The sequence below is a fragment of the Microbacterium sp. TNHR37B genome (assembly GCF_001620065.1).
GTDB lineage: Bacteria > Actinomycetota > Actinomycetes > Actinomycetales > Microbacteriaceae > Microbacterium.
Genome location: NZ_LQGV01000003.1, coordinates 517871 through 748556 on the forward strand (window position 1 = coordinate 517871; position 230686 = coordinate 748556).

The 230686-nt window shown below is 70.4% G+C and carries 176 protein-coding genes and 4 tRNA genes (2 of these 180 cut by a window edge); 71 read left to right on the forward strand and 109 right to left on the reverse strand.

Annotation, left to right across the window (positions count from 1 at the left end):
• Positions 1–620 carry the 3' portion of a DNA-formamidopyrimidine glycosylase family protein gene (locus tag AVP41_RS10655; protein WP_067164149.1) on the forward strand. It extends 154 nt beyond the left edge of the window, so only the last 620 of its 774 coding nucleotides appear in the window; its start codon lies beyond the left edge, outside the window; its stop codon occupies positions 618–620.
• Between the two features lie 9 nt (positions 621–629).
• On the opposite strand, the gene AVP41_RS10660 is transcribed toward AVP41_RS10655, so the two are convergent.
• On the reverse strand, positions 630–1238 hold the full coding sequence (locus AVP41_RS10660) for a YitT family protein (RefSeq protein WP_067164151.1): 609 nt from the start codon (positions 1236–1238) through the stop codon (positions 630–632).
• A gap of 200 nt (positions 1239–1438) precedes the next feature.
• On the opposite strand from AVP41_RS10660, the gene AVP41_RS10665 reads away from it, so the two are divergent.
• Together AVP41_RS10665 and AVP41_RS10670 are read left to right on the forward strand one after the other, a co-directional pair.
• Positions 1439–1846: a transferase gene (locus tag AVP41_RS10665; RefSeq protein ID WP_067164153.1), complete on the forward strand. Its 408-nt coding sequence runs from the start codon at positions 1439–1441 to the stop codon at positions 1844–1846.
• 67 nt (positions 1847–1913) lie between these two features.
• Positions 1914–2531 carry a thermonuclease family protein gene (locus AVP41_RS10670; RefSeq protein WP_067164155.1) on the forward strand — a complete coding sequence of 206 codons (618 nt, stop codon included), beginning with the start codon at positions 1914–1916 and terminating at the stop codon, positions 2529–2531.
• A 31-nt stretch (positions 2532–2562) separates the two neighbouring features.
• Here the strand turns inward: AVP41_RS10670 and AVP41_RS10675 are convergent, their stop codons facing one another.
• Positions 2563–2961 carry a DUF1304 domain-containing protein gene (locus AVP41_RS10675; RefSeq protein WP_197464314.1) on the reverse strand — a complete coding sequence of 133 codons (399 nt, stop codon included), beginning with the start codon at positions 2959–2961 and terminating at the stop codon, positions 2563–2565.
• A 31-nt stretch (positions 2962–2992) separates the two neighbouring features.
• On the opposite strand from AVP41_RS10675, the gene AVP41_RS10680 reads away from it, so the two are divergent.
• The gene (locus AVP41_RS10680; RefSeq protein ID WP_067164157.1) at positions 2993–3736 is read left to right on the forward strand and encodes a LysR family substrate-binding domain-containing protein; all 744 of its coding nucleotides are present in this window, start codon (positions 2993–2995) and stop codon (positions 3734–3736) included.
• Positions 3737–4066: 330 nt separating this feature from the next.
• Here the strand turns inward: AVP41_RS10680 and AVP41_RS10685 are convergent, their stop codons facing one another.
• The 4 genes from AVP41_RS10685 to AVP41_RS10700 all read right to left on the reverse strand — a co-directional run bounded on the left by AVP41_RS10685 (position 4067) and on the right by AVP41_RS10700 (position 9438).
• Complete coding sequence (locus AVP41_RS10685) at positions 4067–6544, reverse strand: CHAT domain-containing protein (RefSeq protein ID WP_067164159.1); 2478 nt, start codon at positions 6542–6544, stop codon at positions 4067–4069.
• Positions 6545–6593: 49 nt separating this feature from the next.
• A complete protein-coding gene (locus AVP41_RS10690) occupies positions 6594–8264 on the reverse strand; it encodes a S8/S53 family peptidase (protein WP_067164162.1) in 1671 nt (556 codons plus the stop codon).
• A gap of 78 nt (positions 8265–8342) precedes the next feature.
• The gene (locus tag AVP41_RS10695) at positions 8343–8807 is read right to left on the reverse strand and encodes a hypothetical protein (protein ID WP_067164165.1); all 465 of its coding nucleotides are present in this window, start codon (positions 8805–8807) and stop codon (positions 8343–8345) included.
• Positions 8797–9438, reverse strand: a complete 642-nt coding sequence (locus AVP41_RS10700; protein ID WP_157532453.1) for an RNA polymerase sigma factor — start codon at positions 9436–9438, stop codon at positions 8797–8799. Before AVP41_RS10700 ends, AVP41_RS10695 begins: the two co-directional genes overlap by 11 nt.
• 109 nt (positions 9439–9547) lie before the next feature.
• Here AVP41_RS10700 and AVP41_RS10705 point away from each other — a divergent pair, with 109 nt between their 5' ends.
• Positions 9548–10273: a glutamine amidotransferase-related protein gene (locus tag AVP41_RS10705; RefSeq protein WP_067164171.1), complete on the forward strand. Its 726-nt coding sequence runs from the start codon at positions 9548–9550 to the stop codon at positions 10271–10273.
• A 61-nt stretch (positions 10274–10334) separates the two neighbouring features.
• On the opposite strand, the gene xylB is transcribed toward AVP41_RS10705, so the two are convergent.
• Both xylB and xylA read right to left on the reverse strand, forming a co-directional pair.
• A complete protein-coding gene (gene xylB / locus AVP41_RS10710; RefSeq protein WP_067164174.1) occupies positions 10335–11633 on the reverse strand; it encodes a xylulokinase in 1299 nt (432 codons plus the stop codon).
• A 70-nt stretch (positions 11634–11703) separates the two neighbouring features.
• Complete coding sequence (xylA, locus tag AVP41_RS10715) at positions 11704–12891, reverse strand: xylose isomerase (RefSeq protein ID WP_067164176.1); 1188 nt, start codon at positions 12889–12891, stop codon at positions 11704–11706.
• Positions 12892–13002: 111 nt separating this feature from the next.
• On the opposite strand from xylA, the gene AVP41_RS10720 reads away from it, so the two are divergent.
• A complete protein-coding gene (locus AVP41_RS10720; RefSeq protein ID WP_067164178.1) occupies positions 13003–14178 on the forward strand; it encodes an ROK family protein in 1176 nt (391 codons plus the stop codon).
• Here AVP41_RS10720 and AVP41_RS10725 read toward each other — a convergent pair.
• Positions 14144–15142, reverse strand: coding sequence for a LacI family DNA-binding transcriptional regulator (locus AVP41_RS10725; RefSeq protein ID WP_067164180.1), 999 nt, complete (start codon positions 15140–15142; stop codon positions 14144–14146). The two genes, AVP41_RS10720 and AVP41_RS10725, sit on opposite strands and share 35 nt — an antisense overlap.
• Before the next feature lie 193 nt (positions 15143–15335).
• Here AVP41_RS10725 and AVP41_RS10730 point away from each other — a divergent pair, with 193 nt between their 5' ends.
• The 5 genes from AVP41_RS10730 to AVP41_RS10750 all read left to right on the forward strand — a co-directional run bounded on the left by AVP41_RS10730 (position 15336) and on the right by AVP41_RS10750 (position 21480).
• A complete protein-coding gene (locus tag AVP41_RS10730) occupies positions 15336–16628 on the forward strand; it encodes an ABC transporter substrate-binding protein (RefSeq protein WP_067164182.1) in 1293 nt (430 codons plus the stop codon).
• Between the two features lie 8 nt (positions 16629–16636).
• Positions 16637–17656 (forward strand): carbohydrate ABC transporter permease, encoded by a 1020-nt coding sequence (locus AVP41_RS10735; protein ID WP_067164184.1) that lies wholly within the window; start codon positions 16637–16639, stop codon positions 17654–17656.
• The gene (locus AVP41_RS10740) at positions 17653–18546 is read left to right on the forward strand and encodes a carbohydrate ABC transporter permease (protein ID WP_067164186.1); all 894 of its coding nucleotides are present in this window, start codon (positions 17653–17655) and stop codon (positions 18544–18546) included. The genes AVP41_RS10735 and AVP41_RS10740 overlap by 4 nt, the downstream gene beginning before the upstream one ends.
• A gap of 82 nt (positions 18547–18628) precedes the next feature.
• Entirely contained in the window at positions 18629–20854 is a 2226-nt protein-coding gene (locus AVP41_RS10745; protein WP_082829245.1) for a glycoside hydrolase family 3 N-terminal domain-containing protein, read from the forward strand.
• Positions 20851–21480: a sugar O-acetyltransferase gene (locus tag AVP41_RS10750; protein ID WP_067164190.1), complete on the forward strand. Its 630-nt coding sequence runs from the start codon at positions 20851–20853 to the stop codon at positions 21478–21480. Before AVP41_RS10745 ends, AVP41_RS10750 begins: the two co-directional genes overlap by 4 nt.
• On the opposite strand, the gene AVP41_RS10755 is transcribed toward AVP41_RS10750, so the two are convergent.
• From AVP41_RS10755 to AVP41_RS10820, 14 genes are all read right to left on the reverse strand, one after another.
• Entirely contained in the window at positions 21463–22281 is an 819-nt protein-coding gene (locus AVP41_RS10755; RefSeq protein WP_067164192.1) for a TspO/MBR family protein, read from the reverse strand. The two genes, AVP41_RS10750 and AVP41_RS10755, sit on opposite strands and share 18 nt — an antisense overlap.
• A gap of 10 nt (positions 22282–22291) precedes the next feature.
• Positions 22292–24061 (reverse strand): malto-oligosyltrehalose trehalohydrolase, encoded by a 1770-nt coding sequence (gene treZ / locus AVP41_RS10760; protein ID WP_067164195.1) that lies wholly within the window; start codon positions 24059–24061, stop codon positions 22292–22294.
• A 49-nt stretch (positions 24062–24110) separates the two neighbouring features.
• Complete coding sequence (locus tag AVP41_RS10765; RefSeq protein WP_067164197.1) at positions 24111–25325, reverse strand: amidohydrolase; 1215 nt, start codon at positions 25323–25325, stop codon at positions 24111–24113.
• Positions 25322–25969, reverse strand: coding sequence for a VOC family protein (locus tag AVP41_RS10770; protein WP_067164200.1), 648 nt, complete (start codon positions 25967–25969; stop codon positions 25322–25324). The genes AVP41_RS10765 and AVP41_RS10770 overlap by 4 nt, the downstream gene beginning before the upstream one ends.
• Positions 25966–26589 (reverse strand): alkylhydroperoxidase domain protein, encoded by a 624-nt coding sequence (locus AVP41_RS10775; protein WP_067164202.1) that lies wholly within the window; start codon positions 26587–26589, stop codon positions 25966–25968. The genes AVP41_RS10770 and AVP41_RS10775 overlap by 4 nt, the downstream gene beginning before the upstream one ends.
• On the reverse strand, positions 26586–27224 hold the full coding sequence (locus tag AVP41_RS10780; protein WP_067164204.1) for a CMD domain protein: 639 nt from the start codon (positions 27222–27224) through the stop codon (positions 26586–26588). The genes AVP41_RS10775 and AVP41_RS10780 overlap by 4 nt, the downstream gene beginning before the upstream one ends.
• On the reverse strand, positions 27221–28288 hold the full coding sequence (locus tag AVP41_RS10785; RefSeq protein WP_067164206.1) for a putative FMN-dependent luciferase-like monooxygenase: 1068 nt from the start codon (positions 28286–28288) through the stop codon (positions 27221–27223). Before AVP41_RS10785 ends, AVP41_RS10780 begins: the two co-directional genes overlap by 4 nt.
• Positions 28285–29958: a dipeptide ABC transporter ATP-binding protein gene (locus AVP41_RS10790; RefSeq protein ID WP_067164209.1), complete on the reverse strand. Its 1674-nt coding sequence runs from the start codon at positions 29956–29958 to the stop codon at positions 28285–28287. The genes AVP41_RS10785 and AVP41_RS10790 overlap by 4 nt, the downstream gene beginning before the upstream one ends.
• On the reverse strand, positions 29955–30815 hold the full coding sequence (locus AVP41_RS10795; RefSeq protein ID WP_067164211.1) for an ABC transporter permease: 861 nt from the start codon (positions 30813–30815) through the stop codon (positions 29955–29957). The genes AVP41_RS10790 and AVP41_RS10795 overlap by 4 nt, the downstream gene beginning before the upstream one ends.
• Positions 30812–31828, reverse strand: coding sequence for an ABC transporter permease (locus AVP41_RS10800; RefSeq protein WP_067164214.1), 1017 nt, complete (start codon positions 31826–31828; stop codon positions 30812–30814). Before AVP41_RS10800 ends, AVP41_RS10795 begins: the two co-directional genes overlap by 4 nt.
• 52 nt (positions 31829–31880) lie before the next feature.
• A complete protein-coding gene (locus AVP41_RS10805; protein ID WP_067164216.1) occupies positions 31881–33536 on the reverse strand; it encodes a TIGR04028 family ABC transporter substrate-binding protein in 1656 nt (551 codons plus the stop codon).
• A gap of 230 nt (positions 33537–33766) precedes the next feature.
• The gene (treY, locus tag AVP41_RS10810) at positions 33767–36196 is read right to left on the reverse strand and encodes a malto-oligosyltrehalose synthase (protein ID WP_067164218.1); all 2430 of its coding nucleotides are present in this window, start codon (positions 36194–36196) and stop codon (positions 33767–33769) included.
• A gap of 14 nt (positions 36197–36210) precedes the next feature.
• Positions 36211–38421 carry a glycogen debranching protein GlgX gene (gene glgX, locus AVP41_RS10815; protein ID WP_067164220.1) on the reverse strand — a complete coding sequence of 737 codons (2211 nt, stop codon included), beginning with the start codon at positions 38419–38421 and terminating at the stop codon, positions 36211–36213.
• Between the two features lie 220 nt (positions 38422–38641).
• Positions 38642–39130, reverse strand: a complete 489-nt coding sequence (locus AVP41_RS10820) for a glutaminase (RefSeq protein WP_082829246.1) — start codon at positions 39128–39130, stop codon at positions 38642–38644.
• A 495-nt stretch (positions 39131–39625) separates the two neighbouring features.
• Between AVP41_RS10820 and AVP41_RS10825 the strand changes: the two genes are divergently transcribed.
• A complete protein-coding gene (locus AVP41_RS10825) occupies positions 39626–40543 on the forward strand; it encodes a DUF998 domain-containing protein (RefSeq protein ID WP_067164225.1) in 918 nt (305 codons plus the stop codon).
• Positions 40544–40573: 30 nt separating this feature from the next.
• Here AVP41_RS10825 and AVP41_RS10830 read toward each other — a convergent pair whose 3' ends face one another.
• The 3 genes from AVP41_RS10830 to AVP41_RS10840 all read right to left on the reverse strand — a co-directional run bounded on the left by AVP41_RS10830 (position 40574) and on the right by AVP41_RS10840 (position 44195).
• Positions 40574–42124 (reverse strand): APC family permease, encoded by a 1551-nt coding sequence (locus AVP41_RS10830; RefSeq protein ID WP_067164228.1) that lies wholly within the window; start codon positions 42122–42124, stop codon positions 40574–40576.
• A gap of 487 nt (positions 42125–42611) precedes the next feature.
• Positions 42612–43496, reverse strand: coding sequence for a phosphotransferase family protein (locus AVP41_RS10835; protein WP_067164230.1), 885 nt, complete (start codon positions 43494–43496; stop codon positions 42612–42614).
• A gap of 3 nt (positions 43497–43499) precedes the next feature.
• Positions 43500–44195, reverse strand: a complete 696-nt coding sequence (locus AVP41_RS10840) for an SDR family oxidoreductase (protein ID WP_067164233.1) — start codon at positions 44193–44195, stop codon at positions 43500–43502.
• Between the two features lie 171 nt (positions 44196–44366).
• Here AVP41_RS10840 and AVP41_RS10845 point away from each other — a divergent pair, with 171 nt between their 5' ends.
• Positions 44367–45752 carry an aspartate aminotransferase family protein gene (locus tag AVP41_RS10845; RefSeq protein WP_067164236.1) on the forward strand — a complete coding sequence of 462 codons (1386 nt, stop codon included), beginning with the start codon at positions 44367–44369 and terminating at the stop codon, positions 45750–45752.
• Positions 45753–45800: 48 nt separating this feature from the next.
• On the opposite strand, the gene AVP41_RS10850 is transcribed toward AVP41_RS10845, so the two are convergent.
• From AVP41_RS10850 to AVP41_RS10875, 6 genes are all read right to left on the reverse strand, one after another.
• The gene (locus tag AVP41_RS10850; RefSeq protein WP_067164238.1) at positions 45801–46139 is read right to left on the reverse strand and encodes a hypothetical protein; all 339 of its coding nucleotides are present in this window, start codon (positions 46137–46139) and stop codon (positions 45801–45803) included.
• 16 nt (positions 46140–46155) lie between these two features.
• Entirely contained in the window at positions 46156–48453 is a 2298-nt protein-coding gene (locus AVP41_RS10855) for an alpha-L-rhamnosidase (RefSeq protein ID WP_067164241.1), read from the reverse strand.
• A 68-nt stretch (positions 48454–48521) separates the two neighbouring features.
• Entirely contained in the window at positions 48522–50579 is a 2058-nt protein-coding gene (locus AVP41_RS10860; RefSeq protein ID WP_067164243.1) for a right-handed parallel beta-helix repeat-containing protein, read from the reverse strand.
• Positions 50580–50631: 52 nt separating this feature from the next.
• Entirely contained in the window at positions 50632–51510 is an 879-nt protein-coding gene (locus AVP41_RS10865) for a carbohydrate ABC transporter permease (RefSeq protein ID WP_067164245.1), read from the reverse strand.
• On the reverse strand, positions 51507–52400 hold the full coding sequence (locus AVP41_RS10870; protein WP_067164247.1) for a carbohydrate ABC transporter permease: 894 nt from the start codon (positions 52398–52400) through the stop codon (positions 51507–51509). Before AVP41_RS10870 ends, AVP41_RS10865 begins: the two co-directional genes overlap by 4 nt.
• 68 nt (positions 52401–52468) lie before the next feature.
• Entirely contained in the window at positions 52469–53836 is a 1368-nt protein-coding gene (locus AVP41_RS10875) for an extracellular solute-binding protein (RefSeq protein ID WP_067164249.1), read from the reverse strand.
• Between the two features lie 152 nt (positions 53837–53988).
• Here AVP41_RS10875 and AVP41_RS10880 point away from each other — a divergent pair, with 152 nt between their 5' ends.
• Both AVP41_RS10880 and AVP41_RS10885 read left to right on the forward strand, forming a co-directional pair.
• Positions 53989–56511 (forward strand): glycoside hydrolase family 2 protein, encoded by a 2523-nt coding sequence (locus tag AVP41_RS10880; protein WP_197464315.1) that lies wholly within the window; start codon positions 53989–53991, stop codon positions 56509–56511.
• A 2-nt stretch (positions 56512–56513) separates the two neighbouring features.
• Positions 56514–59660, forward strand: coding sequence for a GH92 family glycosyl hydrolase (locus AVP41_RS10885; protein WP_067164253.1), 3147 nt, complete (start codon positions 56514–56516; stop codon positions 59658–59660).
• Between the two features lie 125 nt (positions 59661–59785).
• Here the strand turns inward: AVP41_RS10885 and AVP41_RS10890 are convergent, their stop codons facing one another.
• Positions 59786–60967 (reverse strand): serine hydrolase domain-containing protein, encoded by a 1182-nt coding sequence (locus tag AVP41_RS10890; protein ID WP_082829159.1) that lies wholly within the window; start codon positions 60965–60967, stop codon positions 59786–59788.
• Between the two features lie 103 nt (positions 60968–61070).
• On the opposite strand from AVP41_RS10890, the gene AVP41_RS10895 reads away from it, so the two are divergent.
• The 4 genes from AVP41_RS10895 (at position 61071) to AVP41_RS10910 (ending at position 64719) form a co-directional block, all read left to right on the forward strand.
• Positions 61071–62159, forward strand: coding sequence for a LacI family DNA-binding transcriptional regulator (locus AVP41_RS10895; protein WP_157532456.1), 1089 nt, complete (start codon positions 61071–61073; stop codon positions 62157–62159).
• 171 nt (positions 62160–62330) lie between these two features.
• A complete protein-coding gene (locus AVP41_RS10900; protein ID WP_197464316.1) occupies positions 62331–62966 on the forward strand; it encodes a TetR/AcrR family transcriptional regulator in 636 nt (211 codons plus the stop codon).
• Positions 62963–63883: an ABC transporter ATP-binding protein gene (locus AVP41_RS10905; protein ID WP_067164261.1), complete on the forward strand. Its 921-nt coding sequence runs from the start codon at positions 62963–62965 to the stop codon at positions 63881–63883. Before AVP41_RS10900 ends, AVP41_RS10905 begins: the two co-directional genes overlap by 4 nt.
• Positions 63880–64719: an ABC transporter permease subunit gene (locus AVP41_RS10910; RefSeq protein ID WP_067164263.1), complete on the forward strand. Its 840-nt coding sequence runs from the start codon at positions 63880–63882 to the stop codon at positions 64717–64719. The genes AVP41_RS10905 and AVP41_RS10910 overlap by 4 nt, the downstream gene beginning before the upstream one ends.
• 5 nt (positions 64720–64724) lie before the next feature.
• Here the strand turns inward: AVP41_RS10910 and nhaA are convergent, their stop codons facing one another.
• On the reverse strand, positions 64725–66050 hold the full coding sequence (nhaA, locus tag AVP41_RS10915; RefSeq protein ID WP_067164264.1) for a Na+/H+ antiporter NhaA: 1326 nt from the start codon (positions 66048–66050) through the stop codon (positions 64725–64727).
• A gap of 101 nt (positions 66051–66151) precedes the next feature.
• Positions 66152–66556: an NUDIX hydrolase gene (locus tag AVP41_RS10920; protein WP_082829160.1), complete on the reverse strand. Its 405-nt coding sequence runs from the start codon at positions 66554–66556 to the stop codon at positions 66152–66154.
• Positions 66557–66619: 63 nt separating this feature from the next.
• On the opposite strand from AVP41_RS10920, the gene AVP41_RS10925 reads away from it, so the two are divergent.
• The 3 genes from AVP41_RS10925 (at position 66620) to AVP41_RS10935 (ending at position 69559) form a co-directional block, all read left to right on the forward strand.
• Complete coding sequence (locus AVP41_RS10925) at positions 66620–68116, forward strand: SDR family NAD(P)-dependent oxidoreductase (RefSeq protein WP_442922788.1); 1497 nt, start codon at positions 66620–66622, stop codon at positions 68114–68116.
• Complete coding sequence (locus tag AVP41_RS10930; protein WP_231902732.1) at positions 68110–68358, forward strand: putative acetyltransferase; 249 nt, start codon at positions 68110–68112, stop codon at positions 68356–68358. Before AVP41_RS10925 ends, AVP41_RS10930 begins: the two co-directional genes overlap by 7 nt.
• Positions 68359–68554: 196 nt before the next feature.
• Positions 68555–69559 carry a serine hydrolase domain-containing protein gene (locus tag AVP41_RS10935; RefSeq protein ID WP_067164269.1) on the forward strand — a complete coding sequence of 335 codons (1005 nt, stop codon included), beginning with the start codon at positions 68555–68557 and terminating at the stop codon, positions 69557–69559.
• A gap of 70 nt (positions 69560–69629) precedes the next feature.
• On the opposite strand, the gene AVP41_RS10940 is transcribed toward AVP41_RS10935, so the two are convergent.
• From AVP41_RS10940 to AVP41_RS10980, 9 genes are all read right to left on the reverse strand, one after another.
• Complete coding sequence (locus AVP41_RS10940; RefSeq protein ID WP_067164272.1) at positions 69630–71042, reverse strand: heparan-alpha-glucosaminide N-acetyltransferase domain-containing protein; 1413 nt, start codon at positions 71040–71042, stop codon at positions 69630–69632.
• Positions 71043–71095: 53 nt separating this feature from the next.
• Positions 71096–72088 (reverse strand): hypothetical protein, encoded by a 993-nt coding sequence (locus AVP41_RS10945; protein WP_067164274.1) that lies wholly within the window; start codon positions 72086–72088, stop codon positions 71096–71098.
• Positions 72089–72220: 132 nt separating this feature from the next.
• Positions 72221–73054 carry a PhzF family phenazine biosynthesis protein gene (locus tag AVP41_RS10950; protein ID WP_067164275.1) on the reverse strand — a complete coding sequence of 278 codons (834 nt, stop codon included), beginning with the start codon at positions 73052–73054 and terminating at the stop codon, positions 72221–72223.
• A gap of 41 nt (positions 73055–73095) precedes the next feature.
• Positions 73096–75333: a glycoside hydrolase family 31 protein gene (locus AVP41_RS10955; RefSeq protein ID WP_067164277.1), complete on the reverse strand. Its 2238-nt coding sequence runs from the start codon at positions 75331–75333 to the stop codon at positions 73096–73098.
• The gene (locus AVP41_RS10960) at positions 75330–76454 is read right to left on the reverse strand and encodes a glycoside hydrolase family 15 protein (RefSeq protein WP_067164279.1); all 1125 of its coding nucleotides are present in this window, start codon (positions 76452–76454) and stop codon (positions 75330–75332) included. Before AVP41_RS10960 ends, AVP41_RS10955 begins: the two co-directional genes overlap by 4 nt.
• Positions 76455–76520: 66 nt before the next feature.
• Complete coding sequence (locus AVP41_RS10965; protein ID WP_067164281.1) at positions 76521–77771, reverse strand: ABC transporter substrate-binding protein; 1251 nt, start codon at positions 77769–77771, stop codon at positions 76521–76523.
• 47 nt (positions 77772–77818) lie between these two features.
• Positions 77819–78634, reverse strand: coding sequence for a carbohydrate ABC transporter permease (locus tag AVP41_RS10970; protein ID WP_067164284.1), 816 nt, complete (start codon positions 78632–78634; stop codon positions 77819–77821).
• Positions 78627–79574, reverse strand: coding sequence for a carbohydrate ABC transporter permease (locus tag AVP41_RS10975; RefSeq protein ID WP_082829162.1), 948 nt, complete (start codon positions 79572–79574; stop codon positions 78627–78629). The genes AVP41_RS10970 and AVP41_RS10975 overlap by 8 nt, the downstream gene beginning before the upstream one ends.
• Positions 79571–80800, reverse strand: coding sequence for an ROK family transcriptional regulator (locus AVP41_RS10980; protein ID WP_067164286.1), 1230 nt, complete (start codon positions 80798–80800; stop codon positions 79571–79573). The genes AVP41_RS10975 and AVP41_RS10980 overlap by 4 nt, the downstream gene beginning before the upstream one ends.
• A gap of 181 nt (positions 80801–80981) precedes the next feature.
• Here AVP41_RS10980 and AVP41_RS10985 point away from each other — a divergent pair, with 181 nt between their 5' ends.
• The 3 genes from AVP41_RS10985 to AVP41_RS10995 all read left to right on the forward strand — a co-directional run bounded on the left by AVP41_RS10985 (position 80982) and on the right by AVP41_RS10995 (position 88646).
• Positions 80982–84317, forward strand: a complete 3336-nt coding sequence (locus AVP41_RS10985) for a TIM-barrel domain-containing protein (protein ID WP_067164288.1) — start codon at positions 80982–80984, stop codon at positions 84315–84317.
• A 25-nt stretch (positions 84318–84342) separates the two neighbouring features.
• The gene (locus AVP41_RS10990; protein WP_067164290.1) at positions 84343–87243 is read left to right on the forward strand and encodes a TIM-barrel domain-containing protein; all 2901 of its coding nucleotides are present in this window, start codon (positions 84343–84345) and stop codon (positions 87241–87243) included.
• A 1001-nt stretch (positions 87244–88244) separates the two neighbouring features.
• Complete coding sequence (locus AVP41_RS10995; protein WP_231902733.1) at positions 88245–88646, forward strand: DUF4259 domain-containing protein; 402 nt, start codon at positions 88245–88247, stop codon at positions 88644–88646.
• A 7-nt stretch (positions 88647–88653) separates the two neighbouring features.
• Here the strand turns inward: AVP41_RS10995 and AVP41_RS11000 are convergent, their stop codons facing one another.
• The 3 genes from AVP41_RS11000 to AVP41_RS11010 form a co-directional block, all read right to left on the reverse strand.
• Positions 88654–89889 (reverse strand): hypothetical protein, encoded by a 1236-nt coding sequence (locus tag AVP41_RS11000; RefSeq protein WP_067164294.1) that lies wholly within the window; start codon positions 89887–89889, stop codon positions 88654–88656.
• A gap of 72 nt (positions 89890–89961) precedes the next feature.
• Positions 89962–91209, reverse strand: a complete 1248-nt coding sequence (locus AVP41_RS11005; RefSeq protein ID WP_157532458.1) for a hypothetical protein — start codon at positions 91207–91209, stop codon at positions 89962–89964.
• Between the two features lie 372 nt (positions 91210–91581).
• On the reverse strand, positions 91582–98196 hold the full coding sequence (locus tag AVP41_RS11010) for a DNRLRE domain-containing protein (RefSeq protein WP_067164298.1): 6615 nt from the start codon (positions 98194–98196) through the stop codon (positions 91582–91584).
• 179 nt (positions 98197–98375) lie between these two features.
• Between AVP41_RS11010 and AVP41_RS11015 the strand changes: the two genes are divergently transcribed.
• Positions 98376–98930, forward strand: a complete 555-nt coding sequence (locus AVP41_RS11015) for an RBBP9/YdeN family alpha/beta hydrolase (protein ID WP_197464317.1) — start codon at positions 98376–98378, stop codon at positions 98928–98930.
• A gap of 59 nt (positions 98931–98989) precedes the next feature.
• On the opposite strand, the gene AVP41_RS11020 is transcribed toward AVP41_RS11015, so the two are convergent.
• A complete protein-coding gene (locus tag AVP41_RS11020; protein ID WP_157532459.1) occupies positions 98990–104137 on the reverse strand; it encodes an isopeptide-forming domain-containing fimbrial protein in 5148 nt (1715 codons plus the stop codon).
• Positions 104138–104390: 253 nt separating this feature from the next.
• On the opposite strand from AVP41_RS11020, the gene AVP41_RS11025 reads away from it, so the two are divergent.
• The gene (locus AVP41_RS11025; protein ID WP_067164304.1) at positions 104391–105020 is read left to right on the forward strand and encodes a hypothetical protein; all 630 of its coding nucleotides are present in this window, start codon (positions 104391–104393) and stop codon (positions 105018–105020) included.
• Here the strand turns inward: AVP41_RS11025 and AVP41_RS11030 are convergent.
• Positions 104984–107632: a LuxR C-terminal-related transcriptional regulator gene (locus AVP41_RS11030; RefSeq protein ID WP_067164305.1), complete on the reverse strand. Its 2649-nt coding sequence runs from the start codon at positions 107630–107632 to the stop codon at positions 104984–104986. The two genes, AVP41_RS11025 and AVP41_RS11030, sit on opposite strands and share 37 nt — an antisense overlap.
• 518 nt (positions 107633–108150) lie before the next feature.
• On the opposite strand from AVP41_RS11030, the gene AVP41_RS11035 reads away from it, so the two are divergent.
• From AVP41_RS11035 to AVP41_RS11050, 4 genes are all read left to right on the forward strand, one after another.
• Positions 108151–108894 (forward strand): RNA polymerase sigma factor, encoded by a 744-nt coding sequence (locus AVP41_RS11035; protein WP_197464318.1) that lies wholly within the window; start codon positions 108151–108153, stop codon positions 108892–108894.
• Positions 108895–109001: 107 nt separating this feature from the next.
• Positions 109002–112865, forward strand: coding sequence for a DUF7507 domain-containing protein (locus tag AVP41_RS11040; RefSeq protein ID WP_157532460.1), 3864 nt, complete (start codon positions 109002–109004; stop codon positions 112863–112865).
• A 171-nt stretch (positions 112866–113036) separates the two neighbouring features.
• The gene (locus AVP41_RS11045) at positions 113037–113375 is read left to right on the forward strand and encodes a hypothetical protein (RefSeq protein WP_067164311.1); all 339 of its coding nucleotides are present in this window, start codon (positions 113037–113039) and stop codon (positions 113373–113375) included.
• Between the two features lie 173 nt (positions 113376–113548).
• Entirely contained in the window at positions 113549–113881 is a 333-nt protein-coding gene (locus AVP41_RS11050) for a DUF7882 family protein (RefSeq protein ID WP_067164313.1), read from the forward strand.
• Positions 113882–114151: 270 nt separating this feature from the next.
• Here AVP41_RS11050 and AVP41_RS11055 read toward each other — a convergent pair whose 3' ends face one another.
• From AVP41_RS11055 to AVP41_RS11060, 3 genes are all read right to left on the reverse strand, one after another.
• Positions 114152–114661 (reverse strand): Hsp20/alpha crystallin family protein, encoded by a 510-nt coding sequence (locus AVP41_RS11055; protein WP_067164315.1) that lies wholly within the window; start codon positions 114659–114661, stop codon positions 114152–114154.
• 197 nt (positions 114662–114858) lie between these two features.
• The gene (locus AVP41_RS16665) at positions 114859–115014 is read right to left on the reverse strand and encodes a hypothetical protein (protein ID WP_157532461.1); all 156 of its coding nucleotides are present in this window, start codon (positions 115012–115014) and stop codon (positions 114859–114861) included.
• Between the two features lie 220 nt (positions 115015–115234).
• Positions 115235–115325: transfer RNA gene (locus tag AVP41_RS11060), tRNA-Ser, on the reverse strand.
• A gap of 284 nt (positions 115326–115609) precedes the next feature.
• Between AVP41_RS11060 and AVP41_RS11065 the strand changes: the two genes are divergently transcribed.
• Genes AVP41_RS11065 through radA form a run of 3 tightly spaced genes read left to right on the forward strand, consistent with a single transcriptional unit; the run spans position 115610 to position 119355 of the window.
• Complete coding sequence (locus AVP41_RS11065) at positions 115610–116995, forward strand: MFS transporter (protein WP_067164318.1); 1386 nt, start codon at positions 115610–115612, stop codon at positions 116993–116995.
• Complete coding sequence (locus AVP41_RS11070; protein WP_067164320.1) at positions 116992–117945, forward strand: L-lactate dehydrogenase; 954 nt, start codon at positions 116992–116994, stop codon at positions 117943–117945. The genes AVP41_RS11065 and AVP41_RS11070 overlap by 4 nt, the downstream gene beginning before the upstream one ends.
• A 51-nt stretch (positions 117946–117996) precedes the next feature.
• Positions 117997–119355, forward strand: coding sequence for a DNA repair protein RadA (gene radA, locus AVP41_RS11075; RefSeq protein ID WP_067164322.1), 1359 nt, complete (start codon positions 117997–117999; stop codon positions 119353–119355).
• A gap of 18 nt (positions 119356–119373) precedes the next feature.
• Here the strand turns inward: radA and AVP41_RS11080 are convergent, their stop codons facing one another.
• From AVP41_RS11080 to AVP41_RS11090, 3 genes are all read right to left on the reverse strand, one after another.
• Entirely contained in the window at positions 119374–119781 is a 408-nt protein-coding gene (locus AVP41_RS11080) for a dehydrogenase (protein ID WP_067164323.1), read from the reverse strand.
• Between the two features lie 298 nt (positions 119782–120079).
• Positions 120080–120787, reverse strand: coding sequence for a hypothetical protein (locus AVP41_RS11085; protein WP_231902734.1), 708 nt, complete (start codon positions 120785–120787; stop codon positions 120080–120082).
• A gap of 71 nt (positions 120788–120858) precedes the next feature.
• The gene (locus AVP41_RS11090) at positions 120859–121371 is read right to left on the reverse strand and encodes an amino-acid N-acetyltransferase (protein ID WP_067164326.1); all 513 of its coding nucleotides are present in this window, start codon (positions 121369–121371) and stop codon (positions 120859–120861) included.
• Positions 121372–121549: 178 nt separating this feature from the next.
• Between AVP41_RS11090 and AVP41_RS11095 the strand changes: the two genes are divergently transcribed.
• The 3 genes from AVP41_RS11095 (at position 121550) to AVP41_RS16670 (ending at position 126096) form a co-directional block, all read left to right on the forward strand.
• Positions 121550–124072 (forward strand): circularly permuted type 2 ATP-grasp protein, encoded by a 2523-nt coding sequence (locus AVP41_RS11095; RefSeq protein WP_067164328.1) that lies wholly within the window; start codon positions 121550–121552, stop codon positions 124070–124072.
• Complete coding sequence (locus AVP41_RS11100; protein ID WP_067164330.1) at positions 124069–124947, forward strand: transglutaminase family protein; 879 nt, start codon at positions 124069–124071, stop codon at positions 124945–124947. Before AVP41_RS11095 ends, AVP41_RS11100 begins: the two co-directional genes overlap by 4 nt.
• A gap of 87 nt (positions 124948–125034) precedes the next feature.
• Positions 125035–126096 (forward strand): amidase domain-containing protein, encoded by a 1062-nt coding sequence (locus AVP41_RS16670; protein ID WP_157532462.1) that lies wholly within the window; start codon positions 125035–125037, stop codon positions 126094–126096.
• A gap of 67 nt (positions 126097–126163) precedes the next feature.
• Here the strand turns inward: AVP41_RS16670 and AVP41_RS11110 are convergent, their stop codons facing one another.
• Complete coding sequence (locus tag AVP41_RS11110; RefSeq protein ID WP_067164334.1) at positions 126164–128689, reverse strand: ATP-dependent Clp protease ATP-binding subunit; 2526 nt, start codon at positions 128687–128689, stop codon at positions 126164–126166.
• A gap of 216 nt (positions 128690–128905) precedes the next feature.
• On the opposite strand from AVP41_RS11110, the gene AVP41_RS11115 reads away from it, so the two are divergent.
• The 3 genes from AVP41_RS11115 to AVP41_RS11125 are packed head-to-tail and all read left to right on the forward strand — an operon-like array spanning position 128906 to position 130505.
• A complete protein-coding gene (locus tag AVP41_RS11115; RefSeq protein WP_157532463.1) occupies positions 128906–129514 on the forward strand; it encodes a hypothetical protein in 609 nt (202 codons plus the stop codon).
• A gap of 5 nt (positions 129515–129519) precedes the next feature.
• Entirely contained in the window at positions 129520–130278 is a 759-nt protein-coding gene (locus AVP41_RS11120) for a hypothetical protein (RefSeq protein WP_067165840.1), read from the forward strand.
• Entirely contained in the window at positions 130275–130505 is a 231-nt protein-coding gene (locus tag AVP41_RS11125) for a helix-turn-helix domain-containing protein (RefSeq protein WP_067164338.1), read from the forward strand. The genes AVP41_RS11120 and AVP41_RS11125 overlap by 4 nt, the downstream gene beginning before the upstream one ends.
• A gap of 48 nt (positions 130506–130553) precedes the next feature.
• Here the strand turns inward: AVP41_RS11125 and AVP41_RS11130 are convergent, their stop codons facing one another.
• The 3 genes from AVP41_RS11130 to AVP41_RS11140 form a co-directional block, all read right to left on the reverse strand.
• A complete protein-coding gene (locus tag AVP41_RS11130; protein WP_067164339.1) occupies positions 130554–131288 on the reverse strand; it encodes a hypothetical protein in 735 nt (244 codons plus the stop codon).
• Between the two features lie 66 nt (positions 131289–131354).
• On the reverse strand, positions 131355–132824 hold the full coding sequence (gene cls, locus AVP41_RS11135) for a cardiolipin synthase (RefSeq protein WP_197464319.1): 1470 nt from the start codon (positions 132822–132824) through the stop codon (positions 131355–131357).
• A 93-nt stretch (positions 132825–132917) separates the two neighbouring features.
• Positions 132918–133112 carry a hypothetical protein gene (locus tag AVP41_RS11140; protein ID WP_331709386.1) on the reverse strand — a complete coding sequence of 65 codons (195 nt, stop codon included), beginning with the start codon at positions 133110–133112 and terminating at the stop codon, positions 132918–132920.
• Between the two features lie 152 nt (positions 133113–133264).
• Here AVP41_RS11140 and AVP41_RS11145 point away from each other — a divergent pair, with 152 nt between their 5' ends.
• A complete protein-coding gene (locus AVP41_RS11145; protein WP_067164340.1) occupies positions 133265–134476 on the forward strand; it encodes a DUF4192 family protein in 1212 nt (403 codons plus the stop codon).
• A gap of 26 nt (positions 134477–134502) precedes the next feature.
• On the opposite strand, the gene lysS is transcribed toward AVP41_RS11145, so the two are convergent.
• The 13 genes from lysS to tilS all read right to left on the reverse strand — a co-directional run bounded on the left by lysS (position 134503) and on the right by tilS (position 147807).
• Complete coding sequence (lysS, locus tag AVP41_RS11150) at positions 134503–136062, reverse strand: lysine--tRNA ligase (RefSeq protein ID WP_067164342.1); 1560 nt, start codon at positions 136060–136062, stop codon at positions 134503–134505.
• Between the two features lie 84 nt (positions 136063–136146).
• Positions 136147–136830 (reverse strand): DUF2520 domain-containing protein, encoded by a 684-nt coding sequence (locus AVP41_RS11155; protein ID WP_067164343.1) that lies wholly within the window; start codon positions 136828–136830, stop codon positions 136147–136149.
• The gene (locus tag AVP41_RS11160) at positions 136830–138662 is read right to left on the reverse strand and encodes a PH domain-containing protein (RefSeq protein WP_331709387.1); all 1833 of its coding nucleotides are present in this window, start codon (positions 138660–138662) and stop codon (positions 136830–136832) included. The genes AVP41_RS11155 and AVP41_RS11160 overlap by 1 nt, the downstream gene beginning before the upstream one ends.
• Entirely contained in the window at positions 138659–139291 is a 633-nt protein-coding gene (locus AVP41_RS11165) for a PH domain-containing protein (RefSeq protein ID WP_082829166.1), read from the reverse strand. Before AVP41_RS11165 ends, AVP41_RS11160 begins: the two co-directional genes overlap by 4 nt.
• Positions 139227–139730, reverse strand: a complete 504-nt coding sequence (locus AVP41_RS11170; protein ID WP_067164345.1) for a DUF3180 family protein — start codon at positions 139728–139730, stop codon at positions 139227–139229. Before AVP41_RS11170 ends, AVP41_RS11165 begins: the two co-directional genes overlap by 65 nt.
• Positions 139727–140278 carry a 2-amino-4-hydroxy-6-hydroxymethyldihydropteridine diphosphokinase gene (folK, locus tag AVP41_RS11175; RefSeq protein WP_067164347.1) on the reverse strand — a complete coding sequence of 184 codons (552 nt, stop codon included), beginning with the start codon at positions 140276–140278 and terminating at the stop codon, positions 139727–139729. Before folK ends, AVP41_RS11170 begins: the two co-directional genes overlap by 4 nt.
• Positions 140275–140646 carry a dihydroneopterin aldolase gene (gene folB / locus AVP41_RS11180; protein ID WP_067164349.1) on the reverse strand — a complete coding sequence of 124 codons (372 nt, stop codon included), beginning with the start codon at positions 140644–140646 and terminating at the stop codon, positions 140275–140277. The genes folK and folB overlap by 4 nt, the downstream gene beginning before the upstream one ends.
• Complete coding sequence (gene folP, locus AVP41_RS11185; RefSeq protein WP_067164351.1) at positions 140643–141455, reverse strand: dihydropteroate synthase; 813 nt, start codon at positions 141453–141455, stop codon at positions 140643–140645. The genes folB and folP overlap by 4 nt, the downstream gene beginning before the upstream one ends.
• A gap of 13 nt (positions 141456–141468) precedes the next feature.
• Positions 141469–142065: a GTP cyclohydrolase I gene (gene folE / locus AVP41_RS11190; protein WP_067164353.1), complete on the reverse strand. Its 597-nt coding sequence runs from the start codon at positions 142063–142065 to the stop codon at positions 141469–141471.
• A gap of 9 nt (positions 142066–142074) precedes the next feature.
• A complete protein-coding gene (gene ftsH / locus AVP41_RS11195; RefSeq protein WP_067164355.1) occupies positions 142075–144084 on the reverse strand; it encodes an ATP-dependent zinc metalloprotease FtsH in 2010 nt (669 codons plus the stop codon).
• 95 nt (positions 144085–144179) lie between these two features.
• Positions 144180–144731, reverse strand: a complete 552-nt coding sequence (gene hpt / locus AVP41_RS11200; RefSeq protein WP_067165851.1) for a hypoxanthine phosphoribosyltransferase — start codon at positions 144729–144731, stop codon at positions 144180–144182.
• 127 nt (positions 144732–144858) lie between these two features.
• Complete coding sequence (locus tag AVP41_RS11205) at positions 144859–146712, reverse strand: DUF5979 domain-containing protein (protein WP_067164357.1); 1854 nt, start codon at positions 146710–146712, stop codon at positions 144859–144861.
• Positions 146713–146817: 105 nt separating this feature from the next.
• Complete coding sequence (gene tilS, locus AVP41_RS11210) at positions 146818–147807, reverse strand: tRNA lysidine(34) synthetase TilS (protein ID WP_067164359.1); 990 nt, start codon at positions 147805–147807, stop codon at positions 146818–146820.
• A gap of 192 nt (positions 147808–147999) precedes the next feature.
• Between tilS and AVP41_RS11215 the strand changes: the two genes are divergently transcribed.
• Positions 148000–148533 carry an inorganic diphosphatase gene (locus AVP41_RS11215; protein WP_067164361.1) on the forward strand — a complete coding sequence of 178 codons (534 nt, stop codon included), beginning with the start codon at positions 148000–148002 and terminating at the stop codon, positions 148531–148533.
• A 90-nt stretch (positions 148534–148623) separates the two neighbouring features.
• Here AVP41_RS11215 and AVP41_RS11220 read toward each other — a convergent pair whose 3' ends face one another.
• Positions 148624–150033 (reverse strand): M23 family metallopeptidase, encoded by a 1410-nt coding sequence (locus AVP41_RS11220; RefSeq protein ID WP_067164363.1) that lies wholly within the window; start codon positions 150031–150033, stop codon positions 148624–148626.
• A 225-nt stretch (positions 150034–150258) separates the two neighbouring features.
• Between AVP41_RS11220 and AVP41_RS11225 the strand changes: the two genes are divergently transcribed.
• From AVP41_RS11225 to AVP41_RS11235, 3 genes are all read left to right on the forward strand, one after another.
• A tRNA-Glu gene (locus AVP41_RS11225) sits at positions 150259–150331 on the forward strand.
• A 27-nt stretch (positions 150332–150358) separates the two neighbouring features.
• Positions 150359–150432: transfer RNA gene (locus AVP41_RS11230), tRNA-Asp, on the forward strand.
• A 67-nt stretch (positions 150433–150499) separates the two neighbouring features.
• Positions 150500–150572 (forward strand) — tRNA-Phe (locus AVP41_RS11235).
• A 127-nt stretch (positions 150573–150699) separates the two neighbouring features.
• Here the strand turns inward: AVP41_RS11235 and AVP41_RS11240 are convergent.
• Entirely contained in the window at positions 150700–151143 is a 444-nt protein-coding gene (locus tag AVP41_RS11240; RefSeq protein ID WP_067164364.1) for a VOC family protein, read from the reverse strand.
• A 301-nt stretch (positions 151144–151444) separates the two neighbouring features.
• Here AVP41_RS11240 and AVP41_RS11245 point away from each other — a divergent pair, with 301 nt between their 5' ends.
• Positions 151445–152221, forward strand: coding sequence for an IclR family transcriptional regulator (locus tag AVP41_RS11245; RefSeq protein WP_067164367.1), 777 nt, complete (start codon positions 151445–151447; stop codon positions 152219–152221).
• A 9-nt stretch (positions 152222–152230) separates the two neighbouring features.
• Here the strand turns inward: AVP41_RS11245 and AVP41_RS11250 are convergent, their stop codons facing one another.
• The 5 genes from AVP41_RS11250 to AVP41_RS11270 all read right to left on the reverse strand — a co-directional run bounded on the left by AVP41_RS11250 (position 152231) and on the right by AVP41_RS11270 (position 157781).
• A complete protein-coding gene (locus AVP41_RS11250; RefSeq protein WP_067164368.1) occupies positions 152231–152905 on the reverse strand; it encodes an SDR family NAD(P)-dependent oxidoreductase in 675 nt (224 codons plus the stop codon).
• 49 nt (positions 152906–152954) lie between these two features.
• Entirely contained in the window at positions 152955–153815 is an 861-nt protein-coding gene (locus tag AVP41_RS11255) for a fumarylacetoacetate hydrolase family protein (protein WP_067164370.1), read from the reverse strand.
• Positions 153816–154441: 626 nt separating this feature from the next.
• Positions 154442–155959 carry an arabinosylfuranosidase ArfA gene (arfA, locus tag AVP41_RS11260; protein ID WP_067164371.1) on the reverse strand — a complete coding sequence of 506 codons (1518 nt, stop codon included), beginning with the start codon at positions 155957–155959 and terminating at the stop codon, positions 154442–154444.
• A 29-nt stretch (positions 155960–155988) separates the two neighbouring features.
• Positions 155989–156837, reverse strand: a complete 849-nt coding sequence (locus tag AVP41_RS11265; RefSeq protein ID WP_067164373.1) for a carbohydrate ABC transporter permease — start codon at positions 156835–156837, stop codon at positions 155989–155991.
• A 2-nt stretch (positions 156838–156839) separates the two neighbouring features.
• Entirely contained in the window at positions 156840–157781 is a 942-nt protein-coding gene (locus tag AVP41_RS11270; RefSeq protein WP_067164375.1) for a carbohydrate ABC transporter permease, read from the reverse strand.
• Positions 157782–158047: 266 nt separating this feature from the next.
• Here AVP41_RS11270 and AVP41_RS11275 point away from each other — a divergent pair, with 266 nt between their 5' ends.
• From AVP41_RS11275 to AVP41_RS11285, 3 genes are all read left to right on the forward strand, one after another.
• Entirely contained in the window at positions 158048–159304 is a 1257-nt protein-coding gene (locus AVP41_RS11275; RefSeq protein ID WP_067164377.1) for an ABC transporter substrate-binding protein, read from the forward strand.
• Between the two features lie 122 nt (positions 159305–159426).
• A complete protein-coding gene (locus AVP41_RS11280; protein ID WP_067164380.1) occupies positions 159427–160665 on the forward strand; it encodes a family 1 glycosylhydrolase in 1239 nt (412 codons plus the stop codon).
• A 100-nt stretch (positions 160666–160765) separates the two neighbouring features.
• Entirely contained in the window at positions 160766–162967 is a 2202-nt protein-coding gene (locus AVP41_RS11285) for an RICIN domain-containing protein (RefSeq protein WP_067165854.1), read from the forward strand.
• A 103-nt stretch (positions 162968–163070) separates the two neighbouring features.
• Here the strand turns inward: AVP41_RS11285 and AVP41_RS11290 are convergent, their stop codons facing one another.
• From AVP41_RS11290 to AVP41_RS11310, 5 genes are all read right to left on the reverse strand, one after another.
• Entirely contained in the window at positions 163071–164084 is a 1014-nt protein-coding gene (locus AVP41_RS11290) for a LacI family DNA-binding transcriptional regulator (RefSeq protein ID WP_067164382.1), read from the reverse strand.
• A gap of 82 nt (positions 164085–164166) precedes the next feature.
• Positions 164167–164361 carry a helix-turn-helix transcriptional regulator gene (locus AVP41_RS11295; protein ID WP_067164384.1) on the reverse strand — a complete coding sequence of 65 codons (195 nt, stop codon included), beginning with the start codon at positions 164359–164361 and terminating at the stop codon, positions 164167–164169.
• A gap of 3 nt (positions 164362–164364) precedes the next feature.
• Positions 164365–164859: a hypothetical protein gene (locus AVP41_RS11300; protein WP_231902735.1), complete on the reverse strand. Its 495-nt coding sequence runs from the start codon at positions 164857–164859 to the stop codon at positions 164365–164367.
• A gap of 223 nt (positions 164860–165082) precedes the next feature.
• The gene (locus AVP41_RS11305; protein ID WP_067165861.1) at positions 165083–166552 is read right to left on the reverse strand and encodes a phytoene desaturase family protein; all 1470 of its coding nucleotides are present in this window, start codon (positions 166550–166552) and stop codon (positions 165083–165085) included.
• Positions 166553–166562: 10 nt separating this feature from the next.
• Complete coding sequence (locus tag AVP41_RS11310) at positions 166563–167135, reverse strand: SRPBCC family protein (protein ID WP_082829167.1); 573 nt, start codon at positions 167133–167135, stop codon at positions 166563–166565.
• Between the two features lie 192 nt (positions 167136–167327).
• Between AVP41_RS11310 and AVP41_RS11315 the strand changes: the two genes are divergently transcribed.
• Complete coding sequence (locus AVP41_RS11315) at positions 167328–167567, forward strand: hypothetical protein (protein ID WP_067164385.1); 240 nt, start codon at positions 167328–167330, stop codon at positions 167565–167567.
• 28 nt (positions 167568–167595) lie between these two features.
• Positions 167596–168084 carry a YciE/YciF ferroxidase family protein gene (locus AVP41_RS11320; protein ID WP_067164386.1) on the forward strand — a complete coding sequence of 163 codons (489 nt, stop codon included), beginning with the start codon at positions 167596–167598 and terminating at the stop codon, positions 168082–168084.
• 123 nt (positions 168085–168207) lie between these two features.
• Here AVP41_RS11320 and AVP41_RS11325 read toward each other — a convergent pair whose 3' ends face one another.
• From AVP41_RS11325 to AVP41_RS11335, 3 genes are all read right to left on the reverse strand, one after another.
• Positions 168208–169740 (reverse strand): FAD-dependent oxidoreductase, encoded by a 1533-nt coding sequence (locus AVP41_RS11325; protein WP_067164387.1) that lies wholly within the window; start codon positions 169738–169740, stop codon positions 168208–168210.
• Positions 169737–170042 carry a hypothetical protein gene (locus AVP41_RS11330; protein ID WP_067164388.1) on the reverse strand — a complete coding sequence of 102 codons (306 nt, stop codon included), beginning with the start codon at positions 170040–170042 and terminating at the stop codon, positions 169737–169739. The genes AVP41_RS11325 and AVP41_RS11330 overlap by 4 nt, the downstream gene beginning before the upstream one ends.
• A gap of 122 nt (positions 170043–170164) precedes the next feature.
• A complete protein-coding gene (locus AVP41_RS11335) occupies positions 170165–170461 on the reverse strand; it encodes a hypothetical protein (protein WP_067164390.1) in 297 nt (98 codons plus the stop codon).
• Positions 170462–170567: 106 nt separating this feature from the next.
• Here AVP41_RS11335 and rfbA point away from each other — a divergent pair, with 106 nt between their 5' ends.
• From rfbA to AVP41_RS11360, 5 genes are all read left to right on the forward strand, one after another.
• Complete coding sequence (gene rfbA, locus AVP41_RS11340) at positions 170568–171437, forward strand: glucose-1-phosphate thymidylyltransferase RfbA (protein ID WP_067164392.1); 870 nt, start codon at positions 170568–170570, stop codon at positions 171435–171437.
• Entirely contained in the window at positions 171437–172435 is a 999-nt protein-coding gene (gene rfbB, locus AVP41_RS11345) for a dTDP-glucose 4,6-dehydratase (RefSeq protein ID WP_067164395.1), read from the forward strand. The genes rfbA and rfbB overlap by 1 nt, the downstream gene beginning before the upstream one ends.
• A complete protein-coding gene (locus AVP41_RS11350) occupies positions 172436–173851 on the forward strand; it encodes a sugar nucleotide-binding protein (protein ID WP_067164397.1) in 1416 nt (471 codons plus the stop codon).
• A gap of 227 nt (positions 173852–174078) precedes the next feature.
• Entirely contained in the window at positions 174079–175611 is a 1533-nt protein-coding gene (locus AVP41_RS11355; protein WP_082829168.1) for a sugar transferase, read from the forward strand.
• A gap of 80 nt (positions 175612–175691) precedes the next feature.
• The gene (locus AVP41_RS11360) at positions 175692–176819 is read left to right on the forward strand and encodes a DUF1972 domain-containing protein (RefSeq protein ID WP_082829250.1); all 1128 of its coding nucleotides are present in this window, start codon (positions 175692–175694) and stop codon (positions 176817–176819) included.
• Between the two features lie 75 nt (positions 176820–176894).
• Here the strand turns inward: AVP41_RS11360 and AVP41_RS11365 are convergent, their stop codons facing one another.
• Positions 176895–177491, reverse strand: coding sequence for an arsenate reductase/protein-tyrosine-phosphatase family protein (locus tag AVP41_RS11365; protein WP_067164401.1), 597 nt, complete (start codon positions 177489–177491; stop codon positions 176895–176897).
• A gap of 107 nt (positions 177492–177598) precedes the next feature.
• Between AVP41_RS11365 and AVP41_RS11370 the strand changes: the two genes are divergently transcribed.
• A complete protein-coding gene (locus AVP41_RS11370; RefSeq protein ID WP_067164403.1) occupies positions 177599–178759 on the forward strand; it encodes a glycosyltransferase family 4 protein in 1161 nt (386 codons plus the stop codon).
• 97 nt (positions 178760–178856) lie between these two features.
• Here AVP41_RS11370 and AVP41_RS11375 read toward each other — a convergent pair whose 3' ends face one another.
• The 3 genes from AVP41_RS11375 to AVP41_RS11385 all read right to left on the reverse strand — a co-directional run bounded on the left by AVP41_RS11375 (position 178857) and on the right by AVP41_RS11385 (position 184252).
• On the reverse strand, positions 178857–181454 hold the full coding sequence (locus AVP41_RS11375; RefSeq protein ID WP_067164405.1) for a right-handed parallel beta-helix repeat-containing protein: 2598 nt from the start codon (positions 181452–181454) through the stop codon (positions 178857–178859).
• Between the two features lie 159 nt (positions 181455–181613).
• Positions 181614–182975 (reverse strand): polysaccharide biosynthesis tyrosine autokinase, encoded by a 1362-nt coding sequence (locus AVP41_RS11380; RefSeq protein ID WP_067164408.1) that lies wholly within the window; start codon positions 182973–182975, stop codon positions 181614–181616.
• Entirely contained in the window at positions 182972–184252 is a 1281-nt protein-coding gene (locus AVP41_RS11385; RefSeq protein ID WP_157532465.1) for a hypothetical protein, read from the reverse strand. The genes AVP41_RS11380 and AVP41_RS11385 overlap by 4 nt, the downstream gene beginning before the upstream one ends.
• An 87-nt stretch (positions 184253–184339) precedes the next feature.
• Between AVP41_RS11385 and AVP41_RS11390 the strand changes: the two genes are divergently transcribed.
• Genes AVP41_RS11390 through AVP41_RS11410 form a run of 5 tightly spaced genes read left to right on the forward strand, consistent with a single transcriptional unit; the run spans position 184340 to position 189625 of the window.
• A complete protein-coding gene (locus AVP41_RS11390; RefSeq protein WP_231902736.1) occupies positions 184340–185443 on the forward strand; it encodes a polysaccharide pyruvyl transferase family protein in 1104 nt (367 codons plus the stop codon).
• The gene (locus tag AVP41_RS11395; RefSeq protein WP_067164414.1) at positions 185440–186642 is read left to right on the forward strand and encodes a Coenzyme F420 hydrogenase/dehydrogenase, beta subunit C-terminal domain; all 1203 of its coding nucleotides are present in this window, start codon (positions 185440–185442) and stop codon (positions 186640–186642) included. Before AVP41_RS11390 ends, AVP41_RS11395 begins: the two co-directional genes overlap by 4 nt.
• Positions 186639–188099: a lipopolysaccharide biosynthesis protein gene (locus AVP41_RS11400; protein ID WP_067164415.1), complete on the forward strand. Its 1461-nt coding sequence runs from the start codon at positions 186639–186641 to the stop codon at positions 188097–188099. Before AVP41_RS11395 ends, AVP41_RS11400 begins: the two co-directional genes overlap by 4 nt.
• Positions 188100–188116: 17 nt before the next feature.
• On the forward strand, positions 188117–189145 hold the full coding sequence (locus AVP41_RS11405; protein ID WP_082829172.1) for an acyltransferase family protein: 1029 nt from the start codon (positions 188117–188119) through the stop codon (positions 189143–189145).
• Between the two features lie 30 nt (positions 189146–189175).
• Positions 189176–189625 (forward strand): DUF6389 family protein, encoded by a 450-nt coding sequence (locus tag AVP41_RS11410; RefSeq protein ID WP_082829173.1) that lies wholly within the window; start codon positions 189176–189178, stop codon positions 189623–189625.
• 94 nt (positions 189626–189719) lie between these two features.
• Here the strand turns inward: AVP41_RS11410 and AVP41_RS17010 are convergent, their stop codons facing one another.
• The 5 genes from AVP41_RS17010 to AVP41_RS11435 form a co-directional block, all read right to left on the reverse strand.
• The gene (locus AVP41_RS17010) at positions 189720–194639 is read right to left on the reverse strand and encodes a LamG domain-containing protein (protein ID WP_067164417.1); all 4920 of its coding nucleotides are present in this window, start codon (positions 194637–194639) and stop codon (positions 189720–189722) included.
• 17 nt (positions 194640–194656) lie between these two features.
• The gene (locus AVP41_RS11420) at positions 194657–195274 is read right to left on the reverse strand and encodes a hypothetical protein (protein WP_067164419.1); all 618 of its coding nucleotides are present in this window, start codon (positions 195272–195274) and stop codon (positions 194657–194659) included.
• A gap of 128 nt (positions 195275–195402) precedes the next feature.
• Positions 195403–196266, reverse strand: coding sequence for a hypothetical protein (locus AVP41_RS11425; protein WP_067164421.1), 864 nt, complete (start codon positions 196264–196266; stop codon positions 195403–195405).
• The gene (locus AVP41_RS16830) at positions 196263–197159 is read right to left on the reverse strand and encodes a glycosyltransferase family 2 protein (RefSeq protein WP_231902737.1); all 897 of its coding nucleotides are present in this window, start codon (positions 197157–197159) and stop codon (positions 196263–196265) included. The genes AVP41_RS11425 and AVP41_RS16830 overlap by 4 nt, the downstream gene beginning before the upstream one ends.
• Positions 197156–197920, reverse strand: a complete 765-nt coding sequence (locus AVP41_RS11435; protein WP_067164422.1) for a CDP-alcohol phosphatidyltransferase family protein — start codon at positions 197918–197920, stop codon at positions 197156–197158. The genes AVP41_RS16830 and AVP41_RS11435 overlap by 4 nt, the downstream gene beginning before the upstream one ends.
• Before the next feature lie 108 nt (positions 197921–198028).
• Here AVP41_RS11435 and AVP41_RS11440 point away from each other — a divergent pair, with 108 nt between their 5' ends.
• From AVP41_RS11440 to AVP41_RS11450, 3 genes are all read left to right on the forward strand, one after another.
• A complete protein-coding gene (locus AVP41_RS11440; protein WP_067164423.1) occupies positions 198029–199057 on the forward strand; it encodes a glycosyltransferase in 1029 nt (342 codons plus the stop codon).
• Complete coding sequence (locus AVP41_RS11445) at positions 199054–199968, forward strand: glycosyltransferase family 2 protein (RefSeq protein ID WP_067164424.1); 915 nt, start codon at positions 199054–199056, stop codon at positions 199966–199968. Before AVP41_RS11440 ends, AVP41_RS11445 begins: the two co-directional genes overlap by 4 nt.
• Before the next feature lie 202 nt (positions 199969–200170).
• Positions 200171–200629: an adenylyltransferase/cytidyltransferase family protein gene (locus AVP41_RS11450; protein ID WP_067164425.1), complete on the forward strand. Its 459-nt coding sequence runs from the start codon at positions 200171–200173 to the stop codon at positions 200627–200629.
• Positions 200630–200828: 199 nt separating this feature from the next.
• On the opposite strand, the gene AVP41_RS11455 is transcribed toward AVP41_RS11450, so the two are convergent.
• Positions 200829–201989, reverse strand: a complete 1161-nt coding sequence (locus AVP41_RS11455) for a glycosyltransferase (RefSeq protein ID WP_067164426.1) — start codon at positions 201987–201989, stop codon at positions 200829–200831.
• 140 nt (positions 201990–202129) lie between these two features.
• Here AVP41_RS11455 and AVP41_RS11460 point away from each other — a divergent pair, with 140 nt between their 5' ends.
• The 3 genes from AVP41_RS11460 (at position 202130) to AVP41_RS11470 (ending at position 205741) form a co-directional block, all read left to right on the forward strand.
• A complete protein-coding gene (locus AVP41_RS11460; protein WP_067164427.1) occupies positions 202130–202390 on the forward strand; it encodes a glutaredoxin family protein in 261 nt (86 codons plus the stop codon).
• Between the two features lie 128 nt (positions 202391–202518).
• Positions 202519–203994 carry an MFS transporter gene (locus AVP41_RS11465; protein WP_067164430.1) on the forward strand — a complete coding sequence of 492 codons (1476 nt, stop codon included), beginning with the start codon at positions 202519–202521 and terminating at the stop codon, positions 203992–203994.
• 64 nt (positions 203995–204058) lie between these two features.
• Positions 204059–205741 (forward strand): aldehyde dehydrogenase family protein, encoded by a 1683-nt coding sequence (locus AVP41_RS11470; RefSeq protein WP_067164433.1) that lies wholly within the window; start codon positions 204059–204061, stop codon positions 205739–205741.
• 1 nt (position 205742) lies between these two features.
• On the opposite strand, the gene AVP41_RS11475 is transcribed toward AVP41_RS11470, so the two are convergent.
• From AVP41_RS11475 to ypfJ, 3 genes are all read right to left on the reverse strand, one after another.
• On the reverse strand, positions 205743–207338 hold the full coding sequence (locus AVP41_RS11475; protein ID WP_067164435.1) for a DEAD/DEAH box helicase: 1596 nt from the start codon (positions 207336–207338) through the stop codon (positions 205743–205745).
• A 168-nt stretch (positions 207339–207506) separates the two neighbouring features.
• On the reverse strand, positions 207507–208511 hold the full coding sequence (pip, locus tag AVP41_RS11480) for a prolyl aminopeptidase (protein ID WP_231902738.1): 1005 nt from the start codon (positions 208509–208511) through the stop codon (positions 207507–207509).
• Complete coding sequence (gene ypfJ / locus AVP41_RS11485; RefSeq protein WP_067165876.1) at positions 208508–209389, reverse strand: KPN_02809 family neutral zinc metallopeptidase; 882 nt, start codon at positions 209387–209389, stop codon at positions 208508–208510. The genes pip and ypfJ overlap by 4 nt, the downstream gene beginning before the upstream one ends.
• 49 nt (positions 209390–209438) lie before the next feature.
• Between ypfJ and AVP41_RS11490 the strand changes: the two genes are divergently transcribed.
• From AVP41_RS11490 to AVP41_RS11500, 3 genes are all read left to right on the forward strand, one after another.
• Positions 209439–210458: a malate dehydrogenase gene (locus AVP41_RS11490; protein ID WP_067164437.1), complete on the forward strand. Its 1020-nt coding sequence runs from the start codon at positions 209439–209441 to the stop codon at positions 210456–210458.
• Between the two features lie 38 nt (positions 210459–210496).
• Positions 210497–212272: a cation:proton antiporter gene (locus tag AVP41_RS11495; protein WP_067164439.1), complete on the forward strand. Its 1776-nt coding sequence runs from the start codon at positions 210497–210499 to the stop codon at positions 212270–212272.
• 149 nt (positions 212273–212421) lie between these two features.
• Positions 212422–212844, forward strand: coding sequence for a recombinase family protein (locus tag AVP41_RS11500; protein ID WP_067164442.1), 423 nt, complete (start codon positions 212422–212424; stop codon positions 212842–212844).
• 465 nt (positions 212845–213309) lie between these two features.
• Here the strand turns inward: AVP41_RS11500 and AVP41_RS11505 are convergent, their stop codons facing one another.
• The 9 genes from AVP41_RS11505 to AVP41_RS11545 all read right to left on the reverse strand — a co-directional run.
• Positions 213310–214932 (reverse strand): serine/threonine-protein kinase, encoded by a 1623-nt coding sequence (locus AVP41_RS11505; RefSeq protein WP_067164444.1) that lies wholly within the window; start codon positions 214930–214932, stop codon positions 213310–213312.
• A complete protein-coding gene (locus tag AVP41_RS11510) occupies positions 214929–216281 on the reverse strand; it encodes an FHA domain-containing protein (RefSeq protein WP_067165879.1) in 1353 nt (450 codons plus the stop codon). Before AVP41_RS11510 ends, AVP41_RS11505 begins: the two co-directional genes overlap by 4 nt.
• Positions 216274–217149, reverse strand: coding sequence for a PP2C family protein-serine/threonine phosphatase (locus tag AVP41_RS11515; protein ID WP_067164446.1), 876 nt, complete (start codon positions 217147–217149; stop codon positions 216274–216276). The genes AVP41_RS11510 and AVP41_RS11515 overlap by 8 nt, the downstream gene beginning before the upstream one ends.
• On the reverse strand, positions 217149–217583 hold the full coding sequence (locus tag AVP41_RS11520) for an FHA domain-containing protein (protein WP_157532466.1): 435 nt from the start codon (positions 217581–217583) through the stop codon (positions 217149–217151). The genes AVP41_RS11515 and AVP41_RS11520 overlap by 1 nt, the downstream gene beginning before the upstream one ends.
• Positions 217580–219901 carry a transglutaminase-like domain-containing protein gene (locus tag AVP41_RS11525; protein ID WP_067164450.1) on the reverse strand — a complete coding sequence of 774 codons (2322 nt, stop codon included), beginning with the start codon at positions 219899–219901 and terminating at the stop codon, positions 217580–217582. Before AVP41_RS11525 ends, AVP41_RS11520 begins: the two co-directional genes overlap by 4 nt.
• Positions 219898–221253: a DUF58 domain-containing protein gene (locus AVP41_RS11530; protein WP_082829175.1), complete on the reverse strand. Its 1356-nt coding sequence runs from the start codon at positions 221251–221253 to the stop codon at positions 219898–219900. The genes AVP41_RS11525 and AVP41_RS11530 overlap by 4 nt, the downstream gene beginning before the upstream one ends.
• Complete coding sequence (locus AVP41_RS11535) at positions 221253–222224, reverse strand: AAA family ATPase (RefSeq protein ID WP_067164452.1); 972 nt, start codon at positions 222222–222224, stop codon at positions 221253–221255. The genes AVP41_RS11530 and AVP41_RS11535 overlap by 1 nt, the downstream gene beginning before the upstream one ends.
• 46 nt (positions 222225–222270) lie before the next feature.
• On the reverse strand, positions 222271–228363 hold the full coding sequence (locus AVP41_RS11540; RefSeq protein WP_067164454.1) for an Ig-like domain-containing protein: 6093 nt from the start codon (positions 228361–228363) through the stop codon (positions 222271–222273).
• 186 nt (positions 228364–228549) lie between these two features.
• Positions 228550–230686 carry the 3' portion of an ATP-binding cassette domain-containing protein gene (locus AVP41_RS11545; protein ID WP_067164457.1) on the reverse strand. 227 nt of this gene lie beyond the right edge of the window, so the window shows 2137 of its 2364 coding nt (coding positions 228–2364); the start codon falls outside the window, past its right edge; the stop codon is at positions 228550–228552.

Consider the following 230686-nt stretch of genomic DNA (forward strand, 5'->3'; position numbering starts at 1 on the left):
ACCTGCTCCTGCGGATCGGCGATGCCACCCTGCACTCGCACCTGAAGATGGAGGGGCATTGGGACCTCTATCGCGCGGGCGAGCGGTGGCGTGCCCCGGCTTTCCGGGCACGGGCGATCGTCGGGACCGACACCGTGGACGCCGTGGGCTTCGACCTCGCCATGGTGGAGGTACTCCCGACCGTCGACGAGGACCGCGTCGTCGGGCACCTCGGCCCCGATCCTCTCAGCCCTCAGTGGGATGCGGCGGAGGCCGCACGCAACCTCGCCTCCGATGACCGTCCCATCCACGTGGCCGTCCTCGATCAGCGCCACGTCGCGGGATTCGGCAACGAGTACGCGAACGAGCTGCTGTTCGTTCGCGGCGTTCTTCCGACCACCCCGGCATCGGAGGTGGACACGCTGGCCCTCATGGACACGGGTGCCCGCATGATCCGCGCCAACCGCGACCGGCTCGGCCGCACCTTCACGGGAGACTCTCGTCCCGGTCGCCAGACCTGGGTGTACCGGCGGGAGGGGAAGCCGTGCCGGCGCTGCGGCACGCTCATCCTGGGAACGGAACTGGGCGCCGATCCGACGGCGGAGCGCATCGTCTTCTGGTGCCCGCGCTGTCAGACCTGAGGCCCAGACTCAGCGCCCGAGGTAGCGTCCCGGGCGGTGGTTCAGGGCGAGCACCAGGTTCAGCACCACCGCTCCCGCCGCGCTCAGCACGACGCTCTGCCACGACACCACGAGGAGGGCCGCGAGGATCACGACGACGTCGAAGGCCATGAGGGTCCACCCCGCCCGGATGCCGGTGCGGTCTTGCAGGAGGAGCGCGATGATGTGGACGCCGCCGACGCTGGATCGATGACGGAAGAGGATCAGCACTCCCACACCCGCGAGGAGGTTCCCCGCCAGCGTGCCGTAGATCGGCTCGATTCCGGCGAGGGGAAGGAAGTGCTGGTGGACGAGGGCGAAGCCGGAGACGAGGCCGATGGAGGCGATGGTGCGGAGGGTGAAGTCCCATCCCCGTTTCCAGACGGCGAGCACCGCGAACGGCAGATTGATGACCGCGAACAGGAGCCAGAACGGCCACGGCGTCGCGTAGCCGAGAAGGAGCGACAGGCCGGCGGTGCCGCCGGTCACCGAACCGGCGGCGTGCAGGAGGTGGAGCCCCAGGGAGGTGATGAACGTCCCCGTGAGGAGCCCCAGCACGTCCTCGACGACGCCGTGCTCGGTGGCTTTCGCGTCGAACACGAGGGAGGGCCCCGTCGTCGGATCGCCCTGCTCGGCCGGCGGCGAGCCGCGTCGGGAGCGTGTTCGGAGGCCGGTTCCGGCGGCGACGGGGTCATTGCTCCATTGTCGCCGGTGCGAGCCGGCGTCTGGCGGCCCCGGCCGATGCTTGCGCGGGAATGAAACCCGGCGCACGCACGTTGTCGTGTGTGTCAGGAGGTCAAGTGGGCAAGAACTACGTCGACATCGAGAACGACCGGGGCGAGACACTGCGTTACCGCAAGCACGCCAATGGCCGTGGCCTGATCGCGAACGGGGCCAAGGTGCACCCGACGGCGCTGGTCGAGGCTGGCGCGTACGTGGAGCCCGGGGCGCAGGTCGCTGCGGGCGCACACATCGGGCGGGGCGTGTGGATCGAACCGGACGCCGTCATCGGCCCCGAGGTGGAGATCGCGCCGCACGCGCACATCGGCCCCGGCGCCGCCATCGGACCGCGCGCCCGGATCGGCGTGCGGGCCTTCGTCGGAGCGGGCGCACGCGTGGCCGGAGGATCCCTCATCGGCGACGATCAGTCCATCGGCGATGGGGAGGCGGTCGCGACCGACCGCCGCGGACTGCACCTGGCGGCCTGAACGTCACCCGGCGGACCGGGCTGCCTCGGAAGGCCGCCGAGCGGATCGGCTCGGCTAGCCTCGGGACATGACACGACGCCCGAGCGCCGCGCGGGTGGGTCCCGTGCTCGGCGCGGTGGTGGTGAGCGCCGCGCTGGTGGGGCTCGTGTGGTTGTGGTGGGCGTCCGGTCCGTTCGCCGGGCAGACCGGCCCGGACGAGGGGCCGGTCAGCACGCACGCGGGCTCCTCGCCCTCGACTCTTGCGGTACCGGACCGGCCGGCCGACGCCTTCCCGCTCAGGGTCGAGTACGTCTACGACGGTGACACGCTCCGGGCCGAGCCGATCTCTGGAGATTCCCCCTTCCCGCGCGGCGTCGCCCTCCGTGTGCGCTTGATCGGCATCGACGCCCCCGAAGGGACCCCGGCCGTCGAATGCGGCGCCGACGAGGCACGCGACCGGTTGCGCTCCCTTCTCCCCGAGGGGAGCACGGTGTGGGCGAGCGCCGACCGAGACCTCCGCGACCGCTACGATCGCGCGCTGCTGTATCTCTGGACCGACGACGGCGTGTTCGTGAACCACGCACTGGTCGCCGCGGGCGACGCGGTCGCGATCCGCGTCGGGCGCAATGACGCCCACGTCGCACTGCTCTCTCGCGCCGCGGCGTCCGCCGAAGCCGAGGGACGCGGGCAGTGGGGAGCCTGCTGACCGCGTCGGGGTGGACCTCGCCGTCCTCGCGTCAGGCGAGGAAGAAGAGGACGAAGCCGATCAGCGGCAGCGTGCCCTGGATGAGCGCCGGGCGCAGGTACTTCGCGCCCGAGGTCGTCAGCACGAGCGCCGCGCCGAGCATCGATCCGAGCGAGAACAGCGTCAGGGTGCGACCGGCGACCTCGGCGGCGCTGTCGGCACCCCCGGTCCAGAACAGCACGAGCCCGATCACGACCCCGATCGCGAGGAACAGGTTGTAGAAGCCCTGGTTGTACGCCATCGGCTTCGTCACGTCGGCCGCCGCCTGATCGGCCACTCCGAAGCGCTGCCACACTTTCGGCTGGGTCCACTGGATGCTCTCCATGACGAAGATGTAGACGTGGAGCAGGGCGGCCAGCGCCGCAGCGACCGTCGCGATGAGAGGGATCATGCACCGAAGATAGCGCGACTACGCTGGCTGCATGGCGGGTGGGGGCGGATCGGCGAGACGGGGCGGCCGCCCGCGTCGCACGACGGGAACCCCGCACCACCGCCCGCAGAGCGCGGGGCGTGCGCCCGGACGCGACGCGCGTCGGGTTCCGGCACCTGCCGAGACCGCCCCGCCGCTTCCTCCCGGCCCGTTCCGCTTGGGCGCTGTCGCCGGCACGACGCCGGGCAAGTGGATCGATGCGTGGCGCTCCCGCCTGCCGGGAGTCGAGCTGGAGCTCATCCCCCTCGACGTCGCCGACCAGCGTGAGCGACTGCTGTCGGGCGAGCTCGACGCCGCGCTCGTGCGACTGCCGCTGCGCCGCGACGATCTCCATGTCATCGCCCTGTACGACGAGGTGCCCGTCGTCGTCTGCGCCGCCGATTCGCATCTCACCGCCGCAGACGAGCTCACGGTCGACGATCTCGCCGGCGAAGTCGTCGTCCGTTCCCGCGATGCCGTGATCGAGGTCGAGGTGCCCGGCGCCGTCCCCGCGGCGTTCGCGCCGCCCGAGACCACCGAAGACGCCATCGCGACGGTCGCGACGGGCATCGGCGTCACGATCGTGCCGATGTCGCTGGCGCGCCTCCACCACCGCAAGGACGTGGACTACCGGCCCCTCCCCGAGGGACCCGTCTCCACGGTGGCCCTGGCGTGGCCGAGCGAGGCGCCCTCTGCGCTCGTCGACGTCTTCGTCGGGATCGTCCGAGGCCGCACCGCCAACTCCTCGCGCGGCTGAGTCGAACGCGTGGCCCCGCCGGGCCCTCCCCCGGCCCGGCGGGGCCACCCGCCTGAGGAGAACCCGCCCCCACGGACTCCCCGAGGGGCCGGCGGTGCCCCCCGACCCCGCCGGCCCGAAGATCCGGTGTCCCCCAGGTGTCCCGGTCTTCATGAACGACGGAGCTCTGATCCCCACGGGGATGACGACTGCATCCCCATGCAGGGCGTCACGTTGTCGTTCATGGATGAGGAGGGCGTCACGGTTCCCGTGATACATCCGGCGCAGATTTTTCTCGCGGACTCTCGGGAGGGGGACCGGCAGAGGCCGCTCGAGCGCCGCCGGCGGCGATCAGAGGCCCGCGCCGTGGCACTGGAACGGCGCGACGATTCCCGTCTCCCGCTGCGCGGCCGCCAGCGCCTCCGCCGGGCGCGCGCCGCCCGCGAGGTGCGTGTGCATCGCCGCGAGCAGTTCGCAGGCGTCGTCGTCGGCAACGACCACGGGCGCGGCGATCACGCACTCGGCGCCCGCGTGCAGCCAGGCGCGCGTCATCCCCACCGCTTCCTCCCCCCACCGCACCGACGATCGTCCCACCTCGCACGCGGACAGCACGACGACGCGTGGCACGCGCGGGATCCGATCGATGTCGTAGCCGAAGAGCACACCGTCGCCGAGCTCGAGACCGGAGAAGAGCGGGTTGTCGGCCGCGTGGCGACCGTGCGCGGCGATGTGCAGCACGTCGACGTCGGCGGCGAGTGCGGTCACCGCCGCCACGGCCGCCTCCGTCCCGGTGCGGACCCGGGGGGAGCGCCACGATGCGGCGGCCGCCGTGACCTCCTCGACGGCGCGAGCGACACGCGGCCCCGCGACGAACGCCGCGGTCTGCACGGGCGCGCTCGTCGTGCGCGCCCAGCGCGACACTGAGCCGGGGAGCGTGAAAGCACGGCCCCGGAGACCGGGGAACATGCTCCAAGGAACCCCGGCGAGGACACCGGGCGAGGAGATGACCAGCCGCCGGGCCGCGGTGTGCCGGAGGGGCTCCTCCACCAGGACACGCGACAACTCGCGCAGTCGGGCATCGAGGGAACGGCGGATGACGTCGGCCATGGGCCCGGTGCGCACCGAGGCGGTCATGTCGAGGTCGGCGCGGAGCCCCGGGAGTGCGGCACGCGCCGACTCCCATCCGGTGAGCTCGACGAGGACGGCGGTCGCTGCCGTCGCGACCACGCAGAAGAGGCCGTCGGTGCTGTACACGTAGGAGAGGACGGCGGTGTCGTCGTCCAAGCGGGTGCGGAGCTCGTCGAGGTCCATCCGGGTCTCGACGTCGGCGGCTCCCGTGCTCATCCACTGCTTGTGCCGTACCCGGTCGCCGAGCTCGACCGCCCGCGGGTCGGACAGCCAGTCGGCTCCGGGAAGGTCGGCGCGGAGCATCCGGAGCTCGGCGAGATCGGCAGCCAGCTCCGCGTCAGGGGGCGGGCGCAGCGGCACCACCTGCTGACTGAGCTGACGCGCACGTTCCGACCATTCGAAGACGAGCGCAGGATCGGCCGTCCGCAGCGCCGCGTCGATCCCGATGAGCAGCAGGTTCTGTCCGTGCATCGCCAACGAGGCCTGGAGGTCCAGGCTGCCGTACGACGATCGCCACGCGGTGAGCTCCTCCAGGCCATCGGCGGCGAGTCGCAACGCCGTACGGCGGCGCGCCGGAGCTGCCGCGCGCAGCGCACGCGTGGCCCGCACCTCGTGGGCCAGCAGACGCACCTCCAGGGACGCCGACGATGCCAGCCGGGGAAGACGCCCCGGCGGCCGGTCGTGGCGCGCACGCCATAGCTCGCGCGTGAGCCGGAGGGCGTCGGCCTCGTTGTGGAGCTTCGCGCGCGACAGTCCGCGGGACACCCGATCGATCTCGCCGTCATCGCCGGGGGGTGTGAGCTCGACGAGGCGACCGGAGCGGTCCATGTCGCCTCCGGCCAGCCGCGCGCGCAGGCGGATTCCGTCAGCCCGGAGCGCCCACGACGCCGCGCCCAGCTCCGTGAACCGCGCGGCCGCGACACCGGCCACCTGCTCGGCACGGACGGGATCGTGACGCAAGAGCGACTTGGCGAGATGGTGCTCCGCCTCGCCGCGGGCCTGCGGCATCCCATCCGCACCGAACGCCTCCGCCGCTGCGGCCAGGAGCCGCTCCGCCTCGGTCACCAGGCCCGCGTCGCGCAGCACCTCGGCGCGGTCGGAGTCGCTGATGGCCGCGTTGGCCGCAGACTCACCCGCAAGGATCGGCCGCGCCGCCGCCATCTCGCGCATCGCCCGGACGAGATCGCCCTCCAGCAGCGCGACGTAGCCGAGGTTGTGCCGCGCTTCGGCCAGCTCGACCGGCGTGCCCTGCGCGGCGAACACGTCGAGCGTCGCTTCCAGATCGGCGGCGCTGGCGGCCAGATCGCGCCGCTGCATGTGGATGAGGCTGCGGTTCACCCGCAGATTCGCCACCGCGATCGCGTCGTCGGGGATCGTGTCGATCGCGAGCTGGAGCCATTCGAGGGCCTCGTCGAGGCGGCCCTGGTTCATGAGGAGCGTCCCGAGCTGCCCGGCCAGCACCCCTCGCGTGTGCGGCGAGAGGGCCGGGTCGTCGAGAGCCTCGCGGCACAGGCGCTCCCCTTCGGCCGGATCGCCGGTCTGAACGAGCACGTACGAGAGCGTCCCAGCGATCCGGGCGCGGAGATCCACGCCCTCGGCGATCTCCGCGGCGGCAACCAGCGCCTCCTTCGCCTCGGCGTAGCGACGCTGGTTGGTCAGGGAGAGAGCCTGTTCGTATGCGTCATCCGCGGCCGCTGCCATACCCCCCAGCATGCCCTGTGCGGCAGCCGCGCGCGCAGGGAGGGGATGCTCACTCCGCGGACAGGGCCGCCTCGCATGCCGCACGGAGGGCGTTGACGGCCCCGTCTGGACGCTCGCCCGCCAGGGAAGGGGCACCGAGAACATGCGCGATCCGTCCCGCGATCAGGGGTGCGGCGAACGACGTGCCGCTCCACACCGCGAATCCCCCGCGGAAATCCTCGGGGCCGATCGTGAGGCGCTGGCGCCCGTAGACATCGTCGCGCGCGGAGGCCTGGATGCCGCCGTAGAAGTCGGGGAGCGTGCTGACGATCGCCGCCCCCGGCGCATAGGTACGCACCCACGGTCCGACGTTGGAGAAGAGCGCCGTCGTGCGGCGGTCGGGATTGAGTGCACCGACCGAGACGTGGGGCGCGCCTGCGTCCGGCACGATGCCGTTGTCGGCGCCGGGCCAGGCCCACAGCGAGGCGGGGAAGGTCGGCCGGTCGATCGCGTCGTTCCCCGCCGAGGCCACGATCGCCGTGCCCATCGCGCGCAGCAGCGAGAGGAGGTCGTAGAGGTCACGCGTGTAGAGACCGTCCTGGGGGGTCTCGTGGTAATAGCCGAGCGACAGATTGACGACGTCGATCGGACGTCCGCCCTTCTTGCCGTGCCGGTGCCGGTAGACGAGGACGGCGAGATCCTCCAGGACGGCGAGGAGGTTCGACTCCTCGACCATGCCGAGGGCATCGGCCACGCGGATCGCCAGGATGTCGGCATCCGGCGCGGTCTGGCGCACGATCCCGGCGATGAAGGTGCCGTGGCCGGCCACCGGGTCGAGCTCGCCGTCGAGTGGTCCGTAGAGGTCGGGGTAGATCTCGGGATTCGCCTCGTCGTCGAGGCCGATGACGCGTCCGTCGAGCATCACGTGACGATCGACGATGTCGCCGGGAAGCCAGCTGTGCGCTCCCGCCCCGGTGTCGAGCACCGCGACGACCGCTCGCCGGCGACCGCGCGGGAGCTTCGACCGGATCGGCGCCGCCCCCACCCAGGCGACCGGCTGCCGCCCTCCCGACCCGCAGTCGTCGTACTCGCCCACCGGATTGGACTTCGTGAAGGGGTTCGACTTCGTGAACGGATTGGACTTGGTGAAGGGGTTCGACTTCGTGAACGGGTTCGACTTCGTGAACGGGTTCACCCCGATCGGGTCGACCGTGAGGACGTGGTCGAGCCCCACCCGGTCGGCGCCGACCTTGCGCAGGGCCGCCGCCGGATCTCCGCCGGTGCGGCCCAGCCCCCCACCGCCCAGAGCGTCGCGGCGCACCTGCTGCAGCACGCGCCAGGCATCCGGAAGCGCCGGGGAGATCCCTCCGGCTCCCTCTTCCGGCGTGGTCAGCCGCACCCGCAGCACGCGCGGGGCGCCGGGAATGCGTTCGCCGGGAAGCTCCCCCCGGACCAGCGCCGTGCCGTCGAGGCGCTCCGGGACGACGCCCCAGCCGAACGCGCGGGCCGCCTCCCGCACCCGGCTGTACGGCCCGTCCCCGGTCTCGAGGTCGCCGTCGCCGGGCGCGAGGCTGAGGAGCAGCCGATCGGGCACATACGCGGTCTGGAAGGCCTCGATGCCGTCCAGCGGCTCGGTCCCGGGATCGAGCACCGTCGCGGAGATCACCGATCCGCGGGCGCGATCGCGCCAGGACCAGCCCTTCGGCTGCGGCGTGCGGCCGTCTCGTTCGTCGTCGACCATGCGTCATCCTCTCGTCGGCGCAGCCGGACGGGCACCGGCGGCGATGGGGGTGCGAGGCGGTGGGTCTCGCGGGTGGAGCTAGACCTCGAAGCGGGGAGTGTGGAGCTCTGCGGGCGTGCCGGCCTCCGTCGTCTCCTCCAGCACGATGCGCAGCCGCGTCATGCCGCTGGGCACGTCGTCGAAGGCGAAGCGCCCGTGCTCGGGCACGGCGCTCCAGGTGTGCTCGTCCTGTTCGATCTCGACCGAGACGGCGGCGGCGTCGATCCAGCCGTCCACTCGGCGTCGGCCGTCGGCGGCAGCGACGACGTGGACGAGCACGCTCGCCGTCCCGTCGCTGAACTGCAGCGTGAGGGCATCGGCATCGCCACGGACCGCCGCCAACTCGGTCTGCGAGACCAAGGTCAGCAGCGCATACTCGCGCGAGAGATCGGCGGTGGCCACCGACGCCACCATCCGGTCGACGAGGTCGGCCGGCATCGGGTCGATCTCCTCCCAGGTGCGCCGGAGCGCGTGGAACAGTACAGCGTCGTCGTCAGCGCCCATGGGCGTCTCCCGTCCATCCGTCCGCGGCGAGAGCCGCGCGAAGCTTGCCCAGACAACGCTGGCGCGTGGGGCCGATCGATCCGACCGGCATCGACAGGTCGGCGGCAAGTCGGGCGTAGTCGGGGCGCTCCTCGAAGGCGACGACACGCAGCAGCCGTCCGCACCGGTCGTCGAGGGTGCGGACCGCCCGCCACAGGCGATGGTCGCTGTCGGCGGTCTGCGCGTGCGCCTCGGCGGATGCGGTCACCTCCAGGAGCGGCTCGATCTCCACGTCTTCGGTGGGACGGACCCGCTGCTGCGCGCGAGCCGTTCGCCACGCCTCGCGGCGCGCGCACGTGGTGAGCCACCCCGCCACGGCCCGCTCGTCGGCGATGCCGTCGTGGCGGCGCACGAGGGTGAACCAGGTCGTCTGCACGACGTCCTCGGCGAGGGCGCGCTCCAGCCCGTACGCGCGGACGACGTGCCACAGCACCGGCGTCATGAGGCGGACGAGATCGTCCATCGCGCGCGCGTCGCCGCGCCGCCAGCGCCCGAAGGCGGCCGATGCGCGCTCCCAGATGGAGCCGTCACCGACGTCCCGCCCGTCGTCGTCCGGATCTTCCCTCACGTGCGACGGGTCGGTTGCAGTCATACCGCCCATTGTGGCCATACCGGGAGGAGTCGGGCCAGAGCCCGTCTGATACATCCGGCGCAGGAAATCTTCCGGAAGCGGATCCGACGACCCGCCTAGACTCGGGTCCATGCGTCCCCTCGTCTATCTGTGCGCGCGCCCGCAGCAGGGTGCCGCGGCCGCCGAATACGAGTCCTTCCGCACCGCGATGCGCGCGGAGGAGGCGGAACTGGAGCGGTGGGATCTCGTCGCCGCGCCGCTGCCGGCCGACGCCGTCGACCGCTGGCGGGGCTTCGTCGTCGGCGGCAGCCCGTTCAACGTCACCGATCCCGAGTCGACCAAGACCGACATCCAGCGCCGGGTCGAGGCGGACCTGGCGCGACTGGCGCACGAGGCGGCAGACGGGCGGATCGCCGGGCTCTTCACGTGCTACGGCATCGGCGTCGCCACCCGGGCCCTCGGCGGAGAGGTCACCCGCGCCCACCCCGAGGACACCGGCCCCACCGTCGTCTCGCTGACGGCCGAAGCGGCCTCCGATCCTCTCCTCGGCGGCCTCGCCGACAGGTTCGAGGCCCTCACCGCCCACAAGGAGGGCGTGGACACGCTCCCTCGGGGAGCGGTGCTCCTGGCCACGGGCGACGCATGCCCGGTACAGGCCTACCGCGCGGGTGAGCGACTGTACGCGACGCAGTTCCATCCGGAACCCACGGGGCGGGCCTTCACGGAGCGGATGGCGGTCTACCGCGACGACGGCTACTTCGCCGCGAGCGACTACGACGCCATCGCCGCCCGGGTCCTGGCCGCGTCGCTCAGCGAGCCGCCCCGCATCCTCCGCGCCTTCGCGCAGACCTTCTGACGCTCGATCCGGCCGTCGGCACGCCGCGCGCGCGGCCGGCCGAGACGCGGAGGCTCCGCGCTCAGAGTCCGAGAATCGAGGCGGCCTGGCGCGCGGCACCGAGGGCGACGTACTCCCCCGGCTCGGGGACCTCGACGGGAACGCCGAACACCTCCGGCGCGATCCGGCGCACGGCCTCGGACTGCGCGCCCCCGCCGATCAGGAGCGCTCGCTCGATCGGCACGCCGAGCTCGCGGAGCGCTGCGAGGCCCGCGCCGAGCCCGCCGAGCATGCCCTCGACCGCGGCGCGGGCGAGGTTCTCGCGCGTCGTCGAGGCGAGGGTCATGCCCGTCAGCGACGCGGTGGCATCGGGGAGGTTGGGCGTGCGCTCACCCTCGAAGTACGGCACGAGCGTCAGTCCGCCGGCGCCCGGCTGTGCCGCCAGCGCGAGGCGCGAGAGCTCGTGGTGGTCGACGCCGAGCAGGCGTGCGATCGCGTCGAGGACGCGCGCCGCATTGAGGGTGACGACGATGGGGAGGAAGTGCCCGTCGGCATCGGCGAAGCCCGCGACGGTTCCCGACGCATCGCGGACGGGCTTGTCGCTGATCGCGAAGACCGTGCCGCTCGTTCCGATCGAGACGACCACATCGCCCACCCGCGCCCCGACCCCGAGGCCCGCACCGGCGTTGTCGCCCGCCCCCGGACCCACGCGGCGTCCGGCCGCGTCGGTCACCGACTCCCGCGGTCCGAGGACGCGCGGCAGAACGACGTCGTGACCGAGCGCGGCGACGAGCAACTCGCGGTCGTACCCGTCGTCGTCGGGGTTCCAGTACCCGGTCCCCGAGGCATCCGAACGGTCGGTCACCAGCTCCGCCAGGTCGGGGTTCTCGCCCGAGCGGGGACCGTAGCCCCGCAGTCGCCACGTGAGCCAGTCGTGCGGCAGGGCGACCGCCGCGACGCGCTCGGCGTTCTCGGGCTCGTGGTCGCGCAGCCACCGCAGCTTGGTGATCGTGAAGGAGGCGACGGGGACCAGGCCGGTCCGGCGCACCAGCTCCTCGGCGCCGAACTCGGCGATGAGGTCGCTGGCCGCTCCGGCCGACCGGGTGTCGTTCCACAGCAACGCGTCACGGACCACCGCGCCGGTGGCATCGAGCGCCACCATCCCGTGCTGCTGCCCGCCGACCGCCCACGCGGCGACATCGTCCATGCCGCCGGCGGCGTCGATCGCCTGCTGCAGCGCGGCCCACCAGGCTTCGGGATCGACATTCGTGCCGTCGGGATGCGAGGCGCGCCCCTGACGCACGATCCTCCCGCTGTCGGTGTCGACGATCACGACCTTGCACGATTGCGTCGAGGAGTCGACGCCCATCACCAGTGCCATTGCGGCTTCCTTCTGCGGATCGAGGGAACCGGCCGCCCGCAGCGCGGACGACCGGTTCACGAGGGGTGGGTCAGCGGGCGCCGAGCAGGTGCTCGGTCGCGAGCTGCTGCAGTCGCACGAAGCCGAAGCCCTTGCCGCCGAGGTACGCGTCGGTGTCGAAGTCCTCGTACGCGGAGCGGTCCGCGACGAAGTCGTCGTAGGTCTCCCCTTCGGCGAAGGTCGGCTGCGCCAGCTCCGGAACCCGCGCGGCGGCGAGCGCCTCCTGCACCTCGGGGTCGGCGCGGAACGCGGCCGCCCGCTCCTTGAGGAGGAGGTAGGTGCGCATGTTCGCCGCGGCGGAGTCCCACACGCCCGTCTCGTCCTCGGTCCGGCTCGGCTTGTAGTCGAAGTGGCGCGGGCCGGTGTAGGCGGGGCCGCCGTTCGGGCCGCCGTTCTCGAGCAGGTCGACCAGGGCGAAGGCGTTGTGGAGGTCGCCGTGACCGAACACGAGGTCCTGGTCGTACTTGATGCCGCGCTGGCCGTTGAGGTCGATGTGGAACAGCTTGCCGTGGTACAGCGCCTGCGCGATCCCGGCGGCGAAGTTCAGGCCCGCCATCTGCTCGTGGCCGACCTCGGGGTTCAGGCCCACCAGCTCGGGACGCTCGAGCGACTCGATGAAGGCGAGGGCGTGACCCACGGTGGGAAGGAGGATGTCACCCCGGGGCTCGTTCGGCTTGGGCTCGATCGCGAACCGCAGGTCGTATCCCTTGCTCACGACGTAGTCGCCGAGGAAGTTGACCGCCTCGCGGTACCGTTCCAGCGCCTGGCGGATGTCCTTCGCGGAGTCGTACTCGGCGCCCTCGCGACCGCCCCACATGACGAAGGTCTGCGCGCCGAGCTCGGCACCGAGGTCGATCTGGCGAAGGACCTTGCGGATCGCGAAACGGCGGACGTCGCGGTCGTTCGAGGTGAACCCGCCGTCCTTGAACACGGGGGCGCTGAAGAGGTTGGTGGTGACCATGGGCACCGTCAGCCCGGTGGCGCTCAGCGCGCCCTTGAGGCGATCGATCTGGTTCTGCCGCTCCGCCTCGCTGGAGCCGAAGGCGAACAGGTCGTCGTCGTGGAAGGTGAGTCCGTACGCGCCGAGCTCGGCGAGCTTCTCGACGGCGTGGACGACGTCGAGCGCGGGACGGGTGGGACCGCCGAAGGGGTCGGTTCCGTTGTAGCCGATGGTCCAGAGTCCGAAAGTGAACTTGTCGGCGGGAGTTGGGGTGGGCATGACGCTCCTTTGCGCGACGTGCGAGTGATTGTTGTCAACGACAACCTATACCACCATCCGCTCGCGCGCCAGCCCGCGCGCCGCGTCCCACCCACGCCCTACAGTGGACGGATGCGCGACACCGTGGGAGTCAGACAGGCGAATCTCGCCCGCCTGGTGCAGTTGGTCCATCGACAAGGCCCCCTCTCCCGGGCCGCGCTCACCGAGGCGACGGGGCTGAACCGCTCCACCATCGCCGACCTCGTCGCCGACCTCGTCACCCACGGCCTCGTCGTGGAGCGGGCACCCGATCCGGTCGGGCGCGTGGGCCGCCCCTCCCCCGTCGTCGCGGCGGACCCCCGCGTGATGGCCCTCGCCATCAACCCCGAGATCGATGCCGTCACGATCGCCGCGGTCGGCCTCGACCGCACGATCGCCGCGCGGAGCCGCATCGAGGTGACCGACCCGCCGACCCCCGAAGAGACCGCCGATCTCGTCGCCGCCGAACTCGCCCGCTGGCGACGGACCGACCTGCCCGCGGCGAGGTTCGTGGCGGCCGGAGTGGCGGTTCCGGGCCTGGTCCGCGCGGAGGACGCCGTCGTGCGCGAAGCACCTCACCTGCACTGGATCGACGCGGCCCTCGGCCCGCTCCTTCGCACCGCGACGGGAATCGACACGGTCGTCGCCAACGACGCGAGCGCGGGTGTGCTGGCGGAGCACCTGTTCGGAGCCGCCCACGGCATCGACGACGTCGTCTACCTCAACGGCGGCGCGAGCGGCATCGGTGGCGGCCTCATCGTCCACGGGATCCCGGTCACCGGCGCCGGCGGCTATGCCGGCGAGTTCGGCCAGAACCGGCCCGGCATCGCCTCGCCCGACGACCGCCGCGCCGACGGCGGGGTGCTGGAAGACGAGGTCAGCCGCGCACGGCTGCTCGCCGCTGTGGGACTCTCCGGGGCCGACGAACCGACCCTCGCCGCGGCACTGGCGGGAGGAGACGCCGCCGCGCACGACGAGGTGGCTCGCCAACGTCGCATCCTCGCCACCGCGCTCGCGAACGTCGTCAACGTCCTCAACCCTCGCGTCATCGTCCTCGGCGGGTTCCTCGCGACCCTGGCGGCGGTCGGGGTGGAGGAGCTCGCCGACGCGGTGCGCGCGCAGGCCATGCCCGCCAACGGCGAGGACCTGTCGATCCGCCTGGCCGCGCTCGGCGAGGACCGCCTCCTGATCGGCGCGGCGGAGGTCGCCTTCGCCGAGCTGCTGCGCGACCCCGTCAGCGCGGCGGCGCCGTCGTCGCCCGCGGGATGAGCTTGGTCGGCAGGCGCAAGTGGGTCGAGACCGGCTCCTCGCCCTGCATGAACGCCAGGAGCATGCCCGCCGCTTCCGCCCCGAGGCGCCCCATCGGCTGACGCACCGTCGTCAGGGGCGCGGGCAGGCGCGTCGCCTCCGGGATGTCGTCGAATCCGATGATCGACAGGTCGCCCGGTACGTCGATCCCGAGCTCCGAGGCGACCTGCAGGATGGCGAGCGCGGAGATGTCGTTGGCCGCGAAGATCGCCGTGGGGCGGGAGGAGGCCGAGAGCATCTCGATCGCGACCTCGCGAACGGTCTCCTCGCGATAGCGACCGGAGGCGACGAAGGCGGGCTCGAAGCGGATGCCGGCGTCGGCCAAGGCGCTCCGGTATCCGGCGTCGCGGGCGATCGAGGAGCGCAGGTCGGCGCGTCCGGCGATGAACCCGATCCGGCGGTGCCCCAGCTCGATCAGGTAGCGCGTGGCCTCGCGGGCGCCTCCGAAGCTGTCGCACTCCACGATGGGGAGGTCGGCGCGACCGGTATGCGGGTCGATGGCGACGACCGGGACATCGGTGTTCACATTGACGACGGTGGGGGTCACCATGATGGCGCCGTCGATGAGCGTGCCGCTCAGTCGTGAGAGCGACCGACGCTCCCACCCCTCCTCGTCGCCGCGCGAGCCCGTGTAGGCGAGGAGATCGTAGGGGGCGTCCCGCAAGGCCTCGCCGACCCCTTTGAGCACCTCGGCGCTGAAGGGCTCGAAGTCGGCCACGAGCACGCCGATGACGCCGGTGCGTCGTGCGCGCATGCTGCTCGCGATGAGACTGGACTCGTAGCCGAGGTCGGCCACCGCTTCGAGCACACGGTCCACCGTGGCTCGCGCGACGCCGTAACGACCGTTGACCGCCTTGGACACGGTCGCCACCGAGACGCCGGCGCGCGCGGCGACATCGTGGATCGTCGGACGATGGCCGGTCATACCGAGAGGATAACGGAATGGAAAACGGTTTCGAAAACGTTTGACACGTGTTTGTTGTGCGCAGAAACTTATGGCGGCCGGACAGCCCGGACTCGGATCCCCGCCCGGGAGTACCCGCTCCCGCACGGCGGAGAACCGCCCGTCCTCGCAGCATCGCGAGGGACGCCGACTCGACGAAGAGAACAGGAATCACATGAAAGCCAAGAAGATCCTGGCCGGAGCGACGCTCCTGGTCGCGAGCTCGCTTGCTCTGAGCGCGTGTACCGGCGGAGGTGACACCCCCAACTCCGGCGACGGCCCCGTGGAGATGACGCTCTGGCAGAACTCCACCACCGGCGCCGGCCAGCAGTTCTGGAAGGACGCGATCGCCGCGTTCGAGAAGGAGAACAAGAACGTCACGATCAAGATGCAGTCCGTCCAGAACGAGGACATGGACGGCAAGCTGCAGACGGCGCTGAACGCCGGCGACCCGCCGGACATCTTCCTTCAGCGCGGCGGCGGCAAGATGACCGCGATGGTCCAGGCGGGCCAGCTGATGGACCTGACCGACCTCATCAGCGACACCGCCCGCAAGGAGATCTCCGACGGGTCCTTCAAGGCGGAGACCTACCAGGACAAGGTGTGGGCGATGCCCCTCGCCGTGCTCCCGAGCGGGTTCTGGTACAGCTCCGACCTGTTCAAGGACGCCGGGGTCTCGGCGACCCCGACCACGATCGACGAGCTCAAGACGGTCGTCGGTCAGCTCAAGGACGCCGACATCGCCCCGATCGCGCTCGGCGCGAAGGACGCGTGGCCGGCCGCGCACTGGTACTACAACTTCGCTCTGCGCGAGTGCAGCCCGAAGACCATCGAGGCCACCGGCGACTCGAAGGACTTCAGCGACCCGTGCTGGCTGAAGGCTGCGCAGGACCTGAACGACTTCGCGGCGATCCAGCCCTTCAACGAGGGCTTCCTCACCACCTCGGCACAGCAGGGCGCGGGAAGCTCCGCGGGCCTCGTCGCCAACCACAAGGCCGCGATGGAGCTCATGGGGGCCTGGGACCCGGGTGTGATCGCTTCGCTCACCCCCGACGAGAAGCCCCTCCCCGACCTCGCCTGGTTCCCCTTCCCGGAGATCAGCGGCGGCCAGGGTGAGCCCGGCTCGATGATGGGTGGCGTGGACGGGTACTCCTGCTCCGCGAAGGCCCCCAAGGAGTGCGCCGACTTCCTGAACTTCGTGGCCTCGGCCGAGCAGCAGGAGGCGTACTACAAGGCCTACAACGCCCCGCCGGTGAACACCGTCGCCCAGGGTGCCGTGACGGAGGAGTACCTGAAGCAGGTCCTCGAGGCCTACAACAAGGCGCCGTTCGTGTCGCAGTGGCTCGACACCGTGCTCGGTCAGAACGTCGGCAACGCGCTGAACGTCGCGGTCGTCGACCTGCTGGCAGGCAAGAGCACGCCGGAGCAGATGATCACCTCCGTCGCCGACGCGGCGAAGAAGGGCTGACCGGCATCATGTCACTCAGCGAGACATCTGTGACGAACACGCCGCAGACGGATCTCGCGCAGCACGGCGGGGGCGGTCACACGCCGCCCCCGCCCTCGCCGCGCCGCCGTCCGCGAGGGATCGGCTGGTCGGGACGGCTGGAGATCCTGCTCCTGGTGGGGCCGGCTCTGGTCATCTTCCTCGGCTTCGTCATCTTCCCCGTCGTGATGGCGGCCTACTACGGCTTCTTCCGGTGGCAGGGCTACGGCGCTCCCACCGACTTCGTGGGGCTCCAGAACTACCTGGTGATCCTCACCGACCCCACCTTCATCGAGGCGCTGGGCCACAACGGCTTCATCGTCATCGCCTCGATCGTGCTCCAGGGCCCGGTCGCGGTGCTGCTGGCCCTGCTCCTGAACCGCAGGATGCGCGGGCAGTCGGTCATCCGCGTGCTGATCTTCGTGCCCTACGTCATCGCCGAGGTCGTCGTGGGCACGGGCTTCGGCCTCATGCTTCAGACCCAGGGCGCCCTCAACGGCATGCTCGAGAGCATCGGGCTCGGCGACTGGGCGCACGACTGGATCTCCGACCCCTCGATCGCCATCTGGACGCTCATGGCGATCCTGACCTGGAAGTACGTCGGATTCGCCGTGATCCTCTTCCTCGCCGGGCTCCAGGGGATCCCCGAGGAGCTCTACGAGGCGGCCGCCCTCGACGGCGCCGGGTACTGGCAGGCGCACTGGCGGATCACCCTGCCGCTGCTGGCTCCGACGCTCCGGATCTGGGCCTTCCTGTCGATCATCGGCGCCCTGCAGCTGTTCGACCTCGTCTACATCATCTGGGGCCAGTACGTGGCCTCCACGGCCGGCACCTCGACGATGGCGACCTACATGGTCGTCAACGGACGAAACGCCGGGAACTTCGGCTTCGGTAACGCCGTGGCCGTCGTGATCTTCGTCATCTCGCTCATCGTCGCCCTGATCTACCAGCGCTTCGTGCTCCGGCGCGATACCGAGGGCGCCCTCACGGAAGGGAAGAAGGGCCGATGACCACCCTCACCGCACCCGCCACCGCCGCCGTCGCCACGACCGAGCCCGGCCGCTCCCGGCGCCGCAAGGAGAAGCTCCCCTGGGGCAACCCCCTGGTGTACTTCGTCGCGCTCATCGTGATCGCGCTGATGCTCGCCCCCGTGCTCTACATCATCATCGGCGGGTTCCGCAGCAACTCCCAGATCACGGTGGACCCGGCCGGCTGGCCGGACCCGTGGAACTTCGAGAACTACCTCACGGTGCTCACCGGCCCCCAGTTCTGGGGCCAGGTGCTCAACTCCGTGATCGCGGCGACCGCCACGACGGCCGGGGTCGTCGTGCTCGGACTCATGGCCAGCTACGTCATCGCGCGCTACCGCTTCCGCGGGCGCGGCGTGCTGTACGCGCTGTTCGCCGCGGGACTCATGTTCCCCATCACCGTCGCGATCACACCGCTGTACATCGTGATCCGCGACCTCGGGCTCATGAACTCGCTCGCCGGCATCATCCTGCCCCAGATCGCGTTCGCCCTGCCGACGACCATCATCATCCTGGTGCCCTTCCTGCGGGCGATCCCCGACGAGATCCAGGAGGCGGCGTTCATCGACGGCTGCGGCCGGCTGGGCTTCTTCTGGCGCATGGTGCTGCCCTTGTCGATCCCCGGCGTCATCACGGTGGGCATCCTCGCCTTCATCGGCAGCTGGAACAGCTACCTGCTGCCGCTGTTCATCCTGAACAACGAAGCCACCTACACCCTGCCGCTGGGCGTCCAGGCGTTCTCGTCGCAGTACTCGGTCGACACGGCCAAGGTCCTCGCCTTCACCTCTCTGTCGATGATCCCCGCACTCGTGTTCTTCAGCCTCTTCGAGCGGCGCATCGTCGGTGGACTCACCGGCGCCGTCAAGGGCTGAGACCACCCCCATTGAAGGAGCTACGGCAGTGACACTGACCGACCCCGCCCTCTCCACGCGCGTCTCCGACCTGCTCGCGCAGATGACCCTCGACGAGAAGCTCGCCCAACTGGTCGGCTTCTGGGTCGACCAGGGTGACGAAGTCGTCGCGCCGATGGCGGGCGAGATGGCGACCTCGACCCGCTATGAGGACGCGACCGTCCACGGCCTCGGCCACCTGACGCGCATCTACGGCACCCGCCCCGTCGACCCCGTCGAACGTGCGGCGTGGCTGTGGGCCGAGCAGCGCCGCCTGGTCACCGAGACCCGTCTCGGGATCCCCGCCCTCGTCCACGAGGAGTGTCTGACGGGGTTGGCGGCGTGGAAGGCGGCCACCTTCCCGACCCCGCTCGCGTGGGGCGCGTCGTTCGATCCCGCCCTGGTGGAGGAGATGGCCGAGCTCATCGGCGGATCGATGCGGGACCTGGGGATCCACCAGGGGCTCGCCCCCGTGCTCGACGTGATCCGCGACCCGCGCTGGGGACGCGTGGACGAGTGCATCGCGGAAGACCCCTACGTCGTGGGGGTGATCGGCACCGCCTACGTGCGGGGACTGCAAGACGCGGGCGTGCATGCGACGCTCAAGCACTTCGTCGGGTACTCCGCGTCGCAAGCGGGCCGCAACCACGCCCCCGTGCACGCCGGCCCGCGTGAGCTGGCCGACGTGTTCCTGCCGCCCTTCGAGATGGCGGTGCGCGACGGCGGCGTGCGCTCGGTCATGAACTCCTATGCCGAGATCGACGGCGTCCCGGTCGCCGCGACCACCGAATACCTCACCGATCTCCTGCGCGAGACGTGGGGCTTCGACGGCATCGTGGTCTCGGACTACTTCGCGGTGGCCTTCCTCCACACCATGCACGCCGTCGCCCGGGATCGGGGCGAGGCGGCACGGCTGGCGCTGGAAGCCGGGATCGACATCGAGCTGCCGACCGGTGACGCCTACACGGAGCCGCTCGCGGCGATGGTGCGGGCCGGCCTCGTCGACGAGGCGCTGGTCGACCGCGCCGTCGCGCGGGCGCTCGCCCAGAAGGACGAGCTGGGCCTGCTGGACGCGACGTTCGATTCCCCGCCGACTGAGATCGACCTCGACTCCCCCGCCCACCGTGCCGTCGCCGCGCGCCTGGCGGAGGAATCGGTGGTCCTCCTCCGCAACGACGGCGTGCTGCCGCTGTCCCGCCCCGCGCGGGTCGCGGTCGTGGGGCCGAACGCGGACAGCTCCGAGGCCCTGATGGGCTGCTACTCGTTCGCCAACCACGTGCTGGCGCACCACCCGGAGGTACCGCTGGGCTTCGAGATCCCGACGCTCGCCGCCTCCCTGGCGGCGACGCTTCCCGATGCTCGGATCGACGTCGCACTCGGATGCGCGGCGGAAGGCACCGACCGTTCCGGGTTCGTGGAGGCGGAGCTGCTCGTCCGTGACGCCGACGTGGCGATCGTCGCGGTCGGCGACCGAGCGGGCCTGTTCGGACGCGGCACGGTGGGCGAGGGGAACGACGTCGACTCCCTCGAGCTCCCGGGCGTCCAGCGCGAACTCGTCCAGCGGCTCATCGCGACGGGGACCCCGGTGGTGCTCGTGGTCCTCTCCGGCCGTCCGTACGCGATCGACTGGGCGCTGGACGGCGAGCACGCCGCAGCGGCCGTCGTGCAGGCTTTCTTCCCCGGTGAAGAGGGCGGCGGCGCGATCGCGCGCATCCTCACCGGCGCGGCCACCCCTTCGGGGCGCCTGCCCGTCACACTCCCACGCTCCGCCGGCGCACAGCCGTACTCGTACCTGCACCCGTTCCTGGGCGGCCCGAACGAGATCACGAGCGCCGACAACACCCCCGTCCGCCCGTTCGGATTCGGGCTGTCCTACACGACCTTCGAGCGCAGCGACCTGAGCACCCCCGCCGAGGTCGACGCGTCGGGCCGGTTCGCCGCCACGGTGCGCGTGCGCAACACCGGAACCCGCGCCGGAACCGACGTCGTGCAGCTCTACGCGCGCGATGTGGTGGCCAGTGTCACGCGTCCCGTGGCGCAGCTGGTGGGCTTCGCGCGGGTCTCTCTCGAGCCGGGCGAGAGCGCGACCGTCCGCTTCGACGTCCCGACCGCGCGGTTCGCGTTCACGGGTCGGAAGGGCGAGCGGATCGTGGAGCCCGGGACGATCGAGCTGTGGGTGGGGGGCTCCTGCGCCGACCGCGAGACCCAGACCGGTGTGGAGCTGACCGGCCAGGTGCACACCGTGACGGCCGCCGATGCCCGGATCGTCGACGTCGAGATCGTGCGATGAGTGAAGCGGTGGCGGTCAGCGACCGGTTGGCGCGCCTCATCCGGGAGCACGACGATGTCCGCGCCCTGTTCGCCGAGGAATGGATCCAGTACCGCACCTCGGCGAAGCTCCCCGACCTCACCTGGGAGGCGCAGTCGGTCTGCGCACGGATCAACCGCGTGTACTTCGACGACCCCGGCGAGGCGATGCGGCTCTTCCATGAGCTGATCCCGGGGGCAGGCACCGGCATCGACTTCCGGCCACCGATCAACCTCGACTACGGCGTGGGCCTGACGATCGGCGACGGGACGTTCCTCAACAAGGACTTCCTCATCGTCGGCGGCGGGTACGTGACGATCGGGCGCGACTGTCTCATCGGACCGCGCTGCAGCATCTACACGCCGAACCACGCGGAGGATCGCGAGCGCCGGCGCGCCGGGTGGGAGCGCGCGAGCGCCGTCACGATCGGCGACGACGTGTGGCTGGGCGGTTCGGTCACGATCACCCCGGGAGTGACGATCGGCGACGACGCGATCATCGGCGCCGGCTCGGTGGTCACCCGTGACATCCCTGCGGGGGTCGTCGCGGTGGGAAACCCGTGCCGGGTGCTGCGGCCGATCGCGGACGACTCACCGCGGAACGGCTGACCGGCCCCGCGACGAGAGCCGTGCCGCCACGGCGGCGATCAGCACGACGGCCGCCACGACGAACGCCGTGATCCCGACGGCATTCGACGCCGGCTCGCCCGTCGTCCGGGCCACCCCGATCCACACGAGTCCCCACGCCATGGCCAGCGCCGGTGCGATGCGTCCCCCGGTCCGCCACGCCAGAGCGAGGCCGACGAGGGCGACGACGACGAGCACCGCGATGCCCGCGCCGTCCTGATAAGCCGCCCAGGAGGGCGGTGCGACCTCGGTGGTGAGCCAGGCCGTGATGTTCGCGACGGTCGCCAGCGACACCCATCCGAGGTGCAGCCCGACCGTTCCGTCCAGGAGCACGACGTCGACCAGGGAGTCGGGGCGGTGCCGCGAGAGCACTCGGAGCGTGGCGCCGAGCACGACGAGAAGAAGGATGATCGCGACGACGGTGGCCACGAGGTTGAGGAACTGCGACGCCAGCAGCCAGCCGCCATTGAGCACGGCGGATGCGGCGACCCACCAGCCGGCCGCCCGTTGCCGCTCGCGCGCGCGTTGGCCGGGAAGGGCCTGCCAGACCGTGTAGCCGATCATCAGCAGGTAGATGACGGTCCAGATGCCGAAGGCGGGGCGGTCGGGAGCGAGCACCGTCGCGTCGGCATCGAGGGCGCCGCCCTGCAGGTCGCGAACGTTCGTGCCGCCGAACAGCCCCGTGCCGACCATCGCGGCGACGATCATGAAGCACGTGGCCGAGATCACCCCGATCTGGCGGACGAGGTCGGAGGGGGAAGCCGTGTCGGAGGAGGGCGTCATGCCCCCGACGCTAACGCGCGGTCGCCTCCGCCGACAGAGCCTTGACAGCGGAGGACGGTCCCGCGAGGACGGCCGCCTCGACGGGGACGATCAGGGTGTCTCCGTCCTGCTCGACCTCGCGCGTGGCGAGCCACACGCCTTCCCCCGCGCGCCGGGGTACGGGCCACGGGACCTCCGACAGGTTGACGAGTACCCGCGCACTCCCCCGCTCGAGTTCGTAAACCCGGCCCCCGATCGCCTCGGCACTCGTCGCACCGCGGGCGTGCCGCCGGGGATCGGTGAGATCGGGGACGGCGCGGCGCAGGCTCGCGAGCCAGCGGTAGAGGTCGAGAAGGCGGGCGTGGTCTCCGTCGTCGCGCTCGGACCAGTCCAGCCGCGAGCGCTCGAACGTCGCCGGATCGTTCGGATCGGGGACGAGCGATTCGTCCCACCCCATCTGCGCGAACTCGGCCTTGCGCCCCCGGGCGGTCGCCTCCGCCAGGTCGGGCTCGGGATGCGACGTGAAGAACTGCCACGGGGTGGAGGCGCCCCATTCCTCTCCCATGAACAGCATCGGCGTGCCGGGAGCGGTGAGGGTGAGGACCGCGGCGACGGCCAGTCGATCGGTCGAGAGGGTCGCCGACAGGCGGTCGCCCGCGGCACGGTTCCCGATCTGGTCGTGATCCTGCGCGAAGGTCACCAGGCGCGAGGAGGGGACGTCGTCGGGGATCGGGGCGCCGTGGGGGCGGCCCCGGAACGAGGACAGGGTGCCGTCGTGGAAGAAGCCCTGCGACCAGGTCTTCGGCACCGCGTCCAGCGCCGCGAAGTCGGCGTAGTAGCCGTCCGTCTCCCCCGTGAGGGCGACGTGCACCGCGTGGTGCCAGTCGTCCGACCACTGCGCCGTCAGGCCGTGTCCTCCCGATTCCCGCGGCAGGATCATGACCGGGTCGTTGAGGTCGCTCTCGGCGATGAGCGTCAGGGGACGGCCGAGGTGTGCGCTCAGGGCGTCGGTGCGCTCCGACAGCTCCCGGAGGATGTGGACGGGACTGTCCGGCGACTCGTGGAGCGCGTGGACGGCGTCCAGCCGCAGACCGTCGACGTGGAAGTCGCGCATCCACGACAGGGCGTTCTCGAGGATGTAGGCGCGCACCTCGGGCTGATCGAGATCGATGCTCGACCCCCACGTGGTGCTCTGGCCGTCGCGCAGATACGGGCCGAATTCCGGCAGGTAGTTGCCGCTCGGCCCGAGATGGTTGTAGACGACGTCCTGCAGCACCGCGATACCGGCGGCGTGAGCGGCGTCGACGAAGCGCTGGTAGGCCGAAGGTCCGCCGTACTCCTCCTGCACCGTGTACCAGAGCACCCCGTCGTAGCCCCAGTTGTGGGTGCCGTTGAAGCCGTTCACCGGCAGGAGCTCGACGTGCGTGACGCCGAGGTCGGTGAGGTGGTCGAGCCGCGTCGCGGCGGCATCGAGCGTTCCCTCGGGGGTGAACGTGCCGACGTGGAGCTCGTAGATCAGTCCGCCGGCGAGGGGGCGACCGGTCCACGCCGCGTCGGTCCAGGGAAACGCGTCGAGATCGACCCAGGCGGATGGGCCGTGGACCCCGTGAGGTTGACGCCGCGAGCGCGGATCGGGGCGCAGGTCGTCGGAGTCTCCCAGGACGAAGCCGTACTCGTCGCCCGACGCAAGGACGACGTCGCCCCGCCACCAGCCGGCATCGTGAGCCAGCTCGACGTCGGGTGCCCCCGGTCGCCGCAGTCGCACTCGTTCGGCCCGGGGAGCCCACACCTCAATCGTCATGGATCCATCCTGCCCCGGCGCCCCGAACGGAGGGCACGGGGTTGCGGGGTCAGTCCTCCCAGCGATATCGGCCACCCGCGGCGGCGAACTCCGCAGCCACCTCGGCGCGCAGGCCCGGGTCGGTCACGAAGTCGACGGCGGTCTGGGCCAGCGCGGCCGCCGCGGCCACGACCGCCTCGATCGCTGCGGGCTGGACGGTCACGTGCGCGAAGTCCGCGTGGTGCGGGAAGACATCGTCGGGTCCGCCGAGCCCGATCGAGGGATGGATCGACGGCACGACGCGGCTGACGTTGCCCATGTCGGTGGAGGGGCCGCCCTGCGGAACCGCGGCGGGCGGGTCGGGGACGGCGATGCCGTGGCCGGCGACGGCAGCGGCCCAGCGCCGGGTGAGGGCAACGTTCGTCTGCAGCGGCAGGTACGGCGGCACCGGGTCCACCTGGATCTCCGCCCGGGTGCCCGAGACGAGCGCCGCGCCCTCGAGCACCGCGACGACCCTGTCGGTGAGGTCGCGCAGACTGTCGATCTCGGCAGACCGCACGTAGAACAGAGCCGACGCACGTTCCGGCACGATGTTGGGTGCGGCGCCGCCGTCGGTGATGATGCCGTGGATGCGGTCGGTCGGGAGGATGTGCTGGCGCAACTGCGCCACCCCCTGATAGGCCGTCACGGCGCCGTCGAGCGCATTGCGCCCGAGCCAGGGCGCTCCTGCCGCGTGACTGGCGCGTCCGTGGTACGTCACGGCGATGCGGCGCACCCCGGTCGTCCGCTGGCCGAGGACCGACGTCGTGCCCGAACCGCTGCCGGGATGGACCATTCCGGCGGCGTCCACGTCGTCGAAGCCTCCCGCCCGGATGATCAGCTCCTTGCCACCGCCGTTCTCCTCGGCGGGCGTGCCGATGAGCGACAGCCGACCCCCTGCCGCGGCGACGAGCGGGGCGGCGGCGAGGAACGCTCCGACGGCGATGGCCGCGATCGCGTTGTGCCCGCACGCGTGCCCGATGCCCGGCAGCGCGTCATACTCGGCGATCACGGCGAAGTGCGGGCCGTCCGGGGCACCCGTCGTCGTGCGCAGCGCCGTCTCCAGTCCGTACGCGCCCGTCTCGGCCTCGAAGCCGTGACCGGCGAGCGTTTCCGCGATCCTCGCTGCGGACGCCCGTTCCTCGAAGCCGACTTCGGGGTTCTCGTACAGGGCCCTCACCAGCGACGACAGCTCGGGACGGAGCGTGTCGACGGCGGCCGTGACCGGCGAGCGCGTCTCGCTCACAGCTCGACGATCCGCCCGTCGGCACGCCGGAGCTCCAGCCGGAACCCGGCCGCGTCAGCGGGCTCCACGTCGGCGACGCCGTCTCCGAGCCCGAGAGCGGCGAGGATCTCGCGCACCGGCTCCGGATCGGGTTCCCGGCGGGTGAAGGAGACGAGCTCGATCGACGGGATGTCGCTGAGGCCCGGCTGCGGGGTGGATCCCCAGTCGATGAGGAAGGGGACATCCAGCCGCCGTCCCTCCCCGCGCGTCAGGCGCCACTCCAAGAGCGTGCCGTCGGGGGTGCGCCGCGAGAGGTCGCTCACCTCGCCCGGGTCGTAGCCGTGGGCGCGGGCGTGCGCGACGGTCGCCTCGATGTCGGCGGGATGGACCGCGTAGGCCTGCACGCGCGGTTCGGTGAGGGTGGCGATCCCGAAGGTCTCCGGCAGCTCGTCGCCGTCTCGCGCCGGGTCGGGCCCGATCAGCTCGATGTACTGCGGCCCGCGCCGGCCGTCGACGGTGAGCGCCACGAGCGCGTTGGCCGTGCCGGTCGGGTGCGCCCCTCCGGGGGCGGCGACGACGCCGGTGCGCTCGGCGAACCAGTCGACAAGGCCTGCCAGGTGCGGTCCGGCAATGACGACGTGGTCGAGGAGGGTGGGGATGGTCATGAGGCACCTCGCTGACGAGTGGGGACTTCGGGTTCGCCGAGCGAGAGCATGAGCCGGTTCGCCCAGTGGAAGAAGGAGGCGGCGCCCAGGATGTCGACGATGTCGTCGTCGTCGAGATCGGCGGCCCGCAGGCGCGCGATGTCGTCGGGGCCGAGGCCCAGCGGAGTGTCGGTGAGGGCGACCGAGACCGCGACGATCGCGTTCCAGCGCTCGTCGCCGAGGTCGGTGTCGGTGCCCGCGTCGAGGAGACGCTGGACGTCGTCCTCACGGCCCGACTCGCGTGTGGCGGCCGCGGCGTGCACGGAGGCGCAGAAGACGCAGCCGTTGCGGCGGGAGGTGGCCGCGGCGGCGAGCTCCCGCTCGGCGCGTCCGATCCCGCTGGAGGTGTTGGCGAAGATGTCCAGGTCGGTGAGCGTCCGGGCCTTCAGCGCGGCGGGGTCGCGCGCGAGCAGACGGAAGTACGGCATGCCCGCACGCGCCGGCTCGATGAGCGCGTCGCGCTGGAGGTCGCTGAGGGCGTCTTCGGCGACCGGAGCCAGCCACGGCACCCACCCGAGACCGCGCTGCGTGAACGCGTCGGGCCGGGCAAGGGCGGGGTAGTCAGTGACGAGGTCGGTCATCGGAGGGCTCCTTCGACAGCGGAGGCGGCGGACGGGGAGGCGGGGTTCGCGGCGAGCACGCGCAGACCCCAGGCGAACCGGAGCTGGAAGGAGAGGAAGGCGACCAGCTGCGAGAGCGTCACGATCGCATCGGCCGACCACCCCGCCGCGACGAGGGCCCGGAGGGCGCCCGGCCGGGCCTCACGGGGCCGGAAGACGAGGAGGTGCGCATGGGTCAGCGCCGCGGCGAGGTGGCCGCCGAGTGCCCCCGCCACCGCCGCGCCCGGCTGCCAGCGGAGGCCGTCGCGCCCCTCGGCCTGCAGCCCCGGCTCGCGATAGCCGCCGTACGGGCCTCGCGCGGCGCCGTCCTTCGCCGCCGCGGCGATCGGTTCTCGCCACTGCGGGGCCTCGTCGCCGAGGAGGTCGTGATAGAAGTCGGTGGCCGCGTCGAAGCCGTGCAGGCCGGCGACGAAGGCGGCGACCGCGTAGCGCTCCGCCAGTGGGAACCCGCCGGGGTGCTCGGGCTCGAGGAGGGCCTGGAAGCTGCGCTGCGCGTTCTCGCGGGCCTGGCTGCGACGGGAGCGCACGGTGTCGAGCGGGTCGCCGGGACGGATCCCGGCAAGGAGGTCGATGACGTCGGCGTCGGGGTGGCTCATGAGAGTCCTCTCGAGGTCGTGGCGAGGGCGCGATGCGCCTGGTGGAGGTCGTCAGCGGCGGCGGCTCCGGTGGCGAACGAGAGCCTCGGCGCCACTTCGTCGGCCAGGAGCTCGAGCGAGCGCAGGGTGAGCTCGTGCGTCGCCGCGATCGAGTGGACCTGGAAGGACACGTCGGTGGCCGCCTCCAGCGTCCGGTCGGCGCCGAGGGAGGCGACCACCTCGTCGACCGTGCCGACGTGGGTGTCGGTCACGCGCACGAGCTCGTCGATCCCGACGTCCGTCGTGTCGATCCCGAACATCGTCTCCGCGAGTCGGCGCAACCCGGGCTCGGCGAGTTCGAGGGCGCGGGTGCGGTCTTCGGGGTCGACGACGAGCGCCGTCCGCGAGGCCAGGACGCGCACCGGCGCTCCCTCGGGAAGCGCCGCGCGATAGGCCTCGACGACGGGGAGCTGGAGGTCGTGGAGCGGCGCGTCGGGCGCGCCGGGCTCGCGAGGCTGCGTCCGCGAGAGCAGGAGACCGTCGCCGCGCTCCCCCGCCCGGCGTCCGCCGTCGACCGAGAAGGTGGCCTGCCAGATCCGGTCGACGAGATCGCCCGCGGCGGGATAGATCTGCGACGCGGTGCCGCGCACCCCGCGGCCTGCGAGCGCGTCGACGAAGACCTCCAAGTGCTCCGCGAACACCTCGCGGCGGCGCGACGCGTCCTGCCCGAACGCCGCGAACGAGGACGGCGTACCCCCCGAGGCCACACCGAGCTGCACCCGACCGCCGCTGAGCTGGTCGAGCACGGCAGCGTCCTCGGCCGCGCGCACCGGGTCGTCGATGGGGAGGGTCACCACTCCGGTCGCCAGGGCGATCCGCGACGTCCGCTCGGCGGCGGCGGCCAGCAGCACGAACGGCGAGGGGAGCCCGCCTTCGTCCTCCCCGAAGTGATGCTGCGCGACCCACGCGGAGGCGAATCCCGCGCGTTCCGCGTGGGCGATCTGCTCCAGAGCGAAGCGGTAGCGGTCGCGGGCGGGGGCCTCTTCCAGCAAGCGCGTGAAGAAGCCGAGACGGGGGCCGGTCATACGGAGACCTCTCTCTGGGGATCGGGGACGGCGCGCCGCGCGTCCGCCCCGGGGATCGCGGCGAGCAGCTGCCGCGTGTACTCGTGCTGCGGCCTGGCGAAGACGTCGTCGACGGCGCCGTGCTCGACCTGGCGCCCCCGCCGCATCACCGAGACCGTGTCGGCGATCTGCCGGACGACGGCGAGGTCGTGGGAGATGAACACGTACGTCAGTCCCAGTTCGTCCTGGAGGCGTGCGAGCAGCCGGAGGATCTGCGCCTGCACGGTGACGTCGAGGGCCGACACGGCCTCGTCGAGCACGACGAGCTCCGGATCGACGATGAGGGCCCGCGCGATCGCGACGCGCTGCCGCTGCCCACCGGACAGCTCGTGCGGGTGACGCGCGGCGATCTCGGGCGCGAGGGCGACGAGGTCGAGATGGCGGAGCACCCGGTTGCGAAGCTCCGCCCGGGTGCCGATGCCGAAGTTGCGCACGGGCTCGGCCAGGATCCGCCCCACGCTCTGGCGCGGGTCCAGCGAGGCGTACGGGTTCTGATAGACGAGCTGCGTGGTGCGGTGGAACTCGCGGCGCGAGCGCAGCGCGGTCACCTCGACCTCTCCGACGCGGATCGATCCGGCCGTCGGGCGAGCGAAGCCGGCGATGGCACGACCGGTGGTCGTCTTCCCCGACCCCGATTCGCCCACGAGGGCGTGGGTGGTGCCGCGCGGCACCGAGAACGAGACGTCGTCGACGGCCACGAGCGGCGCACCGCCGGGCCGACCGAACTCCTGCCGGAGACCCGACACCTCGACCAGCGGCCGCGTGCCCATCGTCGCGTCTCCCGCCGCGGAGGAGGCCTCCCTGCGCGGCCGGTCGACCACGCGGGCCAGCGAAGGGGCGTCGGCGAGGAGCGTGCGGGTGTACGCAGCGGCGGGGGCGGCCAGCACCGCCGCAGACGGGCCCGCCTCCTGCACCCGCCCGCCCTGCATCACCACGATCTGGTGGGAGCGGTCGGCCGCGACGGCGAGATCGTGGGTGATGAAGAGGATCCCGGTGCCCGACTCCGCCCGCAGGTCGTCCAGGAGGTCGAGGACCGTCTTCTGGACCGTGACGTCGAGCGCGCTGGTCGGCTCGTCGGCGACGATCAGCTCGGGCTCCAGGGCGATCGCCGCCGCGATGAGCACGCGCTGGCGCATGCCACCGGACAGCTCGTGCGGATACTGGCGCGCCCGCGTGTCGGGATCCTCGATCCCGACGTGGTCCAGCAGCTCGAGCACGCGGGAACGGATGCGGGCGTCACTGCGCCATCCGTGGATGCGCAACGCCTCGCCCACGCTCCATCCGATCGTGCGGACGGGGTTGAGGGAGTTGCCGGGATCCTGCGGCACGAGCGCGATGCACCGCCCGCGCAGCCGCCGCCACCTCCGCTCCGAGAGGCCGACCAGCTCGGTGGCGCCCTCGCGCCGCTCGTCGAACCGGATGCTCCCCCCGGTGATCCGGCCGTTGCCGGGGAGGAGGCCGATCACCGACTGCGCCACGGTCGACTTTCCCGAACCGGACTCGCCGACCAGGGCCGTGACCTCGCCCGCCTGCACCTCCAGCGAGACGTCGCGGACGGCGGCGACGAGACCGTGACGGGTGCGGTACTGGACCGCCAGGTCTGACACGCTGAGCAACGGCTGACCGCTCACTGCTCCTCCCCTCCCCGAATGGCTTGACTGAGACGATTGGTCGCCAGGACCACGGCGACCACGACGAGGCCGGGGAGCACCGTCAGCCACCACGCCGTCGCCACGTAGTTGCGGCCCTCGGCGATCAGGAGGCCCCACTCCGGGGTGGGGGGCGGCGCGCCGTACCCCAGGAAGCCGAGCGTGGAGATCTGCAGGATCGCGGAGCCGAACTGCAGCGCGGCGAGCGCGATGACGGGCGTGAGGGAGTTGGGAAGGATGTGACGCCACAGCACGCCGAGGAACGTTCCGCCCGACCCGTAGGCCGCCTCGACGTACTCGCTGACCCGCACGCTCACCACGCGCGACCGCGCCAGACGCGCGAACACGGCGATCGAGGTGACGCCGACGGCGACCGCCGCGCTCGTGGTGCCGAAGCCGAGGAGGATGACGACGCTCAGGGACAGTAGGAGCGCGGGGATCGCGAGCAGCACGTCGACGGCGCGCATGAGGATCTCGTCGACGACTCCCCCCACGGCACCGGCGGTGATCCCCGCCGCGGTTCCGACGACGAGACCCACCAGCACGGCGACGAAGGCGCCGACGATCGAGGCCGACGCGCCGTGGACGACACGGGCGAAGACGTCGCGGCCGGTGGCGTCGGTGCCGAACCAGTGCTCGAGGCTCGGCGCCTGGAGCGCGGGCGCCACGGTGGCCGTCGGGTTCTGGCCCGTGAAGAGGCCGGGCGCGATCGCCCAGAGGATCGCGACGACGAGCACGATGATCGGCACGACGATGCCCACCCGCGGAGCGAGAACGCCGCGGCGCGCCGGACCACCGGGCGTGCGAGGCGGGGAGGTCAGGGAGGATGCGGCGGTCATCGGCGTGCTCCCTCGACGGAGGCGGACGGTGTCGGGGCGACCTCGGCCACCGTGCCGGTCGCATCGGCGGCACGGAGCGCGCGGGACCGCGCACGCCGGAGGCGGGCATCGAGCACCGGATAGAGGAGGTCGACCACCAGGTTGATCGCGACGAAGGCGACGGTGGAGATGACGACGACGGCCAAGAGCACGGGGGTGTCGCGGTTGGCGACGGCCTGCGCGGTCAACTGGCCGATGCCGGCCCGGCCGAAGACCGTCTCGGTGACCACCGCTCCGCCGACGAGCTCGCCGAACAGGAGGCCCGCCATCGTCAGGGTCGGAAGGAGCGCGTTGCGCGCGACGTTCCGCCAGAGGAGCCACGACGTGCTCGCGCCCCGCGCCCGCACCACCGTCACGAAGGGCAGGGCCCGAACCTCGTCGATGCTGCGGATCAGGACCTGCGCGAGCGGAGCGGCGATCGGCACCGACAGCGTGACGACGGGCAGGATGAGCGCCTGCACGGGGTCGGCGCCGATCACCGGCACGAGTCCCAGCTGGAAGGAGAACACCTGGATGAGGACGATCCCGATCCAGAACACCGGGAGCGAGACGAGCACCGGCGGCACCCCCCGGAAGAGTCGGCGCAGCCACCTCCCCCTCCCGTATGTGGCGGTGAAGGCCACCGTGACGGCCAGCACCACGGCGACCGTCAGCCCCGTCACCGCCAGCACCAGTGTCGCCGGGAGAGCCGCGCCCAGGAGGTCCGACACGGAGGCTCCGGTGGCCACCGAGTAGCCGAAGTCGCCGCGCAGGAACGCCGCGGCCGACGTGAGGTACTGGAGGAGCAGGGGCTGGTCCGCGCCGAGCCGCTCACGGATCTCCTGGATCTGGTCGGGCGTGAGCCCCAGTTCCGGACTGGCGTATCGCGCGAGGACCGCGTCGCCCGGGAGGGCCGCCAGCAGGAGGTAGGCAGCCGTGTAGGCGAGGGCGAGCACGAGCACGGCCTGACCGAGTCGGCGCAGCACGTACGACATGGTGCCTCCAGGAGGGCGGACGGGCGGGACAGGGACCTCGAGCGGACGGACGTCAGTCGGAGAGCCAGGTCGAGTAGAACGAGGGGCGTCCCACCGATTCCGTGGCGAACCCGTGCACCTTCGCCGTGAGACCGAACACCTGCGGCTCCTCGAAGATCGGGAGGATGTAGGCGTTCTCGGCCAGGTGCTTCTGCGCTGCCTCCGAAGCCGCCTGCCGCTCCGGCGTCGTGGGCTCCGACGCGATGTCGCTCAGCAGCGCGTCCAGCTCCTCGTCGCCGACCGTGCCGTCCTCGGGGTCGAGGTTCAGCAGCGTGTTGCGGTTCTTGGAGAAGTACTGCGACTTGAGGACGTCGAAGTCCGCGCGTCCGACCATCGAGTGGTACACCTGGATCGTGCTCTGGTCGAGCGAGGCGGCCGTCTGCGCCGCCTGGTCACCGGGGAAGAGCGTCACGGTGATGCCGAGCTTTGCCAGCTGCTCCTGGATGAGGGTCACGACCTCCTTCGAGCGGGGCTGGGGAAGGGCTTCGTTGAAGGCGAGCGTGAGCTTCTCGCCGTCCTTCACCCGCACGCCGTCGGCGCCCACCGTCCAGCCCGCTTCGTCGAGCAGGCGCGCCGCCTTGTCGGGGTCGTAGGCGTAGTACTCCGATGTGTCGAGGTAGCCGAGCGCAGTCTGGGCGAGGGCACCGGTGGCCAGCGGATAGTTGTCGGTGAACAGCGTCTCGACGATCTGCTTCCGATCGATCCCGGCGATGAGGGCTTGGCGCACCCGGACGTCGGACAGGCGCGGCTCGCGGAACCGGAAGCTCAATCCGTTGTTCACCCCGTTGGTCGCGGCGGCGTGCAGGGAGAGGCCGTTCGCGGCGAACTGTGCCTCGTCGGGGGCTTCGATCGAGCGCGCGATGTCCGCCTGGCCCGACACGACGGTGCCGACCCGGACGCTGTCCTCCGCCGCGACGACGTAGTCGATGCCGGCGAGGTACGCCGCCCCCTGGTGCTCGAGCGAAGGCGGAGCCCAGTCGTATTCCTTCCGGGCGGTGAGCCCGGTGGAGGTGCCGATCTCCTCGGAGGCGACGACGAAGGGCCCGCTGCCGATGATCTCGTCGGCGTTGCCGGGGCCGAACTGCTCGCTCGTGCGGTCGAGCGTGGCATCGGAGAGGAGGCCCGAGTTGATCGTCGAGACGGCTTGTGCGAAGCCGGGCGAGGGCGCGGTGAAGTGGAACACCACGGTGTCGTCGCCGGTGACCTCGCCGTGGTCGTAGTTGTTGATCGCCTCCGACACCGGGAGCGCGCGATCGGTGTCGCCCTTGCCGTAGAGGTCGATGTTCTTCACGACGTTCTCCGGCGTGAGCGGAGAGCCGTCGGAGTAGGTGACGTCGTCGCGGATCGTGAAGGTGTACTCGGTCGCGTCGTCGTTCACCTCGTACGCGGTGGCGATCCACGGCTCCAGCTCGAGGGTCTCGGGGTTCTGGTACAGCAGCCGGTCGGTGATGTTGTTGACGATGCCGCCGTTGGGGTAAAAGCCGGCCGACGGCGGGTACAGCGTCGACCAGGCCTGCGGCTCGAGGTAGGTGAGGGTGCCGCCGGTCTGCGGCTCTCCCGCGGCTCCCGAAGGCGAGGCCTCCGGGGCGCCCGAGGCGCATCCGGCGATGAGGGCGGCGACGGCCGCGGTCGCGGCGACGGTGAGGACCACTCGGGTGATTCGGGACATGGCGTCTCCTGGCTGCTCCCGAGACCCGCGAAGGCGGGCCGGGAGGACGGGTGAGAAGGGAGGGTGTGCGGTGAGGCGATCCACAGCCCATCACGGCTCGCGCCGCGCCCACCACCGCGGACGTCACGGAGCGTCCCGGAACGTCATGTGACGTAGGACGGCGTCACATATCGGCGGGGGGAGGCGTCACACAGCGTCAGAAACGGCCCGCGGCGCGGGCCGATCCGGCATCATTCGCGCGTCAGGAGGGTCACCGGGTACCGCGCGAACAGCTCGCCCGCCGGTACCGCTCCGCCGTCGTGCTCCGCACCGGTGAGCGCATCGGTCCACCGCCCGCTCGGCAGCATCACGACCGTGTCGCCCCACCCGCCCCGCGCCGTCAGGCCCATCGGCAGACGGGTCACCGCGGCGATCGCGCCACCGCGGTCGAACGCGATCACGTGGGACGCCGCGGCGCCGACCGCGGGAAGCGGGGCGTACCGGTGGAAGAGGTCGGCCCGGTCGCGCCGCAGGCGCAGCGCGCGAGAGACCACGAGTGCTTTCGCCGCGCCCGAGTCGTCGATCGGGGGGAGCTCTCCCCGATCGAGGTCGTCGAGCACCCCGGCACGCACCGCATAGTCGACGGGGCGACGGTTGTCGGGGTCGACGAGCGAGAGGTCCCACAGTTCCGTGCCCTGGTAGACGTCGGGCACGCCCGGCCCCGCCAGTTGCAGGAGCTTGGCGGCGAGCGCGTTCGATCGGCCTGCCGCCTGGATCGCGGCGACGACCTCGTCGACCACGGGGGCCGCCTGCCCGTGTGCGGCGGCGACGAGGGCGTCGATCCGCGCCTCGAACGCGTCGTCCGGGTCGGCCCATGACGTGCGCTCGGCCGACTCGCGCGCGGCCTTCACCGCGTAGGCCCGGAGCCGTTCCTCCGACGCCGGCCAGGCTCCCACGATCGCCTGCCAGACGAGGTTGTCGAACGGACCGTGGCCCGTCGAGGCGATCTCCCGCAGCCGGCCGAGAACATCCGACCATCGCTCGGGGATCTCCGCCAGCACCGAGAGCCGGGCGCGAACGTCTTCGCTGCGCTTGGTGTCGTGCGTCGTCAGGGCCGTCATCGCGGTCGGCCACGCCGACTGGCGACGCTGCGCGGCGTCGTGGAACTCGTCCACACCGAGTGCGAACTGCGAGGGGTCGCCTCCCACCTCGGTCAGCGTGCCCAGCCGCGTATACCGGTAGAACGCCGCGTCCTCCACGCCCTTGGCCATGACCGGCCCCGTCGTCTGCATGAATCGTCGCGAGAACTCCAGGCCCGGGTCGAGGAGCGCTGCCGCGATCGCCGCGATCGCCGCAGCGTGCTCCGGATGACGCGAGACCGCCTCGTCGGCGGCGTGACGCACGTGCTCGCCGCCCGCGGGAAGGTACGACCGGTACACCGGGAAGGCAGCCAGCAGCGCGACGAGCCCGGACCGCAGTTCCTCGTCGCTGACGGCATCGCGCAGCCGCGTCGGCGCGCACCGCACGAGCCGCGCCACCTCGGCCGCTTGCGACGTCTCCGCGACGACACGCTTGGTCTCGGCGATCATCTCCGGCCAGGGCGATGCGGGCGGGAGGCCCGTCGCCGCGCGCAGCCGGTCGTCGAGGGCGGTCAATCCCGCCTCGCCGCCGGCGTCGATGAGTACCCGATCGATCTCCGCCATCGCGTCGTAGCCGGTGGTGCCGTCGGTGGCCCACCACGAGGGCAGCGTCTCGCCGTACTCCAGGATCTTCTCCACGGCGACGAACGGCGCGGCGCCGGTGGCGGCCGACACCGCGGCGGCGAGGTCGTCGAGGTAGCGTCCGGGGTCGGCGAGCCCGTCGGGGTGATCGATGCGGAGCCCGTCGACGAGCCCCTCCCGGAACCAGCGCAGCACCTCGGCATGGCTCGCGGCGAAGACGTCCGCATCCTCCACGCGGACCCCCGCGAGGGAGGTGATCGTGAAGAACCGCCGGTAGTTCAGGACGGCGGCCTCGTCTCGCCACGACGCGAGCCGCCAGTGCTGCTGGTCGAGCACGCGGAGCACCGTGTCGGGGTCGCTCGTCGGTGCGGCGGGGGCCGTGCCCGCGGCCAGCGGAAGGACGAGATCGAAGTACCGGGCGTGACCGAAGGGCGCTTCCTCCCCGACCCCCTCGGGGGAGACGCGGAGTTCGCCGCGGGCCACCACATCGTCGACCGCGCTGCCGAGGACGGGCAGCCAGACGCGGCCGTCGCCCACCTCCCAGTCGATGTCGAACGCCGACGCGTGAGGCGACGTCCGCCCTTCACGCAGCACCGCCGCCCACCACGGGTTCTGCATCGGGTCGCCGACGCCCTGGTGGTTCGGGACGATGTCGACGAGCACGCCCAGCCCCGCTTCGTGCGCCGCCACCGCCAGACGAGCCAGTGCCTCCGGGCCGCCGCGGGCGTCGTCGACACGCGTCGGGTCGACGACGTCGTAGCCGTGCTCCGAGCCGCGCGAGGCCTGCAGGATCGGCGACAGGTAGACGGTGTCCACGCCCAGGCGCGCCAGGTACGGCACGAGCCGGGTGGCCTCGTCGAGGTCGAACGACCCGGTGATCTGCAGCCGATACGTCGACCGCGGCGTGCGCGCGGCCGCAACGGTGCTCGTCGTCGCCGCGGAAGCCGCTCGGTCGGTCATGGGCACTCTTGGTCTCAGTGAGAGAGCTCGGCCTGGGGCGCCGGACCGGGGATCGTGTCGATCGGGGCGGTGCGGGCGGCGAGCGATGCGGCGACGGAGTGGTCGACCTCCGGCTCGACCGTCTCGTGATCGCAGAGCACGAAGAGCGAACGGGCCGGCAGGGCGATGACGTCTCCCGCGTTGAGGGGCGGCGAATCGGCGCGCTCGCCCGATGTGTCGATGACGACGTCCCACTGCGGGCTCGCCTCCACGCGCGGGATCGTGAAGTCCACTCCCTCGTCGCCCGCATTGAACAGGAGGAAGAAGTGTCGGTCGTGGATCTCCTGCCCGCGGCGATCGCGCTCGCGGATGCCGTCGCCGTTGAGGAAGACGCCGATCGCGCGCCCGAACCCCGAGTCCCAGTCCTCGGGCTGCATCTCGGTGCCGTCGGGGCGGATCCAGGCGATGTCGGGAATCGGAGATCCCTCTTCGCGTTTGACCGGGCGGCCGTTGAAGAATCGGCTGCGCCGGAAGGTCGGGTGCTCGCGTCGCAGCCGCGTGACGGCTGAGGTGAACTCGACGAGCGGCTGGTCGACCGATCCCCAGTCGACCCAGGTCACTTCGTTGTCCTGGGCGTAGCCGTTGTTGTTGCCGCCCTGCGTGCGGCCCAGCTCGTCGCCGTGGGCGATCATGGGCACGCCCTGGCTGAGCAGGAGCGTCGCCAGGAAGTTCCGTTGCTGCCGCGCCCGGACCGTGAGGATCTCGGGGTCGTCGGTCGGTCCTTCCACCCCGTGGTTGTACGACCTATTGTGCGACTCTCCGTCGTTGCCGTCTTCACCGTTCGCATCGTTGTGCTTCTCGTTGTACGAGACGAGGTCGCGGAGCGTGAAGCCGTCATGCGCGGTCACGAAGTTGATCGAGGCCACGGGGCGACGGCCGGAGTGCTCGTAGAGGTCGGCCGATCCCGTGAGGCGCGAGGCGAATTCGCCGAGCGTCGAGGGCTCCCCGCGCCAGAAGTCGCGCACCGTGTCGCGGTACTTGCCGTTCCACTCGGTCCACTGCGGCGGGAAGTTGCCCACCTGATAGCCGCCCGGCCCGATGTCCCACGGCTCGGCGATGAGCTTGACCTGCGAGACCACCGGATCCTGCTGGACGAGCTCGAAGAAGGCGGCGAGGCGGTCGACCTCGTAGAACTCCCGCGCGAGGGTGGCCGCCAGGTCGAAGCGGAACCCGTCGACGTGCATCTCCAGGACCCAGTAGCGCAACGAGTCCATGATCAGCTGCAGGGTGTGCGGGTTCCCGACGTTCAGGCTGTTCCCGGTGCCGGTGTAGTCGGTGTAGTACCGCTTGTCGTCGGATTCGAGCCGGTAGTAGGCGAGGTTGTCGATGCCCTTCATCGACAGCGTGGGCCCCAGGTGGTTGCCCTCGGCGGTGTGGTTGTAGACCACGTCGAGGATGACCTCGATGCCCGCGGCGTGGAGCGCGCGGACCATGCCCTTGAACTCCTGCACCTGTTGACCGCGCTGACCCATGGCCGAGTAGGTGTTCTGCGGAGCGAAGAACGCGATCGTGTTGTAGCCCCAGTAGTTGGACAGCCCCTTCTCCTGGAGCGTCGAGTCGTTGACGAACTGGTGCACCGGCATGAGCTCGATCGCCGTGACGCCGATCTTCTTCAGGTGCTCGATGATCACGGGGTGGGCGATCGCGCTGTAGGTGCCGCGGATCTCCTCGGGAATGTCGGGGTGGCGCTGCGTGAGGCCCTTCACGTGCGCCTCGTAGATGACGCTCTCCGCATAGGGCGTCTTGGGGAGACGATCGCCGGCCCAGTCGAAGTACGGGTTGACGACGACGCCCTTCATCATGTGGGCCGCGGAGTCCTCGTCGTTGCGGGAATCGGGGTCGCCGAAGGTGTACCCGAAGACGGGCTGCCCCCACTCGATCTGCCCCTCGACGGCCTTCGCGTAGGGGTCGAGGAGGAGCTTCCGAGGATTGAACCGCAGGCCGTTGGCGGGGTCGTCGGGCCCGTAGACGCGATAGCCGTAGCGCTGACCCGGCTGGATGGTGGGGAGGTAGGCGTGCCACACGAAGGCATCGACGTCGCGGAGCTCGACGCGGGTCTCTTTGCCGCGGTCGCCGAACAGGCAGAGCTCGACGCGCTCGGCCCCTTCACTGAACAGTGCGAAGTTGGTGCCGTTGCCATCGAATGTGGCACCCAGCGGATACGGAGCCCCCGGCCATACCTGCATGTGAACCTCCCGGAGCCCACACTACTTCTCGGGAGAGACACCGCGATGCGCAGGCCTCGACCGTTGACACCGGTCGGGTTTCGTGCGACGCGTCACCTCTTCCCGCTCTCGGGCATCGAGAACACATGCTCTCCCCGAGCGCACCCGTTACGCACGCCCGCGACGTATGCGTTGGATGAGAGCATGTGCTCTGGCGGAAGAGGGGCGGGGCGGGGCGGAGTTAGCGCAGCAGGCCGAGCTGGTCCTCGAGGTACTCGGCGAGCGGACGCGTGGCGCCGGCGGCGCTCCAGCGCACCAGCGGCCCGTGAACGGGATCGCCGGTCAGCGGACCGGAGACTCCCCCGGCATCCACCGTGGCGAGGTCGAGCCTCTGCCAGCCGAGATGGACGATCTGTCCGTCGGCGAACCCCCCGCGGGCCGCCGCGGCCGCCCGGGCGGCACGGTCCCGCTGGGATTCCGCCGTGAATCCGCGGACGGCCTCGCTCCGCGCGCGCAGAACCTGCCCGACGGCGTAGACCGCGTCGTCCGCGACGAGGAAGATGCCCAGGTGCCAGGCCTCGCCGACCGCGACGATGCGCGGGGCGCGCCCGAATCCCAGGAGCCTGCGGGCCGTAGCCCAGTCGCCGAGGGCCTCGCGTGGTGCGCCCGCCAGTCGCGCGCGCACCACGTCGAAGAGACCCGCCGCAGGGGGTGGAGCGTCATCCGTCACGCCGACCATTGTTTCGCCTGGAATCGCTGACGCGGGCCCCTCGGGTGAGAACCCGCGTCACTCGGTGCTGGAACGGTGAAATTCCTAGGTAAACAAGGTAGTCTGGCATTGGAACGCATGTGCGCCCGCACGGATGCCCCCCAGCTCCACCTGCGGCCGTTCCCCCAAACGGCTTCGGCGTTGCGATCCAGGTTCCCCTCAGGAGCCATCGCTGATGTCCGCTCCTGAGGGGAACCTTTCTCGTCATTGATTGCCAGACGGGACGTTGTGGCCCCAGTCCCCCCGGATCCGCCTGGCTCACCAACCTCCCCCCGGTGGTTGGTGCTGATGACACAATACATGTCCCCCATTCGGGGGACAAACTCGAATCGCTAAATTGCGTAGATTCGTTTCAGCAGCACTCGGACTCTGGGGGGAGACCCGAGCCCGTCCAGCACCTGGCGGTCAAGTAAACAGCTGGGGATACCGCTCCCGGATCATAACGAAGAGGCCCGAATGTCTTCGAGCTCCGATCTCCTCGCGTCGCCCCCGAAGGCGAAGCGGCTCTCCACCATGGCCGGAAACACCCGGCCGACCGTCGTCTGGGGGGCGGTGATCCTCTGCACCGGTATCCTCATCGCTGCCCTCACCACCACCGACCCGATCTGGTGGCACCTGCACTTCAGCCGCCTCGGCATGTTCGCGAACTTCTCCGGCGCCACCTTCAACGGTGGCGTCGTCCTCAGCGGCGCAGTGATCGCCGCCGCCTCCGTGCCCTTGGCGGTGCACCTCGAGACCGGGCTCGCCGCCGGCCGCATCCGTGACCCGCGCTCGGCGCGCATGCTGCCGCCGCTGTTGATCGCCCTGGGGGCGAGCCTGTCGACGATCGGGATCATCCCCCTGACGCTCAACGAGTTCCTCCACGACCGCGCCGCCAACGGCGTGCTGCTCAGCTTCCTCGGCCTCGTGATCTTCAGCCGACGCACTCTTCCCGAGCTTCCCCGCTTCCTGACCCGCTCGGCCATCGTCGCCATCGTGCTCCTGTCGGTCGGCATCGCCCTCATGGTCACCGGGATCATCAACCTCGCCGCGTTCGAAGTGCTCGCTTTCGGGTCGGTGCTGTCGTGGGTGCACCTGCTCGAGCGCTCGATCGCGCGCCTGGGTGCAGCCCCCGCCGTCGCCCCGGTCGCGGAGGCCGACACCGCGGAGCTTCCGGCACCGCGCCGCCACGCTGACACGATCGCGCGGGGAGCGCGTCGCCGTCTCCCGGCCTCGGTCGGCACGCCCCGGGTGCGTGCCGCGGCACTCACCGCGAGCCGCGTCGACCATCGACGCACCCCGCAGCGATGGGCTCGGGGGCGCACGCGCTCATACTCGCTCGCGCGTCAACGGGGACGCGCTGGCGAGATGCCGAGCCCCCTCCTGACCGTCTGATCGACGCCCCGCGACGGGCGCCGACAGGTCTCAGATCCCGCCGTCGATCGAGCGGCTGTACACCTCGGGTTCCTCGGGGACCATCACCGGGGTGTCCCGGTTGAGACTGCGGCCCGAGAAGAACGGCTTCGCGCGCGGGAACAGGAACCACACGATCATCAGGACGACGCCCACCAGCAGCGCGCCGATGCCGACGACGAACGTTCCGCCGATACCCAGCAGCTCCGTGCTGCCGTAGTCCACCGCCCACATGTCGATCGCCGACTGCACGAACGCGTAGGTGAGCATGAGGGCCCCGAGGAGTGGCAGCACGAGGCGATAGACGACGTTGCGCGCCGACGTGAACAGCTCCCGTCGGAAGTACCAGACGCAGGCGTATCCGGTGATGGCGTAGTAGAAGGCGATCGCCAGCCCCAGCGACAGGATCGAGTCCTGGAGGATGTTGTCGCTCAGCATCGTCATGGCGACGTAGTAGAGCGAAGCGACGACGCCCATGACGAGCGTCGAGAAGGACGGCGTCTTGTAGCGCGGATGCACGTCCTTGAACCGCGCGGGGAGCGCCCGGTACACACCCATCGCAAGGGTGCCGCGCGCGGTCGGCAGGATCGTCGTCTGGGTGGAGGAGACCGCCGAGATGAGCACCGCGACCACGAGGAGCCAGCCGAACGGTCCGAGGAGACCGTCTTTGATGGCGATGAAGATGTCGTCCGCGTTGTTCTCGTTGCCCAGGCCCACGCCCGACTCTCCGAGCCCCGCGTACATCATCGCGGCGATCGTGACCGACACGTAGGTGACCAGCAGCAGCACGCACGTGAGGAGGGCGGCCAGGCCCGGGATGCGCTTGGGGTCCTTCGTCTCTTCGTTCAGCGCCAGGCAGGTGTCCCAGCCCCAGTAGATGAACAGCGCGAGCAGGATCGCCTCGGTGAACCCGCCCCAGTCGGTGAAGGCGAGCGGGTTCATCCACTCCCAGTCGAACGGCGTCGGGTTCGGCGCCGACCCGGTGAAGAACTGCGTGAGCGCGGCGATGACGAAGATGCCCAGGGCGACGTACTGCACGCCGAGGAGGATGTTCTGGATGCGCTCGCCGATCTCCACGCCGCGCCAGCTGATGTAGGTCATCGCGGCGATGAAGGCGACGGCGACCAGGATGATGCGCCAGTCGTTGTTCTCGAAGCTGAGCCCGAACAGGTCCCAGAAGTAGATCGAGGCGATTTGGGCCAGATTGGCGAGCACGACCATCCCGGCCACCGCGACACCCCAGCCGCCCATCCACCCCACCCATGGACCGAACGCCTTCGTCCCCCAGGTGAAGGTCGTGCCGCAGTCGGGCACCGCGTTGTTGAGCTCCCGGTAGGCGAAAGCGATGAACAGCATCGGCACGAACGCGATGACGAATGCGATCGGCGCCTGGGCCCCGACCGCGACCACGACCCAGCCGAGCGTGGCGACCAGGGAGTAGACGGGCGCCGTGGATGCCAGCCCGATCACCGTGGATCCCCACAGTCCCAGCGTGCCGGCGGCGAGCCCCTTGCCGTCGCTGCGTTCCAATCGGATCGGTGTCGTCGAGCCGAAGTCGCTCATGTCGTCCCCCTCCGGCGCGTCGAGCCGCGCCGCCCCTGGACCGTCCGACGACGAGACCCCGACCCGGGCGTCTCCTCCCCCGTGACGGCATCGTCCTGCGGGATCGCAGTTTCTGAGGGGAGACACTATTGCATGCGTGGGCCCGTGTCACGGTTGCCCGCCGACGTCCGGGGATTCCGGTGGACCGTGACCAAAAGCAGGCGCAATCGGACTCCGCCACCGCCCGCGCGGCCCAACGCCCATCGCAGCCTGCTTTCGGCCCGCTCCTACGGCGGCGGCGAGGACGGGGACGCGAACGGGGCGGCGGAGCGGGCGGCCGGTGGACCGTGACCAAAAGCAGGCGCAACCGGACTCCGCGGCCGCTCGCGCGGCCCAGCACCCACTGCAGCCTGCTTTCGGCCCGCTCCGGAGGGGATGAGGAACGAGGAGGGCGGAGGGGACGGGGAGGGCCACCCGGGCATCGCCTGTGCGGCCGCGCACGCCTCCGTCACATATCGCCCGCCCTCACGCGCGCGATGGCGGCATCGCGCTCCCGGGCGAGCCGGCCCACGACCTCGGGCGTGAACGGGGAGCCGGGGCGCCCGATGTGACCCTCGACGTCGGCGACCGTCATCGCCAGCGCCCACGCGCGGCAGAGCCCCGGCGACGGGTCGGGGCCGAACGTGGCGGCATGACCGTCGCGCAGGCCCCGCAGCAGCTCGTCGATCGCGTCGGGCTCCGACTCCGCCGCGGGGAGGATCCCCGCGATTCGGGCCGCATGGATGATCGCGTGGCTGCGCGCGAGATCGAGGAACGGCGGGCCGGACCGCGCGTTCGCCCAGTCGATGATTCCCGAGACCTCGCCGTGGGCGAGGACGTTGAGCGGGTGGTAGTCCAGGTGGAGGAGACGGTCCTGGGCGGGCAGGCGCCGCAAGAGGGGGGCGAGGGGCGCGAGCGCGTCGCCGCCGAGCGCGAGCCAGCCGTCATCGGCCAGCCGGGCCGGGGCGCGCACTCCGTGGAGCCCGGCCAACTGTTCGCCCATCGACCGTCCGAGCCGGACGGCGTCGCCGGGGCGATGCTGTACCGCGTCGAAGACCGTCCACCCCGGAACGAGGTCGATGAGCAGCACGGGACGCTCGCCGATGTCGAGCTGGGCCTGGACGGAGGGAACCCGGACGCCTCCCTCCCTCGCGGCGGCCATCGCGAGTCGCTCCCGCTCGGCCGCATCTGCTGCCCCCTCGGGGAACGCTCGGGCAACGGAGGCGCGGCCGTCCGGCCACACCACCCGCCACAACGCGGCCGCACCGAGTCCGCCCGAGAGCGGCCTCAGTTCGACAACGTCCCCGCTCCCCGCCGCGCGGATCGCCTTCCGCAGCGTCTCCTCGGTGAGCACGCGTCAGCGCGGACCGGGGCGGACGGTGATGTCGGTGAGGGCGGCGTCGGGCGTCGCATCCAACGCGACCAAAACGGCCGCGACGACGGACTCGACCTCGATGAAGCGCGACGGATCGTAGGCGGCGCCCTCCTGCCGGTGCACCTCCTCCTGCATCGGGGTGGCCGTGCGGCCGGGGTAGATGCTCGACACACGGACGCCGTGGGGCGCTTCCTCGCCGCGCAGGCCGTCGGCGAGCGCCTTGAGCCCGTGCTTGCTGGCGGCGTAGGCGGTCCACTGCGGGTGGGCGCTGAGGCCGGCACCCGAGTTGATGAACACCACCTGACCGCGACGGGCGCGCAGGCGCGGCAACAGCACGCGGGTGAGCTCTGCGGCGGCCACGAGGTTCACGGTGAGCTGTCGCGTCCACGCTCCCACGTCGAGATCGGCGACCGCGCCGAGCTCCACGATCCCTCCCGCGTGGACCACGGAGTCCACCTCGCCGGGGAGGTCGGCCGCGGCGACGGCGGCGGCGAGCGATTCGGGTGCGGCGAGGTCGGCCACGACCGTCGCGCTCCCGGGATGGTCGGCTTCCAGCTCGGCGGCCCGCGCAGCGTTGCGAGCCACGAGCACGAGCCGGTCTCCGCGACCGGCGAGACGGCGCGCGAGCGCGGCGCCGATCCCGGAGCCCGCGCCAGTGAGGACGTGTGTGCGTGTCATCCCTCCATTCTCCGCGAGCGGCCAGCCCCGCTCTCCGCGAGCGGCCGGCCCCTGCCGCACGAACTGTTCGCCCGGAGCGTCCGCCCGCGCACTTCGTGCGGTTCGCGGCGCACCGCTTCGGCACGACCACGCCGCGCGAGTAGGTTCGAGACGACGGCCCAGGAGGACGCGATGCCGCAGACGCAGCGAACCGAAGCAGAGCTCCAGCAGATGGCGAAGGACCACCTGTGGATGCACTTCTCACGACAGTCGACGATGGAGCGCGGCGTTCCCGTGATCGTCCGCGGCGAGGGACACCACATCTGGGATGCGGCGGGCAAGAAGTACATCGACGGACTGTCCGGTCTGTTCGTCGTCAACGCGGGCCACGGCCGGAGGGTGCTCGCCGAGACGGCCGCCCGCCAGGCCGAGCAGCTCGCCTTCTTCCCGATCTGGTCGTACGCGCACCCCGCGGCGATCGAGCTGGCCGATCGGCTGGCCGACCTCGCCCCCGGCGACCTCAACCACGTCTTCTTCTCGACCGGCGGCGGCGAGGCCGTCGAGACGGCGTTCAAGCTCGCCAAGCAGTACTGGAAGCTCCAGGGAAAGCCCCTCAAGCACAAGGTGATCTCGCGGTTCATCGCGTACCACGGCACGCCGCACGGCGCCCTGGCGATCACGGGCCTGCCCGGGATGAAGGCGATGTTCGAGCCCGTGACGCCGGGCGGGTTCCGCGTGCCCAACACCAACTTCTACCGCGCGGGCGAGCAGGGATTCACGGGGCAGACCGCCGAGGAGTTCGGCATCTGGGCCGCCGACCGGATCGAGGAGATGATCCAGTTCGAGGGCCCCGAGACGGTCGCCGCCGTGTTCCTCGAGCCGGTGCAGAACTCCGGCGGCTGCTTCCCGCCTCCCCCGGGGTACTTCCAGCGCGTCCGCGAGATCTGCGACCGCTACGACGTGCTCCTGGTCTCCGACGAGGTCATCTGTGCCTTCGGCCGCATCGGGGAGTACTTCGCGTGCGACGCGTACGGCTACCAGCCCGACATGATCACCTTCGCCAAGGCCGTCACGAGCGGCTACGTGCCGATGGGCGGCACCCTCGTCAGCGACCGGATCTACGAGCCCTTCGCGACGGGAGACACCTCCTTCCCCCACGGCTACACGTTCGCGGGGCACCCGGTGGCTTCCGCCGTCGCGCTCGCCAACCTCGACATCTACGAGGAGGAGGGGCTGCTGCACAACGTCCGCGAGAACTCTCCCCTCTTCCGGTCAACCCTCGAGAAGCTCACCGACCTTCCGATCGTCGGGGACGTGCGCGGCGACGGATACTTCTTCGGGATCGAGCTCGTCAAGGACAAGGCGACCAAGGAGACCTTCGACGATGAGGAGTCGGAGCGCCTCCTCCGCGGTTTCCTCTCGACGGCGCTCTACGACGCGGGGCTGTACTGCCGCGCCGACGACCGCGGCGACCCCGTGATCCAGCTCGCGCCTCCGCTGACGATCGGACCGAGTGAGTTCGCGGAGATCGAGCAGATCCTCCGGAGCGTGCTGACCGAAGCCGGCAACCGCCTCTGACGGCGAGCCGGGCCCCTGCGGCCCGGCGGGCGCATGCGGCGCCTCGCGTCAGGCGAACCAGCCCGTGGGCGGGTAGACCAGCATCGCCACCACGAGGCCGGTCGCGCCGATCAGCACGAGCGCGATCTTGGCGGTGCTGTTCGGCTTCGCGATCGCGAGGGAGACGACCGCGACCGCCATCGCCAGCAGGGCGAGCGCGACGACGAGGATCGCCGCCAGGAGCGCACCGCCGTGGGCGAGGGCCCCCGGCGTCGAGGCCACCCAGATCCAGGCGGCGGCCGCAGCGATCGGCGTCGCGCTGGCCAGCACGATCGCCACGATTCCGAGGCGGTGGCCCGTCGCCGATGTGGGGGCTCGCCGAGTGACGAGCGGTTCAGCGGGGGTCATGTCTCGACGGTAACAATCAGGCTCCGCGACCGGCAGTCGGAACTTCGGGGGACAAGGTCGCGGTCTGGTCGTGGGCGGACAACAGATCGCGCATGTCCTGCTCGGAGAGTCGCTCTCCGCGGACCCGGGCGACGTCGCCGAGCTCGAGCTCCACCTCCGCGGGGGCGCAGTACCGCACGCGGTAGGCCGGCTCCGGGCCGTCGTCGAGGCGATCCCACCGCAGCGCGACCCATCCGTGGGGCGTCTGCAGCCCGCCCTGGGCCCACGCGAGCGCGGCGCTCGGGCGCGGGTCCAGACGCACCCGTGCATACCCGGGCGAGCCCGGAGCGATCCCGAGCAATGTGCGATGGATCCAGTCGACCACGGCGCCGAGCGCGTAGTGGTTGAAGCTCGTCATCTCCCCCGGGTTGAGAGAGCCGTCCGCGCGGAGGGAGTCCCAGCGCTCCCACACCGTGGTGGCGCCCCGCTGCACCGGTGCGAGCCACGACGGTTCTGCGGTGTTGAGGAGGAGGGCGTACGCGTCGTCCACCGCGCCCACGCGGGTGAGGGCCTCACACAGATACGGCGCCCCGGCGAACCCCGCGATGATGCGATGCCCCGCGGCACGCACGAGCGCCACCAGCCGCGCCCCCGCGGCGGCCTCCCCCGCTCCCTTCACGATCCCACTCACGATCGCCAGGGCGTAGACGGCGGGGGCATCGGAGTGGATCGTGCCGTCGGACCTCACGTAGGCGGCCGCGAACGCCTCGCGGACACGATCCGCCGTGCTCCGCCAGTGCTGCGCGTCGGCGTGCCGTCCCAGAGCGTCTGCCGCGGCGGCGGTGAGGACCAGGCTCCGATGCAGGGCGGCCGTCGCGATGACGCCGGGATCGGCGATCGCCGCCGTGGGGTCGTCCGGCGGGGCGGTGGGGTCCAGCCAGTCGCCGAACTGGAAGTCCCCCTCCCACACGCCGCGATCCGACAGTCGCGCGAGCACATGGTCGAGATGGGCGCACATGCTGCCATAGCTCTCCTGCAGCACCTCGAGGTCGCCGCCGGCTTCCCACAGCGCCCAGGGGACCCAGACCGCGGCATCACTCCAGATCGCGGTCGACTCCGGGGACTCCCCCTCCCGCACGGCCCAGCCTTTGAGCGGATCGGGAACGACGTAGGGAACCCGACCACCCGCGGCGGCCTGCTCGGCCCGCAGGTCGGCCAGCCACGCGCGGAGGAATCCGCCCATGTCGAACAGGTAGCACGCGCTCGGCGCGAACACCGCGATGTCGCCCGTCCACCCCAGCCGCTCGTCGCGTTGCGGGCAGTCGGTCGGGAGGCCGACCGTGTTGCCGCGCAGGCTCCAGACGACGTTCTCGTGGAACCGGGTGAGGGTCGGGTGGGAGCAGGCGAAGGTGCCGATCCGCGGGAGCGCGCTTCCCACCACGACCGCCTCGACCGCGCCTTCGACCTCGTCCCATCCGGTGATCCGAGCGAAGCGGAAGCCGTGGAAGGTGAGGGTCGGCTCGAACTCGTCGTCTCCTCCGCTGAGGATGAAGACGTCCTCTGCCCGAGCCGACCGCAGCGGTTCCCGCGCGAGGGCGCCGTCGATGAGCACTTCGGCGTGCTGCACGGTGAGGCGGTGTCCTTCCGGCCCTCGAACGCGCAGCCGCAGCCAGCCGACGAGGTTCTGGCCGAGGTCGAACAGCCACGCTCCGTCGGGATCGCGCCAGGACCGCACCGGCGGCACCGCTTCGTGGCGCACGATCGGTGGCGTCGTCGTGACCACGAGCCGCGAGGGCTCGGGCGCCTCGACGATGACGGGCATCGCGGGCGAGGGCCGGTGACGGGCGTCGATCACCTCCCCGTCGTACAGGTCGTCGGCCTGGACGGCGGACTCGGTCACCCGCCAGGAGTCATCGGTGCCGATCACCTCGGAGCTGCCGTCGGCGAAGGTCAGCCGCACCTCGGCGAGCACGCGGCGGCGAGAGCCGTAGACGGCCCGCGCGCCCATCCAGCCCAGTCGCCCCCGGAACCAGCCGTTCCCGACGAGGAGGGAGATCTCGTGCTCGGCGCCTTCGCGCAGCCGGTCCCGGAGGTCGATGGTGACCACCCGCAGCCGCCACTCGTAGGAGGTCCAGCCCGGGATCAGCACCTCGGGGGTGACGACCCGCCCGTCGAGCGCGGGTTCGACGATCCCCTCGGCCGTGAGCACCAGGGTCGCTGACGTGAGAGCTCCCCGATCGCCGGGAACGCGGAAGCGTCGGACGAAGCGGGGGGCTCCCTCCGACTCGCTCTCTGCGCGGATGAAGGAGGCGATCGTGAACGGGCTGTCGGACATGGATCTCCCTGTGAGGCCGGGTGGGCGGCCGGGCCACCGCCCACCCGGGGTCATCGATGCGGCGCGGTTCAGCCGATGGTGATCGTGCCCAGCTGCACGGCCCACGCGCTGACGGCCGCGAGCCGCACCTCCACCGCCCGCGTCCCGGAGGGGAGCGCCGCGCTGGTGATGGTGCGAGCCGTCCACCCGTTCGTGGTCGGGGTCGCCGCCGATGCGCTCGTGGTCACCGGCGTCGCGTTGCCGGAGCCGTCGAGCGCGACGACGGTGATCGTCGTCGGCGGCTGTCCGAACAGGTACGACTGGATCGTCACGACGTCTCCGCCGGCGGCGTCCCACCGGACGAAGCCGGCCGCGTTGTTCGTGCGCTTGAAGCGGGCGGCGTCTCCCGCCATGTTGGACAGCGGCCCACTGGTGTCGACGACCATGTTCGCCGAGTGCGCCGTGCTGATGTCCCACGCGCTGGCGGGGTCGACGAGGTCGGGCGCCGAGGCCGGCGGGGCCGCTTCGTGGAAACCGCGCGAGGGCGCGGAGGTCGTGCTGAGGGGCGCCCCGAAGAAGTCGCGCAGACCGTGGGGGCTCTGCAGCACACCGCTCGAGATCGCGGGCGATCCCGCCGTCAGCCGGTAGGAGTCCGCCACCGCGAACCCGTCACCGGAGGCACCGGGGTTCACAAAGCCCGGGGCGCTGGTGATCTTGCTCGCGTCCGCGGGCTCGCTCGCGGGGTGCTGACCCCAGAAGAGGTTGTTCGAGAACGTCGCGTGGGTGCCGAGACCCGGGTAGGTGTAGCCGCCCGTCCCCTCGTGGGAGACGATGTTGTTCTCGAAGAACCACGCTCCGGGCGTCGACGACGCGCAGGCTCCCGCGTCGCCATCGCAGTAGAGCACGTTGGCCGGCGACCCTTCCGGCACGACGAACGTGTTGTTGTAGATGCGGACGGGAGCGGGAACGCCCCAGGAGAACGTCACGACGCCCTTCTCGCCGCTCCACGCGTCGTTGACCGACAGGTTGTACCGCACCACCACGTCGGAGGAGTAGCCGCCCATGAGCAGGATGAAGCCGCCCTCGTTGTCGTGCGAGTAGTTGTACTGCACGCGGGTGTTGGTGCTGCCCAGGTCGACGTCGAATCCCTGGCCGTCGGTACCGTGCAGTTGGGTGCCCGACACCTCGTTGTACTGGACGAGGGTGTTCATCGCGCGCGTCGGCCACAGCCCTGCGCTGGCCGACATCGTGGAGCCCTCGATCGTGCGTTGACCGGCACCGCGCACGACGTTGTACTCGAGCACGGCGCCGTCGGTGCCGAAGGCGAGGATGCCGTCGCTGTCGGGATCGATGACGGTGTTGCCGCGGATGCGGACGTTCGTCGACAGCGCCGACTGTACGACGGAGGTCATCGAGGTCGTGAAGTAGCTGGCATCCCACACCGTGATGCCGGTGCGCCCGACGTCCTGCACGTGGTTGTCCTCGATGAGCACGCCGTCGAAGTTGGCGCCGAGCGCCGTCGTGTCCACCACGATCCCGCCGTTGACGTGGGCGTCGATGCCCACGCAGTGGAAGCATCCGTTGACATCCGAGACCCGGTTGGAGCGGATCGTGATGCCGCGCACCGTGCTGTTGCCCGTCGTGTTGCGCACCTGGATGCCCGACCGCGGCGTGCCGTCGGTGGTGAGCGTGCCGAAGTTGTCGGTGCCGGAGTCGCTGACGATGTCGAGGTTCTCGATCGTCCAGTAGCTCTGGTTGATCAGCTGCACGGCGCCACCGGTGGAGACGGTCGCCCCATCGATGCGCGGCGAGGCGCCGGCGCCGTAGGCCGAGATCGTGATCGGCGCCGATGCGGTTCCGGATCCCTTTGGCGCGAGCTGGCCTGTCCAGGACCCCCCGCGCGCCAGCAACAGGCTGTCACCGGGGGCGAAGGTGTGGGCGCTGGCGGCGGCGAGCGTCTTCCACGCCGTGGCGGGCGACGTCCCGGCGGCGGCATCGTTGCCGGAGGTCGCGTCGAGGTAGTAGACCGTGGGCGCGGCGGAAGCCGCGGGGGCGGCGGCCAGCCCTGCGCCCACGAACGCGAGCGCGGCGAGGACGGCTCCTGCCGCGCGGGCGCGTCGAGGGCGCGACGATGTGACTGCGGTCATTGCTGTTCCTTTCGGGGGGTGTCCGCCCGCACCATTGCGGACGGCATCGTCCTCAGTCCTTCAGCCCCGCGGAGAACCCGGCGCCGGCCAGGAGCGGTCGCTGGAAGATGAGGAAGAGCACGATGGGCACGATCGAGGCGACCACCAGCACGGCGAAGAAGGTGGCGAGGTCGGTCGTCCGCTCGATGATCGGCAGCGCCACCGAGATCGGTCGCAGCGCGGGGTCGGTGAGCACGAGCGACGGCCAGAGGTAGTCCTTCCACCCTCCGATCGCGGCCAGCAGGGCCACCACGCCCAGGATCGGGCGGGTCAGCGGCAGCACGATGCTCCAGAGGATGCGCACGGGGCCTGCTCCGTCGATCTCCGCGGCCTCGATCAGCTCGCGCGGGAGGCCCCGCAGGTATCCGGTGACCAGCAGCACGCTGAACGCGCTCGCGGCCGCCGGAAGCCACACCGCCCAGAACGTGTTCTGGAGCGAGACGCCGGTGCCGAACAGGTCGAGCACGGTGAGGTAGAGCGGGACGAGCGAGACCACGCCGGGGAGGAAGACGGTCGCGAGCACGGCCGCCGAGAACAGCGGCGCCCACCGCGGGCGGAGGATGGCGATGACGTATCCGGCCGACAGCGCCACCGCGACGGTGGCCAGGGCCGAGCCGGCGGCGACGAGCCCGGTGTTCAGGAGGAGCCGCCCGGTGTCCACGCCGCGGAAGGCATTGACGTAGTTCTGCCACTCGCCGATCCGGAGGAAGACCCCCATCGGATCGCGGAGGACGTCTTGCGTGGTCCCGAGCGATGCGGCCACGAGCCACAGGAGCGGCCCGAGACCGGCCACGGCGACGCCGACGAGCACGAGCGCGTGGACGAGGCGGACGAGGGTGCCGCGCACCGGATGGCGCAGCTCGGCGGGGGTGAAGATCCCGGCATCGCTCATGACTGCCACCTCCGGGTCGCGCGCAGATAGAGGAAGGAGAGGAAGGCGAGGACGAGCGCGAGCAGCACGCCGAGCGCGGTGGCCGCACCGTAGTCCGCCGAGCCGCCGAAGGCGTAGCGGTACATGAGCAGGAGGATCGTCAGGGTCGCGTTCTGCGGGCCGCCGGAGGTCATGAGGAACGGCTCGGTGAACACCTGCGTCGCCCCGATGAGCTGGAGGAGCATCATGATGAGGATCACCGTCCGGATCTGGGGAAGGGTGACGTGCCACACCCGCTTCCAGATGCCGGCGCCGTCGAGGATGGCCGCCTCGTACAGGTCGGGGCGGACCGCCGTGAGGGCGGCGAGGTACACCAGGACGCTGGTCCCCGCAGCCGCCCACGTGGCCTGGAGGACGATCGCCGGCATCGCCAGCGTGCCGGAGTTCAGCCAGGGCAGCGGTCCGATGCCGAGCGGGGCGAGGAGCGTGTTGAACAGGCCGGTCGGGGCCGGGTCGTACGCGAACTTCCAGAGCAGGATCGCCACGACCGGCGGCACGATGACGGGCAAGTAGGCCAGCGCCGCGTAGAGACCGCGCCGGCGGGCCCGCACGGTCGAGATCACGACGGCGAGGGCGAGCGGCAGCGGGAACCCGAAGAGCACCGCGAGTCCCACGAACAGGAGCGTGTTGCCGATCGCCGTGAGCAGGAGGGGGTCGCTGAGGACGTAGATGAAGTTGTCGAGGCCGACCCACTGAGCCGGACCGAGGAAGTTCGTCTTCTGCAGGCTCATGACGGCGCCACGCAGGATGGGCCACCACGAGAACGCGGCGAACACGAGGATCGCGGGGAGGGCGATCATCAGCGCCGCGAGGCTGCCGCGACGGCGGTGACGCGATCGGGGGACGGACATGTTCTCCTCGGTTCGGGGATGGGAGAGGTGGGATCGGCGTGCCGGGCAGGCCGATCCCACCCTGTTGCTCAGCGGCTGAGCAACGTCTCGACGGAATCGCTGGCCGTGTTCAGCAGTCCGACGATGTCGGCCTTCTCATCGGTGATGACCGCCTGCACGACCGGGTCCAGGGCGGCGTAGATGTCCTGGCCTCGAGACGGCGGCTCCGAGACGACGCGCTGCTCGGACACGCGGTCGAGGTACGGAGCGAAGTTCGCCAGCGGGACCGTGTTGATGTCCGAGACCCACTCCAGGTACTCCTGGTAACGCTCGGCCGTGACGACGGGGAGTCCGGGAATCGCGACGGCCGATCCCTGCGACGCCAGCGCTTCCGCGTAGGCACGAGCGGCCTCCTTGTTCTCGTAGCGCCCGAGCTGGGCGAACGCGATCCACTCCACGGCCGCCTTCGCTTCGGCCGGGGTGGCCTTGGGGCTCACGATGTCGATGTTGCCGCCGGAGAGGGTCACCGGAGCCTCCCCCGCCGTCAGGGTCGGCATGGCCGCGAAACCGAAGTCCTTCGCCGGGAAACCGAGGAGTTCGGTGAGGGGCTGGTACGCGTCGGACTGCAGGATGAACATCCCGGCCTGGCCGGCCGCGAAGGCCTGGGCGAGCTCGGTGGCCGACAGCAGGCCGTTGGGTGAAAGGCTGCCGTCCTTCCAGCGCATGTCGTGGAGGTACTGCAGAGCGTCGATGCCCTGCTGCGAGGCGAAGGCCGGCGCGTCGCCCGCCTCGTTGACGATGGCGCCACCGCGCGCGATGATCTCCGTGCCCAGCACCCAGCCGCCCTGGTTCTCGGTGGTGACCTGTGCGAATCCGGGTTGTCCGGTCTTCTCGGTGATGGTCTTGGCGGCCGCGCGCACCTCGTCCCAAGTGGTCGGAGGGCTGTCCGGGTCCAGGCCCGCAGCCTCGAAGACCGCGCGGTTGTACACGAGCCCCATGGCGTACGCGGAGGTGGGAACGCCGTAGTAGTGATCGTCCTTCGTGACGATGTCGGCGATCTGCGGGTTGAGCAGGTCGATCACGCCGGTCGAGGTGACGGCGTCGGTGATGTCGGCGACCTGACCGCGCTCGATGAGTCCGCGGATCTCGGTGAAGGGCACCCCCGTCACGGTCGGGAGGTCACCGGCGGCCAGTCGCGCGGCGAAGGTCTGCGCGTCCCAGCCGTCTTCCGTGGTGGTGATCTCGTAGTCGGGGTGGGCCTTCTGGAACTCCTTGACCCGTGCGTCGAAGAGGTCGCGACGGGCCTCTTCCGTCGCGGCCGGACGGTTGCCGATGACCAGGGCCACCGGGCCCGTCTCTTCGGGCGTGGATGCCTGACATCCGGTCAGGGCGGACAGCGCGAGGGCGCTGAGTGCTGCGAGGCTGACCGCGGTTCGGGTCCGGCCGTGTTTCCTCATCGAAACTCCTGTTCTCGTGTCGCATTGCCGACATTCGGTGCGTGATGTAGCTTGGGACACCGCTGGTGCCAAAGCGCTTTTGCACGATAGCCTCACTCCGGCCTCCGATGCAAGACCAGCCCTCCACGATCGCAGAAAACGAGGATCCACTCTTGCTCACGCGCACCCCTCTCGCCGCCGCCTGGCAGCTCCGCGCCACCGCCGGCCCTGCGCCCGCCAACGTCGGCGGTCGCGACTTCGATGCCCCCGTGCCCGGCGACGTGCACACCGCCCTCCGGGCCGCCGCCGCGATCCCCGACCCGGTCGACGGCGACAACGAGCATCGCCTCTCATGGATCGGTCACACCGACTGGCGCTACGCCACGACGGTGGCGACCCTCGACCCCGCGGACGCGGCCCACGAGCACGTCGAGCTGGTCTTCCACGGCGTCGACACCATCGCCCGGGTCGAGGTCGACGGCGAGGTTCGCGGGCGCAGCCGCAACATGCACCGCACCTGGCGGGTGGCGATCCCCGAGGCCCGCGACGCCGACGTCGAGCTCGCGGTCCATCTGGCGTCCCCCATCGCCGCCGCCCAGGCCGAGCGGGACCGCCTCGGCGCGCGTCCGAGCGCCTTCGATCCCCTTCCCCCCTACATCCGCAAGAAGGCCTGCGACTTCGGCTGGGACTGGGGCCCGGCCCTCCCCGGCGCGGGGATCTGGCGCCCGGTGGAAGTGGAAGCGTGGTCGACGGCCCGGCTCTCCGCCGTCCGCCCCACCGTCCGCCTCGTGGGCGATGACGGAGGGGTCGCCCTGGACATCGACATCGAGCGGACCGAGTCCGGGATGTCCGCGGCGCTGGAGATCGTCGCGAGCGTCGACGGCTCCTCGGTCGTCATCCCCGTGCCGGTGGGCGCCGACCGCGTCCGCGGCGAGCTGGAGGTGCCCGCACCGCGCCGCTGGTGGCCGGCGGGCCTCGGCGAGCCCTGGCTCTACGACCTCGACGTCACGCTGCGCACCGGTGCGACCGACCTCGACCACCGCCGACAGGCGATCGGGTTCCGTGACCTCGTGGTCGAGCAGATCGACGACGAGGAGGGGCGCAGCTTCGGGATCACGGTCAACGGCGTCCCGCTCTTCGTCCGCGGGTTCAACTGGATTCCCGACGACACCTCGATCTCGGCCGTCACCGCCGACGACTATCGCCGCCGGGTCGCCGATGCCCGCGAGCTCGGAGCCAACCTGCTGCGTGTCTGGGGCGGAGGCGTGTTCGAGAGCGACGAGTTCTATCGCGCGTGCGACGAAGCGGGCGTGCTCGTCTGGCAGGACTTCCTCTTCGCGTGCGCGGCGTATCCCGAGGAGGCGCCGTTCACCGAGGAAGTGGAGGCGGAGGCGCGCGACAACGTCAGCCGCCTCATGCACCACCCGAGCCTCGCGATCTGGAACGGCAACAACGAGAACCTGTGGTTCTGGTTCCTGCACGACTGGCAGGACAAACTGGGCGGCGCCTCCTGGGGCGAGGGCTTCTACTTCGACGTGCTCCCCCGCGTCGTGGCCGACCTCGATCCGGGCCGGACGTATCTCGTGGGGAGCCCGTCGTCGGGCGACCGGTGGCACGCTCCCAACGACCCGTCGCGCGGCGTGATCCACTGGTGGATCCCCGACGACTATCGCGCCTACGACGAGGTGACGCCGCGGTTCGTGTCGGAGTTCGGCTTCCAGGGCCCGCCCGCACGGGCCACCTTCGACGCGGCCGTGCACGACGCCGAACCCGCGCCGTTCAGCCCCGGCGTGATCCAACGCCAGAAGGCCGAGGGAGGCACCGAGCGCATCAACACGGTGCTCGACCAGCACTTCGGTGTTCCGAGCGACTTCGATGAGTGGTACTGGCTGGCGCAGCTGAACCAGGCGCGCGCCGTCCGGTACGGGGTGGAGAGGTTCCGCACGCTGGAGCCGTACTGCCGCGGGACGATCGTGTGGCAGCTGAACGACTGCTGGCCGGCCCTCTCCTGGTCGGTCATCGACGTCGCCGACCGGTGGAAGCCCGCCGCCTTCGCGGTGCGCGAGGCGTATCGCGACCGGATCGTCGTCGCCCGCCACGAAGAGGGCCTCCCCGCGGTGTTCGCCTGCAACAGCACCTCGGTAGCGTGGGACGCGATGGTGCGGGTGCAACGGTGGCAGCACGGGCGCGTGTGCGCGGACGAGACGGTCCGTGTCGCGGTTCCGCCCCACGCCGCCGTCCCCGTGAGCGCCGCCGCCCTGCACGCGCCCCTCGCCGCCGACGAGGCACTGATCGCCACTGCGGCCCTGGACGGCGAGCGCCCCTCCCGGAGCACGCTCCTCGGCACGATCGATCGCGACTTCCCCGACGACGAGCCGGTGTTCTCCGTCTCCACACGCACGCATGCCGCCGGCGTCGAGGTGACGGTGCACGCCGAGAGTCTCCTGCGCGATGTGGCCCTCCTCGCCGAGGACATCGTCCCCGACTCCCGCGTGGACGTGAACCTGGTGACGCTGCTGCCGGGGGAATCGCAGACGTGGTCGGTCCGCACCGCCGAGCCGGCCCGGTTCGATGAGCACGCCGTGCGGCGGGTGCTCCGCTGGGCGCAGGCGGCGACGGCGACCGACCCCGACTTCCGGAGTCTCGCGATGCTGGAGGCCGAGAAGGCCGCGCGGGCGGCGGACGCGCTGTCGTGACCATGCCCTCGCTCCACGCGCACGACGGCCCTCCGGCCCCGCCCGCCTCGGCTCCGGCCGTGGGGCTGTTCGGCGCGCGGTGCGTGCGGTACGTGGTGCCCGCAGGCGCGAGCCGCGCGCGGGCGGTGCTGACCACGCCGGAGCTGTCGGGCGTTCTCGGACTCGCGGGCCTGGTCGGACGACGGATCGGCGACGACGACGAGCTCACGTGGGCGATCCATCCCGCCTTCGACGAGGACGCCGACGACATCCGCGACGGGTACCGCGCCGCCGCCGTCGCACTCGACATCGTGACCGAGGACGGACGGCGATTGCTCGACCTCGTCGCCGCGGAGGCCGACGGCTGCGGCGCCCAGCCCGGCGACCGGCCCGACATCGACATCGCGGACCAGTGGAACCTCCGCCGCGTCTCTCTCGCGCCGCTCGCCGGCGCGACGGTCGCGGAGATCCAGGTCGTCTTCGACGTGCCGCCGCCCCGGGGCCCGGCGGGCGCCGTGTCGGGGTGGATCGACGGGCTCTTCGTGGCGCCCGCGCGACGCCCCGGGTCCGCGCCGTCTCCGAGCGACCGGGTGCCCACGACGCGCGGCACGCATTCCTCGCCGCACCGCTCGCGAGGGCTCACGTCTCCGCTGACGGGAACCCCGCACGGGGGCATCCACGTGGCCCCCGCCACCGACCTGTCCAACGGGCACTGGACCTACACGTGGAACGCGCACGGGCCCGGCCCGCGCGCCCGGCTCGCCGGCCTGCTGATCACTCGCTCCCCGAGCATCTGGATCGGCGACCGCGGGGCCCTGGGCGTGCGGATCGGTCTCACGCCGGACCCGGAGCAGGGCGTCGCGCCGGAAGAGTTCGATCACGACGACGAAGAGGCCCGCCCGCATCGGTATGACGTCCGCACCCGGTCCGACATCCGGATCTCGGCCGCCGCCACCGATCACGCCGCGGTGATCGAGACCGCGCTCCCCCGCGCGGGTCGTGTCGTCTTCACCTCTCTCGCGATGCCCCTGACGCACGCCGCCCTCCTCTCGTCCGGCACCGGCGAAGCGGAGTGGGAGATCGCCTCCACGGTGCCCAGTCCGCACGAGTCCGATCCACTCCCGGGATACGCCTCGGTGCGGATCGCAGGTGGCGGTCTCGACACCGTCATCGCGGACGGTCGCGTGATCGTCGACGTCGACCCCGGCGACGGGCCGCTGCGGATCGAGATCGGCACCTCGCAGATCTCCACCGCACAGGCACGCGACGCACGCACCGCCGTCGCCGGTCGCTCCGTGGACGAGATCTCCGAGGCCGCGCGGGCGCTCTGGGATGAGCGCCTCTCGATCGTCGAGGCGTTCGACGCGGACGACGAGTCCCGCGTGCTCCTCGCGTCGGATCTGTACCGGCTGTTCCTCTTTCCCACGCGGCACGACGAGGACACCGCCGACGGCCCGGTGTACCCGAGCCCCACCCGTCGTTCCTCGCCGGACCGCCCGGATCGGAGCGGCCGGGCTCTCCGCCGCGGCCGGATGCTCACCGACAACGGCTTCTGGGACACGTACCGCACGTGCTGGCCCGCCTATGCGCTCCTCGCCCCGGCTCGCGCCGGCGACCTCCTCGACGGGATGCTCGAGCACGTCCGTGATTCCGGCTGGTCACCGCGCTGGACGGCCGGCACACCGCTCGACGCGATGGTGGGAACGAGTCTCGACGTCATCGCCGCCGATCTCGTCTCCGCCGGCATCCCCGGCATCGACGTGGAGACCGCCTACGCGGCCGCGTTGCGCAACGCGACGACGCCGTCCCCGGATCCGCGATTCGGGCGGAAGGGCATGCCGGGCGCCCTCGTCCGGGGATATGTCGAGGCGGAGGTGCCCGAATCGGTCTCGTGGACACTCGAGGGCGCGATCGCCGACGCCGGTGCCGCCGTTTTGGCGCGCGACGTGGCACGGCGAGAGCCGGCCGGCAGCCTTCGACGGGTAGGGCTTCGCGCCGAGGCGCGCTACCTCGCGCACCGCGCCGGCGCCTACCGCTCCTTGTGGGACCCCGAGACGGCGTTCTTCCGCCCGCGCACGGCCACGGGAGAGTGGGCGGACGAGCCGTTCGATCCCCGCGTCTGGGGTGGGGCCCATACCGAGACCAACGCCTGGACCTCGCGGTTCGGAGCGCCCCACGACGGCGCAGCGCTCGCCGACCTCTTCGGCTCGCGGGAGAGATTCCGCGAAGCCCTCGACGACTACTTCCGCGTGCCGGAGACGGGGCGCGCCGAGTTCGCGGGCTCGTACGGGACGGTGATCCACGAGATGAGCGAGGCCCGCGACGTCCGGCGGGGCATGTGGGGGCTCTCCAACCAGCCCGCGCATCACATCCCCTGGCTCTATGCGCACACCGACACCCCGTGGCGGGCGGGCGAGATCGTGCGCGACGCCGTCGACCGCCTGTTCCGCGGCGTGCGCATCGGTCAGGGCTATCCGGGCGACGAGGACAACGGCGAGATGTCGGCCTGGCGTCTGTTCGGCGTGCTGGGATGGGCGCCGTTCGCGCCCGGCTCCGGCCGGCTCTTGATCCTGCCTCCGCGCCACGAGCGGATGCTGCTGCGCCCCACGGGCGCGGATCCCGTGGAGATCCGCACGACCCGCGAGGCTGCGCAGGACCGGTACATACGCTCCGTCCGCTGGAACGGGCAGGAGTGGACGAGCCCCACGATCGGCATCGACCGCCTGCGGGAGGGCGGGCTCTGGGAGGTGGAACTGGGGCCGACGCCGGTGGCCTGGCACGAACCCGTCGTCTCCCGTCCGTTCTTCGCGCCCGACGACGTGACGGAGACCGCGATGCGCGACGTGACGGTGTCGGATCCCGGCCCGGCCTCCGTCGCCCGCGGCACCGAGCTCGAGATCGCCGTCGAGGGGGTCGGGGAGGGGACTGATCCGCCGCTCCTCGTCGTGTCGATCCGCGAGCCCGGGACGCACTCGTTCGAGGTGACGCCCCTCGGCTCCGCGTCGCCGACCACGACGGTTCGCGAGGCCCGCTGGCGGTGGAGCGATCAGGCGCGGCCGTTCGAGGTCACCGTCCCGCACGGCATCCGCCGACTCCGCCTCCGTTGGACGTCCGACCCCGCGACGCTGACCACCGCCCGCCTCCTCGTCTCCGCCCCCTCCTCCCCCTGACCCCGTCGCTCAGGTGGCGCATTTCGCGCCCTCCAGGATCTTGAGGCCGCAGGATGCGCCACCTGAGCGACGCAGGATGCGCCACCCGAGGGCGCGGCGGGAGGGAAGGGAAGGGAAGGGAAGGGTCAGGGCGCGAGCACGTGCTGTACGGCCCCCAGGAGGCGGGCCCAGCGCGGGTCGGTGCCGGGCTCGGGGAAGAGCATCCGCTGACCGACGAACGAGAAGCCGAGACGGTGCGGAGCGGACGCGAACGACAGGCGACCTCCCATGCCCGCGTGGCCGAACGACCCCTCGCCCAGCATCGGGCAGGCAGGATGGGCGAGCTCGAATCCCCAGCCCCAGATCGTCGTCGGGACCGCGCCCGGTCCGCAGACGGGCTCGGGGATCCCGCCCAGGTGATCGGCGGACACCTCGGCGACGGTCGCGTCGGTGAGCAGACGCACTCCGCCGGTCTCCGCGACGCACGCGCCGTAGACGGTGGCGATCGCGCGGGCGTGAGCGACCAGCCCGCCACCGCCGACCTGGGCGCGAAGGAACTCGGGACCGTTCATCGGCTCGCTGCCCTGACCGCCGGCACCGCGGACGAACAGCGGCATGATCTGGAGGTTGGCGAGGTACGCGGCGCGGCAGGCGCGAGCCGCGTCGGAGTCGCCGTCCATGCCGGGGTCGGTGGGAAACTCCACCGGTCCCATGAGCGCCGGACGGTATCGCTCCTCGGCGTCTCCGGGCAGGCCGAACCACAGCGACGCGTCGAAGGGTTCGGCGAGCCGGCGCCGGACGAGGGTCTGGATGTCCTCGCCGGTGACCCGCCGGAGGATCTCCCCCACCAGGGTGCCGTAGCTCAGCACGTGATAGACGCGGGCGCTCCGCGGCGGGAAGGAGGGTGCCGACGCCGCCAGCCGATCGGCGAGGGCGCGCGGATCGCGCAGGTCGTCGATGTCGTCGAGGGGAAGGACCGGGAGGCCGGCCGTGTGGGTGAGGACGTCTCCGACCGTGACGGCGCCCTTGCCCTCGGCCGCGAACTCGGGCCAGTATCGCGCCACCGGCGCTGCGGGATCCAGACGCCCTGCCTCGATCTCGGTAGCCGCGAGGAGGGCCAGGATCCCCTTGGCGGTGGAGAACGTCAGGGTCACGCTGTCGCGCTCCCACGCCCTTCCGCTCAGCGGGTCGGTTCCGCCCCACAGGTCGACGACGAGCTCGCCCTCGTGCACGATCGCCAGCGACGCTCCGGCTTCGTCCTCCCGGACGACGGCCTCGAAGGCGTCGCGCACAGGCGTCCAGCGAGGTGAGGTGTGGCCGTCGATCACTCCGCGAGTCTATCGGCAAAGCGCTTTGGCACACCATCTGGTCGCTATTGTCGATAGGGCCCGCGACGACCGCGACGCAGAAGGAAGATGGATCGGGGTGAACATGCCACCCAAGCCCGTGCGCTTGAGCGACGTCGCTCGCGCGGCCGGGGTCTCGGTGCCGACCGCCTCGCAGGTCATGAACGGAACGGGCCGGGTGGCGGAGGAGACGCGCCGTCGGGTGCTGCGAATCGCCCGCGAGCTCGACTACCGCCCCAACGCCTTGGCCCGCAGCGTGGCACTCGGCCGCAGCCGGACGATCGGCGTCCTGGCCGAGAACGCGGCCGGGGCCTTCTGCATGCCGGTACTGATCGGGATCAACCGCGCGCTCAGCTCCCGCGACCTCGCCAGCATCCTCTACGACGCCCGCCACGATCCCACCCTCCGACACGAACACGTGCGCCACATGCTCGACCGGCAGGTCGACGGCATCATCGTCATCGGCGAGGGCTCGGATGTCGTGATCGCCGAGCTGGGCGAGGAGTTCCATGGGCCGGTGGTGCACGCCTTCGGCCCGGCCGACCCGCCGCACGCGGTCAGCGTTCGGCCCGACGAGGCTGCCGGAGGCGAGCTCGCCGCGCGGCGTCTGATCGAGCTCGGCCGTCGGCGCATCGCCCACGTCACGGCAGACCCCGCGCTGGCGTCGGTCGCCGCACGCCGGGAGGGATTCGAACGCGCTCTCGCCGATGCGGGACAGCGACCGGCCCTCGTCCTCCACGGCGACTTCACGCGCGCGTGGGGCCAACGCGCGGCCGACGAACTGCTCGCACAGGGACCCGACATCGACGCGGTCTTCGCCGCGAACGACGCGATCGCGATCGGACTGTCCGCCGCTCTGACCGCCCGGGGCGTCCGGATCCCGGAGGATGTCGCCGTGATCGGCTACGACAACGTCGCAGGGTATGGCGACGACATCGACCCGTACCTGAGCTCGATCGATCCCCGGCTGGAACGCGTCGGCGAGCGGGCCGCTCTCGTGCTCATGGCCGCGCTGTCCGACGACTCCGCCGACAGCAGCCCCGTCTCTCCCGTGCTCGTCGAAGGTGCCTCCACGCTCGGCGGCGGCGACGCCACCCGTCATCGCCTGGTCGACGCTCTCCTGCGCAGTTCGACAGCTCCTGCCGTGGGCGCCCCGAGCCCCCCTCGCCGCTGAGCCCGCCTCGCCGCTGAGCGCCCTCGCGACCCCCTCGCGACCACCCAGGGCTCGCCACTCCGGTGATACCCCGCGCCGCACGTCGGCGCGCGCGTCCCGCATCGCCCACCCGCTGGGTCGCGGAGCGCGAATCGTGCGCAACGCATTGAACATGGGTATAGCATGTTGAACATGCGTTCAGTCGAGGATCTCACCGCCCGGGCCCGCGTCCGCGACGCCGCGATCGATTTGTTCGGTCGGCGCGGGTTCGAGCGCACGACGGTGCGCGACATCGCGGCCGCCGCCGAGGTGAGCCCCGGCCTCGTCCTGCACCACTTCGGCTCGAAGGCGGAACTGCGCGATGAGTGCAGCGAGTTCGTCGTGGAGCAGCTCTTCGGGCAGAAAGACGCGCTGAACGGCCCCGACGGAGCGCGCGTCCTCCAGTCGTGGATGCAGGACTACGACCGATTCCGTCCCCTCCTGCGCTACATCGCCCACCTGCTCGTCGACGGTTCGGACGCGGGCCACGCCCTGTTCTCCTCGCTCGTGGAGGGAACGCGCGCGATGCTCGCCGAGCACGCCGAGGCCGGCCTCGTCCGAGACTTCGCCGACCCGCAGGTCATGGCCACCTACCTGACCGTCTTCGGCCTCGCCCCCCTCATCCTCGAAAGCCATGTGGCGCTCTCCTTCGGTCAGCCCGAGATGTCGGGGGCACTCCAGGCGCGGGCCGCTCTGCCGCTTCTCGACTTCTTCACCCACGGGCTCTACACCGACGACCGCTTCCTGCGCATGGCCCACGACGCTCTGGACGGAGACGAACGCTCATGACCGCCGCACTGCAGACACACTCGCTCCACAAGCGCTACGGATCGCGCGTGGCCGTCCAGTCCCTCGACCTCGACGTCGCACCCGGCACGGTGTTCGGACTCGTCGGCCCCAACGGCGCGGGAAAGACCACCACGATCCGCATGCTGCTCGACATCATCCGTCCATCCAGCGGCAGCATCCGGGTGCTCGGCGACAGTCCTCGTGTGGGGGGAGCGGCACTCCGCCGTCGCATCGGCTACATCCCGGGCGAGCTGCGACTGGACGGACGCATGCGGGGACGGACGCTGCTCGACTTCCTCACCGAGCTCAGCGGACCAGTCGCTCCCGGGACCATCGACACCCTCGCCGAGCGCCTCGGGCTCGACCTCCGGCGCCCCGTGCACACCCTCTCCAAGGGCAACAAGCAGAAGCTCGGTCTGATTCAGGCGTTCATGCATCGCCCGCCCCTGCTCATCCTCGACGAACCCACCAGCGGGCTCGATCCGCTCGTGCAGCGCGAGTTCCTCTCGATGGTCGCAGAGGCGCGCGCGGCAGGCCAGACGGTGCTGCTCAGCTCCCACGTGCTCAGCGAGATCCAGCAGGCCGCCGACCGCGTGGCGGTGCTCGCGAGCGGGCGCCTCGTCGCCGAAGGGACCGTCGAGGAGTTGCGCTCCGCGAGCGTGCGACGCGTGCGCGCGGTCGTCTCGGCGCTCTCGGAGGAGGCGGTCCGCGCGGCGCTGGCGGCGTTGCCGACCGTCACCGACGTCGAGGTGATGCCGACCGCCGAAGCACTCCACGTCGCCGCCACCGTGACCGGCGAGGTCGACGGCGCCCTGCGTGCCCTCCTCGGGGGCCACCTGATCGACCTGACCGTCGAAGAGCCCGACCTCGAAGAGTCGCTCATCGATCTGTACGCCCGGACGGAGGGGGCACGATGACCACCACGACGACCGGCCTCCACACTCCGGCCCGCGCCGCCCGCGCTCCGTTGCCCGTCGTCCGACGACTCCTCGCCGATGGCTGGCGCGGGCTCCTCGGCTGGACGCTGGGCATCGCCGCCGTGCTGGCGCTCTACCTCCCGCTGTATCCGTCGATGCGCTCGCCGGAGCTGCAGAAGCTCCTGGACTCCCTGCCCCCGGAGCTCATCCGCACCCTCGGCTACGACGACCTGAGCAGCGGCGCCGGCTACACACAGGCGACCTATTTCGGCCTGCTCGGGTTCGTCCTCCTCACGATCGCCGGAGTGGCCTGGGCTGCCGCCGCGACAGGGGGCGCCGAGGAGTCGGGCCGGCTCGAACTCATCCTCGCTCACGGCGTCGGCCGCATACCGTACGCCGCGGAGGCCGCCGCCGCGGTGCTGATCCGGATCCTGGTGCTCGGCGTCGCCAGCGGGCTGATCATCTGGGCCCTCGATCGACCGAGTGAGCTCGGCCTCGATCCCGGGAAGCTCGCGGGGGCGGTCATCGCCTGGTGCGGGTTGGGCGCGTTCTCCGCCGCGGCGGCTTTCCTCGGCGGCGCCCTCTCGGGACGTCGGATCGTCGCGATCGGTGCGGGCGCCGGGGTGGCCGTGGCGGGGTATGCGCTGCAGGCGCTCGCACACAACAGCCCCGACCTGGAGGCGCTCGGCCACTTCTCGCCCTACGAGTGGGCGTTCGGTTCGGCACCACTCCTGCACGGGCCGGACGGGGGCGGGCTCGCCCTGCTCTGGGGAGGGACGGCGGTGCTGTTCGCCCTCGCGGCGGCCGCGCTCTCCCGCCGCGACATCCTGGGCTGACGGGATCAGTCCCGCTGATAGACGTCGGGGATCCCGTCGCCGTCGACGTCTTCCGCTTCCTCCTCCGCGATGCGGCGGTAACGCCGATTGCGGGCGACGAGGATCACCGAGGCCAGGAGCGATGCCAGCAGCGAGGCGATCATGATGGCGATCTTGGCGTCGTCGTTATGGACGTTCCCGATCCCGAAGCTGAGCTCGGCGATCAGGAGGGAGACGGTGAAGCCGATCCCCGCCAGGATGCCGACGCCGGCGAGGTCGATCCAGCGGAGCGAGGGATCCAGTCGTGCGCGCGTGAACGCGGTGACCAGGCGCGTCGTGAGCACGATGCCGAGCGGCTTTCCGAGCACGAGTCCCGCGACGACCCCGATCGTCACCGGGTCGGTCGCGGCCCGCACGATGCCGTCGAGGCCGCCGATGGCGACGCCGGCGGCGAAGAACGCGAAGACCGGCACGGCGATCCCCGCCGACAGCGGACGGAATCGGTGCTCGAACTCCTCCGCCAGTCCTCCGGCACCGCCCAGGGGCTGCTGTCCGCGACGCGGGTTGACGGGGACGGTGAACGCGAGCACGACGCCGGCGATCGTGGCATGGACTCCCGAGGCGTGCATGAAGGCCCACGCCGTGAACCCGATCGGGAGGAGGATGAGCCACGCGCCGAAGGGACGCAGATGGAAGAAACGCTGATACCGCTGGGCGAAGAACCCGAACACACCCACTGCCGCGACCGCAAGCGCGAGGGCCACCAGATCGATGTCGGAGGTGTAGAAGACGGCGATGATGGCGATCGCAAGGAGGTCATCGACCACGGCGAGGGTGAGCAGGAAGATACGGAGCGCACTGGGCAGGTGCGAGCCGATGATCGCGAGCACGGCGACCGCGAAGGCGATATCGGTCGCCGTGGGGATGGCCCATCCCACCCGCAACGACGGCTGCTGCCACACGATGCCGGTGTAGATGAGCGCCGGCACGAGCACTCCCCCGGCCGCAGCGGCGATGGGGACGATGGCCGTCCGGATGTCGTGCAGGTCGCCGACGACGATCTCGCGTTTGAGCTCGAGTCCGACGAGGAAGAAGAAGATCGCGAGCAGGCCGTCGGCCGCCCACGCCCCGAGCGACAAGTCGAGATGCCACGGCGCGTAGCCCACGCGGAGATCGCGGAGCGCGAAGTACGCGTCGGCCCACGGGGAGTTGGCCCAGACGATCGCGATGACGGCGGCGGCCACGAGCAGCATGCCGCCGACCGCTTCTTTCCGCAGGAGCATCGAGACACGCCGCGCCTCGAAGAACGATCCGCGGCGAGGGAAGGTGGCAGAGGAAGAAGGCGACGTCATAGGGCTCCGGTCACGGTGTGGTCGACGAGGACAACGTCGACCAGACTTCCCGACACGCCACTTCCAGTCTACCGGCCCCGGCGACGCCGGCGCGGGGACGCTCAGGCGGGGAGGAAGTACTCCCGAGCCAGGGGCGCCACCTCGAGCGCGTCCGCCTCGTCACGGCTCACCCACCGGATCTCCTCGATCTCGGCCGCGGCGAGCGGGGACTGGTCGCCGATGGCGACCCGGAAGACGTGAGCGACGACGAGATGCCCGGGCTCGTTCGCCGCGGGCGCGGTGAACTCGCCGAGCGGATCGAGATCGCGCTCGGTGAGTCGGAGGCCGAGCTCCTCGTCGAGTTCCCGCGCGAGGGTCTGCGCCGGAGTCTCGCCCGGTTCGGGTTTGCCGCCCGGTTGCATGAAGGCGGTCGTGCCCGCCTTGCGGACCAGCAGCAGACGGCCGGCGTCGTCGACGATCACGGCGGCGGAGACATGGATGCGGCGGGGTTCGGGGGCGGAGGTCACCCGTCGCACGCTAACAGCAACCGGCGCGATCCGAGGCTCCGGACGGCCGACGTAGAATCGTGTGTGCCCGAGATCCCCGCCGACGTTCCGCCACCGAGCGGTATCGACCCCGCCGACCTGGAGACGACCCTGCGGGTGCTGCGCGAACTGGCGGAGATCGATCAGTCCCACCCCGACTTCATCACGGTGCGACGTGCGACTGCCGCGATGTTCAAGGCGGCCAAGAAGGCGAGACGGCGCGAGATCCGCGACGCCGTCGCCGAGGCCGACCGCGCGGTCGTCGCCGCCACCGCCACCGGCGCCCCCGACCGCATCGACGACGAGACCCGCGGCATCCCGATCAGCACCTCGACGACCACGCCGACCGCCGGAACCTTGCGGAAGGCCCGCGCCTGCTACATCTGCAAGCAGCCGTACACCGTCGTCGACGCGTTCTACCACCAGCTCTGCCCGGACTGCGCCGCCTTCAGCCACCAGAAGCGCGATGCCCGCACGGACCTCACCGGCAAGCGCGCGCTCCTCACCGGCGGACGCGCCAAGATCGGCATGTACATCGCGCTGCGGCTGCTGCGCGACGGCGCGCACACCACCATCACCACCCGGTTCCCGCGCGACGCCGTGCGCCGGTTCTCGCGTCTCCCCGACTCCGTCGACTGGCTGCACCGCCTCAAGGTCGTCGGCATCGATCTGCGCGACCCGGCCCAGGTGATCGGTCTCGCCGACGACGTCGCCGCGGCCGGTCCCCTCGACATCCTCATCAACAACGCGACCCAGACCGTACGGAGGTCGCCGGGGGCGTATCAGCCGCTCGTCGACGCGGAACTGGCGCCCCTGCCGCAGGGGCCGCTCCCGGAGCTCGTGACCTTCGGCCACACCAACGACCGGCACCCCCAGGCGCTGGAGCGCTCCGTCTCCGCACATCCCATCCTGGCGGCCGCGGCCACGCAGGCCGATGCGCTCACCGCGCAGGCCGAGGTGATCACGAACGAGGCGATGGCAGCCGGCTCCAGTTCGCTCGACCGCCTCGCGGCGGGCACGGCGATCGACGCCGGAGGGCTGCTGCCCGACCTCGACCACATCAATTCCTGGACCCAGCGCGTCGAAGAGGTGGATCCGCTGGAGATGCTCGAAGTGCAGCTCGCGAACACGACCGCCCCCTTCCTCCTCATCTCCAAGCTGCGCCCCTCGCTCGCCGCGAGTCCCGCCCGTCGCACCTACATCGTCAACGTCAGCGCGATGGAGGGCGTGTTCAACCGTGGCTACAAGGGCCCGGGGCATCCTCACACGAACATGGCCAAGGCCGCCGTGAACATGCTCACCCGCACGAGCGCGCGGGAGATGTTCGAGTCCGACGGGATCCTCATGACGAGCGTCGACACCGGTTGGATCACCGACGAGCGTCCGCATCCGACGAAGGTCCGTCTCGCGGAAGAGGGCTTCCACGCACCCCTCGACCTCGTCGACGGCGCCGCGCGCGTGTACGACCCGATCGTGCGGGGCGAAGCCGGCGAGGATCTCTTCGGCGTCTTCCTGAAGGACTACCGCCCGGGGGCGTGGTGACCGACGCCGCCGGTGCCGGGCGCGCCGCGCGGATCCGGATCCCGGAGCCCGGTCGGCGCGTCGTCGTGCGCTACCTCCTGCCGAGCGGACAGGCCACGGACGCCCTCGGCGAGCTCCTCAGCGCGGACGCCGAGATGGTCGTCGTCGACGGGAAGCGGGGAATCGAGCGCATCTCGGTCGCCGACATCGTCGCCGCCAAGCCCGTACCTCCCCCGCCGGCGCCGAGGAACCCCCGCAGCTGACGTCCCCGCCGGCCAGTTCGGCCCCGCCGCGGGCCAAAAGCAGGCGGAACCCGACCGGATTCCCGCCAGGAGGCACCGCGGGACCGATCAGCCTGCTTTTCGCACGGCCGACACCCGCCGTGGGGATCCTCTAGTCTGGAAGGCTTTGCCGTCAACGGCAGGGCACCCGACCCGTACCGACCGAAGGATCACAACGATGGACACCACCGGCCTGCACGAGACGCTCACCGAGCTCGACTTCGAGGGGGTGGTACTCCTGCAACGCGGCGACGATGTGCTGTTCAGCGGCGCCTACGGCCTCGCCAGCCGGCGCTGGAACGTGCCCCACACGCTCGACACCCGCTTCGACACGGCCTCGATCACGAAGCTGTTCACGAGCGTCGCCGTCCTCCAGCAGGTGGAGAAGGGGGCACTGGATCTCGACGCCTCCATCCACGAGACCGTCGACCTCGCCGGCACGAAGATTCCGCGGGAGGTCACCCTGCGCCACCTCCTCACCCACACGAGCGGGATCGCGGACGACGCCGACGAAGAAGCGGGTGAGGACTACGCCGAGCTGTGGGTGGACAAGCCGAGCTACTCCGTGATCGAGACTCGCGATTTCCTCCCCCAGTTCGCCGACAAGGAGCCGCGCGTGGCGCCCGGCACCGACTGCCGTTATTGCAACGTCGGCTATGTGCTGGCGGGCCTGGCGCTGGAGAGCGTCACGGGACAGAGCTACCGGGAGTACGTGCGCGAGCACGTCTTCGCCCGCGCGGGCATGACCGAGAGCGATTTCTTCGATCGCCGCGACGCCGCCCCGAGAGTGGCCGAGGGCGGCGACGTCAACGAGGACGGGAAGTGGGTGCAGAACCTGTTCAGCTACCCGCCGATCGGCTCGCCCGACGGAGGCGCTCACAGCACGGCGGGCGACCTGATCCGCTTCTTCGCGGCGGTGCGCGGCGGGCAACTGCTGGGTGAGGAGTGGACGAGGCGGTTCTTCGAGCCCCAGGTACGCCACGACGAGGACACGGAGTACGGGTTCGGTCTGGAGTTCTCGGAGCTGGGCTACTACAAGGACGGCATCAACGCCGGCGCGAGCGGTGTGCTCATCCACTACACCGGCGCCGATGTCGACGCCGTCGTGCTGTCGAACAGCGAGGACGGGGCGTGGGACGCCGTGAGCGAACTGAACGAGCGCGCGGAAGCGGCCGCGTCCTAGCACTCCGTGGTGCTCTCCGGTCGTCGGGGAACGCGGCGACGCGACCTCCCCGACGACCGGGGCCCACGCCTCACTGCCTGGGACGCGCGGTGCCGTCTGTGCGGCGGGCGGCCCACGCGGTCACGCGTTCGAGCGGTCCCCGTCCCCGGGTGAGGGCCCACGCCGTGCAGGCGATGAGCAGGATGCCCATCGACGCACCCCAGAAGACGAAGCCCGCTTCGCGCTCCCCCGCGAACAAGGCGGGGACGAGACCGACGGGCCCCACGAGGATCGCGAACGACACCACGTGCGCGGAGTATGCCGTCAACGGCATGGAACCGACCGCAGCCAGCGGAACGAAGAGGGGACGAAGGCGCCGCACGACCAGAAGGCAACCGCCGATGACGGCCAGCGCGAACCCTCCGGAGCCGATGATCTCGAAGGTGCCACCGGAATGCGGGGAGACCGCCCACGCCGACGAGATCGATGCCCCGAGGTCGTCGTCGATGAGTCGTTCGATGTAGCTCGGCATCTCGTATGTCGCACCTCCCGGTCCCTTCGATCCGGAGAGGGAGCTTCCGCCCCCGGGGGTGCAGGTCGTGGTGCCATCGCTTCCCGTCACGCACGCCTGCGCGCTCCCCGACCCACTCGCGCCGCCCGTCACGCCCGACCCGCCGTCGTCGCGCGCGGACGAGCTGGGCGGGGCGGTGGAGGGGACAGAACTCGCGGAAGACCCGTCCTCGACCCATCCGCTGCCGGGACCGTTCAGCGCCGTCCCGACTCCGTAGCCCGTCACGGCGAGGACGGCTCCTACACCCACCAGCGCCAGCGCCGTGCGGGCGTCGCTGAGGCGCGAGCGTCCCACGGCCATGCCGAGGAGCATGAGCGGGAGCCACACCGTCAGCGGGTACGACCCCGAGAGAAGGAAGTCGACGCCGCCGCCCGCACCCCCGAGCGCGAGGGCCCGCGCCGTGAGGATCGCCACCGGTCCGACGACGGCGATCGTGCCGGCGCTGAGCAGGAGCGTGCGTCGCCGCAGACCGAGGAAGTGGATGACGACGAGGAACAGCACACCGTAGACGGGGAGGATGACGGCGATGTTGGTGCCGAGCAGTTCCAGGAGAAGGCCGATCGCGAGCACGGCCAACGCGCGGCCCGCCATCCGCAGACGCGCCGAGCGAAGCGCTTCGCCCTGAGGACGCACCCCGAACCCTGTCGCCAGCGCGACGGAGATTCCCGCGACGACGGCGAACAGGATCGACGAGCGCCCCTCGACGAGCGCGGTCCATGACACGGGATCGGTCCACCGGAAGGAGGATGCGATCCCCGCGTGGGCACCGATCATGCCGAACACAGCAAGGCCCCGCGCCACGTCGATGCCCATCAGACGGGGAGGACGACCGAACTCGGACCACCGGACGCGGAGCGAGCGGCGGGCAGGCGCGGGCGGCGCGGAGCCGGGCGAAGCCGCGTCGCGGCGGGGCTGTTCGGCGGCGAGAGTCATGCGGGTCCTCGGTTCACCTCCTCAGCATCGCGGAGAATCCGAACGCTTCGCGATCAATCCGCCCCGTGGCCGCTGTCTGTGTGCCCGGAATCGCGGAACGCGCCCGACGCGCCCTCCTCTGGGTGCACCGCCGGCTCCACCGTGAGCAGGGCGATCTCCGTGGGTGACCACCCGCGCGCCTCCAGTTCGAGTCGCAGGTGGGCCGCGAGCTCGCCGGATGAGGCGAAGGACACCGCCGTGGTCTCGGCGCGGCGGCGCAGGGCACCACCGACCGTCTCGAGGTCGCGGGCGATCTCGGAGACCGTGTCCGCGCCGAAGGCCCGACGCACGTCGGCCGGGTCGGTCAGACTCACCCGCCAACCGGCCACCTCGACCACGAGCTCTTCCGCCGGCGCATCGGATCGGCGACGCAGCGACCACCCCTGGGAACGGAGCACTTGCCACACCGCCAGTCCCGTCGCGACCACGGCGATGGCCCCGACGGCGGTCGTCGGGACGATGGAGAAGACGGCGCGGTAAAGCGGTGACTCCCACCCGACGGTCAGCGCGGCGACGATGCGGCCCGCGCAGAACGTGGCGTAGCCGAGGTTGACGACGAGGAGTGTCGTCGTTCCCGCGAAGCCGGTGAGCGCGGCGCGACGGGTCTGACCGGCGACGCCGAGGCACAGCACGCACAGCACGGCGATCTTGACGAGCAGCGAGGTCCTTGTGTCGGTGACCGTCGTCGTGATCGAGACGAGGACGACAGCGACCGAGACGGTGATCACGGCGGCGCGAAGGTGACCCGTCAGCGCACCCATCGCCAGCAACATCGCTCCCGGCCCCAGCACCATGAAGGCGTCACCCACGACGAGGGCCAGCACACCGCCGCTCAGCTCGTAGATCGCGTACATCAAAGAGGAGCCGACCGCGGCGATACCCGCAGCGACGCTGAACCGCGCGAACAGCTCCGCACGACCCGGCGCACCCCAGTGCGGGAGGGTCAGGGCGATGACCGTGCTCACCACGGCGGCCGAGATGGCCAGCAGTCCCCAGATGTAGCCCATGTCACCCTCTCCCCGACCGGCGCCTTCCCGCGGGCAGCCCGTCAGGGCCAGCATAGGGAGCGCAAGACGCTCCGACGCCGCAGGCGAGGGTCGCGCCGAGCGTTCGGGGCCCGCGGTCGACCGCGGCGACGCTCAGGCGCGGGGGATCGGAGCGGCCGTGCCACTCACACGCACTCCGCCCTCGCCCGACGCGTCGACCTCGATACGGCAGGGCTGCCCCATGTCCTCGCCCTGCATCACCGTGAAGCGGCCGTCGGCGGGGAGCAGCCCGTGCGCGCGCAGGAAACCACCGAGAGCGGCGGCCGCGGCGCCCGTGGCCGGGTCTTCCACGACCCCGCCCACGGCGAACGCATTGCGGGCGTGGATGACGTCGGGGGAGGCACGATAGAGGAGGCTCACCGTGCCCCACCCCCGGGTGATCATCAGATCTTTCATCGCGGCGAAGTCGTAGGCGAGGTCGGCCAGCCGCGCTCGAGTGGCCGCCCACAGCACCGGGTGCGACAGCCCGGCGAACGCGACGCCCGGAGGGAGGTCGGGGGCGAGGTCATCGCGGTCCCAGCCCAGCACGCGGAGGAGCTCGGGCAGCTCCTCGAGGTCAGACGCCGACGGTACGACGGACTGCAATGTCGCCGCATAGCCCCGTTCGGTCGAGCGCACCTGTACGGGGATGGGACCGACGTTCGCGCGGAACACATAGTCGCTTGCGGTCCCGTCGCGGTCGGCGAGCGCCACGGCGCTGGCGACAGTCGCGTGACCGCAGAAGTCGACCTCGGCGAGCGGACTGAAGTATCGGATCCGGTAGTCCGCGCCATCGACGGGGACGAGGAAGGCCGTCTCGGAGTAGCCGAGGTCGGTGGCGATCTCTTGCATCTCCGTGTCCGTCATCCCGGAGGCGTCGAGGACGACTCCGGCGGGGTTCCCGCCACCCGAAGGCGTGGTGAAGGCGCGGTAGTGCAGCGGATCCATCCCCACAGGGTAGGGCGTCGGGACGACGCGCCCGCCCGGCGTCAGGGAGCGAAGACCGGTGACAGGCCGGCCCAGGACTCCGCCCGGACGAAGACCGGGAGCGAGGTCCGCTCCGCCACATCCACCGACACGACGCGGCCACCGGTGACCTCGCTGCCGGTGCGAGCCTCGACCCACGAACCGGCCGGGAGATACACCGGCCACTCGCGAGCGCCCGGCGCCAGCACGGGAGCCACGAGCACGTCGGGCCCCAGCATCCACTGCAGCGGGTGCTCCCACACGGCCTCATCGGTCGGGTGGTCGAAGTACAGCGGACGCATGAGCGGAATCGACGACTCCACGGCGGCGGCCGCGGCCTCGGCCAGGTAAGGGATGAGACGCTCCCGCAACTGCACGAGTGCCCGCACGTCCGCGATCACGGCGTCGTCTCCGGTGCGCTCGGCGATGTTCCACGGCGTGCGGTCCTGAGAGGGCAGCCGGTGATGGTTGAACTCGGAGTGGTACTGCATGATCGGCACGAACACGCTCGCCGCCATCGCCCGCACGTACAGCTCTGCGTCGGGGATCGGTCCGGAGAAGCCCGCGATGTCCCACCCCCAGTAGACGATGCCGCACGAGGCTGCCGAGAGCCCGGCGAGCATCGACCAGCGGAAGGCCTCCCAGGTGGAGTTCTCGTCTCCGGCCCAGAACGCGCCGTGCGCGGGTGAGCCCGTGAAGCCGGCTCGACTGAAGGTGACGGGTGCCTTGCCCGCTGACTCCAGCAGCCGTCCGTAGGCGGCGGCGTAGGCCACGGGGAACCGGTTGTTCGATTCGTCACCCGACGAGCCGTCGAGGTAGACGAGGTCCTCACCCCACGCGTGCTCACCGCCGTCGGTCTTGAACCCGTCGATGCCGACTTCCTCCACGAGGTACCGGCGTTTCTCGGTCCACCACGCGGCGGCGCGCTCGTCGGTGAGGTCGGGCATGAGGGAGAGGGGGAACCACCAGCCGCGGTTCCGGTACGGGCGCACCGTGCCGTCCGGCGCCTTCTCGCGGATGACGACGCCCTCCGCCAGCGCCGCACGCGCGTCGGCGGCGGCCTGCCCGGTGGGATGCGGACGGAGCTTGAGCAGCGGGATCTGCCACAGGTGCACGCGGACGTCGTGCTCGTGCAGCGCGTCCACCATGCCCTTGGGATCGGGCCACGCTCCGTCGGCGGGGAACGTGAAGTCGGCCAGGCGCATCGGCCCGCCGTCCTCGCGCACCGTGTATTGGGCGTCGCGGAAGATCGTGAAGCTCTTCTCGTCGCTCCACGCCTCGATCACGACGTTGCGCACCGGGATGTCGTGCTCGCGATGGAGGGCCATCTGCCGCTCGACCTCGGCCTGCGTGTTCCACTCGTTGCCGCTGGCCCAGAGGCCGAACACCCAGTCGGGAAGGACACGCGGACGTCCCGTCTCCGCGAGGAACGCGTCGAGCACCGACGTGGGGTCCCCCGTATACACGGCGAGGGAGAGGGCCTCCGTGGCGCCCGACGCCGCGTCGACCTCCGCCTCGACCACGAGGCGGTCGGGACGCTGCTCGCCGATGTCGAACCACACGCGCCGCGAGGTGCGGACGTGGAAGCCCCACCCCTCCCCGCCCACGACGTGAGCGAACGGCATCGGGAGGTAGGTGCGCCGGTGCGCCCCCTGGCTCTTGTACTGCTCGAACACGACGGAGTCGAGGCTCGTGCCGCGGTGGTCGAGGGCGTCGTAGCGCTCCCCGAACCCGGTGACGTGTTCCCCCGGGGCGAGCGGGAGGGCGAACCGGAGGCGATGGATCCGCTCTCCGTCGTCGAGCACCTCGACCGTGCCGGGCACCACGGGGACGGCGGTCCCCTCCACCGCGAGGGCCGCGGGATCCGCCGCCCGCCACGCGGCCACCCGCGTCTCGAACCAGCGGGTGTGCGAGACCCGATCGGGCCCGGCGGCGGCGAAACGGTAACGCAGGACGCTGCCGGCGGCGGGAGCCTCGAGCTCCACCTGCCATCCGCCGGCGATCCGAGCGGTGCGCGCCTGCGCCGAGGCGAGGTGTCCGCCGTCGACGGCCTGCCCGCGCGAGGAGCGGGCGACGCGCGCGAGCGGCAGGGTCGTGGCGTCGCCGTCGTCCACCCGGAGCTCGAGCGTGACCGCGTCGATGTCGCCGGAGGTCCGCACACCCAGGCGGAGGGGCGCGCCGGCGACGGGCTGGACGGGACTGCGCTGCTCGGTGTCGTCGGAGTACGGGTGTCCGGACCCGGAGGGGCGGTGGCGGATCATGCCGCGAGCTCCCCTCGGTCGACGCCGAGCTCCGCGGCCAGTCGCAGCACCATCGCGTGACTCCACAGAAGGGGGGTCGCGACCGGCCCCCACCGCTCCAACCATTCCTCCCGGTATTCGGGGGCGAGGAGGTGCCCGTCGACCTGCTCGGGCAGCATGCCGGTGTCGGTGGCGGTGGACGCGGCCCACTCCAGCAGGCGCAACGCCTCCTCGCGCTGCCCGGCGGCCGCGTAGGCGAGTCCGAGGAAGCAGGACAGGAGCGGCCAGCGGCCACCCCCGAAGAACGTGTCGGCGCGGAAGCGGTACACGCCGCCCTCCACCTCCAGCTGGTCGGACAGGGCGCGGAGCGTTCCCGCAGCCAGCGCCGAATCGGCGTCGATCACGCCGAGCGGCGCGATGAGCGCGCTGAGGCTGCCGTCCACGGCACTCGATCCGATCCACTTGACGAGGTGACCGTCGACGACCGCATCCCGCGTGAGACGCGCCGTGACCGCCGCGGCTCCCGCGCGGGCGCGCTCGGCACGCTCCCCCGTCACGAGCCCGGACTCCGCCGCGTCGCGCAGGCCCGCCGCGATGCACCCCAGCGTCGATCCGTGAACGGCTTCGTCGTGCTCCTCCCACCAGTCGTAGCAGGGGCGCTCCCACGAGCTCAGCAGGTAGTCCACCGTGAGCGCGGCGGCATCCGCCCACCGCGCCGGGTCGATCCCGTGACGCTCGGAGTGGGCGGCCGCCGCCCACAACCACGTGCCGTAGCCGTCGAGCTGGAAGTCCCACCAGTCGTCCGACCCCAGGCCCCCGTCGAAGGTGAAGCGCGCGGGCAGCATCTGCTCATCGGGGAGGGGCGTTCCCGCGTCGGCGGCCTCGACGATGTCGCGGATGCGGTCGGCGTAGCGATCCACGACCATCGCGCACCAGTCGTGGAACGCAGAGGCGGAGGCCACCTCCCCCGCGGCGGAGGCGCCGTCGGCGATGAACGAGCCGTCGCGGAACCAGCAGTACCCGCGGTACGCCGAGAACGAGGGCGAGGCGGGGTAGGCGCCGTTGGGCTCCTGCAGCGAGGTGATGACGGTGCGAGAGCGGTCGAGGAGCGCGTCGAGGGCGACGCGGGGTGTGGTGGTCATGAGTCCGTTCCGGGAAAGTCGCGATGGCCGGGGCGGGGTTCTCCCGCCCCGGCCAGTGGGCGGATGTCAGCCGAGGAGGGGCGCGATGCGCTTCTCGGCGTCGGCGAGGGCCTCTTCGACCGTCTTGCGGCCGGCGGCCGCCTCGGTCAGCTCCTCGGTGACGATGTCCTGCATCTCCGCCTGACCGTCACCGATCGAGGGAGCGAGGGCCACCTCGTCGAGCGAGTCGAACACGGCCTGACGGTTGGCCGGCGGGGTGATGTCGAGGTAGGCCGACAGGGCGGCCTCGTCGGCGATCGGCGGGAGCTCCCATCCGGCCTTCAGGCGCGTGTCGACGGTGGTCTTGGAGCTCGTGAGGAACTCGGCGAACTTCGTGGCCGCCTCCTTGTTCTTCGTGCCCGCGGAGACGCCGACGGCGTTGGAGAACAGCGCGCTCGCGTGCTGCGTGTCGCCCGGCTCCACGGCGATGTCCCACGCGATGTCGGCGTCGGCGAGACCGCCGAACATCCAGATGCCGCTGTGCCACATCGCGAGCTTGCCGTCGGCGAACAGCTTGCTGTCGAAGTCGGGCGTGCCCGCTCCCTGCTCGGCCGTCGGCATGGTCGTGCCGCTCTTCTCGACCAGCCACTTGGCGGCGGCGATCCCCTCGGGGCTGTTGAACCCGAGCGTGCCGTCGGCCTTGAGGAACTCCCCGCCCGCCTGCGCGACGGCCTTGTAGAACTCGTGGTACGAGATCGGCTGGTAGTCGCCCCAGACGCCGGCGTCGGTGTCGGTGAGCTTCTCGGCGGCGGCCTTCTCGTCCGCCCACGTCCAGTCGCTGGTGGGGTAGTCGAGCCCCGCCGCGTCGAACAGGTCGGCGTTATAGAACAGCACGACGTTGGAGAACGAGCTCGGCAGGGCGTACTGCGTGCCGTCGGTGGCGTAGGCGTCGGCGAGCGAGGCCTGATAGGCGCTCGTGTCCACACCCTCCAGCGGCGCGAGGACGCCGCTCTTCTGGTAGGCGGCGTAGTTGGCGAACTCGATGTCGAACACGTCGGCGGCCGTGCCACCGGCGAGGTCGGTCTGCAGCGCCGTGAAGTAGTCCGCGTACGGCAGGGTCTTCACCTCGACGGTGATGCCCTTGTTCTCCTTCTCGAAGGCATCGACGATCGCCTCGAGGTTCTTCTCGTTGCCTCCGGCCGAGATGAAGTTGGAGTACGTGATCGTCACGTCCTCGCCCGCGGCAGGCGTGGTGGCGCTGGGGCCGGAGCAACCGGCGAGGGCGAGGCCGGCGACGGCGAGGACGCCGACGCCGGCGAGGGGTGCTGTGCGGTTCATGGGATATCTCCTTCGATACGGGTGTGCGAGGTGAGGTGGTGCGGGTCTTACTTGATGCCGCTGGAGGCGACGCCCTGGATGACGTAGCGCTGAGCGAACAGATAGATGGCGAGCATCGGGAGGATGCTGACGACGGAGCCTGCCATCATCACGTCCCACTGCGTCGTGTACTGCCCCTGGAGCCCGGCGAGGGCCAGCGGCAGGGTCTTGAGCTCGGCCGAACGCAGGATGATGAGCGGCCAGAGGAAGCCGTTCCAGCTGTTCATGAACGAGAACACCGCGAGCGTCGCGAGGGTCGGCCCCACGAGCGGGAGCACGACGGTGCCGAAGATGCGGAAGTGTCCGGCGCCGTCGAGCGTGGCGGCTTCGTCGAGCTCGCGCGGCACCCCGTTCATCGCCTGACGGAGCAGGAACACGCCGAATGCGCTCGCGACTCCCGGCAGCAGGACACCGAGATACGTGTCGACGAGACCGAGGTCGCGCATCTGGACGAACAGCGGCACGATGAGCACCTGGATGGGGATCATCATGGTCGCGAGGTAGATCGCGAACACCACTCCGCGACCACGGAAGGGCAGGCGGCTGAACGCGTAGGCCGCGAGGGAGCTGGTGACCAGCTGGAACAGTGCCGTGACGACGGCCAGCCCGATCGAGTTCGCGATGATCCGGGCGAACGGCAGTTCGGCGAACAGCGTCTGGTAGGCCGAGAACGACGGTTCCTCGGGGATCAGCCGGGGCGTCGCGTCGAGTCCGGCACCGGGCGAGAATGACGTCGACAGCGTCCACAGGAACGGGAAGAACATCACGACGGCGCCGAGGATCAGCACCGCGGTGAGGAGGGCCCGCTGGGTCTTCTCACGCATAGGTCACCCACCTCTTCTGTCCGACGATCTGCACGACGGTCACGCCCAGCACGAGGATGAACAGCATCCACGACAGTGCCGACGCCTCCCCGGCAGCGCCGTAGCGGAAGGTCAGGTCGTAGATCTGCTGCACGACGACCGTGCTCGACCCCGCCGGGCCGCCGCCGGTCATGGCGTAGACCTGGTCGAAGACCTGGAAGCCGTTGATGAGGGAGATCACGACGACGAAGAACGTCGAGGGCGACAGCAGCGGGAGGGTCACGTTGAACAAGCGCCGCCACGGCCCCGCACCGTCGACCTTCGCCGCCTCGTACATCTCCTGCGGGATCGCCTGAAGCCCGGCGAGGAGGATGATCATGACGAAGCCGAGGTCCTTCCACGCCGAGGCGAGGATGATCGACGGCATCGACCACGCCGGATCGGTCCACCACCCGGGCCCGTCGATGCCGAACACCGCGAGGGCCGCGTTGACGATCCCGACCGACGGGTTGAGCAGCCAGCGCCACACGAGGGCCACGACGATCCAGCTCGTCACGACGGGGAGGAAGTACACGCCCCGCAGGATGTTGCGCCCGCGCAGCCGCACGTTGAGCGCGAGGGCGAGGGCGAGCCCCCCGATGTAGACGAGCGGCAGGTAGCCGACGAGGTAGTAGAGCGTGTTGAGGAACGCCCGCTGCGTCGTGGGGTCCTGCACGAGGTGCACGTAGTTGTCGAACCCCACCCATTTCATGGGGGCGAGCAGGTTCCACTCGTGGAGGCTCGTCCACAGCGCGCCGAACATCGGGTAGATCGTGAAGAGCGCGAGCGGGATGGCGCTCGGCAGCAGGAAGACGAGCACCGTGAGGGCGTAGCGCACGCGGCGACGGGGACGTCGGACGGGCGGCGCCGGGATCGCCTCGCCCGCGATGTCGGTCGGCAGGGGCCGGGCCGTGAGGGTCATTTCGCGTCGCCGCTCTCGCCGGGGGCGACCGAACGCGCCACGGCGAGCCGCTCGCGCACGAGGCGTCCCTGCTCGCCCGAGCGTCCCTGGGCATCGAACGGCGTCGAGAGCACGAGCGAGGCCGCTCCCTGCGCCCAGCGGTCGTCCTGCCAGGTCTCGACCGCGACGGGAACGGCGCGGTTGCGCGGGATGAGACCGGCACGGAACGCCGGCTCGAACCCGAACGACCAGTGCCGCCACGACTCGACGCCTTCGCCGAGGAGGATCACGATCTCCGGGTCGACGACGTTCACGACGCCGGCGAGCACGCGACCGAGCAGGTGGCCCGCGTGCGAGAAGAGCTGCTGGGCGCCCGGGTCACCCGCATCCGCGAGGGAGCGCAGCGCCGCGATGCCGGCGTCGCGCCCGATGAGACCCTGCTCGCGGCCGCGGCGCACGAGCGCGTCCTGACCGACGACCGCTTCGAGGCAGCCATGGCCACCGCACTGGCAGAGGGGGCCGTCCTCTTCCACGGGCACGTGGCCGATCTCGCCCGCACCGCCGCTGCGCCCTCGCAGCACGCGCCCGTCGGCCACCAGCCCGGCACCGACACCGGTGCCGATCGTGAGGACCAGGACATTCTCGTGTCCGCGGGCCTGCCCGTGCAGGGCCTCGGCGATCGCGAGCGCGTTGACGTTGTTCTCGACGAGCACGGGGAGATCGAGCTCCCGGCGGAGGGCTTCCCCCAGGGGCACGCGCTGCCAGCCGAGCTGCGTCGAGTCGACCGTGCCGACCGCCTGCTCTTCGACGTTGCCGGGCACCCCGACGCCGACGCCGAGGAGGGGCGCGCCGTCTCCCCCGCCGATGAAGGCGCGGAGCTTCTCGGCCAGGCGCGTGGTGGCGGTGCCCGAGGCGGCGTCGAAGGGCTCGGTCGCGGAGCGGACGACGGTTCCGTCGATCCCGACCTCCACGACGGTGATGTGGTCGGCGACGACCTTGACCCCGATCGCGCGTCCGGCGTCGGCCACGAGCCCGAGCAGTCGCGCGGGTCGTCCGCCGCTGGAAGGACTGTGGTCGAGCTCGACGAGCAGTCCGTCGGCGATCAGCTGACGCGTGTGCTGAGTGATGAGGGCCGGCGAGACATCGAGCTCTCGCGCGAGGTCGGCGCGCGAGGTGGGACCGCTGCCGCCGATGAAGGCGAGCACGGCCGATCGGGTGACATCGGCGCGGGCGGAAGAAGACGGCACGGGAACCCCTTTGTTTAGGCCTGAATGAACGTTAGGACACGATGCGCTCGGACGTCAACTCCAACCCCGTCGGTGGCACCAGGGACCTGTCCCGCGTAACGGTTTGGCGGAGAGGGTTGATCTCGGACTCATAGGTAGTCCATACTCTCCACTAAATTCAGACCTGAACAAAGAGGTTCTCATGTCTTCTGCTGCACGGACTCTTCCCTCCGCGGGTCCCCGCCGCGCGATCGTGCTCGCCGCGGGTCTCGTGATGGCCCTCGTCATCGCCCTCCTCGCGGCGACGCCGGCCCACGCGAACACGCTGGACGGGGTGTGGCACAACCCCTACGGCGATGATGAGCTCTACGCCACACAGCCCACCGAGCGATCGCCGCGCGACCCGATGGCGGGTGAGAACGTCACCGTCCGCGCCACCACCTGGCCCATCGCCTCGGGGCAGTCGGTGTGGGTCACGTGGAGCGTCAATGGCGTTGCCCAGACCCCGCGGGGCGCCAGCTGGGACTACAACTCCGGCAATAACACGTACTGGAAGGTCGATCTCGGCTCCTTCGCCCGCGGCGACGACGTCGAGTACACGGTGCACGCCGACGTCAACGGCGGCGGGCAGCGCGACATCGGCCCGTTCTCGTTCGCGACCACCTCGTGGAGCACCGTCACCGATGTCACGAGCGTGATCGACAACGGCACCTCGGTCGACATCGTGACCGGGGACAGCGCCGGCGACTTCACCCCGAAGGTGCGCTTCGCCTTCCCGCGCTTGGACGGCTACGACGTGCAGATCGCACCGAACGGGTCGGGCCTGAACCTCAGCGGTCTCACGAGCTATACCGTCACCAACGGCTCATCGCAGGTGACCATCGCCACGAGCCAGCTCGTGCTCAAGATCGACAAGAGCCCCTACCGCCTGTCGGTCTACAAGGGCGACGGAACCACGCTGATCACCCGCCAGTACGACCCGGCGCAGTTCCGCAACATCGGCTGGGCGAGCGACGGCAGCTCCACCGTGACCAAGATCGAGGACCACTTCCTGAGCCCCGCCGGCGAGCGGTTCGAGGGCTTCGGCGAGCGCTACGACCGGCTCGACCACCGCGGCACCGACGTGCACAACTACGTCTACAACCAGTACCAGGACCAGGGCGCCACGCGTCGCACCTACTACTCGGTGCCCTACTTCGCCAACTCCGCCGGCTACGGCGTGCACGTGCCGAGCACCCGGTACGCGATCTTCAACCTGGCGACCTACCGCTCCGACATGGCCGGGTTCACCGTCGACACCGGCGGCGCCCTGAACTCGACCCTCACCTACCAGTTCTTCACCGGCGACCAGACGGCGATGCTCGACGACTTCACCGCCGAAACCGGTCGTCCCCTCCTCCCGCCCAAGTGGGCCTTCGGTCTCTGGGGCTCGGCGAACGAGTGGAACACGCAGGCCGAGGTCGACACGTGGCTGAACCAGGTGGACTCCTCCGGCATCCCGCACAGCGCGCTCGTGCTGGAGCAGTGGAGCGACGAGGCCACGTTCTACCTCTGGAAGGACGCCCAGTACACGCCCACCTCGGGGGGCGGCTCGCTCGACTACGCCGACCTCACCTTCCCGTCGGGCGGCGCATGGAGCAACCCGAAGCAGATGATCCAGGACGCCCACGACCAGAACATCAAGGTCATCCTGTGGCAGATCCCCGTGCTCAAGGAGAACTTCACCTCCAATCCCTCCACCGCCCCGCAGCAGCATCTCAACGACAAGGCGTACGCCGCGGCGCAGAACTTCCTCGTGAAGGACGGCGGCGGCCAGCCGTACCGCATCCCGACCGGCCAGTGGTTCGGCGACAGCACGGTTCCCGACTTCACCAGCACCGCCGCGACCGACTGGTGGATGAGCAAGCGCGCGTACCTGCTCGACGACCTCGGCGTCGACGGCTTCAAGACCGACGGCAGCGAGGCCCTGTTCGGGCGCGACCTCCAGGTGGCCGACGGTCGCCGGGGCGACGAGATGCACAACGCCTACCCGAACGAGTACACCCGCGCCTACAACGACTTCGTGCAGGACAAGACCGGCGGCGACGGCACGATCTTCAGCCGCGCCGGGACCTCCGGCGGCCAGAGCCAGTCCATTTTCTGGGCGGGCGACCAGTCGTCGACGTTCGGAGCCTTCCAGGAGGCGGTGCGGGCGGGCCAGAGCGCCGGACAGTCGGGGGTGCCGTTCTGGGCGTGGGACCTCGCCGGGTTCACCGGCTCGTTCCCCAGCTCCGAGCTCTACCTCCGCTCGACGTCGCAGGCGACCTTCTCGCCGATCATGCAGTACCACTCCGAGAAGGCCGACCCCACGCCCTCCGAGGCGCGCACGCCCTGGAACGTGCAGGCGCGCACCGGCGACACGAGCGTCGTGCCGACGTTCACCAAGTTCGCGAACGTCCGGATGAACCTCGTGCCCTACCTCTACACCGAGGCCGACGACAGCGCCTCGACGGGCGTGCCGATGATGCGGGCGATGAGCCTCGCATTCCCCGGCGACGCGACGGCGGCGACCTACGACCAGCAGTACCTGTTCGGCTCCCAGCTGCTCGTCGCTCCGATCACGACCCAGGGGCAGACGGTCAAGGACGTCTACCTGCCCTCGGGCGAGTGGTACGACTTCTGGAACGGCGGGCGCGCGATCGGCAACGGCGTGAAGCAGTACTACGCCGCGAAGGACACGATCCCCGTCTACGCCCGGGCCGGAGCGGTCATCCCGCTCAACCTCAACGACGCGTACCAGCTGGGCGGCACGATCGGCAACGACGTCGAGACCTACGACAACCTCGTGTTCCGGGTCTACCCGTCGGCGTCGAGCACGTACGACTACTTCGAGGACTCCGCGAACGCGCACCGCACCATCTCGGTCACGTCCGACCGCGTGGCGCGCACCGTGTCGGTCTCCGCTCCGGCGCTGACCACCGCCGCGACCTACCAGGTGTCGGGCACCAAGCCCACGGGCGTCACGGTGGCCGGTTCGGCGCTCACCGAGGTGGGCTCGGTGTCGGCGCTGGCCTCGGCGAGCACCGGCTGGTTCTGGGACTCGGTGCAGCAGCTGACCTACGTGAAGGTCGGAGCGAGCACGTCCGCCCGCACGATCGCCCTGAGCGGCGTGGACAAGGCCACCTACGAGGCCGAGTTCGCCACGCAGACCGGCGTCAGCACCAACACCGACCACCCCGGCTACACCGGGCCGGCATTCGTCGACGGCTTCGCCTCGAGCGGCGACGCCGTGCAGTTCGACGTGTGGGCCGAGGCGAACGCGACGCACCAGCTGCGCTTCCGCTACGGCAACGGCGCGGCCACCTCGGCGGTGCGCACCGTCCGCGTCGACGGAACGTCCGTCGGCACGCTCACCCTGCCCTCGACCGGCTCCTGGGACACCTGGGGCACCGCGTCGATCAGCGCGAGCCTCACTCCCGGCCGCCACACCGTCCGCATCGAGTATGCGAGCGGCAGCGCGGGCGGCATCAACCTCGACAACCTCGTGCTCGCACGCTGAGCCGGATTCCGTGGAGAGACCCCCGATGAACACTCTGACCCTGCGGCGCCGCATCGCGACCCTCGCCATCGCGTCGATCGCGGCGGCCTCCCTCACCGCACTCAACGGATGGGCGGATGCCGAGCCCGCCACCGCCGCGCCGCTCGGCGTCCAACGCGCCCAGTTCACCTCCGGCTCGAGCTACCTCGTGGTCGAGGTGCTCGACGACGACCTCGTGCACTTCGAGGTGGCCGGGAGCGGCACGCCGCCGGGAACGTCGACGGCGCTGTTCACGACGCCGCAGATCGCCAAGACGAACTACCCCGGGCCCGAGACCTACTCGCGCAGCGGCGGCACGATCCAGACGGCGGGGTTGCGGCTCGAGGTCAACACGTCGACGCTGTGCGTGACGGCGACCGACATCACCCGCACGCCGAACCTCGTGCTGCAGACGACCTGCCCGGTCGACCTCACGCAGGCGTGGAAGGGCCTCAACATCACGAAGTCGTCGATGGAGAACGCCTACGGCCTCGGCCAGCAGTTCTTCACGGGCGCGAGCGCCGACGGCGACTGGGTGGGCCGCGTCCGCTCCCCCGGCGGCACGTACGGCAACGCGATGGTCTACGACGCCGAGAACGGCCCGGTGGGGAACACACAGATCCCGGTGCTGTTCGCCCTGGGTGACGACAACGCCAACTACGGCCTGTTCGTCGACCAGCTCTACAAGCAGGAGTGGAACCTCACCGGCGATCCGTGGACGATGCGCACGTGGGGCGACCAGGTGCGCTGGTACCTGATGTCGGGGCCGGACCTTCCCGACCTCCGCGAGGACTACATGGAGCTCACCGGCACCCCGCCGGTGCCCCCGAAGAAGGCGTTCGGGTTGTGGGTGTCGGAGTTCGGCTACGACGACTGGTCGGAGCTCGACGACACCATCTCGGGCCTGCGCGCGGCCGACTTCCCGGTGGACGGCGCCATGCTCGACGTCCAGTGGTTCGGGGGTGTGACCGCCAACTCCGACAACACGCGCATGGGCACCCTCGATTGGGACACGACCAAGTTCCCGAATCCCGCCTCGAAGATCGCCGCTCTCAAGGCGGACGGCGTCGGCATCATCCCGATCGAGGAGTCCTACATCGGCAAGAACCTGCCGGAGCACGCCGATATGGCCGCCGATGGCTACCTCGTGCGCTCCGGGTGCTCCACGTGCGCTCCGGTGTACCTGACCGGCAACCCGTGGTGGGGCAAGGGCGGGATGATCGACTGGACGCAGCCCGCCGCCGGTGCCGCCTGGCACGACGAGCAGCGCCAGCACCTCGTGGACGAGGGCGTGACGGGGCACTGGCTCGACCTCGGCGAGCCGGAGATGTATGACGCGAACGACTGGACCGCGGGAGTGATCCCCGGCAAGCACGCGCACGCCGACTACCACAACGCCTACAACCTGCTGTGGGCCCAGAGCATCGCCGACGGCTATGACCGCAACGACGAGGACGCCCGACCGTTCCTGCTCTCGCGGGCAGCGGCCGGTGGCATCCAGCGGTTCGGCACGGCCATGTGGTCGGCTGACATCGGGTCGACGATGAAGGCCCTCGCGTCCCAGCAGAACACCCAGATGCACATGTCGATGTCGGGCATCGACTACTACGGGTCGGACGTCGGCGGCTTCCGCCGAGAGATGCTCGACGCCGACGCCGACGAGCTGTACACGCAGTGGTTCGCCGACAGCGCCTGGTTCGACACTCCCCTGCGTCCGCACACCGAGAACCTCTGCAACTGCCTGGAGACCACGCCCGACGCGATCGGCGACGTCGACAGCAACCGCGCGAACCTCGTGCGGCGCTACGAGAACGCGCCCTACACGTACTCGCTCGCCCACCGCGCGAACCGGTACGGCGAACCGCTCGCACCCCCGCTCGTGTACTACTACCAGAACGACGACAACGTGCGGGAGATGGGCCACCAGAAGATGCTGGGCCGCGACCTGATGGTGGCGATCGTGGCGGGATCCGGCGAGCGGGAGCGCGACGTGTACCTGCCGGCGGGCGACTGGATCGACATCCATACGAACGAGCGCATCTCCAGCACGGGCCAGTGGATCTCCGACGTGCCGCTGTGGCGGAACGGCGTGTTCACCCTGCCCGCCTACGCCCGAGCGGGTGCGATCATCCCGCAGGCGTACGTGGATGCCGAGACGAAGGACATCACGGGCCTGCGCTCCGACTCGACCCTGCACAACGAGCAGATCACGACCGTCTACGCCGACGACACCGCGTCCAGCTTCACGCTGTACGAAGACGACGGCACCAGCACGGCGTACCAGAGCGGCGCGGTGCGCACGACGGAGATCAGCCAGTCGATGACCGGGAGCGTCGCCACCGTCACCGTGGGCGCGGCCTCCGGCACGTACACCGGCGCCCCGTCGTCGCGCCCGACGGTCGTCAAGCTCGTCACCGACGACACGCAGGCCGCTTCCGTGACCCTCAACGGCAGCACGCTCACTGAGCACGCCAACAAGGCCGCGTTCGACGCCGCGAGCAGCGGGTGGTACAACGCGGGCGGCAACACCGTGATCGCCAAGGCGGCCAGCAGCTCGGTGGGCACCGCGAAGACCTTCGCCTTCACACTGGGCGAAGACCCGGTGTGGGCGACCTTCGCGTGTGAGTTCGCGACGACCACCTTCGGCCAGTCGGTCTACGTCGTGGGCAACATCCCGCAGCTGGGCAACTGGTCGCCGGCGAGCGCGGTCAAGCTCACCCCCAGCGCGTACCCCACCTGGACGGGCGTGATCGAGAACCTTCCGCCGTCGAGCGCGATCGAGTGGAAGTGCATCAAACGGCAAGAAGCGGGCAACCCGAACACGGCCGATGCGTGGGAGCCCGGAGGCAACAACGTGTTGAACACTCCGCCATCGGGGTCCGCCGGAATCACGACGGGCGCCTTCTAGCCGGGCACCTCGCGCCGCAGCGGTTCGTCCCCCGTTCTCCCACCCGGTCAGTCCGGGTGGGAGAACGGGGGACGAGCCGTGAGACGCGTCCGGAATCTCCTTCGAGAACACGACAGCTCTCGCCGGCGCATGCGCGCGTGTCTCCGGCGAAGAACGCGCTAGCCTACATCCAGCCCTCACGCGGCGGTATGAAGGTGGCTCGCCCGGTATCTCGACTCAGCCCCACAACTCCCTCTGCGTGAGCGCAGTCGAGAACTCGTGCAGCCAGCCGGGCCGCGGCCGTCCGATCTACCTCACGCTGAAAATGCTCCGCTGTATGAACGAACTGCACCAGTTCGAGCCAGGCACGTCTGAGGCGGCGGTGAGGAGATTCGCCTGTAGGTCGATGTCTCGGAAGTCGCGCCATACGGGGCTGAGACAGCAACCAGTCAGACGTGCCATAGAGCGTAATGAGGTAGATCAGGTCGACGGCGTTCCCAGCCTGCTCTTCGAGACATTGCAGCCAGTATCCCGTGAGTCGCGCGGCGAGTTCGCGTCCTCCCGCCGACAGACCTAGGCCACCGTGATCGAGGACACTGACGAGCGCCTCGCGGATATCCACCGGCGGACTGTCGGCGGGCATAGCAGCCAGCAATGCGAGCTGCGGCGGATATTCAGGGGCCACAGCAAGCAGATCCGAGGCAGCCAGTGGGACGGTTCTCTCATCGAGAAGTGTGAGACCCTCCCGTGTCGGAACCTGGGCATAGAGACCCATGACGGCCAACGTTCGCCAACGTGACGCTTGCACGTCGACTGGATCGTTTCCCATGCATGTTCCTGCTTCGTCCAACCCCATCGTAGACGCTGGTCGTCGAGGCATCGGGTGGACTTCAGACCTCAGCGCGAACGAGGGAGACGTCAACCTGGCGTCGAGCGCGATCGAGTGCGAGGGCATCAGAAAACCGGCGCCTTCTAGCCGAATGCCTCGCGTACCGGCGGTTCGAATCGCTACGCTCGGACGCATGGGGGCATGGAGCGAGGAACCGTTCGGAAACGACACCGCCGCCGATTGGGGCTGGGAGCTGGACGACGCCGAATCGTGGGAGTTCGTCACGGAGGTGCTGCGGGGTTTCCTGGCGGCCTCTGACGCCGACGAAGACACCGAGGCGATCGTGGTGGCGGCGGCCGAGACCGTGGCTCACGGGCTCGGCTCCCCCACGCAGGACGACAGCTACACCGAGTCGGTGACTGCGTTCGTCGAGCGCGTCGGGGCGCCACCGGCCGAGACCGTGACCCTCGCCCGCGACGCCCTCCGCGTCGTCCGCGACGACGGGTCTGCCTCAGCGGAGCTCTGGGCCGAGGCAGACGACCTCGACGCATGGCGCGACGCGCTCGGCCGCATCAACGCCGCGCTCTCGCGCTGAACCCGGTTCAGGCCTCCGCCGCGCGCTCCGCGAACAACGCGGCAGCTTCGTCGACGACCACCTGACTCCACACGATCTCCGTGGGGAAACGCACGACCATCCGGCTGCCCGTACTGTGTCTCTCGATCGCGTCGGCGATCTCGTCCCCCTCCAGCGCGCGAATCCGCTCCACCAGAAGCTCCTCGGCCCGTGTCCCCGACAAACCCGCCGGAAGATCCTCCGCCTCGGACGTGAGCGTCCCCCAGTACGGCGGACCCACGAGCACGAGATGCCCGGCCTCGACGCGGGTCGGACGATCCGGGGGGAACACCCGACCCAACGCCTTGTACGCGGCGCGCATCTCCCGGTCGGGCACTTCCAGGCCCCAGTCCTTGAGGGCAGCGGCAGTAATCAACTCGGGGCCCGGCTTCGGCTTGATGATCAGGGTCGCCTTCGGAGCGGTCATCTGTGCCAGCACGGCTGAGTCCTCCTCCGTCCGACCCTCGATCGTTACCTCGGTGAGGGTGGGGATCTTCGTCAGTGCTTCCAACCCCACCAGGCGAGATACCGTCACATTGATCACGTTCAGCCCGATAGCGGGCGACAGCGACGAGAAGTCGAACTCCCGCGCTTGCATCACGTGCAGCTCCCGAAGTGCTGACGGCTGGCACAGTTCCGGAAGTCGAGATACTCGCCGCGAGCGCAGCGCCAAGAAACGAACCGGGCCGGCAACCGGACTGATCGCTTCGTCGACCTGCAATTGCTCGAGCCACGGCAAGGAGAGGACACTGGACCACTTTCCGAAAGAGGGCCCGTAATACTGACGCAACCCCCACAAACGAGACAAGTCGGCCTCTTCCGATATTTCCGGCTCCTGGATATCGAGCAACTCCAACGCTCTCGCGCGCCGGAGGTCTCGATATCCCACGACCTCACTCCACGGATCGATACGGAGAGACCGCATCCGCGGCAGATGATCGCGAAGGTCCGAGAGGTCCGCAGTCACCCCATCGGGGCAACTGACGCGAGCTCCGATCCGATACAGCGCCCAAGCCTGCTCCACCATCTCCGGTGTCACCGACCAACGCTTCTCCCCACGCCACACGAACCACCCCGGCCGGTGAAACAACGGCCAGCTCGGGCTCTCCCATTCCACGAACGGAGTGAATCGCTCGTCCCAGCCGAACGGCTCATCGCTCTCGACCTCGCCGTCGCGGACCTTTAGATCTTCGACCCTCACAGGGTCGTCATCGCTGCACACCATGGGGAACCTCAGCGGTTCTCTCGGGACCTCTCCGGAGGTGGGCTCCACGTGGACCGCAGTAATGACGGCGCGTCAGCCGCGATCGTGGTCGTCGAACAGGGCGGTCGCCTCGTCGGCGAGGTGCTTCCATCGGACGGCGGCGGTGGAGCCTCGAAGCACCACGCGCTTCTCGGTGCTGAACCGGCGGAGAGCGCGGACGACACGGGCGCCCCGTCGCTCACGGACGCGCTGCAGCAACACGCGTTCCGCCTCGGTGCCCGACATGCCTGGCGGAAGGTCCTCCTCGTACACCGTGAAGGTGAAGTCAGGGGTTTCCGCGGAGAGCACGACCTCACCGACTCCCTCGAACCACCGCATCTCGGTGTCCGGGTGGTCGTGCGGCGACGACAGTCCGAGCCGCCGGTAGGCCTCCCGCTCCTCCCGGGCGGACAACTCGATCCTCCATCCTCGTCGGATCGCGACGTCCACGAGCTCCTGCGGAGGTCGCGGCCCGAGCGCCAGGAACACGTCGGGCGCATCGATCCCGCTCAGCACGCGCACGTCCTCGTCCGATCGTCCCTCCAGGGTCACCCGCGTGAGCTTGCGCAGTGCGGTCACGGCCGACAACCCGGTCAGATTTCGCCCGAAGACGACGAGTTCCTGAAGCCACGGAGCGACCGAGAGCGACGTCAGATCGAACTCCGCTCCCGCATCGACGGTCACTGCGCGGAGACTCTCGGGGTGCGCGAGCTCCGGCAGATGCGTCACTCCCGGGCCGCTCACCTGCAGGCTGCGCAGCGGCGCCTCGATCCGGCCGGCCACCTCCCCCACCTCGGCCTGCTCGAGTGCCGCACCGCCCAGGACTCCTCCCCACGCACTATGCGAAGGCCCGCTGTACCGACGGAGCGAGAACAAGCGGGACAGGTCCGCCTCCTCGTCGAGGTCGTGCGGGATCTCGAGAACCTTCAAGTTCCGCGCACGCGGCAACACGCCCCACCCGGATACGGTCCCGTCACCCTGACGCCGGACCTGGAGGCGCCCCATCCGTGGGAGGTGATGACGCAGCAGACGCAGATCCACCTCACCGCGCTCGGCCAGGACGCGAACGCCGATCCCATACCGCGACCACGCGAGGTCGACCAGGTCTGGAGTCACCGACCACGGCCACTCCCCCCGCCAGACGAGCCATCCCCGCGGCGCCGACGAATCCTCCGGATGCGGTCGCTCCCACGGCGCCGATCGAGACCACTCCACGGCACCAGACAGGCGGTCATCCCACAAGACCGAACCGGACGTGAAGCCCTCATCCTCCGCCACCGGCATTTCGGGCACTCCAGACACGGCAGCCCTCCCCGACTATCTAGCTAGATTCAGTCTCAGCTACTGGAAAACAGTCATGGCTCACGACAGGCGAACACATCGTGGTCCATCATCAACACTCGGCATCATCAGCTATCCATCCTCCGAAGCCTTCCGGTCTCATGAAGTGACGCAGAACCCGGAAGCAAACAAATGTGAGCCTGAGGCGTGAGCGCACGGAGGAGGGGACCGCGACCCCCCTCGGGGGACTCGGCCGGGACTCTCACCCGGAACCGAGTGCCAATTACGGTCGGCCGCGATCCATGGCCAGCGTACCGCTCAAGCACGCAATCCGCAACACTGTACTCCGTAGCGCAAAGCGACATTGACTCGTAGCGTGTGTTTCAGTGAACCTCACCTGCGCCAGGGCCATATCCTCCCAATCCAACTTCCGCGGCCGCCACCGGAGCCCCCCCTAAATCCCCATCGCACCTCTCGGACAACTAGCTTCGTCCCCTGCCTCGCGACGTAATAGTCTGCTCGATGCTTCTTTGGCAACTTCACCTTCAACCGGGCTGCACTCCGAGCCTTTTCATGCACGAGCGACATTTTTCCTCCCGCCCCCGTGTAGCTCGCGATTTTCTTCTTGAGCGCGCGCTGCTTATCACCTATCTGTTGAACATGACCTTCGATTGACATCTTGCCGCGTATGGGCAGGTTGCGTTTGTCTCGCAGTAGCTCGTCCTGACGTCGAAGAATCTCCTCGGTGAGTGCCCATATTTGGTTCAGCAGAGCGTTGATCCCACTTTCGCTCAACCCCGTCGTGTCGAAGCGGTTGATCGGATCGTTGGGGTAGTTGTACGCGTTCTCGTTGCCACCCTCGACCGGGTCGACAGACAAGAACCGGCCCGTCACCGGGTTGTACAACCGGGCACCCATGAGCATCAGGCCCGTCTCATCGGTCGCCCGCTCATGGGAACCCAACCAGCCGTAGTCCACGACACCCGTGTCCACTGCGGTCGTGTTCGCGGTCTGGATGGGCGACCCGTACTCGTCGAACACTCCCCATCCCGAGATCTCCTCCGCCGCCGCGGAGGCCGACGCGAGCGGAATCATCGTGATGACGTCACCGTGAGGATCGTCCACCGCCAGCTCCACCGAGCCGTCGTCGGCCACCGTGGCGCCCAGACCCGACCCCAACGCCGGGGTGTACCGCGTGGTCGACGTGCCATCCGGCGTGACATCGACCACCTTCGACGGCGAATCCGACGACCCTGCATAGTGACGCGTGACCGTGGAGGTCACCACACCCGACAGCGTCACCGTCTCCACCAGCCGGCGACCCGCCACATCCAGCGAGAACGTGGTCGACCGCGCGCCCTGAGTAATCGAACGCGGCGCATCCGACTCGAAGTACCCGAGCGAGACATCACCCTTCGCCGGGTCCGGGGCGTCAGCCGCAGGAAGCACCGTCACCCGGCCGAAGAGATCATGCGTGTAAGCGCTCTGACCGTCACCGGCCGTCAACACCCGCGAAGAGAGGTCGTACGACCAGTTCTTCGTGGAAGTAGACCCACTGCCGCACTCACCGGTCTCATCCACGCCGGTCGTCGTCAGCGAGGTCCGGTTGCCCTGCTTGTCGAAGCCGTACTCGCGCACCTCGCACTCCTCGCCGGCACGATCAACCACACGCGTGAGGCGGCTCGCCCGATCGTAGGAATACTCCCGAGTGGGATCCTCCCCACTGCCACTCAGCATGGTCATCGGCGCCCACTCACGCACGACGCGGCCCTGGAAGTCATACTCGCGAGACCACGACAACCATGTGCCACGACCGACCGTCACCGCCTCGGTGTCGGGGTCGATCGTGGTGACCTTGCCCTCGTAGAGCTGCTCCACGAGCTGACCCAGGTCGTCGTAGACGAAACGCTGAGTGATCTGGCCGGGAGCGGTCTGCACCGTCATCGCGGCCTGATCGTCGTACGCGGCCCGGTACTCACCGACTCCCGACACCGTCATGCGGGTGACGAGGCCTCGGTACTCCGGCTGCCCGTTGGCGTCGTTCCCGTCGTACGTGTAGGTCACCGTTCCGAGAGTGGGACTGGTGGTCGAGGCTACCTGGCCCGCTCCGGGCTGCCCCGGCGCGACGTACGTGGTTGTGGTCACATCTCCGAGCTGGTTGGTCTCCTTCGTCACCCGACCCCAGAGATCGTGCTCTACCGTCTCCGATGCCGTGACGTTACCCTGAGCGTCGAGGGCTTCGGTGCCGGTGACCAGGCCGTTGGTCGCGCTGTACACGGTGCGGATCGCAGGCTCGGGCGCCGCGCTGAGCGCCCCCGAGACCGTCGCGTCCGTCGTCACGGCACGGCCCGCGGTGTCGTAGGTGGTCGTCGTCGTCCGCTCCACCACGTTCGAACCCGACCCCGACGTCTCGACGACCTCGGCCTGCTGCAGCAGATAGGTGTACTTGGTCACGCGGGAGTCGGGGAGATCACCGCCGGAGGCTGGAGCGGTCGCGGCGCCATTCCAACACGGAAGTCCGGCCCATTCGGGCTTGTTGCCGCAGGCCGCATCTTGCGCGTTCGCTCCAGCGGTGTAGTCAATGGAGAGCGTCGTCGCTTCGTCGTTTCCCTGCGACAACGGAGCACGGGACTCCACCACGCCACCGCTCTTGTCGTAGCGCGTCTTCGTCACGATGTCGTTGCTCGACGAACCGCCCATCACGAGCGTGTTCGACGTGGAAGCCCCCAATCGCCACCCCGAGGTGTCACCCGTCGCCGAACTCCCGTCGATGGGGCTGTAACCGCTCTTGGTCTGCGAGACGGTCTCGATGTCGGCGGGAACGGACACGTCCGGATCGGTGGTCGCCGAGTCGGGTGCTGCTGCACCCACCGTGGTGGACGTCACCAGCCCCCACCGCTGACCCGTGACAGCGTCGATCCCACTGCCCGGGGCCCCCTGGTCGTACACGTAGGTGGTGTGTGCCCGCACGCGTTGCGATTCACCGTCTGAGAGGACCGCGTCTTCTGCCGGCGCCCAGGAGTCGGTGACGAACATGCCGGCCGCCACGGCGGTGCCTGCGATCGACATCGCGCCGTTGTACCGCGTGACCGTCGCATACTCCGATGCGTCGAAGGTGTCCGTGGGATCGGCGGCCGCGCGGTCGATCACGGCGCGGATTCCCCGGTTGTCGAAGGAGCGCACCACGTTACCCAGATCGTCGTAGTCGGTCGCGGTGAGCTGCCATGCCCCTGCGCCGTACTCCGCACTGTTGACGGTGTAGCCCTCGTCGTCCGTGTATTGGATCGACGCGAAGCGCCAGTCGGCTGCCGAGAGCTGCGACGGGTCGGTCGTGGTGAGGGGCCGGTCGGGGCCGAACTCCGCCGCGCCGTAGGTGGGCACCCGCTCCTGCTTCCAGCGGGCGACACTCGTCGCCCTCAGGTCGGGGAGCCCGGACACGGTCTGGGTCGGGTCGATCCCGTAGACGAAGCTCGTCACCGTCGACGTGGGCTGCCCCGACGCGGCGCCCCCGCGGGTGACCTTCGCCAGCCGCAGATCGGTTCCGGTCGTGTACGAGAAGCCGTAGGGCGCCAGTCCGGCATTGGTGACGCCGGTCAGGCGCGTCACGTCGGTTCCACTGACCGAGTATGTGTAGCTGGTCGAGAGGCCCGGCCGGCGCGGGTCGGTCACGGTGGCCAGTCGCCCGTTCGAGTGATACGTGTACTGGGCGACGACGGTCGTTCGCATGCCGGGGGTCGGAGTGGCATCAGGATCGAACGCCGTGTACGCGATGCTCTTGACCTGGCCGGACACATCTCCCGGGGAGGAGGATGTCGCGGTCGTCGACGACGCGTACGTCACCTCGAGCGCGCGGCACCCCGCGACCAGGGTGGTGCACGTCACTCCGTCGGGCACCGAGGCGAGGATGCGCGTCACGCGTCCCTGGGCGTCGGCCGTGTAGGTCGTCTTGCCCAGCCCGCCGGGCTCTTGCACAGAGACCGGCGTCCAGCGGAAGCGCGGATCACCCTGTGACAGGATCTTCCAGGTCGTGATGGTCCCGTCGATCTCTTTGAGCGTCAGAGTGCGCCCCGTCCCGCTTCCCGCAACGGTCACCTTGGCTTCCATGAAGGCGGTGTCTTCGTCCACCGCGCTATAGGAGCCTGTGGGAGCGTCGAGCTTCTTGCCTCCGGGCTGCCGGTATACGAGGGGGTCTCCCTCGTCGTCGACGAACGCGATGGTGCCATCGATGGTGGTGCTGTCGACCACGGTCAGCGATGCGCCTCCCTCGCCCGAACCGTCGAACGATGCCGTCCATCCGGGCCCGAAGACGCCGTAGCCGCCGGGAACGGGGCCGTCGAACGTGGAGTGCGAACGCGACACCGACAGCGCACCTTCCGGAGTCGGCACGGTCACGTCGGTCTCGCTCATGTTGAACTCACCGGTCCAGAGCGCCACCTGGCCGGGGCCGGCTTCGGCCGTCGGGAAGCCTCCTCCGAAGGCGTGCGGAACCCGCAGCACGGTGGCGCCCACCCCGTTGTCATCGGTGCATTGAGTACCGACCGAGGCGTAGGTGAAGCACAGCCGCACCTCCAGGAGGACAGGCACGCGGGGGTTGAGAGCAACGGACGAGCCCGAACTCGTATCGGTGACCGCCGACTGGGTCTGCCAGATGAAGTTCTTCACCTCGACGGGAGTCGATGCGCCGCCGGTGGTCGGCACACTGCCACCGTCGGTCCATCCCGACCCGGATGCACCAGCGGCACGCCACTGCAGCTTCGCGCTCACGGATGCGGCCTGCCCGAGCGGAGGAGCCGTCGCCGACAACCGGACCGAGTTGTTGGTCTTCACGCCTTCGACAGGCGTCGTGAACGCCGCGTTGCCGTAGCCGAACGTGTAGGTCTGTGTGGCCGAGGTGAGGCCCGAGATCTGCTTCGTGTACGCCGTGATCCGGTGGCTTCCGGACGACTTCGACACCGAGACGCTGAAGGTGCCCCCCGAGCCCGCGGTGACCGACTTGACCGTCTCGCTGGTCGCGCCGTCGACGCGGTAAGCGAGGGCGGTCGCCGCATTGTTGCCGCCACTGCTGGGGACGGAGATCGTGCACGTGATGTTCGAGGACGGCGGGTTGTCCGTCCACGAGCCGTTGGCGTAGTTCGGGCAGGAGATCGTGGGGGCCGGCGGCTTGCCGACGGCGGTCTTGAACGCGACCATCGAGCTGTACCCGGGGTTGGATCCGGACACGCCGTCGCGGACGACGGCACGCACCCAGTAGGACGAGTTGTCGGCGAGTTTGCCCGACGGCGCCGCGCACGAGACGGTCGCGCCCGAAGATCCCGATTTCGTGCAGGTGGTCACGAGGTTGGCGGAACTGACCGTCGAGGACTTGTAGACCTCGAGCGTGTACGCCAACGTCCCTCCGTCGGCGTCCGTCGCTTTCGTCGAGAACGTCGGGGTCAGCGTGTTCGCGTACTTCGTCGATCCCGACGTCGTCACCCCCGACACCGTGGGCGCGCTGGGCTTACCCGGATGCCGGTTGTACGTGACCTTCAGCTTCGGCGGATTCGACCCGTTCGACGACGAGATCCGGCGCCATTCCAGGTTCGAGCTCTCCGACGCGGTCAACCGCATCGAGAACGTGGTCTTGTTCTGGTCGGCAGCGTTCTGCACGATCGACTTGACGTCCACCGCCGACATCCACCCCGCCGGACACGCCGACCCGCCGCCCTTCCCACCCACCGAGAACGTCTTCGACACGCTGCTGTTCGTGCTCGGCTGGTTGTTCCACGTGATGTCGTCGTTGCTCATCGTCTCCGACGACGCCCGCACCGTGAACGACGACGCATTGCAGTTGTACGACTTGTTCCCATACAGCTGCAGCGTCGCCGACTGGATCTGCGCGCCCGCGATCGGCTGACCACTGAACTTCAAGAACGCCCGGTACTTGTACGTCCCCGAGTTATACGTCCCGAACATCAACTCCGTCGCCGACGCGTAGTTCTCATTCGGGAACTGCGTCGACACGTAACTGTCCCGCGGCCCCGCGAACGTCACGCTCGGATCGATCACCACCGGATACGTCGCCGTCTCCAAGAACTCCTCACCCGGAGTGACCACGACCGTCTGCTCACCCTTCCGGGTCTCCACGCTGACGTCCGCGACTTCGACCTCACCCGCCGCCGCCGGCAGCGAGACCTCCCCGTGCGGATCTGCCTCCGCATCCCACATGAACGCCGTCCCCAGCGCGCCCACCGTGTCACCCTCATCGGTGACCAGAGCAACCTGCTCGCCGTCCTGAACGAACTCCACCCCATCGGCGACCACCGGAAGCTCCACCGCGACCGACGCGGGATCCTCCGGCTTCTCCGTCAACACCACGTAATGCTCAAAGCCGTACCGCGTGGCCTCCACCACCAGATCAACCCCGGGCTCCACATCCTGATACGTCGCCCGAGACCCCTCTAGCACCGGCTCCGGCAACGGCTCCCCCTGCCACCCGAAACCGACCGAACCATCCTCCGAACCCACCTGCACCAACGGGGAATCCCCCGCCTGCCCGCCATGGATCTCCACGTCATACACCGGCGACACCGGACGCACCACGCCATCCGCCCCCGCCTGCAACGTCAGATCGACATCACGCCACCCGTGCTCACCCGACGAATCACGAACCCTCTCCACGCCCGTGGACGACTCCACCGTGAACGAACCATCCGGCTCCGCAAACGTCACCGATGACTCGGTCCGCTCAGACAGCACCTCCACCCGCACCCCCTGCGCCCTCGCGGCGATCTGCGCTTCGATGGGGGAATCGGCGACCGTCGTCCGCTCTTCCGCCTGGGTGGAGGCCGGGGTCTCCGTCGTGGGCTGCGCCGGCGCCGTCTCAGCGGCGGCGCTCGGAGCGAGGAGGCCGCCGACGAGTCCGGCAGTGATGATCACTCCCGCCCCGATGGACGTGGCGGTGCGGCGAGCGATCGTCGCGAGGAACCGGTGGCGCGGCTGGGCAGCACGGAAGATCGTGGGTGTGGGCATGGGTGATCCTTCGGGTGGGAGAGCACGACGGAAGAATGCCGTCATAGAGAAGTTGCCGCAGGAGCCCATTTCCTTACAGCGAACGCCAAGTTTTTTCTCAGCGGGCACTCAGGACCATGGCCGCGAGGGCTCCGCCGGCCACGGGAATAGCCGCCGCCGTGGCTCTCGTTCCTCCGAACATGACTCTGCGCCGCGTTCTCGTCCTCCACGGCTATCTCGCCTCACCGTCGGATCACTGGTTTCCCTGGATCCGCGATGAGCTCTCTCCCGGAGTAAAGGTCGAGGTCATCGAGTTGCCGGATTCGTCCGAGCCCGACGCTGAGCGATGGATCTCGACGGTCGCGGAGGCGATCGGCACGCCCACCGCGGAGCTCGCGATCGTCGCACATAGCCTCGGCGCTGTGACGGCGCTCCACGCGCTCGATCGCCTCGCCGGAGACTGGAGCCTCGGCGCGTACGTCGCGGTGGCCGGTTTCGTCGATCCCCTCCCGGCGCTGCCCCAGCTCGACGGCTTCACCGCCGAGACGCCCGACACCGCACGAACGGCGGCCCGCACGCTCCGTCGCGGCGTCGTCGTGTCGGACGACGACTCGATCGTGCCGCCGGCGCTCACCCATCGCCTGGCGGCACGACTCGAGGCCGAGGAAGTGACCGTCTCGGGTGGCGGTCACTTCCTGGCGGACGAGGGCGTCACCACCCTGCCCGCTGTGCTGCATCTTCTCCCGACCCACTGAGCCCCCGGGGTCGGGACGCGCGTGCCGGCGCGCGGGGGGTCACGCCGGCACGCACACGCTCACTCGGTCGCCGAGCGGCGACGCAGCAGGAGCGCTCCCCCACCGATCAGCAGCAGCAGCGCGAGCGCCGGCAGCCACAGCGGGAACTGGCCACCCGACACGGCGAGGATCTCCACCTCGTTGTCGGTCGCGCTCGGCGGCGGCGTGATCGTCTCGCCGCCGGGCGGGGTGGCGGTGCTGGTGGCGACGTTGCGGAGCGTCGCGCCCGTCACTCCCGTCTTGACCGTGACCGAGTACGTGATCGTCACGGTCTCCCCCTCGGCGAGCGCGCCGCTCCACGTGAGCGTGGTGCCCTCGAGCGACGGAGCGGCGACCTCTCGGTCCCCCACCGTCACGGCCACGTCGTCATTGAACGTCGCGTGGTCCAAGACCCCGCTCAGATCATCGGAGATGACGACCTCGTCCAGACGGGTCTCTCCGGTGTTCACCCCTGTGAGGGTGTAGTGGACGACGGAGCCTTCACCGACCGCGGTGCCCGAACCGGGGTCCGAGGTCTTCTCGAAGGTGTAGCCGGGCTGTCCGACCGGGTGCTCGGTGACCGAGGGCGGCGGCGTCACCTCGGTGCCCCCGGGAGGCACCGCGACACCGGTCGCCGTGTTCTGGAGGAGCGCGCCACCCGCGTCGCCGTGGACGGTGACGGAGTAGGTCAGCGTCACGCGCTGTCCCACGGCGAGCGCGCCGGCCCACTTCAGCTGCGCGTCGGTGGCGACCACGTCGCCCGCCGGCTCGCCGTCGATCGCGGCGACGGCGTCGTCATTGAAGTCCGCGTGGCCCAGCACCTTCGACAGATCATCGACGAGGGTGACGGGGTCCAGCGCCGTCGCGCCGGTGTTGATACCGGTCACGGTGTACGTGACGACCGACCCCGGATCCACACGCCTGCCCGCGGCGGGATCCGAGGTCTTGGTGACCTCGAAGCCCGGAGCGTTGACGGGGTGCTCGGTGACCGCCGGAGGCGTCTCGATCGGCGGAACTCCGCCCGGAGGCGTCGCCGACCCGGTGACCGAGTTCTCCAGCGTCGCACCCCCGGCGTCGGCGGCGACCTCCACGGTGTAGGTGAGCGTCACGACAGATCCCACGGGGAGTGCACCTGTCCAGGAGAGCGTCTCACCCGCCACCACGGGGGCGGCAGCCGGAGCACCGTCGATCGTGACCGAGGGTGTGCCAGTGAGCGCCGCGTGGGCAAGCACTCCACGGAGGTCGTCGGTGATCGACACGGGATCGAGGGCCGTCTCGCCGGTGTTGGTTCCGGTCACGGTGTAGGTGACGAGGTCGCCGGGGTCCACCGCGGTGCCCGAGGCAGGGTCGGCGGACTTGGAGACCGAGAAGCCGGGTTCGTTCACCGGGTTCCGTGTCGTTCCGGGAGGCGGGGTGAGTTCCCCTCCGCCCGGCGGCGTCGCGGTGGCCGTCGCCGTGTTCTCGAGCACCTCGCCGGCGGCGTCGGCGCCCACGGTCACCGAGTAAGTGATGACGACCGCCTGTCCGACCTCCAGCGCGCCGCTCCAGGTGAGGCGGTCGCCGCTGACGACAGGATCGGGTGCCCCCGCGTCGCCGACCGAGGCGGTGGCGTCACCGTTGTAGGTTGCGTGGGAGAGGACGGCCGACAGGTCGTCGACGATGTCCACCGGGTCGAGGACCGTCTCTCCGGTGTTGACGCCGGTGAGGGTGTAGGTGAGCACCGCACCGGGGTCGACCGCGGTACCGGATGCCGGGTCCACCGACTTGGTGAACGTGAAGCCGGGCTCGTTGATCGGGTGCTCGGTGCTCACCGGCGGCGGGACGATCGAGGTACCGGGCGTGCTCGGGCTCTCGGGGTCGCTCGGGTCGGAGGGAAGGAGCGGCGTCACCTCTCCCGTCACCGTGTTGCGGACGGTCTCGCCGCCCGCATCGGCGTCGACGGTCACCGAGTAGGTGATGACGACGTCCTGGCCGGCGGCGAGCGTGCCCGCCCAGCGCAGTGCTCCGTCTTCGACCGTGACGTCTCCCGTGGAGGCCTGGACATCCCCGTTGTAGCGGGCGCTGGTCAGCACGGAGCTGAGGTCGTCGACGATCCGCGCGGGATCGAGCGTGACGTCGCCCGAGTTCGTTCCGCGGACGGTGTACTCGATGACCTCGCCCGGGTCGACGGCGGTGCCGGTCTGCGGGTTCGCCGTCTTGTCGACCTCGAAGCCGGGGTTGACCACGGGGTGCTCGGTCGATCCCGGCGGCGGGGTGATCGGGTCGCCCGGGTCGGTCGGGCTCTCCGGGTCGGTCGGGTCTTCGGGGATCTGCGGTGTGGCCTCACCGGTCACGGTGTTGCGCAGGAGCACACCGGTCGCGTCATCGTTCACGGTGACCGTGTAGGTGATGACCACCTGGGCGCCCGGCGCGAGCGTGCCGGTCCACGTGAGCGCGCTGCCGTCCACGTCGACGTCGCCCACGGTCGCGGACACCTCGCCGAGCGTCGCGCCCGTGAGCACCGCCGAGAGGTCATCGGTGATCGAGGCCGGATCCAGCTCGGTGTTGCCGGTGTTGGTGCCGGTGACCGTGTACGTGATGGTGTCGCCCGGGCCGACGGCCGTTCCCGACGCGGGGTCGGCGGACTTCACGACCTCGAAGCCGGTGACCACGACGGGGTGCTCGGTCTCCGCCGGCGGCGGGGTGATCGGGGTGCCCGGAGTGGTGGGGCTGTCGGGGTCGGACGGATCCTCGGGGATCTGCGGCGTGGCCTCGCCCGTCACGGTGTTGCGCAGGAGTGCGCGCTCCACCCCATCGTTCACGGTGACGGAGTAGGTGATCGTCACGGCCTGGCCGCGCGGAATCGCCCCGGTCCACGTGAGGGTGTTCCCGGCCACGGTGGCGGTGCCGAGCGTTGCCGACACGTCGCCGTTGTAGGTCGCGTCATCGAGCACGCCGGCCAGGTCGTCGACGATCTCGGCGGGGTCGAGGTCGGTGTCGCCGGTGTTGGTGCCGACGATCGTGTACTGGATCGTGTCACCCGCACTCACGGCGGTTCCCGAGGCCGGGTTCGCCGTCTTGCCGACGGTGAAGCCCGATCCGATCACGGGATGCTGCGTGTCGACGGAGGGCGGCTGGATCGGGGTGCCCGGGATCTGCGGCCCGCCGGGGTTCGCCGGGTCGGGTGTCGTCGGCGTGCCGGAGCCGGTCGCCACGTTGGCGAGGATCTCTCCCGACGCGTCGTCGTCGACCGTGACGGAGTAGGTGATGGTGACCACCTCACCCGGCTGCAGGGTGCCGGTCCAGGCGAGGTCGTCGCCCGAGACGGTCGCGCCGCCGGAGGTCACCGGAGTGCCGCCGATCCGCGTCGCGACGTCGCCGTTGTACTCGGCGTGGGCGAGCACAGCGGAGAGGTCGTCGGCGATCGTGGCCGGGTTGAGGGTGGTGGCACCCGTGTTGGTGCCGGTGACGGTGTACTCGATCACCTGTCCGGGCTCGACCACCGAGCCGCTGGCCGGGTCTGCCGACTTGGCGATCTCGAAGCCGGCCACGGGGTGCTCGACCGTCACGACGGGAGGCTCGACCGGGTCGAGCCCGCCGGGAGGCGTTCCCGACGCGGTCACGCTGTTGGCGATGGTCTCGCCCTCGACGTCGTCGTTCACGATGACGGAGTACGTGATCGTGACGACCTGACCGGGCTCGAGTACTCCCGTCCAGGCGAGCGTGTCGCCGGTGACGGTCGCGCCGCCCGCGGAGACCGGCGCGTCGTCGATCGACGTGGTCACATCGCCCTGGTACTCGGCGTGGGCGAGCACGCCGGAGAGGTCGTCGGTGACCTGCACCGGGTCGAGCGTCGTGTTGCCGGTGTTCTCGGCCTCGACCGTGTAGGTGATCGTCTGACCCGCGGTCACCGCCGCACCGTCGGCGGGGTCGGACGTCTTGCGCAGGTCGAGCGAGGGCGCCAGGCGCGCGTTGGTGAACGTGCAGACCACCTCGGTGCCGAGGGATCCCTGCGGTTGCGTGATCTGCCCGGAGGAGCCGACCGAGACGGGGCTCGTGGAGCCGTCGGAGTTCAGCTGCTCACAGACGAGCGACGACGCGTAACGGGAGAGGTCAGTGGTTCCGACCGCGCTCTCGGAGAGGGTGAAGGGGTCCCCCTGGTTGGTGAAGACCGGGCCGGCGTAGTCGGGCTGGACACCGGTGGTGGTGCCCGTGGTCGAGGCGTTCGTCTGCGGCACCTGGTAGTCGCTCGGCGAGTCGATGCGCAGGCCGAACTGGTCGGTCGCGGCGTGGCGGCCGCTCGGGACGTTCTTCTTGAGCGTCAGCGTGTTCGGGAACGTGCAGCTGGCCATGTCGGTCGGCGAGAAGGTTCCGAGACTGGTCGTGTTGACGGTCTCGCCGCGGGCCAGGTCGACCTCGATGATCCGGTTACCGTCGTTGGCGGCCGACACGAAGATGTGCCCGAGGTTTCCGAACGCGATGCCGTTGCCCTCGACACCGGCGCCCATGTCGTGCACCTGCTTGGCCCCGATGGTCGCGGTGCTGGAGGTGAGCTCGAGCGGAATGTCGGCAGAGTAGATGTAGCGGTCGGCCACGAGCACCAGCTGACCGGAGGCGCTGAAGGCCATGTCGCCGTTCGAGCCGAAGGCGCTGCTGCCCGCGGTCGGGCGGAGCGTTCCCACCTGCACGTAGGTCTGCGGCGAGACGTTCTCGTTCCACGCGTACAGGGCGATCGCGTTGTTCGTCGTGTTGCTCGCGAAGTAGTAGACGCCGGTCGTGGGGTGCACCGCGCCGCGGAGCACGGACGAGTTGAGCGTGAAGCTCGTCGTCGCGGTCGTGTCGGTCACGCGGTCGTGCTTGGCGAGCACCTTGTTACCGGCCGCGTTGGTGACGGTGTAGGCGTACCGGCCCCCGGCAGAGATGCCGAGACCGTTGGTGGTGTGGTTCGCGCCGATGCCCGTGCTGCTGAGGGCGCCGCCGTCCGCGGTGACAGTGAACTCCCGCACTTCCGACGTGCTCTGCACGTACACGGCGTCGGGCGCGCACTCGAAGGGCTCCGCCGCGGCGGCCGGCGAAGCCGCACCCGCGACCACCAGCGACGAGGCGACGACCGCCGCACCGGCGGCTCCGCCGATCATCCGCCGCACGCGTTCGCGCCACACCCCCTCGATCTGTGCCGATCGGTCCGCAAACCGAAGATGACGCTTCATCGCACGACGGAAAATCAAGACGGCTCTCCCCTGTCGGTGACCGGTGGCGAACGCACACGCGGACGACCCCGAGCCGCGTTCGCGGCTGCGCGATCGTCGCGTCGCCGTTCGCGGGCGCGCCGATGTTCGGGGGTCTTGGTCAGCTTGTCGAGCCCGCCTACACCGGGAGTCACCGTTCCCGCGATTTCACCCCCGATTTCACCCCTCGTCGCGGATGGCGGGCAACGCGGGGGTCGATCGCTAGCGTGGGAGGATGCGTCGCCCCCGCCGCGGTTTCGCGGTCCCCACGCGCGTGCTGCTGATCTGCGCCGCTCTCGCCGGCATCCACGCCGTCCTCCACCTGCTCACCCTCCCGCTCCTCAGCGTGCTCGCGCCGGCCGCTCCCCCCGCCTACGCGTTGGTTGCCTCGCTCCACAGCCTCATGCCGTTCCTTGCTCGGAGGGTGACGCGGGTGCCCGGAACGGCGCTGATCACGAGCGCGATCGCGGCGGTGTTCGTCGCCGCGACGAGCTCCCTCGGCCTGATCGCTCTGATTCCGCTGGTCCTCACCGGGGTCGTGATCGACGCGGTCATCTGGACGTCGGACACCGACGGCGTTCGCCGTGAGACCCGCTTCGTCGTGGCGGGTGTGTCCGCCGGGATCGCGCTGTGGGCGGTCTCGCTCACGGTGTTCTCGCCCGACCATCTGACCGCAGCGATGCTGGTCGCCACGCTCGCCGCGCGCGTGGCGGGCGAACTGGCGGTGGTCGCGCTCTCCCGCGCGGTCGCCGCCGCCCTCGCCCGCGCCGGCGTGGGGCGGGCGCGCGCGCCGCAGAGTGGTCAGCCGAAGGGGTCCGGCGAGAGTGGTCAGCCGAAGGGGTCCGGCGAGACGGGATTGTCGTAGCGCGCGGGAGCCGCCATCAGCCCCATGGCTTCGAGCGCCGCGAGCGCCTCTTCCCTCGTCCCGACGTCGAGCTTGCGGTAGAGACCACGGAGCTGCGTCTTGACCGTGTTGACCGACACCGAGAGGTGAGCGGCGAGGTCGATGTTGCTGCTGGCGCCGGGGAGGGCACGGATCAGCGCCAGCTCCCGCGGCGTGAAGGTCGCCGCGTGCCGCGTGGACGGGATCACCCGCGGGAGGCGGGTGGCATCGGCGACGGGAGCGCGCAGGCCACGCTCCCGGGCGATCTCGAGCACGGCGTCGAGAGCATCTGCCGGCAGGAGCACGAGCGCCATTGCCTGCTCCCGTCCGGCGAGGTACTCGAACGCGGCCCGAGTCGCATCCGCTGCCCGCGCACGATCGTCCATCAGCGCCCACGAGGCGGCACGCAGCACGAGGTCTTCCCCGATCACGCGCGCGGAGCGCTCCCCGCTCGCCGCCGTCCCCTCCGCGTCGAGCAGTCGCCGCAACGCCTCCTCCGGCCGCCGACGGGCGAGCTCGATCCGTGCGAGGCCGACGGTCGTGCGCGGCGAGCGGCCGCGTTCGAGAACGGCTTCTGCCGCCACGGGGTTTCCTGCGGCGAGCTCGACGAGCGACCTCGTGCGAGCCAGCCGCGCGACCGTCTCCGCCCCGACCGCGCGACGCCGGTGCTGATGACGGATCTCGGCCTCGAGCTGGAATCGCGTCCGATCGGTGTGCCCGCGCAGCAGCGTCACCACGGCGTCGATGTGTGCCAGCAACGGCCAGTGCTCGATCGTCTCGCGGTGAGGGTCGAGGGCACGGATGTGTCGCTCCGCGGCGTCGGGGTCGAGTCGCTCCAGCGCGCTCATCGCCTGGGCGATGCGCAGGAAGCTCCCCATGTAGCCGTCGCGCCACCCGTCGGGCCAGTCGAGCTCTTCCGCCTGGCGGATCAGCGCGCGAGCCTCGGGCAGGTCGCCCGTCACGGCGAGCGTTCCCGCCGACAGGGCGAGCCCCTGCAGCCCGCCACGCAGGCCACGGGCCTCCCCCACCGCGGTCGATCGCGCGAAGGCGTCCAGAGCGAGGTCGCTGCGGCCGGCGTAGAAGAACGTCGTACCGAACTGGTTGAACAGCGTTGCTTCGGTGCGGCCCAGGTCGTCCCTGTCGCCGGGACCGAGCGAGAGCAACGCGTCGTAGCCTTCGCGGGCGGGGACGAACGCCGACGACATCTGCCCGCTGACGCGCAACGACGCCGTCTCGATCGCCTTGAGCACAGCCCGATCGGCGGGAGAAGCGGCGGAACGCTGGATGCGCGCGCCGTAGCGTGCGAGTGCGAAGTACTCCAGCGCCCGGAGGCGATGACGGCCCGTCCGGTTGTAGTCCAGGGCGAGGAGCGTGGTCAGCAGCGGGTAGCGACGGAGCACCGAGAGGGGGATGTCCCGAAAGAGCTCGCGCAGTTGCGGGCCGTGGTTGCGGAGGAGTTCGTTCCACGACGACCGCACGACCCGCGACGCGAACAGCCAGTCCCTCGCCTCGACGGCGCGTCTCAGGGCCGCGAAGGCGTGCCCGGCGCGGAACTCCCACCGGGCGACCGTCATCGTGAGCTCCTGGATGTTCTCCGCCGCCACGGCGCGGAGCCGCCGCTCGAACGCCTCGCGCACGAGCGGCGTGAAGACGAACACCGGCTGTGACGCCCCCTGCGTCCACAAGCCGATCCCCTCGGCCTCGGCGCGGTCGAGCAGGCTGCGCGCGTCGGCTTCGGCACTTCCGGCCTCCGTCGACCCGAGCGTGTGTCCCGAGGCCGCCATGAGCTGCGCCGCGAGGGCGGCATCGAGGTGTTCGGCGAGGGCCGCCACCGTCACGAAACGCAGGAACGCCTCGTCGACGTCCGGCCCCTCCAGCCGCAGCCGGATGAAGGAGTCGACGACCTCCGGCAGGCTCTCGCCCCCCGGTGAGGCGTTGCGCTCCGCCTGCGACAGCTGCACGAGCTTCGCGAGCAGCGGCACGCCGCCGTGCGCCATCAGCTCTTCGACGAGCGGGTCGGACGGCGACATCCTGAGCATGTCGGCGGCTTCCTCGCGGGTCAGCGCGAGCTCGGCGGCGGTGACCGTCTCGACGTCGAGCGTCACCCCCAGGGCAGGTTCGTCGAAGACCGTCGCGCGACGGGCCGTCAGCCGGAGAAGGAGATGGCCCTCTTCGGCGAGATCGGCCAGCGCCCGCTGGACGGTGCGGTCGAGCCGGTCGACCCCGTCGATCGCGAGCACGAGCGCGTCCCCCATCCGCCGCAGCGCGCCGCGGAGCAGGGTCCACGGGTCAGCCCCCGCGGCGAGCGACTCGGCCGCGAGACCGAGCGGGTCCCCCTCCGAGACCACCCCTTCCACGCAGAGCTCCTCCGCGAGGAGCTGGATGAACTCGGACGCCTCGACGGCAGTGCCGCGCACGCGCAGCCAGAGACCGGCAGACTCCGTCGCGGCGGCCCACTGCGCCATCGCGATGGTCTTGCCGTACCCCGCGGGAGCCCGCGCGATGACCACGGCCGCCTCCCCGGCAAAGCGGTCGCGCAGACGCGGTCGAAAAGTCGCGGAGGCGGGAATGCGCGGCGCGCCACTGATCGCCATATGGTCAGTCACTCCTTCGTGTCCGCCGGCGTGGGTGCGTCGACGGGCCGGAAAAACCCTTAGGCACGGGTCGTGCTCGGGCGCCGATCGGTCTCGCTGCTAGCGAATCGACCCCTCGCGCGCAAGCTGATGCGCAGATCGGCACCCCTTGTCTACCACTGCCGCGTGAACCCGGGTTCGCCGGTTCGCAGATCGACCACGAACCACCGACGCGTGAGATTCCGGGCGCTGGCCCGTCGTGTAGATGAGGACATCCCCAGCCCTCGGCGGAGCGGGTTCGCCCCTGCTCCGGGCACCGCCATGACGGCGCCCGGCAGCACCGCGAGGGAGGAGGAGCGCGCCCCCTGCGCTCCTTCTCCCGCACGCCTGCGGCAGCATCGCGCCGCGGGTGAACGGACGGGTGAAATCACACCCCGCCCCCGCTGTGATCTCGCGGAAGTGCATTTCCTTCTCCCAGGGGGTCGGACGCGTCGTCCGATGCAGGGGGAGAAATGGTTCACGCAAGAGAACGTGCGACCGTGGCATCGCAGGAGCTGTCCAGCCAGGCGAGTGCGCTCGCACGGGCGACGAACGATGGTGATCACGTCGCGGCGTCGACGCTGCTGAGTCAGAGCATGCCGGCACTGCGGAACGCGTCGCGCGCGATCGCCGGACGAACGATGGACGCGGAGGACCTGCTCGCGGCAGCCTTGCTGTCCACATGGGAGAAGTGGACGCAGGGGCGCGGCCCCGTGGAGAACACCCACGCGTACATCACCCAGGCCATGCGCAACCGGGTCCGCGACGAGGTGCGGGCGCCGCGGTCGCGCAACGTCGCGCTCGACACGCTGGGATTCGAGCTGACCCTGCCCGACGAGACGGAACGGGTGCACGCCCTGCTCGACCATGCGATCGTGGCCGTGGCGATGGGCCGCCTCACCGACGAGCAACGGATGCTGCTGACCCACATCGTGGTGGACGGCGAGAAGCCGCAGGCGGTCGCGGGCCACCTCGGCCGCTCGGCGGGGCGGATCAGTTCCGCCCTCTATCGCGCCAAAGCGGCACTGCGCTTCGAGCTCGCGACGGAGTGCCTCCACCGGGCCTGTACCGACGCGGATTGCCGAACGGACCGGGCGAGCGTCGCGCTGCGACTGGCCTCCGGGGCCGCCCTCGTCCTCGAGGACGCTGTGCTCGCTGCCGCCCGCGCGTGCGGCGGGTGCTGGTCGGGAGTTCAGGCGTACACGAATCTCGGTGGACTCGCCGTCGCGGCGAGCATCCGCTGACCCGCGCGCGGTCCGCGGTGATGTTCCACGGACCCGCTCGTCTTGTTAACGACCGACGACGCTCATCGCGTCTCGGTGTCCATCGCACTCGGGGGAGGAACCGGTTCATGAGCACACACAGCGGGGAGCGCAGAGGCGCACCCACACGAGGACGCGCCCGTCGGGCGTGGATGGCGGGGGTGGTCGCCGTCGCCGTCGCGCTGTCGGGGCTGTTCACCGTTCCCCTCGCGGCGCAAGCGGCAACGGGTGACTTCACCCTCACGCTCGATGCGCCCGAGCAGACGGGACCGGGCGGGAACTTCAACTACTCCGCCACGCTGGAGTTCGAAGGGGTCGACAGCGCCAACCCCGCCACGGGTGTCGAGCTGACCACCGTTCTGCCGGCCGGAGTGACGCTGGCATCGGTTCCGACGGGCACCGACTCTCCCGTGGAGTCCTACACGTACGACGCCGCGACGCGGACGCTCGTGCTCACGCTGAAGGACACGACGCAGCCGCTCCTGACCATCGTCTACACGGTGTCTCCCGTCGACTACGCCAACAAGTACGAGGGCATGCCCCTCACCACCTCCATCACCGGCACCGGCGGCCCCAGCGGCCCGGTCACCTCTGAGGAGGTGACGACCACCGTCGTCGGCAACAACGACTACACCGCGAGCAAGGGCTTCGAAGTCGTCACGGGCGGCGACAACCGGACGGTGACCTACCGGTTCAACGTCTACTCGGTGACGCCGTACGACTCCACCACGTTCACCTCGTGGCAGCAGCAGCTCACCGACACGTTCCCCGCGGGCGCCGAGCTGGTCTCGACCTCCGGCGAATTCGACGGCGGCAGCTGGGACACGAGCGCGTGGCCCACCGTCACGTGGACGCGCAACGGACAGTACGGCCCCGACGGCAACCCGCTCGATCGCAGTGGCCAGCGCATCTGGGTGACCGTGCGTTACCCGGCCACGGTGCCCGGGTGGGAGGACGGCGAGCGTCCCCCCGTGAACACCGTGGGACTCGACACGCGCGACGCGAACGGCGTCGCTCACGAGGGCGACGAGGCGACGGTGCAGGGACCGTCCTTCCAGCCCCACGGAGGCACCGGGGTCGTGGGATCCAAGTCCGAGGGCGGCGCGACCTCCGCCGGCTACTTGAGCCACCTCACCTACACGGGCGGCTCGTACGTCGGACCGTCCGATGCCCCCGACATCGACCAGCTCGTGCTGACCGACTCGGGCGCCACGGGTTCTCCCAACGCGTCGTGGTTCTCGCACACCGACATCCAGCAGATCTTCGTCACCTTCTCGACGGGGCTCGCGGCGGAGGACCTGCCCTACCGACTCGAGTACCAGATCAACGGGTCGAGCGCGTGGAACGAGTTCACGGACTTCACCACCTCCAGCGGCCGGACGGGCGAGAGCCTCGTGCTGGCGGTCCAGAACACCGGGTCGGCCGGATGGCAGGCCAACGCACAGCAGGACGTCCTCAACCTCCCCGTGGGCTCGACGCTCACCGGATGGCGACTGACGATCGCTCCCGGCGCCGAGACGGTGCCGGTGAGCTCGGAGGCGAAGGTCCGGATGGGCTTCCAGCCGGTCTTCCGCACGGTCGCGGACGGCATCCAGCCGTCGTCGGCTCCCGCCGGCACCTCGCCCGGCCCGCAGACCAACACGGTCACCGTGACCGGCGGAGACCTCACCGGCGAGGCGTCGAGCACTTTGACGCCCACCGACTCGGTCTACGTCACGACCACCCTGAGCGGCCCCGGCACTCTCTCGGTGGGCGGTGCGAGCGGCGACTACCTGGCAGCGATCGTCAACCAGAACCCGTCGGAGACCTACACCGACTCGGAGCTGCGCGTCGTGCTGCCCTGCGGCGTGTTCTACGACACGACGCAGGCGATCACGCCGGTGCAGTCGCCTCTCGTCGGCATCCCGGCCACGCCCGCGCTCGGCGCAGGCGCGACGGTGGACACCACCGGGCGCGTCACCGGAGCCGACGGATGCGAGCAGCAGGTCGTGCGCTTCGCGTTCGACGAGCTGCCGCCGATGCGCGCTCCGGCGACGGCCAACGACCGCTCCGCGGAGAACAGCGGATGGCGCTATCGGATCCCGGTGATCGCCCTGGCCCAGGCCTACGACCCGGACAACTCGACCCTGCCCGCGTACTCGTACGCGACGGTCGCCGACCCGCGCTTCCTGTCGGAAGCCGACGGCGGCACGGCGGCAGCGACGGTTCCGATGGTGGGCTACGGCCCGTTCTTCGGTGACGACGTGTACGACTTCGACCCGGCGCGGTCGTCGGTCGGCGTCGCCCTGTCGAACGTGTCGATCAACACCGCGGGAGGCCTCCTGATCTCCAAGCTGTCGAGCGCCTCGGAGACGGGCCCGTGGGCCCTGGAGTCCGAGGTCGGAGCGACGTCGTTCTGGCAGATCTACGTCAACGACATCCTGCCCAACCCCGTGAGCGGTGCGGTGTTCTTCGACAAGCTGCCGAGCGTGGCCGACGGCGACGACTTCGACACCCGCCTCGCCGGTGCCGTGACCGGCGCCCCGGACGGTGCGACGGTGGAGTACTCCACCGATGCCACCAGCGCCACGACCGGAACGTGGACGTCGACGGCCGAGGGCGCGACCGCCTTCCGCGTCTCGGTGCCCACGCTCACCAGCGGATCGGATTTCACCCTGACGGTACCCACCGAGAACCTCGGTGACCTCACCTACGGTCAGCGCGACACGAACACGGTCTCGGCGACCGCCACCTACGGCGGCACTCCGGTCCAGTTCGGCTCCAACGAGGCGGCCGTCACCGTCGTCGCGGCCCCGAGCCTGTCGCTGCTGAAGAAGACGAACGGCGTCGAGTACTCGGCCGCACCGGGTGCGTCCGTCGCGGTCGGCTCCGAGGTCACGTGGACGTACGAGGTCACCAACACCGGTGACGTCGCCCTCGACGAGGTCGCCGTCTCCGACGCCTTCACCGACGGCGCCGGCGACACCGGCACGCTCACGGCGACGAGCACGGCGACCGGCCCGCTCCTCCCGGGCGAGACCCGCACGTTCCAGGCGACGGGCACGGCCGTTCTGGGTCAGTACCAGAACACCGCGACGGCCACCGCGACCGCGGTCGACGGCGACGACGCGGCCCTGCCGCAGCAGCCCGAGCCGGCGACCGACGACTCGTGGTACCGCGCGGGTGCCTCCGGGCTGTCGATCGTGAAGACGACCAACGGCGAAGACGTCGACTCCGCTCCAGGCCTCTGGCTGACCCCGGGAAGCGAGGTCGAGTGGGCCTACACGGTGACCAACACCGGTGAGCTGGCGCTGACCGACGTGGTCGTGACCGATGTCGACGCCGACGGCGAGGCGGTCTTCACCGACGTCATCGACAGCCTCGAGTCGGGTGAGAGCGTCACCCTCACCGCCACCGGTACGGCGATCGTGGGCCAGTACCACAACACGGTCACCGCCGAGGCGGACGACCCGGCCGGCGAGGGCACGCTCTCGTCCGCCGACGACTCGTGGTACTTCGGTGTCGAGTCGGGCATCAGCGTCGACAAGCTGGTGTCCACGTCGGAGGACGGGCCGTGGACCGAGACCGTCGAGGTCGCATCCGGTACCGCCACGTACTGGCAGATCACGGTCACCAACACGGGCAACGCGCCGCTCACCGACGTCGTGCTCGACGATCCCCAGCTCGATGAGCGGGTGGAGGTCGGCGACCTCGTCCCCGGCGAGTCCCGCGTGGTGGTACTCGAGCTCGATCGCACCACGGTGGACATCACGAACGTCGCCACCGCGACGGGCAACGATCCCCTGGGCGGCACGATCATCGCCTCCGACGACGCACGCGCGACCGTCGGCGACGAGGACGACGGCCTCGCCGTCACCGGCGGCGTGCTCGCCACCGGTGTCCTGGTGGTCGCGCTCGGGCTGATCGGCGCCGGAGTGCTCCTCGTGATCCGTCGTCGACGCGCCATCGAGTAACACCCCGCCCCCAGCGCAGCGCCCGGCCATCCCTTGCGAGGGGTGTCCGGGCGCTGCGGCGGTCCGGCTGCGGCGGACTCGAAGGTGGCACCACCGGACGAACCCCTACCTGGTTCGAGCCCGTCACGCAACCAGGTCGATGGACGGGGGAGCGACGACTAGAACAGAGCCATGAAGTCCCTCGCGTACGCCGGCGACACCCTCCACACCGGAGACGAGATCGCCTCCGCGGTGCTGGATTACGCCGCTGCCCTCGCCGGCGCTCGCCGAGCCGACACAGTGGTGATCCCCGTGCGTCGAGGGTCGGGGACCCTCGGGTCGGCCGCGCTCCTCCTCGGACCTGCGAGTCAGATCGTGGCCGCGGACACCTCCGAGGGTGGGCCCGAGATCGAGGATGTCGCGGTCGTCGACGACCTCCGGAAGAGAGCCCGCGCCCTCGACTCCCCGACGACCGCGGTGTTCGACGGTGAGCCCCCGGTGATCGTGGATCCCGACGAGTTCGACCTGTGAGTCCTCCCGCGCACGCGGATGATAGGTCCCCGCAGCGCAGTCCATAACCCCCTGCCCGAAGCGGGCCACGTGCGGAAACATGGGGGGCTACCGCAACGATCGGGTGACGTGTCCGAGGATGTGCGCCCCTCGCACCCCCCACGCGCCGCCCGGATCGACAGGACGGAGTCCCCATGGGACGGTTCCATTACGACAACCACACCAAGATCGAGCTCGAGGACCGCGTCCTCAGCCATCTGCAGGTGGTGATCGGCAACAAGCTGCGGCGAGGCGAGGCGTTCTTCTTCACCTGGAAGGAAGACATCAGCGTGGGCGACGGGCGCTACAGCGTCTGGATCCACCCGGAGGGCGACCTGAGCTTCCGCTACTTCGGCAGTCGTCGCCCCTCCCTCAATCGCGCCTGGATCGAGGCCCTCGCCATCACCGCCAACTCCCCCGGTGGCCTCTACATCGTCCCCGAGCCCGCGCCCAGCGCCGAGGCTGCCGAGACCGACGTCCTCGACTGACCCCGTCCGCCCGCGTTCCGACTCCACCCGTGCGCAAAGCAGGCTCCGACGTCCGGAGCCCCGCCGCCGCGTAGGTAAACGACGGGTGCGCCTGCTTTTCGCACAGGTGCGGCCGCGGCGCACGACGGGGTTCGCGCCCGGCGCACGACGGGGTTCGGGCGGGCAGCCCGTGCGAAAAGCAGGCTCAACCGACTGCTGAGCCGCTGCCGCACCCACGTGCCGCGGGTGCGCCTGCTTTTCGCACGCGAACCCGCGGCACGCCCCCCCCGGTCAGCCCTGACGGCTCTGTTCCCCCTCCGGGGATGCGCCTGCCGCGATCGAGTCCGCCGTCTCGCTGGCGCCCGCGACAGCCGGGCGTGTCTCCGAACCGATCGCGATGCTGCGCGGGGAAGCGCCGCCGCGCAGGGGCACCGTCACCGTCAGGACGCCCTTCGTGAAGTCCGCCGAGATCTCGCTCTCGTCAGCCTGCTCCGGCAGCCCGATGCTGCGGTAGTAGCTGGTGGAGCTTTCGCGGACGACATAGTTCTTGCCCTTGTCCTCCTCCTTCTCGCGCCGCTCCGCCTGGATCACCAGGGCCCCGCTGTCGACAGTCACGGAGACGTCCTTCTCGTCGAAGCTCGGCAGATGCGCCTCCACGACGAGCGCGTCATCCCCCTTCGTGTAGACATCGGTCGTCGGAGTCTTTCCGCGGCTCGTGCTCAGGAGGGTGGTGCCGAGGAGGTCCCGGCGGAGCACATCGAGTCCCCAGAAGGGGTCGAACCGTGCCAGATTGCGTGCCATCGTCTCTTCCTTTCGCCTTCGTGGGGCCGAGCGCCCCGGTCCGCTCCTGGGCCACACTCCAGCAGCGCACGACCCAGGGTGCGGCATGTCCGGCGGCGGCAGCAGAGCCTTTGGTCCCCCGGGAACGGGCGGAGCGGCCTCCCGGAGGACCTTCGTCCCTCCCCCGCGGACGAAGCGATCATGATCGCCATGCAGCCCTACTCCTCCACACAATCGTGCGGGGGACGAGCTGCCAGCTCGGCGGCGATGATCGCCGTGATGTCTATCGGCTCCGTCGGCGGAAGATGCAGGTCGCTGGGACTGACTCGATACGCGATGAGCGACGCCGGACGGCTGGTCTTGGGGTTTGTCATGATCCTCCTCACGGCAGTTACGCGTGCGTGGATCACACACCCTCGTCCACAATGCCGCGAGCGTGTAGTGCCATTGGTCCCTCGCGCTGGCCCGTTGCGCGCCCTCGCGACCACCCTTCAGCGCCCGGACCCGGACCCGCTCTGTGAGGCAGGGACCGCGATCTGAGCTCTGGCGCTGGCCGTTCCAAACGAAAACCCCTGCCTCGGCAGGGGTTTTCTGTGGCGGTGACGGTGGGATTTGAACCCACGGTAGGGGGTTACCCTACACAACTTTTCGAGAGTTGCACCTTCGGCCGCTCGGACACGTCACCGCGGAAGAGTTTACGTCATCGGACGGGATGCCGCGAACCCGCCCCATCCGTCGCCGCCCGCCGCCCGTCGCCGCGTCGTTGCCCCGTCGCGCCCCCGTCGCGTGTCCTTGCGGTGATCCCTCGACGCGGGCCAAAGGCAGGCTCGACCGACCCTCCACCGCCCTCCCCGTCTCAACCCGAGGTTCGCGCCTGCTTTTCGCACGCGCGACACGGACCACGCCGCACGCGCACCGCTCACCGCACACGCGGCCCACGGCAGGCCCGCCGTCACCTAGGTTGATGCCATGACCGGATCCTCCCCGACGCGCGAGCGCCTGGTCGTCGCGATCGCGGCGCTGGCCTCGACGGTGGCCTTCCTCGACGGCACGATCGTCAACGTCGCCCTCCCCGCGATCGAGCGAGAACTCGGCGGCGGACTCACGGTGCAGCAGTGGACGGTCGACGCCTACCTCCTCACCCTCGGTTCGCTCATCCTGGTCGCCGGCTCCGTCAGCGATGCGTACGGACGGGTGCTCGTGCTCCGTATCGGCCTCATCGGGTTCGGGATCGCCTCGCTCGGGGTCGGACTCGCCCCCGACCCGCTCGTGCTCGTCATCGCCCGAGCTCTGCAGGGTGCGGCAGGGGCGTTCCTCGTCCCGAGCTCACTCGCGCTCATCACGTCGCAGATCCCCCACGAACGGCAGGCGCGGTCGATCGGGCTGTGGACGGCTCTCACCACCAGCGCCATGCTCGCGGGACCGGTTCTCGGCGGCGTCTTCGTCGACTATCTGTCGTGGCGGTGGGCGTTCCTCATCAACATCCTCCCGATCGCGATCACGCTGTGGCTCCTCGCCCGCTTCGACAGCCGCGACCACCGTCAACCCGATGCCGGCGTCGACGTCTTCGCCGCGATCCTGTGTGCGGCAGGCTTGGGCGGCGTCGTGTTCGCCCTCGTCGAGCAGCCCACCCTCGGCTGGCAGCATCCGGGGGTCTGGGCCACCCTCCTGATCGGGCTCGCTCTGCTCGTCGTCTTCATCCTCCGTCAGCGCACGGCCCGTCACCCGATCCTGCCGCTGTCGCTCTTGCGCATCCGCACGTTCTGGACGGGGAACCTGGCCACGCTGTTCGTCTACGCCGCCCTGACGCTCAACGGCTTCGTGGTCGGCGTCTACCTGCAGCAAGGCGCGGGTCTCTCCGCGACTCTCGCCGGGCTCGCGAGCCTCCCGACGACGGTCCTCCTCATCGCGCTGAGTCCGTCGATGGGGGCGCTGTCGGCGCGGTGGGGTGCCCGCGGGTTCATGACGGTGGGCCCTCTCGTCATGGCCGGGGGTGCGCTCCTCCTCCTCGCTGTCGCCGACCCGTTCGACTACTGGTGGCAGGTGCTTCCCGGGATGGTGGTGCTCGGGATCGGCCTCGGCATCACCGTGTCCCCGCTCACGGCCGCGATCCTCGGCTCCGTCGCCACGGAGCGCTCCGGCATCGCCTCGGCGGTCAACAACGCCGTCGCCCGCATCGCGGGGCTGCTGTCGGTGGCTCTCGTCGGCACGATCGTGGGCGGAGCGCTCGACCTCGTCGGGTTCCACCGCGCGGCGATCGCGACGGCGGTGATGCTCGTCGCGGGTGCCGTGGTCTCCTTCGCCGGGGTCCGTGACTTACCGCAGACACCGGCGACTGACAGACTTGACGCATGAGCGTGATCGAGAACTCCAAACTCACCGTCGTCGGCGCCGGAGCTGTCGGATCGAGCGTCGCCTATGCCGCCCTCATCCGGGGCTCGGCGCGGCACGTCGCCCTGTACGACATCGCGGCCGAGAAGACCGAGGCTGAGGTGCTCGACCTCGCCCACGGCGCCCAGTTCACCGGGTCGAGCGACATCATCGGCGGTGCGGACATCTCGGTCGCGAGGGGCTCGCACGTCGTCGTGATCACCGCCGGGGCGAAGCAGAAGCCGGGGCAGACCCGCACCGAGCTGGCGGGGGTCAATGCCCACATCCTCAAGACGATGATGCCGCAGCTGCTCGAGGTGGCCCCCGACGCCGTCTTCGTCATCGTGACCAACCCGTGCGACGTCCTCACGGTGCTGGCCCAGGAGGCGACGGGACTCCCCTCGGAGCGGATCTTCGCGTCGGGCACCGTGCTGGACACATCGCGCCTGCGCTGGAAGATCGCCCAGCGCGCGGGCGTGTCGATCTCGAGCGTCCACGCGTACATCGTCGGCGAGCACGGCGACACCGAGTTCCCGCTGTGGTCGCACGCCACGATCGGCACCGTCCCGATCCTGGACTGGGTGCCGCTGGACGGCCAGCCGAAGTTCACCGTCGAGGAGCTCGACCAGATCGCCGTCGACGTCCGCGACGCGGCGTACAAGGTGATCCAGGGCAAGGGCGCCACGAACTACGCGATCGGCCTGTCGAGCGCGCGGATCGTCGAGGCGATCCTGGAGGACGAGCACGCCGTCATGCCCGTTTCCACCGTGCTGGACGACTTCCACGGCGTCTCGGGCGTCGCTCTCTCGGTGCCGTCGATCGTCAGCAGCCGGGGTGCGGTGCCGATCCGGGAGACGATGTTCGCCGACGACGAGGTGGAGCTGCTGCAGCACTCGGCGGGCGCGCTGCGCGACGTCGCGGACTCCTTGCGCTGACCGTCCACAGCCCGCGGCTGCGGTGTCGGCGGCGGCGCGTACGCTGAGGCCATGGCTTCCCGACGCACCGCGACGACGACGGCTTACCGTTGCACCGAATGCGGGTGGACGACGTCGAAGTGGGTCGGTCGATGCGGTGAGTGCCAGCAATGGGGCACCGTCGTGGAGGCCGCCACGCAGACCGGAATCGTCACCTCGGTCACGGCGTCGACTCCGTTGCGCGCGGCCCAGCCGATCACGTCGATCGACACGTCCGAGACCCCGAGGCGCACGAGCGGCGTCGGCGAGTTCGACCGGGTGCTCGGCGGCGGGGTCGTGCCCGGTGCCGCCATTCTGTTGTCGGGCGAGCCGGGCGTCGGCAAGTCCACGCTGCTCCTCGAGGTGGCGGCGCAGAGTGCGCGCGCCGGGCGTCGTGTGCTCTATGCGAGCGCAGAGGAGTCGCTCGGTCAGGTGCGCTTGCGCGCCGAGCGCACCGGCGCGCTGCACGACGAGCTCTTCCTCGCGAGCGAGACCGACCTCGCCACGATCCTCGGTCACATCGACGACGTCGCCCCCGAACTGCTCATCGTCGACTCCGTGCAGACGGTGTCGTCCGCGCTCTCCGACGGTGTCGCGGGGCATCCGAGCCAGGTGCGCGAGGTCGCCTCGACGTTGATCCGCATCGCGAAGGAACGCGACCTGCCGGTGATCATCGTCGGGCACGTGACCAAAGACGGTTCGATCGCCGGCCCGCGCATCCTCGAGCACCTCGTCGATGTCGTCTGCCACTTCGAGGGCGACCGTCAGACGTCGCTGCGGTTTGTTCGCGCCCTCAAGAACCGTTTTGGCGCCACCGACGAGGTGGGCTGTTTCGACATGACCGGGGATGGCATCACCGAGGTTCCCGACCCGAGCAGCCTCTTCCTCGGTCACGGCTCCCGCCAACCGGGGTCGTGCATCACGGTGGCCTTGGAAGGGCGCCGCGCGATTCCCGTCGAGGTGCAGGCCCTCACCATTCCGAGCGCCGCGCCCAATCCGCGTCGGATCGTCAGTGGCGTCGACTCGGCCCGGGTGGCCATGATCCTCGCGGTGCTCGAGAAGCGCGCCCGGATCGCCGTCTCCACGCACGACGTCTACGTGTCGACCGTCGGCGGTGTGCGCCTCACCGAGCCGGCCGCAGATCTCGCGATCGCCCTCGCGGTGGCTTCTGCCGTGCGCGATCGCCCCAACCCGCCGCGCCTGGTCGCTGTCGGAGAGCTGAGTCTGTCCGGCGAGATCCGTCCGGTCACCCAGCACGCCCAGCGCCGGGCCGAGGCCGATCGGCTCGGCTATCGCACGGTCGTCGACACGTCGTCGCGGGATCTGGCGGGCGCCCTCACCGACGTCTCTCGTCATCAGCGTCCCGAGCCGGGGGACGAGCCGGGCTTCTAGGTCGGCGGTGCCCCTGGGTCAGACGTCGAGTGCGGCGATGATGTCGGCCGGCGACGCCTGCATCGGGTGCGGGCCGGCGACGTCGAAGATCACCGTCGTGATCTCATCGCCGTGGACGCCGAGGAAGGCGCGCAACCACCCGGGCGACTGCAGCGCCACCGCCGGGGGCAGTGCCGCGGGCTTGTGGGCCGCATCGCTGAAGAGCAGGAGCGCCACCTGGCCGGTGTTCGGATCGCGGAACGTCCACACCTCGCCCGTGTCGAGCGGGTTGTCGCGGGCCCCCGGCTTCATCAACGGGACGACGGTGGGCCCGTGACGGAGCGCGAAGGCCAGCGCGGCCATGTCCTGCGTCTGCAGCGCATCGGCCAGCTGCGGATTGCGGAACTCGATCGGATCTTTGCCGCGGGAACGCTTCTTGCCGGCCATTCCTCCAGCCTACGATCCCTCCCGGCCACACGCGGCGGAGGGCGGGCAAAGAGGTGGGCCCTCTCGATCCCCCCATTGGGGACTGGGAAACTCGAGAGGGCCCTACGCTCACCGCGGGCCGGAGCCTGAGACGAGATCTCTGGGGTTGATCTCGATAACCGGTGCTGGGGACACCGGGGCCAGCCCTGCGGGAGCTAATAACAGAGTACGCATATGAGCGCATGTTTGTGTCCACCATTTGGGGGACAATTCATGAGAATCTTCTCAGCGCCCGGAGTGTCCTCCGGGCCAAAAGCTCTCATCGGAGTCGGAACTGGGCAGCCTCCGAGTCCACGCCACCGATGGAGACGGTGAGCGTGTAGTACCCCGGCAGTGCCTTCTGGCGGTCTTTGCCGCAGGTGTCGACCGACGAGCGGGTGCGATCCCACACGAGCGGCGTGACCGTCGCGACCTCCTTGCCGGGATCGAGCTGCACCACCTGATCACTCGAATCGGACTGGCAGTCGGTCGACCGCCACCAGGTGTCGGAGCCGCTCTCGATGATGAACGACTGCGTCGCCGTCCCGACGTTCATGACGCACGGCGCGTCGCTCTCGTTGACCACGGAGATCGTCAACTGCGGCTTCTCTCCGCCGCCGTAAGACCCTTTGTCGGTCTTCGCCGTCACCGTCACCTCGCCCGGCGAGCACACCGCGATCGAACTCGGCGAGGGGCCGGGTGAGGGCGACGACGGCTTCGGCGAAGCAGGCGCAGAGGGGGTGGGTGCGGACAGGGTGGGCGTGGGGACGCCGGCGGACGCGGTTCCCGTCGGGGTCGCCCGGGGAGTGTCGCGGGGTGCGGCGGTCGGCGCCGCGCCGGCGGGATCTCCCCCGCCCCAGCCACGCCACGGCTGCCAGACGGCGAGCGCGACCGCCCCACCCACGATCAGCAGGAGCACCACGACGACGGCCAGGCGGCGGCGCCGGTACACGGCAGGCGAATGCCGGCGGACGGGTGGCGAGGTCACCCCTTCAGGCTATGTCGAGCCGCCGCGAAGCTCCGACGTGACGCGCGACCGCAGCCGGTCGCGCAGGAGGATCACAGGGTCTTGAGCATGCGGGTGTTGCCGAGCGTGTTGGGCTTGACGTGCGCGAGGTCGAGGAACTCCGCCACACCCTCGTCGGGGCTTCGCAACAGTTGCGAGTACACGTCGGCGTCGACGATCTGCTCGCCGATCGCGACGAAGCCCCGCCGGGAGAAGAACTCCACCTCGAAGGTCAGGCAGAACAGGCGCTGCAGCCCCAGCTCACGGGCGTGCTGTTCCAGCTGCGCGACGATCGCTCCGCCGACGCCGCGGTGGAGCCACCCTTCGTCCACGATCAGGGTCCGGATCTCGCCGAGGTCCTCCCACATCACGTGCAGCGCGCCGCAGCCGATGAGAACGCCGTCGTGCTCGGCCACCACGAACTCCTGGACGGACTCGTAGAGCGTGACGCGCTCCTTGCCGAGCAGGATCCGTCGCTGCACCCACGGCTCGAGGAGGTCGAGGATGCCGCGGACGTCGGAGGTCCGCGCGGCGCGCACCGTGTACTCGAGAGACGCTGTGGTCACCGCACCACTGTATTGCGCCGCCGCGTCTCGCACCGTCGTGCAACGCGCCGACCCGTCTGTCCCCCGGCACGACCCAGCACAGCCCCGCATAGCCACGCGCCGCCGAGACCGGCCGACGTCATGCGCGCCGACACCACCCCTCGTGCCCCCTACGCTGGGAGATCGGGAGGGGACGAGCGTGAGTGTGCTGCGTGACTACGCCGCGGCGGTGGCGCAGCCGACGCTGCCCTTCGACGACGCGCCGCCCGGCTCCGGATCCTCGGGGCGCTACGACGAGGTGGTCGACGAGACCGGGGACCTGCGTCCGGCGTGGAAGTCGCTCGCGACGCGTGCCCTGGCTCTGACAGATCGCGACCTCGCGCGCGTCGACGGTGAGATCACCCGGTTCCTCGCCGACGACGGCGTCTCTTACAGCCGCGGCGACTCCGGTCCCCAGCCGTGGCGGCTCGATCCGATCCCGCTCGTCGTCGATGCGGTGTCCTGGGCACGGGTGGAGGTCGCTCTCGCTCAACGAGCGGAGCTCCTCAACGCGGTTCTCGTCGACCTCTGCGGCCCACAGACCCTCCTTCGCGACAGAGTGGTCCCGGCCGGCGCGGTTGTCGGCCACTCCGGGTTCGTCCGTGCCGTGGCCCGGCCGCGCGCCGCGGACCCGCATCCCCTGCTCCTGACGGCGACCGACCTCGGGCGATCCGCCGCGGGAGAGTGGCACGTCCTCGCCGACCGCGTGCAGGCGCCCTCCGGTCTCGGCTTCGCCGCCGAGAACCGACGCGTCGTCTCCCAGGTACTCCCCGACCTCTACCAGGAGGGCGACCTGCACCGCTTCGAGCCGTACCTCGCGGCCGTGCGCGCGGCGCTCCTGTCATCGGCGACCACGGCGGCGCCAGACCCACGGATCGTGCTGCTCACGCCGGGCACGCTCTCCGAGACCGCCTTCGATCAGGCCTTCCTCGCCGGGGCCCTCGGATTTCCGCTGGTGCAGGGCAGCGACCTCGTCGTCTTCGACGGCTGGGTGTGGATGAAGCCGTCCGGCTGGCCGGCCGCCCGACCCACCGAGCGCATCGATGTCATCCTCCGCCGCGTCGATGCGCAGTGGTGCGATCCACTCGAGCTGCGCGCGGGATCGCGTCTGGGGGTCGCCGGCCTCGCCGAAGCGGTGCGCCGCGGCCGGGTACGCGTGGTCAATGGCCTCGGGTCCGGCGTGCTGGAGAATGCGGCTCTGCTCCCCTATCTTCCGGCCGCGAGCGAGCACCTCCTCGGCGAGCAGCTGCGCATGCCGTCGGTGTCCACCTGGTGGTGCGGAGATCCCGACTCCCTGGCCGAGGTACGACCTCGTCTCGCCGGGGGTGACCCGTCGCTCCTCGTCCGTCCCATCGACGAGTCCCGCCGGTCCCTGGCCGGTCTCACCCCTCCGGAGCTGCTGGAGCGCATCGACGCCGCGCCGCACCGGTTCGCGGTGCAGGACGTGCTGACACTGTCGCAGGCTCCCGCGTGGGGGGCGGCGTCCGTCGCTGCTCAGCCGCTGACGCTCCGCGCGTTCACCCTCCGCCACGGCTCGACCTACCGTCCGCTCGTGGGGGGTCTCGCCACGGTGCGCGAGAGCGCCGATGCCGCCCCGATCACGAAGGACGTCTGGGTTCTCAAGTCGGCGGACACCGATGCCGACCAGGGGCTCCCCGAGGTCGCGCCGCTGGAGACCGTGCCGACGATCCCGGCACTGTCGCCGCGCGCCCTCTCCGACCTCTACTGGACCGGACGCTACGCGGAACGCACCGAGGATCTCCTCCGGCTGCTGCTGGCCGCGCAGGCGGCGTTCGACCAACCCGGCATCGCGGCCGGTGCCGACCGCACGGCGCGGGTGCTGCTGGTCGTCCTCGATCGTCTGGCGGGAACGCGGCACCCCGACGATCCCGAGGCAGATTTCCGCTCCCTCCTCCTGGATGTGGGCAGGCCCGGCGCCGCGGCGCACTCCATCTCGAGGTTGCGGGAAGCGATGGAGGGCGTGCGTGACCAGCTCTCCGGAGACACGTGGCGGGTGTTCTCGAACATCGACAGAGCGTCCCGCGCGCTGCGCAGTTCACCGCACCCGCACCGCACGGCGGAGTCCGCCGGCCGGATGCTCGCCGCCATGCTCTCGCTGTACGGCGTGACGGCCAACATGGTGCGCGACGCCGGCTGGCACATGATCGAGGCCGGACGCCACCTGGAGCGAGGCCTGCAGGTGTGTCAGATGCTCAGCGTCGTGGCCACCGAGCGGCGCGACCTCCGCAGTGATCGCGAGGTGCTCGAGGCTCTCCTCCTCGCTTCCGAGAGCGTCGTCACGTACCGCCGGCGCTACCGCGGGTCGACCCGGACGTCCGACGTGCTGGACCTGCTCCTGCGCGACGCGGACAACCCGCGGTCGCTCCGCTTCGCCCTCGCCGAGGTGCGGCACCACCTCGGGCGCCTCCCGGGGTCGACCGGCTCCACGCGGCCGGAGCGGCTGCTCGACCAGATCGAGAGCGAACTGGCGGGCGTCGACCTCACCGAGCTGTCCGGCGTCGTGGGTGGACGGCGTCCGCAGTTGGCGGCCTATCTCGACGACGTCATCGTGCAGTTGGAGAAGCTCAGCCGCGCGATCGACGACGTCCACTTCGAGAGCGGTCCGCCGCCCGTCCCCCTCTCCGAGCTCTCCCTCATCGAGCTGATGGAGGCTCGCGCATGAAGCGGTATCGCGTGTGGCATCGCACCGCGTACAGCTATGCGAAGCCGGTACAGGACTCGGTGGGCCAGTTCCACCTCCTCCCGCGCGAGCTGGCGTGGCAGCACGTCGAGTCGGCCGGCGTCACGGTGGACCCCGTTCCCGGGGACCTCTCTCCAGATCGGGACTACTTCGGCAACTCCTCCACCTACTTCCACGTGACCGAACCGCATTCGGCGCTCACGATCGAGTCGACGAGCGAGGTCGCAGTCGAGGAGCCGGCGTACGACCCCGACGCGCTGGCGATGCCCTGGGAGGCGGCGCGGCCTCTCGCCCACCCGGCGACCGAGGGCGCCTGGAGGGCGACGGAGTTCGCTCTGGAGTCTCCGCGCGCCCGTCACGACGCCGAGGCCACGGAGTACGCCCGCGCGTCGCTTACTCCTGGCCGCCCCCTGGGCGAGGCGGTGACCGACCTCATGCACCGCATCTTCCGCGACTTCGACTACGACGCCACGGCGACCACCGTCACGAGCACCGTCGCCGACGCGATGAAGGCGCGGGCCGGTGTCTGTCAGGACTTCGCCCACGTCACCCTGGCATGCCTGCGCGGGCACGGTGTTGCCGCGCGTTACGTCTCCGGGTATCTCGCCACGCAGCCGCCCCCGGGGAAGGAACGGGTGTTCGGCGCGGATGCGTCGCATGCGTGGGTGGCCGTCTGGCTCCCCGGTACCGACGAATGGCTCGCGATCGATCCCACCAATGATCAATGGGCCGGGGATCGCTACGTCACGGTGGCATGGGGGCGGGACTACGGCGATGTCGCACCGGTGACCGGCATCATCTATACGAAGGCCAAGACCTCGACTCTGCGCGTGTCGGTCGACGTGGCGCCGCTCTGACATTCCCCCGCCCGCTGCGCGCCACGGTGACGGCGGCGGGACGAGGTGAGCGGCGTCCTCTCAGCGGCCCGCACTACAGTGTCACGAGTGCCCACCCCCGAACTGCGCGCGAGCCGCCGCGCGCGCCGCCGCCGACAGCTGGCACGTCGACGCCTGACGGCATCTGTCGTGGCCCTCGTCGTCGTCGGTGGCGCCATCGCCGGCACGATGGCGCTCCTCCATCCGGGTGAGCCCGCACGCGGCACCGAGGCCACGGCCGGGAGCGAGGCCCCGGACCGCGCAGAGTTCGCGGCCCTCGCGGGCGACGTGACCGCCACGATCACGGCCGCAGGCGGCGCACCGCGGGCCGGAGAGCTCGCCCGCACGCTCGTCGGCGCCACCCTCAGCGGCGGCGCGGCGGGGACGACGGCTCTCACGGGAGCCCTCGACGACTTCCGGGCCGAGATCGCCGCACAGACCGACCGGACGCTCGCCGACTACTCCGACGCCGCACACACGACGGAGGCGGCACTCGTGTCGGCCCGCGACACCGTGACCACGGCCGAGACGGCGGATCTCCCTGACGCCGTGACCGCCTGGCGCGCCGCCCGCGACGCGGTGATCGACGATGCGAAGGCCTTCCGCGCCGACCTCATCGCCGACTCGGCCGCCACGAACACGCAGCCGACCGGCGGCGACGTCGACGCCCAGCTCGACTACCTGATGACGTACGTCTTCGACTACAACAGCGACACGTGGGGCGACTACAACCCGTACGGGGGCGATTGCACCAACTTCGCGAGCCAGGGGCTCCTCGCCCGGGGTTGGAAGATCGACGACCGCTGGTACTCGCACGGCGGGATGTGGACGGCATCGAAACCGTGGATCGCGACCGCCGCCATGGCCTCCTACTTCGATTCGCTCGGCCTGTCCTTCTCCACCCAGGACGACCTCGACCGTGTCCGGGTGGGCGACATCGGACTCTTCGACTGGGGTGAGACCGGCGTGGGCTACGACCACACCATGACGGTCTCGAAGGTGGAGTACACCGCCGATGGACCCGTGGTGTCGTTCGTCAGCCACAATCACGACGGCAAGTACCGCGAGCTCCGGGAAGCCCTCTACACCGAGCACACCGACTCGACGGTGCGGATCTACCACATCCCCTGACGCGCGGTAGTGACGACGAGGGGCGGACACCCTGTCGGTGCCCGCCCCTCGTGCTCGCTGTGTCGTGTCAGCTGCCGGCGACGATGTCCGGGGTCGCCGGGATCTCCCCGGCCACTCCCACACCGATCGCGACCTTCTCGCCGCGCGGTGCGCTCTCGAAGGTGAACCGACCGTCGTGGACGTCGACCTTCACGTGGTCGCCGCTGTTGAGCTCGCCGTGGAGGATCTGCTCGCTGAGGCGGTCCTCGACCTCGCGCTGCATGGCGCGACGCAACGGACGGGCACCCAGTGTCGGGTCGAAGCCGATCTCGATCAGCTTGTCCTTGGCGGAATCGGAGAGCTCCACGGTCATGTCGCGGTCGAGCAGACGCTCGCTCAGTCGCTTGGTGAACAGCCCCACGATCTGGCGCAGCTCGGCCTTGCTCAGCTGCGGGAAGACGATGACGTCGTCGACACGGTTGAGGAACTCGGGCTTGAAGTGACGCTTCAGCTCCTCGTCGACCTTCCCCTTCATCCGCTCGTAGCTGGTCTGCGCGTTGCCCTCGACCTGGAACCCGACCGGACCACCGGCGATCGCCGACGAGCCCAGGTTGGTCGTCATGATGATGACGGTGTTCTTGAAGTCGACCACGCGGCCCTGACCGTCGGTCAGGCGACCCTCTTCGAGGATCTGCAGCAGCGAGTTGAAGATGTCGGGGTGGGCCTTTTCGATCTCGTCGAACAGGACCACCGAGAACGGCTTGCGACGCACCTTCTCGGTGAGCTGGCCACCCTCTTCGAACCCGACGAAGCCGGGAGGGGCACCGAACAGTCGCGACACGGTGTGCTTCTCACCGAACTCGCTCATGTCGAGCGAGATCAGCGCACCCTCGTCGTCGAACAGGAACTCGGCGAGCGCCTTGGCCAGCTCGGTCTTTCCGACACCGGTGGGGCCGGCGAAGATGAACGAGCCCGACGGACGCTTGGGGTCCTTCAGACCGGCACGCTGACGCCGGATGGTCTTGGACAGCGCAGCGATCGCCTCTTCCTGGCCGATGACGCGCTGGTGCAACGCCTTCTCCATGAACATGAGACGGCTGGTCTCCTCCTCGGTGAGCTTGAACACCGGGATGCCGGTCGCCTGGGCGAGGACCTCGGCGATCAGACCCTCGTCGACCACGGCGTGGGAGGCGACGTCGCCCGAGCGCCACTGCTTCTCGAGGCGCAGGCGCTCCGCGAGGAGGCTCTTCTCCTCGTCGCGGAGGGCAGCGGCCTTCTCGAAGTCCTGGTCCTCACTGGCGCGCTCCTTGTCCTCGCGGACGCGGGCGATCTTCTCGTCGAACTCCCGCAGCTCGGGCGGGCTCGACAGGATCGACAGGCGCAGGCGGGCGCCTGCTTCGTCGATCAGGTCGATCGCCTTGTCCGGCAGGAAGCGGTCGGAGATGTAGCGATCGGCGAGGTTCGCCGCCGCGACGATCGCGCCGTCGGTGATCTGGACCTTGTGGTGCGCCTCGTAGCGGTCGCGCAGGCCCTTGAGGATGTTGATCGCGTGGGGCAGCGACGGCTCCGCGACCTGGATGGGCTGGAACCGGCGCTCGAGCGCGGCGTCCTTCTCGAAGTGCTTGCGGTATTCGTCGAGCGTCGTGGCACCGATCGTCTGGAGTTCGCCGCGGGCGAGAAGGGGCTTCAGGATCGACGCCGCGTCGATCGCGCCCTCGGCCGCACCGGCACCCACGAGGGTGTGGATCTCATCGATGAAGACGATGATGTCGCCGCGGGTGCGGATCTCCTTGGTGACCTTCTTCAGCCGTTCCTCGAAGTCGCCACGGTAGCGGGATCCGGCGATGAGCGAGCCGAGGTCGAGCGAGTAGACCTGCTTGTCCTTGAGCGTCTCGGGAACATCTCCCTTGACGATCGCCTGGGCCAGGCCCTCGACGACGGCGGTCTTGCCGACACCGGGCTCGCCGATCAGGACGGGGTTGTTCTTGGAGCGGCGCGAGAGGATCTGCATGACCCGCTCGATCTCCTTCTCCCGGCCGATCACCGGGTCGAGCTTGTTGTCGCGCGCAGCCTGGGTGAGGTTGCGTCCGAACTGGTCGAGCACGGCCGAACCGCCCTGGGCGGCTGGCTGGTTCTGCTCGCCCGCACCGGCGGCGACACCCGCGGGCTCCTTGCCCTGGTAGCCGCTGAGGAGCTGAATGACCTGCTGGCGCACCTTGTTGAGGTCGGCGCCGAGCTTGACGAGCACCTGAGCGGCGACGCCCTCGCCCTCACGGATCAGGCCGAGGAGGATGTGCTCCGTGCCGATGTAGTTGTGGCCGAGCTGGAGCGCTTCGCGCAGAGACAGCTCGAGCACCTTCTTGGCGCGCGGCGTGAACGGGATGTGTCCCGTCGGCTGCTGTTGGCCCTGCCCGATGATGTCCTGCACCTGCTCGCGGACGGCATCGAGCGAAATCCCGAGGCTCTCGAGCGCCTTTGCGGCGACACCCTCACCCTCGTGGATGAGACCGAGCAGGATGTGCTCCGTCCCGATGTAGTTGTGGTTGAGCATCTTCGCCTCTTCTTGGGCGAGCACAACCACGCGACGGGCACGGTCCGTGAATCTCTCGAACATCGTCCACTCCTCCACGCGCCGAGTCTTCTGGCGCTTACGAATGACGATAACGACCGCGAGGGGCGGGTATGCCCGTGTTCGCCGTCGGCGTGACAGCCATCCCTCGCACCGTCCGGCGGGTGGGGGCGAGGGCGGGTGGGAAACGTCTGTCTTGACAGGCCGCCATCATCTACATATCGTTTTTCGATAATAACGATTCTCGATATGGAGGCTGATGTGAGTTCCGAGACATCGACTGCTCCCCACCGCGCCGATCGGGTCACGATCCTGGTCATCCTCGTGATCGGCACACTCGCCGGCGCCGTACTGGCCGCAATGGGACTGATCTCCGCGATCTCGCGCATCGCATCGCCCGACGGTCAGACGGTACGGCTGCTCGCCGACATCCCCGTCGAAGCCGGTCCGGGCATCGTCTCGGCCCACGGCGACGGTCTGGTCGTCGTGGCCGACCGCCTGGGGGCGGGCACGTTGTGGCTCATCGCCGCGGGGGAGGTGTTCGGCGCCCTCATGATCGCCGCGGTCACCCTCAGCTTCGGCTACCTCCTCTGGCAGGTCGCGCAGGGCCGTCCGTTCCCCCGCGCTGCCCAGACCGCGGTCCTCGTCACCGGTTGTGCGATCACCTTCGGCAGCCTCCTGTCCCAAGGCCTCGGCGGCCTCGGGCAGATGATGGCCGCGGGCGAGCTGCAGGAAGCCACCGGAGGACTCGCGCTCGTCCAGTTCGAGCTCGCTCCCCTTCCCCTCCTGATCGGCTTCGGGATCATGGCCCTGGCCTACGCCTTCCGCGCCGGACACCGCCTGCAACGCGACACCGAAGGGTTGGTGTGATCGGCATGAGCGCGTTCCTTGCCACCTGGCTCCCCGTAGCCCTGTTCGTCCTCGCCGCCCTGATCGGCGTGACGGTGGCCATCGCGCGGTCGCGTCGGCACCCTGACGCCGCGACCGATTCGAGCGTGGTGGCGGCCACCCTCACCGCCGCGGCCGTCTGGGCCGGTTTCAGCGTGATCGGGGCCGCGCTCTCGGTGGCCGCCAACCTTCAACCGCAGGTGAACATCACCGTACCCGTCCAGGAGTTCTGGCCGCAGCTTCCCGCCGGGACCCTGCTGGAGGGAATGCCGGCAACGATCAGCGGTGGCGGGTTCACGTCGGCAACACTCCTCCTGGAAGACCTCAGCGTCTGGCCCCAGGTCGGGTGGACGGTGTCCCAGGCATTGGGATGGCTCATCCCCGGGGCCGTCGCGGGCCTCATCGCGATCGCCTGCTTCCAGCTGCGCCGGGGACGCCCCTTCGCCCCCGTGTTGGCGCGGGTCGCCTTCATCACCGCTCTCGTCGTTCTCATCGGCGGTACCGCGGCGCAGGTGCTCGGTGATCTCGCCGGAAGCGCCGCGGCGGTGGAAGCACTGCAGTGGCACAGCGGTCGCTATGACGAGATCGCGGGGATCGAGGACGGCATCGACGCATGGTGGCCGAAGCCGGGTCTCGATATCACGATCCCGTTCTGGCCCCTCGGCGCGGGCCTGGGGCTGGCGGCGCTGGCCGCGGTCTTCCGGTACGGCTCGGGAATGCAGCGCGACACCGAGGGGCTCGTGTGAGCCCCGCCGACGACGAGGAGATCACCGGCATCCACTGCCGCCTCGATGAGTTGCTGGCCGCGCGCGGCATGACCCTCACGCGTCTGTCGGAGATCGTCGGGGTGTCTGTGGTGAACCTGTCGATCCTCAAGAACGACCGCGCCCGGGCGATCCGCTACTCGACCCTGTCGGCGATCTGCCGCGCCCTCGACTGCGAAGTGGGCGACCTCCTGGTCCGGGCGGACTGAGGGCGAGCCCCTGGTCCGCGCCGATGGGCGCGACCGGTGTCGTCAGCCTCAGCCGATGGCGATCGAGCCGCCCCCGAACCGGTCGCCTCCCACGAACGAGAGGGTGGCGTCCCGGGAGACCTCTCCCTCGACCGTCGCGACGGCCACCCGCGGCGCCATGTCCATCGTGCACGGCTGATCGGCGGTGACCTTCGCGAAGGTCACCACGACCTCGGTCGGCGACTCGGCGCGCGCCGACTCCACGACCGGGGCACACGACGACGATCCCCACGTCAGCAACGCGAGCACGCCGTCGTCGACCCACCCCGCCGACGGCGAGTACTCCTCGACGGGCGCGCCCGCGTACGGGGCGAGCTCGGCCTCACCGAAGGAGTCGTCGAGCGTGACCTGCACGGGAAGCCCCTTCGCCGGGTCCACCCCGCCGGGGAGGCCCACGAGCGTCCCGCGCGGCACGAGATCGCGCGTGCAGGCCGCAGCGGGATCCGTGCTCAACGACACCACCAGCACTCCCTGGTCGAGGACGACCTCGTCCACCAGCGGTGCGCAGGCGGGAGAGGAGCTCCCCGGCGTGACGACAGCGATCGCCGAGCCGCCCGAGAGCCAGGCCGCGCCGACATCGAGTCCGTCGCCATCGGCCGGCGGCGCCACAGACGGCGAGCCGCCGCTTCCCGGATTCGAACCCCCCGGTTCCGAACCTCCCGGTTGCGCGGCGGATGCGCACCCGCTCAGCAGGACGGCAGCCAAGAGGATCCCGCTCAGTGCGGGAAGACGACGGAGGGGCATCGGGGTCCTTTCGACACGGCCGGACGGGGCTGTCAGTGGATCAGTGTCACGGAAGACGGAATCGTCTCACTGGAGGGCGGAGGTCAGGCGCGCGAGGTTATCGAGAACGGTCGATCGCAGAGGCTGCTGCTTCCATTCCTCCAGCGTCAGCTCGCGGGAGTCGGCGCGGTACTGGTCCTCCACCTCGCGCAGCTGGGAGACGAACTCCTCGCCGCGCACGAGCATGGACATCTCCAGGTTGAGGCCGAACGAGCGCATGTCCATGTTGCTGGACCCGATCACCGCCACCTCGTCGTCGATCGACATCGACTTCGAGTGGAGGATGTAGGGCCGCTTGTACATCCAGATCCGCACGCCCGCCCGCAGCAGCGCCTCGTAGTAGCTGCGCTGCGCGTGGTAGACCATGGCCTGGTCACCTTCTTCGGAGACGAACAGCTCCACGTGGATGCCTCGCTGGCATGCGGTCTGGATCGCCGTGAGCAGCCCCTCGTCGGGGACGAAGTAGGGGCTGACGATGATGATCTTGTGCTGCGCGGCGAACAGCAGGCCCATGAACAGCTTGAGGTTGTTCTGGAACTCGAACCCCGGCCCCGACGGGATGACCTGGCAGTCCAGGTCGCCGGAGCCCTGATGCACGGTGAACAGTTCGATGCCCTCGACGATCTGGTCGGTCTCGCTGAACCAGTCGCTCAGGAAGACGGCATTGATCGAGGCGACGACGGGCCCGTCGATCCGCGCCATCATGTCCACCCAGTGCAAGCCGCGCTTGATGTTCTTGCGGAGGTTGTACGTCGAGTCGGTCACGTTCTGCGACCCCGTGAAGGCGACCACGCCGTCGATCACCAGGAGCTTGCGGTGATTGCGAAGATCGGGGCGCTGGTACTTCCCCTTCAGTGGCTGCACGGGGAGCATCACGTGCCAGAGCGCCCCCATCGCGTCGAGCCGCCGCACGGTCTCCTTGTAGAAGGGCTTGTTGCGGTTGGCCCAGTGGTCCATCAGCACGCGGACGGTGACCCCGCGCGCCGCGACCTCCTCCAACGCCCGGAAGAAGCCGTCTGTGGAGGCGTCGGCCTGCAGGATGTAGAACTCGACGTGGACGTAGGAGGTCGCCTCACGGATCGCCGCAGCCATCGCGTCGAGGCTCTCCTGGTAGCCCGAGATCAAGGTCGCGCCGTTGTCCCCGGACAGCGGAAGAGCGCCGAGGTTGCGATTGAGGCGCACGAGCGATCGGAACCACTCGGGAGCGTTCGGTCGGAGCGTGCCGAAGTCGAGCCCACGACTGGTCTCCCGGATGTAGTCGTTGATCTCGCGCTGTTTCTTCCGCCGTTTGCGGGGCAGCCGCGGGTTGCCGATCAGGAGGAACAGCAGCACCCCGATGAAGGGGATGAAGTAGATCGCGAGCAGCCACGCCATCGCTGCCGTGGGGCGGCGGTTCCGCGGGACGATGATGATCGCCAGGATGCGGATGATGATGTCGATGAGCAGCACCAGCGGGACCCACCAGGTCCACGTCCAGTCGATGGTGATGCTCAGCACGGGCGCGCTCCCAGGGTTCCGATGGCCTCAGCGTATCGGGTGCTCCGACATCGCGAACGGGATGCACACCGCTCACGCGGCCCCGCGCCCCGATCAGGAGGCGGGTTCGTCACCGATTCCGGAGACCATCCCCCGCCTGGCCCGTTCTTCCGCCTCGATCTGGGAGTACACGCGGCGCTCGGAACGGTCCATTCGAAGGATCGACCGCAGCACGAAGATGAACAGCCCCAGCACGACCACGGTGGGCGCGAGCGACCACACCACGGCAGCCCAGTAGTCGTTCAGCATGAGTCCATCGTACGCGTCACGGGGCGGCAATCGCCCGCTCGCCCAACGGATGCGCGGCCATCCCCTCCTCCCCCGCGCCGGTCGCCTCGCGACAGCCGCGCTCCCCTGTGGATGACGGCGGCTCCCGTCCACGAGGTCGGCACGCTCGGGGGATGACAACGATCGTGAAAGCCGCCGACGCCGCGCAGTTCCTCTCCCTCGTCCCCCGCATGCTCGGCTATCTCCCCCGCCGCAGCGTCGTCGTCGTGCCGATGGGGGGAGCCCGGAGCCTGGGGGCGATGCGCATTGACCTGCCCGAGTCGTCCGACGAGGTCGACGCCGGCGAACCGGCGGGCTGCGATCGCGTCGCGGACGAAGGGGCGACCCTCGACTGCCTCGCGGCGACCATCATCGGCATGGTATGCCGCGTGACCGGGGCCGACGGCTTCGCGTCGGTCGTCTACACGGACCGTTGCGGCGGCACCTGCCTCCCGCACGCGGCTCTCGCCACGGCGCTGCGTCGCGCCGCCGACGCCAGCGGGCTCCGGGTGGTCGAGCAGCTGATGGTCGGCGCGAACGGATGGGGTTCCTACCTCGACCCGGTGCCGCGCCTGTCTTCCTTGTCCGATCTGGTCACGCTCCCCTCCGTCGCCGGCTGGGGGCGGTCGCCCGGGGCCACGGATGCAGGCCCGGCGACTCTGGATCCCGTCACGGGCGATCAGACCACCGGTTCGGAGCTGCCTCGATACACCTCGGGCGAGCGCAGGGCGGTGGACGACGCTCACGTCTCGCTCGCGGCGGCCCTCGAGGTGCTGTGCGGCATCCCGTCCGGCACGGAGCGCGGGACTCGCGTCGACCCGGCAGCTCTCGAGGCCGCCTGTCTCCTCGATGACCTCCCCGCGCTCTTCGAGCGTGCGCTTCGCTGGGACCCGGCCACCCTCACCCCGTCGTCAGCGGCGGTGATCGGATGGTGCCTTGCCCGCCCGGCGCTTCGTGACGTCGCCGTCGTGCAGTGGGCCAGCGACATCGCCGGAGGAGAGATCGCGATGGAGGCGCAGCGGCGGTGGGAGGGTGGCGAGGAGTATCCAGCGGAACTCGCCGCGATCCTCTGGGGAGAGGGCATCCGGCCCGACCCCGACCGGCTCTTGCGAGCACGCGAGCTGTGCCGTCACGTCGCGGCACTGTCCTTCGATGGCCGACGAGTGGGGGCTCTCGCCGTCTGCGCCTGGCTGTCGTGGGCCCTCGGAGGCTCCACGCATGCGGGGCTGTACGCCGACGCCGCGCTCTCCCTCGACGCCGACCACGGCCTGGCGGACATCGTGCGATCGTTCGTCGCCACGACCCACCTGCCCGACTGGGCCTTCCGGCGCGGCGGGGTCGGCTGATGCACCGGTGTCCGCCGCGAGTGGGGTTACTTGACGAGGGGGAACAGGATCGTCTCCCGGATCCCGAGACCTGTGATCGCCATCATGAGGCGGTCGATCCCCATCCCCATTCCACCGGTGGGCGGCATGCCGTGTTCGAGGGCCCGCAGGAACTCCTCGTCGACGCGCATGGCCTCGTCATCTCCGCGCGCCGCGAGGGCGGCTTGCGCGACGAACCGCTCCCGCTGGATGACAGGATCCACGAGCTCCGAGTAGCCCGTCGCCAATTCGAACCCACGCACGTAGAGATCCCACTTCTCCACCACGCCCGCGATCGTGCGGTGCTCCCGAACGAGGGGACTGGTGTCGAGAGGAAAGTCCATGACGAAGGTCGGGCGCTGCAGACCGCCCTTGACGAAGTGCTCCCACAGCTCTTCCACGAGCTTGCCGTGGGTGGCAATCTTCTCGGGAACCTCGACGCCCACGTCCGCAGCCAGCGCCTGCAGCTCGGCGAGCGGCGTCTCGGGGGTGATCTCCCGACTCGCGGCCTCCGACAGAGATCCGTACATCGAGATGCGATCCCACTGACCGCCCAGGTCGTACTCCGTGCCGTCGGCCCACGTCACCGTCGTCGAGCCGGCCACCGCGGTCGCCGCGTTCTGCACGAGCTCCTGCGTCAGATCGGCGATGCCGTTGTAGTCGCTGTAGGCCTGGTAGGCCTCGAGCATCGCGAACTCCGGGCTGTGCGTCGAGTCGGCGCCTTCGTTCCGGAAGTTGCGGTTGATCTCGAACACCCGATCGATTCCGCCGACGACGGCGCGCTTGAGGAACAGCTCGGGCGCGATGCGCAAGAACAGCTCTGCGTCGAACGCATTGGAGTGAGTGACGAACGGCCGCGCGGCGGCTCCCCCGTGCTGCACCTGCAGCATCGGCGTCTCCACTTCGAGGAACCCATGCTCGGTGAAGGTGCGGCGCAGGCTCGCATTGACCTTCGCCCGGGCGACGACCGTCTCCCGAGCGAGGTCTCGGACGATGAGGTCGAGGAAGCGCGACCGCACCCGGCTCTCCTCGCTGAGCTCGGTGTACAGATTGGGCAGCGGCAGCAGCGCCTTGGAGGCGACCGTCCAGGTCGACACCATGATCGACAGCTCGCCTCGTCGGCTGGAGATCACCTGGCCGGTGACCGACACATGGTCACCGAGGTCGACGAGCTCCTTCCAGTCCTGGAGCGATTCCTCGCCCACCTCGGCGAGGGAGACCATGGCCTGGATACGGCTGCCGTCTCCGGCCTGGAGCGACGCGAAACAGAGCTTTCCGGTGTTGCGGCTGAAGACGACTCGGCCCGCGACGGACACGACGACTCCCGTCTCCTCACCGGCTTCGAGCTCGTCGAATCGTTCACGCAGTTCGGCGATCGTCGCCGTGACGGGGACGCTCACGGGGTACGGCCCCCCGGCGGCGTCCGTTCGCTCGGCGAGCAGACGTTCACGCTTGGCGAGACGCACCGCCTTCTGCTCGAAGACGTCTTCCGCAGACGGCTCCTCCGCCGACGCACCGCCGGTGGGTGCGTCGGCGTGGGGAGCGGTGGGCTCGGGCGCGGCGGTCATGTCAGGCTCCTCGGGAATCGACCCTCCATACTATCCGCGGCTCCGGCGCCCGCCCCGCGGGGCGGGTCCTTCCGGAGGCAGCGGTCACCCTTCCGACGACGGGAGCGCCTGCAGCGCGGAGTCGATCGTGGAGTGGACGAGCACCGAGAGGTAACGAGCAGGATCGGGGACACCGGCCTCGGCGAGCAGTCCGGCAGACTGGCGCAACAGGGCCGCCGAGAACTCCGTGGCGGTGGCGATCGCTTCGCCGTAAGCCGCCCGGTCGGCCTCCGCGACCACGATGGGCTCGCAGCCGAGCTCCACGGCGAGTGCCTGAGCGATCGGCAGCACCGCCGGCGGCGCGGTCACGGCGGCGTAGGCATCATGCAACTGGCGAAGGTCGATCGATGTCCCTGTAAAGGTGATGGCGGGATGCACCGCCAGCGGGATGGCCCCGCGTCCCATCGCGGGCGCCAAGACCTCGATGCCGTACGACGGGTCCGTGTGGAGCACGAGCTGCCCCATCTGCCAGGCTCCGACCTCGGCGAGACCAGCGACGATCGGGCCGAGCTCGTCGCGAGGAACCGCGACGATGACCAACTCACTGCGCCGCGCGACCTCGTCGGCGTCGAGGGTGGGGACGCCAGGCAGCACGGCCTCGACCCGCTCGGGGTCGGAGCCGCGCGTGATGCCGGTGATCGCATGTCCGGCTCCCGCCAGTGCCGCCGCGATCACCGGCCCGACACGACCGGCGCCGATCACCCCGACGCCGAGACGACCGGATCGCATCACGGGCGGGTCTCCTCGGCACCGTTGTTGCGCGGAGGCACGTCGGGAGATCCGAATCCCGCGGGCTCCGGCGAATCGTGCACGACCTCTGTCGTGATGGTCGCCGGTGGCGGCGCGGAGGCGGCGACCGCCACCGTGTCGGGGTCGGAGTGATACTCCTCGGGGGTGCGCTGAGCCTCCTCCGGGCTGACCTCGCTCCACCGATGGGATCGGTCGCGAGACGACGCCTCCACGATGCCGTGCGCCGTCTGCTCCCAAACCGCCACGGCCGCGGCGCGGTCGAGGATCCCGAGAGATCCCGACACCTGGCCGAGCACGGTGTGGCCCGTGAGGTTCGCGACGTTGAGGGCACGGTCCACGGGCCCCTGGGAGATCCTGATCGATTGCAGCCGCGCCAACGGAAGGAGGACGAGCGCGCGACGGAAGACGCCGCTGCGCAGCAGCAGTGCGTCGGGCGTCAGCAGGAAGCCGTTCCTCCGCCACGACAGGGGGCGGAACACCCGCGCGCGACGCGGAGTCGTCGTGTAGGGGTCCTCGGCGGTCGGCCCGAGAATCCCGCGGTCGAACACGTCCGGCCACGCGTCAGCGGGGAGAGACGGCAGGAGGAGGCGCATGACGCGTTCGACGTCGGCGCGCGTGCCCACCGGGAGCACTTCCGCGGACTGCTGCGACGACGAGTCCGTCGCCGACCTGCCCGAGAGTCGGTTCACCCTGATCCGGAACCATCCCACCGAACGCCAGAGGAGCGGCTGCGCGATCTCGACGGCGTGGATGCGTCCCGGCGGGAGCGTCTCGGTGATGGTCGTGAACAGACCGAACGTCACGCGCACGCCCGACGGCGTCGGGGCGATCGAGTAGCGCAGCGATCGCGTGATCTGACGGAACCAGTACGCGCCGAAACCGATCATCGCCGGCACGATCGAGAACAGCACCCACGGCGTGCCGACGATCGAGCCGACGATCACCGCGGTGAGCAGCGCCAGCAGCCAGATCGTCGATCCCGACAGCACGTGCGAGCCGATCAGGCGCCCGGCCGGAATGTGGACGACCGACTCCGGCTCCGCGTCGGGCCCCTCCGCCCCCTCGATCAGTCCCGTGATCCCCGCGGTGACCACGGCTGTGGCCCGCGACCGGGCAGATCCTTCCTGGCGGGCCTGCGCCTCGGCCAGCTGGCGCCCCGACGCGAGACGCAGGATGTCGCCACGCACGGCCTCCGAGTTCGACGTCGAAAGGTACTCGAGCTTCACGTTCGAGTCGAGTCCGGCCCCGACGACCTCGAGCTTGGCCATGCCGAGCAGTCGCGCGATCATCGGTCGGGTGAGGTTGACCCCCTGCACCCGGTCCAACGGTGCGCGTCGATGCGTCCGGAACAGGACGCCACTGCGCACCTCCACGTCATCGCCGGTGATGCGAAACGTGTGAAACCGCCACGACATCCAGAAGATCCCGATCAACACCAGCACGACACCGAGAACCGCGAGCGCGGCCCACAAGACCAGGTTGTTCGCGACGACGAAATCGATCGGGTCGCCGGTGTACTCGTAATCGAACTCGTCGGCACCCGGCAGGAAGAGGTTGATCAGGCGATCACGGAGGTTGGCCACGATGATGCCGATCACGACCACGAGGAACAGCCCGCCTCGCAGGAGCGGGGTGAGCGGGTGGAGACGGTGCCATTCCCCGTCGCTGAGCGGCGAGCGGACCTCGGCGACGGCGGCCGGACGGATCGGTCCGCCATCGCCCGCCGGCAAACCCCCACCGTCGTCCAGCGGCGGGGGGCCGACCTGCGACCCCGGCGCGGGCGGCGGGAAGGCGTGCGGCTGGTCGCTCACAGCCCGGTCCGTCGGGTCTCAGCGACGTCGATGAGCGTGTCGCGCAGTCGTTCCGCGGCCGCCTGCGAGAGACCCGGGATCGTGACGCCGGTCGCGGCGGCTGCCGTCACGAGCTTGAGCTGCGCGATCCCGAACCCTCGATCGAGAGGGCCGTGAGTGATGTCGACGAGCTGCATGCGCCCGTACGGCACCGCCACCATGCGCTGCCACAGGATCCCGCGACGGAACACGAGATCATCGGTCCGAAGCTGGAAGCCGATCGACCGCGCCTGTCGCGGAAGCACGATGAGGGAAACGAGGGTGATGACGACGGCGACGGCCCCGGGGATCCAGACCCATTCCTGCTCGAACCCGAACCAGAGCACGAGCCCTGCCACCACGACGAGAGCGAGGAACAAGGCGCCGGAGATGAACTGCACCACGACGTACTTCGGCGAGACCTGATGCCACGTTCCGTCGCCCAGCGGGAGACGGTTCGTGTTCCGAGGTTCGGGGATCCGCGTGAACGTGCCGGCATCCATCACCTCGTCGCGGCCGCTCGGAGCGGCGACGTGCACGACACCGTCAGTCTCGATGGGAGAGTCCGAAATCGGGTTCGTCGGGTTCTTCGGGTTCGGGCTGGTCGTCATCATCGTCCTTCCGAATCGTGCAGAGGTGCTCGGCCACGAGGCCGGCGGCCACCAGCAGCACACCACCGATCGCCGCGGCGATGGCCGCACTCATCGAGCCTAACGAGGGCGCCACCGGCCGCGAGACCAGAAAGAGCACCAGGCCACCACCGGCTCCGGCGACCGCCGCCCCGACGATGCTGGAGGCGCGGGCCAACATGACGACGCGCAGCGCGCGGAAAGGGTCCACCGGGCGCGTGTTCGTCCCGGTCGTGGCTCGGCGGATGGGCAGCGCGAGCGCCACCACCACCACTCCGAGCAGGACGAGGAGGACGGGCAGCATGAGCGACGGCGTGAACGTCGGTCGACCCGTGGCCGTGAGGATCTGGTCGAGGAGGAAGCCGGCGGCCGCTCCCGCCACCCCGACGACAGCGAGAAGGCCCGGACTCGTCCGCTTCATCCCGCGCCCTCCTGTCCGAGCGCACGGATCAGATCGGCGACCGCACCGCGACCGGGGAGCACGGCGTCCGGATCGATCGATGCCCATGGAAGGAGCACGAAGTCACGCTCGGCGGCGCGAGGGTGCGGCACCGTGAGCAGGGGGGTGTCGATGCGCAGATCGCCGTAGGCGATGAGGTCCAGATCCAGCGTGCGGTCTTGCCAGCGTGCTGCTCCGGCCACGCGCGGGGCACGGCCGTGGCGCTCCTCGATGGCATGCAGATACCCCAGAAGCACGGTCGGAGCGAGTCGCGTCTCCACGATCGCCACCGTGTTGAGGTAGGACGGCGCCGACGAATCGCGACCCTCCGGGGTCAACGCGACGGTCTCGATCGGCTCCGCGGCCAGCCTCACGCGGGTCAGAGGGGTCCGGTCGAGATCGACGAGGGCCGCACCCAACGTCTGCGACCGATCCCCCAGGTTCGCGCCCAGGGCGATCACCGCCTCCGTCGCCGCCGCGTCTGAGGCAGCGGCATCGCCGTCGAAGCCTTGCGCGAGTCGTCGGTTCATTCCTGGTCCTCCCGGCTCCGGCGGATGGTGATCGCGACGTCGCCGAAGGGCACCGCGATCGGCGCCTGCGGCTTGTGGACGGTGACGGTCACGGCGTCGACTCTCGCGAAGCCGAGCACCGCGTCGGCGATGCGCTGGGCGACGGTCTCCACGAGGTTGGCGGGCTCTCCAGAGAGCACCGCTGCCACGCGTTCGGCCACCTCCCCGTAATGGACGGTATCGGCGACATCGTCCGAGGCCGCCGCGCGCCGGAGAGAGAGCTCGAGCACGACGTCGGCGACGAACTCCTGGCCGTCGCGCCGCTCGTGACCGTAGACACCGTGGTATCCGATCGCGCGGATGCCTGTGATCGAGATCCGGTCGGTCATCGTCCGTCCTCCCACCTGCGCCACACCGTGAGCGCGTCGCGGGTCGCTCCGACATCGTGCACCCGCACGGCCCACACCCCTGCCTGCGCTGCGAGGACGCTGGTGACGGCGGTCGCGAGGTCCCGCCGCCGCTCATCGACACTGTCCGACGCTTCGCCGCCCGCGAGAGCCTCCGCAAGGAACCGCTTGCGACTGGTCCCCACGAGCACGCGCGGGCCCATCGCACACACGCGATCGAGCGCCCGCAACGCCTCCCAGTTCTGTGCGCCGCGCTTGCCGAACCCGATCCCGGGATCCAACACGATCCGCGCCGGCGGGATCCCCGCGGCCGCGGCGGCGGCGACACGCGCCTCCAACTCGACCACCAGCTCGCGCGGGAGGTCGCGGTACTCGGCTGCGGCATACATGTCCGCGGAGTGCCCGCGCCAGTGCTGCAGGATGACGTCGCAGCGCAGCGCAGCGACTGCCGCCAGCATCTCGGGGTCGGCGAGTCCGCCCGAGACGTCGTTCACGAACAGCGCCCCGGCTTCGACGGCGGCGACGGCGGTCGCGGCGTTCATCGTGTCGATGCTCACGGGGATCCCGTCTCCGGCGAGCGCCGCCACGACGGGAAGCACGCGCTCGCGCTCGACGGCAGGATCCACCCGCTGGGCGCCCGGTCGCGTCGACTCGCCTCCGATATCGAGGATGTCGGCTCCCGCGGCGCGCAGGTCGCGGCCGTGAGCGATCGCCGCCTCCGGATCGAGGTGGCGCCCCCCATCGCTGAACGAATCGGGGGTGACGTTGACGATCCCCATCACGAGGGTCATGACGCCGGCTCCGTCATGTCGACGACCCGTGGCCGCTCAGGAGCAACATGATCTCCGACCGGGCCGCCGGTTCCGCGAGCTCACCGCGCGCAGCGACGGTCACCGTCGAGGCGTCGGGCTGTCGCCCGCCTCGCATCGTCACGCACTCGTGGGTCGCATCCAGGACCACCACGACGCCGCGTGTGTCGAGCGAGCCGGCGATCACGTCGGCGATCTGCTCCCCGAGACGCTCCTGCACTTGGGGGCGAGCGGCCAGCACGTCGACGACGCGAGGAAGGGCGCCGAGCCCGACGACCTGCTCCCCCGGCAGATATGCGATGTGGGCGTGCCCGGCGAAAGGCAAGAGGTGATGCTCGCACACCGAGCGGAACCGGATGTCGCGGAGCATCACCGCGCCGGAGGGCAGCGTGTCGGGCGCGGGACCGCGGGTCACCGAGATCGTGTGGGCGAGCGGGGCGGCCGGATCCTCACCCACACCCGCGAAGAACTCGGCGTACGCGTCGGCAACGCGTTGCGGGGTCAGGCGCAGGCCGGGACGATCGGGATCCTCTCCGATCGCCTCGAGCAGGTCGCGCACCAGAGCGGCAACGCGGTCACGATCGACGGCCACGGATCGAGCTTATGCGGTCGCCGGTCGCGCCTGCCCGCTGGGACGCCGGGCCGGCGCCTTCTGCGCCGCCGCATCGTCCTCGGCCGCGACGCTGGCGGCGAGGCTCGCCTCGTCGCGGGTGCGCGGCACCTCGACGGGCGGCAGTGTGGACACGGGCCGCTCCTGGCTGGATAGCCACTGCGGGCGCGGCGGCAGCTTCTTCACGTCAGAGAAGATCTCGGCGAGCTCGAGGTGGTCGAGCGTCTCCTTCTCCAGCAGCGCCAGCGCGAGCTTGTCCAGGATGTCGCGGTTGTCGTTGATCACCTGGTAGGCCTCGTTGTGCGCCTGTTCGATCAGTTCGCGCACCTGCGCGTCGACGCGCTCGGCGATCCGCTCGCTGAAGTCACGGCCGTGACCCATGTCGCGACCCATGAAGACCTCACCCGACGACGATCCCAGCTTGACCGGCCCGATGTCGTCGGTCATGCCGTACTCGGTGACCATCTTGCGGGCGATCCCGGTGGCCTTCTCGATGTCGTTCGAGGCGCCCGTGGTGGGGTCGTGGAAGACGATCTCCTCGGCGACACGGCCACCCATCGCGTAGGTGAGCTGATCCTGCAGCTCGTTGCGGGTGACGGAGTACTTGTCCTCCAGCGGCAGCACCATCGTGTAGCCGAGCGCCTTGCCACGCGGAAGGATCGTGACCTTCGTGACGGGGTCGGTGTTGTTCATCGCCGCCGCCGCCAGGGCGTGACCACCCTCGTGGTAGGCGGTGATGAGCTTCTCCTTGTCCTTCATCACGCGTGTCCGTCGCTGCGGTCCGGCGATGACACGGTCGATCGCCTCGTCGAGCGCGCGCATGTCGATCAGCTGGGCGTTGGAGCGCGCCGTGAGCAGCGCCGCCTCGTTGAGGACGTTGGCGAGGTCGGCACCCGTGAAGCCGGGGGTCTTGCGAGCCACGACCGACAGGTCGACCGACGGCGAGAGCGGCTTGCCGCGCCCGTGCACTTCGAGAATCCGCTGCCGACCCTTGAGGTCGGGAGCATCCACGCCGATCTGCCGGTCGAAGCGCCCGGGGCGCAAGAGCGCCGGGTCGAGGATGTCGGGACGGTTGGTGGCCGCGATCACCAGCACCGACGCCTTCGGATCGAAGCCGTCCATCTCGACGAGCATCTGGTTGAGCGTCTGCTCACGCTCGTCGTGACCACCGCCCATTCCGGCGCCGCGATGACGACCGACGGCGTCGATCTCGTCGATGAAGATGATGGCCGGGGCGTTTTCCTTCGCCTGGTTGAAGAGATCGCGCACGCGGCTCGCGCCGACACCGACGAACATCTCCACGAAGTCAGAACCCGAGATCGAGTAGAAAGGAACGCCCGCTTCTCCGGCGACGGCGCGCGCGAGGAGGGTCTTTCCGGTTCCGGGAGGGCCGTACAGGAGCACACCCTTGGGGATGCGCGCGCCGACCGCCTGGAACTTCGCGGGGTCCTTCAGGAAGTCCTTGATCTCCTGCATCTCCTCGATGGCCTCGTCGGCCCCGGCAACGTCGGCGAAGGTGACCGTCGGCGTCTCCTTGGTCACGAGCTTGGCGCGCGACTTGCCGAACTGCATGACCTTGCTGCCGCCGCCCTGGGCACTGGAGAGGAGGAACCAGAACAGCAGCCCCAGCAGGATCAGCGGGATCATGAGAGACAGGAGGCCGTCCCAGAAGGTGGCCCGCGGCACGACGTCGTCGAAGCCCTCCTTCGGCTTGGCGGCATCGATGGCCGCGACGACCTCGTCGGCACGGGCGGAGTTGTAGTAGAACTGGACGTTCTTCGAGCCCTGGAAGTCCTTCGACAGGGCGAGATCGACCCGCTGGTCACCATCGGTCATGACGACCTTGGTGACGGTGTCGCCATCCAGGAGACCGAGGCCCTCCTGCGTCGTGATCCGCTTCGCGCCGGTGAGCCCGGAGATCAGCGACATGCCGATGAGGAACAGCACGCCGATGAGCAACACGTAGACGAACGGGTTGCGGGTGAGCTTCTTGAAGTCCATGATCCGCTCAGGCTATCGCGCGCCGACTATGCGCGGTCTGTGCATTCGCCCACGGCGTACCGAGCATCCGCGGGCGCTGCGGGCTCCGCGAACCGTCAGCTGTAGACGTGCGGCGCGAGCACGGCGACGTCGCGCAGGTTGCGGTAACCCTCCGCGTAGTCGAGGCCGTACCCGACGACGAACTCGTTGGGGATGTCGAATCCCACGTAGCGGCAGTCGATCTCGACCTTCGCCGCTTCGGGCTTGCGCAGGAGCGCCAGCACCTCGATCGAGGCCGCGCCTCGAGAGGCGAAGTTCTCGAGCAGCCAGCTGAGGGTGAGACCGGAGTCGATGATGTCCTCGACGATGAGCACGTGCTTGCCGGTGAGGTCGGCGTCGAGGTCTTTGCGGATCTGGACGACGCCGCTAGACTTGGTGCCGGCGCCGTAGGACGAGACGGCCATCCAGTCCATCGCGATCTCGCGAGGAAGAGCCCGGGCGAGATCGGCCATCACCATGACCGCTCCCTTCAGGACCCCGACGAGCAGCAGGTCCTTGCCCTCGTAGTCGGCGACCACTTGGGCGGCGAGCGCGTCGAGTCGTTCCTGGATCTGCTCCTCGGTGACGAGGACGGTGGTCAGCTGGTCTGCGATGTCGGCCGCGCGCATCCTTCGAGTGTAGGCACTCGCATCCGCCTCCCCGAACGCCGCGGGCCGGACGGTCGAGGTGCGGGACAGAGCGGAGGACCGGGAGCACATGACTCCCGGTCCTCCTGATGTCAGCGCGCGAGCGCTCTCACTCCGCGCGAGCGGTGCGGCGGGTGCGGGCCCAGACTCCGAGGCCGACCAGCAGTGCTCCGAGCGCGAGGATGCCGTATGCCGGCTCCCCACCCGTGATCGCCAGGCCCGGAGGCGGCGGGGTCTCGTGGTGGTGGTCGACGCCGGTCGGCGGCGGCGTCTCGTTCCCCGGCGGGGTCACGGGCGGCGTCGCGGGCGGGGTCGCCGGAGGCGTGACCGGCGGCGTGGGCGGCGGGGTCCGGGTGAGCGTGTTGGTCACGGTCACCCGAATCGGCTCGCCTCGCCCGATCGTGATCGACGTCGCCGACAGGCGCGGGGTCTCCCACGTGGCTCCGTCGATGGTGACCGGCGCCAGCTCCGACAGCGACAGCACGGCTCCGACCGGCAGCGGCGACGACGTGACGACGGCGCCGTCGGCCGGCAGGACGAGCGTGCCGGATCCTGCCGCGAAACCATCACCGGCGGGGTACTCGTACGCGAGCGTGAAGGTGGTGTCGCGCGCGACCAGGTCGGCCCCGTCACCCTCGATGACCTTCGTGGCCGAGAACGGCGCCCGCGCGACGGTGGCCTCGTTCGTGAGCGTCACCGCGACGGTGGCGTCGGCGCCGAGCGCGAAGTCGTTCTGCGAGAACTGCGGCTCCGCCCAGTCGATGCCCGCCGGACCCGTCGGGACGATCTCCTCGACGTGCACCCGCGACCCCGCGTCGAACTCCGGGCTCTTCCAGGTGTCACCCTCGGCGACCTGGAAGGTCCCCTCGGTGACCTCACCGTCGGGTGCGGTCACGGTGTAGGTCCCCTCGAACTCCAGGCCCGCAATCGGCTCGTCGCTCCAGCGCACCTCCTTGGTGATCGAGAAGTCGCCCACGCGATCGCCGCCGCCCACGCCGCCGCCGCCCTGACGGGTGACGGTGCCGGTGACGGTGCGGGTGGTCTCGCCGGCGATCGTGATGTCCGCCTCGTTCGTGTAGGTGCGCGCGGCCCCGCCATCGGTGACCTTGACGTTGCCGTGCACCGAGTAGAACCATCCGCCCTGCGAGCGGAACGAGACGAGCACCGCGTCACCGTCTTCGGTGATGGTGGCACCGACCTGGGAGGTCACGCGCGTCCAGCCGGTGGGCTTTCCCGTGGCGTCGACCTTGTTGGTGCCGATGACGAAGATGTCGATCGCGCCCGCCTCGGTGCGCGCCCATTCCTGGTTCTCGCCGAGCCGCTCCCGCACCGTGACGAGCTGGTCGTCGGCCATGCCCTCACGCGGCGCCTTGATGTCGACGGCCCACGCGATGGTGTCGGTCTCACGGTTGTACTTGCCGGACTTCTTGTTCGGCATGCCCTCGAACGTGCAGTCGGGGCAGGTGGACGAGCCGGGCGTGACCGTGACCGACGCATCGACGTCGCCGAAGTCGTAGGTCATCTCGGTGGTCTCGGTGACCTCGGTCTTCACCTCGACCCAGAAGTCGAACGTTCCCTTGAGGTTCCGCGGGTGCTCTGCGAGGTAGTCGGCGTCGAAGTCGCAGACGATCTGGGTGGCCCCGACGGTGCACGTGCCCATCACCTCGCCGGCGGCGTCGTGCAGGGCGAACGAGTCGGACAGCCCTTGGAGGTCGTCCGGCAGGTCGATGACGAACCCCGCGGGCGGCGTCGGATTGTTCGGAAGCGACCACGCTCCGGTCAGCTCCGCCTTCTGGCCCGACTCGACCGTCGACTGCGTGAACGCGATCGACGTGACGGTGGCCTCGGTCTCATACGGCGGCGCGGCCTGTGCCGCCGTGACCGCCGACAGCGCCATGACGCCGCCGATCACGAGCGCCAGCGCCGCGCTCACGCGCTTTCGCGCACGCGCGAATCTGTTCATTTCGTCCCTCCCCCAGGTACGAGCGCACGCGCCCCCCGGCGCCGTGCGATATGCGGGGAGAGTCGTCTCACCCGCCATAGATGAGATGGGCGGACGTGCGTTCTATTACGCGGAGGCGACGAACTCGATGCGCGACCCGCGGCGGAGAGCCCGACATCCGGGGAGGTCGATGGGCCCCTGACCGGTCCATTCGGTGACGAGCCGAGCGACCTCCCGCGTCTGCGCGCGAGTGAGGCTCTGCCCGAACTCGCTCGCGACGACATGGCGGATGATGCGGTGCCGGAGCGCGGGTGGGTTCGCGGCGAGCGCCCCGACCGACACGGCGATCCCGGCCTCCGCCGGCTCCACGATGTCCTCGATCGTCTCGTCGATGATGGCCGCGAACGCATCGGCGTCTTCGCGCAGCTGATCCGCCGTCCGGGCGAGAGCCTCGGCGACTCCGGGGCCGAGTGTCGTCTCCAGCAGGGGAAGCACGTCGTGGCGCACGCGCACGCGGAGGAAGCGGCGGTCGAGGTTGTGCGGGTCGTCCCACGGGTCGAGCGACTGCGCGATGCAGGCGGCGCGGGTCGTGCTGCGCCGCACCTCCAGCAGCGGACGGAGCCACCGCAGTCCCTCGACCTCCCGATCGGGCGAGATGCCGCCGAGGCTCGCGGCGCCCGAGCCGCGAGCGAGCCCCAGGAGCACCGTCTCGGCCTGGTCGTCGAGCGTATGGGCCAGGAGCACGCGCCGCGCGCCGGTCCCGCGGGCCACGGCCGCCAGCGCGGCCCGGCGGGCGTCACGGGCGGCGGATTCGGGTCCGCCGTCGGAGCCGACCTGCACGCGCACCACCCGCGCGGCGAGCCCGAGCGACTCGGCGGTCGCCGCCGCGCGCGCCGCCACGACCGCGGAATCGTCCTGGAGCCCGTGGTCGACCACGACGACCGTGGCCGTGATCCCGGTCTTGGGGGCCTCGAAGGCCACCGCTGCGGTCAGCGCGAGCGAGTCGGCGCCTCCGGACAGCCCGACGACGACCGGCGAGTCATCGCCCGCGAGAGCCTCCCGCACGGCGCGGCGCACCGCGGCGACGGCGGGATCGAGTCCGGGGCGGCGGTCCATGGCTCCACGGTATCGACTGCGCGGCAGGCGGTCTCGCGCGCGATCGGTTCACCACTCCGGAGTTTCCCCGCGCGCCGGGCCTGTGCGGGACTATCCCGGCCGCCGCACGTCGTTTTTCCGGAGTTCTGCACGCGACGGGGGCGTGACTAGGCTGGTCCCCGGCATTCCACAGCTTTCCGAAGGAGAACCGTCATGGGCGCGTACGACGCCGTCATCGAGATCCCGCGCGGCAGCCGCGTGAAGTACGAAGTCGACCACGGAACCGGTCGCGTGTTCCTGGACCGCGTGCTGTTCACGCCCATGGGCTATCCCGCCAACTACGGCTTCTTCGAAGACACGCTCGGCGAGGACGGCGACCCGCTCGACGTGCTGCTGCTCCTCGACCGCGACCTCTACCCCGGCGTGCTGGCCAAGGTGCGTCCGGTCGCCGTGCTGAAGATGCTCGACGAGGCCGGTGGCGACGACAAGGTGGTCGCCGTGCTCGCGAAGGACCCGCGCTGGGACCACATCCAGGACGTCGATGACCTCGACGAGTGGACCAAGGGCGAGATCAACCACTTCTTCGAGCACTACAAGGACCTCGAGCCCGGCAAGTGGGTCAAGGTCGACCAGTGGGCCGGGGCTGCCGAGGCCGAGCGCCTGGTCGCCGAGGCGTTCGAGCGGTTCCAGGAGAACGACGCGCAGACCGCCACCCAGGGTGAGGGTCACGCGCCGAAGACCATCTGACGCACGTCAGCTCGAGAGGGGCGGATGCCGGGAGACCGGTGTTCGCCCCTCTTCTCTTGGCAGCTGCGCCGGGTCCGTTGCGGGAGGGCGTCAGACCGAGATGCCGCGGGCGCGCAGGAACGGCGCGGGGTTGATCCGCACGCCCCCGCTGTAGACCTCGAAGTGGAGGTGGCATCCGGTGGAGACCCCCGTGTTGCCGATGTAGGCGATGGTCTGGCCGGCCCGGACGCGGTCGCCGTAGCCGACGTTGTACCCGCCGGGCTTGATGTGGGCGTAGCCCGTGACGATGCCGTCGCCGTGATCGACCTTGATGTAGTTGCCCCACGCGCCGCTGTACCCCGCGAAGATCACGCGGCCCGACGCGGCGGCATAGATCGGGGAACTGCAGCCGCCGGCGAAGTCGATGCCGCGGTGCCCGCTCGTGCAGTAGCCGTTGGAGCAGATGGTGCCACGGGCACCGAACCACGCGCTGATGTAGCCGTAGGCAGGGCGGACCCATCCGGAGGGCTGGACCTCGCCCGCGGAACCGCCGCCTCCTCCGCCGCCGCCTCCACCGCCGGAGCTGCCGCCGCCGCCGTTGTTGGCGGCTTCTTCTTCGCGGCGGCGGCGCTCTTCCTCTTCCTTGGCGCGGCGGGCGGCTTCCTCGCGCTCGCGCTTGAGTCGCGCCTCCCGTGCCTTGCGGCGCGCCTCGACGCCGGCCTTGTATTCGGTGACCGTCTTGGCGGTGGTGTCCTTCAGGGCGGCGAGCTGGCCTTCCAGCTCTTCGCGGTGCGCGCTCTGGGCCTCGAGCGCCGCCTGGGCTGCGGAGGCCGCGTCTTGCGCGCGGATCATCTTCGCTTCGGCCTCCTGCTGGAGGCGGTCGCGTTCGGCGCGGGCGACCTTGGCCTGGTTGGAGAGGTTCTGGGCGTTGTCGCGGGCGCTGACCGCCGCGGTGTAGACGCTGCGGTTGGCGTCGAGGAGCTTGTCCATCGTGCCGAGGCGGGCGAGGAGTTCGTCGGCGTTGGCGGCCGAGCCGGAGAAGAAGAGCTCGAGCGAGGTGTCGTCGCCGCCCATGCGGTAACGCTGCGCGGCGAGGCGGCCGAGCTTGTCGGCGGCATCCTTCGCCTTGGCCTCTTCCGCGTCGGCCTGCTCCTGGAGGGCGGTGGCACGATCGGCGGCTTCCTCGAACGCCTCCTGCGCCTCGTTGTACTCAAGCCCGAGCCGCTCCGCCTCGGCCTGCTTGGCGGCCACGTCGTTCTCGAGGTTCGCGATGAGGCCCTCGATGCGCGAGATCTCCGCGGCCTTGGACTTCTCGTTGGCTTTCGCGCGCTCGACGTCGTCCCACGACGGGTACGACGCGGCGAAGGCGGGGGCGCTGGCGAGGAAGCCGACCGCCGCGACACCCGCGACGCCGAGGCCGATCGCGCCGCGACGTGTGATCGTCCGGCCGAGGCTGCGCAACTCCTGAGGGGTCGGCGCGCAGCCGCACTCCTCCGGCGATCCGGACTGCTCAGAATGCACGTCTCACTCCTCAGTCACAACAGCAACACGAGCCACACTAACAACATGTGCCCCGGATGCCGAGGGTCGCGGCAACGTCGACGGTGGGGGTCGTCGATCGGCGCGGACCCGTCCATCATCGACCCGGCGGGGCACGATGCGCGCGAGGCCATGCCGTCGATTTCCGATTTGGGCGGATCGTGCGTATGCTTGAGCGTCGGTAAGCGTGAGCCTCCGGGTTCGCTCGGCCCCATCGTTTAGCGGCCTAGGACGCCGCCCTTTCACGGCGGTAGCACGGGTTCGAATCCCGTTGGGGTCACACAACCACCCACAACTGAACAAGCATGGCCCTGTAGCGCAGTTGGTTAGCGTGCCGCCCTGTCACGGCGGAGGTCGCGGGTTCAAGTCCCGTCAGGGTCGCTCCAAGCGACGGGCCCTTTGGAAACAGAGGGCCCTTCGTCTCGGACATGGCTCCTCGAAGCCATGCGGCTCTGTAGCTCAGTTGGTAGAGCGCACGACTGAAAATCGTGAGGTCACGGGATCGACGCCCGTCGGAGCCACACGGACCGTCGTTACAACGGTCCCAGAAACCCTCGCCTAGCTTCTACATGGCGGGGGTTTTGCTTTGGGCTGGTGAGTGGTCTCGGGGCCGGAGCCACTTGGACCCCCGGACACTCCGATCTCACCTCACTCCGCCGGCCGCCGTAGGTCCTGGGCGAGCATGACGAGGATGTCGCTCGGGCCGCGCAAGTAGGTGAGCTTGTACATGTCCTGGTAGGTCGCGACGCCGCGCAACGGGTGGCATCCGTGGGTGGCGGCGATGGCGAGGGACGCGTCGATGTCGTCGACGGAGAAGGCCACGCGGTGCATCCCGATCTGGTTCGGCAAGGTGGGGCCGGTCTCGATCGCCTCGGGATGGAGATACTCGAACAGCTCGATCTGACCCTGACCGCCCGGAGTCTGCAGGACGGCGATCTTCGCGTGGTTGCCATCGAGCCCGACGGCGGCGTCGGCCCACTCTCCGCTCACCGTGTCGCGCCCGACGACACTCAAGCCGAGGTCGACGAAGAAGGCGATCGCCTCCTCGATGTCGCGAACCGCGATGCCGACGTTCTCCAGTGCGATGCCCATCGTGTGTTCCTCCGCTCCGCGCCGACTGTGGCACGGCACGGCCCGCAATACAATGGCCCGCAGCGGGTGCGAGGCACCTCCGCCGGGCGGCACAACGGCGGACCGCGCGGGCGACACGCCGGGGGACAGCTCCGACACACCGGGGCGATGGACAGGATCTCCGCCGTTGCGTCCGACGCCACCGTCGCCCGGACCTCGGTCGTGCCACCGGCCAGCGCCTTGGACCAGCGCCCAGCCCCAGCGCCCCACGCCGGCGACCCGCCCCGGCACCCCGCCCACCCCGCCCGGCTAGGATGACCGAGTGGCGCCACATCCGGATCCCGCACCGCGCGTCGTCGGTTCCGATCGGGTGCTCGCGCTCCTGATCGAGCTGGCCGAGCGGCCCGACGGTGCCACTCTCGACGAGCTCGCTGCCGCCGTCGACAGCCCCAAGTCCACCGTGCACCGCGCGCTCGCCTCGCTGCGCCGTGCAGGGCTCGCCGCGCAGGCGGGACGCGGGATGTACGTCGTGGGCGACGAGTTCCTCCGGCTGGCGTTCGAGAACCATGCCCGCCGGCCCGAGCAGCGCACCGTGGAGCCGATCCTGCACGCCCTGGTCGACGCCTTCGGCGAGACCGCCCACTACGCCGTCCGCGACGGGGCCGAGGTCGTCTACCGCGCGAAGGTGGATCCGTCGTCGGGATCGGTGCGGCTGACCTCGGTGGTGGGCGGGCGGAACCCCGCGTTCTGCACGGCCGTCGGCAAGATGCTCCTGAGCGAGGCCGCCGGGAGCATCGAGGAACTGTCCGGAATCGTCGCCGCGACGCCTCTCGTGGCGCGGACCCCGCAGACGATCGTCTCGGTCGAGCAGCTGTGGGACGACCTGCAGCGCACGCGTGAGCGCGGCTATGCGATCGACGACCAGGAGAACGAGCAGGGCGTGAACTGCGTCGCGGTTCCCCTGCGCAGCGGCGCGCATCCCGAGACCGCGGGGGCGGTCAGCGTGAGCGCGCTCGCGTTCCGCACGCCCCTGCCGGAGCTCATCGCCCGCATCGACGAGGTGCGCGCGATCGTCGCGTCGAGTGGCGCCAGCCGCTAGGACCGCGCCTCAGTAGGTGGCCCGGCCCCCGCTGATGTCGTAGACCGCGCCGGTGGAGAAGCTCACCCGGTCGGACGCGAGCCAGGCGATCAGCTCGGCGACCTCCTCCGCTCTCCCCACACGTTTCATGGGAATGAGGCTCGTGATGTGGGCGAGCACGTCGGGGGCGGTGTCTTCGTTCATGGGGGTCGCGATCACCGCGGGAGCGATCGCGTTGACGAGGACGCCCGTCGTGGCCAGTTCCTTCCCCGCCGACTTGGTGAGGGCGATGACCGCGGCCTTCGAGGCCGAGTAGATCGACAGGTTGGGGTTGCCGTCCTTCCCCGCCATGCTGGCGAGGTTGACGACCCGGCCCCACCCACGCTCGACCATGCCCGGGACGAAGGCCCGCATCATCGCGACAGTCCCGAGCACGTTGACGTCGAAGACGTGTCGCCACTGCGCCGAGTCGGTCTCCAGCAGTGGCGTGTTCGGGCCGACGATCCCGGCCGAGTTGACGAGCACGTCGACGGGGCCGATGTCGGCGACGGCCGCCGCCACCGCCGCCTCGTCCGTGATGTCGAGCACGACGTCGCCACCGTCCGAGACGTCGACGCGGATCACCTCCACTCCGTCGTCGGCCAGTCGGGCCGCGGCCGCCGCGCCGAGGCCGCGTGCGCCTCCGGTCACCAGGGCACGTGTCATGTCGGTCTCCTTCGTCAGATCTGGATGAGGAACGTGGGGCCGGTCACGCTCATCGCGGGCCGATCACGGTCTGCCGTTGCGTGCCGAGTCCCTCGATGCCGAGGGTCATGACGTCGCCCTCGCGCAGCCAGATCTGGGGAGAGAAGCCCATCCCGACGCCGGGAGGGGTGCCGGTGTTGATGAGATCGCCGGGCTCGAGGACGAGGAACTGGCTGATGTAGTGGACGATCACGTAGGGGTCGAAGATCATCGTCGCGGTCGACCCGGTCTGCCGGCGCACCCCGTTCACGTCGAGCCACATGTCGAGGGCCGTCACGTCGTCGACCTCATCGGGGGTGACGAGCCAGGGCCCCGCGGGGTTGAACGTCTCGGCCGACTTTCCCTTCAGCCACTGCCCGCCCCGCTCCATCTGGAACGCGCGCTCGCTGACGTCGTTGACCAGCACCCAGCCGGCGATGTGGTCGCGCGCGGCGACCGGGGAGTGCAGATAGCTTGCGCGGGCGCCGATCACGATACCGAGCTCCACCTCCCAGTCGGCCTTCGTCGCCCCGCGCGGAAGCCGCACGTCGTCGTGGGGACCCACGAGCGTGTTGGGCGACTTCGTGAACAGGATCGGCTCTTCCGGCACGGCTTGGCCGGTCTCCCGTGCGTGGTCGCTGTAGTTGAGACCGACGCAGATGATCTGGTGCGGACGGGCGATCGGAGCGCCGATGCGCTGGCCCGCGAGCGGCGTGATCCGCCCCTCCCGCCGGCGCTCCTCGACGACCGGAGCGATCCGTGCGATCCCGCCGGACCCGAAGAACTCCTCGTCGAAGTCGGTGACGAGATCGGAGACGTCCACGAGCCCGTCCTCGGTGACCAGGACTCCGGGGCGTTCTGTGCCCTCCGGTCCGACGCGCAGTAGTTTCATTGGTCTCCTCCTTCAGGGACAGGGGCGAGGTCCGGGCCGGCGCTTCCCGACCACAGCAGCGGCGGGGCGCCGCGGCCGGGGGCCGGCGGGCGGGTTGCCATGAGTGGCCGTTCTCCATCGACGCTTCGTGAAGCGATGTCGCCAGTGTAGTCACATTCCGATAGTGCGATGGACATTCCAATTAGTGGAATGATTATGATGATGTGCGGGCGTGTCGAGGCCCGTTTCTGCGCTCCCCCGCAGCCGCAACCGCAGCCGCGCACACCGGCGGATACGTCCGGCAACACGCCGACGACGCGGCCTCAACCCCCGGCGTGTCGCCTCCCGCGTCCGCCGTTGTGCTCGAGAGAGAGGTGCGCCGCACGCGGGGCACATGCATCCCGCCACGCCCGCCTGGCCCCCTGGCACCCTGCCATCCCGGCGCCCTGGCCCGCCCCGTCGACGCAACTGCTGCCCGGACGCGAGCACAACGGCGGACTGGGCGCTCGACACGCCGCGCGAAGGGGAGGAACGCGCGGCGTGTTGCCTCGCCCGTCCGCCGTTGTGCACCTGGGACGGCACCCGGGAGGCACCCGGAAGGGACGGGCGGCACCCGGGAAGGCCGCACCCGAGAGGCCGCCGGGCGGCTAGCGGGTGCGGAGGGTGATCACGGTCCAGGACACGGGCGGGAGCTCGATGCTCCCGGCCCCATCGGCGAGCGCGAGCGACGTGTTGGCCCGCATCGACACGCGCTCGGGCTCGGCGAGCGTGTTGACGGCGTAGATGTCGTCGTCGGCGAGGGTCTGCGCGTCACCGCTGATCACACCGGAGAAGGAGGAGAGGTCGAACTCGAGCGTCGTGGTGTCGGTCTGCGACCGGTTCACGACGAAGATACTGACCGTCCCGGCCTCGGCGTCGTGCGTGGTGATCGCATCGATCGTCGGCACGGTGCCGTACACGGCGGTGTCGTAGGTGTCGGACTCCACCCGCGTCGTTACCGCCTCGCCGACGGCGAGGGCCGAGGTGAGGGCGAACGGGAAGAACGTCGTCTGCTTCCACGCGATGCCGCCGGGCTCCGTCATGATCGGGGCGATCACGTTCACGAGCTGCGCGAGCGATGCGCTCGTCACGCGGTCGGCGCGACGGAGGAGCGAGATCAGGAGGTTCCCCACGACGACGGCGTCGAGCACGGAGTACGCGTCCTCCAAGAGGCGGGGCGCGACCGGCCAGTTGTCCACGCCGGTGATCTTGTCGATCTTCTCGAAGCGCTCGTTGTACCAGACGTTCCACTCGTCGAAGGAGATGTTGACGACGTGGTCGCTGCGCTTGACGGCCTTGACGTGGTCGATGGTCGTGACGACCTGCTCGATGAAGGCGTCCATGTCGACGGCCGAGGCGAGGAAGCTCGCCGCGTCGCCGTTCTTCTCCTCGTAGTAGGCGTGGCAGGAGATGTAGTCGACGTCGTCGTAGGAGTGGGAGAGCACGACCCGCTCCCATTCGCCGAACGTGGACATGTGCCGGCTCGACGACCCGCACACCACCAGTTCCAGGGAGGGGTCGAACATGCGCATGGCGCGGGCGGTCTGGGCGGCGAGCTTGCCGTAGTCGTCGGCGGAGCGGTGCCCGAGCTGCCAGGGGCCATCCATCTCGTTGCCGAGGCACCACATGCGCACGTCGAACGGCGCGGAGCGTCCGTTGCTCGCCCTCTCGAGGGCCCGGGCGCTGCCCCCGGGAAGGTTCGCGTATTCGAGCAGGTCGAGCGCTTCGAGGGTCCCGCGGGTGCCGAGGTTGACCGCGAGGACGAGCTCGCTGTCGATCGACTCCAACCAGCGCTGGAACTCGTGGAGCCCCACCTCGTTGGTCTCGGTGGAGTGCCACGCGAGGTCGATACGCTCGGGACGCTGCTCGCGCGGGCCGACGCTGTCCTCCCAGCGGAACCCCGACACGAAGTTGCCCCCGGGATATCGGATGGCACTCACGCCCAGCTCGCGGACGAGGTCGCGGACATCCTCGCGGAATCCGTCGGCGTCGGCGGTGGGGTGGGTGGGCTCGTAGATGCCGTCGTACACGGACCGGCCGAGGTGCTCCACGAAAGAGCCGAACAGCCGGCGATTGACGGCACCGATCGGCAGCCGGGGGTCGAACATGAGTCGTGCGGTGGGCATTGCAGCCTCTCGTCTCGGGTCGGTCGGGGTCATTTGAGTCCGGTGCTGGCCACGCTCTGGATGAAGCGCCGCTGCAGCACGAGGAAGAGGACGGCCAGGGGCGCCAGGGCGATCAGGGAGCCGGCCATCATCACGCCGTAGGGGATGATGCCGTCGGGGCCGGTGAGCAGGGTGAGCCCGGAGGTGATCGTCCCCATCTGCTGGTCGGTCGTGAAGACGAGCGGCCAGAGCAGGTCGTTCCAGTTGTTGACGAAGGTGTAGATCCCGAGGGTCACCAGCGCCGGCACGGCGTTGGGGAGCACGACACTGCGGAAGATGCGCAGCTCGGACGCCCCGTCGATGCGCGCCGCGTTGTCGAGGTCGCGCGGAAGGGACAGGAAGAACTGCCGCAGGAAGAAGATCCCGAAGGCATCGGCGGCGCGGGGAGCGATCAGGCCCGTGTAGGAGTTGATCCATCCGAGATCGGCGACCAACTGATACACCGGGATCAGGGTGGCCTGGAAGGGCACCATGAGGCTCGCGACGATCGCGATGAGGAGCAGCTTGCTCCCGCGGAAGTCCACTCGGGCGAGCACATACGCGGCGAGCGAGTCGAACACGAGGGCGAACAGGGTCACGCCGCCGGCGAAGATGAAGCTGTTGAGGATGAGCCGGGCGAACGGCAGATCGGTGAAGATGCGCGTGAAGTTGTCGAGCGTCCACGCACCGGGCGCGAGCGTCGGCGGGAAGGCGTTGACCTCGGCGACCGGCTTGAACGCGGTGAAGACGATGATCGCGATCGGCAGCAGGATGAGCAGGGCCACGAGCAGCATGGCGGCGAAGAACAGCCAGCGGGTGAGCTGGTCGGTGAGGCGACGGCGGCGGGCGAGAGCGTTCATGGTCAACCGGCGTCCTTCTCACCGCGGGCGGTGATCGCGAACTGCACGAGGCTCAGCAGCAGCGTCGCGATCAGCAGCACGTACGACAGCGCGGAGGCGAACCCGAGTTCGAGATCCTTGAAGCCCGACTTGTAGATCTGCATCACGACGGTCTGCGTGCTCTGGTAGGGGCCGCCGCCGGTGAGGATGTAGATCTGGTCGAAGGCCTGCAGGGCGGCGATCGTCGAGATCACCAGCACGAACCCCGTCGTGTTGCTCAGGAGCGGCACCGTGACGTTGCGGAACCGGGCGAGGGGACCGGCGCCGTCCATCTTCGCGGCCTCGTACAGGCTCTGCGGGATCTCCTGCACGCCGGCCAGGAACACGATCATGTAGAAGGGGAAGTTCTTCCACACCGCGATCAGCACGACCGTGGGCATCGCGAGAGCGGGATCCTGCAGCACATCGCCGATGCGGACCCCGAACGACTGCAGCCAGAAGTTCAGGAGTCCGACCTGCGGGTCCAGCAGGTACTGCCATGCGAAGGCGGCCACCGCCAGGGAGACGATGAAGGGCAGGAACAGCGCCGTGCGGAAGGCGCCGCGCAGGGGAAGCTTCGGACTGTTGAGCGCGAGGGCGAGCAGGAGCGCGAGGAGCACGACGACCGGGGTGAACATGACCGTGTAGAGCGCCGTGTTGCCCATCGCCCGCAGGATGTTCGGCTCGGTGAAGACCGCGATGTAGTTCTCCAGCCCCACCCACTGCTCCAGCCCGAAGCCGCTGGCATCGGTGAAGGACAGGCGGAGCGCGGCGAACATGGGCCAGAAGACGAACGTGATGAGGATCGTCATCGCGGGAAGCAGGAACGCGACGATCGTGATGCGCCGCTTCGCCCGCCCGCGCAAGGGGCCACGACCCCCGATCTGGGGCGGCGGGCGGAACCGTCGAGTGCTGGTGAGCGTCATCGCTGCTTCCCTCTTCTGAGCGGTGTCCCTCACCGCTTCTCCAACGTTGTAAATGACAGTATGGGCCACGGCCCTGCGCCGTCAAGTCGACCTCGCGCCGGCGGCGACGACCTCCGGTCGAGCATGCGCGAGACACCATTTGACAATTGCGATCCGACGATCCACTATGTGATCACAACGCTGTTACAACGTTGTAGAACCCAGAGGCGAGAGGAAGTTTCGCCGTTTCATCGACAGTGGAGTCGACTCGTGGAGGTCCAGCACCAATGAAGAAGCCCATCACCGCAGCAGCACTCGTGAGCGCCGTCGTGCTCATGGCATCCGGCTGCGCGGCCAGCACGCCCACCCCGGAAGGCCCGATCACCATCGACTTCTGGCACGGCTACACCGAAGCCGACGGCAAGGTGCTCAACAATCTCGTCGAGGAGTTCAACGCCTCGCAGGACAAGATCGAGATCACCGCGTCCACCAAGCCCTGGGCCACGCTGCTCGACACAGCGCTACCCGCCCTCAGCTCCAAGACCGGACCCGAACTGGTCGCCCTTCCCGCCGAGAACGTTCCGGTCTGGGCCTCCAAGGGGGCTCTGCACGATCTCGACGACTGGTACGGCGCGTCGGACAGCGGCGCGGGGGTCCTCAACGAAGGCGCGGTCGCCACCGGAGTGGTCGAGGGCAAGCACTACGCCGCGCCGCTGAGCTTCACCCCGCTCACGATGTTCTACAACACCGCCATGTTCGAAGAGGCGGGTGTCGAGGTCCCCACCACCTGGGATGAGTGGGTGGCGGCCGCCGAGAAGCTCACGATCGACGAGAACGGCGACGGCACGCCGGAGCAGTACGGCCTGGCGCTGCAGGACCACGGAACCGTCGGCAACGGCGTGTGGCCCTCGCTCTTCAAGAGCGGCGGCGGCGATGTCGTCACCGCCGACGGCAAGGCCGTGATCGACTCGCCGGAGAACGTGAAGACGCTGACCTACTGGAAGGACGCGCTCGCCAAGGGCAAGTTCTCCCCGACGGGCCTGGCCGGCGCCGACGCCGACGGCCTCTTCAGCTCCAGCAAGGTGGCGATGACCCTCGCCGGACCGTGGATGGCCACCGTCTCGGAGTCCTCGGGCATCGACTACGGCATCGCGCCCCTCCCCGCCGGACCTGCCGGGATCAAGGCCTCGGCGCTCGCGGTCGACCTGAGCGTCACGTCGCAGGCGACCGACCAGGAGAAGGAAGCCATCCAGACGTTCCTCACGTGGTTCTACCAGAAGAAGAACATGGTGACGTGGTCGCTCGCCTCGGGCTGGCCTCCCCTGACCAGTGAGGTCACCGCTGCCGACGTCGCCGAGAACAAGGTGGTCGCCGCCCTCACCGATCAGTCGCAGTACGGCGTCGCGCTCCTGCCGGGGGTCATCCCGTCCACCGACGTGCTGACGGCGATGGACACCGCCACCCAGAAGGCCCTCGCCGGCGGCGACGTGGCCGAGCTCCTCAGCTCCGCGCAGAAGGAGATGGACGCCGCACTCGCCGGCTGACGCTCCGGATATCGTGGGCCGGGCCTTCGCACCGCTCGATGCGGTGCGGGGTCCGGCCCCCTTCTTTCCCCTCCCCTCACCCCTCATCCGCACCCCACCCGAACACCACCGAAGGACGACACATGCGCTGGTTCGAAGACGGACGCCTCCGATTCGCCGTCGGAGTCGAAGACACGTTCATCCCGCAGACGCGGCCGGGCGAGCGCGCCCTCGACGAGTACGAGCTCATGCAGCACTACCGCTTCTGGCGGGAGGACCTGGAGTACTGCGCCGAAGCCGGCAGCGAGATGGTCCGGTGGGGCATCCCGTGGTACCGGATCCAGCCCGAGCCGGGCACGTGGGACTGGGAGTGGCTCGACCGCGTCGTCGACGCCTTCGACGAGCTGGGCCTCGACCTCGTGACCGACCTCATGCACTACGGAACCCCGTTGTGGCTGGAGGACCAGTTCGTCCACCCCGACTATCCGAAGCGCGTGGCCGAGTACGCCGCCGCCGTGGCCGAGCGCTACCGCGGGCGGATCCGCCACTACACGCCGCTGAACGAACCGCTCCTCAACGTCATGTACTGCGGAGAGTTCGGACAGTGGCCGCCGTATCGCACCGGCGATCGGGGCTTCGTCGACGTCCTCCGGGGCGTCACCCGCGGCATCGTCACCACCCAGAACGCGATCGAGGCGGTGGACGAGGCGGCCGACTTCGTCCACGTGGAGGCGTCGTTCCGCTTCACCGGTGACCTCGACGCCCATCGCGAGACGCACGATCACCTCCGCCACCGCCGGTTCCTGATCCAGGACCTCGTGATGGGTCGCGTCGGCGACGACCACGCGCTCGTGCGGTATCTGCGCGCCCACGGCTTCGGCGACGACGACCTCGCGTGGGCCCGCGCCCACACCGCGCAGCCCGACGTCGTCGGCGTCAACTACTACCCGCAGCACTCCACCGAGACCTTCGAGCGCGGCGTGACCCGCTCCGGCGGCCCGCGCGACCTACGGCCCCGGCACAACGCCGGGGTGGAGGGCATGAAGGACGTGCTCACCTCGTTCGCCGAGCGCTACGGCAAGCCCGTGTTCCTGACCGAAACGAGCTACACCGGCACCGTCGACGAGCGGATCTCGTGGATGAGGGAGTCGGTGGCCGCCGTCGACGAACTCCGCGCCGACGGTGTGGACGTGGTCGGATACACCTGGTGGTGCATCACCGACATGATCGAGTGGTCGTACCGGACCGGCGACAAGTCGGCGATGAACTACCTCCTCACGATGGGCCTGTGGGCCCTGGAGGAGGAGTCAGACGGAACGCTCCGACGCGTGAAGACGCCGGTGGCGGACGAGTTCCACCGACTCGCCACCCGCACCCGCTGACGCAGAAATTCGTGGTTGACGCGCTTTACATCGTTGTGAAATCCTCCTTTACAACGATGTAGAACGACCTGCATCGTCCCCCCAGATGAAGGACGCAAAGATGCGACACACGAAATCTGCCCCCCGCAGACGTCGAGGACTCCTCGCCCTCGGCGCCGTGATCACGCTCGCCGGGTCGGCCATCGTCGGCGTTCCCGCCTACGCGGTGACCACCGGCAACGGCTCCCTGGTGTACGCCCCGCCGGACGGCTCGTCGTTCAACGACGAAGGGGGTGACGCCACCGGCACCGCCTACGCCAAGATCGTCGCCCTCAAGCACAGCGGGTCGGCCAACGGCACCCTGATCGTCACGTTCGACGACGGACGACTGATCAAGGACGTGAGCCCCAGCACGAACCCCACCACCGACACCCAGGCGTGTCTGGCCAACCCCAGCCTCGCCTGCCACCAGGAGTGGCCCATCTTCCGCAGCACCGACAACGGCACGTCGTGGACCAAGATCTCCGCGGTCAACCCCGGACTGCAGTTCCCCGGTATCCCCGGCCAGGAAGACACCACCCAGCTCGATCGCCTCGCCCAGCCGTTCCTCTACGAACTGCCGCAGGCGACCGGCGGCCTCGCGGCCGGAACGCTCCTGCTGACCGGGCAGATCCGCCCCGCCGATCGCGACGACCCCGCCTCGATCACGAAGCTCGTCGTCTACAAGAGCACCAACCAGGGCGCGAGCTGGAGCTACCTCAGCACGATCGACACCGGTGGTCCCGCGGTCTACGACCCGTCCTCCACTTCGACGACCACGACGGTGTGGGAGCCCACGCTCATCGTCGACGGCAATGGCGGACTGACGGCCTACTTCTCCGACGAGCGGCAGAAGGCGAACAACGTGCTGCAGGCCGTGTCATACCGCCGCTCCACCGACGGCGGCCTCACGTGGGGCGCCCTGTCCAACGTGTCGGCACCGACCGACAAGCTGCACCGGCCCGGAATGATCACGGTCACCAAACTGCCCGACAGCACCTACCTCGCGACCTACGAAGTGGTCAACGCCGCCGGCTACGCGTTCTCCAACGCCTCGCCGGTGTTCTTCAAGAAGTCGCCGGACGGACTGAACTGGGGAACGACGACGAGCCTCGGCACCCCCGTCGAGCTGGCGGACGGACGCGGAATCGGCTCCTCGCCCACGGTCACCTGGGTGCCCACCGGCGGACCGAAGGGCATGGTCGTCGTCGCCTCCAAGTGGGGTCTCGACGCGGCGGGAAACCTCAACAGCGGACAGAACTTCTTCGTCAACTACAACCTCGGCGTCGGCCCCTGGGAGCGTCTGCCGTTCGCGGTGACCTTCAACGGTCAGAGCTCGATCACCGGCTTCGCGCAGGGGATCGACTACAGCCCCGACGGGCGCACGCTGTATCAGGCGACCAACGTCGACAACTACCGCACCGGCTACCTCTACAACGACATCCGGGTTGGGACGGTTCCGCTCAACGCCACGGCCTACGAAGCCGAGAACGCGGCACGGGTCAACGCGAGCCTCGTCACGCACGGCGACGCCTCCAACGGCTCGAAGGTCGGGAACATCAACTTCTCCGACAGCACCGTGACCTTCTCGGTCAAGGTGCCGACGGCGGGGACGTACACGATGAACGTGCGCTACGCGAACGGGACATCGGGGACGAGCAGCCACTCGGTGTCGGTCAACGGCGGAACGGCCTCATCGATCAGCTACCCCAAGACCGCCGATTGGGGCCGCTACCTCTGGGCGCAGAAGAGCGTGTCTCTCAACGCGGGCACGAACACGATCCGGTTCGCCTACAGCGGCACGTTCGCGGAGCTGGACCAGATCCAGATCTTCCCGTCGTCCACGACGCCGGCGCCGGAGTTCCGCATCGTCAACCGCAACAGCGGCAAACTGCTGGAGATCTTCTCGGCGGCCACGACCGACGGCGCCCCTGCCGGTCAGTGGGGGCCGACGGGCAACCCGACACAGGTGTGGCAGGTGACGCCGGCGACGAGCGGCACGTTCCAGCTCGTCAACAAGAACAGCGGCAAGCTGCTGGAGATCCCCAGCGCCTCGACCGCCGACGGCACCGACGCGGCCCAGTGGGGCCCGACCGGTCACGCGACGCAGCGCTGGAACCTCACTCCCAACAGCAGCGGCTACTGGGCGATCACCAACGCCAACAGCGGCAAGTACCTCGAGATCGACGGGTGCTCCACCGCTGACGGCGCGGTGGCGCAGCAGTGGGGGCCCACCAGCGGGCTCTGCCAGCAGTGGCGGCTCGTGAAGGAGGGCATCCAGTAGCACCCTCCGCCGAGCGGGGTGGGGCGCACGACGCATCCCACCCCGCTCGTGCGTGCGGGCGGGTCTGCGGCGAGCGGGGCGCGGGTCGGGGCCCGGACCCGGGCTACGCCGGAGCGGACTCGCGGACGACGACCTCGAAGGCGACCGTCTCCTCGCTCGGGCTCTCGGGGCGGCTCGCCTCGGCCCCGATGCGCTGGACGAGCAGGTCCACGGCGCGTTGGGCGATCTGCTCGCGACCGGGATCGATCGTCGTCAGGCTCGGGACGGCGTACTGTGCCTCTTCGATGTTGTCGAAGCCGATGACCGCGACGTCATCGGGGATCCGCCGTCCGCTCTCCTGGAGCGCGCGCATCGCGCCGAGGGTGAGGGCATCGTTGAGGCCGAAGACGGCGTCGAACTCCACGCCACTGTCGATCAGCTCGCGAGCGGCTTCAGCACCGTTGGCGCGGTGCCAGAGCGTCGTGGAGCGCACGAGCGCGGGGTCGTACGTCAGACCTGCAGCGGTGACGGCCTCTTCGTACCCCTTCAGCCGGAGCGCCGCGGAGCCGAGCTCCTCATCCGGATGAGCGCCGATGAGAGCGATGCGCCGCCGCCCCGCCGCGAGGAGGAACTCGGTCGCCGCGCGTGCGGCTTCCACGTTGCGCATGGTCACGTGATCCACCGGGCCGCCGAAGATCCGCTCGCCGAGCAGCACGAGGGGGAAGTCGACGTTCAGCAGCGCGGCGTCTTCCTGCCCCATGCCGAGCGGGCTGAAGATCACGCCGTCGGTCATCCGCATGCGAGGGCTGGAGAGGACGGCCAGCTCGCGGTCCCGGTCGGCGCCGGTCCGCTCGATGATGACGACGAGTCCGTGGCTCTCGGCCTGCGTGATGACAGCGTCGGCGAGCTCGGCGAAGTAGCTGAGGCTCAGCTCGGGGAGCACGAGGCCGATCACGCCGCTCCGGCCGGAGCGGAGGCTCCGCGCCGAGAGGTTCGGCTGATAGCCGAGCTGATCGATCGCCGCCTGCACACGTTCGCGAGTCGACGGGCGCACGTGCGGGTAGTCGTTGACGACGTTCGAAACGGTCTTGATCGACACTCCGGCCAGCTGGGCCACATCATGGAGAGTCGCCGCCATGGATCCTCCGTTCGGTGACGTGGCACCACCTTACAACGTCGTAAGGATCCGGCCGTCGTTCTCGCGATTCCCTCCGCGGGCGTCACTCCTCGTCGGTGAAGAGCTGCTCGATCGGGCGATCGAACACGCGGGCGAGGCGGAAGGCGAGGGGGAGGGAGGGATCGAACCTCCCCCGCTCGATCGAGATGATGGTCTGCCGGGAGACGCCCAGTTCGTCGGCGAGCTGCTGCTGCGACCAGCCCCGCTCGCGCCGGAGGTCGGGAAGCGAGTTGCGCACCGGTCACCCCCGCCGCTGGAGCACGAGGTAGCGGATGCCGAAGGAGCCCATCGACACCAGCAACACGGCGATCAACGGGATGAGCACCGGCACGTCGAGTCCCGTCACGGCGAGAGCCGCCGTCCCGAGGCCCGTGATGAGGAGGGTGTCGGAGAACGCGCCGCTGGCGGCACGCTCGTACCAAGCCGACTCGACGGACTGCTCGGGGTTCGGCGTCGCGCCCCGCAGGGTCTGCCGATCCACGATCAGCGCCCACACGAGACCCAGGAACGGCCACACGGTGACGGCCGCCATCGCGATCCCGCCGAGGAGAGGGCGCGGGCCGGCTGCTCCCGCGACCGCGGCGACCGCCCCCAGGCCGACCGCGAGGACGAGGCCGATCGGCGCGGCGACGGCGAGGGCGGACAGGCGGCCGGAGCCGAACTTCACGCGCCCCCACCGAGTGCGGTCCTCGACGGCGGGCGTGGCGGGCTCCGGGATGCGGGGATCGGTCATCATGCCTCCAATGTGAAGTGTGCTTTACAACTGCCCCCACTGTGACATGTCAAGTGTGCTTTACGCAAGCGACGCCGCCAGAGCACAACGGCGGACCGGCGGGCCGACACGCCGCCCTCACCGCCCGACACGCCGGGACCGCCCGCCCACCATCCGCCGTTGTGCTCACGGCGGCCCAACCCGCGCCGCCGCGCCCACCGCGATCCGGCGCCGTGCGACCGGCGGGTCAGCCGGCGAAGGAGAGGTCGGGGTCCGTCGTGATGCCGAACTCGTCGCGCAAGGCCGTACGGGCGGCGTGCCATCCGGCGAGGCCGTGCACTCCGGGCCCGGGCGAGGTCGAGGACGAGCACAGGTAAAGGCCCGGAACGGGCGTTCGCCAGGGTGTGGCGCTGAGCACGGGCCGCGCCAGCAATTGGCGGACGTCTGCGGCACCGGCCGCGATGTCCCCGCCGGGATAGTTCGGATTGTGGTGTTCGAGGTCGACCGCGGTGCGGCTCGACACAGCGAGGATCGTGTCGCGGAACCCGGGGGCGAAGCGCTCGATCTGCCCGATCACGGCCTCTGCGCGGTCTTGCGTCGATCCGGCCGGCACGTGCGTGTAGGTCCACAGGGTGTGACCGCCCGACGGCGCGCGGGACGGGTCGACGATCGACGGCTGCGAGACCAGGACATATGGGGAGTGCGGATGCCGCCCCCGGGCGACCTCTCGCTCTCCCGCCGCGATCTCGGCGCGGGTGCCGCCGAGGTGGAGCGTGGGCGCCTCGCGAAGCTCTGCCGAGCGCCAGGGCACGGGGGCCGACAGCGCGAAGTCGACCTTCGCGGCTCCCTGCCCATACCGGAAGCGCGCGAGGCGCCGTCGATACCCCTCGGGAAGCTCGTCTCCCGCCATCGCGAGCAGGGCACGTGGTGTGATGTCGAGCAACCGCACGCGGGCCGGAGGGAGGTCGGACAGCCGCGTCACGTCATGGCCGAGGACGAGCCTCCCGCCGTGGGCCTCGAGGTCGCGCACGAGCGCATCGATGATCGCCTGGCTCCCCCCGAGCGGGATCGGCCAGCCGCGCGCGTGGGCGTACGCCGTGAGGGCGAGCCCGGCCCCGGCAGCGGCGAGGGTCGGGAGCGGGAGGATCGCGTGGGCGCTCACTCCCGACAGGAGCGCCGGCGCCGCGTCGCTCCGGAAGCGCAGGTTCCACGCCGGCGTCCCCTGCTCGGCGGTCGCGACACCCAGCAGCGCCGCGGTCCACGGATGGGAGGGGACGCGCAGGAGCGGGCCGCCCGTGATCTCGGCGACCTCCGACGCACGGCGGGCGAGGGGACCGATCAGCCGGGCGTAGGCCGCCCCGTCACGCCCCAGCCCTGCGGCGGTCCGGTCGAGGTCGCGGTGGGCGATCGCCGCGACACCGCCGTCGAGGGGGTGGCCGAAGGAGATGCCGGGCCGGACGAGGGCGATGCGCCGATCGAGTTCGAAGGCGCGGAAGAACGGCGACTCGAGGGCCAGGGGATGCACGGCGGAGCAGACGTCGTGAGCGAACCCGGGCAGGGTGAGCTCGGCCGTCGATGCCCCGCCCCCGGGTCGCGTCGCGCGTTCGAACACGCCGACCCGGAGCCCCGCGCGCGCGAGGGTGACCGCAGCCGCGAGGCCATTGGGCCCCGCCCCCACCACCACGACGTCGAGGTCGCCATCCTCCGACTCGCTCATCGTCGCCACTCTACGGCGCGGTATCCACGTCCGCCGCCTCGCGGGGAACCTCCGGCGCCGCGCTCTCCGGCGCGCCCGAGGCGGCGGAGTCCAGGGGCGCGTCGGGATCCGTCGCGGCGGGCGAATCCGGCGCGGCCTCCACGAGGGGGCGTCGCGCGCCACCCTCGGCGAGGAGCGCCAGGCGGTGGAGCGTCTCCCTGTTCCGCCACCGGAGGACGGGGTCGATGAGCGCGCTCACCGCCGAGCCCGGCCCTGCCACGGGGTGCTCGTCGATCCGCACGACGCACCCGGTGCCTCGCGGCTTGACCTCGATGCTCACGCGCGCCTCGCCCATCGGCCATCCGCGCGCGAGCAGCACCATGCGACGGGGCGGATCCCACACCTCGACCCGTGTCGTGTCGTCGAGCAGCACCGGCCACGTGCCGAAGGAGTGGTGCAACCGAGACCCGGCCTCGGGCCAGGACTCGGCCACGTCGCGCATTCGCGAGGCCCCCACGACCCACCCCGGATACAGCCAGCCGTCGGACAGGACGGCGAACACCTCGGCGGGAGAGCAGCGGAACAGACGCACGTTGCGAGCCATGTCGTCACGGTAGGGCGGTGACCTCCGCCGACCGAGGGGCTGGTACGGCCAGCGCGTGCGTGGTAAGCGGTTCCGTTCCGCCCCGCCCCGTGCGCTTACCGCGACGCCCCGCGCGCGTCAACCCCGTCGGCGGGAGGCGCGGTCGGTCGCAGGATCGCGGCAACAGTTGACCGTTCAACGAAGGAGGACGACATGACCATCTCCGATCCCGACCAGACTCCCCTGGACCCCGACACGGGTGCCCCGCAGGAGCCGTCGATCGACGAGCCCGACACGGGCGATCACACCGTCGGCGGCGTGGCGCCCGATGACGACGGCACCGACGACCTCCCGGGTGAGGACGCGCTCGACGGCGCTGCCGACGGCGACGTGCTGGCGGACCCCGACATCGCGCTGGGAGACACCCCTCGCGGCATGCAAGACCTGACCTGACCTGACCTGACCTGACCTGAGGAGATCCATGTCTCAGAACACCCTCGAAACCCCCGCCGACCTCCTCCGCTTCCAGTTGCGCGTCGCGCGCACGATGGAGGACGACTCCCTCACCGCGCTCGGTGACCTCGCCTCCGCGGCGCAGTCGTCCGAGGTGAAGAAGCTGTTCCGTCACCACGCCGACGAGACGCGGGAGCAGATCCAGAACCTGACACAGGTGTTCGCCCTCTTGGAGTTCCCGGAGTCGACGGCGCCGTCACCGGCGACGACCGGGATCTCGAAGCACGCGCACGCGCTCATCGAGCGCGCCGCCGCGCCGCTGCGCGACGTGGTCACACTGTCGGCCGCGCTCGGCAACGAGCATTTCGAGATCTCGGCGTACGAGTCCCTCATCATCGCCGTCGAGGCCGCCGGCAACGACGAGGCGCTCGCACTCCTCCGCGCGAACCTCGACCAGGAGGCGCACACGAGCGAGGAGCTGCGGACGCGACTGAAGGAGATGCAGCAGGTCTCGTGACGGAGATGTCGATCCTCGCCGGCATCGGCCCGACACCATCCGACCCCTGACAGGAGCGCGAGTCAGGTGGGGCGCGCGCCCGGTGGCGTGAGGGCGACAGAGGCGGTCACGGAGAGCGCATTCTCATCTCGGCGTCTGTGCCTCCGGCGCCCCCTCGCGGGGCCGCAAGGCGCGCGTGGCGGGCCCCTCGATGACGGTGCCGTCCGGAGCGAACCGTGAACCGTGCAACGGACAGTCCCAGGTCTCCTCGGCCTCGTTCCAGCGGACGATACCCCCCAGGTGCGTGCAGACGGCCGACAGGCGGCAGGTGACCCTGCCGACGGTGGACTCCGCGACCGGTTGCAGCCCGTCGCGGACCACGTTCGCGACGGTGGGCCCCGTGTTGCGCGTCGCGGACGCGGGCGCGGCCCACCCGCCGACGAGCAGCGCGACGGTCTCCATGTTCAGTCCGGCGGTGGCGGCCAGATCGCGCAGCCCTCCGCTGCCGCGCCGGAGGCGCTCCCCCACGGGATCGGGTTCGTCGTGGAGCGCCGCGTCGACGGCGAGCGCGGCGGCCGGCGCATTGGTCATGCCCCACTTGGCGAACCCGGTCATCGCGAAGATCCGCCCTCTGCCCCCCGCGATGGGCCCGGCGAACGGGATCGCCGTGCTCCGGTGATAGTCCTGCGCCGCCCACCACGTGATCGGACGGGCACCGGGATAGTGTTCACCGGTCCACGCGGTGACGGCATCCCTGAGCCGCCCCGTGCCCTCGCTCCGGCCGGTGACGACGTCGCCGCCGCCGATGACGAGCGCCGGTGCTCCGTCGCGGTCGCGCGCGGAGCGCACCGACCGGCTGACAGGATCGGCGGAGAGGTACATCCCCGATGGCGACGGCGTGCCCGGGGGAAGCCGGAAGGCGACGACCGCCTGACGATGCGGACTCAGCTGCGCGAACAGGAGCGAGCGGTCCAGCACGGCCGTGCCGGTGGCCAGCACCACGAGTTCCGCCACGATCCGCCCCCGCTCCGTCTCCAGCCGCACACCGGTGGGGGTGGCGCGCACGGCCCGCACCCGGCAATGGTCCACGAGTCGCCCCCCGGCGGCACGCACTCGTTCGGCGAGAGCGCCCGCGGCCACCACGGGGTGCAATTGCGCTTGCTCGGGCAGGTGGAGGGCAGCCGTCACCGGGAACGGCAGGCCGATGTCCTCGGCGGCGCCCTCCTGGAGCGCCACCGGACGTCCGCCCGCCGCCATCGACACAGCTTCTTCTCGCAGCGCATCGCGACCTTCCTCGGTGGTCGCGTAGGTGTACGCGGTCCGCTCCTCCCACGCCCCGGCGACGTCTCGCAGTTCGGTACGCAACCACGCAGCACCGGCCGCGTTGGCATCGAGGTATGCGGCGAGCCCGTCGTCCCCGGCATGGCGTCGCACGTTCGTTCCCACGGCCCCCTGGAGGAGGCTCACCTTTCCCGTCGTTCGCGACGTCGTGCGGCCGCCGAGCGCGTCTGCCTCGACGAGGGTCACCTCGTGCCCTCTCCGGCAGAGCAGAAGGGCGGCCACCAGGCCCGCGAGGCCTCCGCCGACGACGACGACCTCGGAGCGCGTCGGCAGCCCGTCGTCGGTGGTGAGCGTGGGGCCGGTCTGCAACCAGAGCGATTGCTCGCCGGGGCTCACCGCCGCGCTCCCCGCGTGATCACGGGGGGTGGACGGTGAGGAATGGGAACGGGTTTCGTCCAGGCCTGCCGTGGAGCGTCGTCCACGAGGTCGGCTGCGTGGGTGAGGAGCTCACCCATCGTCACGTACGTCGCCGTGCCGATGCCGTGCGCGACCCAGGTCACCTCATACCGTCCGTCGCGACGGTGCTCCACGTAGGCGATCACGCTCTCGGGGTCGTTCGACGAGGCAGCTTGGTCGCACAATCGCCACGTGTTCTCGGTCAGGGGATCCAGCCAGAGCTGGTGGTCTTCGGATCTCATGGGGGGCCTCCGGACGGCGCCATCCGCGTCTGCGGGCGTTCGCGTCCTCGTGCGAACCATCGCTCGAAACCGCAGCATGCCGTAGGGGCTTGACAGCCACGGGAGCGGCGGTTAGCGACGGCTCACGGCATCAACGCGGAGCCCGCGGACGCCTCCACCACCCGGGCGATGGCCCGTGCGAAGTCCCGGGACTGCGCCACCTCGACCGCACGATCGTAGCGACAGCCGGAGAGGGAGACGAACACGAAGCCCACGACGTCGACGTACCCGCGCGCGACCCCGTCGACCGAGACGCGGTAGCGGTCGGTGTCGACGCGCTCCCAGACGATGCGGGGCGCCTGCTCTGGGACGCCGCCGATATCGGCGAGCGGGCGGCGATCCCGTGTCCGCGTGGCGCGTGCCGCCAACGTGTCCGTCATCTCGCCCCCTGATCGCCATCCGTGAGGTCACGACCATAGGTGTCGTGCCCCTGGGCACCCAGGGGCTTGACAACGTGCCGCAGAAGGCATGTGCGACGATGGGCGCATGAAGGGGATCATTCTTGCGGGGGGATCGGGCACGCGTTTGCACCCGATCACGATGGGCGTTTCCAAACAGCTCATCCCGGTCTACGACAAACCGATGCTGTACTACCCACTGTCCACGTTGATGCTCGCGGGGATCCGCGACATCCTCGTGATCACGACGCCGCATGACGCGCCGTTCTTCGAGCGGCTGCTCGGCGACGGGTCACAATTCGGCATCTCGCTCACGTTCGCGCAACAGCCCTCGCCCGACGGGCTCGCGCAGGCGTTCACGATCGGGGCCGACTTCATCGGCGACGACGACGTCGCACTCGTCCTGGGAGACAACCTGCTCTACGGTCCGGGCCTCGGCTCGCGGCTCAAGCGGTTCTCGGGCATCGAGGGCGGCGCCATCTTCGCGTACTGGGTCGCCGAGCCGCAGGCCTACGGTGTCGTGGAGTTCGATGACGCGGGGACGGCGGTCTCGCTGGAGGAGAAGCCCACGGCACCCCGCAGCAACTACGCGGTTCCCGGCCTGTACTTCTACGACAACGACGTGGTGGAGATCGCACGGAACCTGCAGCCGTCGGCGCGCGGAGAATACGAGATCACCGACGTCAACCGGGCCTACCTCGAACGCGGCAAGCTGCAGGTCGAGGTGCTCCCGCGCGGCACCGCCTGGCTCGACACCGGGACGTTCGACCAGATGACCGACGCCGCCGAGTACGTACGGACGATCCAGCGGCGCACCGGGCTGTCGATCGGCGTGCCCGAGGAGGTCGCGTGGCGCGAAGGGTTCCTGACCGACGACGACCTGCGTCAACGGGCCGAGAAGCTCGTGAAGTCGGGCTACGGAACCTATCTGCTCGAAGCGCTGGAGAGGGGTCGCTGATGGCGAAGCTGCTGGTCACCGGAGGAGCCGGATTCATCGGATCCAACTTCGTCCACTACGTCACCTCCCACACCGATCATCACGTGACGGTGCTGGACAGTCTCACCTACGCGGGCAATCGCGCGTCGCTCGAGGGCATCCCGGAGTCGCGGCTGCGCTTCGTCCAGGGAGACATCACCGATGCCACCCTCGTGGACGAGCTGACCGCCGACGCCGACGCGGTCGTGCACTATGCAGCGGAGTCCCACAATGACAATTCGCTGCACGATCCACGCCCGTTCCTGGACACCAACATCATCGGGACGTACACACTCCTCGAGGCGGCCCGGCGGCACGAGACCCGGTTCCACCACATCTCCACCGACGAGGTCTACGGAGACCTGGAGCTCGACGACCCCGAGCGGTTCACCGAGTCGACGCCGTACAACCCTTCGTCGCCGTATTCGTCGACCAAGGCGGGCTCCGATCTCCTCGTGCGCGCCTGGGTGCGTTCGTTCGGCGTGCAGGCCACCATCAGCAACTGCTCCAACAACTACGGGCCGCACCAGCACGTGGAGAAGTTCATCCCCCGCCAGATCACGAACGTGATCCGCGGCGTCCGCCCCAAGCTGTACGGCACGGGCGAGAACGTGCGCGACTGGATCCACGCCGACGACCACTCCTCGGCGGTCCTGACGATCCTCGACCGCGGCGTCATCGGCGAGACCTACCTCATCGGTGCCGACGGCGAGAAGAACAACCGCGAGGTCGTCGAGCTCATCCTGGAGCTCATGGGGCAGGACGCCGGTGCCTACGACCTCGTGACCGATCGCCCGGGGCATGACCTGCGCTACGCGATCGACTCGACCAAGCTGCGCACCGAGCTCGGCTGGGCGCCGTCGTACGGAAGGTTCGAAGACGGCCTCGCCGCCACGATCGAGTGGTACCGGGCGCACGAGGACTGGTGGGCCCCCAGCAAGGACGGCGTCGAAGCCTTCTATGCCTCCAAGGGGCAGTAAGTGACGGCGTACGGCAAGCCGCTCACCCCGCGCGAGAGCGGCATCGACGGCCTGACGATCTGGGATCTCCCCGTCCACGGGGACAACCGCGGCTGGTTCAAGGAGAACTGGCAACGGGAGAAGATGACCGCGGCGGGCCTTCCCGACTTCGGTCCCGTGCAGAACAACGTGTCGTTCAACGACGCGGTCGGCACGACCCGCGGCATCCACGCCGAGCCGTGGGACAAGTGGGTCTCGGTCGCGACCGGGCGGATCTTCGGCGCGTGGGTGGACCTGCGCGAAGGCCCCGGCTTCGGGCGGGTGTTCACGGCGGAGCTGGATCCCTCCGTGGCGATCTTCGTGCCGCGCGGCGTCGGCAACTCGTACCAGACGCTCGAGCCCGACACCGCGTACACCTACCTCGTCAACGATCACTGGTCGCCGGCGGCGTCGTACTCGTTCGTCAACCTGGGCGATCCGGCGCTGGCGATCGCGTGGCCGATCCCCCTCGACGAGGTCGAGATCTCCGAGAAGGACCGCGCCCACCCCGTGCTCGCGGAGGCCGTGCCCGTGCCCCCGCGACGCACGCTCGTGGTCGGCGCCGACGGCCAGCTCGGCCGCGCCCTGCGCACGGCTCTGGCCGGCCGCGTCGAGGTGGAGTTCGCCTCGCGCGCCGACCTCGACCTCGCCGCACCCGATCTGGCGTCGGCTCGGCGGTGGCGCGACTACGCGACGATCATCAACGCCGCGGCCTACACCGCCGTGGACACGGCCGAGACGCCAGAGGGCCGCCGCGGTGCATGGGCGGCGAACGTCACCGGCGTCGCGGCGCTGGCCTCCGTCGCCCGCGAGAACGGCATCACCCTCGTCCACGTCTCGAGTGACTACGTCTTCGACGGCGCCGCGGACCGCCCCTACACGGAGGACGACCCGGTCAGTCCGCTCGGCGTGTACGGCCAGACCAAGGCGGCCGGCGACGCGATCGTCGGCACGGTGCCGCGGCACTACATCGTCCGCACGTCGTGGGTGATCGGCGAGGGCCGGAACTTCGTGCGCACGATGGCGGCGCTGTCCGAACGCGGGGTCTCGCCCACGGTGGTCTCCGACCAGATCGGGCGCCTCACCTTCACCGAGGACATCGCGCGGGCCATCCTGCATCTGCTGGACACGGGCGCGCCGTTCGGCGTCTACAACGTGACCGGTGGCGGAGAGCCGACATCGTGGGCCGACGTCGCCCGCGCGGTGTTCGCCGCCGTCGGAGGCGACCCTGCCCGTGTGACCGATGTGAGCACGGAGGAGTACTTCGCCGCGGCCACCGGCCCCGTCGCAGCGCGGCCGCGCAACAGCGTGCTCAACCTCTCGCGGCTGGAGGCGACCGGCTTCGACGTCCCCGACGCGGCAATGAGCCTCCGACAGTACCTCGCGGCCTCCGCCTGACGCGCGGGGTGCGCACGACACCGTGAAAAATGCGCGGTGGTGTTTGCGGATCCTCCAACGAGCGCTAGAGTGAGGGTGAACGCGACGTGACAGCTGGGGTTGTCACGTGGTCCGGGGGGACCACAGCGTTCATCTGGGGGATGATGTAGGCGCCATCGCGTGTCTGCATGTCGCATGTTGCTGGGGGGCACAATGCTGACGCAATTGATTGCTGTGGGGGAAGCGCAGTGAGCGCGGTCGACGAGGTCGTACCGGCACTGCATCTGCCGAGGTTCACGTCTCTGGGCACGGCGCGCACCAGCGCGTCGGTCGCTCCGCGTGCCTCCGCAGCGATCGCGAGCCGCCAACAGTGGGAGCGCCGCTTCCGCACCCGCTTGCGCGTGACCGACAGCACCATCGTGCTGCTGTCGTGCGTGCTCGCCTCGGTGCTCTCACTGTTGGCGACCTCTCCGCAGGTCCTCGCGACCGATCCGTGGGTTCTGCTGCGGGTGCCGTTGAGCACGGCGATCGTCTGGGCGATCGCGCTGGGGCTGCTCAACACCCGCGAGCCGGCGATCATGGGAAGCGGCGCGACGGAGTACACACGTGTGCTCCACGCGACGGGGCTCGCCTTCGGCGCTCTGGCGATCGTCTACGTGGCCTTCGAGTGGCAGGGCATCCGCACGCAGCTGTTCTTCGCGCTGCCGGCCGGTGCCCTCGCCCTGCTGGTCTCGCGGTGGGTCGCGCGCCGCTGGCTCGTCGCGCAGCGCGCGCTGGGCCGATACTCGTCGCGCACCGTCGTGGTGGGCACCCGCGACGACGTGGAGTACGCCATCCGTACTCTCGGCGACGAGGGCCGCCTCGGCTACAACGTGGTGGGAACCGTCGTCCTCGACGACCAGATCGGAAGCCTCTCCGTGGGGACGGAGAGCTATCCGGTGGTCTCGGGCGACGACGCCGCACCCCGCGCTGCAGCCGAGCTGAACGCCGACACCATCATGGTGGCCGGGCAACCCGCGGGCGACCCGACGTACATCAAGCGTCTCGCGTGGGAGCTCGAAGGCACCGCCGCAGAGCTGGTGCTCTCGAGCCGGATCGCCGACGTCGCCGGGCCCCGCATGTCGCTGCGCCCGGTCGAGGGGATGCCGCTCATCCACGTGCGGATCCCGACGTTCGAGGGCGGCGCGTATCTGATCAAGCGAGCTCTGGACGTCGTGGCGTCGGCAGCGTTCCTGCTGCTGTTCTCGCCGTTCATGGCGCTGATCGCACTGGCCATCAAGATCGACGACCCGGGCCCGGTGTTCTTCCAACAGGAGCGGGTCGGCCGCGACGGCCGCACGTTCAAGATGGTCAAGTTCCGCTCGATGCGCATCAACGCCGAAGCGGAGCTCGCCAAGCTCCTCGAGGCGAACGAGGGCGCCGGCCCGCTGTTCAAGATGAAGGACGACCCGCGCGTCACGCGCATCGGTCGCATCCTCCGCAAGTACTCGCTCGACGAGGTGCCGCAGTTCTTCAACGTGCTGCGCGGCGACATGAGCGTCGTCGGCCCGCGCCCGCCGCTGCCGGCGGAGGTCACCGCGTACAACGGCACCGTCTTCCGTCGCCTCTACATCAAGCCGGGCATCACCGGACCGTGGCAGGTGGGCGGCCGCAGCGATCTCTCCTGGGAGGAGAGCGTCCGGCTCGACCTGCGCTACGTGGAGAACTGGTCGGTGCTCAGCGATATCGTGCTGATGTGGCGAACGGCAAAAGTGATGATCAAGCCCGAGGGGGCGTACTGAACCCCTCGCCGGCGAGCCCGGCGCCGGTGACGTCCGACGACGACGGAACCGTGCGACCGGTGCGCTCGCTGTCGATCGCGATGATCGGGACCCGCGGGGTCCCGGCGGCCTACGGCGGTTTCGAGACCGCCGTCGAGGAGGTCGGGCGCCGTCTGGCCGAACGCGGACACCGCGTCACGGTGTACACGCGGGGCTCCGACCACAAGGAGCGGGAGTTCCTCGGCATGCGCGTCGTGCATCTCGCCGCGCTCCCGGTCAAGCAGCTGGAGACCCTCAGCCACACGGGCCTCTCGGTAGGGCACGCGCTGCTGCGCCGGCGCCCCGACGCCGCTTTCGTCTTCAACGCCGCCAACTCGCCCTTCCTGCCGTTGCTGCGCGCACGGCGCATTCCGATCGCGCTCCACATGGACGGACTCGAGTGGAAGCGCTCGAAGTGGGGCCGGCGCGGCAAGGCCTACTACCGCTGGGCGGAAGAGTTCGGCGTGCGGTGGGCCGATGCGCTGATCGCCGATGCCCCCGGCATCTCCGACTACTACGACGCGGAGTTCTCGGTTCCGACCGAGCTCATCCGCTACGGCGCGCCGATCCTCGCCTCCGCCCCGGACGGTGGCGTGCGGGAGCGCGGACTGGAGCCCGACGGCTACCACCTGGTCGTCGCGCGCTTCGAACCCGAGAACCACGTGCTCGAGATCGTCGAGGGCTATCGGGCGAGCGGGGCGACCATGCCTCTCGTCGTCGTCGGATCCGCTCCGTACAGCGCCGAATACACACAGCGGATCGCCGCCGCTGCTGAGGGTGACGACCGCATCCGGCTCCTGGGCGGGGTCTACGATCAGGACCTCCTCGATGCCCTCTACTTCCATGCGCACACCTATGTGCACGGCCACTCGGTGGGGGGCACCAACCCGTCCCTGCTCCGGGCGATGGGGGCGGGAACCGCGGTCATCGCCTACGACGTCGGCTTCAACCGCGAGACCCTCGACGGCAATGCCTGGTTCTTCGGCGACGCCGACGGCGCGCGGGATCGCTTCGACGAGGTGAAGAAGGACCCCGCCACGGCGACGAGGCGCGGACGCGAGATGCGCGCGCGCGCGGAAGAGTCGTTCCGCTGGGAGGCCGTCGCCGACGAGTACGAGGCCCTGGCCCATCGGCTGTCGTCAGGGGGGTCCGTCCACCGCACCGCCCGACGCGCACGCCGTCGATCGTGACCCCCGCGTTCCGCGGTCGACACGAGGCGACCCCGGAGCGTCCCCGGTGCGCGCGCCACGAGCCCCGTTGCGGCGTCAGGCTTCGGCGAGTGCGCGGGAGAGCTGCGTGTGGAAGGTGCGGATGTAGCCCCGTGCGGCCGACAGAGTGCCGGCGTGCTTCGGCGCGCGTGATCCATGGTCGTCGGGGATGTCGAGCGGGTGCGGACGGCCGAACGACCACCCCGTGCGCGCCGTCGGCAGCAGTCCATAGGCGCGTCGCTTGTTGAGCTCACCGGCCACCTCGTCGAGGCTCGTCGCACCCGTGACGTCGGCGGAGAGCACGTTCGCCTCGCGCAGAGTGAACGTCCGCTCGCGCGCCGTCGGCACCAACCGGGCGACGGCGGCGCGCTCGGCCAGCGACGCCGTGATGACCAGGTCGGCGTCCTCGATCAGCTCGGCGTCGAGCTGTCGTGAACGATGGGCAGCCACCTCCTCGTGCGCCACCCCGTCGCGCACGAGGATCTCGTCGACGACGGAGCACACCGGAAGGCTGCCGGCGACGTGGGCACCGGCGCTCTGCAGTCTCCAGCCCTCGGCCCCGCCATCGGCGGCGACGAGACCGGAGAACTCGAACTGCAGGAGCGGCGATCGACAGACGTTCGCGGCGCAGACGAACAAGAGGCGTTTCTCCACGTGGTTTCCCCCGATTTCCGCGTGCAGAGCTGTATGGACGAGCGTGGCTCCCACTGTACTCGGCGCAGGTGGGGCACGACCGACACACCGGAAGAGAGAATGGACCGATGGCGGAACGATCTGAGACACCCGCACGCGAGACCTACCTGCTGGTGCATCCCGGCGCCGAGCTCTTCGGCTCCGACCGGATGCTGCTGGAGAGCGCGCGAGGGATCGTCGACTCCGGCGCGCGCGCCGTGGTCGCCCTCCCCGAGCACGGACCGCTCGTCGATCACCTGCGCGGTGCCGGCGCCGAGGTGGTGATCCTCCCGATGCTCGTGCTCCGCAAGTCTCTCCTGCGCCCCCGGGGATGGCCGACGCTGATCCGGAACACCCTGCGGGGAGCGGGCGCGGCCTGGCGCCTCATCGGCCGGGTGCGTCCCGCCGCCGTCTACGTGAGCACCATCACGATTCCGCAATGGCCGCTCCTCGCCCGCGTCCGGCGCGTCCCCGTCGTCAGCCACGTGCACGAGGCCGAGGCGTCGGGGTCGCGGCTCATCAACGCCGCGCTCTACGCACCGCATCTCGCCGCCACCACCGTGCTGGTCAACAGCGAGTTCAGCCGCACCACGATCGCCGCCGCCCTCCCCCGCGCCGCACGTCACGCCGACCTCGTCTTCAACGGCGTCGCCGGGCCGAGTGAGGCCGCGCTTCCGCGGGAGGAGATCGACGAGCTCCGCGTGCTCTACATGGGTCGACTGTCGCCGCGGAAGGGCGTGGACGACGTCATCTCGGCCGTCGCGCTTCTCGCCGAGCGCGGGCGACCGGCCACCGTGTCCTTGCTCGGCTCGGTCTTCACCGGCTACGAGTGGTACGAGCAGGAGCTCCGGGAGCGGGCGGCCGAGCTCGGCGGTGACACCGTGCGGTTCCTCGGCTTCCGCCCCGACGTGTGGTCGGTGCTGGCCGAGCACGACGTGCTCGTGGTGCCGAGCCGCATCGATGAGCCGTTCGGCAACACGGCGGTCGAAGGCATCCTCGCGCTGCGTCCCGTCGTCGCGAGCGACACCAGCGGCCTGCGCGAGGCGGCCGGTGGCTACCCGACGACCGCCCTCGTCGCACCCCACGCGCCGACGGCCATCGCCGACGCCCTGGAGGACATCGTTCGCACCTGGACCGACCTGCGGGGGCGCCTCGAGGCGAGCAGAGCGCAGGCGGAGGCGCGACACGCCCCGAAGCTCTACCGTCGCGCGGTCAGTGACGCGGTGCGGTCGGCGGGTTCCGTTCGCTGACGACGCCGCGCCGCCCGGTCGCTCCCGGCCCGCCTCGGTCCCTGACCGCCGAGACCGGGAGAGCGCAGCCGCAGCCCGCTCCCCCGCTCCCGCGCGGTCAGCGGCTCTGGGCTCCGATGACCTTGGCTCCCTCGGTCAGTGCGCTCTTCGCGGCGACGGCGGCGGGAACCGGTGACGCGTTCGAACTCTGAGCCGAACGCATCGTCGACAGCAGCTTCAGCTCGGGAGACAGCACCGCAGCGCCGTCGACCGCGCGAGAGGTCTTGTCGCGGCCGGTCGCCGAGACGTAGGCCGAGAAGGAGGCGTGGCGCTGGTTGCCGTTGCCCGCCTGCGCCCACTGCGCGAAGTTGCTGGTGGCGGAGGCGCGGGTGCGGTGGTAGACGTTTCCGCCGCTCTCGGTGACCATCTTGGCTCCCGTGAACTCCCGCGACCAGTCATTGACGCACACGACGCAGTCGCCCTGCGCCTCGGAGATGACGTTGTTGCTCACGACGACGTTGCGTACCGTCCAGGGCACGGTGGGGTCGGGGTTGGGGCGCCGCGGATCGTGCCCGGGCAGACTCGTGTTGGAGGCGCGACGCTCGTCCTGCGTGATGTAGACGCTTCCCGTGGCGTTGTCGGACAGCGTGTTGTTCCACACCGCCGCGTTGCCCGAGTTGGCGATGAGGATGCCCGCCTTGCCCGAACCGGCGACGAGGTTGTTCGCGATCACGGCCTTGTCAGACAGCTCCACGACCAGGCCGTACCCGGTGTTACCGGAGACGTCGTTGTCGGTGAACGTCAGGTCGTAGACCGACTCGTCGAACCAGGGGCCCTGACCTTTGTTGTCGATGAACGAGCTGTCGGTCACCTGGATCCCGCGGGCCCGGGTGACTTTGAGCGCTCCCGAGACCGGGGCCCGGTTGAAGCCCTGCGAGTTGTTGTTGACCGACAGCATCCCCTTCACGGTGAGGCCGTCGGACTGCGATGCCCCTGCACCCAGGAGGCCGTTGTTCGCGACGGTCACCCGAGTGAGGGTGACGTTCGAGGCCCACGTGTAGAAGCCGGTGGTCGCATTGTCGCGAATCGTCACGTCGGTCAGGGTGATGCGGGGCTGATCGGCGGTGACGGTTCCCATCTCGGGCACGCTCGTGGCGTAGCGACGGATCCCGATACCGCGGATCTCGGCATCGGTCGCCCGAATGGTGAGCGCCTTGGACAGAGTGCTCGCTTCGACCTTCTTGCCGCTGGGATTGGATCCGATGACGAGCGCCTTGCCGGCGCGGTCCACGTAGAAGGTTCCGGAGGTGACCGCTGAGCGCGATCCCACCTGGGTCAGGGGCTTGCCGTCGATCCAGATCTGGTCGGGATGCGCCGCCATGGGCTTTTTGGGATCCAGCCACTGCCAGCCGGGCTGCGTGCCGTCGGGCTTGCCCTTGGCGTAGGTCGGGCTGGAGTCGAAGAACGTCGTCCAGCCGCTCTTGACCCAGACGGAACCGGACTGCTGCCAGCCGCTGACGACCTCGGCGCCATCGAGCCAGACCTCTTCGTTCGGGTAGGGCTGGATCGTGATGCCGGTGCGGGGGATCACGAACACCGACTGGTGGTAGCTCCCCTTGCGCAGCACCACGGTGCCATAGTTCTTGGCCAGCTCGACGGCACGCTCGATGGTCTTGACCGGCTGGCTCTTCGTGCCGGGAGCGGAGTCCTTGCCGCTCGGTGCGACGAAGATCGCCCCCGCGGGAACGGGGTAGGCGAGTGTGCCGGGCGCTGCTGCGCCGACATCGCCGCGCTTGCCCGGATAGTCCACGCGCACGGCGCCCTGCCCGGTGGGGGACGGCTCGGCCGTCGCCGTCGGCGTGGGAGTCGGCTTCGGCGTCGCACTGGCCGTGGGCTTCGGAGTGGGCGTCGGCTTCGGCGTCGGCTTCGGGGTGACCGTCGGTGTGGGCTGGGGGGTCGGCGCGGGCGCCGGGGCAGCGCTGGTGCGTCGGCTGCTGAGGTTGTCGAACGACACGGGCATCACGGCACCGGCGCCCGAGGCGTAGACGAAAGCTCCCACAGACCCGGCGGCCCGTACGCGCGACGCCGACGTGTCTGCGGTGCGGAGCATCCAGGCGGCCGGCTGGGTGGCGCTGGCGCGCCACGCGCTGGCCGACACGGTCACGGTGCGACCGGCGCCACTGACGGCGGCGCGGATCCGGACCGACTCCCCTGCCTTCACCCGGAACGGAAGCGCCGTGCGCGCGAGCGTCGTGAACGACATCCCCGCCGATCGGGCAATCTCGAGATCGGCCCGCCCGTTGGAGCGCACGATCACTCGCGCGGCGTAGCCCGAGGTGGAGGTGGCGCGGACGAGATGCGACGCGTAGACGGTCGACCCCGACTTCGGCAGCCGTGGCAACCGCACGTCGATCCTGCTGACGACGTTCGCGGCGGTGGCCACCGAAGGAAGCAGGGCACGCGCGGACCGTCCGGCTCCGGCGACGGTGAGCGTCGCGGTACCACGGGAGACCGAGCCGGCACGCGTGGGAACGACGGCATAGCGTCCGCCGTCGAGACTGGCGCCCCATCCCGAAGCGACCGTGCGACTCATCGAGTCGCGGGCGAGCGTGTCGTCGGCGGCCACGGAAGGCGTGGTCGTCAGCAACGGCGCCACGAGCGCCGCGAGGGCGATGGCGATGAGGGTGAAGCGACGAGGGGCAGGCGACGACGACATATGAGGGTCTCCAGGCAACCGCGGGTCGGGCTGGGGGGAACGCAAGCGGGTGGCAGAAAACGTACCACCGCGGTCAACCGATCCGCACGGGTGTGAGAGCACTCTCATGCCAGCGCATGGAGCTGCGCCGGCCGCCGCCGGCGACGATCCGGCCTCGGGTCAGTTCTCGGAGAGGTAGTAGTACCGGTCGCGCCGCGCCTCGGCGACGTTGTTCAGGACGAAGCCAGCCAGGTTCGCGCGCACCCCGGTGAGCGCCGCGATACAGCGCTCCACCTGGGTTTTTGCGGTCTTGCGGGTGTTGATGATCGCGATCGTGGCATCGACGTACTGCGAGATGACGGTGGCATCGGAGACCGACAGCACGGGGGCCGTGTCGATGACGACGAGGTCGTAGGAGGGGCGCAGCGCCTCCACGAGGAGTCGCATCCGATTCGACGCGAGCAGTTCGGCGGGGTTCGGGGCCGGCTCCCCCGCGGTGAGCACCGCGAGGCCTCCCGCGCTCTCGATGATCGCGTCCTCGGCCTCGACGGCCTCGACGAGCACCGAGGTGAGTCCCACCGCGTTCTCGAGCCCGAGTGTGGTCGCCACGGTGGGGCGACGCAGGTCCGCATCGATGAGGAGCACGCGTTGGCCGGACTCGACGTAGGCGAGTGCCAGGTTGACCGCAGTGGTGGTCTTTCCCTCTCCGGCGACGGACGAGGTGACGGCGATCGCACCGATGCGATGCTCGACGGCGGAGAACTTCAGCGCCGAGCGGACCTGTCGATAGGCCTCCGCTCCGTGGCCGTTGGGCTTGGTCAAGACCACGGGACCGCTCGGCTTGCCCTTCTGCCGCGGCACGGCGCCCAGCACCGGCAGGTCGGTGACCTCGGCGAGCGCATTGCGCGAGCGCACGCGGGTGTCCAGCAGCGCCCACGCGCTCAGTGCGAGGGCGGCAAGGAGCGCGCCGATCAGCACGCCGATGACCGCGTTCTGCGACTTGTTCGGCGAGGACTGGACGGTGGCGGGCACGGCGGGATCGATCACGCGGGCAACGACCGTCGACTCACCCTTGTCGTCCTTCGGCGCGATCGTGTACACGGCCTGCGTGAGGTTGTCGGCGATGGAGTTGCCCACCTCGGCGGCGAACTCGGGGTTGGCGGAGGCGGCGGTGATCTCGAGAACGACGGTGTTCTGCGGGATCTCGACCTTCGTCATGCGGCGCAGATCCGTGAGGGTCAGGTCGGGACGGGTGCCCGCCAGGTCATCGCGGACCTCGTCGAGCACGGCGGCCGACGTGGCCAGCTGTGCGAAGGAGAGCATCTGGTTCTGCGTGTAGGCCGACCCTTGATTGATGTCGGAGCCGCTGGACGCGGTACGCATCGAGAAGTAGATCGACGCGGTCGAGTGGAAGACGGGGGTCAGCGTCGAGCTGTAGCCGAACGCGGCGAGACCGCCCACGACCCCGGCGACCACGATCACCCACCACAGTTGCAGGAACACGGACGGCAGCCGTGTCGCCGCCGATTGCGTGGTGCTCATGTTGCCCCCTTGAGCAGTGTGTGTCGCGCGTCATCCAGAACGGGGGCCTCCCCATGGGCACCGTCCCGACGCCAGGCCAGACTATAAGAGGAGACCGCGATTCCCGCGACGAACCAGAGGAACGGGGCGTACTGCGTGATGAGCGCCACCGTCGCCAGGGCCGGGATCTGGCTGACGATGGCGACGGCGGCGGGGCTTCCGCGACCGGTCACGACGACCCACACGCACACCGCGAGCATCAGCACGAGGATGGCGAGGGGCACGATGCCGTGCCGCAGGCCCGTGAGGATGAGGGCGCTGTCGATGGACTGGAATCCGCCGAAGTAGTCGACGCCCGTGGCGTCCACGCGTCGCGCATCGGAGACGCCGATCGCGTTCATGTCGCCGACGAGCGGCAGCAGATCGGCGCGGTATTCGGCGCTCCCGGCCGCCTCGTCGCCGGCGTCGTCGAACACGGTGGAGATGAAGGGCACCGCCGCCACGAGAGCGACCAACGACAGCCCGACGGCCGCGACCCGCTGCCCGATGCGGATGTAGCGGCCGAGGAACACCACGGAGAGGGCGATCACGAGGAGAAGCCCGACGAGACCGATACGGCTGAGGGTCATCACGATCGCGGTCGTGACGATCGCGAGGGCACCGGCCTTCCACCACCACCGCCAGGTCGTGACCAGAACGAACGCGCTCGAGATCGCGAGGCTGGACCCCAGGGAGATGGAGTGCCCGAACGCTCCCTCCGCCCGCAACAGGCCGCCGCGGTACTGGAGGTTGGTCCACATCGCGCCGGACACGCCGGGGATGAGGACGAAGATGTTGACCCCGGTGGCGAATTCGATGATCGCCAGTGCGGCCGCCACGACGGCGATGACCGAGATGCACGAGACCACGAACTCGGACCCGACGGCGGCGATCGCGATCCTGCCCCATATATAAGGCAGGAGCCAGGAGAACACCGTGTACTGCACGTGTCCCCAGACGCCGCCGAACAGCAGGCCGACGACGATCGCCCCGAACGCGGCGACGGCGAGGGTGTCCACGACCGACCAGCGCAGCCGCACCGAGGGCCAGCATCCGACGATGGCGACCATCGTGACGACATCGAGGACGGTCAGCGCGACTCCCTGCACCGAGACGTTGACGTAGACCGGCGCGAAGAACAGCGCTATCGTCCACAGCACGACCGCCCATCGGGCGTCGCGGCGGAACAGCAGCCAGAGGGCCAGCAGGACATTGAGTCCGATGAGGAGCAGCGCCAGCAGGCGAAGCGGATCGCCCACCATCGCCCCCCTTCCCCGGCATGAGGATCGCTCTAGGCATCGTAGCGATGCGGCGCAGGGAATTGAACCGTAGAATAGGACCTCACCATGCACCGAGCCAGGGGGAGGCCATCAGTGCGGGCAGTTGTTCTATGGGCGAGTGACGCGTCGACGAATCTGGGGGTACGGGCGCTGGCGCGGGGTTCTCGCGACCTGTTGCGCCGCGTCTGGCCCGATGTCGAGGTCGAGTTCGTCGACTTCGGGCACCGGCCCGAGCAGCTCCGTTTCGGCCGCAAGCGCTCGCTGATCCGCGAACGGGTGCTGCGCGAGCACGGCATGATGACGTGGCTGCGTTCCTTCGACCTGGTGTGGGACACCCGGTCGGGCGACAGCTTCGCCGACATCTACGGCCTGGACCGGCACCTGAAGATGTCGATGCTGTACGAGTTCGCCCAGCAGGCCGGTGTGCCCACGGTGCTGGCACCCCAGACCATCGGTCCCTTCGGAAGCCGCACGGGGCGTCTCGCCGCTCGGCGGAACATGCGCCGTTCGTCGCTCGTCTATGCGCGCGACCCCGCGAGCGTGGCCGCCGCGCGTGAGCTCGGCCGCCCCGTCGATCGCCTCGCGAGCGATCTCGTCTTCGGCATCGACCAGCCGACGCCGAGCACGGGCCACGACGTCCTGCTGAACGTGTCGGGGCTGTTGTGGAAGCCCAACAGTCACGTCGACAGCGAGCGGTACCAGCGGTTCGTCCGGGCGACGATCGCGGGCCTCCTCGATGCCGGCCGCGGCGTGACGCTCCTCCCGCACGTCCTCGATTCAGCCGATCACGACAACGACGTGCCGGTGTCGCGCATGCTCGCGGACGAGTACGACGGACGCATCGACCTCCACGTTCCGACCGACCTCGACGACGTCCGCGAGACGATCGCCGGCTCCGCCGTGGTGATCGGATCCCGCATGCACGCGTGCCTCAACGCGGTGTCGACGGGAACGCCGGCCATCGCGATCTCGTACTCGCGGAAGTTCAAGCCTCTCTTCGACGAGATCGGGTGGCCGCACGTCCACGCGCTCGGCGAACCGGACGCCCTGGCCGCCCAGGTGGTGGCGACGGCGACCGGCCCGTCCCTCACCGCGGACGCCGAGGCCGCCCGAGATCGCGGCCGTGAGGCGATCACGGCGATCGAGAGCGATCTGCGAGCCCTGCTGTGACCGCGCTGCGCGACCGGGTCCGCTCCGTCGTGGCGGCGGACGCCTGTTCCGGCTGCGGTCTGTGCACGCTGCTCGACCGCGGGCTCGAGATGTCGGAGGCGACGGGGTATCTGCGCCCGGTCGAAGCCGGCGTCCCCGCCGAGCTCGACGGCGCCGCGACGATCTTCGATCGCGCGTGCCCCGGGCGGCGGATGGATGCGCAGCGCCCGGAGGGGGCGCAACGCCACCCGCTGCTGGGCTCGTACTTCGGCATGTGGGTCGCGTCGGCCACCGACGAGGAGGCGCGCTTCCGCGGCTCCAGCGGGGGCGCACTGACGGCGCTCCATCAGTGGCTGGTGAGTCGCGACGTCGACGCGCGGATCGTCTCGGCCACCGCGTCGCCCGCGGCGCCGTCCCGCACAGTGCCGGTGACGATCACGACCAAGGCGCAGGCCCTCGCCTCGGCGGGATCGCGATACGCGCCGGTCGCCGTCGCGGGCGATCCGGCCATCCTGGAGGCGCCCACCGCGGTCACGGGCAAGCCGTGCGAGGTGAGCGCTCTGCGCGCCGCCCGGCTCACCGACGACGCTCCTCTCCTGCTCTCCTTCTTCTGCGCGGGCACACCGAACCAGTCCGCGACGGAGAAGCTCGTCCGCGACCTCGGCGGCCCCGAGATCAGCGAGGTCACGTCACTGCGCTATCGCGGCGACGGATGGCCGGGGCGCTTCGTCGCCGCGTTCGACGGCGGGGAGGTGAGCACGGATTACGAGAACTCCTGGGGCTCCACGCTTGGCCCCGCGACCCAGTGGCGGTGCAAGATCTGCCCCGACGGCATCGGCGAGTCGGCCGACGTCGTGGCGGCCGACTCGTGGGAAACCGACGAGCGCGGCTATCCCGTCTTCGATGAGGGAGCCGGGCAGAGCGCCCTCATCGCGCGCACGCCCCGTGGGCTGGCCGCGGTTCTCGCGGCCGAGGAAGCGGGGTTCCTGCAGCTGAGACCCCTCGATCCGCCCGCTCTCGTGTCGGCGCAGCCGCTGCAGGCGAGCAGGCGCACGTTCCTCTTCGCGCGCCTGCTGGGTTCGCGTCTGGCGGGACGCCCGGCGCCGCGCTACCGCGGCTATGGGCTGCTGCGTCTGACGCTCTCCGCTCCGCGCACCGCGGTCCGCACTGCACGCGGCACCTTCCGGCGCGTGCGGACGGCGCTCAAGGCCGGGCGATGAGCGGCACGCTCGCGCAGTCCGCTGCGCGAGGCATGTTCTTCACGCTGGGCGCGCAGGGCGTCAAGATCCTCCTGCAGCTCGCCTCGGTCGCGATCCTGTCGCGCCTGCTCACGCCGGACGACTACGGCCTGCTCGCGATCGTGCTCGTCATCGTGGGCGCCGGCGAGATCTTCCGCGACTTCGGCCTCACCGCCGCCTCGATCCAGGCGCCGACGCTCAGCCGCGGACAGCGCGACAACCTCTTCTGGCTCAACGCGGCCATCGGCGCCACCCTGTGCGTCATCGTCTTCTTCGTGTCGTGGCCGGCGACCTGGATCACCGGCCTGCCGCAGATCCAGGCGATGGTGCAGTGCCTGTCGCTGCTGTTCATCCTCAACGGCCTGGCGACGCAGCACCGCGCGAGTCTGCTCCGAGCCCTACGGTTCAAGGCGATCGCGGTCGTCGACATCGCCGCCGCGGTGATCGGACTGGGGATCGCGATCCCCGCCGCCCTCGGCGGCCTCGGGTACTGGGCGCTGGTGCTCCAGCAGCTGATCGTCGCCGCCGTGGGGATGGCCGGGGCCATGGTGCTCGCGCGCTGGTGGCCGCGACTTCCCGACCGCACCGAGAGCATCCGCGGCTTCATCGGCTTCGGGTGGAACCTCGTGGCCACCAACCTCCTCATGTACGCGGGCTCGCAGCTGGACACCGTCTTGGTCGGTGCGCGCTTCGGTACGGCCGCGCTCGGTCTGTACAACCGCGCGTTCCAGCTGGTCATGACCCCCCTCAACCAAGTGCGCGCACCCATCAACAGCGTCGCCCAGCCGGTGTTCGCACGGGTACAGGGGGATCAGCCGCGCTTCGAGCGCTACGTCGTGGCCGGACAGCTGGCGCTCGGCTACGGCATCGGCATCGCCCTGGCCGTGCTCGCCGCGCTCTCGACCCCCGTCGTCGCGGTCATGCTCGGGCCGCGCTGGCTCGAGGCCGCCCCCATCCTCTGCCTCTTCGCGATCGCCGCGATGCTCTCGAACATCTCGATGATCGGCTACTGGGTGTACGTCTCGCGTGGCCTCACCGCACAGCTGTTCCGCTACACGATGGTGAGCCTGGCGATCAAGGTCGTCTGCCTCGTGACCGGTTCGTTCTTCGGCGTCGTGGGGGTGGCGGCCGGGTTCGCGATCGCGCCCGCGTTGTCGTGGCCGATCTCGCTCTGGTGGCTGTCACGACTCACCCCCATGCCGGTGCGGGAGCTCTACGCGGGCGCCGCGCGGATCCTCGCCGTGTGCCTGGCCGCCGCTTTCGCGGCCGCCGCCGCGGGGGTCTTCGCGGCGGGCGGGCTCGTGCCCGTCGCCCAGCTCGCGATCGGAGGAGTGGCGGGGCTGCTGGCCGCGGCGTTCTTCCTCGTGTTCCCGCTGTTCCGAAAGGATGCGGCCACCCTCGTGTGGTTCGCCCGACTGATGCTGAACCGCAAGAAGTGACGGGCAAGGGGGATGCCATGACACCGGGTGGACGATCGACGGGCGCATCGCCGGGGGGCCGTATCCACTGGATGGACTCCGTCCGCGGAACGGCGATCCTGCTCCTTCTGCTGTGGCACGCCAGCGCCGTGCCGGAGATGTACGGCGCCGAGATGCCCGACGCCATCCGCGCCGTGAACGCCTTCTTCCTGCCGTTCCGCATGCCCACACTCATGCTCCTGTCCGGCATGCTCCTCGCGAAGTCGCTGAGCAAGCCGCTGCCGACCTACTACGCGGGCAAGTTCGCGATGATCCTGTGGCCCTACGTGGTGTGGGTGCTGATCGCGAAGGCGACCTTCCTCGACATCGAGGGCATGCCGTGGTGGCACTGGCGCGCGTGGTACGCCACGTCGTACCTGTGGTTCCTGTTCTTCATCGGCGTCTACTACCTCATCGCCCCGGCGTTCCGCAGGCTTCCGGGGTGGGTGCCAGTCGCAGGCGCCGCGGTGCTCGGCCTCGTGCTGCCCTACGGCACCACGGAGCAGCGAATGGCCTACTTCGCGGTGTTCTTCTTCGCCGGCGCGTGGCTCGCCCGGCGTCGCGGGGTCCTGGACACCCTGACGCAGTGGCGGGTGGCGGCTCCGCTGGCCGTCGCTGCGGCGGGCTTCGGGATCGCCGCCGCGCTGTGGACCGATCCGCTCCAGTACGCGGTCTGGGGAGCCCCCTTCAGTCTGGCGGGGAGCCTCTTCCTCGCCGCCCTGTACGGCTCCCTCGAACGAGGACGACGACGACTGGGGGCGCTGCGCTTCGCCGGGCGCTCCTCGCTCGTGTACTACGTGAGCCACTTCCCGGTCATGGCCCTGATCTCCGAGGCCCTGCTGGGCGTGCTCCCGCCGCTGCTCGTCGCCGCGATCAATCTCGTGGCGGCCCTCGTGGTGGGAACCCTCCTCGCCGCCGCGAAGGAACGGATCCCGGTGTGCTGGCTGTTCCGCGCCCCGCGCCCGCTCACCCGCGGCGTGGACCGAGCCCTCGGATGGGTGGCCCCGCGGCGGACGGCGACGCGCTAGGGCCTATCGCGCGCCCCGTATCCTGAGCGGATGGATGTCCGCGAGTACCGTGATGCGCTGCGCTCCGTCCTGGAGTCGACCGAGGCGGAGACCCTCCGGCGGCTCGGGTTGATCTCGCGCGCGGCCGCCGAGGCGGACATCGAGGAGATCGTGCTCGATCTGTTCGTGGACGACGACGCGGAAGGCCCGTTCGACGTCTGGGCGCGGTTCGAGGGCGAGTCGGTTTTCGTCACTCAGCAGCGGCTCGGCGACGAGCGACAGCTGGTGGACGTCGTCTGGACCGAGTCCGGGTGGGAGCCTCCGGTCCCGGACCGGCCATCGGGGTGGACGCGGGCCGACCTGCAGGAGGCCCTGGTGGATGTGGTCGCGGAGTGGCTCACGGCTCTCCTCCCCACAGGCGCCGCAGATCGCGTCTGGGTGCTGCAGACTCCGGACGGCGAGATCGACCCACGCGAGCTTCGCCGACCGGGGCGCACCTGAGGTTCACGCCGGCGAGAGGACGGCGTCTCACGCCATCGGCCCCCGGGGGTTCCTCTCGGAACCGCCTCGGGGGCCGATGCGTGATGCGTGCCGCTTACTTGGCGGAGAGTTCGTACACCGAGACGACGACCGGACCGTTGGTGGCAGTGCCGGCAACGTAGCTGCTGACCGCGATCTGGCCCGCGCTCTGCAGAGCGGCGGTCGTGTCCGTGCCGGTGACCCACCAGGCGGTGGGCTCGTCGGTGCCCGCTGCCCACACCTTGACGCGCAGCGTCGTGGTGCCGTCGGCCGAGGTCGTCTGGAAGCGCACGTTGAGCTTGGCGCCCGCAGTGTGGGTGTACCCGGTGAGGTTGCGGTTGGCGATCAGCGTCTCCGTGCCGTCGACGACCTTCGCAACGCCGACCGCGACGACACCCGCCGACGAGATCCGGAGCTTCGCACGCAGCTCGTTGCTGCCGTTCTTGTGCACCGCGTAGTTGAGGTGGAGTCCGCCGCCGTCGGCCACCTTGTCGGTCGAGAACGTCAGACGGGCGTCGAGATCACGTGCGGAGACGTCCGAGAGCGTGGCCGTCCGCGTCTGCGACTTGCCGACCGTCAGCAGGCCTGCGCCGTCGGCGACCGAGAGCCCGGTGGTGCCGCTCCAGGCGCCGCCGTCGATCGCGGTTCCCCACCCGGTGGCGACGGTCCGCTCGAAGTCGTCTCGTGCGACGAACGAGTCGTTGGACACCGTCACGCTCTTGGTCGCCGACGCGGTCGCCCCCAGACTGTCGGTGACGGTCAGGGTGACGTCGTACTGGCCCGACGCGGCGTAGCTGTGCGACGCGGTACGACCGGTCGAGGCCGACGAACCGTCGCCCCAGGTCCAGCTGTACGTGAGCGTCGCCCCGTCGGAGGCGGTGGAGTCTCCGCCGTCGACGGTGACCGTGAGCCCCGCGGCGGCCGTCGTCAGCTTCGCGACGGGCCGTGCGTGCTCGACGACGATGTTGGTCGACACGGGCGTGCTGGTGGCCCCCGCACTATCGGTGACCGTGAGCGTCACCGCGTAGGTGCCTGCCGCATCGTACGTGTGGGAGGGCTTCGCCGCCGTCGAGGTCTTGCCGTCGCCGAAGTTCCACGAGTACCCCGTGATGGTCGCCCCATCCGAGGCCGACGACTCGGTGCCGTCGAACGAGGCGGTCAGGCCGTCGGCCATCGCGGCGATCTTGGCGACGGGTGCCGCGTGCGGAGCGACGGCGGTGCCGCGGACGACGAGGTCATCGACCGACACCGTCACGGGTCCGTTGGTGATGGTGCCGGTGCCGTAGGCTCCGACGCCGAACGATCCGGCACCCTGCAGCGTGTTCTCCGTGTTCGAGGCCGTCGTGGTCCAGTCGGTCGGCTCGCTCGAGCCCACCGGCCACACCTTGACCTTGAGGTCGGTACGCGATGCGGTCGGCTGCTCCACGAGGAAGCGGACGTTCAGCTTCGCGCCGGCCGTGTAGGTGTAGCCCGTGAGCGTCTTGGCCGCGATCAAGGTCTCGGTCGAGCCGATGACGGTCGCCAGGTTCACGGTGACCGCACCGGCCGCGGAGATCCGCAGCTTCGCCCGGTACTCACCCGTCGCGTCCTGGTGCCCGACGACGTTGAAGTGGATGCCACCGCCGTCGGCGACCTTGTCGGACGAGAAGACGAGCGACATGTCGAACGCGTTGGTCTGCGGGTCAGGCAGCGAGATCCGGCGGGTCTGCGACTTGCCGACCGAGATCTTGCCGGCGCCGTCGGCGACCGAGAAGCCCGTGGCGCCCGACCAGCTGCCGCCGACGTCGGCCGTGCCCCAGCCGCTGGCGACGGTGCGGTCGAACGTGTCGCGAGCGAGGAACACCTCGGCGAACACCTGCACGTCATGGCTCACCGTCGCGGTCGAGCCGAGGCTGTCGGTGACCGTCAGGGTGACCGCGTAGGTGCCGGCCTGTGCGTAGGTGTGGGTCGCGGTCTTGCCGGTACCGGCCGGGCTCCCGTCGCCCCAGTTCCACGAGTAGGAGAGCGTCGCACCGTCCGACGCGGACGAGCCGCTCGCATCGGTCGACACCGACGGGCCCGCCGCGGTCACGTCGAACGCCGCCACCGGATCGGCATGGGTCACGGTCACCTGCGCGGTCGCCGCCGTGCTGTGCGCGCCGGTCTCATCGGTCACGATGAGGGACACGGTGTAGGTGCCGGCCGCGTCGTAGCGGTGCGTGGGCGAGACCGCGGTCGAAGTGGCTCCGTCGCCGAAGTCCCATGCGTAGCCCTCGACCGTGGACCCGGTCATCGCGGTCGAGCCCGAGCCGTCGAACGATGCCGTGAGGCCGCTCTCGGTGTGCGCGATCATCGCGGTGGGTGCCTGGTGCGGAGGCGTCGCGGTGACGGTCGCGGTCTGGGTCGAGACCAGCCCGCGGTTGTCGGTGACCTTGAGCGTGACCGTGTAGGTGCCCGGCGTCGCGTAGGTGTGCGTGGCGGTCACGCCGGAGGCGGACGGGGTGCCGTCGCCGAAGTCCCACGTGTAGGAGCTGATGCTCTGACCGCTCGCCGCCGTCGAGGCCGAGGCGTCGAACGACCGGCTGAGGTCGGTGCCGGTCACCTGGAACGAGGCGGTGGGAACACCGGCACCGGTGCCGACCGCGTAGTGCTGCGCGACCTGCTGGGCCGTGAGCGCCGCGCCGTAGACGGCGACCTCGTCGAGCTGTCCCGTGTAATAGCGGTTGTTCGACGGCTGGTTCGGCCACCCGTTGAGGTTGTCGCCGCCGATGCGCCAATACCCGGTGTAGTCCTGGGCGGTCGTGACCGAGGCGTCGGATGCGCTCAACTGACCGTCGAGGTAGAGGGCCATGCCCCCGGTCCCCTGGGTGGCCACCACGTGGTGCCACTGGTTGTCGGCGTACGACTTGTTGCTCGGCGACATCACGGTGCGGACCGCGTTCGGATAGACACCGAAGACGATGCGGCCGTTGTCGGTGAGGTAGACGTGACGGTCGTAGGAACCGGAGTCACCCGTGCGGGAGCTTCCGTACCCGATCAGCTTGCCCGAGTTACCCGGGGCCGCTTTGAACCACAGCTCCACGCTGAAGCGGGCGGTGGTCGGGACGGTGGTCGCGGTCGACGCCGTGCCGCTCTGCGATCCGTTGAACTGCGCGGCACCGGTCTCGCCGGGGATCGCGGAGCCGTTCACGCTCGTGACGCCCGTTCCCGCCACGGCGTCGCGGCTGCCGGCCCAGTCCGCCGTGAAGCTGGACGGGGTGAAGCGCCAGTAGATCGACGGGGACGTCGCCAGCACCTGGTCGGCGTACGCCGAGGGCAGGTTGTTGGTCACGGTGCCGGTGATCTCCGAGCTCGTCACGGAGTTGCCGTCGCCGTCGCGGACCACGACGCGGTACGTGTGCGTGGTTCCCGCAGTGAGACCCGTGGCCGTCAGAGAGACACCCGGCAGGTTCCAGAAGGTGGACGCCTTGGTGACGGTGGCCGCCGGGGCGCTGGCGCCCTGCTCCCACAGCTCGTAGGTGAGGTCGCGGTCATCGCGGTCCCAGTTGGAGCCGATGCTCACCGACAGCGTGCCGGGGAACAGCGACTTGGTGCTGGTGGGCGCCCAGTCCGCACCGGAGAGGCGCGGTCCCTGCTTGGCACCGCTGGCGGGCTTGCGCGCGAATCGCACGAGACCCTGCTGCCTCTGGTTGTTGACGCCGATGAACTCGCCACCGAAGACCACGTAGTCGTCGTTGCCCGTGATGGTCCAGCCGGCCTGGCCCATGCCGGACGCGGTGCCGGTGAGCCACTCGGGGAACCAGTTGACGGCGGCCGGTGCGGGATACCCGCTCCAGTCGGCGTAGATGTTGTTGACGTAGGGCGAGCGGGTCAGCGTGCCCTTACGCTCGGCCGTGTAGACGGTCGCGTGACGCAGCGTCCCGTCGCCCTGCGGAAGGCCTCCGGCCGTCGTGCACTCGTGCTCGTGACCCGTGCTGTAGACGTTGGTGCCGTCGGAGAAGACGCCGTAGTGGTCACCGTGGCAGTCGGCGATCCACGCCACGTCACCGGTCTGGCCGTCGGCGGCGAAGAGACCCTCCAGGTTGCCTGTGGCGACGTCGGAGAAGACCCACCCGGTGCCGTAGACGTTCTTGGAGTCGGCGGAGATGGCCCAGATACCCGCCTTGCCGGAGCTTCCGGATCCGTCGTTGCGACCGTTCTTGACCGTGTTGGTCACCGCCCACGGCAGGAGAGCGCCGCTGGTGAGGTCGAGTGCGGCGAGTCCGCGCTGGAGCGAGCCGTTGACGTTGGCGAAGCGACCCGCGGCGATCAGCTTGCCGCCGCCGGGGGCCAGGACCATCGAGTCGACCTGCAGGTCGGTGGTGGGCGCCCAGCCCAGGACCGCTCCGTTGGAGGCGCTCACCGCGGCGAGGTTCTGTCGCGAGATGCCGCCGGCGGCGCCGATCAGGCCGCCGAAGTAGACGGCGGTGTCGGTGGCGACGATCGCATTGACGAACGATCCGCCGATGGCCGGCTTGAACGTGTTGGAGAGCTGACCGGTGGCGGTGTCGAACGCCGCGACGTTGAAGCGCGTGGCGTCGCCGACCTTCTGGAAGCTGCCGCCGACGTAGAGGGTGCGCCCGTCGGGCGAGAGCGCGAGCGCCTTGACGGTGCCCTTGATGTCGGGAGCGAAGGGCAGCAGGTTGCCCGTGCGCACGTCGTAGGCCAGCAGGTTCGAGCGGGCCGTCAGGTTGGTGCCCGGAGCGGCACCGGCGGGACGGGTCTGCGAGAAGCTGCCGCCCGCGTAGACGGTGTTCCCGTTCATGACCTGCGTCCAGACGATGCCGGAGTCCAGCTGCACGGTGGGCAGCGCGTCGGCGGTGACCGTCTTGGCGTTGCGCTGTTCGATGGGCGCGACGCCGCTCAGGTCGCCGTCGGCGGCCACGGCGGCACCGCCGCCGACGACAGCGCCGGCGGCCACGACGGCCGCGGCGGCGAGGACGGCGACGCTGCGCCAGATCTTCTCGGTGATGTTCATCGGGGGGATCCTTGTTCTCAGTTCTGTTCGGCGAACAGCGCGATCGTCGCGCCTGCCACGTATTGGATGCTCACGACGAAGTCCTTGCGGGACTTCTCGGGAAGAAGGAAGACGTACGTCGCTTCAGCGGTGTCTCCCGCGGCGAGTTCGCCGGCGAAGGGCGCGTAAGGCTCAGAGGTCGTCGGCTGGCCGAAGACGTCGCCGTCGGCGGTGAGGCCGACCATCGCGGTGGCGATGTCGATGGGCTTCGCGCCGCCGTTGGTGAGCGAGACGTCGACGGCCACGGCCGGACCGGAGATCTCGCCCGGCGTCTGAGCGGTGACATCCAGCGAGCGGATCTTGGTGATCCGCGCGGTGACGTCACCCCCGACGTCGGCTTCGTCCTTCAGGCCGACCTTGGTGGTCTCGACCTTGCCGCCCGACTTCTCGACCTCGTCGATGGACCCGCCGTTCGGAGCGGGCACCGTCTCGGTCGGTGCGGGCGTGGTGTTCTGTGTGCCGTCAGCCGTCGGCGCCGCGCTGGCGTTGCCGGCGGCGCCGGTCTCCGCCGCGATTCCGGAGCACGCAGACAGCGCGATCACGGACGCAAGTGCGATGACGGCGCCGATATGGCGCGTGTAACGTCGTTCCCCCATTGACGAGACTCCCCAGTCCCCAAACGAGATCGCCTGTCATTCCTTGTTCGGCGATCCCACTCGCCGAGGACAGGTTCGACCTCTTATTCCCCAGAGTCGGGAATCTACCACACGCTTGCGCGAATCGCCTAGGAGTTTGCGCGTTTTCTTTCCGACGGGCGGGTGGGGTCCTCCACCTGCGTGAGCTCGTCGGTAGCGCGCAATCGCGTGTCCTCTGGACTTCGCGACGTCTCCAAGCGGATGGCGGGACCCGCCAGGTAGAGCGCGAGCTCCGGGAAGCTCGAGTAGTGCGGCCCGACGATGTGCGCCGAGCTCGCCAGGAGATAGAGATCCACGAGCGACAGCCGCAGCGCACCCAGGCTGTTGTACGCGCCCTTGTCTCCGAGGCCCACCGTGCCGGGGAAGGCGGCTTGGATCCGCTCCTGCGCCGCCACCGTGTCGGCCGAGACGAAGAAGGGCACGGGCCCGTGCTCGCGTCGGATCTCGGACAGGCGGTCCAGGTACCACTCGATCGGAGACTCGCGCAGCGTGTTCTCGTGCGACACGGCATGCGTGCGCACCATGACGCCGACGTACGGCGCACCCCGGAAATGGTCGTCGAAGACCCGGTGCACACGATCGGCCACCTCGGGCACGGGACGAAGCTCCCGCAGGAGGGGATGCCACGCGTCGATCCCCTCGGGAAGCGCCAGCGGCTGCGAGGTGCGGATCTGCCAGAGGTCGTCGTCGGTCGCCTCCGGGATCCACTCCAGTCCGGCGTCTCGGTAGGGGTGGGCACGGGAGAGCAGGATCGACCGGGCGCGCGAGATCCGCTGCCGCTCGGTGTGCCACAGCTGGTCCATCCGCGCTCCGAACGGGCGCCCGGTCGGCCACACGTACGCGAACGAGCGGCCGGTCTGTTCGGCCAGCAGCTGCGCCGACAGCACGACGCGCACGCGGTTTCCCAGCCCATGGTAGGGCCGTGTGACGGCCACGACTCCGGGGCGCTTCACGGTCCCACCTTTCCGCGCAGCCCGTCGCGCATCCCGCGCGCGAGCGCCCGCCACGGCGCGATCGACCGCACGAGCTGGCGACGGCCACCGCCCAGGAGCGTGCCGTAGGAGACCCGCAGCGTGGAGCGTCGCCACTGCCGGTACGTCTCCGCGTCGAGGTGCCGGGCGGCGTACAGGAGCCGATTGCGGATGTTGTAGTAGTAGAACAGCTCCGACCGGGCGCGACCGGGGTCGACCGACTGCTGCGTGCCGCCCTCGTCGTGGACCGCGGTGATCGTGTCGTCGATGACGAGGCGTCCCCCCGCATCGAGGATGCGGTGCGAGAGGTCGACGTCCTCCCAGTAGAGGAAGAAGTCCTCGTCGAATCCGCCGACGCGACGCCAGAGGGCGGCGGAGATCGCGAAGCACGCTCCGGAGACCCACATGCGGCGCGGGCGATCGCCGTTGCGCTCGCGGAAGCGGATGCCGGAGAGCGAACCATCGTCGAGGTGGAGGTCCATGCCCCCGCTCCAGATGCTGCCGTCGGGCCGCAGCACCACCGGCGAGACGAGCGTCTCGGGGTCGGTCGCGGCAGCATCGACGAGCGCGCGGGCCGACGCGGCCGGCAGCGTGGCATCGGGATTGAGCACGAGGATCACCTCGGCGCCGTCGGCGATCGCCGCATCGGCGCCGCGGTTGACCCCGCCGCCGAACCCGAGATTGCGTTCCAGCAGCAGCGTCTGCCAGCCGTGCTCCTCGGCGAGGGCACGCACCGCAGCCTGCTCGGCCGGATCGCGGAAGCAGTCCACGACGTGCACGCGCAGCCAGGGTGCGGACTCCGCCAGCGGCACGAGGTTGCGCTCCAGGAGCGCGCTGGATCCGTAGTTGACGACGATGAGCGCGGCGGAGGTCACGACGATCCGTCCGTGCCGATCGCGCGCATCTCCCGAGACCACTTGACCGCCGCGGCGGCCAGGAACAGCACGGCCACGAGAGCGAGCAGGCCGTAGAAGACGAGGAAGAGCGGCGGCCAGCCCCAGAACACGAAGACGAGGCAGACGAGTCCGAAGTCCGTCGGAAGCAGGAGGACGGAGCGTCCGAGGGTGCCGCCGCCGCGCTGATGCGTCGAGGCGACGCCCCGCGTGCTCTTGAGGAGGTCGTTGAGGAGCATCCCGGCGAACCCGGTCGACGACGCGATGGAGAACACGAGCGGGATGAGCAGCAGCACGGGCTGGTCCGGGATCGCTCGGTACAGGCCCACGAGCACAGCCAGGTGCAGCGAGGACAGCTTGAGCGCATCGATGAAGTGATCCAGCCACTCGCCCTGGACCGTGCCGCCCCCGCGGAGCCGGGCCAGCTGTCCGTCGGCGGAATCCCACGCGTACCCCAGGGCGAGGAGCGCGGCGGCGACGAACCCTGTCCATGCCTCGACGGGCGCGGCCGCGATCAACCCGATCGCGAGAAAGGTGTGGACGGCACTGATGGCCGAGGCCTGGTTCGGCGTCAAACCGAGACGGTGCGCGACCGCCGCGAAGAAGCGGCCCATGCGGCGGTTCACGTAGACCGAGTAGGCCGGCGCGCCGCGCGCGTGCCCCTTCTGCGCCGCGGCGAGCGCTCGGTAAGAATCGACGATCGACAAAACGGTTCCCCCTCCCGGTGCCCCGTCCCTCGTCATGAGCGGCGCACAGACGAATCATATGACGAGGCGTCCGCGGCGTCCGCGACCTCGGCGGGGCGGGCATAGTCTGGGTCGCGCGAATCACCGTCGTCGGAAGGGGAGCCAATGAACGGTGGACATCTGCGCGTCATGCAGTCGTTCCGGAAGCCGCGGGTCACATCGAACCCGTACATCCACATGCTCGACGAGGCCCTGGAGCAGGCGGAGGGGATCGAGCACCTCCGCTTCTCGTGGCCCGGCGCCTTGCTCGGCCGCCTCGACGTGCTGCACTTCCATTGGCCGGAGGTGTTCCTGGAGGGACGGACGCCCGTGCACCGCCTGGTCCGCCGTGCGCGGATGCAGGCGCTGCTGTGGAAACTGCGGCTGACTCGCACCGCCATCGTGCGCACCGTCCACAACCTCGAGCTCCCCTCCGGGATCAGCGGCTGGGACCGCCGGATGCTGGAGTCGGTGCGACGACGGGCCGCCGTCAGCATCGCGCTCAACGACCAGACGGAGGTTCCGGGGACGGTCGCCGTGGTACCGCACGGCCACTACGTCGACTGGTTCGCCGGCATGGAGCGTTCCGAGCGCGTGCCCGACCGCCTCGCCTTCGTCGGGCTGGTCCGCCGGTACAAGGGCGTCGAAGCGCTCATCGCCGCCTTCGCCGATCTGCGCGCGCGGCGGCCGGAGGCCACTCTCGCGATCTCCGGCCGACCCACCACCGAGGAGATGGACGCGGAGGTGCGCCGGCTCGCCGCGACGACCCCGGGCATCGAGCTGCAGCTGGAGTACCTCACGGAAGCGGACTACGCGCGGGCCGTCACGGCCGCGTCGCTGGTCGTGCTCCCGTACGTCCACATGCACAACTCCGGCACCGTGCTCGCCGCGCTCTCCCTCGATCGCCCCGTGCTCGTGCCCGACAACGAGGTCAACCGCGCCCTCGCGGCGGAGGTCGGACCGGGATGGGTGCACACCTTCGAGGGCACGCTGAGCGCCGACGACATCGGGCGCGCGCTCGACGCGGTACGCACGGGCGACCAGGGGACGTCGCCCGACCTGTCGCAGCGCGGCTGGGCGGCGACGGGGACCGCCCACGCCGAGGCCTATCGCCGCGCCGCGCGGGCACGGCGACGAGGGGCGCGCACCGCATGACCGACCGCATCGTGATCGCGGTCCCGACGTTCCGTCGGCCCGTCCTCCTCGCCACGCTCCTGGCCGATCTCGCGGAGCAGGCCCGTCCCGACGATGCCGCCGTGTCGGTCTGCGTCATCGACAACGACCCCGCCGGTTCCGCAGCCGATGTCGCCGCGGCCCACGGCGCTCGCTACGTGCGCGAGCCGTCGCGGGGTCTGGCCGCGGTCCGCAACCGCGCGCTCGACGAGGCCGGCGATGCGCGCGCTCTCGTCTTCATCGACGACGACGAGAGGCCAGACGCCCACTGGCTGGCGCGACTGGTCGAGACGTGGCGCGCCACGGGGGCGGCCGCCGTCTCCGGGCGCGTCGAGTCCCGCTTCCCCGAGGGCTTCGACGATCCCTGGATCCACGCCGGCGGGTTCTTCCGCCGTGTCGCGTTCCCCGCCGGCGCCTCGCAACCGGCCGCTCCCACCAACAATCTGCTGCTCGACCTGGACGCTGTCCGCCGCAGCGGCCTTCGCTTCGATCCGCGCTTCGGCCTCAGCGGAGGTGAGGACATCCTCTTCACGAAGCAGCTGGTGGCCGCGGGAGGAAGGATCGTCGCCGCGCCCGACGCGCTCGTCTTCGACGACGTCGCGGCCGACCGCCTGACACCGCGCTGGGTGCTGCGCCGCGCGTATCGCGTGGGGATCAGTTCGACGCGCACCGACCTCGTGGTCCGCCCGGGGGTCCTCACGCGGCTGCGCTGGCTCGGCGCGGGCATCGCCCGCGTGGCGGCCGGCACGCTGCGGCGCGGCGTGGGGGTGCTGACGCGCTCCGTCGTCCACCGCGCGCGAGGGGCTCGGGCGCAGTGGCGGGGGGCCGGCATGGTCGCCGGCGCCCTCGGATTCGACTACGCGGAGTACCGTCGGCGCGACGGCGGGAACTGAGTCCGACACAGCTTCGATGAGTGCCTTCCGAGCCGTTCTCCCGCACATGAGAGAACTCACATGCGCAGGGCGGGGCATTTTCACGCTATGCTGAACCTGCGCGTCGGCGGGGGCCGTCGCGTTCGTCCTTCGAAGGGGTTCGAAGGATTCTCTGGGGGAATCGACGATTCAGGTCGTCGACATGTCAATTGCTGGGGGGCAAATGACTCTGCGAATCGGCTATGCCGCGGGTGCGTTCGACCTGTTTCACATCGGCCATCTCAATCTGCTTCGGCACGCCAAGTCCCAGTGCGACGTTCTCGTCGCCGGGGTCGTGAGCGATGAGATGCTGCGTTCGGTGAAGGGCATCGAGCCCTTCATCCCGACGTCGGAGCGCGTCGCGATCGTCCGGTCGCTGCGGTTCGTCGACCACGTGTACGTCGAGACCGTGCCCGACAAGATGGACGTCTGGCACGAAGTGGGCTTCACCCACTTCTTCAAGGGCGACGACTGGCGTGGCACGGAGAAGGGCATGCGCCTCGAGCGAGAGTTCGCCGAGGTCGGGGTGGAGGTCGTCTACTTCCCCTACACCGCCCATACCTCCAGCAGCCAGTTGCGCCGCGCGCTGGAAGCCGCCAGCAGCGCGAGCGACACCTTCGCCGCGCAGCCGCTGTCGGCCTAGCGCGGCACCACAGACTCGACGGCGCCGAGCAGCAGCCCTCTCCGCCTCCCCAACGCCTGGGCTCACCCCACTCGGCGCCGTCGACACCCGATCGGAAGGATCGGTCCTCCGCACGCTCCACACCGGTGCTCGCGAGGGGGACCGGTCCTTCCGTGTTTCCCGGGTGCGTCACAGCCCCGCACGGCCCGCACGAAGGACGCTAGAGCTCGCCCGGCTGCACCGCCTGCTCGTCGAGCTCGCGGGCGGCCTGTCGGCCGGCACTGGCCGGAGACGCGTTGCGCGGCGCGTAGACGACGAGCGAGTGGAACACGAAGCGGACGACGAAGGCGACGACGAGGGTGATCGCGGTCGCGACGACGGCGGAGAGGTGCCCCGTCTCGACCATGAAGGCGACGATGGGGATCCGCACCACCGCCTCGGCGTTGTTGAAGGCGAACGACTTCGCGAAACGGGACCACACCCCTGAGGCCTGGCCCCGCATGTCGGAGAAGACGAAGCGCTCGATGAGCAGGAAGTTCCCGACGATCGTGACCTCCGCCGCGACGATCGCGGCGATGAGATAGCCGACGCCCCAATGGGTGAGCGCCGCGACGATGCCGACGTTGAGCACGGCGCCGAGGCCACCGATGATCGCGAAGAGCGACATCTTGCCGAACCGGAGGGCGGCCAGTTGCGCGAGGAAGTGGATGCCCTGTCGCACCGACGCCTTGGACTCGCCCGCGTGCCGATCGGCGAAGTCGAACGGCACCTCGGCCACCCGGAAGGACCGACGGACCAGCATCTCGAGCAGGATCTTGAACCCGCGCGGGCGCAGCCCGTCGAGATCGACCGCGGCGCGCGACACGAGGAAGAAGCCGGTCATCGGGTCGGTGACATCGCGCAGCCGTACCGGGAACATCGCCTTCGTGATCGCTGTGGATGCCTTCGAGACGAGCACGCGAGTGCGGTCGGCCAGCCCGTGCGCCGTTCCCCCTCCCGCGTACCGCGACGCGACGACGACGTCGACATCGCCTTCGTCGAAGCGGGCGACCAGCTCGGGGATCTTCTCGGGCGGATGCTGGAGGTCGCCGTCCATCACCAGACAGGCATCGGCGGTGGCGGCGCGCAGCCCCTCCACGACCGCTCCGCCGAGTCCGCCGGTGCGTACGGTGCGGTGGATCAGCCGCACCGGGAGGGGGGCCTGCTCGGCGACGAGACGGACCACCTCGGGAGTGTCGTCGGTGCTGTCGTCGACGAAGATGATCTCCGCGGTCGTGCGGACGCCGCCGCCGGCACCATCCAGCGCTGCGGCGACACGACGCACGAGCTCCGCGACGTTCGGAGCCTCGTTGTACGTCGGCACGATGATCGACAGATCGATGACTATCCCCCGGGAGCGTGCTGGAGCAAGAGATCTATCGTCGCACGATCACCTGAGTCTTCGACGCCCCGTGTCCGCCTGCGGAGTCACCGACGACATCCGCAGGGCCGGGGAGGAGCCGAGAGCGCGAGAATAGAGGCATGACCTCCACCGAGAAGACCATCACGATGTTCGGCGCCGAGTGGTGCCGCGACTGCCGCCGGACCAAGGCACAGCTCGACGAGCTGGGCGTGGAGTACACCTACGTCGACCTGGAGGCGGAGCCGGCCGCCGCGGAGGTCGCCCGCGAGATCTCCGGCCGCACCAACATCCCCGTCGTCGTCTACCCCGATGCCACACACCACGTCGAGCCCAGCAACGACGACGTCGCCGCGAAGCTGAAGGAGCTCTCGCTGATCTGACCGAGAGTCCTTTCCGCACCGTCGGGCTTTCGTCCGCGCACGCTGCGACGGAACAGGGTCACGGGACGCCTCCCGCACGCGGGTTCGGGGCTGTCGGCGGGCGACACCCACGCCCTAGGCTGGCCGCCATGAGCGACGAGGCTCCTCCCCACCCGGCCGGCCTGGGCACCAGCGCAGACGACGATGCCCTGCCGAGGCGGACGGTGGCCCGTTATGCGGCCGGTTCCATCGGAACGGGAGGCTTCGCCACGCTGCCGGGGCTCGTCCTCACGTATTACCTCACCGACAATCTCGGGGTGACCGCGCTGTTGGCGGGTGTCATCGTCGCGGCGGCGAAGGTCTGGGACGTCGTGATCGATCCCGTGGTGGGTGCGCTGAGCGACACCGACAAGCACCGTCGCGGTACCCGGCGCCGAGGGATGCTCGTCGGCGCCTGCGCACTGCCGGTGCTTTTCGCCCTCACCTTCGCGGCGCCTCCGGCGATCGGGCCAGAAGCAGGCGCGATCTGGGTGTTCGTCGCGTTTTTGGCCACCGCCACCGCGTTCAGCCTGTTCCAGGTCCCCTACATCGCCCTGCCGGCGGAACTGACCGGCCGCTACGACGCGCGCACCCGGCTGCTCACATGGCGCGTGGTCGTCCTCACCTTCGCGATCCTGCTCTTCGGTGCGGGAGGGCCGGCGCTCCGACGCGTCACGGGCGACCCGACCACCGGATACCTCGTGATGGGGGTGGTGTCGGGTGTCGTGATCGGCGTCGGCATGCTGGTCGCCACGACGGTGGCCGGCCGTTCGGAACGATCGCGATCGGCCATGGCGGCCGCCGGGACGAGCGCCGCGGAGCGGGCCGAGCTGTTCGCCGAAGCCGTGGGCGAACACGCCGAGCGGCACCTGGGCGCCGACGCATCCACGCCCGGAGGGGGCGTGCGCGACAACTTCCGGGCGGCCGCGGAGACACTCCGTCGCAGCCAGCCGTTCCGCGCCCTTCTCACGACCTTCGTGCTGCAGGCACTGGCGACCGGGCTCATGCTGGCCGGCGCTCAATACCTGGCGACATGGGTGCTGCAGTCCGAGGACGCGGTGACGTTGCTGTTCGTCGCGTTGATCGCCCCGGCCCTCCTGGCGGCGCCGGCCTGGGGAGCGTGGGCGAGACGGGCCGGCAAGGAGCGGGTGTTCGCAGCCGCGAGCGTGCTGTTCGCGGCGGCGGCACTGTCCACCGTCGTCGCGCTCTGGGCGCCCGGCGCGTGGCTGTACGCGTCTGTCGCCGTCGCCGGCGTCGCGTACGCAGGAATGCAGTCGCTCCCGATGGCGATGCTGCCCGACGTGATCAGTCACGACGCCGCTCGACACGGGACCGGGCGCGCCGGAGCTTTCGGCGGCGTGTGGACGGCCGGGGAGACCACCGGCTTCGCCCTCGGCGCCACGGTGCTCACGGTCGTCCTGGCCGCCACGGGATACGTGGAACGCACCGCGGCCATGCTCGTCTGGCAGCCGCCGGCGGCGATCGCGGGCATCGTCCTGAGCTTCAGCGTCGTCCCCGCCGCCCTCGTGCTGGCGAGCCTGATCCCGCTCGCGCGGTACCGGCTCCGACGCGCGGACATCGAGTGACCGCTCCGAACGGCGGCCGCAGCCCCGGACGTAAGCTGAGACGACCGCCGCGAAGGAGAGCGCCGTGACCCCGGACACCCTGCCCCTGGAACGCCGCGAAGAGATCGACGCCGCCCTCGCCGCGGTGGCGAAGGGCGCGCGGACGTGGACGCTGCTCACCCTCGGTCAGCGCCGAACCCTCCTTCGACGCGTGCGCGCGTCCGTCGCCGCCGTCGCCGCCGAGTGGGCGGACGCCGCGGCGACGACGAAGGGCCTCCACGCCGGCCATCCGCTACGCGGCGAGGAGTGGCTCTCGGGACCGTACGCCGCGCTCGTCGCCCTCGATGCCTATGCCCGCTCGCTCGGCGCTCTCGCCGCCGGAGGCAGTCCGCTGGACGCCGTGACGTTCGGACGTGCCCCGGGAGATCGGACGGTCGTCCACACCTCCCCGCTCGACCTCACCGACCGGATCCTCCTCTCGGGCTACTCGACCGAGGTCTGGCTCCGGCCCGGTGTGACGCCCGGCCAGGCGCGACGGACGGCCGGACTCGGACAGCTCACCCCCACCACCACCGGCGGTATCGGCGTGGTGCTCGGGGCGGGGAACGTGAGCGCGATCCCCTTCCTCGATGTCCTGTACGAACTCCTCGCGCACAATCGCACCGTCGTGCTGAAGGTCAATCCGACGCAGGACGAGCTGATTCCTGTGTTCGCACGGGCGCTCGCCCCGCTCATCGAGCCGGGGTTCCTGCGGATCGTGCGCGGCGGCGGAGACGTGGGAGCGTACCTGACGCGCCATCCGTCCATCGCGCACGTCCACATCACCGGTTCGGAGGCGACGTTCCGCGCCATCGTCCCCGATCTGCGGGTTCCGATCTCGGCCGAGCTCGGCGGGGTCTCCCCGATCATCGTCGTCCCGGGGGAATGGTCGGCCGCCGACCTGCGCTTCCAGGCCGAACACGTCGTGACGATGCGACTGCACAACTCCGGTCACAACTGCATCGCCGGGCAGGTCGTGCTTCTGAGCGCCGACTGGCCGCAGCGGGACGACTTCCTCCGCGAACTGCGCGCCGCCTACGATCGTTCGCCGCAGCGAGAGGTCTGGTATCCCCGGAGCGAGCGCGCCCTCGACGCGGCCCGCGCCGATTACCCGGATGCCCTCTGGTGCGGCGACGGGACCCGCGCTCTCGTGGTGACCGACCCCGAGGGGGCCACGCCGCTGGAGACGACGGAGTACTTCTCCCCGGTGCTGGGCGTCGTCTCGCTGCCGGGCGGGGGACAGGCGTTCCTCGACGCGGCCGTCGCCCACGCCAACGAACGGCTCGTGGGGACCCTCGGCGCGAACGTGCTGATCGCGCCGGAGACCCAGCGCACGCTCGGAGCCGGATTCGAGCGGGCGATCGCGGAGCTTCGCTACGGCACGGTGGCCGTGAACGCCTGGACGGCCTTCGGCTTCCTCACCCCGACGGCCACGTGGGGAGCATTCCCCGGCGGGACGGTCGAGGATGCGCCGAGCGGGATCGGCGTGGTCCACAACGCGCTTCTTCTCGACGACGTCGAGCGCACGGTCGTTCGCGGGCCGTTCCGTCCCTTCCCCCGCTCGATCCGCACGGCATTGCGCGGCGGCGGGCTATCGGTGCTCCCGAAGCCGCCGTGGTTCGTGACGTCACGCACCGGCGCCGTGGTCAGCGAGGGCTTCACCCGCTTCCGCATCGATCGCGACCTGGCGCGGATGGCCCTCGTCCTGGCGCGGGCGTTCCGCGCCTGAGTCAGCGCCCGCCGCGGCGGCCGGCGCCGTTCTGACGCACGACCGACCCGACCATGAGCTTCCCGCCCTGCTGGCTGGCACGGCGGCCCGTGGTGCGAGCATTGCCCGACGGCGCGCCGGACGCCGCGGCGCCCGAGGCCCCGTGACGGCTGGATCCGTGAGCGGTGTCGGCGTGCCGCGGAGCGCGGTCGGTGCGAGCGCCGCCCGCCGTCTGCTCGTTCCGCGCCGGACGACGGCGACCGTTGTCGGTGGACGCACCGGCGGAGCGCTGGTCGTTCCGACCCCCGCGACCCCGACCATTGCCCGTTCCGCTGCCGGTGCCGGTGCCGTTCTCGCGGGCGGCGCGCTTGCGCTGGGCGTTGGCACCCTGGCTGCGTCCGCCGCCGCGCTGCGGCTGCGTCTTCGGGGCCGGCGTCACGTACGGCGCCACCTCGCCCACGAGGGCCGTGACCGCGGGAGAGTCCACCGTCACGGCGGTGGGCGTCACCGCGACGCCCGCCTTGCGGAGGAGATCCTTGACGTCCTTCTCCTGCCCGGGAAGGACGAGGGTGACGACCGAGCCTTCCGCCCCGGCACGCGCCGTGCGGCCCGAGCGGTGCAGGTACGCCTTGTGCTCCATGGGCGGGTCGACGTGGATGACGAGCTCGACCTCGTCGACGTGCACGCCGCGCGCCGCGACGTCGGTCGCCACGAGCACGCGTGCGGCCCCCGACGAGAACGCGGCGAGGTTGCGGTCGCGCTGCGGCTGCGAGAGGTTGCCGTGCAGGTCGACGGCGGGGATCCCCTGGGCCGTCAGCTGCTGCGCGAGCTTCTTGGCGTGATGCTTGGTGCGCATGAAGAGGATCCGGCGGCCCGTGCCCGAAGCGAGGGTGCGCACGAGCTCCTTCTTCGCGTCGGTTCCCTCGACGTGGAAGACATGGTGCGTCATGGCGGCGACGGGCGAGTTCGCCTCGTCGACCGAGTGGAGCACCTCGTTCTGGAGGAAGCGGCGCACGAGCTTGTCAACGCCGTTGTCCAGCGTCGCACTGAAGAGCAGTCGCTGGCCATCGCGGGGCGTCTTGTCCAGGATCCGGGTGACGGCCGGAAGGAACCCGAGGTCGGCCATGTGGTCGGCCTCGTCGATCACCGTGATCTCGACCGAGTCGAGCGTGAGATGACGCTGCTGGAGGAGGTCCTCGAGTCGGCCGGGGCAGGCCACCACGATGTCGACGCCGGCCTTCAGCGCCGCGACCTGACGGGTCTGGGTGACGCCGCCGAAGATCGTGGTGGTCTTCAAGCCATAGGCGGCGGCGAGGGGCTCGAGCGTCGCGTTGATCTGCGTGGCCAGCTCGCGGGTGGGAGCGAGGACGAGGCCCAGGATGCGACCGTGACGGCGAGCGCCGCCGGCGAGCGCTCCGCCGAGGCGCGCGGCCATCGGGATGGAGAACGCGAGGGTCTTCCCCGAGCCGGTCTTGCCGCGGCCGAGCACGTCGCGCCCGGCGAGCGTGTCGGGGAGGGTGTCGACCTGGATCGGGAAGGCCTCGGTCTTGCCGTCCTTCGCGAGGACGTCGAGGAGCGGAGCGGGCACGCCGAGCGTGCGGAAAGAGGTGTCAGTCATGAGAGTGTCTCTGGGCACGGAGGTGCCCGGTCGGTGGCCCGGGTGCGAACCGCACACGGGGTCGCCGTACGAAGAATGTCAGCCGACTTCGGTGCGGGACCGGCGGCGAGGGAAGCGTTCTACGACGCGAGAAGCACCAGGATCGGTGCTGCAAGTTCGTCCAGTCTATCAGTCGGCGCCGGACCCGAAGCGATCGGTGGCGGCACGGAGGGCCTGCGCGATCCCGGGCTCCGACGCGGAGTGTGACGCATCGGGGACGATCACGAGCTCGGCCTCGGGCCAGGCCCGGTGCAGATCCCACGCCGTCATGACCGGAGTGCACACGTCGTAGCGCCCCTGCACGATCACCGCGGGGATCCCTCGGAGCCGGGCGGCGTCCTCGATGAGCTGCCCCTCTCGGAACCAGCCGCCGTGGACGAAGTAGTGGTTCTCGATGCGCGCGAACGCCACCGCGGCGTCGGGAGCGGCCATCGAGGCGACGAGATCGGGATCGGGATGGAGCGTGAGCGTCGACGCCTCCCACGTGGTCCAGGCCACGCCCGCCGGACGGTGCACCGCGGGGTCAGGGTCGGTGAGGCGGCGGTGATACGCCTCGATCATCCGCGAGCGCTCGGTCACCGGGATCGGGGCGAGGAATCCCTCCCAGAGGTCGGGGAACAGCGCTGCCGCGCCACCTTCGTAGAACCACTCCAGTTCATGACGGCGGAGGGTGAACACCCCGCGGAGGACGAGCTCGCTGACCGCGTCGGGATGCGACTGGGCGTACGCGAGAGCGAGCGCACTCCCCCACGATCCGCCGAACACCTGCCACCGATCGATCGCGAGGTTCCGGCGGAGCAGGTCGATGTCGGCCACCAGGTGCCACGTCGTGTTGTGCCGGAGATCGGCGTCGGGTTCGCTCGCGTGAGGGGTGCTCCGGCCGCACCCGCGCTGATCGAAGAGGACGATGCGGTAGACCGCCGGGTCGAAGAAGCGCCGGTGCCACGGCGAGGTGCCCGCCCCCGGTCCGCCGTGGAGGAAGACGACCGGCTTGCCCTCGGGGTTGCCCGACTGTTCCCAGTAGACCCGCTGACCGTCGCCGACCAGCAGTTCACCGGTCTCGTAGGGTTCGAGGGGCGGGTAGAGGATCCCGTCGAGGTGGGGCGGACCGGCGAACCCGTCTCCGGCGCTCACAGGTCGCCTCCCGACACGCGGAACGCCGCATCGCAGGCCGCGGGACCGTCGTTCATCCCGGTCGTGAACCATCGCTGGCGTTGTTCGCTGGAACCGTGCGTCCAGCGCTCGGGATCGATGCGACCGGTCGTCTCCTGCTGGATGTGGTCATCACCGACGGTCGCGGCGGCGGCGAGCGCGTCGCGGATCTGCTCGGCGGTCGGCGGCTTCAGATACGGCACGCCGTTGGCGTCCTTCTGGTCCGCGGCTCCGGCCACCCAGGCGCCGGCGTAGCAGTCGGCCTGCAGCTCGGTCCGCACGCCGTTGCTGGCCGGCCCCGACCCGTTGGAGGGGTAGCGGTCGAAGACACCGGTGAGCTGCTGGAGGTGGTGGCCGTACTCGTGCGCGAGCACGTACAGCTGCGCGAGCGGACCGACCGTCGCGTCGAACTGGGACCCGAGGAGAGCGAAGAAGGTCGGATCGACGTAGATCGTCTCCTCCGGCGGGCAATAGAACGGACCGGTCGCGTTGGAAGCGGTGCCGCACTGCGTGGAGGTCTGCTGGTCGACGATGATCAGTTGGGCGGGGCGGTAGCCGTCCACCCGCTGCTCCCAGTAGGCGTCGATCGACTTCTGCCCGAACACGAGCCGGCAGTCGTCGCGCGCATTCGCATCGGCGCCGGTCTCGCAGTCCTGGACGACCGTCTCGCCCGCCTGCGGATCGCCACCGGACCCGTCGAGCCCCAGGAGCCCGCCGAGCTGCCCGCCCGTGAAGACGTTGATGAGGACGATCACGAGGCCGAGCACGCCGACCCCTCCCACGCCACCGGCGACCATGGTGCCCCGGCCCCTGCGGCGGGCCGTGGTTCCCCCCAGCTGCGCGTCGTCGTTGAACGTCATGCGGAACACGGTACCGCTCCGCCTCGACCTGCGGGCATAGGCTCGAATCATGGATGCCACCCCGCAGACACCGACCACCGTGACCGTGACCGGAGCGGGCGGACAGATCGGCTACGCGCTCCTGTTCCGCATCGCGTCGGGGGCGATGCTCGGCGCTGACCGCCCCGTGCGACTGCGGCTCCTGGAGATCCCGCAGGGGCTGCGCTCGGCGGAGGGCACCGCACTGGAGCTCCAGGACTGCGCCTTCCCCCTGCTGACCGACGTAGAGATCACCGATGATCCCTCGATCGCCTTCGCCGGCGCGAACATCGCCCTCCTCGTGGGGGCCCGTCCGCGCACCGCCGGGATGGAACGAGGAGATCTCCTCGCCGCGAACGCGGGGATCTTCGGCCCGCAGGGCGCCGCCCTGAACGCCCACGCCGCCGACGACATCCGGGTCGTCGTGGTCGGCAACCCCGCCAACACCAACGCGCTCATCGCCTCGGCGGCAGCCCCCGACATCCCCGCGGACCGCTTCGCCGCGCTCACCCGCCTCGACCACGACCGCGCGTCGGCACAGCTCGCCGCCGCCCTGGACGTCCCCGTGGCGGAGGTCACGAACCTCACCATCTGGGGAAACCACTCTGCGACGCAGTTCCCGGACGTGTCCCATGCCCGCGTCGCGGGCCGTCCCGCGTGGGAGGCGCTGTCGGACCGCTGGGGCGGGCCGGAGGCAGCTCTCGCCTGGTTGGACGACGAGTTCATCCCCCGCGTCGCGAAGCGCGGGGCCGAGATCATCGCGGTCCGCGGGTCGTCGTCGGCGGCCTCGGCGGCCAACGCGGCGATCTCCCACGTCCGCGACTCCGTGCTCGGCACCGGTGAGGGCTGGACCTCCGCTGCCCTCGTCTCGCGCGGCGAGTACGGCGTGCCCGACGGGCTCGTGTCGTCGTTCCCGGTGACCAGCGACGGCTCCGGCTTCCGCATCGTGGAGGGCCTGGAACTGGACGCCCGCGGTCGCGCGCGGCTGGAGACCTCGGTCGCGGAGCTCGCCGCGGAGCGCGATGCCGTGCGCGCGCTGGGCGTGCTCTGACCCGAAGACGCGGTCGCTGCCGCGGGTAGTCTCGCCCTGTGGAGATCCTGCTCGTCGTCCTGATCGGAGTCATCGCCGTCGCGGTGGTGACGGCGCTCGCCCAACGCCTGGGCGTGGCAGGTCCGCTTCTGCTGGTCGCCCTCGGCCTCGCCGTCGGCCTCCTCCCGTTCGTCCACTTCCCGGAGATCGATCCCGACCTGATCCTCATCGGCGTGCTGCCGCCGCTCCTGTACGCGGCGGCCGTGCGCCTGCCCGCGATCGAGTTCCGACGAGATTTCACGCCGATCGCCGGGCTCGCCATCGTGCTGGTGGTAGTGACGGCCCTGGTGCTGGGGTGGTTCTTCTCCCTCATCCTCCCGGGTGTCGGCTTCGCCCTCGGGGTCGCCCTGGGAGCCATCCTCAGCCCGACCGACGCCGTGGCCACCGGTATCGCCAAACGCCTCGGGATCTCGCCCCGCGTGACGACGATGCTCGAGGGTGAGAGCCTCCTCAACGATGCCACGGCCCTCGTGCTGCTGCGCACCGCCCTCCTCGCCGTGGCGGCGGGCTCGTTCTCCGTCGGCGGCGCGATCGGCAGCTTCGCGTGGGGGGTGCTCATCGCCGTCGTCGTCGGCGCGGTCCTGGGCCTGTGCGCGGTGCGGCTGCGATCGTGGGTGCGCAATTCCGCCGCGAGCACCGCTATCGGGTTCACGGTGCCGTTCCTCGCCTACCTCCCCACCGAGCATCTCGGGGGTTCCGGCCTCGTGGCCGCCGTCGTCGCCGGAATCGTCGCCGGCCAGGGGGCCCAGCGATGGTTCACTCCGGAGCAGCGACTGTCCGACGAGGTCAACTGGCGGACGGTCGAGCTGGTGCTCGAAGGCGGCATCTTCCTCATCATGGGGCTGGAGCTGGATCAGATCGTCACCGACGTTCAGCAACGTCACGAAGGGATCGCGCTGCCGACCGGCGCTGCCCTGGCAGCGCTCGCGATCGTTCTCCTGGTCCGCGCGGGCTATGTGTCCTTCCTCCTGTGGATCGGTCGCCTCCGCAGTCGCGGCCGCAGCCGCACCCGATTCGAGGCCATCGATGCGCGGCTCGACGAGATCGAAGCGTCGGGGTGGCCGGAGGCTCCGGCCGGGCGCGGGCGGCCAGGCGGACGGGAACGATCGGGCGGCCGGAAACGGCGGGCACCCGACGCCGCCCAGCGGGAGCGGCGTCTGTCATCGATGCGGGAGCGGGTCTCCCGGGCCCTCGCCGACCTCGACTACTACCAGGCGTCGCCGCTCGGATGGCGGCACGGCACGATCATCGTGTGGGCAGGCATGCGCGGTGTCGTCACGCTGGCCGCCGCCCAGACCATTCCCCGCACCGTGGAGACGCGGCCGGAGCTCGTCTACATCGCTTTCCTCGTGGCCCTCGTGAGCCTCATGCTCCAGGGCTTCACCCTGCCCTGGCTCGTGGGAGCTTTGGGACTGGAGCGATCGGGCGAGGGTGCGGTGGATCCGGAGGAGCAGGCACGCCTGGACTCGGAGCTCCGAGACGCCGCCGCTGCCGCGCTCTCCGACCCGCACCTGCGGCGCCGCGACGGCGAGACCTTCGATCCGCGCCTGCTCGAGAAGGTCGGCGCGCGATACACGGAACCACCCAGCGACGAGGCGTCGCTGTTCGTCGACGACCTGCTGGAACTGCGGCTGGCCATGATCGACGCGATGCGCGAGCGCCTGACGACGCTGAGCTCCGGCGGCGCGTTCAGCACGCGCGCCCTCCGGCACACCCTCGCCCAACTCGACGCCGACCAGCTCAGCCTCGAGCTTCGCCTGCGCGACGAGGACTGAGGAGCCGCGCCTCGCGGGAGCGGTGGGCGGGCGGTGGGGGCGGTGACCTGTACGGAGCGGTGACCTGTGCCAGAGTGAGTGCCGACGAGAATGCGGCGCACACCGTCCGCGAACGCCACTGACACGGGATCACCACCGAAGGAGCACGGATGACCACCCCCTCCGACGATCGCGCACCCGCCGACTACGCGGAGTCGATCTCGCTGCCGGCCACCACCGAAGCCGTGCCCGTCATCGTCTCGGGCACCGACTGGTGGGCGGCCCGGCCTGCCGGTTCCCGCCTGGTGGGCCTGGTCGTCGCGCGCGATGACCTGCCGAGCGTGATCGCGCAGCGCGACGCGCTCGCGCAGTTCGGCGTCCCGATCGAGGGCTTCCGGCATCCTGCCCCCGAGACCGGCGAGAGCTGGTCGGAGCGCCTCACCCGCCTGTTCGGTCGTCTGGAGTCGGGCGATGTCGTGGTCGTGGCCGACAAGCACGCCTTGGGCCGCGACGTCGACGAAGAGACGCGCACGATCACCGAGCTGCAACGGCGCGGCGTGATCGTCAAGGTGCTGGGGCACGGCCGGGCCTGACCGCTCCGACCCGAGCCGCCCGCGGCCGCCGTCCCCGCGCCCTCGCCCGCCCGCCCTGCTCGTGCCCGTGCACAACGGCGGACCGCACCCGGACACAACGGCGGACCGCGCCCGTGCACAACGGCGGACCTCACGGCCGACACGCCGCCCCCGAGCGCACGCACCACGGCGTGTCGCCCCTCCCATCCGCCACTGTGCACGACGACAGCCTCACCGCCGCGCCCGCGCACACCAGTGGGCCGCCACGCCGCGCCCGCACACACCAGCGGGCCTCACCGCCGCGCCCGTGCACACCAGCGGGCCTCACCGCCGCACCCGGACACAACGGCGGACCCCACGGCCGACACGCCGCCCCCGGCCGCGCGCACCACGGCGTGTCGCCGCTGGCATCCGCCGCTGTGCACGCCGGGCAACGGTCCACATCGGCACCACTGCACGCCGCGCGCGCCGGGGCGGCAGCGGCGGTCAGGGAGTGCAGGCGCGGGATTCGTCCCCGGTCATGCCGTCGGCGCGGCGGACGATGACGGCGATGCAGGTCGTTCCCGACGGATCGGCGGGAAGGGTGACGGTCTCGGTCTCGACGACGCCTTGGTCGCCCTCGCCGGTGAGGGTGTAGGGGTACCAGATGTAGCGGTCCCCCTCCTGCGGATCGGGATTGGTCCAGGTGAAGACGGCGTTCTTACCCTTGACCACCCCGGCGAGATCGGCGGGCACCGGAACGACGCCGCCGATGGGGTCTTGGGGCTTCACCTGCACGGGAGCGCTCGGTGTCGGTGTGGGCGCCGGTGCGAGGAGGCTACCCGCGGTGACAGCGCCGACGGCCACCACGACCACGGCCGCCGCGCCCAGCCCGATCCACAGACCGCGACGAGAACGCGGAACCGGCGCGCCCGGGGGCGCCGTCGGAGCGTGCGGGAGCGTCGTCGCCGTGTGGGCGGGCGGGGTGGGGGCGGTCGTCGCCGGCGGAGCGGTCGGGGCCGGCGACGCAGCGATCTGCCGGGGACTGACGATCGTCGCAGCCCCGTCGTCGACCGAGCCGCTCGGAGACCGCGCCACCGTGTCGTCGACGGGAACGGTGCTCGGCGCCGGCGGGGCGAACCGCTCCAGCCGCTCATGGGTGCGCCCTGCCGCCGGGACAGTCTGAGGATCGATGCTGACGATCCCCCGCACTCGGGTGAGCTCCCCCTCGTCGTCCTCTTCGTCGGCGGCATCGGGTGCATCGTCGAGGATGTCGATCGGGGTCACCGAATGCGACAGCTCGATCTGCACCTTCTGGAGCGCGCGCGCGAACGCCACCGCCGATTCGTACCGGTCGACGGGACGCTTCGACATCGCGCGGTCGAGGGCGTTCTGGAGCGAGAGCGGCACATCCGGCCGCGCGATCGGGGTGAGCGGCTGCGTCTCGATCCGCTGGATCAGCTCCGCCCCGCCGTTGCGGCCGCCCGGGACCTCGAAGGGTGACCGGCCCGCGAGCAGGGTGTACAGCGTCGCACCGAGTGCCCAGACGTCGGAGCGCACCGCGAAGTCCGGCACATCGGCGAACGACTCCGGCGGCGACCACGGGATGGACATGCCGGTGGACGGGTCGGCGCTGCCCGCCGTCGTGGCGATGCCGAAGTCGGTCAGCGCCGGCCGGTTGTACTCGGTCACGAGGATGTTGGCCGGCTTGATGTCGCGGTGCAGGATCCCCGCGCGGTGCGCCGTCTCGACGGCCGCCGCGACCTGGATCCCGATGCGCAGGGCTTCGGCGACCGACAGCGCTGCGGCACGGGAGCGCACCTGCAGGTTGGGTTTGGGACAGTACTCCATCGCCAAGTACGGACGATGGTCGTCGGAGACACCGGCCTGATAGATCGTGACGATCGCGGGATGGGTCGACAGCAACGCCATGACGTTCGCTTCAGCGGCGAACTGCTCGGCCGATCCTCCCGCCATCTTCTCGGGCAGGAGCACCTTGACCGCCACCTTGCGGCGCGGGAGGTGCTGTTCGAACAGGTAGACGTCGGCGAATCCGCCCGACCCGAGGACCTCGAGGAACGTGAAGCCCGGCAGCTGCGGCGGCGGGGCGGGTGATCGCTTGGTGCTCACGGAAGATCCTCGAAGGTCACGGTGATGCCGTCGCCGAGGTCGAGCACATCGCCGGTGACGACCATCGTGGGCTCGTTCGGGTGCAGCCGGACCGGGTCCTGTCCGCCACGACGAAGGACCGTGCCGTTGGTCGTGGCGAGGTCCGTGACGAGCACATGCTCGCCCTCGGCACGGATCTCCACGTGGCTGCGAGAGATGTCGCCCTCGGCGCTCTCGACCGCGACGAGGAGAGGCAGTTCGGAGCTCGACGCGCGGGTGGACCGGGGCCGCCGCCCGATGACCACCGGCCGTTCCAGTTCGACCACGCGACCGGTGGACAAGCGGATGCGGCCCTGCGCGGGCTGACGCGGCGGCACGTCGCTCACGGGCTCGAATGATGCGGCCCCGTTCGCGGCGGCACGCAGCGCCCGCGCCTGAGCGACCGAAACGGTCTCCCCGTCGTGATCACCGGCCACCGGCGCAGGAACGGGCGCGACCTCTCCGGGCGTCCGCAGCGGCGCTCGGGCGATGGTCGCCGCCCAGGAGCCGGCGTCTCCGCGGGGCGCGGCGATCGTGCTGTCATCGGCGAGGTCTCCGGGCGCGTCTTCGGCGGGATGCTGCGTCGTCGCGGGGATCCAGGTGTCGCTGCCGGCGGGCTCGGATATCTCCGAGGGAACGGCTGACGCCGGCTGATCCGTGTCGGACGCCGGCGGAAGCGTCGGGGGCACGGGCGGCGTCCCCGCAATCGGGGGCAGCGACGGGGGTGCCGGCGATGCCGCGGGAGCCTGCGGCGTGAGACCGTGACGGAGGGGCCCGGGTGCCGCCGGCGGGCCCGCGGGGGGAGGGGCGGTCGGTGACGACTCGGTCGCCGACGCGGGGGCCGGTTCGGGAGTCGCTGCGACGGGACGGACCCCGGCAGTGAGCACGAGGCCGCTCACCGGGACGACGCCGGAGGCGATCGGGAGCGACAGGCTCTCGTCGTGATCGCCCGCGAACGACACCCGCGCACGACCGGCGCGCGGGACGGTCCGCTCCGCCCACGTCGCGACGCCGCGCCCGGACACCTCCACCGCGCCGTCGGGGCCCTCCATCAGCACATCGACGGGGCCACGAACCGCGACGCGGATGCCGTCCTCCTCGGAGATGACGAGGGCGAAGGAGGGGATGGCCGTCAGGGACGTTCCGAAGGCACCGGTCAGCGCCTCCACGAGCGCCCCGATCCCGCCGCCGTCCAGGCGCCGCCACACCGCCTCCGCCGTCTGCGGAGTGACGGAGGCCGCCAGGACGGCGACGGCGTCGGGGGTGACGGCGGCGACCCAGGCGCCGCCCGCGTCCGATCCGTCGGCCGGGATGAATCGGATCTCAGCCATGTGCGGCGCCTCCTCGGCGATCATCGGCCGCGAGGGCTGCGCGCGCAGCCGTCGGACGGGTGTCGGCATCGATCTCGTCGCGCGCCGGTGCCGGAGCCGTATCGCACGGGACGTCGTCGTGACCGGCGACCGAGACGGCATCGACGACGACCACCGTGATGTTGTCACGGCCGCCCCGGAGCATCGCCTCGTGGACCAGCCGGGTCGCCGCCTCTTGCGGATCGGCGGTCTCCTGCAGCACCCGCAGCAGCCGCGCACTGTCGAGCTCACCCGAGAGGCCGTCGGAACAGACGAGCATGCGGTCGCCGGGCTCCGCCGGGACGAGCCAGAAGTCGGGTTCCCCGTCGCTTCCCGCCCCGATGGCGCGCGTGATCTCGTTGCGGCGACGGTCGACCGCGGCGGCGGCGACATCGAGCTCGCCCGCGTCGATGAGCTCCTGCACGACGGAATGGTCGACGCTGATCTGCTCGAGCTCGCCGTCGGCCATGCGGTAGGTGCGGGAGTCGCCCACATTGACGGTGAGCCAGTACCCCGCGCCGCCGATGTCTGCCACGACGACGCCGCTGAGAGTCGTCCCCGCCGCGCGCACCGCGCCTCCGGCCCCGCCGACGACGAGTGCCTCCACCCGCGCACGCGCGCGGGCCAGCGCGGCGCGGACATCGTCGATGCCCACGCTCACAGCGCCGACGAGGGCACCGAACTCCTCCACGACGGCGGCGCTGGCCGCCGCACCCGCGTCGTGGCCGCCCATGCCGTCGGCGACGAGGAACAGCGGAGAGGCCGCCAGATACGAGTCCTCATTCACCTGACGGCGCAGCCCCGGGTGCGTCGCGGCTCCGAAGGCGACCGCGATGGGAGAGTCCGCCATCACACCCCCTCGACGCTGGCCCGACGATCACCGAACTCCAGGATGTCACCTGCGCGCAGGATCCACCGCTCCCCCGGGGCGATGTGATGCCGCTCCGCCCCGCGGACGATCTCGCAGCCGTTGGTCGATCCGGTGTCGGCGATCCACGCCGCCCCGCGCTCGCCGCCGACCGCGAGGTGGGTCCGGGAGAGCGTCAGCGTCTCGTCGCGCACGGCGACTGCCCGCCACCCGGGGACGGCGTCGGGGTTGCGGCCGAAGACCGTCGGGGCGTGCACGACGTGCCGGACGCCGTCGTCCCACACGAGGGTGAGAAGCGGCGGCGGGCCGAAGCCGGGCACCCCGCGGATGACGTCGCCCACGTCGGCGACGGACATCGATGCCGCGGCGCGTGGCGCCGACTCACTCGGGACGGTGTCTTCGATGACAGCGGTCACGACGGCCTCCTCCACCGGAGCGAACGCACGCTCAGCCGGGCGGTGAGGCGTCGCCACCACGGCGTGCGCTGCTTCATCCCGCCCACGATCGCGTCGACCTCGCGCCAGAACGCCTCGACGTCTTCCGGAGTGGGATCGCCCGGACCGTACACGTCGGCGTCCGCTCGACGGGCGAGGGGCTCCACGCGCGGCTCTTCGAATGCGGTGCCCACGACGGCGGCGCTCTCGGCTCGCGTCGCTCCCGCGGCCACCGGTGTGCGCAGGTCGAGGGCGTTGTCGACCAGCTCGTCCCAGCCGCCGGAGATGCGGTCGGCGGTGCGGGGCGCCGACCGTCGACGCGCCCGACGCGCGCCCTTGATGAATCCGAGGACGATGAAGGGGGCCATGAGGACCGCGATCACGCCCAGGCCGATCCCGCCGTACACGAGCAGGGGGCCGAGCCAGTCGAATCCGGCGTCCTCGTCGTCCTTCTGATCGCGTTCGTCGGCGATCGTCGGCGGGAGGTCGGCCGGTTCCTGAGCGGGCGGCGGCGGCTGCAGCACCTGCGGCTTGGGATTGGCGTGCGGCTGCGTGTTCTGGTCGTTGGGCTCGTTGTCCTCATCCGGCGTCGGGTCGAAGGGAACCCAGCCGAAGCCGTCGAAGGCCACCTCGACCCACGCGTGGAGGTTGTCGCCGGTGGCGGTGAAGGCGCCGGCGGTCGGCTGCTCGTCGTCCTCGCCGGGGTACCAGCCCATCACCACGCGCGCCGGAATGCCGAGCTGGCGCGCCATGAGCGCCATCGCGACGGCGTACTGCTCGTCGTCGCCGATCATCTGCTCACCGGCGAACATCATCGAGATGCGGGCCGAGCCGTGCCCGGACGGGGAGTAGGGGTCGTCGGCGAGGCCGTGGCTGAAGTAGCCGTCGTTGTGCAGCCAATCCTGCAGGGCGCGCACCCGCTGGATCGGCGTCTCGGCCTCACCCAGCTCCTCCGCGGCGATCTTGGACAGCGACTCGGGCACCCCGGCCTGCTTCGGCATCTTGACGGGGGCGAACGCGGCGTCGGCCAGCTGGGCATCGCTGGGCGGCTCGGCGACGACCGTGCTCATCGTGTACGCGTCGCCGTCGGCGAGGCCCGCCGTGACCACCCCGGTGCCGGTCGCGTCGTTGTAGTGGGCGGTGCGGCGAAGCTCGGCCGCCCGATCGCCGTCGAACGTGATCTCCCGCACCGCGCCGACGTCCGGCAGCCAGACGCCACCCAGCTCGCCGATGTCCACTCGGACCTCGGCGACCTCTCCGCGCGCCCCGGGCGACATGTTGGAGCGCACCGGACGGAAGGCGCTGGAGGTGCCGGCTCCCTCGTTGGAGACGTTGTAGACCACACCGTTGTAGGCGTCCATCGTGGCCAGGCGCACACGGGCCTCGTCGGGAAGCCCCGTGACCGTGAACAGCGTGGAGTCGGCGTCGTCGCGAATGATCCCCCGCCATGCCTGCAAGGGACTCGGGTACTCGTGGATGTCGAAGGGCGGCACGACGAAATCGCGCAGCACGTAGCGCTGCGTCGGGGTCTCGGCGAGCGCCGCGGTGGCGACCCCTGCGCCGGCCGCGATGGCGAGGACGGCGCCGCCGGCGATGAGTCGTCGCGCACGGAGCGGGCGCGACGGGGTGGCGGCCGGGTTGTCGACCCGTTGCGCAGCAGAGTCGGCGTCCCAGGTCTGGCGCAGGGCGAGCCACACGATCGCGATGGCGGCGAAGACGACGCCCTGGACGATCGGAGCGGCCGGCTCTGCGGCACCGAGGAGGATCTCCAGCGCGGTCACCGCGAGGGTGGGAACGAGCGCCCACGCCGCCGGGCGGACGCGGAGCGCGAGCGATCCGGCGATCACCGCGCCGACGAGGACGAGCAGGAACGGCACGACGAGGTGTCCGTCGGAGGCCGCGACGGGCGGCACGGTGGTGAGCAGGTTCTTGAACGAGGTGACGCTGCCGAGCGCCAGCTGACGCCAGGTCTCCAGGGTGGGGATGACCCCCAGGAGCGTGGTGTGGGGGAGCGCGAGCGCGCCGCCGAACAGGAAGTAGGCCGCCACGGTGAGGCCCGCCACCGGCAGCACCCCCCAGCGCTGCCAGGCGCCGACCCAGGCGATGGCGCTTCCGAGGACCACGGCACCGAAGCCCGCCACGAGGTAGCCGGCGCCGTCGAACGTGGGGCCCCAGCCGATGATGCCGACGGCGAGAAGGGCGGCGACCGCGCCGAGGTCGATCGCGGTGCGGAGGGTGAGCTCGGCGCGGGCCCCCGCGAGGAGGCGGCCGAGCCGGCTCTCGGGGACGGGGGCGCTCACGACAGCACCTTTCGCACGGCCCGCGGGAGCTGATCGAGCGTCCCGAGGGTGACGACGTCGGCATCGGCGACGCGGCGGAGGGTCGGTGCGTCGACGCGGAGATCGGCGATCACCGCGAGCACCCGCACTCCATAGGGCAACCGCGCGCACGCCTGGCGGAGGGCCGCGGCGTCGACGGCCGATCCCGTCACGATCACCGCCACCGCGGCATCGGGCGTCTGGGTCGCCATCGCACCGGCCAGTGAGACCACGCCGCCCTCCCGCGGGCGGGAATGCTCCAGGCCGGCCAGCGCATCGAGGAAGCGACGCCCGGTGTCGGCACGGAGTGCGCCGCGCTGCACGCGGGCGTCGAGGACGCGCGAGTCGCGGAGGGCCCGAAGACCCACGGACGCCGCGACCGAGATCGCCAGCTCGAACTCGTCGGGCTCGCGGTACTCGTCGGGAGTGGTCGACAGCCCCACGACGAAGTGGGAGCGCCGCGTCTGCTCGTACTGACGCACCATGACGTCGCCGGTGCGCGCCGTGGACTTCCAGTGCACGTGGCGGAGGTCATCGCCGGGCTGATACTCCCGCAGCGCGTGGAACGAGACGTCGTCGCGCTCCAGCTGCTGCACCGGAAGACCCTCCAGGTCGCGGAGGTGACCGAGCGAGAGACCATCGAGGGAGTTCGTGCGGGGGTGGACGAAGAGGTCGACGGCCTGACGGCGGTCGTGGGTGCGCTCGAAGAGCCCCAGCGGGTCGCCGCGGAGAACGCTGACAGGGCCCACGGCCAGCACCCCACGGGTGGAGGTGGGGATCGCGAACAGCTCCTCGTGCGTCTCTCCCGCTGCCAGCCGCGGCACGTCGAAGACGCCGCGGCCGGAGCCGACGGGCAGCACGACCTCCGAGGGCAGCAGTGCACGAGAGGTGGCGTTGGTGAGGGTCAGTCCGCCGACGGCCCGCTCGCCCACGACCACGCGCGTGCGCGTGAGGTCCAAGCCGATCTCGTACGCGGTGCGACCGAAGAGGAACGGGATGCTCACGGCGATCACGACGGTCACGACGGCAGCACCCACGAGCGCCTCGTCCCACCCGTAGGCGAACGCGGCGAACCACAGGATCACCGCGAGGGCGAGGGCGACCCACCCGAGCGGACGGATCACGGCCGCCACGCGGCCGACGGCGCCCCGGGCGACGCGCCACCATCCGCCCAGACGCTCCTGCCAGACCGGCGGGAGCCAGGTGGACGGCACGAGCCACTGCCGGCGCGGAGGCACCGCGCGGGCAGGCTCCGCGACGGCGACATCGTCGGGCACGGCGGACGGCCGGGACTCGTCGAGCCCCGGCGTCACGTGGTCCCGCGTGGTGGTCATCAGGCCGATGCCCTCGCCAGCGGGGCGTCGACGGCGGTGAGCGCGTTCTGGATGACCTTCTCGGCCGAGACACCCGAGAACTCCGCCTCCGGGTCGAGGACGAGACGGTGGGCCCACACCGGCACGGCGAGCGCCTTGATGTCGTCGGGGATCACGAAGTGTCGTCCCTGGGCGGCGGCGTACACCTTCGCGATCCGCATCATCGAGATCGCTCCGCGCACCGACACCCCCAGGCGCGCTGCCTCGTCGTCACGCGTGGCCTCCACCAGCTGCGCGGAGTAGCGCGCGACGGCCGGGTCGATGTGCGCCGTCGCGGCGAGATCGGCCATGTCGGCGACGGCGGAGGTCGTGATGACGGGGCGGAGCCCGGCCGACGGGTTGCGGTCGACGGCACCGGCGAGGATCCGCTCGGCGACAGCCAGCGACGGGTAGCCGATCGAGGTCTTCACCATGAAGCGGTCGAGCTGGGCCTCGGGGAGTTTGTAGGTGCCCGCCTGCTCGATCGGGTTCTGCGTGGCGATCACGAGGAACGGACGGCCCACCTCGTGCGCCACGCCGTCGACCGTCACCCGCGACTCCTCCATGACCTCCAGGAGCGCCGACTGCGTCTTGGGGGACGCGCGGTTGATCTCGTCGGCGAGGACGATCGAGGCGAACACCGGCCCCTTGTGGAAGGCGAACGTGTGATTCTGCTGGTCGTAGATGGTGACGCCGGTGACGTCGGAGGGCAGCAGGTCGGGCGTGAACTGGATACGGTTCGACGTGCCCTGGACGCTCGCGGCGAGCGCCTTGGCGAGGCTCGTCTTTCCGGTTCCCGGCGCGTCCTCGAGGAGCACGTGGCCCTCCGCGAGCATCGCCGACAGCACCAGCCCGACGACTTCGCGCTTGCCCATCAGTGCCTGGTCGACGTTGTCGACGAGGCGTGCGAAGGTCTCACGGAACCAGGCCGCCTGCTCGGGGGTCATGCTCATGTTGTCTTTGTCCTTCTCAAGGGGTGGGAGGGGCTCGCGTCCGGGCTCAAGGCCTCGGCCACAAGTACTTCTCGGTGTCGACCGACCCTCCCCAGCCGAGGATGTCGATCCACACATTGCGACCGTCGCGACCGTGGAAGCAGCCGATCTGCTTGGCGCCGCGGCCGTCGAAGTTGACGGTGTAGGCGCTGCCGAACCCGCCCGGGTACGCGTCGGAGTAGCACCGCACGGTGTGTTCGCCGATGGAGAGGTTCTCGTAGTTGACGACGAAGCGGCGGCAGCCGTTCGTGCAGTTCCCGTCGGCGTCACCCTGGGTGACCCACACGCGCGGCTGCGGAGGCGGAGGTGCGTCCTGCGTGCGTGCCTGAGCGGAGGCGCTCGTGGTGCTGCTGCCGGCGGCGCTCGTGCGCACCTCGATCGTGCCGGTGTGGCTGTAGCCGACATTGCGGGTCGTGTTGCCGCTCGCGGCCACCGTCTGCCAGCCGCCGCCGTCGATCCGGATCTGCGTCGTGATGTCGCGTCCGTTGCGGGCGGGTGAGGACCAGCCGTAGGTGATGCTCGTGCCGTTGGCCGACGCGGATGCCGCCGGGTTGCCGATCTGCCCGTAGGGCGCCACGGCGTTCGACTCCGCCGAGGGAGCGCCCTGCTCGGTCACACCGTCGACCGTCGTGACCGCCCGCACGCGGATGGTGTACGTGCCGTTGTTGTTGACCTGGCCGTTCCCGATCGTGCCCGAGCCGTTGTTGCCGCCGGCGACCCAGTCGCCGCGCCAGCCGCCGCCGTTGACGGAGTACTGGTAGCTCGCCTGCCCGGCGCTGGCGCCGTTGAGGGAGCCGGCGGTCCACGTGACGCTCACCCGGTTGTCGCCCTCGGTCGCGGCAACGCCCGTGGGCGCCGAGGCCTGACCGAACGACTGGCGCGGCGCCGACTCCGGGCTCCACTCCCCCCACCCGGCCTTGTTCTGCGCGCGGACGGCGAACGTGTACGGCGTCGACGAGTTGTCGACCGTGATGGCCTGGCTCGTCTGACCGGCGCCGACGGGCACGGTGTTGATGACGGAGCCGCCACGGGTGACGCGCACTTGGTACGCGCTGATCGCGTCGCCGTTGGCCGCCGGAGCGTTCCACGACACGCGCACCTGGTTCTGCGTGCCGACCGCGTCGAGGCGCTCGGTCGAGGGCGCGCCGGGGGCATCGGGGGCACGCGCCGGGATCTCACTGGCCGACCACGCGCTGAAGTCGGACGGCTCCGGAGCCTTGTTGTGGGCGCGCACGCGCACCTGATAGGCCACGCCGTTCTCCAGGCCGTCCCACGTGATGCGGGTGCCCGGGATGTTCGTCTTCTGCGCGACGCCGGAGGGCGGCGCGGGGGAGATCTCCAGCGTGTAGTTCTCGACGGGCGAGCCCTCCGTGCGCGGCACGGTCCACTCCACCAGCAGGCTCCGATCGCCGAAGGTCAGCGACGGCGGGGCGGGCTGGTCGGGCCGCTGGTCCGGCCGCGCGGTCTCGGACGGCAGCGACGGCTCCGAGGTTCCCACGCTGTTGGTGGCGGTCACGACGAAGTTGTACTCGACGTTGTTCGTGAGCCCATCGAGCGTGCACGTGGTCGAGGCGCACTGCTTGCTGTAGCTCGAGCCGGTGGCGGTGACGGTGTACCCGGTGATCGGACGGCCGTTGTCGATCGGCGGCGTCCAGGACAGCACCACCGTGCGACTCTCGACAGCGGTGACCGTGGGCTTGCCGGGGGCGTCGGGGCGGCCCTGCACCGTGATGCGGACACGGCCCTCCACACGGCGATCGGGGTCCTCGGTCTTGTCCTCCACGGTGTATCGGACCACCATCGTGCCGACGAAGTCGGAAGCGCTGGTGACCTCCACCCGGTCGCCGGCGACGCGGACGCGGGCGACGTCGCCGGACTCCGGCTCCGCCCCGACGATCTTCAGCGGGGTGTCCGGGAACGGGTTGACGTCGTTGCTCAGCACGGGAACCGAGATCGTCTCGCCCTGATCGGCCTGGTCGATGATGTCGTCGTTCGCGCTCGCCAGCTCCCGCGTCGATGCGGTTACCGTCACCGTCATCGGGGCGCTCACCGGAGCGGTCTGGCCGTCGGTGGTCTGCACCTGCAGGGAGAACTTGGTTCCCTTGTCGACGTTGGCGTCGGCGGTGACCCGAAGCGTGCCGCCGTCGATCGAGGCGTCGATCCCCGCGGGGGCCTGCGAGGCGAGGGTGAAGGTGAGCTTCTCGTCGTCGCCCGGGTCGGGGTCGGAGGCGAGCTCGCGGAGGTTCAGCGTCGCCGCGTCCTCGCCCGCGGCGACCGACAGAGACGCCCCCACGAAGGTGGGCGGCTGGTTCTCCGGCGGGAGCACCGTGATCGGGATCGTCAGCGTCGCCTTGCGCCCATCGGCGTCGTCCGGCCCATCGCCGTCCGTGACCTCGAACGTCAGCGCGTCCTGCCCGAAGTAGCGGTCCTTCGACGTGTAGACGAGGGTGGTCTGGTCCTTCACCAGGGCGTCACCGTTGGCGTGAGCCGCGCTGACCTTCGCGGCCTCCGTGATGACGACGCGCTTGCCTCCCGCGGCACGCACATAGTCGGCCAGCGGCAGCTCCACCGTCTCGCCGCTGTCGACGACGAGGGGCTCGGTCGACAGGAGGGTCGGCGGCAGCGCGTTGAGCGAGGGAACGCGGATGAACGCCGACGCGGACTGATCGTCGACGTCCGTGATCGTGTAGGTGATGAGCTGCGGCTCGTCGGTGAGGGTCACCCGCACCTTGTTCTCCCCGACCACCGAGGCGTTCTGGGCTCCCGTGCCCAGGGTCACCTCGAGGGCGCTGCGGGTGCCGTCGGGATCGTCGTCATTGTCGAGGACGGCGATCTCGGCGATCCCGGCCTCGTTGACGTCGTCGGCGACGACCCGGTCGTCGCGGGCGATGGGGCGCAGGAGCGGCACGTCCTCGTCGACGGTGATCTGGACCGAGGTGCTCGCCTCCAGCCCTCGCTCGTCGGCGATCGTGTACGAGACGCTCGTCTGCATCTCCTCGTCGGGTGCGGTGATCAGGAGGTATCGACCCGACACCTCGGCCTTGAGCCCCGGAACGCCCTCGGGGATCTCGACGGCGTCCTCGGCGAACCCGAACCGGTCGCCGTCGGGGTCCGAGTCGTTCTCGAGCACGTTGAGCGCCACCTGACGCCCGGGCCGCATCACGACGGAGTCGCGGACGGCATAGGGCGCCTGGTTCTCGGCCGCGGGAGGCGCGATCCCGAGCTGCACGGTGGCGGTGGCCTCCTTGCCGAGTCGATCGCGGACGGCGTAGGTGAAGGAGTCGACGCCGGTGGACTCGTCGAACGCCTCGTAGACGAACGAGGCGACCTTCTGCTCGACGATGCGCCCCTTGCCCGGAGCAGAGGCGAGACCGACGAGGTCGACGGAGTCTCCGTCGTCGTCGATGCCGTCCAGCGGAACCGGGATCTCGACCTTCGAACCGGCCAGCACCCGGGCGGTGAGGTCGCGGGGACGCGGAGCGGTGTTCGCCTCGTCGTCCCGCGCGAGGATCTGGATGCGCACGAAGCCCGCATCGCGCTGCCCCGTCGAGTCGACGACGTCGTAGGTGAGGTTGACGGTCTTCGGCTCGTCCCCGGCACGGAAGCGCACCGTGTCCTCCGAGACGAAGGCCTCGCCGTCGCCCGGGTCCACCGTCTCGACGAGGTCGGGGGCGACATGGATCGTGTCGCCGTTGGGGTGGTAGTCGTTCTCCAGCACGGGAATCGTGACGGTGTCGCCGACACGAACCACGGCCTGGTCGTTCACGGCGACCGGCGGACGCAGCTTCGCCGGCGCCGGCACGGGGATCACGACGATCTCACCGGTGGCCGAGGCCGTGCCGTTGGACACGGTGTACGCGACGCGGACCTGACCGGTGAGCCCGCTCTGGTCGGTGATCCGCACGGTCTCGTGGCCGAGTACCGCAGCCGCCACCCCGCTTCCGGGTTCGACACTCACCGACTGCACGACGAGGATGCCGCCGCCGGGGTCGGAATCGTTGCCGAGCACGTTGACGAGGACGTCGCCGCCCTTGGGGAGGAGCGCGATGTCACGCACCGCGATGGGCGGCAGGTCGTTCTCGTCGTCGGGGAGCACGTCGACGCGGACGATCCCGGGGACGGAGTTCGGTCCGGCCGACACCAGGTACTGCACGTAATGCGTGCCGACCTTGGCGGACGTGAAGGTGAACGTCTTCTCGGGGAGGTTCGTGGTGATCTTCGCGTCCTCGACCTCCTCGACGCGGGTCAGGCGCAACTGCTCACTGCCGGAGCTCGTGTCGTTGGTCAGCGGCGTGACCGTCACCGGCCGCCCCTCCCGGGTCACGACGTGATCCGCGTTGGTCACCGGCTGGGTCGTGCCGAGCGGACGGATGTCGAACACGGCGACGCCGGGCTGCGTGTCCTGACCGTCGGACATGATGATCGGCACCTCTTTGCGGCCCTGCACCCCGCCGATGGCGCGGTAGGTGATCTGTCCGTCGGAGGTGAAGTCAGCCTCGTCGCCGCCATCGGGCACCACGTCGTAGAGGAAGATGTCGTCCCCGTCGGGGTCGATCCAGTCCGGCAGGACGTTGTACGACGCGGTGCCGCCGGCCTCCACCGGGATGGCGGTCTTGCGACGCTGCTGCGGCGGGGAGTTCTGATCGAGGGGACGCACCGTGAGGGTCACCCGCGCGGTGTCGGTGCCGCCGCGACCGTCGTCGACTTCGTAGGTGAACGAGGTCGAGCCCGAGGCGTCCTCCTCGGTGGTGATCTGCAGGGCGGCCCCGTTGTGGATGGGCTCGATCGTGCCGAACCCGGGGTCACGCTCGACCGCGGCGACGAGCACGTCGCCGTCGGCGTCGGTGTCGTTCTCGAGCACCGGGAGCACGGTCGTGCGGCCCGGACGGACACCGTACTGGTCGTCGTTCGCGATCGGCGGCGTGTTGTTCTCGGTGCGCTCGGGAAGAGTCGTCTGGACCGACTCCTCGGTGGTCTCCTCTTCCTCTTCGCCCTCACCCTCCGGCGGCGTGATGTCCTGCCAGTTGTCCACGCGCTGCATCGAGTCGCTGGCCATCCACGCCGCGCCGCCGAACACGTCGTTGAGCACGACGACGTCGCGGTTCACGCGGAACCGCAACTGGCTGGTGGGGTCGATTCCCGGCACCGTCTCGGAGCGGTCGTCGGCCTCGCCGGGACAGTCGCGGATGAACGCGCCGGTACCCGACCACGCGCCGTAGGCGCACCCGGCGACGAACACCGGTTCGGCGGCGGCACCGTCGGGGGATTCGGCGGCGATGCGAACGGGCTCGCCGCCGCCGATCGGCACGCGCACGAGCTCCGATGCCGTGGCGAGAGTCACCGCATCCGTGGCTTCGGAGGGCTGCTGGAGGATCGCGTCCGCCGGCACTTCCACTCGCGTGCCGTCGCTCCCGTAGAGGGTGTTGGTGTCGTTGTCGAGCGCGAAGGCGATGTTGCCCACGGCCGTCACCTGCAGGGTGTGCCCGGGCTCGACGCCCTCCAGCTCCCTCTCCCCCGAGGTCGTCACGGCGCCGTCGGCATCGCGTCCGAACGCGACGAGGGTCGCCTTCTCGGTGGAAGCGGCATAAACGGTGCCGTCGACGGCCACGGCCGCCACGGCTCCGTCGCCGAGCTCGGCGACCGGGTCGGACGCTTCGGGAGCGAAGGACGAGATGGCCCCGAACTCGGTGATCCAGACTCGGCCACCGTCGCCGACCATCGCCACGGAGTCCGCCCCCAGCGACAGCCGGGCTCCCGGCGGCAGGTCGGTGCCGGAACCGAGCGAGACGCGGGCCGGGTCGATGGCCGTCACCGTCTTCTCGTCGACCACGAGCACGCGCGATCCGGCTTGGAGCACGTCGTACTCGGTGCCCGCGGCGCGGAGTCCGCCGTCGAGGACCTTCGATTCGTGGTTGAAGTGACCGACCAGCATGCTCGACTGCTTGGTGAGCCACACCCCTCCGTCGTGGAGGTCGACCTCCGTGGTGGGGCTCCCCTCATAGACGAAGGCGAGGGTTCCGAGGGTCACGGCGGCGGCGCCGACCACGGCGACGGATGCCAGCGTCCGTGGACGGGCGCGAAGCCACGCGAAGGACCTCATTCGGCTCGGCTCCCCCCGGGCTGATCTCTGCGTGGCGTCGGGCACTGATCGCTGAATCAGTCGCTCACTCTTACGGAACGACTGACAGCCTACGTGACCTCGCGCGATCTTCCACCTGCCCGAGGAGGGGAGAACTCCCCATTTTTCCGGGGCCGCGTCTCGTCGCTGTGCTCCCCGTGTGACCGGTCAGGTGGCGACGTAGGCCGCGAGGTGCTGGGCGGTCAGTGTAGACCCGTCGGCCACGAGAGCGGCCGGCGTCCCCTCGAAGACGACCGTGCCGCCGTCGTTCCCTGCCCCCGGCCCGATATCGATGATCCAGTCGGCATGGGCCATGACGGCCTGGTGGTGCTCGATCACGATGACGGAGTTCCCTGCCTCGACGAGACGGTCGAGCAAACCCAGCAGGTTGTCGACGTCGGCGAGGTGGAGGCCCGTCGTCGGCTCGTCGAGGACGTAGACCGCGCCCTTCTTGGCCATGGAGATCGCGAGCTTCAACCGCTGCCGCTCGCCGCCGGACAACGTGTTCAATGCCTGCCCGAGGGTGATGTAGCCGAGGCCGACATCCACCATGCGCGAGAGCGTCGGACCGGCAGGGCTCTTCGGGGCGGCGGTAGCCAGGAACTCGAGCGCCTCGGCGGCCGACATCGCGAGCACCTCGGCGATCGTGCGCCCCTCCAGGAGGTATTCGAGGACGGCCTCACTGAAGCCCGACCCCTCGCACAACTCGCAGCGCGTCTCGACGCTTTGCGTGAAACCGAGATTCGTGATGATGACGCCGAGTCCGCGGCACGCGGGGCACGCTCCCTCGGAGTTCGCGCTGAACAGACCCGGTTTGACCCCGTTGGCCTTCGCGAAGGCGGTGCGGACCGCATCCAGCACGCCGGTGTAGGTCGCGGGGCTGCTGCGTCGCGACCCCTTGATGGGCGCCTGGTCCACGACGACGACGCCCTCGAACGACGGCACGTTGCCGTGGATCAGCGACGACTTGCCCGACCCGGCGACACCGGTGACGACGGTGAGGACGCCGAGCGGAATGTCGACGTCGACCTCCTTCAGGTTGTGCTGAGTCGCTCCGCGGATCGGCAGGACGGACGAGGGAGTGCGCGTCTGCGTCTTGAGCGCGGCGCGGTGGTCGAGGTGGCGGCCCGTCAGCGTGTCCGACGCGCGGAGCCCCGCCAGGTCGCCTTCATACATGATGCGACCGCCGTCGCGTCCGGCGCCGGGGCCGAGATCCACGATGTGATCGGCGATCGCGATGACCTCGGGTTTGTGCTCCACCACGAGCACCGTGTTCCCCTTGTCCCGCAGGTGGCCGAGGAGCGCGTTCATCCGTTGGATGTCGTGCGGGTGCAGCCCGGCGGTCGGCTCGTCGAACACGTAGGTGACATCGGTGAGGCTCGATCCCAAGTGACGGATCATCTTCGTCCGCTGCGCCTCACCTCCGGACAGCGTGCCGCTGGAGCGATCGAGCGACAGATAGCCCAGGCCGATGTCGATGAACGACGCGACGGTCTGCCGCAGCCCCGCCACCAGGGGGGCCACTTCGGCGGCATCGATGCCCTCGAGCCAGGCGGCGAGGTCGGTGATCTGCATCGCGGCGACCTCGGCGATGTTCTTCCCGTCGATCCGAGATGACCGCGCCCCCTCGTTGAGGCGGGTGCCCCCGCAGTCCGGGCACGGCAGGAATTTCACCGCACGATCGACGAACGCGCGGATATGGGGCTGCAGGGCATCGCGATCCTTCTGCAGCATCGACTTCGTGATCTTGGGGATGAGCCCCTCGTAGGTCATGTTGATGTTCTGGATCTTGACCTTCGTCGGCTCTTTATAGAGGAAATCGTCGAGCTCCTGCGAGGTGTACGCGGCGATCGGCTTGTCCGGATCGAGGAACCCGGACTCGGTGTATCCCCGCACCATCCATCCGTCGACGCTGTATCCGGGAACGCGGATCGCGCCGGCCGCGAGCGAGAGCGAACGATCCAGCACCTCGTCGAGGTCGACGTCGCTCGTCTCCCCCAGACCCTCGCACCGCGGGCACATGCCCCCCGTGATCTCGAACGACCGGCGCTCCTTCTTGCCCTTGTCCGGTCCGACGGCGATCGTGACGGCGCCCGCGCCGGAGACCGACGGGACGTTGAACGAGAACGCTTGCGGCGATCCGACGTGCGGATCGCCGAGCCGGCTGAACAGCAGCCGGAGCATGGCGTGCACATCGGTCGCAGTACCCACGGTGGAGCGGGCGTTGGACCCCATCCGCTCCTGATCGACGATGATGGCCGGGCTGATGTTCTCGAGCGCATCGACCTCGGGGCGAGACAACTGG

Coding starts and splice junctions, on each gene's coding strand:
- AVP41_RS11400 (WP_067164415.1), top strand. CDS start 186,639: ATGAGCGGCACGCTCGCGCAGTCCGCTGCGCGAGGCATGTTCTTCACG.
- AVP41_RS11020 (WP_157532459.1), bottom strand. CDS start 104,137: ATGAAGCGTCATCTTCGGTTTGCGGACCGATCGGCACAGATCGAGGGG.
- AVP41_RS10770 (WP_067164200.1), bottom strand. CDS start 25,969: ATGACCATCCCCACCCTCCTCGACCACGTCGTCATTGCCGGACCGCAC.
- AVP41_RS10940 (WP_067164272.1), bottom strand. CDS start 71,042: ATGACTCTCGCCGCCGAACAGCCCCGCCGCGACGCGGCTTCGCCCGGC.
- AVP41_RS11010 (WP_067164298.1), bottom strand. CDS start 98,196: ATGCCCACACCCACGATCTTCCGTGCTGCCCAGCCGCGCCACCGGTTC.
- AVP41_RS10800 (WP_067164214.1), bottom strand. CDS start 31,828: ATGTCGTACGTGCTGCGCCGACTCGGTCAGGCCGTGCTCGTGCTCGCC.
- ypfJ (WP_067165876.1), bottom strand. CDS start 209,389: ATGACGTTCAACGACGACGCGCAGCTGGGGGGAACCACGGCCCGCCGC.
- AVP41_RS10910 (WP_067164263.1), top strand. CDS start 63,880: ATGACCACCACGACGACCGGCCTCCACACTCCGGCCCGCGCCGCCCGC.
- AVP41_RS10675 (WP_197464314.1), bottom strand. CDS start 2,961: ATGATCCCTCTCATCGCGACGGTCGCTGCGGCGCTGGCCGCCCTGCTC.
- AVP41_RS11510 (WP_067165879.1), bottom strand. CDS start 216,281: ATGGCTGAGATCCGATTCATCCCGGCCGACGGATCGGACGCGGGCGGC.
- AVP41_RS11040 (WP_157532460.1), top strand. CDS start 109,002: ATGAGCACACACAGCGGGGAGCGCAGAGGCGCACCCACACGAGGACGC.
- AVP41_RS11215 (WP_067164361.1), top strand. CDS start 148,000: ATGGGCGCGTACGACGCCGTCATCGAGATCCCGCGCGGCAGCCGCGTG.
- AVP41_RS10680 (WP_067164157.1), top strand. CDS start 2,993: ATGGCGGGTGGGGGCGGATCGGCGAGACGGGGCGGCCGCCCGCGTCGC.
- AVP41_RS11335 (WP_067164390.1), bottom strand. CDS start 170,461: ATGACGGACACGTTGGCGGCACGCGCCACGCGGACACGGGATCGCCGC.
- AVP41_RS10685 (WP_067164159.1), bottom strand. CDS start 6,544: ATGGCAGCGGCCGCGGATGACGCATACGAACAGGCTCTCTCCCTGACC.
- AVP41_RS10850 (WP_067164238.1), bottom strand. CDS start 46,139: ATGACCCCCGCTGAACCGCTCGTCACTCGGCGAGCCCCCACATCGGCG.
- AVP41_RS10695 (WP_067164165.1), bottom strand. CDS start 8,807: ATGGGCGCTGACGACGACGCTGTACTGTTCCACGCGCTCCGGCGCACC.
- AVP41_RS11440 (WP_067164423.1), top strand. CDS start 198,029: ATGAACGGTGGACATCTGCGCGTCATGCAGTCGTTCCGGAAGCCGCGG.
- AVP41_RS11045 (WP_067164311.1), top strand. CDS start 113,037: ATGAAGTCCCTCGCGTACGCCGGCGACACCCTCCACACCGGAGACGAG.
- AVP41_RS11030 (WP_067164305.1), bottom strand. CDS start 107,632: ATGGCGATCAGTGGCGCGCCGCGCATTCCCGCCTCCGCGACTTTTCGA.
- AVP41_RS11110 (WP_067164334.1), bottom strand. CDS start 128,689: ATGTTCGAGAGATTCACGGACCGTGCCCGTCGCGTGGTTGTGCTCGCC.
- AVP41_RS11100 (WP_067164330.1), top strand. CDS start 124,069: ATGAAGCGGTATCGCGTGTGGCATCGCACCGCGTACAGCTATGCGAAG.
- AVP41_RS11330 (WP_067164388.1), bottom strand. CDS start 170,042: ATGAGATCCGAAGACCACCAGCTCTGGCTGGATCCCCTGACCGAGAAC.
- treZ (WP_067164195.1), bottom strand. CDS start 24,061: ATGACGATTGAGGTGTGGGCTCCCCGGGCCGAACGAGTGCGACTGCGG.
- AVP41_RS11080 (WP_067164323.1), bottom strand. CDS start 119,781: ATGGCCGGCAAGAAGCGTTCCCGCGGCAAAGATCCGATCGAGTTCCGC.
- AVP41_RS10885 (WP_067164253.1), top strand. CDS start 56,514: ATGCCCTCGCTCCACGCGCACGACGGCCCTCCGGCCCCGCCCGCCTCG.
- AVP41_RS11140 (WP_331709386.1), bottom strand. CDS start 133,112: ATGCTGAACGACTACTGGGCTGCCGTGGTGTGGTCGCTCGCGCCCACC.
- AVP41_RS11055 (WP_067164315.1), bottom strand. CDS start 114,661: ATGGCACGCAATCTGGCACGGTTCGACCCCTTCTGGGGACTCGATGTG.
- AVP41_RS11065 (WP_067164318.1), top strand. CDS start 115,610: ATGACCGGATCCTCCCCGACGCGCGAGCGCCTGGTCGTCGCGATCGCG.
- nhaA (WP_067164264.1), bottom strand. CDS start 66,050: ATGACGTCGCCTTCTTCCTCTGCCACCTTCCCTCGCCGCGGATCGTTC.
- AVP41_RS10945 (WP_067164274.1), bottom strand. CDS start 72,088: ATGGGCTACATCTGGGGACTGCTGGCCATCTCGGCCGCCGTGGTGAGC.
- AVP41_RS11205 (WP_067164357.1), bottom strand. CDS start 146,712: ATGAACAGATTCGCGCGTGCGCGAAAGCGCGTGAGCGCGGCGCTGGCG.
- AVP41_RS11285 (WP_067165854.1), top strand. CDS start 160,766: ATGCGACACACGAAATCTGCCCCCCGCAGACGTCGAGGACTCCTCGCC.
- AVP41_RS11280 (WP_067164380.1), top strand. CDS start 159,427: ATGCGCTGGTTCGAAGACGGACGCCTCCGATTCGCCGTCGGAGTCGAA.
- AVP41_RS10780 (WP_067164204.1), bottom strand. CDS start 27,224: ATGAGCCACCCCGACGCCGACGTCATCGACCTCCTTGCCGGGATCCGT.
- AVP41_RS11145 (WP_067164340.1), top strand. CDS start 133,265: ATGACAACGATCGTGAAAGCCGCCGACGCCGCGCAGTTCCTCTCCCTC.
- AVP41_RS10870 (WP_067164247.1), bottom strand. CDS start 52,400: ATGTCCGTCCCCCGATCGCGTCACCGCCGTCGCGGCAGCCTCGCGGCG.
- AVP41_RS11450 (WP_067164425.1), top strand. CDS start 200,171: ATGACTCTGCGAATCGGCTATGCCGCGGGTGCGTTCGACCTGTTTCAC.
- rfbB (WP_067164395.1), top strand. CDS start 171,437: ATGGCGAAGCTGCTGGTCACCGGAGGAGCCGGATTCATCGGATCCAAC.
- AVP41_RS11500 (WP_067164442.1), top strand. CDS start 212,422: ATGACCACCCCCTCCGACGATCGCGCACCCGCCGACTACGCGGAGTCG.
- AVP41_RS10705 (WP_067164171.1), top strand. CDS start 9,548: ATGCGTCCCCTCGTCTATCTGTGCGCGCGCCCGCAGCAGGGTGCCGCG.
- AVP41_RS10970 (WP_067164284.1), bottom strand. CDS start 78,634: ATGCGTGAGAAGACCCAGCGGGCCCTCCTCACCGCGGTGCTGATCCTC.
- AVP41_RS10690 (WP_067164162.1), bottom strand. CDS start 8,264: ATGGTCGACGACGAACGAGACGGCCGCACGCCGCAGCCGAAGGGCTGG.
- AVP41_RS11120 (WP_067165840.1), top strand. CDS start 129,520: ATGAGCGCGTTCCTTGCCACCTGGCTCCCCGTAGCCCTGTTCGTCCTC.
- AVP41_RS10965 (WP_067164281.1), bottom strand. CDS start 77,771: ATGAACCGCACAGCACCCCTCGCCGGCGTCGGCGTCCTCGCCGTCGCC.
- AVP41_RS11275 (WP_067164377.1), top strand. CDS start 158,048: ATGAAGAAGCCCATCACCGCAGCAGCACTCGTGAGCGCCGTCGTGCTC.
- folB (WP_067164349.1), bottom strand. CDS start 140,646: ATGACCGACCGGATCTCGATCACAGGCATCCGCGCGATCGGATACCAC.
- AVP41_RS11000 (WP_067164294.1), bottom strand. CDS start 89,889: ATGGTGTGCAGCGATGACGACCCTGTGAGGGTCGAAGATCTAAAGGTC.
- AVP41_RS11070 (WP_067164320.1), top strand. CDS start 116,992: ATGAGCGTGATCGAGAACTCCAAACTCACCGTCGTCGGCGCCGGAGCT.
- AVP41_RS10735 (WP_067164184.1), top strand. CDS start 16,637: ATGTCACTCAGCGAGACATCTGTGACGAACACGCCGCAGACGGATCTC.
- folP (WP_067164351.1), bottom strand. CDS start 141,455: ATGACCCTCGTGATGGGGATCGTCAACGTCACCCCCGATTCGTTCAGC.
- AVP41_RS11535 (WP_067164452.1), bottom strand. CDS start 222,224: ATGAGCATGACCCCCGAGCAGGCGGCCTGGTTCCGTGAGACCTTCGCA.
- AVP41_RS11250 (WP_067164368.1), bottom strand. CDS start 152,905: ATGACACGTGCCCTGGTGACCGGAGGCGCACGCGGCCTCGGCGCGGCG.
- AVP41_RS11465 (WP_067164430.1), top strand. CDS start 202,519: ATGAGCGACGAGGCTCCTCCCCACCCGGCCGGCCTGGGCACCAGCGCA.
- AVP41_RS11445 (WP_067164424.1), top strand. CDS start 199,054: ATGACCGACCGCATCGTGATCGCGGTCCCGACGTTCCGTCGGCCCGTC.
- AVP41_RS10805 (WP_067164216.1), bottom strand. CDS start 33,536: ATGTCCCGAATCACCCGAGTGGTCCTCACCGTCGCCGCGACCGCGGCC.
- AVP41_RS10825 (WP_067164225.1), top strand. CDS start 39,626: ATGTCTTCGAGCTCCGATCTCCTCGCGTCGCCCCCGAAGGCGAAGCGG.
- AVP41_RS10960 (WP_067164279.1), bottom strand. CDS start 76,454: ATGACCACCACACCCCGCGTCGCCCTCGACGCGCTCCTCGACCGCTCT.
- AVP41_RS10875 (WP_067164249.1), bottom strand. CDS start 53,836: ATGAGGAAACACGGCCGGACCCGAACCGCGGTCAGCCTCGCAGCACTC.
- AVP41_RS10995 (WP_231902733.1), top strand. CDS start 88,245: ATGGGGGCATGGAGCGAGGAACCGTTCGGAAACGACACCGCCGCCGAT.
- AVP41_RS11320 (WP_067164386.1), top strand. CDS start 167,596: ATGTCTCAGAACACCCTCGAAACCCCCGCCGACCTCCTCCGCTTCCAG.
- AVP41_RS11540 (WP_067164454.1), bottom strand. CDS start 228,363: ATGAGGTCCTTCGCGTGGCTTCGCGCCCGTCCACGGACGCTGGCATCC.
- AVP41_RS11155 (WP_067164343.1), bottom strand. CDS start 136,830: ATGCGATCCGGTCGTCTCGGCGTCGGGGTGATCGGCGCCGGTCGTGTC.
- AVP41_RS11015 (WP_197464317.1), top strand. CDS start 98,376: ATGACTCTGCGCCGCGTTCTCGTCCTCCACGGCTATCTCGCCTCACCG.
- AVP41_RS10795 (WP_067164211.1), bottom strand. CDS start 30,815: ATGACCGCCGCATCCTCCCTGACCTCCCCGCCTCGCACGCCCGGTGGT.
- AVP41_RS10845 (WP_067164236.1), top strand. CDS start 44,367: ATGCCGCAGACGCAGCGAACCGAAGCAGAGCTCCAGCAGATGGCGAAG.
- AVP41_RS11405 (WP_082829172.1), top strand. CDS start 188,117: ATGACACCGGGTGGACGATCGACGGGCGCATCGCCGGGGGGCCGTATC.
- AVP41_RS11490 (WP_067164437.1), top strand. CDS start 209,439: ATGGATGCCACCCCGCAGACACCGACCACCGTGACCGTGACCGGAGCG.
- AVP41_RS11255 (WP_067164370.1), bottom strand. CDS start 153,815: ATGAAACTACTGCGCGTCGGACCGGAGGGCACAGAACGCCCCGGAGTC.
- AVP41_RS10955 (WP_067164277.1), bottom strand. CDS start 75,333: ATGATCCGCCACCGCCCCTCCGGGTCCGGACACCCGTACTCCGACGAC.
- AVP41_RS11130 (WP_067164339.1), bottom strand. CDS start 131,288: ATGCCCCTCCGTCGTCTTCCCGCACTGAGCGGGATCCTCTTGGCTGCC.
- AVP41_RS11240 (WP_067164364.1), bottom strand. CDS start 151,143: ATGGGCATCGCACTGGAGAACGTCGGCATCGCGGTTCGCGACATCGAG.
- lysS (WP_067164342.1), bottom strand. CDS start 136,062: ATGACCGCCGCGCCCGAGCCCACCGCTCCCCACGCCGACGCACCCACC.
- AVP41_RS11290 (WP_067164382.1), bottom strand. CDS start 164,084: ATGGCGGCGACTCTCCATGATGTGGCCCAGCTGGCCGGAGTGTCGATC.
- AVP41_RS11410 (WP_082829173.1), top strand. CDS start 189,176: ATGGATGTCCGCGAGTACCGTGATGCGCTGCGCTCCGTCCTGGAGTCG.
- AVP41_RS10895 (WP_157532456.1), top strand. CDS start 61,071: ATGCCACCCAAGCCCGTGCGCTTGAGCGACGTCGCTCGCGCGGCCGGG.
- hpt (WP_067165851.1), bottom strand. CDS start 144,731: ATGCGCGCGGCCGACATCGCAGACCAGCTGACCACCGTCCTCGTCACC.
- AVP41_RS11390 (WP_231902736.1), top strand. CDS start 184,340: ATGCACCGAGCCAGGGGGAGGCCATCAGTGCGGGCAGTTGTTCTATGG.
- AVP41_RS10700 (WP_157532453.1), bottom strand. CDS start 9,438: ATGACTGCAACCGACCCGTCGCACGTGAGGGAAGATCCGGACGACGAC.
- AVP41_RS10725 (WP_067164180.1), bottom strand. CDS start 15,142: ATGACCGGCCATCGTCCGACGATCCACGATGTCGCCGCGCGCGCCGGC.
- AVP41_RS10855 (WP_067164241.1), bottom strand. CDS start 48,453: ATGTCCGACAGCCCGTTCACGATCGCCTCCTTCATCCGCGCAGAGAGC.
- AVP41_RS10900 (WP_197464316.1), top strand. CDS start 62,331: ATGCGTTCAGTCGAGGATCTCACCGCCCGGGCCCGCGTCCGCGACGCC.
- AVP41_RS11305 (WP_067165861.1), bottom strand. CDS start 166,552: ATGAGCGAGTCGGAGGATGGCGACCTCGACGTCGTGGTGGTGGGGGCG.
- rfbA (WP_067164392.1), top strand. CDS start 170,568: ATGAAGGGGATCATTCTTGCGGGGGGATCGGGCACGCGTTTGCACCCG.
- AVP41_RS11435 (WP_067164422.1), bottom strand. CDS start 197,920: ATGACGAGGGACGGGGCACCGGGAGGGGGAACCGTTTTGTCGATCGTC.
- AVP41_RS11530 (WP_082829175.1), bottom strand. CDS start 221,253: ATGACCACCACGCGGGACCACGTGACGCCGGGGCTCGACGAGTCCCGG.
- AVP41_RS11265 (WP_067164373.1), bottom strand. CDS start 156,837: ATGAACGCTCTCGCCCGCCGCCGTCGCCTCACCGACCAGCTCACCCGC.
- ftsH (WP_067164355.1), bottom strand. CDS start 144,084: ATGGACTTCAAGAAGCTCACCCGCAACCCGTTCGTCTACGTGTTGCTC.
- AVP41_RS10720 (WP_067164178.1), top strand. CDS start 13,003: ATGCGCGACACCGTGGGAGTCAGACAGGCGAATCTCGCCCGCCTGGTG.
- arfA (WP_067164371.1), bottom strand. CDS start 155,959: ATGCCCACCGCACGACTCATGTTCGACCCCCGGCTGCCGATCGGTGCC.
- AVP41_RS11315 (WP_067164385.1), top strand. CDS start 167,328: ATGACCATCTCCGATCCCGACCAGACTCCCCTGGACCCCGACACGGGT.
- AVP41_RS11515 (WP_067164446.1), bottom strand. CDS start 217,149: ATGGCGGACTCTCCCATCGCGGTCGCCTTCGGAGCCGCGACGCACCCG.
- xylA (WP_067164176.1), bottom strand. CDS start 12,891: ATGCCCACCCCAACTCCCGCCGACAAGTTCACTTTCGGACTCTGGACC.
- AVP41_RS10730 (WP_067164182.1), top strand. CDS start 15,336: ATGAAAGCCAAGAAGATCCTGGCCGGAGCGACGCTCCTGGTCGCGAGC.
- AVP41_RS10905 (WP_067164261.1), top strand. CDS start 62,963: ATGACCGCCGCACTGCAGACACACTCGCTCCACAAGCGCTACGGATCG.
- AVP41_RS10935 (WP_067164269.1), top strand. CDS start 68,555: ATGGACACCACCGGCCTGCACGAGACGCTCACCGAGCTCGACTTCGAG.
- AVP41_RS10985 (WP_067164288.1), top strand. CDS start 80,982: ATGTCTTCTGCTGCACGGACTCTTCCCTCCGCGGGTCCCCGCCGCGCG.
- AVP41_RS11460 (WP_067164427.1), top strand. CDS start 202,130: ATGACCTCCACCGAGAAGACCATCACGATGTTCGGCGCCGAGTGGTGC.
- AVP41_RS11050 (WP_067164313.1), top strand. CDS start 113,549: ATGGGACGGTTCCATTACGACAACCACACCAAGATCGAGCTCGAGGAC.
- AVP41_RS10670 (WP_067164155.1), top strand. CDS start 1,914: ATGACACGACGCCCGAGCGCCGCGCGGGTGGGTCCCGTGCTCGGCGCG.
- AVP41_RS11380 (WP_067164408.1), bottom strand. CDS start 182,975: ATGAGCACCACGCAATCGGCGGCGACACGGCTGCCGTCCGTGTTCCTG.
- xylB (WP_067164174.1), bottom strand. CDS start 11,633: ATGGCACTGGTGATGGGCGTCGACTCCTCGACGCAATCGTGCAAGGTC.
- AVP41_RS11375 (WP_067164405.1), bottom strand. CDS start 181,454: ATGTCGTCGTCGCCTGCCCCTCGTCGCTTCACCCTCATCGCCATCGCC.
- AVP41_RS11310 (WP_082829167.1), bottom strand. CDS start 167,135: ATGGCTCGCAACGTGCGTCTGTTCCGCTGCTCTCCCGCCGAGGTGTTC.
- AVP41_RS11420 (WP_067164419.1), bottom strand. CDS start 195,274: ATGGGGGAACGACGTTACACGCGCCATATCGGCGCCGTCATCGCACTT.
- AVP41_RS10840 (WP_067164233.1), bottom strand. CDS start 44,195: ATGACACGCACACACGTCCTCACTGGCGCGGGCTCCGGGATCGGCGCC.
- AVP41_RS10750 (WP_067164190.1), top strand. CDS start 20,851: ATGAGTGAAGCGGTGGCGGTCAGCGACCGGTTGGCGCGCCTCATCCGG.
- AVP41_RS11165 (WP_082829166.1), bottom strand. CDS start 139,291: ATGACGACCAGCCCGAACCCGAAGAACCCGACGAACCCGATTTCGGAC.
- AVP41_RS11300 (WP_231902735.1), bottom strand. CDS start 164,859: ATGATGACCGATCCCCGCATCCCGGAGCCCGCCACGCCCGCCGTCGAG.
- glgX (WP_067164220.1), bottom strand. CDS start 38,421: ATGCAGGTATGGCCGGGGGCTCCGTATCCGCTGGGTGCCACATTCGAT.
- radA (WP_067164322.1), top strand. CDS start 117,997: ATGGCTTCCCGACGCACCGCGACGACGACGGCTTACCGTTGCACCGAA.
- AVP41_RS10950 (WP_067164275.1), bottom strand. CDS start 73,054: ATGGATCCGCTGCACTACCGCGCCTTCACCACGCCTTCGGGTGGCGGG.
- AVP41_RS11025 (WP_067164304.1), top strand. CDS start 104,391: ATGCGTCGCCCCCGCCGCGGTTTCGCGGTCCCCACGCGCGTGCTGCTG.
- AVP41_RS10830 (WP_067164228.1), bottom strand. CDS start 42,124: ATGAGCGACTTCGGCTCGACGACACCGATCCGATTGGAACGCAGCGAC.
- AVP41_RS16665 (WP_157532461.1), bottom strand. CDS start 115,014: ATGACAAACCCCAAGACCAGCCGTCCGGCGTCGCTCATCGCGTATCGA.
- AVP41_RS11370 (WP_067164403.1), top strand. CDS start 177,599: ATGGCGGAACGATCTGAGACACCCGCACGCGAGACCTACCTGCTGGTG.
- AVP41_RS10740 (WP_067164186.1), top strand. CDS start 17,653: ATGACCACCCTCACCGCACCCGCCACCGCCGCCGTCGCCACGACCGAG.
- AVP41_RS10775 (WP_067164202.1), bottom strand. CDS start 26,589: ATGACCGACCTCGTCACTGACTACCCCGCCCTTGCCCGGCCCGACGCG.
- AVP41_RS10865 (WP_067164245.1), bottom strand. CDS start 51,510: ATGAGCGATGCCGGGATCTTCACCCCCGCCGAGCTGCGCCATCCGGTG.
- AVP41_RS10860 (WP_067164243.1), bottom strand. CDS start 50,579: ATGACCGCAGTCACATCGTCGCGCCCTCGACGCGCCCGCGCGGCAGGA.
- AVP41_RS11270 (WP_067164375.1), bottom strand. CDS start 157,781: ATGACGCTCACCAGCACTCGACGGTTCCGCCCGCCGCCCCAGATCGGG.
- AVP41_RS10990 (WP_067164290.1), top strand. CDS start 84,343: ATGAACACTCTGACCCTGCGGCGCCGCATCGCGACCCTCGCCATCGCG.
- tilS (WP_067164359.1), bottom strand. CDS start 147,807: ATGGACCGCCGCCCCGGACTCGATCCCGCCGTCGCCGCGGTGCGCCGC.
- AVP41_RS10755 (WP_067164192.1), bottom strand. CDS start 22,281: ATGACGCCCTCCTCCGACACGGCTTCCCCCTCCGACCTCGTCCGCCAG.
- AVP41_RS11170 (WP_067164345.1), bottom strand. CDS start 139,730: ATGAAGCGGACGAGTCCGGGCCTTCTCGCTGTCGTCGGGGTGGCGGGA.
- AVP41_RS11360 (WP_082829250.1), top strand. CDS start 175,692: ATGATCGGGACCCGCGGGGTCCCGGCGGCCTACGGCGGTTTCGAGACC.
- AVP41_RS17010 (WP_067164417.1), bottom strand. CDS start 194,639: ATGAACATCACCGAGAAGATCTGGCGCAGCGTCGCCGTCCTCGCCGCC.
- folK (WP_067164347.1), bottom strand. CDS start 140,278: ATGAACCGACGACTCGCGCAAGGCTTCGACGGCGATGCCGCTGCCTCA.
- AVP41_RS10745 (WP_082829245.1), top strand. CDS start 18,629: ATGACCCTCGACGAGAAGCTCGCCCAACTGGTCGGCTTCTGGGTCGAC.
- AVP41_RS10785 (WP_067164206.1), bottom strand. CDS start 28,288: ATGACCGGCCCCCGTCTCGGCTTCTTCACGCGCTTGCTGGAAGAGGCC.
- treY (WP_067164218.1), bottom strand. CDS start 36,196: ATGACCGACCGAGCGGCTTCCGCGGCGACGACGAGCACCGTTGCGGCC.
- AVP41_RS10975 (WP_082829162.1), bottom strand. CDS start 79,574: ATGACCCTCACGGCCCGGCCCCTGCCGACCGACATCGCGGGCGAGGCG.
- AVP41_RS11475 (WP_067164435.1), bottom strand. CDS start 207,338: ATGACTGACACCTCTTTCCGCACGCTCGGCGTGCCCGCTCCGCTCCTC.